At 66.9% G+C, this 229,971-nt stretch carries 203 protein-coding genes and 1 tRNA gene (2 of these 204 only partly in view); 115 read left to right on the forward strand and 89 right to left on the reverse strand.

The features are described 5' to 3' along the window. On the reverse strand, positions 1-629 hold the 5' portion of the coding sequence (ligD, locus tag AB0280_RS05705) for a non-homologous end-joining DNA ligase (RefSeq protein ID WP_307491669.1). The gene continues 616 nt to the left of window position 1, outside the view; the window shows 629 of its 1,245 coding nt (coding positions 1-629); it begins with the start codon at positions 627-629; its stop codon lies beyond the left edge, outside the window. A gap of 39 nt (positions 630-668) precedes the next feature. Beyond that, complete coding sequence (locus AB0280_RS05710; protein ID WP_307491671.1) at positions 669-2,045, reverse strand: 8-oxoguanine deaminase; 1,377 nt, start codon at positions 2,043-2,045, stop codon at positions 669-671. Between the two features lie 405 nt (positions 2,046-2,450). On the opposite strand from AB0280_RS05710, the gene AB0280_RS05715 reads away from it, so the two are divergent. The 8 genes from AB0280_RS05715 to AB0280_RS05750 all read left to right on the forward strand — a co-directional run bounded on the left by AB0280_RS05715 (position 2,451) and on the right by AB0280_RS05750 (position 12,888). Further along, complete coding sequence (locus AB0280_RS05715) at positions 2,451-2,945, forward strand: nucleoside deaminase (RefSeq protein WP_275182243.1); 495 nt, start codon at positions 2,451-2,453, stop codon at positions 2,943-2,945. A 15-nt stretch (positions 2,946-2,960) separates the two neighbouring features. Next, positions 2,961-4,526: an NCS2 family permease gene (locus AB0280_RS05720; RefSeq protein ID WP_275182250.1), complete on the forward strand. Its 1,566-nt coding sequence runs from the start codon at positions 2,961-2,963 to the stop codon at positions 4,524-4,526. Positions 4,527-4,623: 97 nt separating this feature from the next. Further along, on the forward strand, positions 4,624-5,847 hold the full coding sequence (locus AB0280_RS05725; RefSeq protein WP_307491675.1) for an XdhC family protein: 1,224 nt from the start codon (positions 4,624-4,626) through the stop codon (positions 5,845-5,847). Beyond that, the gene (locus AB0280_RS05730) at positions 5,838-6,773 is read left to right on the forward strand and encodes an FAD binding domain-containing protein (RefSeq protein WP_307491677.1); all 936 of its coding nucleotides are present in this window, start codon (positions 5,838-5,840) and stop codon (positions 6,771-6,773) included. Before AB0280_RS05725 ends, AB0280_RS05730 begins: the two co-directional genes overlap by 10 nt. A 2-nt stretch (positions 6,774-6,775) precedes the next feature. Continuing rightward, complete coding sequence (locus AB0280_RS05735; RefSeq protein ID WP_307491679.1) at positions 6,776-9,610, forward strand: molybdopterin-dependent oxidoreductase; 2,835 nt, start codon at positions 6,776-6,778, stop codon at positions 9,608-9,610. A gap of 90 nt (positions 9,611-9,700) precedes the next feature. Then, positions 9,701-10,681, forward strand: coding sequence for an aldo/keto reductase (locus AB0280_RS05740; protein ID WP_366366398.1), 981 nt, complete (start codon positions 9,701-9,703; stop codon positions 10,679-10,681). Positions 10,682-10,704: 23 nt separating this feature from the next. Then, the gene (locus AB0280_RS05745) at positions 10,705-11,358 is read left to right on the forward strand and encodes a uracil-DNA glycosylase (RefSeq protein WP_366366400.1); all 654 of its coding nucleotides are present in this window, start codon (positions 10,705-10,707) and stop codon (positions 11,356-11,358) included. Positions 11,359-11,412: 54 nt separating this feature from the next. Next, a complete protein-coding gene (locus AB0280_RS05750) occupies positions 11,413-12,888 on the forward strand; it encodes an HNH endonuclease signature motif containing protein (RefSeq protein WP_366366401.1) in 1,476 nt (491 codons plus the stop codon). Between the two features lie 19 nt (positions 12,889-12,907). Here AB0280_RS05750 and nboR read toward each other — a convergent pair whose 3' ends face one another. Continuing rightward, positions 12,908-13,549, reverse strand: a complete 642-nt coding sequence (gene nboR / locus AB0280_RS05755) for a nicotine blue oxidoreductase (protein WP_366366402.1) — start codon at positions 13,547-13,549, stop codon at positions 12,908-12,910. Positions 13,550-13,573: 24 nt separating this feature from the next. Then, the gene (gene aceE, locus AB0280_RS05760; RefSeq protein WP_366366403.1) at positions 13,574-16,315 is read right to left on the reverse strand and encodes a pyruvate dehydrogenase (acetyl-transferring), homodimeric type; all 2,742 of its coding nucleotides are present in this window, start codon (positions 16,313-16,315) and stop codon (positions 13,574-13,576) included. 310 nt (positions 16,316-16,625) lie between these two features. Here aceE and AB0280_RS05765 point away from each other — a divergent pair, with 310 nt between their 5' ends. From AB0280_RS05765 to AB0280_RS05780, 4 genes are read left to right on the forward strand one after another with little or no spacing between them, the layout of a single operon-like run. Then, on the forward strand, positions 16,626-18,194 hold the full coding sequence (locus AB0280_RS05765) for an NCS1 family nucleobase:cation symporter-1 (protein WP_275182155.1): 1,569 nt from the start codon (positions 16,626-16,628) through the stop codon (positions 18,192-18,194). Between the two features lie 23 nt (positions 18,195-18,217). Then, positions 18,218-18,961 carry an aspartate/glutamate racemase family protein gene (locus AB0280_RS05770; protein WP_159630666.1) on the forward strand — a complete coding sequence of 248 codons (744 nt, stop codon included), beginning with the start codon at positions 18,218-18,220 and terminating at the stop codon, positions 18,959-18,961. 14 nt (positions 18,962-18,975) lie between these two features. After that, positions 18,976-19,737 carry an SDR family oxidoreductase gene (locus AB0280_RS05775; RefSeq protein WP_366366405.1) on the forward strand — a complete coding sequence of 254 codons (762 nt, stop codon included), beginning with the start codon at positions 18,976-18,978 and terminating at the stop codon, positions 19,735-19,737. Between the two features lie 54 nt (positions 19,738-19,791). Then, positions 19,792-20,457 (forward strand): Pr6Pr family membrane protein, encoded by a 666-nt coding sequence (locus AB0280_RS05780; RefSeq protein ID WP_366366406.1) that lies wholly within the window; start codon positions 19,792-19,794, stop codon positions 20,455-20,457. A gap of 18 nt (positions 20,458-20,475) precedes the next feature. Here the strand turns inward: AB0280_RS05780 and AB0280_RS05785 are convergent, their stop codons facing one another. The 3 genes from AB0280_RS05785 to AB0280_RS05795 all read right to left on the reverse strand — a co-directional run bounded on the left by AB0280_RS05785 (position 20,476) and on the right by AB0280_RS05795 (position 23,586). After that, positions 20,476-20,853, reverse strand: a complete 378-nt coding sequence (locus tag AB0280_RS05785) for a sterol carrier family protein (protein WP_159630672.1) — start codon at positions 20,851-20,853, stop codon at positions 20,476-20,478. 38 nt (positions 20,854-20,891) lie between these two features. Further along, on the reverse strand, positions 20,892-21,908 hold the full coding sequence (locus AB0280_RS05790) for an asparaginase (RefSeq protein WP_366366407.1): 1,017 nt from the start codon (positions 21,906-21,908) through the stop codon (positions 20,892-20,894). A 91-nt stretch (positions 21,909-21,999) separates the two neighbouring features. Beyond that, on the reverse strand, positions 22,000-23,586 hold the full coding sequence (locus AB0280_RS05795) for a molybdopterin-dependent oxidoreductase (RefSeq protein ID WP_366366408.1): 1,587 nt from the start codon (positions 23,584-23,586) through the stop codon (positions 22,000-22,002). 95 nt (positions 23,587-23,681) lie between these two features. On the opposite strand from AB0280_RS05795, the gene purD reads away from it, so the two are divergent. Both purD and AB0280_RS05805 read left to right on the forward strand, forming a co-directional pair. Further along, complete coding sequence (purD, locus tag AB0280_RS05800; RefSeq protein ID WP_159635163.1) at positions 23,682-24,998, forward strand: phosphoribosylamine--glycine ligase; 1,317 nt, start codon at positions 23,682-23,684, stop codon at positions 24,996-24,998. Between the two features lies 1 nt (position 24,999). Further along, positions 25,000-25,935, forward strand: a complete 936-nt coding sequence (locus AB0280_RS05805) for a phosphoribosylaminoimidazolesuccinocarboxamide synthase (RefSeq protein WP_224027039.1) — start codon at positions 25,000-25,002, stop codon at positions 25,933-25,935. A 103-nt stretch (positions 25,936-26,038) separates the two neighbouring features. Here AB0280_RS05805 and AB0280_RS05810 read toward each other — a convergent pair whose 3' ends face one another. Next, on the reverse strand, positions 26,039-27,304 hold the full coding sequence (locus AB0280_RS05810; RefSeq protein ID WP_366366409.1) for a helix-turn-helix domain-containing protein: 1,266 nt from the start codon (positions 27,302-27,304) through the stop codon (positions 26,039-26,041). 130 nt (positions 27,305-27,434) lie between these two features. Here AB0280_RS05810 and AB0280_RS05815 point away from each other — a divergent pair, with 130 nt between their 5' ends. Then, positions 27,435-27,662, forward strand: a complete 228-nt coding sequence (locus AB0280_RS05815) for a hypothetical protein (RefSeq protein WP_214945337.1) — start codon at positions 27,435-27,437, stop codon at positions 27,660-27,662. A 153-nt stretch (positions 27,663-27,815) separates the two neighbouring features. Here AB0280_RS05815 and AB0280_RS05820 read toward each other — a convergent pair. From AB0280_RS05820 to AB0280_RS05840, 5 genes are all read right to left on the reverse strand, one after another. Then, positions 27,816-27,892, reverse strand: a tRNA-Pro gene (locus AB0280_RS05820). Positions 27,893-27,974: 82 nt separating this feature from the next. After that, positions 27,975-29,801 (reverse strand): ABC transporter ATP-binding protein, encoded by a 1,827-nt coding sequence (locus AB0280_RS05825; protein WP_366366411.1) that lies wholly within the window; start codon positions 29,799-29,801, stop codon positions 27,975-27,977. Then, on the reverse strand, positions 29,798-31,606 hold the full coding sequence (locus AB0280_RS05830; protein ID WP_159630686.1) for an ABC transporter ATP-binding protein: 1,809 nt from the start codon (positions 31,604-31,606) through the stop codon (positions 29,798-29,800). The genes AB0280_RS05825 and AB0280_RS05830 overlap by 4 nt, the downstream gene beginning before the upstream one ends. A 132-nt stretch (positions 31,607-31,738) precedes the next feature. Next, positions 31,739-32,683 (reverse strand): metallophosphoesterase, encoded by a 945-nt coding sequence (locus tag AB0280_RS05835; protein ID WP_307489272.1) that lies wholly within the window; start codon positions 32,681-32,683, stop codon positions 31,739-31,741. A 6-nt stretch (positions 32,684-32,689) separates the two neighbouring features. Beyond that, a complete protein-coding gene (locus tag AB0280_RS05840) occupies positions 32,690-35,014 on the reverse strand; it encodes a transglycosylase domain-containing protein (protein WP_224027037.1) in 2,325 nt (774 codons plus the stop codon). Between the two features lie 37 nt (positions 35,015-35,051). On the opposite strand from AB0280_RS05840, the gene AB0280_RS05845 reads away from it, so the two are divergent. The 8 genes from AB0280_RS05845 (at position 35,052) to AB0280_RS05880 (ending at position 42,782) form a co-directional block, all read left to right on the forward strand. Then, positions 35,052-35,207, forward strand: a complete 156-nt coding sequence (locus AB0280_RS05845; protein WP_009359196.1) for a DUF4177 domain-containing protein — start codon at positions 35,052-35,054, stop codon at positions 35,205-35,207. A 1-nt stretch (position 35,208) separates the two neighbouring features. Continuing rightward, positions 35,209-35,742 (forward strand): RidA family protein, encoded by a 534-nt coding sequence (locus AB0280_RS05850; RefSeq protein WP_224027036.1) that lies wholly within the window; start codon positions 35,209-35,211, stop codon positions 35,740-35,742. A gap of 15 nt (positions 35,743-35,757) precedes the next feature. After that, positions 35,758-36,669 (forward strand): NUDIX hydrolase, encoded by a 912-nt coding sequence (locus AB0280_RS05855; protein ID WP_366366412.1) that lies wholly within the window; start codon positions 35,758-35,760, stop codon positions 36,667-36,669. A 62-nt stretch (positions 36,670-36,731) separates the two neighbouring features. Continuing rightward, complete coding sequence (locus tag AB0280_RS05860) at positions 36,732-37,733, forward strand: LacI family DNA-binding transcriptional regulator (protein WP_366366414.1); 1,002 nt, start codon at positions 36,732-36,734, stop codon at positions 37,731-37,733. A 215-nt stretch (positions 37,734-37,948) separates the two neighbouring features. Continuing rightward, positions 37,949-39,283 carry an extracellular solute-binding protein gene (locus AB0280_RS05865; protein ID WP_159630696.1) on the forward strand — a complete coding sequence of 445 codons (1,335 nt, stop codon included), beginning with the start codon at positions 37,949-37,951 and terminating at the stop codon, positions 39,281-39,283. Positions 39,284-39,380: 97 nt separating this feature from the next. Then, the gene (locus AB0280_RS05870; RefSeq protein ID WP_366366655.1) at positions 39,381-40,289 is read left to right on the forward strand and encodes a carbohydrate ABC transporter permease; all 909 of its coding nucleotides are present in this window, start codon (positions 39,381-39,383) and stop codon (positions 40,287-40,289) included. Between the two features lie 2 nt (positions 40,290-40,291). After that, positions 40,292-41,188, forward strand: coding sequence for a carbohydrate ABC transporter permease (locus AB0280_RS05875; RefSeq protein ID WP_366366416.1), 897 nt, complete (start codon positions 40,292-40,294; stop codon positions 41,186-41,188). A gap of 55 nt (positions 41,189-41,243) precedes the next feature. Further along, positions 41,244-42,782, forward strand: a complete 1,539-nt coding sequence (locus AB0280_RS05880; RefSeq protein ID WP_366366417.1) for an alpha-N-arabinofuranosidase — start codon at positions 41,244-41,246, stop codon at positions 42,780-42,782. Positions 42,783-42,840: 58 nt separating this feature from the next. Here the strand turns inward: AB0280_RS05880 and AB0280_RS05885 are convergent, their stop codons facing one another. Then, positions 42,841-43,518, reverse strand: coding sequence for a Crp/Fnr family transcriptional regulator (locus AB0280_RS05885; RefSeq protein WP_011775987.1), 678 nt, complete (start codon positions 43,516-43,518; stop codon positions 42,841-42,843). 196 nt (positions 43,519-43,714) lie between these two features. Between AB0280_RS05885 and AB0280_RS05890 the strand changes: the two genes are divergently transcribed. Further along, complete coding sequence (locus AB0280_RS05890; protein ID WP_159630702.1) at positions 43,715-44,899, forward strand: MarP family serine protease; 1,185 nt, start codon at positions 43,715-43,717, stop codon at positions 44,897-44,899. Between the two features lie 39 nt (positions 44,900-44,938). Here the strand turns inward: AB0280_RS05890 and aroQ are convergent, their stop codons facing one another. The 5 genes from aroQ to AB0280_RS05915 all read right to left on the reverse strand — a co-directional run bounded on the left by aroQ (position 44,939) and on the right by AB0280_RS05915 (position 51,171). Further along, the gene (gene aroQ, locus AB0280_RS05895; protein ID WP_159630704.1) at positions 44,939-45,403 is read right to left on the reverse strand and encodes a type II 3-dehydroquinate dehydratase; all 465 of its coding nucleotides are present in this window, start codon (positions 45,401-45,403) and stop codon (positions 44,939-44,941) included. A 132-nt stretch (positions 45,404-45,535) separates the two neighbouring features. Beyond that, positions 45,536-47,743, reverse strand: a complete 2,208-nt coding sequence (locus tag AB0280_RS05900; RefSeq protein ID WP_366366419.1) for an alpha-galactosidase — start codon at positions 47,741-47,743, stop codon at positions 45,536-45,538. A 139-nt stretch (positions 47,744-47,882) separates the two neighbouring features. Beyond that, positions 47,883-49,226 (reverse strand): ABC transporter substrate-binding protein, encoded by a 1,344-nt coding sequence (locus AB0280_RS05905; protein ID WP_307489259.1) that lies wholly within the window; start codon positions 49,224-49,226, stop codon positions 47,883-47,885. A gap of 79 nt (positions 49,227-49,305) precedes the next feature. Beyond that, positions 49,306-50,229: a carbohydrate ABC transporter permease gene (locus AB0280_RS05910; RefSeq protein ID WP_366366420.1), complete on the reverse strand. Its 924-nt coding sequence runs from the start codon at positions 50,227-50,229 to the stop codon at positions 49,306-49,308. A gap of 9 nt (positions 50,230-50,238) precedes the next feature. Continuing rightward, on the reverse strand, positions 50,239-51,171 hold the full coding sequence (locus AB0280_RS05915) for a carbohydrate ABC transporter permease (protein WP_366366422.1): 933 nt from the start codon (positions 51,169-51,171) through the stop codon (positions 50,239-50,241). A gap of 182 nt (positions 51,172-51,353) precedes the next feature. Between AB0280_RS05915 and AB0280_RS05920 the strand changes: the two genes are divergently transcribed. After that, complete coding sequence (locus tag AB0280_RS05920; protein ID WP_366366424.1) at positions 51,354-52,556, forward strand: Gfo/Idh/MocA family protein; 1,203 nt, start codon at positions 51,354-51,356, stop codon at positions 52,554-52,556. 14 nt (positions 52,557-52,570) lie between these two features. Beyond that, positions 52,571-53,593: a LacI family DNA-binding transcriptional regulator gene (locus tag AB0280_RS05925; RefSeq protein ID WP_307489252.1), complete on the forward strand. Its 1,023-nt coding sequence runs from the start codon at positions 52,571-52,573 to the stop codon at positions 53,591-53,593. An 83-nt stretch (positions 53,594-53,676) separates the two neighbouring features. Here the strand turns inward: AB0280_RS05925 and AB0280_RS05930 are convergent, their stop codons facing one another. From AB0280_RS05930 to AB0280_RS05945, 4 genes are all read right to left on the reverse strand, one after another. After that, on the reverse strand, positions 53,677-55,005 hold the full coding sequence (locus AB0280_RS05930; RefSeq protein ID WP_366366425.1) for an ABC transporter substrate-binding protein: 1,329 nt from the start codon (positions 55,003-55,005) through the stop codon (positions 53,677-53,679). Positions 55,006-55,080: 75 nt separating this feature from the next. Next, positions 55,081-55,914 carry a carbohydrate ABC transporter permease gene (locus AB0280_RS05935; protein ID WP_425328587.1) on the reverse strand — a complete coding sequence of 278 codons (834 nt, stop codon included), beginning with the start codon at positions 55,912-55,914 and terminating at the stop codon, positions 55,081-55,083. Positions 55,915-55,991: 77 nt separating this feature from the next. Further along, on the reverse strand, positions 55,992-56,927 hold the full coding sequence (locus AB0280_RS05940; protein WP_159630710.1) for a carbohydrate ABC transporter permease: 936 nt from the start codon (positions 56,925-56,927) through the stop codon (positions 55,992-55,994). Beyond that, positions 56,914-58,977 (reverse strand): beta-galactosidase, encoded by a 2,064-nt coding sequence (locus tag AB0280_RS05945; RefSeq protein WP_366366426.1) that lies wholly within the window; start codon positions 58,975-58,977, stop codon positions 56,914-56,916. The genes AB0280_RS05940 and AB0280_RS05945 overlap by 14 nt, the downstream gene beginning before the upstream one ends. A gap of 213 nt (positions 58,978-59,190) precedes the next feature. Between AB0280_RS05945 and AB0280_RS05950 the strand changes: the two genes are divergently transcribed. Continuing rightward, positions 59,191-60,207 carry a LacI family DNA-binding transcriptional regulator gene (locus tag AB0280_RS05950; RefSeq protein WP_307489245.1) on the forward strand — a complete coding sequence of 339 codons (1,017 nt, stop codon included), beginning with the start codon at positions 59,191-59,193 and terminating at the stop codon, positions 60,205-60,207. A 6-nt stretch (positions 60,208-60,213) separates the two neighbouring features. Here the strand turns inward: AB0280_RS05950 and AB0280_RS05955 are convergent, their stop codons facing one another. Both AB0280_RS05955 and acs read right to left on the reverse strand, forming a co-directional pair. After that, complete coding sequence (locus tag AB0280_RS05955) at positions 60,214-60,975, reverse strand: DeoR/GlpR family DNA-binding transcription regulator (RefSeq protein WP_159630716.1); 762 nt, start codon at positions 60,973-60,975, stop codon at positions 60,214-60,216. A 95-nt stretch (positions 60,976-61,070) separates the two neighbouring features. Continuing rightward, a complete protein-coding gene (gene acs / locus AB0280_RS05960; RefSeq protein WP_366366660.1) occupies positions 61,071-63,092 on the reverse strand; it encodes an acetate--CoA ligase in 2,022 nt (673 codons plus the stop codon). A 408-nt stretch (positions 63,093-63,500) separates the two neighbouring features. On the opposite strand from acs, the gene AB0280_RS05965 reads away from it, so the two are divergent. The 3 genes from AB0280_RS05965 to AB0280_RS05975 are packed head-to-tail and all read left to right on the forward strand — an operon-like array spanning position 63,501 to position 66,435. Continuing rightward, entirely contained in the window at positions 63,501-64,922 is a 1,422-nt protein-coding gene (locus tag AB0280_RS05965) for a hypothetical protein (protein ID WP_366366428.1), read from the forward strand. A 44-nt stretch (positions 64,923-64,966) separates the two neighbouring features. Further along, positions 64,967-65,761: an endonuclease III gene (gene nth, locus AB0280_RS05970; RefSeq protein WP_366366429.1), complete on the forward strand. Its 795-nt coding sequence runs from the start codon at positions 64,967-64,969 to the stop codon at positions 65,759-65,761. Further along, a complete protein-coding gene (locus tag AB0280_RS05975) occupies positions 65,758-66,435 on the forward strand; it encodes an NUDIX hydrolase (RefSeq protein WP_366366431.1) in 678 nt (225 codons plus the stop codon). Before nth ends, AB0280_RS05975 begins: the two co-directional genes overlap by 4 nt. Positions 66,436-66,438: 3 nt before the next feature. On the opposite strand, the gene AB0280_RS05980 is transcribed toward AB0280_RS05975, so the two are convergent. Next, the gene (locus AB0280_RS05980; protein ID WP_159630724.1) at positions 66,439-66,627 is read right to left on the reverse strand and encodes a YegP family protein; all 189 of its coding nucleotides are present in this window, start codon (positions 66,625-66,627) and stop codon (positions 66,439-66,441) included. A 160-nt stretch (positions 66,628-66,787) separates the two neighbouring features. Beyond that, positions 66,788-68,524: a bifunctional 3'-5' exonuclease/DNA polymerase gene (locus AB0280_RS05985; RefSeq protein ID WP_224027022.1), complete on the reverse strand. Its 1,737-nt coding sequence runs from the start codon at positions 68,522-68,524 to the stop codon at positions 66,788-66,790. A 282-nt stretch (positions 68,525-68,806) separates the two neighbouring features. Between AB0280_RS05985 and ssd the strand changes: the two genes are divergently transcribed. The 7 genes from ssd to AB0280_RS06020 all read left to right on the forward strand — a co-directional run bounded on the left by ssd (position 68,807) and on the right by AB0280_RS06020 (position 74,347). Beyond that, positions 68,807-69,847: a septum site-determining protein Ssd gene (gene ssd, locus AB0280_RS05990; protein ID WP_224027217.1), complete on the forward strand. Its 1,041-nt coding sequence runs from the start codon at positions 68,807-68,809 to the stop codon at positions 69,845-69,847. Next, complete coding sequence (locus AB0280_RS05995; protein WP_366366433.1) at positions 69,844-71,142, forward strand: TadA family conjugal transfer-associated ATPase; 1,299 nt, start codon at positions 69,844-69,846, stop codon at positions 71,140-71,142. Before ssd ends, AB0280_RS05995 begins: the two co-directional genes overlap by 4 nt. A gap of 32 nt (positions 71,143-71,174) precedes the next feature. After that, on the forward strand, positions 71,175-71,930 hold the full coding sequence (locus tag AB0280_RS06000; protein ID WP_307489234.1) for a type II secretion system F family protein: 756 nt from the start codon (positions 71,175-71,177) through the stop codon (positions 71,928-71,930). A 5-nt stretch (positions 71,931-71,935) separates the two neighbouring features. After that, on the forward strand, positions 71,936-72,544 hold the full coding sequence (locus AB0280_RS06005; protein ID WP_224027216.1) for a type II secretion system F family protein: 609 nt from the start codon (positions 71,936-71,938) through the stop codon (positions 72,542-72,544). 320 nt (positions 72,545-72,864) lie between these two features. After that, the gene (locus tag AB0280_RS06010) at positions 72,865-73,356 is read left to right on the forward strand and encodes a DUF4244 domain-containing protein (protein WP_366366435.1); all 492 of its coding nucleotides are present in this window, start codon (positions 72,865-72,867) and stop codon (positions 73,354-73,356) included. Then, positions 73,353-73,847, forward strand: coding sequence for a TadE family type IV pilus minor pilin (locus AB0280_RS06015; protein WP_366366436.1), 495 nt, complete (start codon positions 73,353-73,355; stop codon positions 73,845-73,847). Before AB0280_RS06010 ends, AB0280_RS06015 begins: the two co-directional genes overlap by 4 nt. Next, complete coding sequence (locus AB0280_RS06020) at positions 73,847-74,347, forward strand: Rv3654c family TadE-like protein (RefSeq protein ID WP_277999695.1); 501 nt, start codon at positions 73,847-73,849, stop codon at positions 74,345-74,347. The genes AB0280_RS06015 and AB0280_RS06020 overlap by 1 nt, the downstream gene beginning before the upstream one ends. Before the next feature lie 54 nt (positions 74,348-74,401). Here the strand turns inward: AB0280_RS06020 and AB0280_RS06025 are convergent, their stop codons facing one another. Both AB0280_RS06025 and AB0280_RS06030 read right to left on the reverse strand, forming a co-directional pair. Beyond that, positions 74,402-76,777, reverse strand: a complete 2,376-nt coding sequence (locus tag AB0280_RS06025; RefSeq protein WP_366366438.1) for a DEAD/DEAH box helicase — start codon at positions 76,775-76,777, stop codon at positions 74,402-74,404. An 84-nt stretch (positions 76,778-76,861) separates the two neighbouring features. Continuing rightward, on the reverse strand, positions 76,862-77,554 hold the full coding sequence (locus tag AB0280_RS06030) for a GNAT family N-acetyltransferase (RefSeq protein WP_307489227.1): 693 nt from the start codon (positions 77,552-77,554) through the stop codon (positions 76,862-76,864). Positions 77,555-77,713: 159 nt separating this feature from the next. Between AB0280_RS06030 and AB0280_RS06035 the strand changes: the two genes are divergently transcribed. Further along, complete coding sequence (locus AB0280_RS06035; RefSeq protein ID WP_307489225.1) at positions 77,714-78,610, forward strand: rhodanese-related sulfurtransferase; 897 nt, start codon at positions 77,714-77,716, stop codon at positions 78,608-78,610. A 52-nt stretch (positions 78,611-78,662) separates the two neighbouring features. Here AB0280_RS06035 and AB0280_RS06040 read toward each other — a convergent pair whose 3' ends face one another. Together AB0280_RS06040 and AB0280_RS06045 are read right to left on the reverse strand one after the other, a co-directional pair. Continuing rightward, complete coding sequence (locus AB0280_RS06040) at positions 78,663-79,226, reverse strand: hypothetical protein (RefSeq protein ID WP_307489223.1); 564 nt, start codon at positions 79,224-79,226, stop codon at positions 78,663-78,665. A 50-nt stretch (positions 79,227-79,276) separates the two neighbouring features. Continuing rightward, positions 79,277-79,753: a hypothetical protein gene (locus AB0280_RS06045; RefSeq protein ID WP_275182133.1), complete on the reverse strand. Its 477-nt coding sequence runs from the start codon at positions 79,751-79,753 to the stop codon at positions 79,277-79,279. A 43-nt stretch (positions 79,754-79,796) separates the two neighbouring features. On the opposite strand from AB0280_RS06045, the gene AB0280_RS06050 reads away from it, so the two are divergent. The 5 genes from AB0280_RS06050 (at position 79,797) to proC (ending at position 86,841) form a co-directional block, all read left to right on the forward strand. Beyond that, positions 79,797-81,446 (forward strand): DUF7059 domain-containing protein, encoded by a 1,650-nt coding sequence (locus AB0280_RS06050; protein WP_307489220.1) that lies wholly within the window; start codon positions 79,797-79,799, stop codon positions 81,444-81,446. A gap of 123 nt (positions 81,447-81,569) precedes the next feature. Continuing rightward, a complete protein-coding gene (gene topA / locus AB0280_RS06055) occupies positions 81,570-84,296 on the forward strand; it encodes a type I DNA topoisomerase (protein WP_159630743.1) in 2,727 nt (908 codons plus the stop codon). Positions 84,297-84,348: 52 nt separating this feature from the next. Continuing rightward, positions 84,349-84,768 (forward strand): SseB family protein, encoded by a 420-nt coding sequence (locus AB0280_RS06060; RefSeq protein WP_159630745.1) that lies wholly within the window; start codon positions 84,349-84,351, stop codon positions 84,766-84,768. Positions 84,769-84,775: 7 nt separating this feature from the next. Beyond that, positions 84,776-85,765 (forward strand): Ppx/GppA phosphatase family protein, encoded by a 990-nt coding sequence (locus AB0280_RS06065; protein ID WP_307489217.1) that lies wholly within the window; start codon positions 84,776-84,778, stop codon positions 85,763-85,765. Positions 85,766-86,007: 242 nt separating this feature from the next. Further along, positions 86,008-86,841: a pyrroline-5-carboxylate reductase gene (proC, locus tag AB0280_RS06070; protein WP_159630749.1), complete on the forward strand. Its 834-nt coding sequence runs from the start codon at positions 86,008-86,010 to the stop codon at positions 86,839-86,841. An 18-nt stretch (positions 86,842-86,859) separates the two neighbouring features. Here proC and AB0280_RS06075 read toward each other — a convergent pair whose 3' ends face one another. Beyond that, a complete protein-coding gene (locus AB0280_RS06075) occupies positions 86,860-87,546 on the reverse strand; it encodes a potassium channel family protein (RefSeq protein WP_026265713.1) in 687 nt (228 codons plus the stop codon). Then, complete coding sequence (locus AB0280_RS06080) at positions 87,539-88,972, reverse strand: TrkH family potassium uptake protein (protein ID WP_307489214.1); 1,434 nt, start codon at positions 88,970-88,972, stop codon at positions 87,539-87,541. Before AB0280_RS06080 ends, AB0280_RS06075 begins: the two co-directional genes overlap by 8 nt. Before the next feature lie 104 nt (positions 88,973-89,076). On the opposite strand from AB0280_RS06080, the gene AB0280_RS06085 reads away from it, so the two are divergent. Both AB0280_RS06085 and AB0280_RS06090 read left to right on the forward strand, forming a co-directional pair. Continuing rightward, on the forward strand, positions 89,077-90,288 hold the full coding sequence (locus AB0280_RS06085; RefSeq protein ID WP_307489212.1) for an acetoin utilization protein AcuC: 1,212 nt from the start codon (positions 89,077-89,079) through the stop codon (positions 90,286-90,288). Positions 90,289-90,357: 69 nt separating this feature from the next. Continuing rightward, on the forward strand, positions 90,358-91,005 hold the full coding sequence (locus AB0280_RS06090) for an ArsR/SmtB family transcription factor (protein WP_224027012.1): 648 nt from the start codon (positions 90,358-90,360) through the stop codon (positions 91,003-91,005). A gap of 23 nt (positions 91,006-91,028) precedes the next feature. Here AB0280_RS06090 and AB0280_RS06095 read toward each other — a convergent pair whose 3' ends face one another. After that, on the reverse strand, positions 91,029-92,378 hold the full coding sequence (locus AB0280_RS06095) for an alpha-hydroxy acid oxidase (RefSeq protein WP_275182120.1): 1,350 nt from the start codon (positions 92,376-92,378) through the stop codon (positions 91,029-91,031). A 67-nt stretch (positions 92,379-92,445) separates the two neighbouring features. Between AB0280_RS06095 and AB0280_RS06100 the strand changes: the two genes are divergently transcribed. Then, positions 92,446-93,165, forward strand: a complete 720-nt coding sequence (locus AB0280_RS06100) for a FadR/GntR family transcriptional regulator (RefSeq protein WP_307489207.1) — start codon at positions 92,446-92,448, stop codon at positions 93,163-93,165. Here AB0280_RS06100 and AB0280_RS06105 read toward each other — a convergent pair. Together AB0280_RS06105 and AB0280_RS06110 are read right to left on the reverse strand one after the other, a co-directional pair. Then, positions 93,162-95,663, reverse strand: coding sequence for a beta-glucosidase family protein (locus AB0280_RS06105; RefSeq protein WP_366366442.1), 2,502 nt, complete (start codon positions 95,661-95,663; stop codon positions 93,162-93,164). The two genes, AB0280_RS06100 and AB0280_RS06105, sit on opposite strands and share 4 nt — an antisense overlap. Next, a complete protein-coding gene (locus AB0280_RS06110; protein WP_366366443.1) occupies positions 95,664-96,980 on the reverse strand; it encodes an MFS transporter in 1,317 nt (438 codons plus the stop codon). It lies immediately after the preceding gene. A 109-nt stretch (positions 96,981-97,089) separates the two neighbouring features. Here AB0280_RS06110 and AB0280_RS06115 point away from each other — a divergent pair, with 109 nt between their 5' ends. Further along, a complete protein-coding gene (locus tag AB0280_RS06115; protein WP_275182116.1) occupies positions 97,090-97,680 on the forward strand; it encodes a TetR/AcrR family transcriptional regulator in 591 nt (196 codons plus the stop codon). 3 nt (positions 97,681-97,683) lie between these two features. Here AB0280_RS06115 and AB0280_RS06120 read toward each other — a convergent pair whose 3' ends face one another. Continuing rightward, complete coding sequence (locus AB0280_RS06120) at positions 97,684-98,718, reverse strand: LacI family DNA-binding transcriptional regulator (RefSeq protein WP_159630757.1); 1,035 nt, start codon at positions 98,716-98,718, stop codon at positions 97,684-97,686. 355 nt (positions 98,719-99,073) lie between these two features. Here AB0280_RS06120 and AB0280_RS06125 point away from each other — a divergent pair, with 355 nt between their 5' ends. Genes AB0280_RS06125 through AB0280_RS06145 form a run of 5 tightly spaced genes read left to right on the forward strand, consistent with a single transcriptional unit; the run spans position 99,074 to position 104,991 of the window. Further along, positions 99,074-100,531, forward strand: a complete 1,458-nt coding sequence (locus AB0280_RS06125) for a Gfo/Idh/MocA family protein (RefSeq protein ID WP_159630759.1) — start codon at positions 99,074-99,076, stop codon at positions 100,529-100,531. Between the two features lie 9 nt (positions 100,532-100,540). Further along, complete coding sequence (locus AB0280_RS06130; protein ID WP_224027006.1) at positions 100,541-101,497, forward strand: NAD-dependent epimerase/dehydratase family protein; 957 nt, start codon at positions 100,541-100,543, stop codon at positions 101,495-101,497. Continuing rightward, entirely contained in the window at positions 101,494-102,399 is a 906-nt protein-coding gene (locus tag AB0280_RS06135; protein WP_366366445.1) for a 5-dehydro-4-deoxyglucarate dehydratase, read from the forward strand. The genes AB0280_RS06130 and AB0280_RS06135 overlap by 4 nt, the downstream gene beginning before the upstream one ends. Next, the gene (locus AB0280_RS06140; protein WP_366366447.1) at positions 102,399-103,502 is read left to right on the forward strand and encodes a mandelate racemase/muconate lactonizing enzyme family protein; all 1,104 of its coding nucleotides are present in this window, start codon (positions 102,399-102,401) and stop codon (positions 103,500-103,502) included. Before AB0280_RS06135 ends, AB0280_RS06140 begins: the two co-directional genes overlap by 1 nt. 37 nt (positions 103,503-103,539) lie before the next feature. Further along, the gene (locus AB0280_RS06145) at positions 103,540-104,991 is read left to right on the forward strand and encodes an aldehyde dehydrogenase (NADP(+)) (RefSeq protein WP_366366449.1); all 1,452 of its coding nucleotides are present in this window, start codon (positions 103,540-103,542) and stop codon (positions 104,989-104,991) included. 82 nt (positions 104,992-105,073) lie between these two features. Here the strand turns inward: AB0280_RS06145 and AB0280_RS06150 are convergent, their stop codons facing one another. From AB0280_RS06150 to AB0280_RS06165, 4 genes are read right to left on the reverse strand one after another with little or no spacing between them, the layout of a single operon-like run. Then, positions 105,074-106,189 carry a M24 family metallopeptidase gene (locus AB0280_RS06150; protein WP_366366451.1) on the reverse strand — a complete coding sequence of 372 codons (1,116 nt, stop codon included), beginning with the start codon at positions 106,187-106,189 and terminating at the stop codon, positions 105,074-105,076. Continuing rightward, positions 106,186-108,231, reverse strand: a complete 2,046-nt coding sequence (locus AB0280_RS06155; protein ID WP_366366452.1) for a DUF6807 family protein — start codon at positions 108,229-108,231, stop codon at positions 106,186-106,188. The genes AB0280_RS06150 and AB0280_RS06155 overlap by 4 nt, the downstream gene beginning before the upstream one ends. Next, complete coding sequence (locus tag AB0280_RS06160) at positions 108,228-109,379, reverse strand: acetylxylan esterase (RefSeq protein ID WP_366366453.1); 1,152 nt, start codon at positions 109,377-109,379, stop codon at positions 108,228-108,230. Before AB0280_RS06160 ends, AB0280_RS06155 begins: the two co-directional genes overlap by 4 nt. A 55-nt stretch (positions 109,380-109,434) precedes the next feature. After that, entirely contained in the window at positions 109,435-110,730 is a 1,296-nt protein-coding gene (locus AB0280_RS06165) for an ABC transporter substrate-binding protein (protein ID WP_307489188.1), read from the reverse strand. 337 nt (positions 110,731-111,067) lie between these two features. On the opposite strand from AB0280_RS06165, the gene AB0280_RS06170 reads away from it, so the two are divergent. The 3 genes from AB0280_RS06170 to AB0280_RS06180 all read left to right on the forward strand — a co-directional run bounded on the left by AB0280_RS06170 (position 111,068) and on the right by AB0280_RS06180 (position 114,584). Beyond that, positions 111,068-112,012 (forward strand): carbohydrate ABC transporter permease, encoded by a 945-nt coding sequence (locus AB0280_RS06170; protein WP_307489186.1) that lies wholly within the window; start codon positions 111,068-111,070, stop codon positions 112,010-112,012. Then, positions 112,002-112,946 (forward strand): carbohydrate ABC transporter permease, encoded by a 945-nt coding sequence (locus AB0280_RS06175; protein ID WP_159630781.1) that lies wholly within the window; start codon positions 112,002-112,004, stop codon positions 112,944-112,946. The genes AB0280_RS06170 and AB0280_RS06175 overlap by 11 nt, the downstream gene beginning before the upstream one ends. A 252-nt stretch (positions 112,947-113,198) precedes the next feature. After that, positions 113,199-114,584: an ABC transporter substrate-binding protein gene (locus tag AB0280_RS06180; RefSeq protein ID WP_366366455.1), complete on the forward strand. Its 1,386-nt coding sequence runs from the start codon at positions 113,199-113,201 to the stop codon at positions 114,582-114,584. A gap of 191 nt (positions 114,585-114,775) precedes the next feature. Here the strand turns inward: AB0280_RS06180 and AB0280_RS06185 are convergent, their stop codons facing one another. Continuing rightward, a complete protein-coding gene (locus AB0280_RS06185; protein WP_366366456.1) occupies positions 114,776-116,164 on the reverse strand; it encodes an HNH endonuclease in 1,389 nt (462 codons plus the stop codon). 308 nt (positions 116,165-116,472) lie between these two features. Further along, entirely contained in the window at positions 116,473-118,488 is a 2,016-nt protein-coding gene (locus AB0280_RS06190) for a beta-galactosidase (protein ID WP_366366458.1), read from the reverse strand. Positions 118,489-118,663: 175 nt separating this feature from the next. Here AB0280_RS06190 and AB0280_RS06195 point away from each other — a divergent pair, with 175 nt between their 5' ends. From AB0280_RS06195 to AB0280_RS06215, 5 genes are read left to right on the forward strand one after another with little or no spacing between them, the layout of a single operon-like run. After that, positions 118,664-119,953 carry an ABC transporter substrate-binding protein gene (locus tag AB0280_RS06195; RefSeq protein WP_366366460.1) on the forward strand — a complete coding sequence of 430 codons (1,290 nt, stop codon included), beginning with the start codon at positions 118,664-118,666 and terminating at the stop codon, positions 119,951-119,953. A 50-nt stretch (positions 119,954-120,003) separates the two neighbouring features. Beyond that, complete coding sequence (locus AB0280_RS06200) at positions 120,004-120,957, forward strand: carbohydrate ABC transporter permease (protein ID WP_159630789.1); 954 nt, start codon at positions 120,004-120,006, stop codon at positions 120,955-120,957. Then, complete coding sequence (locus tag AB0280_RS06205) at positions 120,954-121,871, forward strand: carbohydrate ABC transporter permease (protein WP_366366462.1); 918 nt, start codon at positions 120,954-120,956, stop codon at positions 121,869-121,871. The genes AB0280_RS06200 and AB0280_RS06205 overlap by 4 nt, the downstream gene beginning before the upstream one ends. A 10-nt stretch (positions 121,872-121,881) precedes the next feature. Next, on the forward strand, positions 121,882-122,514 hold the full coding sequence (locus AB0280_RS06210; RefSeq protein ID WP_366366463.1) for a Poxvirus protein I5: 633 nt from the start codon (positions 121,882-121,884) through the stop codon (positions 122,512-122,514). Between the two features lie 2 nt (positions 122,515-122,516). After that, entirely contained in the window at positions 122,517-123,788 is a 1,272-nt protein-coding gene (locus AB0280_RS06215; RefSeq protein WP_366366464.1) for an MFS transporter, read from the forward strand. Between the two features lie 41 nt (positions 123,789-123,829). Here AB0280_RS06215 and AB0280_RS06220 read toward each other — a convergent pair whose 3' ends face one another. Then, on the reverse strand, positions 123,830-125,035 hold the full coding sequence (locus AB0280_RS06220) for a Gfo/Idh/MocA family protein (RefSeq protein WP_366366465.1): 1,206 nt from the start codon (positions 125,033-125,035) through the stop codon (positions 123,830-123,832). A 255-nt stretch (positions 125,036-125,290) separates the two neighbouring features. On the opposite strand from AB0280_RS06220, the gene AB0280_RS06225 reads away from it, so the two are divergent. The 6 genes from AB0280_RS06225 to AB0280_RS06250 all read left to right on the forward strand — a co-directional run bounded on the left by AB0280_RS06225 (position 125,291) and on the right by AB0280_RS06250 (position 130,895). After that, a complete protein-coding gene (locus AB0280_RS06225) occupies positions 125,291-125,959 on the forward strand; it encodes a YesL family protein (protein WP_366366467.1) in 669 nt (222 codons plus the stop codon). A 123-nt stretch (positions 125,960-126,082) separates the two neighbouring features. After that, entirely contained in the window at positions 126,083-127,612 is a 1,530-nt protein-coding gene (locus AB0280_RS06230) for an extracellular solute-binding protein (RefSeq protein ID WP_366366469.1), read from the forward strand. Next, positions 127,613-128,587, forward strand: coding sequence for an ABC transporter permease (locus AB0280_RS06235; RefSeq protein WP_275179941.1), 975 nt, complete (start codon positions 127,613-127,615; stop codon positions 128,585-128,587). A gap of 2 nt (positions 128,588-128,589) precedes the next feature. Next, positions 128,590-129,462, forward strand: coding sequence for a carbohydrate ABC transporter permease (locus AB0280_RS06240; RefSeq protein ID WP_224026988.1), 873 nt, complete (start codon positions 128,590-128,592; stop codon positions 129,460-129,462). Positions 129,463-129,495: 33 nt separating this feature from the next. Next, positions 129,496-130,224 (forward strand): rhamnogalacturonan acetylesterase, encoded by a 729-nt coding sequence (locus AB0280_RS06245; protein WP_275179940.1) that lies wholly within the window; start codon positions 129,496-129,498, stop codon positions 130,222-130,224. Beyond that, the gene (locus AB0280_RS06250; protein WP_366366470.1) at positions 130,224-130,895 is read left to right on the forward strand and encodes a DUF1961 family protein; all 672 of its coding nucleotides are present in this window, start codon (positions 130,224-130,226) and stop codon (positions 130,893-130,895) included. Before AB0280_RS06245 ends, AB0280_RS06250 begins: the two co-directional genes overlap by 1 nt. Positions 130,896-130,959: 64 nt before the next feature. On the opposite strand, the gene AB0280_RS06255 is transcribed toward AB0280_RS06250, so the two are convergent. Beyond that, entirely contained in the window at positions 130,960-131,526 is a 567-nt protein-coding gene (locus AB0280_RS06255) for an ABC transporter substrate-binding protein (RefSeq protein WP_366366471.1), read from the reverse strand. Between the two features lie 306 nt (positions 131,527-131,832). Here AB0280_RS06255 and AB0280_RS06260 point away from each other — a divergent pair, with 306 nt between their 5' ends. Next, positions 131,833-132,210, forward strand: coding sequence for an STAS/SEC14 domain-containing protein (locus AB0280_RS06260; RefSeq protein WP_224026984.1), 378 nt, complete (start codon positions 131,833-131,835; stop codon positions 132,208-132,210). Between the two features lie 13 nt (positions 132,211-132,223). On the opposite strand, the gene AB0280_RS06265 is transcribed toward AB0280_RS06260, so the two are convergent. Next, the gene (locus AB0280_RS06265; protein ID WP_366366472.1) at positions 132,224-133,246 is read right to left on the reverse strand and encodes a LacI family DNA-binding transcriptional regulator; all 1,023 of its coding nucleotides are present in this window, start codon (positions 133,244-133,246) and stop codon (positions 132,224-132,226) included. Positions 133,247-133,398: 152 nt separating this feature from the next. On the opposite strand from AB0280_RS06265, the gene AB0280_RS06270 reads away from it, so the two are divergent. The 8 genes from AB0280_RS06270 to AB0280_RS06305 all read left to right on the forward strand — a co-directional run bounded on the left by AB0280_RS06270 (position 133,399) and on the right by AB0280_RS06305 (position 141,560). Then, positions 133,399-133,743 (forward strand): L-rhamnose mutarotase, encoded by a 345-nt coding sequence (locus AB0280_RS06270; RefSeq protein ID WP_366366473.1) that lies wholly within the window; start codon positions 133,399-133,401, stop codon positions 133,741-133,743. A gap of 127 nt (positions 133,744-133,870) precedes the next feature. Next, complete coding sequence (rhaI, locus tag AB0280_RS06275) at positions 133,871-135,037, forward strand: L-rhamnose isomerase (RefSeq protein WP_366366474.1); 1,167 nt, start codon at positions 133,871-133,873, stop codon at positions 135,035-135,037. 7 nt (positions 135,038-135,044) lie between these two features. Continuing rightward, positions 135,045-137,081: a bifunctional aldolase/short-chain dehydrogenase gene (locus AB0280_RS06280; protein ID WP_224026981.1), complete on the forward strand. Its 2,037-nt coding sequence runs from the start codon at positions 135,045-135,047 to the stop codon at positions 137,079-137,081. Further along, positions 137,078-138,562, forward strand: a complete 1,485-nt coding sequence (locus tag AB0280_RS06285; protein ID WP_224026980.1) for a rhamnulokinase — start codon at positions 137,078-137,080, stop codon at positions 138,560-138,562. The genes AB0280_RS06280 and AB0280_RS06285 overlap by 4 nt, the downstream gene beginning before the upstream one ends. Positions 138,563-138,564: 2 nt before the next feature. Beyond that, positions 138,565-139,584 carry an acetylxylan esterase gene (locus AB0280_RS06290; RefSeq protein WP_159630822.1) on the forward strand — a complete coding sequence of 340 codons (1,020 nt, stop codon included), beginning with the start codon at positions 138,565-138,567 and terminating at the stop codon, positions 139,582-139,584. A 243-nt stretch (positions 139,585-139,827) separates the two neighbouring features. Next, complete coding sequence (locus tag AB0280_RS06295) at positions 139,828-140,943, forward strand: 3-deoxy-7-phosphoheptulonate synthase (protein ID WP_366366475.1); 1,116 nt, start codon at positions 139,828-139,830, stop codon at positions 140,941-140,943. Positions 140,944-141,097: 154 nt separating this feature from the next. Further along, positions 141,098-141,310, forward strand: a complete 213-nt coding sequence (locus tag AB0280_RS06300; protein ID WP_043452394.1) for a helix-turn-helix domain-containing protein — start codon at positions 141,098-141,100, stop codon at positions 141,308-141,310. A 151-nt stretch (positions 141,311-141,461) separates the two neighbouring features. Next, entirely contained in the window at positions 141,462-141,560 is a 99-nt protein-coding gene (locus tag AB0280_RS06305; RefSeq protein ID WP_003792170.1) for a 30S ribosomal protein bS22, read from the forward strand. A 104-nt stretch (positions 141,561-141,664) separates the two neighbouring features. Here AB0280_RS06305 and AB0280_RS06310 read toward each other — a convergent pair whose 3' ends face one another. Further along, positions 141,665-142,483 (reverse strand): HAD family hydrolase, encoded by an 819-nt coding sequence (locus AB0280_RS06310; protein ID WP_159630826.1) that lies wholly within the window; start codon positions 142,481-142,483, stop codon positions 141,665-141,667. A gap of 78 nt (positions 142,484-142,561) precedes the next feature. On the opposite strand from AB0280_RS06310, the gene AB0280_RS06315 reads away from it, so the two are divergent. Together AB0280_RS06315 and AB0280_RS06320 are read left to right on the forward strand one after the other, a co-directional pair. Further along, positions 142,562-142,816: a glutaredoxin family protein gene (locus AB0280_RS06315; protein WP_159630828.1), complete on the forward strand. Its 255-nt coding sequence runs from the start codon at positions 142,562-142,564 to the stop codon at positions 142,814-142,816. A 10-nt stretch (positions 142,817-142,826) separates the two neighbouring features. After that, the gene (locus AB0280_RS06320; RefSeq protein ID WP_159630830.1) at positions 142,827-143,531 is read left to right on the forward strand and encodes a redox-sensing transcriptional repressor Rex; all 705 of its coding nucleotides are present in this window, start codon (positions 142,827-142,829) and stop codon (positions 143,529-143,531) included. A gap of 71 nt (positions 143,532-143,602) precedes the next feature. Here the strand turns inward: AB0280_RS06320 and AB0280_RS06325 are convergent, their stop codons facing one another. Both AB0280_RS06325 and AB0280_RS06330 read right to left on the reverse strand, forming a co-directional pair. Further along, the gene (locus AB0280_RS06325; protein WP_159630832.1) at positions 143,603-144,430 is read right to left on the reverse strand and encodes a hypothetical protein; all 828 of its coding nucleotides are present in this window, start codon (positions 144,428-144,430) and stop codon (positions 143,603-143,605) included. Positions 144,431-144,663: 233 nt separating this feature from the next. Then, the gene (locus tag AB0280_RS06330; protein WP_159630834.1) at positions 144,664-145,212 is read right to left on the reverse strand and encodes a YceI family protein; all 549 of its coding nucleotides are present in this window, start codon (positions 145,210-145,212) and stop codon (positions 144,664-144,666) included. Positions 145,213-145,426: 214 nt separating this feature from the next. On the opposite strand from AB0280_RS06330, the gene AB0280_RS06335 reads away from it, so the two are divergent. The 10 genes from AB0280_RS06335 to AB0280_RS06380 all read left to right on the forward strand — a co-directional run bounded on the left by AB0280_RS06335 (position 145,427) and on the right by AB0280_RS06380 (position 159,528). Beyond that, positions 145,427-146,107, forward strand: a complete 681-nt coding sequence (locus tag AB0280_RS06335; protein ID WP_159630836.1) for a histidine phosphatase family protein — start codon at positions 145,427-145,429, stop codon at positions 146,105-146,107. A gap of 35 nt (positions 146,108-146,142) precedes the next feature. Next, positions 146,143-146,721: a TlpA family protein disulfide reductase gene (locus tag AB0280_RS06340; RefSeq protein WP_159635196.1), complete on the forward strand. Its 579-nt coding sequence runs from the start codon at positions 146,143-146,145 to the stop codon at positions 146,719-146,721. A gap of 15 nt (positions 146,722-146,736) precedes the next feature. Beyond that, complete coding sequence (locus AB0280_RS06345) at positions 146,737-147,492, forward strand: cytochrome c biogenesis CcdA family protein (protein ID WP_324643022.1); 756 nt, start codon at positions 146,737-146,739, stop codon at positions 147,490-147,492. Then, positions 147,492-149,270, forward strand: coding sequence for a cytochrome c biogenesis protein ResB (gene resB / locus AB0280_RS06350; protein ID WP_307489142.1), 1,779 nt, complete (start codon positions 147,492-147,494; stop codon positions 149,268-149,270). The genes AB0280_RS06345 and resB overlap by 1 nt, the downstream gene beginning before the upstream one ends. After that, entirely contained in the window at positions 149,270-150,358 is a 1,089-nt protein-coding gene (gene ccsB, locus AB0280_RS06355) for a c-type cytochrome biogenesis protein CcsB (protein ID WP_307489139.1), read from the forward strand. The genes resB and ccsB overlap by 1 nt, the downstream gene beginning before the upstream one ends. Positions 150,359-150,532: 174 nt before the next feature. Beyond that, on the forward strand, positions 150,533-152,671 hold the full coding sequence (locus AB0280_RS06360; protein ID WP_366366478.1) for an Hsp70 family protein: 2,139 nt from the start codon (positions 150,533-150,535) through the stop codon (positions 152,669-152,671). A 1-nt stretch (position 152,672) separates the two neighbouring features. Further along, positions 152,673-154,757: a LuxR C-terminal-related transcriptional regulator gene (locus AB0280_RS06365; RefSeq protein WP_224026977.1), complete on the forward strand. Its 2,085-nt coding sequence runs from the start codon at positions 152,673-152,675 to the stop codon at positions 154,755-154,757. Positions 154,758-154,921: 164 nt separating this feature from the next. Then, positions 154,922-156,040, forward strand: a complete 1,119-nt coding sequence (locus tag AB0280_RS06370; protein WP_366366479.1) for an IniB N-terminal domain-containing protein — start codon at positions 154,922-154,924, stop codon at positions 156,038-156,040. A 117-nt stretch (positions 156,041-156,157) separates the two neighbouring features. Continuing rightward, positions 156,158-158,038: a dynamin family protein gene (locus AB0280_RS06375; protein ID WP_366366663.1), complete on the forward strand. Its 1,881-nt coding sequence runs from the start codon at positions 156,158-156,160 to the stop codon at positions 158,036-158,038. Further along, positions 158,035-159,528 carry a dynamin family protein gene (locus AB0280_RS06380; protein WP_366366480.1) on the forward strand — a complete coding sequence of 498 codons (1,494 nt, stop codon included), beginning with the start codon at positions 158,035-158,037 and terminating at the stop codon, positions 159,526-159,528. Before AB0280_RS06375 ends, AB0280_RS06380 begins: the two co-directional genes overlap by 4 nt. Before the next feature lie 28 nt (positions 159,529-159,556). Here the strand turns inward: AB0280_RS06380 and AB0280_RS06385 are convergent, their stop codons facing one another. Beyond that, complete coding sequence (locus AB0280_RS06385) at positions 159,557-160,126, reverse strand: hypothetical protein (RefSeq protein ID WP_366366482.1); 570 nt, start codon at positions 160,124-160,126, stop codon at positions 159,557-159,559. 5 nt (positions 160,127-160,131) lie between these two features. Then, positions 160,132-160,521: a PLD nuclease N-terminal domain-containing protein gene (locus AB0280_RS06390; protein WP_224026973.1), complete on the reverse strand. Its 390-nt coding sequence runs from the start codon at positions 160,519-160,521 to the stop codon at positions 160,132-160,134. 61 nt (positions 160,522-160,582) lie between these two features. On the opposite strand from AB0280_RS06390, the gene AB0280_RS06395 reads away from it, so the two are divergent. Then, on the forward strand, positions 160,583-160,894 hold the full coding sequence (locus tag AB0280_RS06395; protein WP_224026972.1) for a DUF4229 domain-containing protein: 312 nt from the start codon (positions 160,583-160,585) through the stop codon (positions 160,892-160,894). Here the strand turns inward: AB0280_RS06395 and AB0280_RS06400 are convergent. From AB0280_RS06400 to AB0280_RS06420, 5 genes are all read right to left on the reverse strand, one after another. Continuing rightward, positions 160,891-161,772 (reverse strand): 1,4-dihydroxy-2-naphthoate polyprenyltransferase, encoded by an 882-nt coding sequence (locus AB0280_RS06400; RefSeq protein WP_159630854.1) that lies wholly within the window; start codon positions 161,770-161,772, stop codon positions 160,891-160,893. The two genes, AB0280_RS06395 and AB0280_RS06400, sit on opposite strands and share 4 nt — an antisense overlap. A gap of 75 nt (positions 161,773-161,847) precedes the next feature. After that, positions 161,848-163,071, reverse strand: coding sequence for an AMP-binding protein (locus tag AB0280_RS06405; RefSeq protein WP_366366484.1), 1,224 nt, complete (start codon positions 163,069-163,071; stop codon positions 161,848-161,850). Positions 163,072-163,083: 12 nt separating this feature from the next. After that, positions 163,084-164,037 carry a 1,4-dihydroxy-2-naphthoyl-CoA synthase gene (locus AB0280_RS06410; RefSeq protein ID WP_224026970.1) on the reverse strand — a complete coding sequence of 318 codons (954 nt, stop codon included), beginning with the start codon at positions 164,035-164,037 and terminating at the stop codon, positions 163,084-163,086. Between the two features lie 22 nt (positions 164,038-164,059). Beyond that, positions 164,060-164,500: a VOC family protein gene (locus AB0280_RS06415; protein ID WP_366366486.1), complete on the reverse strand. Its 441-nt coding sequence runs from the start codon at positions 164,498-164,500 to the stop codon at positions 164,060-164,062. Positions 164,501-164,551: 51 nt separating this feature from the next. After that, positions 164,552-165,313: a CPBP family intramembrane glutamic endopeptidase gene (locus AB0280_RS06420; RefSeq protein WP_307489123.1), complete on the reverse strand. Its 762-nt coding sequence runs from the start codon at positions 165,311-165,313 to the stop codon at positions 164,552-164,554. Positions 165,314-165,521: 208 nt separating this feature from the next. Here AB0280_RS06420 and AB0280_RS06425 point away from each other — a divergent pair, with 208 nt between their 5' ends. After that, complete coding sequence (locus AB0280_RS06425; RefSeq protein WP_366366487.1) at positions 165,522-166,985, forward strand: amino acid permease; 1,464 nt, start codon at positions 165,522-165,524, stop codon at positions 166,983-166,985. 102 nt (positions 166,986-167,087) lie between these two features. On the opposite strand, the gene AB0280_RS06430 is transcribed toward AB0280_RS06425, so the two are convergent. Continuing rightward, complete coding sequence (locus AB0280_RS06430) at positions 167,088-167,825, reverse strand: dienelactone hydrolase family protein (protein ID WP_366366489.1); 738 nt, start codon at positions 167,823-167,825, stop codon at positions 167,088-167,090. Between the two features lie 61 nt (positions 167,826-167,886). On the opposite strand from AB0280_RS06430, the gene AB0280_RS06435 reads away from it, so the two are divergent. Then, the gene (locus AB0280_RS06435; RefSeq protein WP_366366665.1) at positions 167,887-168,942 is read left to right on the forward strand and encodes a DNA polymerase IV; all 1,056 of its coding nucleotides are present in this window, start codon (positions 167,887-167,889) and stop codon (positions 168,940-168,942) included. Positions 168,943-169,102: 160 nt separating this feature from the next. Here AB0280_RS06435 and AB0280_RS06440 read toward each other — a convergent pair whose 3' ends face one another. Next, complete coding sequence (locus tag AB0280_RS06440; RefSeq protein WP_159630868.1) at positions 169,103-169,279, reverse strand: CsbD family protein; 177 nt, start codon at positions 169,277-169,279, stop codon at positions 169,103-169,105. Between the two features lie 126 nt (positions 169,280-169,405). Here AB0280_RS06440 and AB0280_RS06445 point away from each other — a divergent pair, with 126 nt between their 5' ends. The 4 genes from AB0280_RS06445 (at position 169,406) to AB0280_RS06460 (ending at position 173,107) form a co-directional block, all read left to right on the forward strand. Next, positions 169,406-170,080: a pentapeptide repeat-containing protein gene (locus AB0280_RS06445; protein ID WP_366366491.1), complete on the forward strand. Its 675-nt coding sequence runs from the start codon at positions 169,406-169,408 to the stop codon at positions 170,078-170,080. 118 nt (positions 170,081-170,198) lie between these two features. After that, entirely contained in the window at positions 170,199-171,425 is a 1,227-nt protein-coding gene (locus AB0280_RS06450; protein ID WP_366366493.1) for a thiolase family protein, read from the forward strand. Beyond that, positions 171,425-172,231 (forward strand): enoyl-CoA hydratase/isomerase family protein, encoded by an 807-nt coding sequence (locus tag AB0280_RS06455; protein ID WP_366366494.1) that lies wholly within the window; start codon positions 171,425-171,427, stop codon positions 172,229-172,231. Before AB0280_RS06450 ends, AB0280_RS06455 begins: the two co-directional genes overlap by 1 nt. A gap of 3 nt (positions 172,232-172,234) precedes the next feature. Continuing rightward, positions 172,235-173,107 carry a 3-hydroxyacyl-CoA dehydrogenase family protein gene (locus AB0280_RS06460; protein ID WP_366366496.1) on the forward strand — a complete coding sequence of 291 codons (873 nt, stop codon included), beginning with the start codon at positions 172,235-172,237 and terminating at the stop codon, positions 173,105-173,107. Positions 173,108-173,131: 24 nt separating this feature from the next. Here the strand turns inward: AB0280_RS06460 and AB0280_RS06465 are convergent, their stop codons facing one another. Next, positions 173,132-173,365: a DUF6480 family protein gene (locus tag AB0280_RS06465; RefSeq protein ID WP_159630874.1), complete on the reverse strand. Its 234-nt coding sequence runs from the start codon at positions 173,363-173,365 to the stop codon at positions 173,132-173,134. A 74-nt stretch (positions 173,366-173,439) separates the two neighbouring features. Here AB0280_RS06465 and AB0280_RS06470 point away from each other — a divergent pair, with 74 nt between their 5' ends. Beyond that, positions 173,440-174,072 carry a GNAT family N-acetyltransferase gene (locus AB0280_RS06470; protein WP_366366498.1) on the forward strand — a complete coding sequence of 211 codons (633 nt, stop codon included), beginning with the start codon at positions 173,440-173,442 and terminating at the stop codon, positions 174,070-174,072. Positions 174,073-174,078: 6 nt separating this feature from the next. Here the strand turns inward: AB0280_RS06470 and AB0280_RS06475 are convergent, their stop codons facing one another. Further along, positions 174,079-174,915 (reverse strand): SGNH/GDSL hydrolase family protein, encoded by an 837-nt coding sequence (locus tag AB0280_RS06475; RefSeq protein WP_224026963.1) that lies wholly within the window; start codon positions 174,913-174,915, stop codon positions 174,079-174,081. A 176-nt stretch (positions 174,916-175,091) separates the two neighbouring features. On the opposite strand from AB0280_RS06475, the gene AB0280_RS06480 reads away from it, so the two are divergent. Then, complete coding sequence (locus AB0280_RS06480) at positions 175,092-175,811, forward strand: tyrosine-protein phosphatase (protein WP_159630880.1); 720 nt, start codon at positions 175,092-175,094, stop codon at positions 175,809-175,811. A gap of 96 nt (positions 175,812-175,907) precedes the next feature. Then, the gene (locus AB0280_RS06485; RefSeq protein WP_366366500.1) at positions 175,908-178,106 is read left to right on the forward strand and encodes a peptidase; all 2,199 of its coding nucleotides are present in this window, start codon (positions 175,908-175,910) and stop codon (positions 178,104-178,106) included. 80 nt (positions 178,107-178,186) lie between these two features. Here the strand turns inward: AB0280_RS06485 and AB0280_RS06490 are convergent, their stop codons facing one another. After that, positions 178,187-178,894: a DUF4397 domain-containing protein gene (locus AB0280_RS06490; protein WP_366366501.1), complete on the reverse strand. Its 708-nt coding sequence runs from the start codon at positions 178,892-178,894 to the stop codon at positions 178,187-178,189. Between the two features lie 99 nt (positions 178,895-178,993). Continuing rightward, positions 178,994-179,428, reverse strand: coding sequence for a PaaI family thioesterase (locus AB0280_RS06495; RefSeq protein ID WP_366366503.1), 435 nt, complete (start codon positions 179,426-179,428; stop codon positions 178,994-178,996). 142 nt (positions 179,429-179,570) lie between these two features. Between AB0280_RS06495 and paaZ the strand changes: the two genes are divergently transcribed. Next, a complete protein-coding gene (paaZ, locus tag AB0280_RS06500; protein ID WP_366366505.1) occupies positions 179,571-181,682 on the forward strand; it encodes a phenylacetic acid degradation bifunctional protein PaaZ in 2,112 nt (703 codons plus the stop codon). 244 nt (positions 181,683-181,926) lie between these two features. After that, positions 181,927-182,322 carry a VOC family protein gene (locus AB0280_RS06505; protein WP_224026959.1) on the forward strand — a complete coding sequence of 132 codons (396 nt, stop codon included), beginning with the start codon at positions 181,927-181,929 and terminating at the stop codon, positions 182,320-182,322. A gap of 82 nt (positions 182,323-182,404) precedes the next feature. Here AB0280_RS06505 and AB0280_RS06510 read toward each other — a convergent pair whose 3' ends face one another. The 5 genes from AB0280_RS06510 to AB0280_RS06530 all read right to left on the reverse strand — a co-directional run bounded on the left by AB0280_RS06510 (position 182,405) and on the right by AB0280_RS06530 (position 186,546). After that, positions 182,405-182,710: a hypothetical protein gene (locus AB0280_RS06510; RefSeq protein WP_159630892.1), complete on the reverse strand. Its 306-nt coding sequence runs from the start codon at positions 182,708-182,710 to the stop codon at positions 182,405-182,407. A 12-nt stretch (positions 182,711-182,722) separates the two neighbouring features. Then, positions 182,723-183,853, reverse strand: coding sequence for a S1C family serine protease (locus tag AB0280_RS06515; protein WP_224026958.1), 1,131 nt, complete (start codon positions 183,851-183,853; stop codon positions 182,723-182,725). A 102-nt stretch (positions 183,854-183,955) separates the two neighbouring features. Continuing rightward, entirely contained in the window at positions 183,956-184,588 is a 633-nt protein-coding gene (locus tag AB0280_RS06520; protein WP_366366507.1) for a TetR/AcrR family transcriptional regulator, read from the reverse strand. Between the two features lie 97 nt (positions 184,589-184,685). Continuing rightward, complete coding sequence (paaK, locus tag AB0280_RS06525; protein WP_366366508.1) at positions 184,686-186,062, reverse strand: phenylacetate--CoA ligase PaaK; 1,377 nt, start codon at positions 186,060-186,062, stop codon at positions 184,686-184,688. 7 nt (positions 186,063-186,069) lie between these two features. Then, complete coding sequence (locus tag AB0280_RS06530; protein WP_159630898.1) at positions 186,070-186,546, reverse strand: hotdog fold thioesterase; 477 nt, start codon at positions 186,544-186,546, stop codon at positions 186,070-186,072. Between the two features lie 268 nt (positions 186,547-186,814). Here AB0280_RS06530 and pta point away from each other — a divergent pair, with 268 nt between their 5' ends. After that, complete coding sequence (pta, locus tag AB0280_RS06535; protein ID WP_366366509.1) at positions 186,815-188,953, forward strand: phosphate acetyltransferase; 2,139 nt, start codon at positions 186,815-186,817, stop codon at positions 188,951-188,953. Between the two features lie 80 nt (positions 188,954-189,033). Here pta and AB0280_RS06540 read toward each other — a convergent pair whose 3' ends face one another. Next, the gene (locus AB0280_RS06540) at positions 189,034-190,365 is read right to left on the reverse strand and encodes an MFS transporter (protein ID WP_366366511.1); all 1,332 of its coding nucleotides are present in this window, start codon (positions 190,363-190,365) and stop codon (positions 189,034-189,036) included. Between the two features lie 261 nt (positions 190,366-190,626). Between AB0280_RS06540 and AB0280_RS06545 the strand changes: the two genes are divergently transcribed. The 4 genes from AB0280_RS06545 (at position 190,627) to AB0280_RS06560 (ending at position 195,574) form a co-directional block, all read left to right on the forward strand. Continuing rightward, complete coding sequence (locus AB0280_RS06545) at positions 190,627-191,349, forward strand: GntR family transcriptional regulator (protein WP_366366512.1); 723 nt, start codon at positions 190,627-190,629, stop codon at positions 191,347-191,349. 165 nt (positions 191,350-191,514) lie between these two features. Further along, on the forward strand, positions 191,515-192,861 hold the full coding sequence (locus AB0280_RS06550; protein WP_366366513.1) for an enolase C-terminal domain-like protein: 1,347 nt from the start codon (positions 191,515-191,517) through the stop codon (positions 192,859-192,861). Then, positions 192,858-194,342, forward strand: coding sequence for an aldehyde dehydrogenase (NADP(+)) (locus AB0280_RS06555; RefSeq protein WP_366366515.1), 1,485 nt, complete (start codon positions 192,858-192,860; stop codon positions 194,340-194,342). The genes AB0280_RS06550 and AB0280_RS06555 overlap by 4 nt, the downstream gene beginning before the upstream one ends. Beyond that, the gene (locus AB0280_RS06560; RefSeq protein ID WP_366366516.1) at positions 194,339-195,574 is read left to right on the forward strand and encodes a fumarylacetoacetate hydrolase family protein; all 1,236 of its coding nucleotides are present in this window, start codon (positions 194,339-194,341) and stop codon (positions 195,572-195,574) included. Before AB0280_RS06555 ends, AB0280_RS06560 begins: the two co-directional genes overlap by 4 nt. Positions 195,575-195,636: 62 nt before the next feature. Here the strand turns inward: AB0280_RS06560 and AB0280_RS06565 are convergent, their stop codons facing one another. After that, positions 195,637-195,927 (reverse strand): hypothetical protein, encoded by a 291-nt coding sequence (locus AB0280_RS06565; RefSeq protein ID WP_366366518.1) that lies wholly within the window; start codon positions 195,925-195,927, stop codon positions 195,637-195,639. Positions 195,928-196,065: 138 nt separating this feature from the next. Here AB0280_RS06565 and AB0280_RS06570 point away from each other — a divergent pair, with 138 nt between their 5' ends. Continuing rightward, on the forward strand, positions 196,066-197,226 hold the full coding sequence (locus AB0280_RS06570; RefSeq protein WP_366366520.1) for an acetate kinase: 1,161 nt from the start codon (positions 196,066-196,068) through the stop codon (positions 197,224-197,226). A gap of 8 nt (positions 197,227-197,234) precedes the next feature. Next, positions 197,235-197,795 carry a GNAT family N-acetyltransferase gene (locus AB0280_RS06575; protein WP_366366521.1) on the forward strand — a complete coding sequence of 187 codons (561 nt, stop codon included), beginning with the start codon at positions 197,235-197,237 and terminating at the stop codon, positions 197,793-197,795. Positions 197,796-197,798: 3 nt separating this feature from the next. On the opposite strand, the gene AB0280_RS06580 is transcribed toward AB0280_RS06575, so the two are convergent. Both AB0280_RS06580 and AB0280_RS06585 read right to left on the reverse strand, forming a co-directional pair. Then, positions 197,799-198,995 carry an NAD(P)/FAD-dependent oxidoreductase gene (locus tag AB0280_RS06580; RefSeq protein WP_366366523.1) on the reverse strand — a complete coding sequence of 399 codons (1,197 nt, stop codon included), beginning with the start codon at positions 198,993-198,995 and terminating at the stop codon, positions 197,799-197,801. 4 nt (positions 198,996-198,999) lie between these two features. After that, on the reverse strand, positions 199,000-199,206 hold the full coding sequence (locus tag AB0280_RS06585) for a DUF2945 domain-containing protein (RefSeq protein WP_043452340.1): 207 nt from the start codon (positions 199,204-199,206) through the stop codon (positions 199,000-199,002). A gap of 243 nt (positions 199,207-199,449) precedes the next feature. Between AB0280_RS06585 and AB0280_RS06590 the strand changes: the two genes are divergently transcribed. Continuing rightward, on the forward strand, positions 199,450-199,902 hold the full coding sequence (locus AB0280_RS06590) for an SRPBCC family protein (protein ID WP_366366526.1): 453 nt from the start codon (positions 199,450-199,452) through the stop codon (positions 199,900-199,902). 61 nt (positions 199,903-199,963) lie between these two features. On the opposite strand, the gene AB0280_RS06595 is transcribed toward AB0280_RS06590, so the two are convergent. Continuing rightward, entirely contained in the window at positions 199,964-202,180 is a 2,217-nt protein-coding gene (locus AB0280_RS06595; RefSeq protein ID WP_366366528.1) for a S9 family peptidase, read from the reverse strand. 135 nt (positions 202,181-202,315) lie between these two features. On the opposite strand from AB0280_RS06595, the gene AB0280_RS06600 reads away from it, so the two are divergent. The 3 genes from AB0280_RS06600 to AB0280_RS06610 all read left to right on the forward strand — a co-directional run bounded on the left by AB0280_RS06600 (position 202,316) and on the right by AB0280_RS06610 (position 205,574). Continuing rightward, entirely contained in the window at positions 202,316-202,879 is a 564-nt protein-coding gene (locus AB0280_RS06600; RefSeq protein ID WP_307489077.1) for a hypothetical protein, read from the forward strand. Between the two features lie 12 nt (positions 202,880-202,891). Beyond that, positions 202,892-204,529 (forward strand): FAD-dependent monooxygenase, encoded by a 1,638-nt coding sequence (locus tag AB0280_RS06605; RefSeq protein WP_366366530.1) that lies wholly within the window; start codon positions 202,892-202,894, stop codon positions 204,527-204,529. Positions 204,530-205,151: 622 nt separating this feature from the next. Beyond that, positions 205,152-205,574 carry an Hsp20/alpha crystallin family protein gene (locus tag AB0280_RS06610; RefSeq protein WP_159633328.1) on the forward strand — a complete coding sequence of 141 codons (423 nt, stop codon included), beginning with the start codon at positions 205,152-205,154 and terminating at the stop codon, positions 205,572-205,574. A gap of 171 nt (positions 205,575-205,745) precedes the next feature. Here the strand turns inward: AB0280_RS06610 and AB0280_RS06615 are convergent, their stop codons facing one another. The 9 genes from AB0280_RS06615 to AB0280_RS06655 form a co-directional block, all read right to left on the reverse strand. After that, entirely contained in the window at positions 205,746-206,675 is a 930-nt protein-coding gene (locus AB0280_RS06615) for an NAD(P)H-hydrate dehydratase (RefSeq protein WP_366366532.1), read from the reverse strand. Next, the gene (locus tag AB0280_RS06620; RefSeq protein WP_425328583.1) at positions 206,659-207,462 is read right to left on the reverse strand and encodes a histidine phosphatase family protein; all 804 of its coding nucleotides are present in this window, start codon (positions 207,460-207,462) and stop codon (positions 206,659-206,661) included. Before AB0280_RS06620 ends, AB0280_RS06615 begins: the two co-directional genes overlap by 17 nt. 157 nt (positions 207,463-207,619) lie before the next feature. After that, on the reverse strand, positions 207,620-209,311 hold the full coding sequence (locus AB0280_RS06625) for an alkaline phosphatase D family protein (protein WP_366366534.1): 1,692 nt from the start codon (positions 209,309-209,311) through the stop codon (positions 207,620-207,622). Between the two features lie 98 nt (positions 209,312-209,409). Continuing rightward, on the reverse strand, positions 209,410-210,561 hold the full coding sequence (locus AB0280_RS06630) for an LCP family protein (RefSeq protein ID WP_366366535.1): 1,152 nt from the start codon (positions 210,559-210,561) through the stop codon (positions 209,410-209,412). A gap of 142 nt (positions 210,562-210,703) precedes the next feature. Further along, the gene (locus AB0280_RS06635) at positions 210,704-211,411 is read right to left on the reverse strand and encodes a low molecular weight phosphatase family protein (RefSeq protein ID WP_224026941.1); all 708 of its coding nucleotides are present in this window, start codon (positions 211,409-211,411) and stop codon (positions 210,704-210,706) included. Between the two features lie 142 nt (positions 211,412-211,553). After that, a complete protein-coding gene (locus tag AB0280_RS06640; RefSeq protein WP_224026940.1) occupies positions 211,554-212,168 on the reverse strand; it encodes a DUF305 domain-containing protein in 615 nt (204 codons plus the stop codon). A 55-nt stretch (positions 212,169-212,223) separates the two neighbouring features. Beyond that, positions 212,224-212,676 carry a hypothetical protein gene (locus AB0280_RS06645; protein WP_366366536.1) on the reverse strand — a complete coding sequence of 151 codons (453 nt, stop codon included), beginning with the start codon at positions 212,674-212,676 and terminating at the stop codon, positions 212,224-212,226. A 32-nt stretch (positions 212,677-212,708) separates the two neighbouring features. Beyond that, positions 212,709-214,844 (reverse strand): heavy metal translocating P-type ATPase, encoded by a 2,136-nt coding sequence (locus tag AB0280_RS06650; RefSeq protein WP_307489066.1) that lies wholly within the window; start codon positions 214,842-214,844, stop codon positions 212,709-212,711. Between the two features lie 81 nt (positions 214,845-214,925). Then, positions 214,926-215,282, reverse strand: a complete 357-nt coding sequence (locus tag AB0280_RS06655) for a heavy-metal-associated domain-containing protein (RefSeq protein WP_159633307.1) — start codon at positions 215,280-215,282, stop codon at positions 214,926-214,928. A 272-nt stretch (positions 215,283-215,554) separates the two neighbouring features. On the opposite strand from AB0280_RS06655, the gene AB0280_RS06660 reads away from it, so the two are divergent. Beyond that, positions 215,555-216,235 carry a PAS and ANTAR domain-containing protein gene (locus AB0280_RS06660; protein ID WP_159633305.1) on the forward strand — a complete coding sequence of 227 codons (681 nt, stop codon included), beginning with the start codon at positions 215,555-215,557 and terminating at the stop codon, positions 216,233-216,235. Positions 216,236-216,319: 84 nt separating this feature from the next. Then, entirely contained in the window at positions 216,320-217,672 is a 1,353-nt protein-coding gene (nhaA, locus tag AB0280_RS06665) for a Na+/H+ antiporter NhaA (RefSeq protein ID WP_159633303.1), read from the forward strand. Between the two features lie 10 nt (positions 217,673-217,682). Here nhaA and AB0280_RS06670 read toward each other — a convergent pair whose 3' ends face one another. The 7 genes from AB0280_RS06670 to AB0280_RS06700 all read right to left on the reverse strand — a co-directional run bounded on the left by AB0280_RS06670 (position 217,683) and on the right by AB0280_RS06700 (position 225,593). Beyond that, positions 217,683-217,943, reverse strand: coding sequence for a hypothetical protein (locus AB0280_RS06670; protein WP_224026936.1), 261 nt, complete (start codon positions 217,941-217,943; stop codon positions 217,683-217,685). 105 nt (positions 217,944-218,048) lie between these two features. Next, positions 218,049-219,206: an ABC transporter ATP-binding protein gene (locus tag AB0280_RS06675; protein WP_201302465.1), complete on the reverse strand. Its 1,158-nt coding sequence runs from the start codon at positions 219,204-219,206 to the stop codon at positions 218,049-218,051. Next, on the reverse strand, positions 219,203-220,792 hold the full coding sequence (locus tag AB0280_RS06680; protein ID WP_307489062.1) for an ABC transporter permease: 1,590 nt from the start codon (positions 220,790-220,792) through the stop codon (positions 219,203-219,205). Before AB0280_RS06680 ends, AB0280_RS06675 begins: the two co-directional genes overlap by 4 nt. A gap of 4 nt (positions 220,793-220,796) precedes the next feature. Beyond that, positions 220,797-221,852: an iron ABC transporter substrate-binding protein gene (locus AB0280_RS06685; protein ID WP_224026934.1), complete on the reverse strand. Its 1,056-nt coding sequence runs from the start codon at positions 221,850-221,852 to the stop codon at positions 220,797-220,799. 202 nt (positions 221,853-222,054) lie between these two features. Beyond that, on the reverse strand, positions 222,055-223,809 hold the full coding sequence (ctaD, locus tag AB0280_RS06690; protein ID WP_370871750.1) for a cytochrome c oxidase subunit I: 1,755 nt from the start codon (positions 223,807-223,809) through the stop codon (positions 222,055-222,057). 14 nt (positions 223,810-223,823) lie between these two features. Then, positions 223,824-224,681 (reverse strand): cytochrome c oxidase subunit II, encoded by an 858-nt coding sequence (locus AB0280_RS06695; RefSeq protein WP_307489292.1) that lies wholly within the window; start codon positions 224,679-224,681, stop codon positions 223,824-223,826. Positions 224,682-224,870: 189 nt separating this feature from the next. Then, the gene (locus AB0280_RS06700) at positions 224,871-225,593 is read right to left on the reverse strand and encodes a VIT1/CCC1 transporter family protein (protein WP_307489059.1); all 723 of its coding nucleotides are present in this window, start codon (positions 225,591-225,593) and stop codon (positions 224,871-224,873) included. A 289-nt stretch (positions 225,594-225,882) separates the two neighbouring features. On the opposite strand from AB0280_RS06700, the gene AB0280_RS06705 reads away from it, so the two are divergent. Beyond that, entirely contained in the window at positions 225,883-227,244 is a 1,362-nt protein-coding gene (locus tag AB0280_RS06705) for a phenylacetate--CoA ligase family protein (protein WP_366366538.1), read from the forward strand. A gap of 23 nt (positions 227,245-227,267) precedes the next feature. Here the strand turns inward: AB0280_RS06705 and AB0280_RS06710 are convergent, their stop codons facing one another. After that, complete coding sequence (locus AB0280_RS06710) at positions 227,268-227,525, reverse strand: hypothetical protein (protein ID WP_224026932.1); 258 nt, start codon at positions 227,523-227,525, stop codon at positions 227,268-227,270. A 273-nt stretch (positions 227,526-227,798) separates the two neighbouring features. Between AB0280_RS06710 and AB0280_RS06715 the strand changes: the two genes are divergently transcribed. Together AB0280_RS06715 and AB0280_RS06720 are read left to right on the forward strand one after the other, a co-directional pair. Next, on the forward strand, positions 227,799-228,977 hold the full coding sequence (locus AB0280_RS06715) for a carboxylate-amine ligase (RefSeq protein WP_307489054.1): 1,179 nt from the start codon (positions 227,799-227,801) through the stop codon (positions 228,975-228,977). A 149-nt stretch (positions 228,978-229,126) separates the two neighbouring features. Then, on the forward strand, positions 229,127-229,971 hold the 5' portion of the coding sequence (locus AB0280_RS06720; protein ID WP_307489052.1) for an FAD-binding oxidoreductase. It continues 664 nt past the right edge of the window; 845 of the gene's 1,509 nt are visible here — the first part of the coding sequence; the start codon lies at positions 229,127-229,129; the stop codon falls past the right edge of the window.

Consider the following 229,971-nt stretch of genomic DNA (forward strand, 5'->3'; position numbering starts at 1 on the left):
GGAGCCCGGTTTTCCACTTCCCGTGCCAGGGTTTCGGCAGCCAGCCGGACATCGGAGTAGGACCACTCCGGGGCAATGCGGACCAGGATGTGAAGTCCGCGCGACCCGCTGGTCTTGGGCCATCCCACCAAACCCACGTCATCGAGCACCTCCTGGGCCACGTACGCCGTATCCACGATCTGCGACCAGTCCACGCCCGGCATGGGGTCAAGGTCCACCCGCAGTTCGTCCGGGTGTTCCAGGTCCTCTGCCCGCACGGGATGCGGGTTCAGGTCCAGGCAGCCAAGGTTGATGACCCAGGCCAGGCCGGCGGCATCCCGGATCACGGCTTCCTCGGCCGAGGTCCCGGACGCGTAATGCAGTGTGGCGGTACCAATAAAGGGCGGGTGGTTTTCCGGCACGCGTTTTTGGAAGAACGGCTCGGCGTCAATGCCTTTCGGGAACCGCTTGAGCACCATGGGCCGGCCGCCCGCGCCCCGCAGTGCGCCCTCCGCCACTGCAAGGTAATAGCGCACCAGGTCGAGCTTGGTCAGCCCCGGCTCCGGGAATACCACCTTGTCCGGGCTGGAGATGCGGACTTCGATTCCATCGATGTCGAGAACCTCGGGCGGCGTCTTTGACGGGGTCATGCCGCCACGGTAGCAGCGGCCCGGACCGCTGTCAGCCGTTCACCGGCCGCCGTTGACCAGGCGCCGTGCCGCGGCTGAGTGCTCCGCGATAAGCCCCGGTATGTCCAGCCCCGGGATCTGGCCGTCCACCACCCGCCACTTCCCGCCGACCATCACCCGGTCGGCCCTGTCGGCGGCGCAGAGGAGGAGGGCGGCGACGGGGTCGTGGCTGCCGGAGAAGCGCAGCTCATCCAGGGTGAACAGCGCCAGGTCGGCCTGCATCCCGGGTGCCAGCTGACCCAGTCCCCGCCGGCCCAGCACGGCAGCCGAGCCGCGGGTGGCCCAGCCCAGCGCCCGCTCCACCGGAACGTCGGCCCCGTAGCGCAGCCGCTGCAGGTAGAGCGCCTGGCGTGCTTCCAGGATCATGTTGGAGGCATCGTTCGACGCCGAACCGTCCACGCCGAGCCCCACCGGTACCCCGGCATCCTCCAGTTCCAAGACCCGGGCTGTACCGGAGGCAAGCCTCATGTTGGAGGTGGGGCAATGCGCGACGCCGGTCCCCGCCGCACCGAGGCGGGTGATCTCGGCGTCGCTGAAGTGGATGCCGTGGCCCAGCCAGCTGCGGTCCGTCAGCCAGCCCACGCTGTCCAGGTAGTCCACCGTGCGCAACCCGAACATCTCCCGGCAGAAGTCCTCCTCGTCAAGGGTCTCTGCCAGGTGCGTGTGCAGCCGGACGTCCAGCCGTTCAGCGAGGGCAGCGCTTTCGGCCATGATGTCCTTCGTCACCGAGAACGGGGAGCATGGGGCCAGGGCAACCTGGATCACGGCATCGTCGCCGCGCTCGTGGTACGTGGAAACCAGGCGCTCGCTGTCCGCCAGCACCACCTCCGGATCCTGCACCGTGGACTGTGGCGGCAGGCCGCCGTCGTCGGTTCCAAGGGTCATGGAGCCGCGGGTCAGTGTGGCCCGCATGCCCAGCCGGCGCACTGCTTCCACCTCGATGTCAATGGCATCCTCGAGCCCTGCCGGGAAGAGGTAGTGGTGGTCCGCTGCGGTGGTGCAGCCGGAAAGAAGCAGTTCGGCGAGGGCAGCCGTTGCGGCCAGTTCCAGGTCCTTGGGAGTGAGCCGCGCCCACACTGGATAGAGGTTCTGCAGCCAGGGGAACAGTGGGGCGTTGGCCACCGGGCCCCAGGCGCGGGTGAGGGTCTGGTAGAAGTGGTGGTGCGTGTTGACCAGGCCGGGCAGCAGTACGTGGTTGCCGGCGTCGAACGTTTCGGTGCAGGGCGCGGACGGCTGTTGGCCGGCGGCAAGGACCTCTGTGATAACACCGCCGCTGACCACCACGCCGCCGGAGGCGTCGAGGGAGTTGGCGGTAAACGCGGCCAACGGATTCCTGATCCAGAGCCGGCTGATGGGGGCAGGGGAGGAAATGGTCATGGGCTGTCCTTGTCTGAGCGGAGTGCGGTGCAGTTATATCCAGCTCAGTGAGGCCCTGTCTGCTGATCCAGGTTCCCGTGCCGTCGGGCGGCGCGGGTGCGACCAGAGTAGGGAAACGGCCTGGCCTGCGTCAATGCCTCTGTTTGTGACCGCCGAGACGGACGGGCCGGTGAAGAGCGCGAAACATAGATTTCACATCGCGAAATTAAATTTCCAGAAAACTATGGCGCGGCCCACAAAGCGGTGCTAATCTCGATTCTGCCAAAGGCGGGCGCCCGAACCCGGGAAGCTATCTACCAGGCGCAACTTAACCTTCACAGCACATGCTGAAGCCTGGTAACCGTTCGCACCTGGTTTTACTGGTCCTGCGCGGCAACAGGCTTCCCGGCAAAAGGAAGTCGCATCATGAGTACCACCGTCACGGCCGAACAGTTTTTGGCCCGCTCCATCCGGCTGGCAACGGCCAACGTCCTCAACAGCGGAGGCCCGTTCGGCGCCATGATCGTCACGGCGGACGGCAAGACGTTCGACGGCGTCAACCGCGTCACTGCGGACAACGATCCCACCGCCCACGCTGAAGTCACCGCCATCCGCACCGCCTGCCGCGAGCTGGGCACCTTCGACCTCAGCGGCGCCACCCTCTACACCAGCTGCGAGCCGTGCCCCATGTGCCTGGCCTCCGCACTCTGGGCACGGGTCAGCCGCGTTGTCTACGCGGCGGACCGCCACGACGCCGCCTCGGTCGGCTTCGACGACGCAGTGTTCTACGAATACTTCGACAACCAGGACAGGGATTCCCTGATGCCGGTTTCGAAGCTGGAGCTGGGCGATCCCCAGGCCCCGGCCCCGCTGGAACCGTTCAACACCTGGAACACGCTCGAAACCAGGATTGACTACTAGGGCCCGGTGGCTGACATGACAATCCTGGACAATTCCGCTGAAAAGCAGGCTGCGCTGCTCCCCAACGGGAACAACAGCGCAGAGCCCGCAGCGACACGCGAAACGCAAAAGGCAACCGGACGGACGCGGCTGGGAAGCACCCCGCCGGCGCCGGACTCCCTCCTGGACCGGTTCTTCCACATCACGCAGCGCGGCTCAACCCTTGCCCGCGAATTCCGTGGCGGCCTGGTCACCTTCTTCACCATGGCGTACATCGTCATCCTCAACCCCCTCATCCTGGGTGGGTTCAGCGCGGACAACGCCCCCACCGACGTCGCCGGAGGCTGGCTCTCCGCCGCGCAGGTGGGCGCCGTCACCGGCCTCACCGCCGGCGTCATGACCATCCTCTTCGGCCTCATCGCCAACCTGCCGTTCGGGCTCGCCGCCGGACTGGGCATCAACTCCTTCCTTGCCGTCTCGGTGATCCAGGAAGTCACCTGGCCCGAGGCCATGGGCCTGGTGGTGATCAACGGCATCCTGATCGTCCTCTTCGGAGTCACCGGCGCCCGGACGGCCATTTTCCGGGCCGTGCCCAAGGAACTGAAGGCCGCCATCACGGTCGGCATCGGCCTGTTCATCGCCTTCATCGGCTTCGTGGACTCCGGCTTCGTCCGGCCCACCGCGGGCGGGCCGCCCGTCCAGCTGGGCGACGGCGGCTCCATCACCTCCGTGCCCACGCTGGTGTTCGTCGTCGGCCTCCTTGCCATGGGCATCCTCGTGGCACGCAAGGTCCAGGGCGGACTCCTGATCGGGATCGTCGGCACCACCGTGCTGGCCGCCGTCGTGGAAGCAGTCATGAAACTGGGCCCCGCCAGCGCCACCAACCCCGGCGGCTGGCACCTGAACACCCCGGTCCTGTCCGGCCAGCTGGTGTCCGCCCCGGACCTGGGCCTCGTAGGCCACTTCGACCTCTTCGGCTCCTTCGCCAGGATCGGCGGACTCGCAGCCACCATGCTGGTGTTCACGCTCGTGTTCACCAACTTCTTCGACGCCATGGGCACCATGACCGGCCTGGCCAAGAGCGCCGGCGTCGCCCACAAGGACGGCACCTTCCCGCGGCTGAAGTCCGCCTTCATCGTGGAAGGCTTCGGCGCCGTGGCGGGCGGGGCCACCTCCGGTTCCTCCAATACCGTCTACATCGACTCGGCAGCCGGCATCGGCGAAGGTGCCCGCACCGGCCTGGCGTCGGTGGTCACCGGCGTCCTGTTCCTCGGCTCGATGTTCCTCACCCCGCTCACCAGCGTGGTGCCGCTCGAGGTTGCCGCCGCCGCCCTGGTGGTGGTGGGCGCCATGATGATGGCGCAGATCCGGGAGATCAAGTTCACCAAGTTCACCGTGGCCCTGCCGGCTTTCCTCACCATCGTGACCATGCCGCTGAGCTACTCGATCGCCAACGGCATCGGCGTGGGCTTTGTGAGCTGGGCCGTGATCGGGGCGGCGTCCGGCAAGGCCAAGAAGATCCATCCGCTGATGTGGGTGGTGAGCGCCGGGTTCCTGGTGTACTTCGCCCGCGGGCCGATCAACGCCCTGCTGGGCGGCTAAGTAGTGCCCTCTCCTTCCGGGGGCCGTGCCAGCCCTTGGCCCGGCCCCCGGAAGGACCGACAATTGACACCACCGCTGCGGAAGAAGGAGCGACGCCATGCTTGACCTGATCCCTTCGCTCGGCCTCTGGGTGCCCCGGCTCGCAGCCCGGGAGTTCGCCGTGGCCACCATCGTGGCGGCCTGCGGGTCTGTGCCGCGGCCCGTGGGAACGTCCATGCTGGTCGCCGGTTCCGGTGACGTGCTGGGCAGCTTGTCCGGCGGCTGCGTGGAAGGCGCCGTGGTGGCGCTCGCCCAGGAGGCAATGGACGACGCCGTCCCGCGCCACGGGACCTTTGGCTTCAGTTCCGCAGATGCCTTCGCGGCCGGACTCACCTGCGGGGGCGAACTGGGCATCCAGATCCAGCCCGTACCCGCCGCCGTGCCTGGCGAAATCCCGCACCCGCTTCGGGCCGTCCTGTTGCAGCTCGCCGGCCTGGGTCCGGCCCACGCCGTGGCGCTGGTACGGCTGCTCGGTACTCCAGGAGGTGCCGCCGTCGTCCTCTCCGATCCGGGCGCCTTCCGCCTGGCAGCATCTTCGGAGCTGGCAGCGCTGCTGCACGGGGAACCGGCCCTGCAGGTGGAATCCCTGGTGCGCAGCGGCGGTGCCGGGCTGGTCCGGCTCCTGCAGCCGGGCGAATGCGCCCCCGCCAAGTCCGGCGACGCTCAACCTGCCGCGGAACCCGCCATCCTGGTGGAGTCCAGGCTGGCCCCGCCGCGGATGCTGGTATTCGGCGCCAACGACTTCGGTGCCGCACTGGTCCCCGCAGCTAAGCTGCTGGGCTACCACGTGACCCTCGTTGATGCCCGGCCAGCCTTCGCGTCCCAGCCCCGGTTCGCGGCCGCCGACCAGGTGGTCACCGACTGGCCGCACCGCTACCTGGCAGCGGAAGCGGCGGCAGGCCGGACGGACAGCCGCACCGTGGCCGCCGTCCTCACCCATGACCCCAAGTTCGACCTCCCCCTGCTGGAAACGGCGTTGGCCCTGGACCTCGCCTACGTTGGCGCCATGGGGTCCCGGCGGAGCCACCTCCAACGGGTTGAGCAGCTCCTCAACGCGGGCGTCGCGCCGGAGCGTATCGCCCAGCTCCACTCACCCATCGGCCTTGACCTCGGTGCGGTCACTCCCGCCGAAGTGGCGGTATCCGTCACCGCTGAACTGATCGCCGCCCGCACCCGCGCAGCCAGCTGCCAGCCGCTGCGGGAAACCTCCGGCACCATCCATCACCACCCGGCTGCCCCGGCGCCCACAGACCTTAATACGCAGGAGATCGCATGGACATGAACACCATCGAGGCGGTGGTCCGCACCACCGACCCCGCACAATGGCGCGACGGCGACGCCTGGCTTGCCGGCGGCACGGTCCTTTTCTCCTACGGCAGCTATGCGTTTGGCCCGCAGCCGCTCAAGCGGCTGCTGGACCTCGGCGACGCCGGCTGGACGCCCATCACCGTCAACGAAGACGGGATTGAGCTGGCAGCCACCTGCACCATCGCGCAGCTGTACGCCCTGCCCGGTACCCCGGAGGTGACCGGCCGCACGTGGCCAGGGCTGGACCTGGTCCGTGCGTGCTGCGATTCCTTCGTGGCGTCCTTCAAGGTGTGGAACATGTCCACCGTGGGCGGCAACCTCTGCACCTCGCTGCCCGCAGGCCCCATCATCTCGCTGTGCGCCGGACTGGATGGCGTGGCCACCGTCCTCGCGCCAGGCGGTTCCAGCCGTACCGTCCCCGTGGCGGAGTTCGTCACCGGGGATGCGAAAAACTGCCTGGCACCCGGCGAGCTGCTTCGCAGCGTCCACCTGCCGGCGTCGGCCCTTTCCGCCCGCGTGGCCTTCCGGCGCCTCTCCCTCAGCAACCTCGGCCGGTCCGGGGCGCTGCTCATCGGACGGCTCGACGGCGACGCCTCCCTAACCCTGACGGTCACCGCCGCCACCAAGCGGCCGGTGCAGCTGCGCTTCGACACGCTCCCGGACGCAGAGCGGCTGACCGCCGCGCTGGATGACCACATCCCCGCGGAGCTCTACCACGATGACATCCACGGCCTGCCTGCATGGCGCCGGGACATGACCTCCCGGCTGGCCGAGGAAATCCGCGCAGAACTCGCCGCACCCGCCGGTGCCCACGATGTTCCTGTCTCCGGCGACTTCTGGCCGCCCCGGGCCGGCGACAGGCCGGCCGCAGGGACTACCACACTGCCGAAAGGGGCCTGAGCATGGCCATCGAGATTAACGGAACCCCCGCCGGCGCGGACCCGCGCCCGGGGCAATGCCTGCGGACGTTCCTGCGCGAGCAGGGCAACACCGGCGTGAAGAAGGGGTGCGACGGCGGAGACTGCGGTGCCTGCACCGTGCACGTGGACGGGACGCCGGTCCACAGCTGCATCTACCCGGCAGTACGCGCGGAGGGCCATGCGGTCACCACGATCGAGGGGCTGGCCGCCGCCGCCGGTGGTCCCGAGGGGGAGCTGCACCCGGTGCAGCAGCAGTTCATGGAACGCCAAGGCTTCCAATGCGGCTTCTGCACGGCGGGCATGGTGATGACGGCCGCCACGTTCGACGACGACCAAAAGGAGAACCTGCCCCGGAACCTCAAAGGCAACCTTTGCCGCTGCACCGGCTACCGCGCCATCGCCGACGCGGTCTGCGGGAACGCCGGCCACCCCGATCCCAAGGGACCGGGGTCCGGGATCGCAGGGGAGGGGCAGCCTGACCCGGAGCCGGGCCGTTTGGGCGACGACGTTCCCGCGCCTGCCAGCCGGGCGGTGGTCACCGGGACCGCCCGTTACACCCTGGATCTCCCGGGTGACCAGCAGCGGGCACTGCTGCACCTGAAGATCCTGCGCTCGCCGCACGCACACGCCCGGGTGGTGTCCATCGATACGGAAGCTGCCCTGAAGATTCCGGGGGTGGTGGCGGTCTTCACCCACGAGGACGCGCCGGAGCAGCTGTTCTCCACCGCCCAGCACGAGCTCTTCACCGACGACCCGGACGATACGCGGGTGTTGGACGACGTGGTGCGCTTCATTGGCCAGCGGGTCGCCGCCGTCGTCGCCGAGTCGGTGGGCGCCGCGGAGGCCGGGGTGCGGGCGCTCCAGGTGGAATACCAGGAACTGCCCGCCGTCTTCTCGCCGCAGGAGGCCCTGCGTCCCCGCGCGCCGTTGGTCCACGGGGACAAGGATGCCGCCCGCTCCCGCATCTCGCGGCCGGACGGCAACGTGGTGGCGGAACTGCACTCGGAGTTGGGGAGGGTGGCGGACGGCTTCGCCGCCGCCGATTTTATCCACGAACAGACCTACCAGACCCAGCGGGTGCAGCACGTGGCACTGGAAACCCACGCGGCCATCGCTTCGGTGGACGCCGAAGGGCGGCTCCAGGTCCGCACGTCAAGCCAGGTCCCGTTCCTGGTCCGCCGCACCCTGTGCCGGGTATTCGGTTTGCCGGAAGACAAAGTGCATGTGGTGGCGGGCCGCGTCGGCGGCGGATTTGGCGGCAAGCAGGAGGTCCTTACCGAGGACCTCGTGGCGCTCGCGGCCCTGAAGCTGCAGCGGCCGGTCCAGCTGGAACTGACCCGCACCGAGCAGTTCACCGCCACCACCACCCGGCACCCGTTCACCATCAAGCTGAAGGCCGGGGCCAGCAGGGAAGGGCGGCTGACCGCGCTCGAACTGGACGTCGTGACCAACACCGGCGCCTACGGCAACCACGGCCCCGGCGTCATGTTCCACGGCTGCGGCGAATCCCTGGCTGTGTACAACTGCGCCAACAAGAAAGTGGATGCGCATTCGGTCTACACCAACACCGTGCCGTCCGGTGCGTTCCGCGGGTACGGGCTGAGCCAGATGATCTTCGCCATCGAGTCCGCCATGGACGAGCTCGCCGCCGGAATCGGCATGGACCCTCTGGAGTTCCGCCGGCGCAACATGGTCCGCGAGGGCGACCACATGCTGTCCACCCAGCCGGACCCGGAGGAAGACGTCCACTACGGCAGCTACGGACTGGACCAGTGCCTGGACCTCGTCCGGGATGCCCTGGACCGCGGCAAGGCCAGGTACCGGGACGCAGGCCTGGATGACCTTGGACCCGACTGGATGGTGGGTGAAGGGGCCGCCCTGTCCATGATCGACACCGTGCCCCCGCGCGGCCACTTTGCCCATTCCCGGCTCCGGCTGCTGCCGGACGGGACGTACCAGGCCGACGTCGGGACCGCCGAGTTCGGCAACGGCACCACCACCGTGCACGCCCAGCTGGCGGCTACAGCCCTGTCCACGGAGGCGTCCAGGGTGGCGGTGCGGCAGTCCGACACCGACCTGGTGGAGCACGATACCGGTGCGTTCGGCTCCGCCGGCACCGTGGTGGCCGGCAAAGCGACCCTGGCAGCCGCGGAAGAGCTGGCTGTCCGGATCCGCGCGTTTGCCGCCGGGATCCGGCAGACCCAGGCATCTGCGTGCGTCCTCGACGGTGACGCCGTGGTGGTCGACGGAACTCCCGTGGCACTGGCTGAACTGGCGCAGGCCGCCGCGGATGCCGGCGTCGAACTGGCCGCGGAGGGGCGCTGGGGCGGTACACCGCGCTCGGTCGCCTTCAACGTGCACGGCTTCCGGGTGGCCGTAAACCGCGGCACCGGCGAACTGAAGATCCTGCAAAGCGTGCAGGCAGCGGACGCCGGGGTGGTGGTCAACCCGCGCCAGTGCCGCGGACAGATCGAGGGCGGGATCGCCCAGGCCCTGGGTGCCACGCTGTATGAGGAAGTGGTGGTGGACGACGCCGGAAAGGTCACCACGGACATCCTGCGGCAGTACCACATCCCCACGTTCGCGGACGTGCCGCGCAGCGAGGTGTACTTCGCGGACACGAACGACAAGATGGGGCCGCTTGGCGCGAAATCCATGAGCGAAAGCCCCTTCAATCCCGTGGCTCCGGCGCTTGCCAACGCCATCCGGAACGCGACGGGAGTGCGGTTCACATCCCTGCCGATCGCTCGTGACCGGATCTACCTGGGGCTCAAGGAAGCGGGACTGGTGCCCGGGCTGGAACAGGTTCCTGCATAGGACCACGCCGGGGGCCACATGCGGCTCCCGGGGTCTGCCCCGGGCGGGGCGGATCTGACCCCGGCTTGCATCGTTGCATATAGTCGGGGGATGGAACAGCGGATTTTAGGCAAGACCGGACGGAATGTGTCCATTGTGGGGCTCGGCACCTGGCAGCTCGGCGCGGACTGGGGCAACGTGGACCCGGCGCAGGCACAGGCGATCCTCGCGGCTTCCATGGAAGCGGGAGTCACCTTCTTTGACACCGCCGACGTCTACGGTGATGGACGCAGCGAGCAGGCCATCGGGAAGTTCCTGAAGGAGAACCCGGGCCTCGGCATTACCGTGGCCACCAAGATGGGCCGCCGGATGGAACAACAGCCCGAAAACTACACCCTGGCCAACTTCCGCCAGTGGGTGGACCGTTCCAGGAAGAACCTGGGGACGGACACGCTGGACCTGGTCCAGCTGCACTGCCCGCCCACTCCCGTCTACAGCAACAACGAGGTCTACGACGCACTGGACACCCTGGTGTCCGAGGGCGCCATCCGCAACTACGGCGTCTCCGTGGAACGCACGGACGAGGCCCTGGAAGCGATCCGCCACGAGGGAACCGCTTCCGTCCAGATCATCCTGAACGCCTTCCGGCTCAAGCCCCTGGACGACGTCCTGCCGGCCGCCAAAGCCGCAGGCGTGGGCATCATTGCCCGTGTTCCGCTGGCATCGGGCCTGCTGTCCGGCAAATACTCCAAGGACACCACGTTCGCGGAGAACGACCACCGGAACTACAACCGCAAGGGCGAGGCCTTCGACGTCGGGGAAACCTTCTCCGGCGTGGACTACGAGCTGGGCCTGAAAGCTGTGAAGGAGTTCGAGCAGCTGGTGCCTTCCGGTGCCACCACGGCCCAGGCCGCCATCGCCTGGATCGCGGCCCAGGACGGTGTCACCACCGTGATTCCGGGCGCCCGCAACGTGGAGCAGGCCCGTGCCAACGCGGCCGCGGCTGGCGTCAGCATCGGCAAAGAGTTCGACGACGGCGTCCGCTGGATCTACGACCACTACTTCCGCGAGGCCATCCACCCGCGCTGGTAACTACAACGACCAAGGTGGCTGGAGTGGAGCCTGCTTCCGGCATCGCGGCATTCGTTGAGCAGCTTGCAGTGGTCGACACGGGCGCTGCGGCCAACAATTTCTTCAACCACGCAGTTCCGGAGAATGCGCTCCGCCGGCACAACCTGGAGCTCTACCTGCAGGAGATGCTGGAACGCCGGCCCAAGGTACTGCTGGTGGGGGAGGCGCCGGGCTTCAGGGGCATGCGTATCACCGGGGTGCCCTTCACCAACAGGGTCATCCTCGGAGGGGCCGCCAACAGCTTTGGGCTTTTCGGCCCTGGCAAGGGCTACGTGCTGCCGTCCGAAGCTGCGGGAGTTGCCGCGGAGCCCACCGCCACCGTGCTCTGGCAGGTCCTGGAAGAAGTGGGGTTCCTTCCACTGCTGTGGAGTGCCTTTCCCTGGCACCCGCACCAACCGGGAAATCCCTTGTCCAACCGCACGCCCCGGCCCTCCGAGACCAAGCTCGGCACGCCTTTCTGGCAGGAGCTCGCGGAACTGTTCGGCATCAGTACCATCGTGGCCGTAGGCAACGTGGCCCAGCACAGCCTGCAACGCAGCGGCCTGGACGTACCGAAGGTCCGGCATCCCGCCCACGGTGGCAGGTCCGGTTTCAAACAGGGGCTGGAGCAATTGCTGGAGCGTGGGATGCCGGCCTGAGCTGACTCTCCGCGGCCGGTCTTGAATGTCGTACCCCTTTGTCATGATGGGTTTATGGGGAAGGCGGCGGTGGTGAGGGCGTTCGGGGAGATCCGTGCTGCCCTTGCTGTGCTGAATGCTGAGGTGGATGGGGCCGGTTCGGTGCCTTTTTCTGTGGCTGACCCGTTGGCTGGTTTAGCGGATGGTTGCCTGGAGATTCTGGCCGGGGCCCGTGAGGTTGAGGCCGGGATCGCAGGGTTGAAGGCCAAGGCTGCCGTTGGGTATATGGAGAGCGCCGCTGCTGTTGCGGGGCCGGATGTTCCGGTGCGGGCGCAGGAGATCGCGGTCGCGGCGGAGATCGGGTGTGTGCTGGCTCTGGGTCCGCGGGCGGCGTCGTCGTTCCTGGTCACCTCGCACGCTGTGACGGCGACGTTGCCGCGGACGTTGGAGGCGTTGCAGGCCGGGGCGATCTCCTGGAGCCACGCGGTGGTGATGGCGGACGAGACAGCGTGCCTTGATCCTGATGGGGCTGCGGCGTTGGAAGCGCATTTCCTTGACCCGGACGCCCCGGACCCGGCGAGGGGGTGCCCTGTGGGTGGGTTGCCGGCGCACCGGTTCAAGGCCAAAGCCCGGACCTGGCGGGAACGCCACCAGGCCGGGTCCATCGAAAAACGCCACGCCAAAGGCGTGGCTGAGCGGCGGGTGGAGTTCCGGCCGGACCAGGACGGGATGGCCTGGCTCTCCGCGTACCTGCCCGCGGACCAGGCCCTGGCCGGGTGGAACCGGCTCACCGCCGCCGCCCGGGGCATGCAAGGACCCGACGAGCCCCGCAGCATGCCCCAACTCCGTGCGGATACCTTCGCCGATGCGATCCTCACCAACGGCACCAGCACCGGAACCGGCAACGAAGCCGGAACCGACCAGCCGTCGTCGGGTATCCGGGCGCAGGTGCTGGTCACGGTCCCGGTCCACTCCCTGCTGGGCCTGACCGACGAACCGGCGATGCTGGACGGGTACGGCCCCATCCCGCCGTCAATGGCCAGGGCACTCGTCGCTGGCGGTGCGGGCTCGTTCTACCGGGTCCTGGTGGACCCGCGGGATGGGGCACCGTTGGAAATCGGCCGGACAAGCTACCGGGTCACCGGCGCGATGCGGGCGTGGCTGCGGATGCGGGACGGCAAATGCCCGTTCCCGGGCTGCAGCAACAACTCCCTGGACAACGACGCCGACCACATCCTCGCCTGGGCCAACGGCGGCCCCACCGGAATCAGCAACCTGGGACAGCCCTGCCCAAAACACCACAAACTCCGCCACACCACCGCCTGGAAACCCACCCCCGCCACCAAGAACGAACCACCCGGCTGGACCTCACCCACCGGCCGCCACTACCAAAGCGAACACCAAGACTGGGAACCACCACGCTGGCCGGATCGAAAGTGGCCGGATCGAAAGTGGCCGGATCGAAAGTGGCCGGGCAGCATCGACCTCGTTCGCCATGGCGCGTCCCCCTGGGAGGATGCCCTCGAGCGGTTCCTGCGGGCTCACGCCTGACGGTCTCCGGGTGCTGGTGCTACTGGAGCAGGCCAAGCTGGTCCGGTGTATCCACGTCCTCGCCCGTGTCCTGGTCGCTGCAGTCAACCTCATCCACAAGATGCGGATGGCTCCGCAGGAAGCCACGGGCCCCGGCGTCACCCGTCACCGTTGCACACACGGCGTCGCGCAGGGAGGTGTCGATGACCAGGGGATGCCCGCGGCGGAGCCCCGCCGCACCGCCGTCGTTGGAATCACGACGGCCGTACGCGGCCGCGGTGATCCGCCCAGGGCGGTGGCAGGACAACAGGCGGTGCACCGTTTCCAGTGTCAGGCCCGGCTGGTCCACCAGCGCGACCAAGAGATGGTCTGCCGGGTCCGCGGCCTGGTTGCCGAGCAGGAAGGAACTGCCCATTCCTGATTCCCATTCCGGGTTGGTCAGCACGCGGCAGCCGTCCAGCCTGGCGGCAGCCTCAACCTGGGCCGCACCTGCACCGAGGACCACCACCACCTCCCGGCAGCCACCGTCGAGCAGTGTTCCGGCGATAGCCTCCACCAACGGGCGTCCCCGGTACGGAAGCAGGGCCTTCGGGCCCAGTCCCAGGCGGGTGCCCGCCCCTGCGGCGAGCACCACCCCGGTGGTCCTCATTCCCGCTGAACCGGTCCTGCTTCCGTCACCCATAGCTGCACCCTACGGGAGCAACGCTCAGGCGTCGCCACCCGCCCCACCGGTGGTGCCGGCGTTGACGTCCAGGAGTTTGTAGCGGTCCATGGCGTACGACGGCGCGCCCTCCTCCACGTCGCCCCTCGCCGCGAGCATCTGCAGGACTTTCACCACGATGGAGTGGGTGTCGTTCTTGAAGAAGCGGCGGGCTGCTGCGCGGGTGTCGGAGAAGCCGAAGCCGTCGGCGCCGAGGGTGGCGTATTCGTTGGGGACGAATTGCCGGATCTGGTCGGGGACGGCTTTCATGTAGTCGGAGACGGCGACGATGGGGCCGGTGGCTCCTTCGAGTTGCTGGGTGACGAACGGGACGCGGGCGGGTTGGCCGGGGTTGAGGAAGGCTTCCTCTTCGGCGGCGAGGCCGTCGCGGCGCAGTTCGTTCCAGGAGGTCACGGACCAGACGTCGGCGGAGACGTTCCAGTCATCGGCCAGCACGCGCTGGGCTTCGATGGCCCAGGGCACGGAGACGCCGGAGGCAAGGATCTGGGTGCGGGGACCGTCGATCTTGGCCGGGGCGAGCAGGTAGATGCCCTTGATGACGCCTTCGACGTCGAGGTTCTCCGGTTCTGCGGGCTGGATGATGGGTTCGTTGTACACCGTGAGGTAGTACATGACGTTCTTGTCCGTCGAATCCGCACCGTACATCCGTTCCAGGCCGGAGCGGACGATGTGGCCGATTTCGTAGCCGTAGGCGGGGTCGTAGGTGAGGACGGCGGGGTTGGTGGAGGCCAGCAGGGGGGAGTGTCCGTCGGCGTGCTGGAGGCCTTCGCCGGTGAGGGTGGTCCGTCCTGCGGTGGCGCCGATGATGAAGCCGCGGGTCATCTGGTCTCCGGCGGCCCAGAAGGCGTCGCCGGTGCGCTGGAAGCCGAACATGGAGTAGAACACGTAGACCGGGACCAGGGGTACGCCGTGGGTGGCGTAGGAGGTTCCGGCGGCGGTGAAGGCTGCCACGGCGCCGGCTTCGTTGATGCCGGGGTGGATCAGCTGCCCGGCGGGGGATTCCTTGTAGGCCAGGACGAGGTCCCGGTCCACCGACAGGTAGTTCTGCCCCTTGGGGTTGTAGATCTTCGCCGTCGGGAAGAACGCGTCCATGCCGAACGTGCGGGACTCGTCCGGCACGATGGGCACAATCCGGTTCCCGAACTTCTTGTCGCGGAGCAAATCCTTGAGCAGGCGCACGAAAGACATGGTGGTTGCGGCCATCTGCTTGCCTGAACCGCGCTTTGCCACCTCATAGGACTTCGCGTCCGGAAGATCAACCGCCTGGTGTCCGCCGCGGCGTTCGGGAACCGGCCCGCCCAATGCGCTCCGCCGTTCAAGGAGGTAGGCAATCTCGGGCGCATCGAATCCGGGGTGGTAGTAGGGAGGCCGGTACGGGTCGGCGTCGAGTTGTTCATCCGAAATCGGAATGCGCAGGTAATCCCTGAAGTCCTTGAGATCCTCAACCGTCAGTTTCTTCATTTGGTGTGTGGCATTCCTGCCTTCAAACCTGGGGCCCAGCCCGTAGCCCTTGACGGTGTGGGCGAGGATGACGGTGGGTTTGCCCTTGAATTCGGTGGCGGCCTTGTATGCGGCGTAGACCTTGCGGTAATCGTGGCCGCCGCGTTTGAGGTTCCAGATCTGGTCATCGGTGAGGTCCGCGACGAGGTCCTTGGTCTGCGGGGTCTTGCCGAAGAAGTGTTCGCGGACGAACCCGCCGGACTCTGCCTTGTAGGTCTGGTAGTCGCCGTCGACGGTTTCGTTCATGATCTTTACCAGGGACCCGTCGGTGTCGCGGGTGAGCAGGTCATCCCACTCCCGGCCCCAGACAACCTTGATCACGTTCCAGCCCGCGCCGCGGAAGAACGCTTCGAGTTCCTGCATGATCTTGCCGTTGCCGCGCACCGGGCCGTCCAGGCGCTGGAGGTTGCAGTTGATCACGAAGTTCAGGTTGTCCAGGTTCTCGTTCGCTGCCAGCTGCAGCAGGCCCCGGGACTCGGGCTCGTCCATTTCACCGTCGCCCAGGAACGCCCAGACCTGCTGGTCCGAGGTGTCTTTCAGGCCCCGGTTGTGCAGGTAGCGGTTGTTCTGGGCCTGGTAGATCGCGTTCATCGGCCCGATGCCCATGGACACGGTGGGGAATTCCCAGAACTGTGGCATCAGGCGCGGGTGCGGGTAGGAGGACAGGGCGTGGCCCTCGCGGGACTTTTCCTGCCGGAACCCGTCCAGGTCTTCCTCGGACAGGCGTCCTTCCATGAACGCCCGGGCGTACATGCCGGGGGAGGCGTGGCCCTGGAAGAAGACCTGGTCCCCGCCGCCGGGGTGGTCCTTGCCGCGGAAGAAGTGGTTGAAGCCGACCTCGTACAGGGTCGCAGCCCCGGCGTAGGTGGAGATGTGTCCGCCGACCCCGATATCGGGCCGCTGCGCCCGGTGCACCATGACCGCGGCGTTCCACCGCATGTACGCCCGGTACCGGCGCTCGAACTCCTCGTTGCCCGGGAACGCAGCTTCCTGGTCCACCGGGATCGTGTTCACGTAATCGGTGGTGGTCACCATCGGCACACCCACGCTCTGCGCGCCGGCGCGCTGCAGCAGGCTCCGCATGATGTATTGGGCACGCTCGGTGCCCTGTTCCCTGATCAACGCGTCCAGGGACTCAACCCACTCGGCAGTCTCTTCCGGATCACGATCAGGCAGCTGGTTAGTCAACCCGCTGAGGATATGGGAGGTATCTTCTCCTGCAGCCACGGCAGCCTCTTTTCGTCATTGAATGCGTTAGGCAATATTTTCGTATTGCGAGAAAATATTATTGCTAGATGAGATTACTGCCAGCCTGTCGGCCGGTCAACGTGATGGGTGCCACCAGCGCGGGGATTGCCGCGCGCGGCCCCGAAGGAACGCATTGTGACCGGGCTGGGCACCCTGCGGCACTTGACCCGCAGTGACCCGGGTCATACTCTTATTTCACTATTCAATATCTCGTTTCCGCAATGTGGAATAACAGAAACGACGCAGGTCGGCCTCACCACAAGGAATACTCCAAAGAATTGAGACCCCTATGCAAACCCCTCCCACGGCGGGCGTTGATGCTGAGCAGGGCGTGACAGTGCCGTCAGCTCCTGCAGCACATCCCGCCGGCAGCGTTGAAGCCCTCTGCGAATCAGCCAGCGCCGCCTCGGGCACGGCCATCAGCCCTTCCCTGTACAACTCCGATCTTGCCCCCACCAAGCGCGCCGGCCGCAGCTGGACCAGCTACAGCATCTTCACCCTTTGGGCGAATGACGTGCACAGCCTGGGCAACTACGCCTTTGCCATTGGACTGTTTGCCTTGGGCCTGGGTGGGTGGCAGATCCTCATGGCGCTCGGCATTGGCGCGGCGCTGCTGTTCGGACTCCTGACGCTTTCCGGATTCATGGGCGTCAAAACCGGTGTTCCCTTTCCGGTCATGAGCCGCATCAGCTTTGGTATCAGGGGAGCGCAGATTGCCAGCCTCCTCCGCGGTGCCGTGGCTGTGGCCTGGTTCGGCATCCAGACGTACCTCGCTTCCGTGGTGTTCCGCGTGATGCTCGTAGCCATGTTTCCTGCGTTGGCAGACGTGGACAAAGACTCCATCCTGGGCCTGTCCACGCTGGGCTGGATGGCATTCGTGACCCTCTGGGTGGTCCAGTTGGTGATCGTCAGCTTCGGGATGGAAATGATCCGCAAGTACGAGGCCTTCGCCGGCCCCGTCATCCTTGCCACCATGGCCGCGATGGCCGTCTGGATCTTCGTGGAAGCAGGAGGAAGCATTGCCTGGTCCTCGGACAAGGCCTTGGAAGGGCCGGAAATGTGGCTCACTATTTTCGCCGGCGGCGCCCTGTGGGTGTCCATCTACGGCACCTTCGTCCTGAACTTCTGCGACTTCACCCGCTCCGCGGTATCCAAGAAGGCTGTAGTGCGCGGCAATTTTTGGGGCATCCCCATCAACATGCTGCTCTTCGGAGCCATTGTGGTGGTGATGGCCGGCGGCCAGTTCAAGATCAACGGCACCATCATCAAGAGCCCGTCGGACATCGTCCAGACCATCCCCAACACGCTGTTCCTGGTCCTGGCCTGCCTTGCCCTGCTGATCCTGACCATCGCTGTGAACCTGATGGCCAACTTCGTGGCCCCCGTCTATGCGCTGACCAACCTGTTCCCCAAGCGGCTCAACTTCCGCAAGGCGGCGATGGTCTCGGCCACGATCGGCCTTCTCATCCTGCCCTGGAACCTCTACAACAACCCACTGGTCATTGTGTACTTCCTCGGCGGCCTCGGTGCGCTGCTCGGCCCGCTGTTCGGCGTCGTCATGGCTGACTACTGGCTGATCCGGCGTGGCATGGTCAACGTGCCGGAACTGTATACGGCGTCTCCGGACGGGGCGTACTTCTACAAAAAGGGCGTCAACCCCAGGGCGATCATCGCCATGGTTCCCGCTGCCGTCCTGGCCCTCCTCATCGCCTTCGTTCCGGGGCTGGCCGCCGCGGCGCCGTTCGCCTGGTTCTTTGCCGCCGGTATCGCCGCGGCGCTCTACTTCTTCATCGCCGACCGCAACCAAAGACTCGTGGACCACGACGGCGAGGCCATCGCCGTCGCCAGCACCCACTGAGCCGCAGGACAAAGGACCTTCCCATGCGCATACTCGTCGCAAACGTCAACACCACCTCGTCGATGACCGACTCGATTGCGTCCTCTGCACGCAGCGTGGCCGCAGCCGGGACGGAAATCGTCGGCATCACCCCGAGGTTTGGCGCGGACTCCTGCGAAGGAAACTTCGAAAGCTACCTGGCTGCCATCGCCGTCATGGATGCCGTCACGTCCTACCCGGAACCGTTCGACGCCGTTATCCAGGCCGGCTACGGCGAACACGGCCGCGAAGGGCTGCAGGAGCTCTTGGACGTGCCGGTGGTGGACATCACGGAGGCCGCCGCCAGCACGGCCATGTTCCTGGGCCACAAATACTCCGTGGTCACCACCCTGGACCGCACGGTTCCCCTCATCGAGGACCGGCTGAAGCTGGCCGGGCTGGACGCCAGGTGCGCCTCAGTCCGGGCCAGCGGCATGGCCGTGCTGGAGCTTGAGGAGGAACCGGACCGCGCCGTGGAAGCCATCATCAACCAGGCCATGCTGGCGGTCACCCAGGACAAGGCCGAGGTCATTGTCTTGGGCTGCGGCGGCATGGCCGGGTTGGACGAACAGATCAGGCAGCGGGCCGGCGTTCCCGTGGTGGACGGTGTGGCCGCCGCGGTGACCATCGCTGAATCGCTGGTCAGGATGCGCCTGTCCACCTCCAAGGTGCGGACCTTCGCTGCCCCAAGGCCCAAGACCGTCATAGGCTGGCCACTGAACACGCCGGCCGTGCCGGCACAGCTCTGAGCCAGGAGAACACCGTGAGCACCCCCCAGCAGGTCCGAAGAGTAGCCGTCGTCACCGGGGCCGGATCCGGCATCGGCAGGGAGGTTGCCCGGCAGATGCTGGCCGACGGCTACCGCGTGGCACTTGCCGGCCGCCGGGAGGCGCAGCTGAAGGAAACCGCGGATGGCAGCCCGGACACGCTGGTGGTGCCGTGCGACGTCACCCGGCCCGACGACGTCGAACGGCTTTTCGAGGCGGCCAGGCAACAGTGGGGACGGGTGGACGTGCTGTTCAACAACGCCGGCGTCTTTGGCCCGGCGGCCGGTGTGGACGAAATCAGCCTGGCGGACTGGAACGCAACGCTGGCCGTGAACCTCACGGGATCCATGCTGTGTGCCGCCGCAGCCGTCCGGGCCATGAAGGGGCAGGAGCCGCAGGGCGGGCGGATCATCAATAACGGCTCCATCTCCGCGCATTCGCCGCGCCCCAGGACTGTGGCCTACACAGTCACCAAGCACGCCATGACCGGCCTGACCAAGAGCATTGAACTGGACGGCCGCGGCTACGGCATCACCTGCGGGCAGATCGACATCGGCAACACGGCCACGGAGATCATGGACACCATCGGCGTCGGCTCCGGGGCGCTGCAGGCGGACGGCAGCCGCAAGGTGGAACCCATGTTCCCGGTGGCGGACGCGGCGCGCGCGGTGCTGATGATGGCCAACATGCCCGCCTCGGCCAGCGTGGGCTCGCTAGTGGTCACCGCCGCGGGCATGCCCTTCATCGGACGCGGGTAGCCACCCCGGGCAGTGCTGCGGGGCCGGCCATAAAGAAGGCCCTAGGATCAGGCCATGACCGCAAACAGGGGACTGGCCCTTTTCCGCTTCTGGTTCGCACTGCTGGGCTTCGTGGCGGTGCTGTTCCAGTTCCTGCACCTGGTCCAGAACGTGCCCGGGGCCAAAGCCGGAAACTACTTCAGCTACTTCACCATCGAGTCCAACATCATCGCCTTCGTGACCCTGGCGACCGCGGGCTGGTACGCGTGGAAAGGCAGCAGCCCGCGGTGGCTCGAGCTGCTCCGCGGCGCCGCCACCGTCTACATGACCATTACCGGGATCACGTACAGCCTGCTGCTCAGTGACGTGGACGTGAACACACCCATCCCGTGGATCAACGTAGTGCTGCACTACACCATCCCCACCGTTATGGTCATCGACTGGCTGGTGGACCTGGTCCGGACCCGGATCCCGGTCCGGACCTCCCTGGTGTGGCTCTCGTTTCCGATGCTCTACCTTGCCTACAGCCTGGTCCGGGGCCCCATCGTGGACTGGTACCCGTACCCATTCCTTGATCCGAGGGCTGCCGGCTACGGCACGGTCGCCGTGATGTCGGTCCTGATCGCGCTCGGCGCTTTTGCTTTTGCCGTGGTGGCGGCGCTGTCCACCCGGCTGCAGAACCGGGTCCCGCATGCAGCGGCGCGCCCGGCCGAGGTGGATCCGGCTGCCCGTTCCATCTGACCCGCGGGTGGGGCCAGGTTAGAGGGGGAGCAGGGCCGAGAGGTCCGCACGCAGGCCGGACGCCGCCACTTTGTGGGCAGCGACCGCGTCCGCCCACGCCATCCGGCCGGTGACCATGGCAAGCCAGGTGGCGGCGTCGCACTCAATGACGTTGGGTGGGGTCCCGCGCGTATGCCGTGGGCCTTCCACGCACTGGGTGACGCCAAAGGGCGGAACCCGCACTTCGACCGAGTTGCCCGGCGCCCGCGCCGTCAACTCCTCCAGGGAGTACCGCACGGCAGTGGCCAGGACGGTCCGAGGCAGGGGAGTGCCCGACGGCGGCTGCGCAGCTTCCAGCCATGCCTTCAGCGCTGCCTTGCCTTCCTGGACGTCAATACGACGGCGGGCTACGGCCATGCTCTCAGTCTTCCTTTCGCGTCGGGTGGAGACGGGTGTCAGTCCAGGAGTGCCGAAACCGCCGGCCCCAACCGGATCTTGCCGACCGGCCGGCCGCCGCCCAGCACGGGTTCCACCACCTTCTCCAAGGCGCTGGCAACCCCCGGGATCTCGACCGCGCCGGCAGCGGCAAGCAAGGTCAGGGCCACCAGCGAGGTTGCCCGGATGTTCCCGTCCAGGATTTTCACGGCGACCGAGACCCCCTGGGGCGTGGCCATTGCAAGCACACCCTCGGCCCCGATCTTGGCGATGATCTCCAGCTCGTCCATGACCACGGTGTTGGCTTCGCCGCGGCCCTGGACGGCCCACGGATAATCGAGCATCGACGTGGCGATCGTTGCGGCCCTGGCGCTGTAGCTGTGGTCGCCCGGGGCCTTGGCGAGCTGTGAGTATGCCTGGGCCAGGCCCTTGAGGGAAACGGCCGCTACGGGGGCGCCGCAGCCGTCAATCCCAAGATGGGCGATCTTCCCGCCGGTGTATTCCTCGATGACGCTGCGGACCCGCTGCTGCAGGGGGTGGTTGGGCTCCAGGTAGCTGTGCGTATCCCACCCGTTCTCCGTGCAGGCCCAAAGGAAAGCGGCGTGCTTTCCCGAACAGTTGTAGGCCAGCCGCGACTTTCCCTTCTCGGAGCGCACCAGCCAGTTCCGGGCCGTTTCGTCCTGCGGCCACGCTTCCGGGCACTGCAGCTGGTCTTCGCGGACACCGGCCGCCTTGATCATTCCAGCCACCACGTCCATGTGGTCCAGGGACCCGGTGTGGCTTCCGCACGCGATGGCCACCTGGGCGCCACGCAGCGGAACGCCGGACTGCATGGACGCCAGCGCCTGGAACGGTTTCAGGGCGGACCGGGCGTAGATGGGCGTATTGATGTCGCCCAGCTCGGTCACCACCGCGCCGTCGGCGGACAGGAGGACGGCGGAGCCGATGTGCCGCGACTCCACGAAGCCGCTGCGTTCAATCACAGCCAGTTCGACGGCGGAGTCCACGGTAAAGGTTGCGTGCGGATTGTGCGGCATACGGCCAGTCTATGGGCCAGCCCCTGCCGAACCGTGGTCATCTATGTGTGAGTGGCCATCTGCTGAACCTTGGCCATCTACTGAACCGTGGCTACTGAACCGTGACCATTACCGACTGCCAGCCGGAGGCGCCATCGGGAACCGGATCGGCACGCTTGTCCGTCTGGACCTCCCCGGTGCCGTCGGTGGCGCGGACCTTGATGTAGTGCGGGCCCGGCGTGGCATCCCACTCGTAGGACCACTGGCGCCAGGTGACGGTGGAAGCCTCGGTGGAAAGCGTGGCTTCCGCCCAGTCGCCGTTATCGATCTGGATTTCCACCTTGGCGATGCCGCGCGTCTGGGCCCAGGCGGTACCACCCACGGCCACCTTCCCGGCCGGCACTTTGGCGAAGGACTTGGGCACATCCACGCGGGCCATGGTCTTGATGGGACCCCGTTCGGACCAGCCACGCTCGGTCCAGTAGGCCTTGTTGTCCGCGAAACGGGTGACCTCCAGGTCCACCACCCACTTGGTGGCCGAGACGAAGCCGTAGAGCCCGGGAACCACCATCCGCACCGGGTAGCCGTGCTCCAGCGGCAGCGGTTCGCCGTTCATGCCGATAGCCAGCATGGCGTCCCTGTCATCCTGCAGGACCTCCAGGGGAGTGGAGGCGCTGAAACCGTCAATGGACTTTGACAGCACCATGTCCGCACCGTCCTTGGGCTTGGCGCGGGCAAGGACCTCGCGGATGGGAAGTCCCAGCCATTTGGCGTTGCCGGCGAGGTTGCCGCCCACCGGGTTGGACACACAGGTGAGGGTCACATGGGATTCGATCAGCTGTGCGTCCAGCAGGTCCTTGAAGGTGAGCGTGATCTCCTGCTCCACGAGGCCGTGCACGCGCAGTTGCCAGTCATCAATGTTGATTTCCGGGACGCTCAAGGCCGTATCGATGCGGTAAAAGTCGTTGTTGGGTGTCAGCCACGGGGTGACGCCCGGGACCGGGGACTGGACCCCGGCCGGTACGGGGGACGCCGCCTTTGCCGGCGCCGGCAGCGTGAGCGCTTCGCGTGCCTTGGCGACGTTGCTGCGGGCCGCACCCAGGAGCCTCCCGCCGGTGGCGGCAATGCCGGCGGCCACCGCGGTAACCCCGGCAGTGGCAAAGAAGCGCCGGCGGTTGGTGCCCGCACCCTGCTGCGGGGCGTCGTCGTCGTCCGCCTGGTCCGCCGGCGCTTCAGGCCACGTCTTCAGCCCCCACAGCGGCACCATGAGCCGGCGCAGGACCGCCAGGCCGGCAACAGTTCCCAGAATGGACGGGATGGCGTCCGCGCCGCTGACGCCGGAGCGGGTCACCACGCAGGCCACGATCACGGCCCCCATGAACAGGACCCCCAGGACTCCCAGCGCCCACTTCCGGTAGGCCACCACGCCCAGGACGCAGGCCAGCACAGCGATGGTCAGGCCCATGCCCACGAACAGGGCGGCCTTGTCATTGGTCCCAAAGGTGGCGATCGCAAAGTCCTTCATCCACGGCGGGGTGAAGTCGATGAACGTCGAGCCCAAGGCAAACAGGGGCGTTGCCCGGGCGGTGAAGAACGCGCCGATCAGCTCCGCAACGGCAAGTACGACGGCGGCCGCCACCACGCCTGCCAGTGCGGCCAGGGGGGCGGGGCCCGTAATCCGGTTTCGAAGCTTTGTCATGTGTATGGTTCGGAGCGGCGGGCGGCACGGATTGACCGGGCGGGCAAGGACACAGCTTAGGAGCGGAAAGGGTGCACAAAGTACCCTTGGACACTGTGAAGGTACTCGTCATTGGCCCCGGAGGCCGCGAACACGCCATTGTCCGCTCCCTGCTTGCCGACCCCAACGTGTCCGAAGTCCACGCGGCGCCCGGCAATGCCGGGATCAGCAAGCTGGTCCCCACATACAACATCAACGGCAACGATCCCGATGCGGTTGCGGAACTGGCCACCCGGCTCGCCGTGGACCTGGTGGTGGTGGGCCCCGAGGCTCCACTGGCTGCGGGTGTCTCCGACGCCGTTCGTGAAGCCGGTATCCCCGTCTTCGGACCCAGCAAGGCTGCCGCCCAGCTGGAGGCCTCCAAGGCCTTCGCCAAAGAGGTCATGGCGGAGGCCGGCGTCCCCACTGCCATGGCCCTTGTGGCCACCAACGCCGAGGAAGCAGCGTCCGCCCTGGACACCTTTGGTGCCCCGTACGTGGTGAAGGACGACGGCCTGGCTGCCGGCAAGGGCGTAGTGGTCACCAGGAACCGTGACGAAGCCCTGGCCCACGCCCAGTCCTGCTTCGACGCCGGCGGCTCCGTGGTCATCGAGGAATTCCTGGACGGCCCCGAGGTTTCCCTCTTTGTCCTCTGCGACGGCCAGAACACCGTGGCGCTCTCGCCCGCCCAGGATTTTAAGCGCATCTTCGACAACGATGAAGGGCCCAACACCGGCGGCATGGGTGCCTATACCCCGCTCGAGTGGGCCCCCGAGGGCCTGGTGCAGGAAGTCCTCGAACGGGTAGCCCAGCCCACGGTCAATGAAATGGCCCGCCGCGGAACCCCCTTCGTTGGCGTCCTGTTCGTCGGCCTGGCCCTCACCTCCCGTGGTACCCGGGTCATCGAATTCAACGTCCGTTTCGGTGACCCCGAGACGCAGGCGGTCCTCGCCCGGCTCAAGACCCCCCTCGGTGCGCTGCTGATGGCGGCGGCCAAGGGCGAACTGGACAAGGCAGAAGAGCTGCGGTGGGCCAAGGAAACCGCCGTCGCCGTCGTCATTGCCTCCGAGAACTACCCGGACAAGCCCCGCACGGGCGACCGCATCCGCGGGCTCAAGAAGGTGGAAGCCCTGGACGGCGTGCACGTCATCCATGCCGGAACCGCCCTGGACGGGGACGGCAAGGTGGTTTCGGCCGGCGGCCGCGTCCTGGCGGTCGTCGCCCTGGGCAGCGACCTGGTGGAGGCGCGCGAACGGGCGTACGACGGCGTGGAGCTGGTTCAGCTGGAAGGCTCGCAGTTCCGCAGCGACATCGCCCGCAAGGCCGCCCGCGGCGAAATCAAGGTGCCCTACGGCGCCACGGGCTCCATGCCCATCGTGAAAGCAAAGGCCTGACATGACTACTCCCGAGAACCGCGGCTACGCCACCGACACCTTGGACCTGCCCGGCTGGAAGCACATCTATTCCGGCAAGGTCCGCGACCTCTACGAGCCCGCCGACGAAGCCGTCCTTCAGCGGTTCGGGCAGGACTGCGTGCTGGTGGTGGCCAGCGACCGCATCAGCGCCTACGACCACGTGCTGTCCAGCGAAATCCCCGACAAGGGACGCATCCTCACCCAGCTGAGCCTCTGGTGGTTCGACCAGCTGGGCGTTGAACACCACGTGCTCGGCTCCACCGTTGAGGACGGTGTTCCGGCCGAGGTTGAAGGCCGGGCCATGATCTGCAAGAAGCTGGACATGTTCCCGGTGGAGTGCATTGCCCGTGGCTACCTCACCGGTTCCGGTCTTGTGGAATACAAGGCGTCCGGAACGGTGTGCAACATCCCGTTGCCGGAGGGGCTGGTGGACGGATCCCGGCTGGAGCACGCGATCTTCACCCCGTCCGCCAAGGCCCTGATCGGCGAGCACGACGAGAACATCACCTACGACGCCGTGGTGGCCCTGGTGGGGGACGACATCGCCGGCCGCCTCAGCGAGCTGACCCTGAAGATCTACACGACGGCGGAAAAGATCGCCCGGGAGCGCGGCATCATCTTGGCGGACACCAAGGTGGAATTCGGGTACGACGCCGTCTCTGGCTCGATCACCCTGGGCGACGAGGTGCTGACCCCCGATTCCTCGCGCTTCTGGGACGCAGCCACCTACAAGCCGGGACAGGCCCAGCCGTCCTACGACAAGCAGTACGTGCGTGACTGGCTGACCTCGGCCGAATCCGGCTGGGACAAGTCATCCGACACCCCGCCGCCGGCCCTTCCGGCAGACGTGGTTGACCGTACCCGCAGCCGGTACGTCGAAGCGTACGAGAAGATCACCGGAAAGACCTTTTCCTAGGACGTAACCAAAAGCCAGGTGAGCCCGCCGTCCGCGGGCTTGCCTGGCTTTTGGGTTAATTAGTTTTTCGGTTGACTGGCCTTCTGGCTTGCGGGCCCTGTGGTCAGCTGGCTTTTGAGGACGCGGCCGCGCGTTTCTGCGCCAGCTTGATTTCAAGGATGGCGTCCAGCGCCTGCTGCACCCGGTCCTGCGCACCGGCTGTAGCGAAGGCCTTCCGGGCTTCTTCCAGATGCACGAGTGCCTCATCGAGTTCTCCGGATGCTTTGAGTGACTTGCCCAGGAGGAGCGAAACTTCACCCGCGGTGTGTTTGGCGAGCTCTGCACGCTCCGCGTGGATTTCGCGGAGTTTTTCGACAGCGGCGACAATGTCCCCCGTCAAATAGAGCCATCGTGCGCGGATGAAGGCGACTTCGAGCTCGTCGCTCTTGGTGCCGCTGACAATGGAGAACGCCAGCTCGGCGCGCTCGATCGCAGAGAGGGTCTCGGGCTCGACGATTCCTGAGGAAAGCCTTACCGCTGCGGAGGCCTTGTTAAACCGTGCCCACAACTCGATATCGTTCGCGGGGGAGAGCAAGCGTGCGGCGCGCTCGTGGTGCTTGACGCCTTCCGCGTAGTCATGACGCATAAAAGCGACATTGCCAACAACCCACGCCACTTCGCCCGCCAACTGGGACATGGAATTTTCGTCGACCTGGGCGACGAGGGTTTGACAGTAAGACCAGGCCTGGTCGAGTCTGCCGCTTTCAGCCAGGGCGCCGATGAGGGCCCGAAGAGCCCCTGTGATAATTGTCGAACTCTTCGGTAGCTGCTCCGCGAGCTTCATGGCTTCCATTGCCTGGTCGACAGCCGCCGACAGTTGCCCCTGGCGCTGGTACACGGTGGCAAGCATTTGCCGGGCCCGAACTCCCAGCCCTACGGACTCCCGTGCCATAGGGTGCTCCATCAAGCGTTCGATGATTTGTTGGCACTCTTTCAAGTCCCCATGCTTCATGAGGCATTCGGCCTGCATGTAGGTCATGTTCCACCAGGCGCTGGTGTTTTTGGCATCCAATGCGATTTGTGCAGCTGACGCTGCGTGGCTGGCCGCCAAGGGGTAGTCCCTGAGGTCCCAGGCCTGGCGGGCATAAAGACCCGCAAGTACGTACTCTGCGTCGCCAATGGATATTGGCTGGCTCCACGCCTCCAACGCTTTGGGCGCGAGTTCCAGGCGCCGGGCGAGTTCTTCGATGACCTCTGCCGTCGGTTCCCTGCGTCCTGTTTCGAGCAAAGAGATGTAGCTAGGAGAATAGAGGTCCTTGCCGAGTTCGGCCTGCGTCATTCCGCGCTCGAGCCGTTCCGCGCGGAGCTTCTCTCCGAATCCGTTTCCCATTGGATCCTCCCTTCGTGGGCTGTCTTGGGCCAAACGCTTGACAGCCCCTGTGGAAAATATTTTACAATGTGTGTCAACAAGGACAGTGCTGGCTTTGTAACGAATCCGACTCGTATTGAGGAACCTAACTATGTTGAAGAAGATCGCAACTGCGGCCGCGCTTGCTGGCGCGCTGGCATTTTCTGCGGCTGCTCCGGCCGTCCTTTCTGCCGGTTCCCTCGCGGACTCGACTGGTTCATCGGTCGCAACCGGCAACTGGCCGGACCCGATGTCCAAGCCGGTCAAGGGCAAGAAGGCCACGTCCACTACGGACACCACGTACACCACGTACACGGGCAACTGGCCGGACCCGATGTAAATAGCTTCCTCACAAAAGGAGGCGAAGGCGGCCCCGGAGCAACAGCTCCGGGGCCGTTCCTTTTAACTGCCGGTGACACTTGCTGGGGGATTTGCCGTAACCACATCGAGATACAAAAAAGAGGGCCTCCGCAAGGAGACCCTCTTTTCGTTATGGTCGGGATGACAGGATTTGAACCTGCGACCTCTTCGTCCCGAACGAAGCGCGCTACCAAGCTGCGCTACATCCCGATCCGCTGCAAAAGCAACTTTACAAGGATAGCCGATCGAGGGTCCCGATGCGAAATCCGGACGCCGGGCACCCGCGGGAACCCTAAACCAGCGAATCCTTCCACGCCCCGTGCAGGTCAGCGAACCGGCCGCCCCCGCCAATGAGTTCTTCGGGCGTGCCGTCCTCCACGATCCTGCCGTCATGGACCACCAGGACCCGGTCCGCCGTCTCCACTGTGGAAAGGCGGTGGGCGATGATGAGCGCAGTCCTCCGCGCTGCCTCCGTGCCGGCAAGCAGTCTGGCCAGTCCGGCCTGCACCAGGCGTTCGGAGGGGATGTCCAGCGAGGAGGTGGCTTCGTCCAGGATCAGCACCGCCGGCCGCGCCAGGAATGCCCTGGCAAAGCTGATCAGCTGGCGCTGGCCGGAGGAGACCCTGCCGCCGCGCTTGTTGACGTCCGTGTCGTAGCCTTCCGGAAGTTCCAGGATGAACTCGTGTGCTCCCACTGCCTTGGCAGCCTCTTCGATTTCAGCGCGTGACGCCTCCGGCCTGCCCAAAGCGATGTTGTCCGCCACGGAACCGCTGAAGAGGAACGCTTCCTGGGTAACCATGACGATGTTCCGGCGGAGGTCGGACGTGGCCAGGTCCCGGAGATCCACACCATCCAGGGTGAGCGTGCCGGAGGTGACGTCATAGAACCGGGCGATGAGTTTGGCGAGGGTCGATTTCCCGGCACCCGTCTGGCCCACCAGCGCCACGGTCTGCCCGGCGGGGATGTGCAGGTCCAGGGTGGGCACCACCACAGGGCCGTCGCCATAGCGGAACTCGACGTCGTTGAAGTCGATACGCCCGGTGGCGCTGGGCAGGGCAACCGGGTTTTTGGGCGGCCGGACCGTTGGCACCTCCTCGAGGAGTCCGGAGACCTTCTCCAGGGCCGCCTGCGCGCTCTGGAACGAGTTGTAGAACATGGCCATCTGGTCCACGGGCTGGAAGAACCGCTTGGTGGACAGAATGAGGGCCAGGAGCACGCCCACGGCAAGGCCGCCGTCCAGCACGCGGAACCCGCCGAAGAGCAGGACGACGGCGACGCAGACGTTGCCGATCAGCACCAGGCCGGGCTGGAAGATGCCGTTGAGGTTGATGGAGCGGACGGTCACCAGCCGGTAGTCCTCTGCCAGTTTCCCGTAGCGCTCCGAGTTCTCCTTCTCCTTGCGGAAGGCCTTCACGGCGCGGATGCCGGTCATGGTTTCCACGAAATGCACGATCAGCCGGGCAGAGACCACGCGTGATTCCCGGAAGGCGATCTGCGAGTGCTTCTGGTACCAGCGCGACAGGAAGAACATGGGCACGCCGGCGGCCAGCACCAGCAGCCCGCTCCGCCAGTCCAGCGCAAAGATGGTGGCGGCGGTGAAGGCCATGAACAGTATTCCGGAGGCCAGGGAGCTGACACCCGAGTCAAGGAGCTCCCGCAGCGCCTCCAGGTCAGAGGTCTGCCGCGCGATGATGCGGCCGGAGGTGTACTTTTCGTGGAACTCCAGGCTGAGCCGCTGGGTGTGGCGGAACACGCGGACCCGGAGGTCCAGCAGCATGGCCTGGCTGAGCCGCGCGGTGGAGGTGACATACAGGGCGGTCAGTCCCGCCGTCGCGACCGCTGCCAGCAGGTAGGCGACTCCGGTGAACACCAGCGGGAGGTTATCGCCGGCCTGGAGCGCTGGGAGGGCATGGTCGATGCCGAAGGCGATCAGGGCAGGACCCGCCACCCGCGCGGCCTGGGAAAGCACCACCATGGCAATCGTCAGCCAGAACCGTACCCGCACGGGACGGATGAGCGACCCCAGCAAGGCGAGCGACCGGCGTCGTACTGCCCGGCTCTCCGCCTTGGTGAGGTGGGCGTTGTCTTCGTTGGCTGTGCCGAACGATGCGGTTGTCATCGGGTCACTTCCTCAGCCTGGTCCTCAAGTGCCGACAGTTCGGTGTCCAGGTCCCGCGGCTCCCGGTCCAGGCTGGCGATGACGTAGCGGTAGTGCTGGTTGCGGCCCAGCAGTTCGGTGTGCGTTCCCACCGCGGCGATGCGCCCGTTTTCCAGCAGCGCCACACGGTCAGCGAGGGCCACCGTGGACGGCCGGTGGGCCACGATGAGGGTGGTGGTGTCCGCCAAAACCTCCCGGAGGCGTGCCTCGACCAGTTCCTCAGTGTGGACATCCAGGGCGGACAGGGGATCATCCAGCACCAGGACGCGCGGACGGGCGGCGATGGCCCGGGCCAGGGCGATGCGCTGCCGCTGGCCGCCGGACAGGCTCAGGCCCTCCTCGCCGATCAGGGTGTCCACGCCCTGGGGCAGGGAGTAGGCGAAGTGGGCCTGCGCCACGTCGAGGGCCTCGTCCAGGACCTCCTCGGAGCGGACGGGCGCACCGAGCAGGACGTTGTCCCGCACCGAGTTGGAGAAGAGCGTGGTGTCCTCGAACGCCACGCCCACAATCCTGCGCAGTTCCTCCACCTCGAAGTCCCTGATGTCCACGCCGTCGATGCTGATGGCCCCGCTGGTGACGTCGTACAGGCGCGGCACCAGCTGGATCAGCGCACTTTTGCCACTGCCCGTGATGCCAACCAGGGCCATGGTTTCCCCGGGCCTGACGTCGAGGTTGATGTCCTTGAGGATCGGCTTGTCCGGGGCATCCTCGAAAGCGAAGGTGGCGTTGGTGAACTGGAGCGCACCGGCCAGTTCCCCTGGCCGCCGGGGCTCCGCGGGGCTGGTGATGGTGTTCCGGGTGTCCATCACTTCGTAGTGTCGGTCGACGGCGGTCTTGGCGGTAAGTGCCATGGCCAGCAGCATGCCGGAGAACTCCACGGGGGAGGCGATGACTGCCGCAGTGGCGAAGAACGCCACCAGGGAGCCGATGCTCAATTCGCCGCTGGCGCACAGCATGACACCCACCACCAGGCCGGCACCCAGCGCCAGCTCGGGAAGCAAGGTGACCACCAGGGTGAACGTTGCCTGGTGGCGTGCCTTCTCAATCTCTGTCTGCCGCAGTTCCTCAGCCTGCTCGTTAAAGTTTTCCAGGGCTTCGCGGCTCCGCCCAAACGCCTTGAGCACGCGGATGCCGTGGACGGATTCCTCCACCGTGGTGGCAAGGTCGCCGGCCTGGTCCTGGCTGCGCCTGGCAACCTTGCTGAACCGGGTGCGGAACCGGAAGCTGTTGATGATGATGGGAACGGCGGCGGCAAGGAAGATCAGGGCCAGCTGCCAGCTCATTGCGAACATGGCCACGATGCCGATGACCACGGTAAGGGTGGTGACCACCAGCATGATGGCACCGAAGGCCATCCACCGCCGGAGGAAGTTCAGGTCGGTCATGGCCCGGGACAGCAGCTGCCCGGAGCCCCAGCGGTCGTGGAAGGAGACGGTCAGTTCCTGGAGATGGTCATAGAGCGACACCCGCATCCGCGTTTCCACGGTGGTGGCGGGGTTGATCACGAACTGCCGGCGCAGGGCCACCAGTCCCGCCTCGGCGACGCCCAGCACCAGGATGACGCCTGCAGAGGTCCAGACTGCCTCCGCCGAACCCCCGGGCTGCAGGGCAGTGTTGACCAGGACCCGCAGCACCTGGGGGATGGTCAAGGCCACCACGCTGGCCAGGAGTGCGCAGAGGAGGCCGAGCAAAAGCCTGGGGATAATCGGCCGGACGTGCGGATAAAGACGGCTGATGGATCGGAAAAAGGGAGTCTGCTTGGCCATGCCCGCTTCTCAAGCTCTAAAACGAATGTAGTTTCCTCTAGCAACAACCCTAAGCCATGGAGTGAGACGATTCACAGGGATGCCGCGGCCCGCTGGCGGCTTCCCCAGTTATTGCACTCTGTAATGCGAAGGTCAGCTGGGGGAGGTCAGGGTCAGCAGGACGGCTTCCGGCTTGCAGGCAATCCTGACGGGGGCGAAACGTGAGGTGCCGATCCCGCCCGAGACGTTGACCGGCGTCGTGCTTCCGTTGCTTGACCAGTCGTTGAGGCCCTTGGCGCGCCAGGTGGGAATGTCGCAGTTGGCGATGATGGCGCCGTAACCGGGGATGCACAGCTGGCCGCCGTGCGTGTGGCCGGCCAGCAGCAGGTCTGCGCCGTCTTCCGTAAAGTGGTCCAGCACCCGCTGGTACGGCGCATGGATGACCGCAATCCGGAGGTGGTCATTCGAATCCTGGTTGACCGTTCCCCGGGGCCAGCCGGCATACCTTTCCCGCTTCAGGTGCGGATCATCGACGCCGGAGAAATCGAAGCGCATGCCGTTGAGGACAACCGACTGGTGGCGGTTGGTCAGGTCCACCCAGCCACTCATGCCGAACCCCGAACGCAGGCGCGGCCAGTCCAGGGCAACCGGCTTGGGCTTCACCTTGGACGGTCCCAGCAGGTAGGACGCGGGATTCTTCGGGCTGGGTGCGAAGTAGTCGTTGGAACCCGGGACGAAGACGCCGGGGAACCGCAGCAGCGGCTTCAGGGCATCCAGCAGCGGGTCCACAGCCTTGACGTGGCTGAGGTTGTCGCCTGTATTCACCACCAGGTCCGGCCGGAGGTCGGCCAGGGAACCAAGCCAGTCAGCCTTCTTCTTCTGCCCGGGCACGAAGTGGATGTCGCTCAGGTGCAGGATCCGGAAAGGAGCCCTGCCGGGCGGGAGGATGGCCAGGGTTTCCTCGCGGAGGACGAACTGGTTCTTCTCCCACAGGCCATACCCGAAAGCGGCCATTCCAGCCGCTGCCCCGGCTCCGGCAGTGACGGCAAAGCCGCGCCCGATTGAACGGGCGCGGCTTGCCACGCTATCGATATTCATGCGTGTTTAGCCGTTTCCCTTGCCGTTGCCGTTGCCGTTGTTGCTGGGGGCAGGTACCGGCGCCTGGGTTGCGGGAGCCTGGGGTGCCTGCGTTGAGGGGGCCGGGGCCGGGGCCTGGGTGGCCTGCGGCGCAGTGGTGGCGGGGGTGGTGTTGCGGGTGGTGCCGTTGATCATGTTGCTCGGGGGCGCGGGGAACGGGTTGGTCCCGTACGCCGGAGCGATCTTGGTCATGAAGTTGGAGAACATCGGCCCGGCGATCATGTAACCGTCGATGCCCGGGTAGAACTTGCCGTTGACGGTGATGTTCTGTCCCGCGCGGCTCTGACCGCCCAGGGGGTCACCGAACCAGGCGGCAGTGGCCAGGCCGGTGGTGTGGCCGACAACCCAGGTGGAACCGTTGTTGTTGGAGGTACCGGTCTTGGCGCCGATGGGGAAGCTGGTCTTGGTCGAAAGGCGCGGCCGGATCAGGGAGCCGGAGCCCTGGTTCATGACTTCCTGCAGCGCGTAGTTCACGCCGCGGGCAACCTCGGGCTTGATGGCATCGCGGCAGCTGCTGGACTGCGCCGGGAGCTGCTTGCCGGTGGCGTCCACAACCGAGGTGATGGCGATGGGTTCGCAGTACTTGCCGTCATTCGCAAACGTGGCGAATGCACTGGCCATGGTGAGCGGTGACGTCTGGGTGGAACCGAGCAGGTTGCCCAAGGTCATCATGTCCACCTTGGGGTGCGGTTCGCTGCCGTCTGCCGAGGGCAGTCCGCTGTGCAGGCCCACGGCGTCGACGATCTTCTGGATGCCGCAGAAGTCCAGCTGCGCTGCCGACGCGAACGTCACGGTGTTGATGGAGTTGTAGAGGCCCTCAAGGACGGTGAGCGGGCGGTACCACTGCGGCTCAGCGTTCTGGAGGTCGTCCGCAGCGCCCAAGGACTTCTGCGCCGTGTTGTACGCGCCGTTGACCTTGCCGCAGGTGTTCTTCCACGGGTAGTTGAGCGGATAGACGCGCTGGGCTGCGTTGACCACCGTGTTCATGGTCTTCCCCTCATTGAGCCACTCGGCGAAGGTGAAGGGCTTCATGGTGGATCCGGGCTGGAAACCGCCCACGCCGTTGAGGTCGTTGCCGTCCTTGTCCAGCTTGTCCACATTGAAGTTCAACTGGGAATCAAAGCCCTGGCCGGGCAGGAACGTGGTGTTCTGGGCCATCGAGACGATCTTGCCTGTACCCGGCTGCACAGACACCATCGAGGAGCCCCACTTATCGGGGTTGGCCCCGGTGGCGGCGTTGACCTGTTCCTGGGCCGTGGCCTGGGCGTTGGGGTCAAGGGTGGTGGTGATGGTCAGGCCGCCGCCGTAGATCAGGCGCTGGCGTTCCTTGACGTCCGCTCCGTAGGCCGGGTTGTTCTCCAGCAGGTGCAGGATGTAGTCGCAGAAGTACGGGGCGGAAGCGGCGTAAGCGCAGCCCTGCTTCGGCTGGGTCACCTTGGGCTCCACCGGGGTGGCCACGGCGGCCTGGTACTCCTCCGCGGTGATCTTGTTCTGGTCCTTCATCAGGCCCAGCACCAAGTCACGGCGCTGTTTGGACTTCTCCGGGTTGGTGATCGGATCGAAGGCCGAGGGGCTGTTTACCAGGCCTGCCAGGAGCGCCGCCTGCGGCAGGGTCAGGTCCTTGGCGGTGGTGCTGAAGAAGTAGTGGGACGCCGCTTCAATACCGTAGGCGTCACGGTTGAAGAACACGATGTTCAGGTAGCCCTCAAGGATCTGGTCCTTGGTGAACTCCTTCTCCAGCGCGATGGAGAGCTTCATTTCGCGGAGCTTGTCGCCCACGCCCTTGTTGACGCCGTTGAGCTTGATCTGGTCCTCTTCGCCGGCGGCTGCGAGGTTGGCGTTGAGGACGTTGTTGACGTACTGCTGCGTGATGGTGGACGCACCCTGCTTGTTGCCGCGGGCGGTGGCGACCAGCGCGCGGAGGATGCCGGTGGTGTCCACACCGCCGTGCTCGTAGAACCTGCTGTCCTCCACCGCGATGATGGCGTTCTTCATGTTCGGTGAAATCTGGTCCAGCGGAACCTTTGTGCGGTTCTCCGTGTACACGCTGGCGATCTCGCTGCCGTCGGCAGCCAGGATCCTGGTGGTCTGGCTCGGCGGATCAACCTTCAGTTCCGCCGGAAGGGAATCGAAGAAATCGATGGAACCGCTTGCCGCGCTGCCGGAGACGGCGGCGGCAGGGACCAGCAGGCCCGCCACGAGGACACCGCAAATCGCGCTCACACCAAGGAAAAGAAGGATCTTACCCAGTGTGGTGGCAGTGTCGAATAAGGGGTTGTTGCGAGTCGCCATGTTTTCCACTTTACCGGCAAGGGCTACGCTTTCTCTCATGACCAAATGGGAGTACGCGACGATTCCGCTCATCATCCACGCCACAAAGCAGATCCTGGACCAGTGGGGAGAGGACGGCTGGGAGCTCGTCCAGGTAGTCCCCGGACCTGACGGCAACGGCCTTGTCGCCTACCTCAAGAGGGAGAAGCAGTAGCATGAGCACCCCCGCAGAAGCCCAGTCCAGCGCCGCAACGGCGCCGGCATCCGCCGTCGAACAGCGCCTCGCCGAACTTGGCCTCACCCTTCCCGAGGTTGCCGCGCCGGTAGCCTCCTACGTCCCTGCCGTCGTCTCCGGCAACCACGTCTACACCTCGGGCCAGCTGCCGTTTATTAACGGCAAACTCGAAGCTACGGGCAAGGTGTCCGCCGGTACGGAAGGGTTCGCCGACGAACCCACCGTTTCCCCGGAGGACGCCCAGCGCCACGCGGCTGTCTGCGCGGTCAACGCACTGGCTGCCGTCAAGAGCGTCATCGGGGACCTTGACCGCATCACCCGCATCGTCAAAGTTGTGGGATTCGTCGCCTCGGACCCGACGTTCACGGGCCAGCCCGCGGTTGTCAATGGCGCTTCGGAACTGCTGGGCCGCGTCCTTGGCGACGCCGGGCAGCACGCACGTTCCGCCGTCGGCGTTGCCGTTCTTCCGCTCGACTCTCCCGTAGAGGTCGAGCTGATCGCCGAATTCAGCTAAGACCGGACACTTCCCTTGCCTCACCTCGCACGACGCCTTTTTGCACTGCCCCAGGATCTTGAAGGGGCAGCACAAAGCTGGCTCGAACACGGCGAGCGGACCCCCAGGGCCGCCCGTTACGCATCATCCGTAGTCCTCCTGCGTGATTCCCCCACCGGCCTGGAGACGTGGCTGGGTTACCGGCCCGGCTCCTCGCCGCTGGGGGTCCTCGCGTTTCCCGGTGGGTCCCTCGACCCGTCCGACGACGAGCCCATGGGTTGGCTGGGCCCGTCGCCGCAGCACTGGGCTGAGCAGATGGGAACGGACGACGTCGGGCTGGCGCGGCGCCACGTGGTGGGCGCCATCCGGGAGCTCTTCGAGGAAACAGGCATCCTGCTGGCCGGCCCGGACATGTCCAATACGGTCGAAGCCACCTCAACCTCCGAATGGATGCGTGCACGCGTTGCGGTTGCGGACCAGGAGAAGACCCTGGCCCAGGTGCTGGGCAAGCGCGGGCTCTCCCTGCGCACCGACCTGCTCAAGTCCCTGGTCAACTGGCGCAGCCCCGACTTTGCACACCGCAGGTTCGACACCCGCTACTTTGCGGCCACCCAGCCGCTTGGCCAGGAACCGTCGCTGCTTGAGGGCAAAGGCGTGTGGGGCAGGTGGGTGAACGCCGCGGAGGTGGTTCGGGAGCGGACCACCAGCAAGCTCGGTGACGAGGCAGGGCAGGAGAACACCGTGGGCCGGCCCCTGGGCGAACTGCTTGTGCCGGGTTCCGAGATCATGCTCGAGAAGATGGCGACGGCCAACGGCTGCATCGCGTATCTGAGCTACAAGCGCAAGCCGCACGTGTACCAGCCGGTCCTGGTCGAAGAGGACGGCAGGCTCATGCTTGAAGTCGAAGCGGCCAAGACTGTAGCGGGGGATCACCAGCGCGAGCGCTGATGCTTCGCCGGGCCGGAGTATAAACTCGTCAGCAAAACCACACCGGGAGCAAGGGGGCGCGTTTGCGCGCAACGGTCAAGGACGTCGCGCGCCTCGCCGGGGTTTCGCCAAAGACGGTTTCGAACGTCATGAACGGAATTGTTCCCGTCAGCGGCCCCACCAGGTTCAAGGTGGAGCAGGCCATGGCGGAACTGGATTACGTGCCCAACCTCTCGGCCCGGGGATTGCGCAACGGCAGGTCTGGCGTCATTGCCCTGGCATTGCCGGACCTGGCCACGCCGTATTCTGCCGAAATTGCGCACAGCGTGGTGGAAGTAGCCCATGAACAGGGCTGGAGCGTGCAGATCGAGGAGACGGGATCCGATCCCACCCGCGAGTACGAATTGATGTCCCGCGCGCGCTCCAACCTGATAGACGGGTTGATCCTCAACCCCGTGGTGCTGGACGAGAGTGCCGTCAAAGTGGGCGTCGCCCTGCCCCCCGTGGTCCTGCTTGGGGAAGTGTCCCAGAAGCTGGCCGACCGTGTGTGGGTGGACAGCGTCGCCGCCGCCCGTGACATGACACTGGCGCTCGGCAGGACGGGCAGGCGGCGTATCGCGGTCCTGGGCGCCGCCGAGGGCAGGGGCTCCGCGGCAGCCGTCCTCCGCACCCGCGGGTACCAGGCCGCGCTTGGCGAACTCGGCATCCCCTGGGACGACTCGTTGATCATCCCGTGCGAAAAGTGGAGCCCGGATACGGCAGCCCATGCTCTTTCCGCCTACCTTGACGCGCACCCGGTGCCCGAGGCGCTGTTCTGTTTCACCGATTCCATGGCGATCGGTGCCCTGAGCGTGTTGTGGAAGCGCGGCCTTCGGGTTCCCGACAATGTGGCCGTTGCGGGTTTCGACGACATCGCGGATGCGAAGTACGCGGTGCCGTCACTGACCACAGTCTCGTTCGACAAGCGCAGGGTGGCCAGCGAGGCCCTGCGGCTCCTCACCGAACGCATGCAGGACCGCGAGGGCCCGCAGCGGGTGGTGGCCGTCGATTACGAAGTCGTGGAGCGGGAAAGCACCTCTTCCTAGGCCCTGCACGCAGCGCCGGCCACTGGCGTGGCGTCGAAGCGAGACAGCGGAATCACTTTGCGAACGCTAACAATTTTCGTTGCGGGACACATTACATCGATGTAATGTGAGGCGTGCGTCACACCGGAGCTTGCGGGACTGCGATGAGGGACACCCGGCAGCAACGGTTGTGGCAACGGAATGACTTTCAGCGGACCCATCCAAAGGAGTGACGGGTGAAGCAGTTTGATTTTTTCGACGACAGGCAACTGTCCAGGCGCCGGCTGTTGTCCGGAAGCGCAGCGTTGGGAAGCGTGTTCGCCGCGGCGGCCTTGTCCGGGTGCGGCGGAAATGCCTCCGCCGCGGCCCCCAGGGACATCCAGTTCTGGCATCTCCTGTCCGGTGGCGACGGCATCAAGATGCAGAACATGATCAGCAAGGTGAACGACGCCAACCCCGCGTTCAAGGTGCACCCGACAGTTCTTGCCTGGGGGCCGCCGTACTACACCAAGCTGGCCATGGCATCGGCCGGCGGCCGTCCGCCGCAGTTGGCCATCATGCATGCCAGCCGCGTTCCCGGCTATGCGCCCGGCGGCCTGATCGACCCATGGGACCTGGACCTGCTGTCAGAGTTCGGCGTCACCAGCCAGAGCTTCGCGCCCAGGATCTGGGACAAGAGCCAGAACAACGGCAAAGTCTTCTCCATCGCCCTGGATTCGCACCCCTTTGTCATGTTCTACAACCGTGACGTGGCGGGAAAGGCAGGACTGCTTGGCAGCAACGGGCAGTTGCAGGAAGCGAAGTCCCCGCAGGAATTCATCAGCATCGCGCGGGAAATGCAGAAAGTGACCCAGGCGCACGGTCTGTCCTTCGGGTACCTCGGCAGCGGGTCACAGATGTGGCGCCTTTTCTACACCCTCTACCGGCAGCACGGGGCAAGCATGGAACTGACCCCCGGCAAGCCAATGGTGGCCGACAACGAGGCCGCCGTTGAGTCCCTGGAATTCATGACCTCTCTGTTCGATGACACCATCGCGGCGCAAAGCGGCGACATCAGCACCGGCATCGCGGAATTCGCCCGCGGGGGATCAGGCATGCTCTTTAGCGGGGTCTGGGAGCTTCCCACCTTCAAGAAGGCAAACCTGCCCGTTGACGCCGCCACCATCCCCACGCTGTTCGGAACGCCGGCCGCCTACGCTGACTCGCATTCCTTCGTGCTTCCCCGGCAGCTGAACGTCGACGACGCCAAGCGCCGCGACGTCTACAAATTCGTCAGCGACATCCTCAAGGGCTCGCTGTCGTGGGCCGAGGCAGGACATATCCCCGCCTTCCAGCCGGTGGTGCAATCCCAGGCCTACCGCGAACTCACGCCCCAGATCCACTACGCCAACGCCGCAGACATCATCGCCTACGACCCGGAGGCATGGTTCAGCGGATCGGGCTCCGACTGGCAAACGTACTTTGCGGAGACCGTGCAGAACGTGCTCCTCGGCCGCGACAAGGCAACTGATGGCTGGGATGCCTTCGTGCGGCGCACCAACACCCTGCTTTCCCGTCCCAACCCGGTTTGAACCGCCAAGCGACACAGGAGTCCAAATGAGTTCCGTAGCAACTTCACACAGCAGCGAGGGTCCGGCGGGTTCGCTGCCCGGGCTGTCCCGCCAAAGAATGTCCAGGCAGGCGGGGTCCAGGACCGCCGGATCCCGTTCCCAGGGAAGCAGGGACAACCTCAGCGGCTGGGCCTTCGCCGCACCGTTCCTGGCATTCTTCCTGGTCTTCCTCGTCTGGCCCCTCCTTTACGGGCTGTACATGAGCCTGACCGGCAAGTCCCTTACCGGCGCCAACGACAGCCTGATTGGGCTGGCGAACTACAGCGAAGCCCTCGCCGACTCCGACATGTGGCATTCGCTGGGCAACACCCTCTACTTCACGGTCATCAGCACTGTGCCGCTGGTGGTCGTTGCCTTGGTCATGGCCGCCTTGGTCAATGTCGGACTGCCCGCGCAATGGCTGTGGCGGCTGTCCTACTTTGCCCCGTACCTGCTGGCCTCCACCGTTGTCTCCCTGTTCTTCACCTGGATGTACAACCCCCAGTTGGGCCTGATCAACGACTCGCTGGCCCAAATAGGGCTGCCGAAAGTTGCGTGGCTGAACGACCCCGGCGTCGCGATGTGGGCAATCGTCATCGCCACACTGTGGTGGACGGTGGGCTTCAACTTCCTCCTGTACCTGGCGGCGATGCAGAACATCCCCGCCCAGCATTATGAGGCGGCGTCGCTGGACGGCGCCGGTGCCTGGCGGCAGTTCTTCTCCATCACCCTGCCACAGCTGGCCCCCACCACCGTGATGATCGTGCTCCTCCAGATCCTGGCCTCGCTGAAGATTTTCGACCAGGTCTACCAAATGACAGCCGGCGGCCCCGGCGGCGCCACCCGGCCCGTGGTGCAGTACATCTTCGAAACCGGCTTTACCGGATACCGCCTGGGCTACTCGGCAGCCATCTCCTACATCTTCTTCGGACTGATCGTGGCTGTCTCGGTCATCCAGTTCCTCATCACCCGCCGCAGGAGTGCATAGCCATGGCAACTGAAACCCTCGCCCGCCCTGTTCCCTCCACGGCCGCGCCGTCCGCCGGCGGCAGGAACGGCCGCAGGATGAGCCCCGGCCGGATCGCTGTCCTTGTAGCCGCAGCCCTGCTGGCCGTCCTCTGGATGGTGCCCTTCGCCTGGGCAACCGTCACCGCTTTCAAGAGCGAAACTGATGCCGCCGCTCCGAAGATCAGCTGGATCCCGCCGTCGGGCTTCACCGCCGATGCGTTCGTCAAGGTGTTCCAGGACGGCAACATCCCGCTCTGGACCTGGAACTCCCTGTACACCTCGGCGGCCATCACAGTGATCACGCTGGTCATTTCCGCGCTGGTGGCCTACGCGCTGTCCCGCATCGACTTCCGGGGCAAGAAGGTCCTGATGACCGTGATCATCGCGTCCATCATCGTTCCCCCGCCGGTCCTGATCATCCCGCTGTTCTACCAAATGGTGGCACTGCACATGATCGATACCTCCTGGGCCATCATCCTGCCGCAGGTCATCCATCCCGCCATGGTGTTCGTGCTCAAGAAGTTCTTCGACCAGATCCCGCGCGAACTCGAAGAAGCCGCGGTCATGGACGGCGCCAGCCGGATGCGGATTTTCCTCCAGGTCATACTTCCGCTGTCCCGCCCCATCCTCGCGGCCGTGGCAATCTTCGTGTTCATCGGCGCCTGGAACAACTTCCTCTGGCCCTTCATCGCTACCAATGACGGGTCCGTCCTGACCCTCCCCGTGGGGCTGCAGACCATCAAGAGCGCCTACGGCATCCAGTACGCCCAGAACATGGCGTCCGCGTTGCTCGCGGCCCTGCCGCTGATCCTGCTTTTCCTGTTCTTCCAGCGCCAGATCATCAAGGGCGTTGCGACGACGGGACTCGCCGGCACCTGACGCCCACCGTCGCTTTCCACCACCTGCCTGACGTTCAACCAAGGAGATCATTCTTATGTCCCGCGCCAGAATCACCCTCGACCGCGACTTCACCATCGGCGAAGTGCCCCGGCGCCTTTTTGGCTCCTTCGTGGAGCACATGGGCCGCTGCGTCTATACCGGCATCTACGAACCGGGCCACCCGGAGGCCGACGAAAACGGCTTCCGCCAGGACGTCCTCAAACTCGTCAAGGAGCTTGGCGCCACCGTGGTCCGCTATCCCGGCGGCAACTTCGTCTCCGGCTACGACTGGGAAGACGGAATTGGCCCCCGCGAAGACCGGCCGCGCAGGCTTGACGGGGCCTGGCACACCCTGGAAACCAACGCCTTCGGCCTCCACGAGTTCGTGGACTGGTCCCGCGAGGCCGGTACCGAAATCATGGAAGCCATCAACCTGGGAACACGGGGAGTGGACGCCGCCCGCGCCATCGTCGAATACGCCAACCACCCGGGCGGCACCCGCCTTTCGGACCTGCGCGCCAAAAACGGCCACAAGGACCCCTTCAACATCAAGCTGTGGTGCCTGGGCAATGAAATGGACGGCCCCTGGCAGATCGGCCACAAGACGGCAGAGGAGTACGGCCGGCTGGCCCAGGAGGCGGCCAAGGCCATGCGGTTCGTCGACCCGGACATCGAACTGGTGGCCTGCGGAAGCTCCAACTCGCGGATGCCCACGTTCGGAGCCTGGGAGCAGACCGTCCTGACCCACGCCTACGACGAAGTCGACTATGTTTCCCTGCACGCCTACTACCAGGAGCACGACGGGGACGTCGGCAGCTTCCTGGCCAGCGCAGTGGACACCGACTACTTCATCGAATCGGTCATTGCCACCGCAGACGCGGTCCGCGCCAAGGGCAAGCACAAGAAGCACATCAACCTGTCCTTCGACGAATGGAATGTCTGGTACCAGCGGGGCCTGGACACGGAGGACCAGCCGCACAACGTGTCCAAGGCCGGCTGGCGTGAGCACCCCCGGGTCATCGAGGACAAGTACAACGTGACGGACGCCGTCGTCGTCGGAACTTTGCTCAACTCGCTGCTCCGGCACGGCGACCGGGTCAAGATCGCCAACCAGGCGCAGCTGGTCAACGTCATCGCCCCCATCTTCAGCGAGGAGAACGGTCCGGCCTGGCGGCAAACGATCTTCCACCCGTTCTCCAGGATGGCGGAACTGGCGAAGGGCCAGATCCTGCGGTTGTCCGTCGACTCCGACAAGTACGCCAATACCCGGTTTGGCGATACGGACCTGGTCGATGTCAGCGCCACCTGGAACGAGGAGACGGGCCGGGTGGCCTTGTTCCTTGCCAACCGCGGCCTCGAGGAGGCAGCGGACGTGGAGGTCAGCCTGCGGGGCTTCGACGCGCAGCGGGTGGTCAGGGCGGAAGTGCTGGAAATCCCTGACGGCGGTGACCGCTTCACCATCAACAACCAGGACAACCAGGACCGCGTGGGCCTGAAGCCGCTGGAGGGTGCCAAGGCAAACGGCTCTGAGCTGCGCCTCAGCCTTCCTGCGTTGTCGTGGTCCGTCGTCGAACTGGACGTGGTGAAAAACTGACTCCCGCAGCTGCGCAACAAAAAAGGCCGCCCCGTGGGGCGGCCTTTTTTGTGTGGTCCTAGCGGGAGCGCTGGCGGAGGCGCTGCATGTCCAGGATCACCACGGCGCGGGCCTCGAGCCGGAGCCAGCCACGCTGGACAAACTCGGCCAGGGCCTTGTTGACGGTTTCGCGGGAGGCGCCCACCAGCTGCGCCAGTTCTTCCTGCGTGAGCTCGTGCGCCACCAGGACGCCGTCGGTGGCCGGGCGGCCGAAGCGGTCGGCAAGGTCCAGCAGGGCCTTGGCCACGCGGCCCGGGACGTCCGAGAAGACGAGGTCCGAGAGGGAGTCGTTGGTGCGGCGCAGGCGGCGGGCCAGGGCCTGCAGCAGCTGGGCCGAGACCTCGGGGCGGGTGCGCAGCAGGGCGTTCAGGCTCTCGTTCTTGAGCCCGGCCAGCCGGGTTTCGGACACCGCGGTGGCGGTGGCGGTGCGGGGGCTGGGATCAAACAGCGCCATCTCGCCGAAGAGCTCGCCGGGGCCGAGGATGGCCAGGAGCGACTCACGGCCGTCCGGGGAGGTGCGGCCGAGCTTCACCTTGCCGGAGACGATGAAGTACAGCTGGTCACCCTGGTCACCTTCGCGGAACACTGATGCGCCGCGGGAAAGGTCCACCTCGGTGAGTTCGTCCGTCAGCAGCCGGAATGCGTCGTCGTCGAGCGTGGCGAAAAGGGGTGCTCGGCGCAGTACCTCGATGTCCATGAAATCTCCTGAGTAAAAGTATCGGCTGTGGGCGCTTTTGCCATTGTTTCAGAATTTTCAAGGTTCTGTGACGAACTTGGCATGGGAAACGCCCGCAGGCAGCCCGCCGGCGGTCCGCCGGAGGCCGCTGCACCCCACAGAAGATTGTCAGCGTCCGCCACTAGAATGGGGGTTCAACTGTAAATAAGGAGCCTTTGTGGTCGGCCTGACTGTCCTGGACATTGTCCTGATCCTGGCGCTGCTGTCATACCTGGTCTACGGCCTCCGCAATGGGTTCCTGGTCACTGTCGGCGGCCTTGCAGGCTTTGCCGCCGGCGCCATTGCCGCTTTCTTTGCCGTCCCGCTCGTCAGCACCTTTGTTGAGGACTCCGGGTGGAGGCTCACCGCCATCATCGCTGCCGCCGTCGTCCTGATGGCACTGGGGCATGGCCTGGGAACCATGGTGGGGCGCCAACTCCGCGGCGTGGTGCGGATCCGGCCGCTGCGGGCGGTGGACCGGCTGGTGGGCGGGGCGCTGAACCTTGTGGTGTCCGCCCTGGTGATGTCCATGCTGGCATTCAGCGTTAGCTCGCTCGGCGTGCCCGTGGTGTCCCAGCAGCTGGCTGAATCCAAGGTGATCCGCTTCATCGACGGGCTGACGCCCACCCCGGTCAAGGCCACCATGGCGGAGCTGCGGTCCACGGTGATCGGCAACGGCATCCCCACCCTGCTCGAAGGCCTGGACCAGGGCCAGGCCGTCCAGGTGCCCAACACCAGCACCAATACACCCGCGCTCAACAGGGCTGCCCAGTCCGTCCTGAGGATCGCGGGCACGGCCTATGAATGCGGCCAGAACCAGACCGGCAGTGGCTTCGTCGTCTCGGAGGACCGCGTGGTAACCAACGCGCACGTGGTGGCCGGTGTGTCGCAGCCGGTGGTGGAAATGCCCGACGGCGGGGCCATGCCCGGGCGGGTGGTCTACTTCGACACCCGGCGCGACCTTGCAGTCCTGGCCGTGGACAACCTGCCGTCCCAGCCGCTGCAACTGAGCCGCGACCTACCCGGCGGCAGCCAGGCTGCGTTCGCCGGGTACCCGCACGGCGGCCCATTCCAGTCCAAGCCCGCCACCGTCCAGGACATTGCCACCGTCCTGGTCCCGGACATCTACGGCAACAATCCCGCGCCGGAGGACATCTACCGCCTTGCCGGGGACGTCCAGCCGGGCAATTCCGGCGGGCCGCTGCTCACCACCGACGGCCAGGTGGCAGGCGTAATTTTCGCCAAGGCAACCTCGGACGCCGAGGTGGGGTTCGCCATCACCATGAATGACCTGGACCCCGTCGCGGAGCAGGCGCCATCGCTGGCCTCACCCGTGTCCTCCGGGCAGTGCATCCAAAAATAAGGCACTGCATCCAGAAGTAAGGGCACCGCGTCCCTCCGGCTACAGGACCTCTGCCAGGTAGTCGATGGCGAGCTTGTAGCCGAACACTCCAGCGCCCACAATCACTGCCGCGCAAACCGGTGACAGGTAGGAGTGGTGCCGGAATTCCTCCCGCTGGTGCACGTTGGTGATGTGAACCTCGACGGCGGGAAGCTGCACGGCTGCCAGGGCGTCGCGAAGTGCCACGGAGGTGTGCGTGAAGGCGCCCGCGTTCAGGACGATTCCCACGGCGGCGCCCCGGGCTGCGTGGATGGCGTCCAGCAGGACGCCTTCATGGTTGGACTGGACGCACTCCACGGCGAATCCGTGGTTCTTCCCGGCGGCCGCAGCCAGCTGTTCGACGTCGGCAAGGGTGGAGGTGCCGTACTTTTCCGGCTCCCGCGTACCCAGCATGTTCAAGTTGGGGCCATTGATTACGAGGATGGTGCCGCGGCCGGCTTCGACAGTGGAGGAGGCTTCAGTCATGCCTGCAAATCTATCGGTTGGCCATCCCTGCCGCGCATTTTTACGCCGGCATACACCATCGACTGCTGAGTACTTGTCGTTCTGAAGCTCCAAAACGACACCTACGGAGCAATCGATGGGGTATTGGGTTTGTTAGAGTGCCGTGACCTTCAGCAGTACTGCGTGCTCCGGGTTGAGGATGGGCATGGGCAGCCCCACCTCTGCCAGGAACCCGCCGCTGGCCTCTGCGCCGCCGGCCAGCCAGGCGGGCGGCTCGACCTGCGTGAACGTGTGGGCGTGGTCGGCGTCGTCCGTGATGGGGAAGAGCGCTTCCACCCGGTAGCTGCGGCCGGCGTCGAGCCCCGGGATGCCGATGCGGCCCGGTGCCTCCGCTGCCGAGGTGCGCGTGCTGACCAGGGCGAACAGGGCCGCCGTCGTCCCTTCCTGGACGTCGATGCCGTCCCCGGCAGAACCGGCCACCACACCGTGCAGGAGCAATGAGTCGTCGGCGAGGTCGGCGTGGACCGGGCGGCCGCTGTGGATCAGGCCCCGGTGCTCTTTGTACAGCCCCACGATGCGCCGCAGCTCTTCGCGGTCCTTGCCCTGGACGCCCCGGATGTCCCATTCCATGCCGAAATGTCCGAACAGTGCCGTGATGGCCCGGAAGGACAGGTCGTGGGTGCGGGCCGTGGTGTGCGAGGTGGTGGGGCCGATGTGGCTGCCCACCAGTTCGGGCGGAACCACCGCGCCGGTCCAGCGCTGGATGGTCTGCCGCTCCAGCGCGTCGTTGCAGTCGGAAGCCCAGATACGGTCGGTCCGCTCCAGGATGCCCAGGTCGACACGTCCGCCGCCGGAAGAGCAGCTCTCAATTTCGACGCCGGGGTGGGCCTTCCGGAGTTCGTCAAACAACCGGTACGCGGCCAGGGTCTGTGCGTGGACCGAGGGGCGGCCGGCGTGGCCGTGTTCGGCCAGGTCACGGTTCTGGTCCCACTTCAGGTAGCTGATGTTGTTCCCGGCCAGGAGCGCATCGATCCGGTCGAAGACGTACTGCCACGCCTCCGGGTTCACCAGGTCGATGACGTGCTGATTGCGCCACTCCAGGGGCAGCCGGCCGCCGTCCTTGTGCGCGGCGGCGGAGGGGCCCACGATCCAGTCCGGGTGCGCCCGGGCCACGTCCGAGTCCAGGTTCACCATTTCCGGCTCGACCCACAGCCCGAACTCCATGCCACGCGAAGTGACCGCGTTGATCAGCGGGGCCAGCCCGTCCGGCCAGACGGTCCCGTCGACATACCAGTCTCCCAGCCCGGCGTGGTCGTCACGGCGGCCCCGGAACCAGCCGTCGTCGAGCACGAAGCGTTCCACGCCGAGGCCGGCCGCGGACTCCGCCAGTTCAATCAGCGTGTCCAGGTTGTGGTCGAAGTACACGGCCTCCCACGTGTTGAGCACCACGGGGCGCGGTTTGCCTGCGGGCAGGCCGGTGGACGCGGCGGGCAGCACGTGGTGGGGGCGGGAGCGGAACCAGCTGTAGAAGGCCTCGGTGATGCCGTCCAGGCCGCGGTCCGAGTAGGCGGCGAACAGTGCCGGGGTGGTGTAGCTGCCACCCGTTTCCAGGATGACTTCCGCCGGGCCCAGCAGCTCCGAGCCGCCGATCATGGTCCGGCCGTCACCGATGGTGTCCGCGAACTGTTCGTGGTTGCCGCTCCAGGCCAGGTGCGTCGCCCAGACTTTGCCGTGCCGGTTGCCGAACCCCTGGGTGCCGGCGGCGAACAGCAGGGAGGAATCGTGCCCGGTGCGGCCGTGCCGTCCGGTCCGGACCCACGTGCCTTGCTGGATCCGGTGCCGCTGCGGGTGGCGTTCCCGGCACCAGCGCCCGGTCAGGTCCAGGAGTTCGACGGCGTCCGGTGCCACCGGGAGGACGGTGGCCAGCTCGTCCACCTGGAACGGGGTGGTGCCGTCATTGGTGACGGTGTGGCGCAGTTCCAGCAGGCCGCCGTCGTGAAGCTTAAGGGAGGAGGAGACACTGAGCCCGGCGTCGGCGTCGGCCTGCACGATGGTGGCGGCGGCACCCTCAGTGTTCACGGAGGTGACGCGGAGGCGGGACGAGAAGTCGAAGCCGGCGGCGCCGGCGGTGATGCGATGGCCGCGCAGGGCCGGCCGGCCCCGCCAGGCGGAAGCGGCCGAGGGGAGGAGGCCGGCTGGAACGTGGGCGTCAATGGAGGAGTGCCCCACCGGAGCGCCCAGGATGCCGAGGTCCGGCACGTCTGCTCCCAGGTCGGCTCCCCAGTGGATGACCTCGGCCTCCCCGCTGTCGAAGCTGACCAGCAGGCTGGTGCCGGCGGAACGGAGGTACAGGGGGTCCATAGGAAAATCTCTCTTCGTGATGATGCTGTGCGCTGAAAGTTAAAGGATGGGGACAGGGTAGCCGGATGCCGCCGCTGCGAGGGGAACGGCGGCACCCGGCCGGGGTGGCTGCGACCACATACGCAGCCACGTGGAGGGGTTACTTGAAGAGGGCGTTGACCTGGTCATTGGCCGCCGTGAGGGAGCTGGCCGGGGCCTTGCCCGAGACCACGGCGTCCATGGCCGGCTTCATGATGCCGTCAACCTTGGCTGCCTTGTCCGCAATGGGGAAGAGGAAGGTGGTGCCGTCCTTGACCTGCTGGCTGAACGGGGTGACGTCCACGCCCTTGGCCTTGAACGCCTCGACGGCCTTGTCTGCGGAGGACTTGATGGCGGGGAAGACGACGGCCTTGGCCGCGACGACGTCCTGGCAGGCGGCGGAGCCGAGGTACTCGACCCACTTGGCGGCGGCTTCGGGCTTCTTGGTGCCGGCGTAGATGGAGTCAGCCAGCCCGTTGTACATGCTGGAGCGCTTGCCGTCCACACCCGTCGGGGTAGGGGCGATGCCGACCTTGATGTCCTTGTACCCGGTGTACTGGCCGATCATCCAGGAGCCGTTGGCGTTGATCACGGACTTGCCGGCCGCGAAGGTGTCCGCCATGCTGGCGCCCACCGTGGTCTCGAGCTTGGGCATGTAGCCCTTCTGCACCAGGCCTGCGAACCAGTCGATGCTCTGCTGGAACTTGGGGTCGTCATAGTTGAAGTGCTTGCCCCAGGGGTTCTTGTCCGTGTGCGTCCAGCCGGTGGTCCCGGTCAGGTAGCTCCATTCGGTCTGGCCCTGGCCGGAACCGGAGCCATTGAGGCCAAGACCGTAGACCGCCACGTTGTCCTTGTCGAAGCCGGGCTCATCGCCGCGTTTGCCGTTCTTGTCCACCGTCAGGTGGGCGATGGTCTTTTCGTACGTGCCGCCGTCCTGGGGGTTCCAGGTCAGGGTGGCCATCTGCTCCGGGGTGACGCCTGCGTCCGCTGCCAGCTTGGTGTTGTAGAACAGGCCGATGGTGTCCCAGTCCTTGGGCAGTCCGTAGCGCTTTCCGTCCTCTCCCACCCAGAGATCCGCCAGCCCGGAGTTGTAGATTCCGGTGTCGATGTTGTCCTTCTTGACGGCGTCATCCAGGGCGAGGATCTGCTTGTTCTTGACGAACTCGGGGTACTTGGCCAGGTGGTCGGTGAAGACGTCCGGCGCGGTGCCTGCGACGAAGCCGTTGGTGAGGGTGCCCCAGTAGTCGTCCCAGCCGCGCTGGGTGACCTTGACGGTGATGTCCGGGTTGGCTTTGTGGAAGTCGTCGGCGCACTGCTTGTAGGCCGGGAGCTGGTTGGCGTCCCAGAGCCAGTAGTTGATTTCGCCCTTGCCGGCCTCGGCGGAGCCACCGCTTCCGCAGGCGGAGAGTGCCAGGACGGCGGCCGCGGCTGCAGCGAGGGAACCGAGTGCTTTCTTCTTGTTCATGGGGGTCCTTTCAGGGTGTGCTTCCGGGCGCGCCGCCATGGCGCGGCCGGGGTCAGGGAGCTGGGTGAGCTGAGGGGTGTTACTTGATGCCGGAGAAGCCGATGGAGTTGACGATCTTCTTGCCGAAGGCGGCGAACAGGATCAGGACCGGAAGGGCCGAGACCAGGGTTGCCGCCATGAGGCCGGACCAGTCCGGTGCACCCTGGGGTGACTGGGACTTGAAGACGCCCAGGCCCACGGTGAGGACGCGGACGGATTCGTCCTGGCCCACCAGCAGGGGCCAGAAGTATTCATTCCACTGGCCGATGAAGGTGAGCAGGGCAAGTGTGGCGAGCGGGGCTGCGGCGTTGGGCAGGATGATCTGGAAGAAGATCCGGAGGTGCTTGGCGCCGTCGAGCATTGCCGCTTCTTCGACTTCGCGGGACATGTTCAGGAAGAACTGGCGGAGGAAGAAGATGGCGAAGGGGGTCATGAAGATATAGGGCAGCACCAGGCCCACCATGGTGTTCAGCAGGCCCAGGTTCTTGATGAGCAGGAAGTTGGGCAGGGCCGTGAAGATCGGCGGCACCATCATGGTGGCCAGGAAGAGGCTGAACACGGCGTTCCGTCCCCGCCAGCGGAGCCGGGCGAACGCGTACGCCGCCATGGCGCTGAAGAAGACGGCCCCGATGGTGGTGATGGAGGCGAACAGCACGGAGTTGCGGAGGTAGGACCAGAAGTCGATCTGGGCGCCGGAACCGCCGTCGGCCACGGCTTCCTCCGGGGACTGCAGGCCGAAGACGCGCTGGAACGCACCCAGGTTGAACTCGGCGGGGAGCAGGTTGGTGGCGTTGGATGCCAGGGCCCCGTTGGTGGACAGCGCGGTCCGCAGGACCCAGTAGAACGGGAGGACGGAGACGGCGACGGCGATGGCGACGAGGACCCAGGCGCCGGTGCGGCGCCAGTTGAACGGGCGACGCCGGGTGGCCGGCCGGGCGGGGGCGGAGACTCTTGCGGTGGTCATGGGGCGTCCTTAGTCCAGGTCCGATTCATTGCCCTTGAGGAACTTCATTTGGATGAAGGCCACCAGGGCGAGGATGACGAAGAGGATGACGGCCAGGGCGGACCCGTAACCGAAGTCCGATTCCGTGAAGGCCTTTTGGTAGATGTAGAACTGCAGCACGCGGCTGGCGTTGACCGGTCCGCCCTGGGTGGTGACGGCGACGGTGTCGAAGACCTGGAAGGAACCGATGATGGTGACGATCAGGACCAGGGCCAGGACCGGGCGCAGCAGGGGCAGGGTGATCTTCCGGAACGTCTGCCATGGGGAGGCGCCGTCCAGGTTGGCAACCTCGTAGACATGGTGCGGGATGGCCTGCAGGCCGGCGAAGATCAGCAGTGCGGTGTAGCCCATGTGCCGCCAGGTGTTGATCAGGGCCTGCGTGGGGATGGCCCATTCTTCGCTGCCGAAAAAGGCTACCTTGGGCATGCCCAGGGCATCGATGAAGTAGTTGACGATGCCGATCTGGTAGTCCAGCAGCCAGAACCACAGCAGCGCGGCGATCACGTTGGCCATCAGGTAGGGGAGGAGCAGGGTCCCCCGGATGAGCGTTGATTTGGCCACGCGGTGCATCAGGAGGGCCAGGCCCAGGGCCAGCGCCGTTTGCAGGACGATGTTGATCAGGACGTACTGCGTGGTGACCGCGAGGGCATTCCAGAAAAGGGGATCCTTGCCGATGGCCTCATAGTTGGCCGTTCCGATCCAGGTTGGATCCCCCAGGATGCTGTATTCGGTGAAGCTGAGGTAGATGCCGCGAAGCGTGGGCACCAGGTAAAAGGCGATAAATCCGATCATTGCGGGGGCTATGAAGAACAGTGCAATCTTCAGGTCGCTTTGTCCCCGGCGCTTCAGTGGCCGGCGCACCGTGTGGGCTGCCGGGCTGGCGTTCCTGGTAAGGGTGGTCATCGTCGACCCTTTCGGCGAGTGTGATGGAAGTAACAAGCTGCCAGTAATCTACACGAGTAGATTGGAGTCGGCAATGCCTACCTTGAAATGTTTCTACAGCGCGTATCTTCGCCATTCTGTGGATATTGACTCGAGTAGATCCGGGTGAAACACTCGGACAAACCCCTATCGGAAGGCAAACAATGACGTTCTCCATCGGCATCCTGGGCGCAGGCCAGTTCGGCGGCCAGTTCGCGCACCTGTTCAACCTGCACCCCGGCATCAGCGCAGTCCACATGGTCGACCAGCTGCCCGCACGTGCGGAATCAGTGGCCGAACGCCTCGAACTCGCCGGTGTACTGCCGGACTTTGACGCGCTGCTGGCCTCTGACATCGACGCGGTGGCAATCTTCACGCAGCGCTGGACGCACGGTCCGCTGGTGGAACGCGCCCTCCGTGCAGGCAAGCACGTCTACTCTGCGGTCCCCATGGCAGTCTCAGAGGACGAAATCGAGCGCATCATTGAAGCCGTCCGGGAAACCGGCCTGGTCTACATGATGGGGGAGACCAGCTACTACAACCCGGCCACCGTCTATGCCCGCGAACAGCACGCGGCCGGCAGGTTCGGGCGGATCTTCTACTCCGAGGGCGACTACGTCCACGACATGGACCTGGGCTTCTATGACGCCTACCAGTACAGCGGCGGCGACCGGTGGAAAGAGACGGCCAGCTATCCGCCCATGCTCTACCCCACCCACGCCATCGGCGGTGTGCTCGGGGCTGTCCCGGCCCACGCCGTCAGCGTCAGCTGCGTGGGGGTCAGCGACCAGCGGAACGACGGCGTGTTCGACAAGGACGTCAGCATGTTCGGCAACGACTTCTCCAACGCCACGGCGCTTTTCGAACTGAATGACGGCGGCGTGATGCGCACCAACGAAATGCGCCGCGTCGGTTATCCGTCGCACATCCGCGAATCCCGGTTCCGGTTCTTCGGCACCGAGGCCAGTTTCGAACAGCTCGCCAAGGTCACCGTCTGGCAGGACAAGCAGGACGTCCACGACATCTCGGAGCAGATGGAAACCCGTCCCAGCATGTCCCTGGACGATCCGTCCCTGGCCCACGTGGCGCCGGAGCTTCGGGACGCGTTCGTGTCGGGACTCTCCCCGGTCCACGACGCGGGACGGCTGCCCGTGGAGTTCCAGGGAGCGCCCAACGGCCATGAGGGCAGCCATCATTTCCTGGTGGACGACTTCGTCACCGCGGTGAACAACCGGACACTGCCCCCGCTCAACGCCTGGGTGGCCGCACGTTTCACCCTTCCCGGGATCGTGGCCCACGAATCGGCCCGGCAGAACGGCGCCCGGCTGCCCATCCGCGACTTTGGCGATGCCCCGGCCGACTCGTAGCTAGCATGGAGACCATGACATCACCGGCAGTAAAGGCTCCCCGTGGCGGCCCTGTGACGCGCAAGGACGTTGCGCGCTATGCCGGCGTCAGCACCGCCGTCGTCAGCTACGTGGTCAATGGCGGCCCCAAGAAGGTGGCCCCGGCCACCGAAGCAAAAGTCCAGGACGCCATCCGCGTCCTCGGGTACCGGCCCAATGCGGCGGCCCGGGCACTCAAGCTGGGCTCAAGCGAGACCCTGGGGCTCATCATCCCGGACAATACAAACCCCTTCTTCTCCCTGCTCGCCCACGCCGTCGAGGATGCCGCCGCGGATCTGGGGTACGCCCTGGTCCTCAGCAACTCAGACGGGAACCTGGCCAAGGAGCGGCGCAACATCCGCAACCTTGCCGCCCGCCAGGTGGATGGAGTGCTGCTGGCCAGTGTCCTCTTCGAACCGGACCTCGAAGCGCTTGAAACGGCGGACATCCCGGCGGTACTGCTGAACCAGGAACGGGATGCCCCGGGTTTCAACAGCATCGGGGTCGACCTGGCTGCGGGAGCCCGGATCGCTGTCGAGCACCTCATCGGCCATGGGCACACCAATATTGGACTAGCCATGGGCACCAACGTTTCGGGCAGCATGGATGGCCGTGAGGTGGGCTGGCGCCAGGCCCTGCAGGAGGCCGGGCTGCAGGAAGGACCTGTCGTCTACAGCGGATTCACCTGGCCCGGCGGCTATTCGGCCGGCCAGCGCCTGGTCGCCTCGATCAACCGGCCAACAGCCATCTTCGCCACCTCGGATACCCAGGCGGTGGGTCTGCTGCGGGCCATCCATGAGGCAGGGCTGGCAGTTCCGGGGGATATCGCCGTGGTGTCCTTCGACGGATCGATTGAAGCCGAATACTCCTGGCCGCCCCTGACTACGGTGGAGCAGCCCGTGGCTGCGATGGCGGAGGCCGCCGTCAACGCCCTGGTGGAGGCCCGGCGCGGGGGAAAACCGAAACACAACATATTTCCCACAAAGCTTCACGTCCGGCAGTCCTGCGGCTGCCCTTAAACCAAGAGGTCACCATCCCCGCCGGCCGCGGGGATGGTGACCTTTTTGGTGAGGGAATTCTTCCCCCATGGGGAGCCCTACTGTTACTCCTTGACGGGGATGGACTGCGACTTCAGGGCTTCGATGGTTTTCGCCTGACCATTCTTGAGGGCATCCAGAAGGGTACCGCTACCGCCCGTTGCCTTGCCGAAACCGTCGGAAACGTCAGTGTACGTCTTGGTCATGGTGGGCCCCCAGGTGAAGTTGGGGTTCACGTTGGAGGACGCGTCGGCGAAGACGTCGTAGATCTTCTGGCCGCCGAAGTAGTCCACGCCGCCGGAGAAGGCGCCGAGTTCCTTGGCCGACTTCGCGGCGGGGTAGAGGCCGCCGAGCTTATTGGCCAGCGCCAGCGCTTCAGGATCGGTGTTCAACCACAGAGCGAACTTGGAGGCTTCATAGGGGTGCTTTGAGCCCTTCAGGACTGCGGTGGAGGAACCTCCCCAGTTGCCTGCGGCCTTTCCGCCGGCTTCCCACTGCGGCATGGGGGCAACCGCCCACTTCCCGGCCGTATCCGGCGCTCCGCTCTGCAGGGTTGAGGCGCCCCACACGGCAGAAACCCAGGTCCACTGCTGGCCCTCGTTGAAGGAGGCGTTCCACTCATCGGAGAAGGAGGGAAGGGTGGATACTTGGCCCTTCTCCAGCAGCTTCTGCCAGTAGTTGGCCACCTTCTCGGACTCCTTGCCGGTCAGGTTGACTTCCCACTTGTCGTTGGCGTTGGAGAACCACTGCCCGCCCGCCTGCCAGACATTGCCGGCGAACCAGTTGACATCGCTGCGGGGGAAGTTGGTGATGTAGGAGCCGCGGGCCTTGATCTGCTCAGCTGCTGCAGCATATTCGTCCCACGTGGTGGGGACCTTGATGCCCGCCTCCTTGAAGAGGTCGGCCCGGTAGAACATCGCCATTGGACCGCTGTCCTGCGGGATCGCGTAGACGGCCTTGTCCTCCCCGAAGGTCACCTGGCCCCAGGTCCAGTCGACGAACTTGTCCTTGGCGCCGGCTACTCCCTCACATGCGGCTATGTTCTCCAGGCCGTCCTGGACCCGGAAGTTCGGCAGCGCATCGTATTCGATCTGGCCCAGGTCCGGGGCATTGCCCGCCTGGAGCTGGTTGAAGAAGTTCTGGTATGTGCCCGAGTTGCCGTTGGGGCCCGTCTGGACCTTCACCTTGATGTCCGGGTGGTCCTTGTTCCAGAGGTCCACCACCTTGTCCATGCCGGGTACCCAGGTGGTGAATGACAGTTCGACCGGCCCGGAGGAGGGCTTGCAGGACGAGTCCTGGGACGCGGAGGTGCTTCCGCCGCTGGAGCAGCCCGCAAGGGACAGCGCCGAGACTATGGCAAAGGCGGCAGTGGCTTTTCCGTAACGCACGCGCATTTCTATTCCTTATTAGTGGGGGGTGTACCGGGGCGGGGCGCCGCGGGACGTTTAATGGGGGGAATCTGCAGGGGGTTATTTGACGCTGCCGGCGCCCAGGCCGCTGCTCCAGAAGCGCTGCAGCGCCAGGAACGTCGCGATGAGCGGAAGGATCGACACCAGGGCGCCGACGATGACCAGGACCCGCAGCTCCGGAATCTGGCTGATTTGGCTGTTCCATGCGTACAGTCCCAGCGTGACCGGGAACAGGGCCTGGTCCCGCAGCATGATCAGGGGCAGGAAGAAGTTGTTCCAGATGGCGACGAACTGGAACAGGAAGATGGTGACCAGGGCGGGAGCCATCAGGCGGGTGGACACGGTAAAGAACGTCCTGGCTTCCGAGGAACCATCGAGGCGCGCAGCCTCCAGCAGTTCCGTGGGAACACTTGCAGCGGCATAGATCCGCGCGAGGTAGACGCCGAACGGGCTGACGAGGCTGGGGAGGAAGACGGCCCAGAGGGTGTTGGTCAGTTTCACCTGGCTGAAGATCAGGAACAGGGGGAGGGCCAGGGCTGTGGCGGGGACCAGGACGCCGCTGAGTACGACGTTAAAGATGGCCTCCCGGCCGCGGAATTCGTACTTGGCCAAGGCATAGCCGCACATGGCGGCGATGAGGGTGCCCAGCAGGGCGCCGAGGCCGGCGTAGAGCGCACTGTTCAGAAGCCAGCGGCCAAAGACACCGTCGCTGTAGGTGAAGAGGTTGCCAAGGTTGGCAAAGAACGTGGGGATGGAGTCCGCGGTGAACCAGAGCGGCGCCGTGCCGGTGATGTCCCCTCCCGTTTTGGAGGAGGAGACCAGCAGCCACCAGATGGGGGTCAGGAAGTAGAGCGTGAAGACACCCATGATGAGCATCGCCGCACCGCGGGACATGATGCTGTGCCGGGGGCCCCGGGGGCTGCCGGGTACGGGGGACATCTTCTTGGTTGCGGTCACGGCTGTTGCTGCGCTCACTGGGAAACCTTCCGCTGGGTCGCCTTGAGGAAGACGAAGGAAAGAACGAATGTGGCCAGCGCCAGCACCACGGAGAACGCTGCTGCCAGGCTGTAGTTCGGCACCGACGCCGTTGTGTAGACGGCCAGGTTCGGAGTGAACGTGCTGCTGATGGCGGAACTGAAGCTGCGGAGGGTCTGCGGCTCGGCAAGGAGCTGGAGGGTCCCGATGATGGAAAACACTCCGGTAAGGATGATGGCCGGAACCACGAGCGGTATCTTGATCCGCCATGCGATCTGCAGGTTGCTGGCGCCGTCCAGTTTTGCTGCCTCGTAGATCTCCGTGGGGATGGCCAGCAGCGATGAGTAGATGATCAGCATGTTGTAGCCGACGTAGACCCAGGTCACGATGTTTGCGATGGCCCAGAGAACCAGGTCCGCGGAGAGGAAGTTCACCTGTGACGTAACGGCGCCGAAGGGGGAAAGCGACGGGGAGTAGAGGAAGCCCCACATGATCGCGGCGATAACGCCCGGTACTGCGTAGGGGGCGAAAAATGCCAGCCGGAAGAACTTCTTACCCTTCAGGAGGGGCGAATCGAGCAGCAAGGCAAACAGGAGGGCAAGACCGAGCATGATCGGCACCTGGACCACTCCGAAGAGCAGGACGCGGCCCACGGATTCCCAGAATTCGGTGTTCTGGAACACCTGCTGGTACTGGACGAGTCCGCCGAAGACCTGTTGGGGAGGCCCGAAGGTGCCCTTGCGTTCCACGGTGAGGAGGGATTGGACCACGGCGAAGACGATCGGCACCGCATAGAAGGCCAGGAAGAGCAGGCCGAACGGCGCAACGAACAGAAGGACGGCGCGGCGCTGGGCGGCCGACGTCCTGGGTTTCCGGGCTGGCGGTGCCCCCGCGGCCATTGCCGGAGCAGTTTGGTGTCTAGTCACTTTCATCATCCTTAAGGCCGGAGATGCGGCCAGTGGTTGGGGGTGCTGAGCTGAAGCTGCGGACGACGCGTACGGTGCCGGCAGGAATGACGACGGCGGTGGAGACTTCTTCCCCCGCGATCAGTTCGTATCCGTGTGCAGGGTATTTGTGCTCATCGTCCGAGTGGTTGATAAGGAAGGTGTACGTGTGCTCCGCGTCTGACCTGGCAATGACTTCCAGGCCTGCCGCTGTTGCCTGCACAGCGACACCGGCTTCGGCGGCGGCTCCGGCCACAACGTCGCGGAGGGCTTGGGGATCGAGCACTGTGCCGATGTACCAGGCGTTCCCGGCGCCGTGCCGGTTGCGGGTCACTGCCGGGGTGCCGGTGAGGTGGCCCTCAATGAAGGATGCTTTTGCCTCCGCGCCCTCCAGGCGCAGCGCCTCGGCCCACAGGGCGGCCGTGGCTCCGGTATCCAGCGGCAGGAGCTGTCCGGGCGGCATGGGCAGGAATTCCTCCGATCGGACGCCGAGGAGGTCCCGGAACGCGCCCGGGTAGCCGCCGGTCAGTACTGTGTCGTTTTCGTCGACAATGCCGCTGAAGTAGGTAACCACGGCGTGGCCTCCGTTGCCGACAAAGTCTGCCAGGGCCGCGGATTCCTGTTCACGGACGAGGTAGAGTCCGGGAACCAGTGCCAGCTTGTAGCCGGAGAGGTCAGAGCCGGGGGCCACGATGTCCACCGTGATGCCGTTTTCCCAGAGCGCTTTGTAGAGGGAGTGCACCTGGTCCATGTACCGTACGTCCGAGGAAGGGTGTGACTCCTGGTCGTAGGCCCACCACGCTTCCCAGCTGAAAACCAGTGCAGCTTCGGCCTTCACCGTGGTGCCGGCCACCCCGGCGAGCTTTTCGAGGATGTGGCCGAGCTCTTTGACTTCCCGCCAGACCCGCGAGTCTGTTCCGGCGTGGGGGAGCATGGCCGAGTGGAATTTTTCGCTGCCCTGGACGGAGGCCCGCCACTGGAAGAAGCAGAGTCCGTCCGCTCCGCGCGCCAGGTGGGTGAGTGAGTTGCGGAGCATCTGGCCGGGCGCCTTGGCAATGTTGCGCGGCTGCCAGTTCACAGCAGAGGTGGAATGTTCCATCAGCAGCCAGGGCTGGCCCTGGGCAAGTCCGCGGGTGGCGTCTGCGGCGAAGGCCAGCTCCACCGTGGGGTCCTCGAGCCGGTGGTCGAGGTAGTGGTCGTTGGCGATGATGTCCATGTGAGGCGCCCACGCCCAGTAGTCCTGGTTGCGGATGTGCGCGGCGACCATGAAGTTGGTGGTGACCGGGATGCTGCTGTGCTTCCCCAGCACGTCCGCCTCCGCCTGGTAGTAGCCCAGCAGTTCGTCGGAGCTGAAGCGGTGGAAGTCGAGCAACTGGGTGGGGTTGTTGGTGGAGACCGTGATTCGCGGGGGCAGGATTTGCTCCCAGGCGGAGTAGCGCTGGGACCAGAAGGTGGTGCCCCAGGCGCTGTTGAGGGCATCCAGGGTGCCGTAGCGCGCAGTCAGCCAGGTGCGGAACGCAGCGGCGGAGACGTCGCAGTAGCACAGGGCGTTGTGGCATCCCAGTTCGTTTGAAACATGCCACAGCCGTACTCCAGGGTGCGTGCCGTACCGTCGTGCTACTTCGTCCACCAGCCGGAGGGCATACTCCCGGTAGCGCGGGGAACTGGGGCACCATGCCTGCCGGCCGCCCGGCCATGCCCGGACTCCTGCTGCGGACTCCGGGAGGATTTCCGGATGCAGGGTTGTCAGCCACGCAGGGGTGGACGAGGTCCCGGTGCCGAGGTTGGCCCCGATGCCATTGGCGTGCAGCAAATCCAACACCTGGTCGAGACGTTCAAAGGAGTAGGTCCCGGGGGAGGGCTCCAGTTCGGCCCAGCCGAAAATGTTGACCGCAACGAGGTTCACCCCCGCCTCTTTCATGAGCCGGACGTCTTCCTGCCAGACGGCGGGATCCCACTGCTCGGGGTTGTAGTCGCAGCCGTAAACGAGCTGTCCGTTCCCGGAAAGCTCGGCGACTGACGTTTTGGTGGGGCTCAACCCTGCTCCTTCGGCTTGCGGCAAACGTGCAAGACGGGGAAGCCCCTGCTCTTGGACGCTGTTGTCTCAACGATCTCTGTGAACGTTCCCAGACAGACGCCGCAAATAGTGATGCAGGTCATCTGGGAACGTTCCCAGAGTACGGCGGCGGTCAGGGCCGTGTCAATGCCTGCGGGAGGACGTACCCCGTCCAGACTCCGCTACAGTACAAATATGTCGCTGACACGCACCCGTGCCCGCCGCGCCACCATCAACGATGTCGCGGACGCCGCCGGGCTTTCCCGGGGGACCGTTTCACGGGTCATGAACGGGGAAAAATACGTCTCCGACGAGGCCAAGCAGGCCGTCGAAGAAGCCATCGCCCGGGTGGGATACGTCCGCAACAACGCAGCCCGCAACCTGGTCACCCAGGAATCCCGGGCCATCGGGCTGATCATTCACGAACCCCACTCGCTGTTGTTCGAAGACCCCAATATTGGCTCCATCCTGCTGGGCGCCAACGAGGTGCTGTCGAAGGCTGACTACCAACTGGTTTCGCTGATCATTGATTCCGACCGTGACAGCCGCAGGGTGGCGGATTACCTGCGGGGCGGCCTGGTTGACGGCGCCGTCATCATCTCAGCGCGCGCGTCCGATCCCATTGCGGCAGCCATAGCGGACATTGGGTTGCCTGCGGCCTTCGTCGGCCACCCGGAAGGGACCCCCGCGCTGCCGTACGCCGCCATTGACAACGTTGAGGCCGCCCGGAGCATCACCAAAAGGCTGCTGGAAACAGGGCGGGAACAGGTGGGCATGATCGCCAGTGCCTTGGACCGCGACTCAGGAAAGGACCGGCTTGCCGGCTTCCGGGCCGCGATGGGCGACCGATTTGACCCCAACCTGGTGGTGGAATACCCCTTGTACACCTACGCTGCCGGGTTGGAGGGCATGCAGGAACTGCTCCGGCGCGCTCCCCATCTGGACGGAGTTTTCGCGGCCTCGGACGCCGTGGCCGCCGGAGCCATGACGGCATTGCAGGAGGCCGGGCGGCGCGTTCCGGAGGATGTGGGAATTGTGGGTTTCGACGACAGCAGCTGGGCCCTTCGCTGCAGGCCCCAGCTGTCCACAGTCCGCCAGCCGGCTGACCTTTTGGGGAGCACCGCCGCTGAACTCGTCCTGGCGCAGCTCCAGGGGCTGCCGGGCGCGCCGCGGGTCCTCGAGACCACCATCATGTGGCGCGGATCAGCCTGACCGCGCTTACGCGGGCACTACACGCAGCTTGGCCCGTTCGCCAAGGACGCGCTGGGCCTCGGCGCTGAGCCCCGCATCACTGATGACTTCATCCACGTCATCGAGTGCTGCGATGGAGCTGATGCCCAACATGCCCCACTTGGTGTGGTCGGCAAGGACCACCGTCTTCCGTGCGGCTGCCACGAACGCACGGTCCGTCTCGGCTTCGAGCAGGTTTGGGGTGGTGAACCCGGCGTCTGCATCCATTCCGTGGACGCCCAGGAACAGGACGTCCAGGTGCAGTTGCTTGAGGGCTCCGGTGGCGATCGGGCCAACCAGGGCGTCCGACGGCGTGCGTTCGCCGCCTATCAGGATCACGGTGGACCCGCCGGGGTGGAAAAGATCGGCAATCCGCATCGAATTGGTCACCACGGTGATGCGCGGGCCGCCGGTCAATTCCCGGGCCAGCGCCCACGTGGTGGTGCCCGCGCTCAAGCCGACCGCCATGCCTTCCTGCACCAGCCCCGCAGCGGCCACGGCAATGGCCCGCTTCTCCGCCGTCAACTGCGTGGATTTCAACTCGAAGCCGGGCTCATGGGCACTGGCATCACCGGGAAGTTTGGCCCCGCCGTGGATGCGCTCCAGTTTCCCGCCCTCTTCAAGCTGCTCGATGTCCCGCCGCACCGTCATCAGCGACACACCCAGCTGCGCGGCCAGGTCCGAAACCCGCACCACCCGCTCCCGCTGGACAGCATCCACAATGGCCTGGTGTCGGGCAGCTGCAAGCATGTGAGCGGGTTCCTTCATTGGTATTACAGGGTTGCTCCCAGCATACGGCGACGGCGCCACCCAAACCGGGCAGCGCCGTCGCCAAACCGATACCGCTACTTTCGCAGCGACGCTGCGATCTGCTGCATGATGGTCGGGTCCGAGAGGGTGGTGGCGTCGCCCGGATCGCGGCCTTCCGCCACGTCCTTGAGGAGGCGGCGCATGATCTTGCCGGACCGGGTCTTGGGCAGTTCCGGGACCACCAGGATGTTCTTGGGCTTGGCGATCGGCCCGATTTCCTTGCCCACGTGGTTGCGCAGTTCCTGGACGGTGGCGTCACCGTTGTTGGCGGCGTCGCCACGGAGGATGACGAACGCCACCACGGCCTGGCCGGTGGTTTCGTCCGTGGCACCGACGACGGCGGCCTCCGCCACGGCCGGGTGGCTCACCAGGGCGGACTCGATCTCAGTGGTGGAGAGCCGGTGCCCCGAGACGTTCATGACGTCATCCACCCGGCCTAGCAGCCAAATGTCGCCGTCTTCGTCCCTCTTGGCACCGTCGCCTGCGAAGTACATGTTCTCGAACCGGGACCAGTAGGTGTCCTTGAAGCGCTCCGGATCACCCCAGATCCCGCGCAGCATGGACGGCCAGGGCTCCCGGATGACCAGGAAGCCGCCGTGCCCGTTCGGGACGGACTGGCCCATTTCGTCGACAACGTCCACGGCGATCCCGGGCAGCGGCACCTGCGCCGAGCCGGGCTTGGTGGCCGTGACTCCGGGGAGCGGGGCAATCATCTGCGCGCCGGTCTCAGTCTGCCACCAGGTATCGACGATGGGTGCCTTGTCGCCGCCGATGACCTTGCGGTACCACATCCAGGCTTCGGGGTTGATGGGTTCACCGACGGAGCCCAGCACGCGGAGCGACGAGAGGTCGTACTTCGCCGGGATCTCCGAACCCCACTTCATGAAGGTCCGGATGGCGGTGGGCGCGGTGTAGAGGATGGAGACCTTGTACTTTTCCACGATCTCCCACCAGCGGCCCTGGTGCGGGGAGTCCGGGGTGCCCTCGTACATGACCTGGGTGGCGCCGTTGATGAGCGGCGCGTAGGCGACGTAGGAGTGTCCGGTGACCCAGCCGACGTCGGCCGTGCACCAATAGACGTCCGTTTCCGGGTGGAGGTCGAAGACCGCCTTGTGGGTGTAGGCCGTCTGGGTGAGGTAGCCGCCGGTGGTGTGCAGGATGCCTTTCGGCTTACCCGTGGTGCCCGAGGTGTAGAGGATGTACAGCGGGTGTTCCGAATCGTGGCCCACCGCCGTGTGCTCGGCCGTTGCCGTGCCCACGGTGTCAGCCCACCAGTGGTCGCGGCCTTCCGTCCAGTCCACGTCCTGGCCGTTGCGCTTGACCACCACCACGTTCTGCACGGTGTGGCCGTCGTGGGCCAGGGCGTCATCGACGGCGGCCTTGAGCGGGCTGGGCTTGCCGCGCCGGTAGGTGCCGTCCGCCGTGACCACGAGCTTGGCCTCGGCGTCGTCAATCCGCGAACGCAGTGCTTCGGCGGAGAAACCGCCGAACACCACGGAGTGGACCGCGCCGATCCGGGCGCAGGCCAGCAGGGTGATGACGGCCTCGGGGATCATGGGCAGGTACACGGCCACGCGGTCACCCTTGGCCACGCCCAGGGACTCGAAGGCGTTGGCAGCCTTTTTCACCTCTTCGGTCAGCTGCGCGTAGGTGTAGGTCCGCGTGTCGCCGGGTTCGCCCTCGAAATAGATGGCCACACGGTCACCGTTGCCGGCTTCGACGTGGCGGTCCAGGGCGTTGTAGGCGGCGTTGAGTTCACCGCCCACAAACCACTTGGCGAAGGGCGGATTGGACCAGTCCAGCGCCTGGGTGAAGTCCTTGCTCCAGGTCAGCAGTTCCCGGGCCTTCTTGGCCCAGAACGCCGGCCGGTCGGCATCCGCTTCCCCGTACTCGGCGGCGGTGACAACGGCGTCGGCCGCGAATTCCGGGGAGGGCGGGAAGGCCCGGGTCTCATGCAGCAGGTTCGCAAAAGCATCGCCCTGGTTGCCTTGCTGACCTGCCGGCTGGGCGGAAGCGGAGGGAACGGTGGCCGTGGAGCTGGGAGTGTCCTGGGACATGTGAACCTCATCATTCATCGATCTTTGCCGCGCGGGACACCCGCACGGCAGGGCCCTCCGTGTGGCACGGCATTGGGCTCCAGCCGGGCGGGCGTACCGCAAAGAGCTGTTCCGCAACCTAGCCTAATGCTTGCCGCGTGCCCTCTGTGCTCCCCGTCACACGTGTGGCCATGAGCGGCGTTTTTTAAGCGGTGAATGGTGTCTTCATTACTCCTCCCAGGGCCACGGAGGCCTGTTCCAGCTAGTGATCAGCCAGGCTGTTGACTAGGCTGAGATGGAATTGTGACTTCATTTCGGACCGCTCCGGCCAGGCGCAAACAGTGCCTGGACGGGCCCGGCCCGCATGTCAAGACGGCACGGTTTTCGGGTCCGGACCGGGCCCGGTGCCGCCACGCTAAGGAGAGCAGAATGAACCAGCAGAGCTTCGGCCAGCGAACGGCCCAGGACACCGCGTCGGGGCCCGGAGGCTCCGGATCCGCCGCTGCGGGACCAGGGCACCCGACGGCCGCCGGCGGTGCCAAGGGACAGGCTGCAGGGCGCAACGCTGCCTCCGGAAAGATCGACCCCAACGCCAACCATGCCGTCCTCGGTCCGTTCACTGTGCGGGACCTGGCCGTTTTCGCCGGGACGTTGATCCTGTTTGTCGCGTCCCTGCTGCCCCTTTTCGGTGCCCGGTACAACCTGTGGAACCTGAACAACCTGTTCTTCCTGGGACTGGGCATCATCCTGCCGCTGATCGCCAGTGCCCTGTTCGCCGCCCGCCGGCTGGCCCCTGCAACCCGGATCCGGGTGGGTTCGCTCTCCATCGACCAGTTCGCCTCCGTGGTGGCTTCCTTTGCCGTGGCCTTCTTCTTCCTGTCAGTGGCCTCCGGATACGGGACCACACTGCTGGTGGGCCTGATCGGCTCCCTGATCCTGTTCACTGCCACGGTGCTGGGCCGTTTCGTGCCCTATCTGTCCGGTGACTTCAAGGACCGGCCCGAGATGCCGGCGCATGTCGTGGCCCGCGAAGCCGCGGTCCCGACCCGGAAGCCGCGGGCCCCTAAAGCAGCCAAACCGGAGACCGGCGCCAACCAGTCCAAGGGCGGCTTCAAGGGCGCCGGCATCTTCGGGGGTGCGGGCGCCGGCTCCTCCGCTGTCCAGCCGGGATCTGCCGGCCACAGCCCTGAGCCCGTCCGTTCCGCGCAGCCGCCTGCAACCGCTGCCGTACCGGTGGCTGCCGCCGGGACATCAAACGCGGGAACCGCCGGAGCTGCCGCTGCAGGAGCCGGTGCCGCGGCTGCCGCTGCCCACGGGCCTGCAGCGTCCGCGCCCTCGCCGTCCGCGTCCGCCCCCGAAACGTCGGAACGGACCCCTGAAGTGGACGCCGGGCCGCCCACCCAGGCAGCCGACGTCGCCCGCCCTGCCCCCGCGGTGGACGCCGGCCCGCCCACCCAGGCAGCCGACGTCGTCCGCCCTGCTTCTGCTCCCGTTGCGGAGGAGACCCAGCACGGGGATGTCCCCGCAGCCCATGCCCCCCAGGCCGCGTGGGAGCCGCCGGCTGCCACCGCCGTTCACCAGCAGGTCCGCGCCGAGCAGCCCATCGGGGCAACGGTGGATCCGGCAAGCCGCCACGACGAGATGGACGGGCAGCCGATCCACGAGGCCTTTTGGTTTGCCGTTGCCCAGCACCGCACCGCCTTCGACCCCCGCACCGGTGCCCCCGCGTTCGTGATTGAACCCGGCGGCTGGGTGCTGGCACTTGAGGACCGCGGCCACGAATTCCTGGTCCAGCACACCGATGGACGGCTGGGCGTGCTTCGCGACCTCAGCAACATCGAGCGCGGCTGACGCCGGTGGCCGGGGCCCGCACCACGACCGGCCAGGCCGCAGGGATGCCCGTGGTCTCGTCCGAATCCGTCCTGGCGTTGAAGCGGAGGGCGCGGCGCATCCACAAGGCCCTGGCCGAGAAATACCCGTACGCCCATGCGGAACTGGATTTCCGCAATCCGTTCGAACTGCTCGTGGCCACCGTCCTGTCCGCCCAGACCACTGACGTGACGGTCAACCAGGTCACCAAGGTGCTGTTCGCGCGGTGGCCCAATGCCCGCGCCCTGGCGGAGGCGGACCCCACGGAGCTTGAGGCCATCCTCAAGCCCACCGGGTTCTTCCGAGCCAAGGCGAAGAACGTCCAGGCACTGTGCACGCGGCTGGTGGACGAGTTTGACGGCGAGGTGCCCGGGCGGATGGAGGAACTGGTCACGTTGCCCGGCGTGGGCCGCAAAACCGCCAACGTGGTGCTCGCCAACGCCTTCGGCGTTCCGGGGATCTCCGTTGACACGCACTTCGCCCGGCTGGCCAAGCGGTTCGGCTGGACCCAGTCAGAGGATCCCGTCCAGATTGAACAGGACGTGGCGGAGCTGTTCGAGCGCAGGGACTGGACCATGCTGTCCCACCGGGTGATTTTCCATGGCCGCCGGGTCTGCCACGCCAGGAAACCCGCCTGCGGCGCCTGTCCGGTGGCCAACTGGTGCCCCAGCTACGGTCTGGGCGAGACCGACCCCGTCAAGGCGGCCAAGCTCCTCAAATACGAACTTGCTCCCGGCAGCGAGGCATTGCTGGAGCAGTACCTGGCAGAACAGCACCGGGCCGCAGAGATCCGGATGGCTTCCCAGAAGAGGACCCCGTGAGCGCCCGCGAAGACCTCGCCGGGCTGGTCCGGCGGGCCAAAACCGGAACGGCAGGCCCTCCTGATCCGCGCTGGGCTGCCCTGACCGTCGATGCGGCACGCGCCCGCAGGGCCGCGGTGCTGATGCTCTTTGGCGTCCTTGACGACGTCCCGGCCGCGTCCGGCAAGCCACTTGCGCCGGCCGACCTCGACGTCCTGCTCCTGGAACGTGCCCACACCCTGGGCTCCCATCCGGGCCAGGTGGCCTTTCCCGGCGGCGGCATCGACAGGGACGAAACCCCGGTGGAGGCCGCGCTCCGGGAAGCCGAGGAGGAGACCGGGCTGGATGCCAGCGGCGTGGAAGTGCTGGGCACGCTCCAGGAGCTGGGGTTGGCGCACAGCAACTTCCTGGTGACGCCGGTGCTCGGGTGGTGGCAGGCACCCTCACCGGTCCGGGTGGTGGACTATGGTGAATCCGCCCAGGTGTTCCGCGTCCCGGTGCGGGACCTGCTGGACCCGGACAACCGGGTGATGGCCACCGTCCACCGGGCAGGGCGGACGTTCGACAGCCCCGCGTTCACGGTGCACGGGGTGGTGGTGTGGGGCTTCACCGGCATTGTGCTCAGTGGCCTCTTCGACCAGCTCGGCTGGTCGGTTCCGTGGGACCGGAACCGGCTGCATCCGATCGGGGTCTAAACCTCAGGCCTGCTGGCGCAAATCCACCACGATGCCGGTGGCGGCGTTCTCGCGCATGGCCTTGATGCCGTCACGGAGCATGGTCAGGGACTTGAAGGTTGGCGAAACCGCAACGGTGTTGCCCTCGGAGTCGGTGAGCCGCAGCCGGTACGACTCGTCGCCTGTGCGGTGTATTTCAAATCTTCCCGCCATGGACGGGGACCTCCCTGGTATGCGTCGTTGCATCAGCGTGTGGACCGGTCTGTTTCAGCCACCGCCTCCGACTGTAACCTCCGCCACCCTGCCCGTCGAGCTACTGCCGGGTAGGTTACCTTGCATCTCATGGGCAGGTATCCGGCGCCCGCCAGGACCGCTATTTGGCGAGGTTGTAGGAGTCGACGACGGCGAGGCTCACCGGGAACTCCACCGGGATCCGCCCGAACAACAGCTCCTTTGCCGCCACGGCCGATTCCTCGATGGCGGCGATGCAGGCGTCAACCCTTTCCGCGGGCGCATGCACCATCACCTCATCGTGCAGGAAGAAGACCAACTCGGCCCGGACCGTCCCGCCGCTGCCGCCGGTGCCCGCTGTCCGAAGGGTGCGCAGCCGCCGTCGTAATTCCGCGAGCCAGCACGCCGCCCAGTCCGCCGCGGAGCCCTGGACCACGAAGTTCCGGGTGAAACGCCCCCGGGACCGGGCTATGGACTCTGCGCGCCGCTGCTCTTCGGCGGTGGTGGAGCGCTGGCTCAGGAACCACCGCTCCGAGGGCGGCGGGCTGCTGCGGCCCAGCCGCGTGGTCACCGTTCCGCCGGCTTCACCCGCCCGCGCCGCACGCTCCACAAAGTCGACGGCGCGCGGATAGGTGCGCGCCAACTGCGGCATCAGCCGCCCGGCCTCGCCGGAGGTGGCGCCGTACATCGCGCCCAGCAACGCCATCTTCGCTTTGGCCCGGTCCCCGCCGAAGCCCTTGGCGGCGATGCCGGCATACAGGTCCTGGTCCCGGGCGGCCTCAGCCATGGAGGAGTCCTGCGCGAGGGCCACCAGGACGCGCGGTTCCAGCTGCGAGGCGTCGGCCACGATCAGTTTGTGGCCCGGGTCTGCATGGACCGCTCCGCGGACCTGGCGCGGGATCTGCAGTGCGCCACCGCCCCGGGACGCCCAGCGCCCGGAAACGACTCCACCCACCACATACTCGGGGCGGAACCTGCCACCGTCCACCCAGGCGTCCAGCCATGACCAGCCGTTGGCCGTGTGGAGGCGGGAGAGCTTCTTGTATTCCAGCAGCGGCTCGATGACAGGGTGGCTGGACTCCCTGAGCTCCCACTTCCGGGTGCTCTTCACCTCGATGCCGTTGCGGTGCAGGGCCCGCATCAGGTCCTGCGGCGAGTCGGGGTTGAGCCCCGGGGAGTTGAGCAGGGTACGCAGTTCCGCAGCAAGCGCCTCGAGTCTTTGCGGACGCTGTCCGGCGGGCGGGCGGGGCCCCAGGTGGTCAACCAGGATCTGTTCGTGCAGGTCCTCCCGCCACGGAACGCCCGCGTGCTGCATCTCGGCAGCAACCATGGCTGCTGCCGACTCCGCCGCGAGCAGCAGCTGGAGGCGGTGCCGGCGGTTTTCCTCCATCCCCACGCCGGCCAGGGCGGCCTGCTGGGCCGCGTATTCGGCGCGGAGGTCCTCAAGTCCCCACCCCGGGGCCGGTCCGGCACCCGGATCGTCGAACAGCGCTCCCTGGTCCGCCGGGGGACGCGGCGGCAGCAGAGCCTTCGGCGGGAGCATGGGATCCTCCACCGGGACCCTGTCGGTATTCCTGGCGTAATCGGTATGGGCGCTGAACTGCGAGAAGGCCAGGATGTTGCCGCAGAGGGTGACGTCGTAGCAGCGCTCCACCTCCACACCGGAGGCGAGCAGCGCGGGGTACCAGTCCTGCGTCCGGTGCCAGATCCACCGGGGCGGCTGTCCTCCGGGGCGCCGGGCTTCCAGTTCACGGACGACGGCGGCAAGCTCGCCGGGTGCCACCAGCCGGGGCCCGGGGTTGGCCGGTTGGGGGTCGCCTGCCTGTGTCAGTTCCTGCAGTGCCGCACCGCGGGGGTGGGCGGCAAGCAGCAGGTACATGTTCCCATTGTGCCCTGCCGGGAGTGGTGGCCCTGTTTGTCCACATAGGGGAGGTGCCCCCTTAACGGGCTTTGGTTGCCGCGGCAGAGTGGCTGCATGAGCAGGCACCAGCTGAATGCACCGCACCCCGCGCCGGGGCAGGCCACGGATTCCTTCCGGCGGCCACCAGGCCGGAGATCACCCTCCCGTGCTGCGTTGCCGGACAACCCGGCGTCCGGCGCCGCCTGGCTGCCGGACGGTTCACCGCCGGGCGGTTCAGCACCGGGCGGTGCGGGCGGGGTGCTGCTGGTTACCTCCTCGGGGGTTCTCCGCGCCGAAGTGGAGCGCATTGTGGCAGCCGCCGGAGCCCAGCTGCGCGTCGTTCCGGATGCAGTGGAGGGCGGACGGTACTGGGACGCTGCATCGGCCGTCCTGGTGGGCAGCGATGTGCGGGAGCTGCCACCACGGCGGCGCACCCCTGCCGTCATGGTGGGCCTCGACGGCGAAGGGGACAGCCTCTGGCACCTCGCCGCCGCCCTGGGCGCCGAACGCGTTGCCGTGCTGCCCGATGCCGCTGCCTGGCTGGCGGACCATCTGAGCCGGTCACGCTCGCCGGGACCCGGCGGCCTGGTCCTTGGCATCACGGGCGGTTGCGGCGGGGCGGGGGCAACCACCGCCGCCATTTGGATAGCCCAGGCCGCGGCAGGGCTGGGGGTACGCGTCCTGCTGTTTGACGGGGACCCCTGGGGCGGTGGCCTGGAACTGGCGCTCGCTGCCGAGGACAACCCCGGACTGCGCTGGCCGGACCTCGCGGAGGCAAGGGGCAGCATTGATCCCCTGCAGCTCTCCGACTCCCTGCCCGTGGCCGGAGGTTTTTCCTTCCTGTCCTGGCCTGCCACCCGGGAGCAGCCGGTCCGTGTCCCTGCTGCCGCCGCAGCGGGTGTGCTCGATGCTGCCCGCCGTGGTTTTGAGCTGGTCGTTGTGGATGTGGGAAGGGCCGCGGAGCCGCTCCATACGGTGGCCGGGGACTGTGACCGGATCATGGTGGTGGTGCCGGCGCAGCTGAAGGCCGCGGTCGCAACGGTGCGCCTCCTGCAGGAACTTCCGCCCGTGGAGGCTGCCTTGCTGGTGCGGGGCCGGCCAGGCGCTGCGCTGGACAGTTCCCTGATTGCTGACGCCGTAGGGTTGCCCGTGCAGGGCCGCATCCCCGAACTGCGGGCCGTCCCGGTAGCCATGGAAGCGGGGCGCCTGCTGGACTTTGGGAAGCGGCGGAGCATCCGGCATTTCGGCGCCACGGTGCTCGATTGGCTCGGCGAGGACCTGCAGGCGGGGGATGTGGCATGAGGCGGCCGTCGGGTACACCTTCAGCTCCCGATACGGGCAGCGCTGCAGGGTCCGGGGGCCTGGGTGCACGGCGCAGTGCCCGGATCCTTGAAGCGAACCAGGCCGTCCGCCAGGCGCGGGCCGGTGAGGCAGCCGGTACTGGCCGGGCCGTTGATTCCGGGCTGCTGGAATCCGTCCGTGAGTCGATGATGGCCGAGGCTGGAGCGGTAACACCGTCGCGCGTCGCTGCTGCTGTCCAGGCCACGGGCAAGCTGTTGGGCACCGCCGGAGCGCTTGCCGCGGTGGAACGGATCAGTGCCGAACTCAACGGACTGGGACCGCTGCAGGAGCTCACCAGGGATCCTGCCGTCACAGACATTTTCGTTAACGCTCCCGATTCCGTGTGGGTGGACCGTGGCAGGGGCATCGAGCGCGTACCTGTCGTGTTCGATGGCGAGGCCCAACTGCGCGCGCTGGCCTGCCGGCTGGTGGCTGCAGGCGGGCGCCGCCTGGATGACGGGTCGCCCTGCGTCGATGTCAGGCTTGCCGGCGGCTACCGTGTTCACGCCGTGTTGCCGCCGGTGTCCACGTCCGGGACGCTGCTGAGCGTCCGGATTCGCAGGGAGAGGGTTTTCAGCATGGCGGAGCTGCGCGCGGGCGGCATGTTCGGCCAGCGCGTGCAGACGGTGCTGGAGAGGATAGTGGAGAGGAAGCTGAGTTTCCTGGTCAGCGGTGCCACGGGTTCCGGTAAGACCACGCTGCTGTCCACCCTGCTGGGCCTTTGTTCCGCGAAAGAGCGGCTGGTCCTGATCGAGGATGCGGCCGAACTCAACCCTGTCCACCCCCATGTGGTGGCCCTCGAATCACGCCACGGGAATCTTGAAGGTGGCGGCGCCGTGGACTTGGGGGAGCTGGTTCGCCAGGCGCTTCGCATGCGTCCGGACAGGCTGGTGGTGGGGGAGTGCCGGGGTGCTGAAGTCCGTGAGCTCCTGACGGCGATGAATACCGGGCACAGTGGCGGTGGCGGAACCATCCACGCGAACACGGCAGCCGCGCTCCCGGCCAGGCTCAACGCCCTCGGCGCGCTCGCCGGGCTCGGCCCGGAGGCCGTGCGGCTTCAGGCCGCCAGCGCCCTCGACGTTGTCATCCATGTCGGCAGGACCCCGAAGTGCCGGGAAGTCCTGTGCGTTGGACTCATCGCCGATGGCCCGGCAGGACTGACCGTGGTGCCGGCCATTAAGGAGTCAGGTATCACGGGTCCGGCGTGGTCGGCGCTGGCGGCCCGGTTGGGGATGGACCCCGGGGCAACCCTGTGACGGTCCTTTTCACGGTGCTTCTTTGCAGTGCCATGCTGTTGCTCCTCAACCCGCCCCTGGACGCGGTTTCCCGGCTGCGCACGGCAACCGGCAGGAAGAAGAGCACGCAGGGGGTCAGGAGAGGCCTGGTACTGCCGTGGGGCAAGGCGGCCGGCAGGAGCGCGGCACTGTCGCGGGGGCCGGGCCTGACCCTGGTGGTGCAGCAGCTGGCGGCACTGCTCCGGGGCGGACGGACGCCGGGGCGGTTGTGGGACGAGCTGTGGACGGTTTACGGCGATGGCGGAAACGGGCAGCAGCTTCAAGAGCGTGCACCCGTGTCCGGGGCGATGCTGTCAGAGGGATCAGCTGCGGTTCTGTCATCCGCGCGTGCTGCCGCCGCGACCGGAGCTCCCGTTTCGGAATCCATCCGGCGCGCGGTTTCCACAGCGTTCCAGCCCCGGGACAGGGAGGCCAGGACCTGGCTGGAGCTGGCCGCCTGCTTTGACATTGCGGAGGCCAGCGGGTGTCCGCTCGCCGACGTACTGACCCGGTTCGCGGCCCAGCTGGAAGCGGAGGATGACGCAGACGCGGCCCGGCAGACGGCTCTCGCAGGGCCCAAAGCCACCGTCCGGCTCCTGACCTGGCTCCCCTTGATGGGTCTTGGACTCGGTGCCGCCCTCGGCGTGGATCCCCTCGCTACCCTCTTGGGAACACCCCTGGGACTGGCCGCCTTGTTCGGCGGGGTGGTCCTCACCGTGACGGGAAGGGCATGGTCTGCCCGGCTGGTTTCGGCGGCGGCAGGGGCATGAGTGCCATGACCCAGGGGTGGGCTCCAGGCCTGGCATTGTTCCTGCTGCTCGCGGCCAGCGCCTGGCTTGCCTGTTCCAGCCACGCCAGGCCGCGCCAACGGCTGCGCCTCCTGCTTCCTGCCGCTGCAGGGGCACAACCGACGGCAGCCACCAAAGGGGCGCCAGCGAGTTCCGGCAGCGGGCTGAAGGATCCGGCCATGATGCTGGAGCTGGTGGCGGCCATGCTCGATGCCGGCGCCGGCATTGGCCGGGCGCTTGACCTGGTGGCTGCTTCTGCTGCCCCGCAGTACCGGGAATCCCTGCGGCCCGTGGTCTCGGCGCTGGCCATTGGCGCCGACTGGGAGACGGCATGGCGCAGCTCCGCAATACAGCTGCCCGAAGTCCTGGAGTTGCGGGACGCGCTGGGCTTCGCCGCACTCACGGGCGCGCCGTCGTCAGCGATTCTTTACGCCCAGGCTGCAAGGCTCCGCCGGGAGCGGTTTCGGGCTGCGGAGAAGCGGGCCGCTTCGCTCGGGGTGAAGCTGGTCGTTCCCCTGGGCCTGTGCTCACTCCCGGCCTTCATCTGCCTTGGTGTCGTTCCGGTGCTGCTGGCCCTGGTACCGTCCGGTTCCTAAGCGGCTGTCTCCTCGGAATCCGGCTCGTCGCAATCCGGCTCCTCGCTGGCTCCGCCGCTCCCGGGCCCCGGGCCCCGGTTCCCGCTTCCCGGCCTATTCCGCCGCTTCCGGTTCCCGGTTCCCGGTCTGTCCCGGTGCCCCTGGTTCCTGGTTCCCAGCCTGTCCCGCCGCCCCCGGTCGCGCTGTCCGTCCCCTCCTCCACAGCGCTGGAGCAGCCCCGCTTTTCCACTTAGCCCACACCCTCCCTTACCCGCAACAACCCCGCCGGGAAGAGTCAAGACAGCCGGGAAAACCACCGGCACCCATGGAAAGGAAACCAGATGTCCACCAACCACTACCGCCGCAATTACTCCGCCGGAATGTCCGCACCCGCTGCTTCCAGGCAGATGGCCACCGCTCCCAGGCAGATGGCCACCGCTCCCAGGCCGATGGCCATGGGGCCGGCCCGCAGCCGTGGCAACGCGGTCGGGACGCAATACACATCCCGTGCCACATCCCGTGCCCTTGCTTCCAACACAACTGTCAGTCGCGCACTCGTTCCGCAGGCACCGGCCTCAGGTACGTCCTTTCCAGCGGCGTCCTTCCCGCCGCCCGGCAACGTGGTGGAGCTGTACCCGGCTGCGGGCCGCACCCGCAGGATGCGGCGCAGCGTAGGGTTGCTGGGCTCGGAAGCCGGCATGGCAACGGCCGAATACGCCATTGCCACCCTGGCCGCGGTGGGTTTTGCCGGGCTGCTCGTGTTCATCCTTCGCAGCGATGAAGTGCGTGGTTTCCTGCTGAACCTCATCCGCACCGCCCTGGCGCTGCCGTGACGCGTCCGGCAGGACTGCTGACGTTCCGGAAGACTCTTGAAGCGGTGACCGGCGGTGTGGGCTCCAACTACGGTCACCAGGAACCGGCAGGCAAGACGGGCGACGCCTGCGGCACCGTAACGGCAGAGTTCGCCGTGGCATTGCCGGCCGTGCTGGCACTCCTGGCCATGTTGCTCGCCGGAGCCGCCGCGGGCATGACTCAGCTGCGTATTGAAGAGGGAGCCCGGGCCGGCGCCAGGGCCGTGGCCAGGGGCGATGACCCCGCAGCCGTGGAACGGACCGTCAGGATGCTCGCCGGCAGTTCGGCGTCCGCGACAGTTGCCGCCGACGGTGGCTGGTTCAGGGTCACGGTCACTGACCGGGTGCCCGGACCCCTGGGATCTTCCATCCCATGGACCCTTACCGCCCGTGCCTCAACACGCAGCGAGACTGCGGGGACCGGCGCCGCCGGCAGCGGCGACGGATCGGGCGATGCCGGGGGCGTCAGGTGATGGGTGACCACGGGCGGCGACACCCCACGATTGGGACCGGCCATCCCTGTGCTGGGTCCGGTCGTGCTGCACCCGGGCGCCGGCACGCCACAAGACGCCGGTACGCCCGGGGAGGGCGGCGGAATTTTGGTCCCGGTCAGAGTCCACAAGGCGCCACAGATGGCCGCGAACGTGGGTCGGGAACGGTCCTGGCCGCGGGGCTGGCGCTGGTGGTCATGACGGCCATGGCCGTCATGCTGCTGCTGGCCCAGTCAGCCGTGCTCGCGAGCAGGGCGGCAGCAGCAGCGGACCTGGCAGCTCTCGCCGCGGCGGATGCCCTCCGCGGCATCACCACGGGGGATCCCTGCGCGGTGGCCGTTGAGGTGGCGGCGCGGCACTCCGCCACGGTCCTCAGCTGCTCAGCGGGCCCGGGACAGACGATTGAGGTGCGCACTGAGCTCGGGGAGCGCGCACTGCTGGGTGCCGCGACGGGACGGGCCCGGGCAGGACCTCCGCCGTAGGGCCAGGGAACCGGGGGAGATGGGCCATCGAAGGGCACGTCTCCGGGCGGGGAATCAGCTCCTGGCTTCCAGATCCACCGGCGTGGCTTCTGTGGCGTCCTTGAGCAGCACGTCCAGGAGGGTAACCGCGGCGGCCTTATCCAGCGGGTTGTTCTTGTTGCCGCATTTTGGGGACTGCACGCAGGACGGGCAGCCGGCATCGCACTCGCAGGCCTTGATGGCATCGCGGGTCGCTGCCAGCCAGACCATGGCTTTGTCGAATCCCCGTTCGGCAAAGCCGGCTCCGCCGGGGTGCCCGTCGTACACGAAAATGGTGGGCACCCCGGTATCGGCATGCAGGGCAGTGGAGACCCCGCCGATGTCCCACCGGTCGCTGGAGGCCACCAGCGGCAAAAGTCCTATCGCGGCGTGCTCCGCGGCATGCAGGGCGCCCGGGAACTGCGCTTCGATGAGGCCGGCCCCGGTCAACGAACGGTTGTCCACCACGAACCACACCGCCTTGGTGAAGAGCTCCCGTGCACCGAGTTCCAGCGGCTCCTCGCCCAGGACCTCATTGGAGATCAGGGCCTTGCGCTGGAAGGAGACAACCTGGGTGGTGACCTTCACGTCGCCGAAGTGGACGGTCACGTCGCCCCACTGCATGGTCCGCAGGGTGTCCAGGACCTCGATCTGGGTTACGTCGCGTGCTGTCGTGTAATAGTCGGGGTTGGCCCGGCGGACCATGACGCAGTGGTCGTCTTCATTCAGGTCCTCCACCACATAGGTGTCGCCCTGGTGGACATACACGGCCCCGGTGTGTGCCTGGTAGTGCGTCTGCGGCGAGTCCATGGTCCCCAGGAGGGAACCCGTCTCGGCGTCGACGATGCTGACCGGGCCCCCACCGTCTGCCCGCAGGTTGACCATCCCCGCCGCGCTTTGCGAGTGGGTCCAGAACCAGCCCGCGGGCCGCCGCCGGAGGTAGCCCTGGGCAACCAGCCGGTCCAGGAGCATTTCAGCGGTGGGCCCGAAGAGGTCCAGCTCGCCCGGCCCCAGGGGAAGCTCGGCGGCTGCCGCACACAGGTGCGGGCCCAGAACGTAGGGGTTGGAAGGGTCGAAGACCGTCGCTTCCACCGACACGTCGAAGATGGCCTCGGGATGGTTCACCAGGAAAGTGTCCAGCGGGTCATCGCTGGCCACGAAGGCCGCAATGGCATCCTGGCCCGCCCGGCCGGCCCTGCCGATCTGCTGGAACAGCGATGCCCGCGTACCGGGCCAGCCAGCCACCAGCACGGCATCCAGGCCCGAGATGTCGATCCCGAGTTCCAACGCAGACGTGCTGGAGACACCCAGCAGCTGGCCCGAACGCAGGGCTTTCTCCACCGCCCGGCGTTCCTCCGGCAGGTACCCCGACCGGTAGGCGGCAACCCGCTGCGGGAGGCTGGGATCCACCTCGTCGAGGAGCCGTTTGGTAATCGCGGAGATGGTCTCGGCGCCGCGGCGGGACTTGATGAAGGCGATGGTGCGGACCCGGGCGGATACCAGGTTGGCCAGCAGGTCGGAGGTTTCGGCCACGGCCGTCCGCCGCTCCTTCGCGCCGTTCTCCCCTCTGACCTCGGTCAGCGCCGGTTCCCACAGCGCCACGGTGGTGGCCCCGTGCGGCGAGCAGTCGCGGGACACCGCCTTGACGGGCGCCCCGATGAGGCGGGAAAAGGAGACATCGGGCTCGGACGCGGTGGCGGAGGCAGCGATGAACACAGGCTCGGGGAACGCCGTTCCCGCACCGTAATAGGCGCAGATCCGGCGCAGCCGCCGCATCAGGTTGGCCACGTGTGAGCCAAACACGCCCCGGTAGCTGTGCGCCTCGTCCACGATGACGTAGCGAAGCCGGCGGAAGAAACCGGCCCACCACGCGTGGTTGGGAAGGATGCCAAAGTGCAGCATGTCGGGGTTGGCCAGGATGAAGTTGGCGTGGTCCCTGATCCACCGGCGGGCGGAGGGATCGGTATCGCCGTCGTAAGTTTCCGCCCGGACCGTGGGCAGCTTCAGGGCGCGGATGGCGTTCAGCTGGTCCGCCGCCAGCGCCTTGGTGGGGGAGAGGTAAAGGGTGACGGCGCCGTCGTCGTGAATCTTGCCCGGGTCCGCGAGCACGCGGAGCTCGGACCGGTGGATCGCATCCAACGCCGGCAGCTGGTACGCCAGGGACTTTCCGGACGCAGTGCCGGTAGCCACCACAACGTGCTGGCCCGAATGCGCTGCATCGGCCGCGTCAACCTGGTGCCGGTACGGCTCAAGGATGCCCAGCGTCCCGTACGCCGCAGCAATGTCCGGATGAACCCATTCTGGCCAGGGCGCGTGGACTGCCTCCCGCGCCGGTATGGTGCGGACATGACGCAGCTGTTCCGGTTCCGGGCCGCGGCCCAGTAAAGGAATCAGGGAGTCATGGGGGTTCACCCCACCATTCTTCCACCCGTAACTGTGCCGCCCGCCCGAGGTTCGCCAACGGGGAAAACAGACAGCGGGCCCAGCTGAACCCGTTCAGCTCAGGGAGAGGTCCGCCCCGTCGTGGGATGCCGAGAGCATCAGGACCCGGGCCACCGTGGTCCAGCCAAGATGGGAGTAGAGCTTTTGCCCGTCCAGGGACGCCAGCAGCAAACCGGCGCGGACATCATGGCCGAAGGCCTGGGCCGCCAGCGCACGCATGATGAAACTGCCCAGGCCCCTGCGCTGGAACGCCGGTTCGGTGATGATCTTGTCGAACACTGCGGTGTCACCCACCACGAACACCCTGCCACTGGCCGCGAGGGCGTCTCCGGAACGGACCTCGGCGTAATGCACGCCGTCCTGCTCGTATGTGGACAGGCTCAGGTCGTCGTCGGACAGCCAGGGGTCCTCGGCGTCCTGCGTCTCCATGTCCACGATCATCATCGTCTGCGAATCGGACGTGACGTTCAGCCCCTGACGGGCTGCCAGGGCGGCGTACCGTGAGGGGTCGTTGGTAAGGATGGTCAGTACCCGCGCCGGGGATTCCGCAGTCCTCGCCGCGAGGGCGGCGAACTCGTCATCGGTGGGTTCGGACGCGAAAATTTCCCACTCGCCGCTGGTGTCAGAGCGGAGCGCAGCGGGGAAACGGCCCTCCGTGGAGGTCCGGTAGCCGCGACATCCGGCCCAGCCGGCAACCCACACTTCGAGCAGGCCAGTGATGTCTTCAACCAGGGTTTCCGGGCTCATGGCAAGAACACTATTCCAGCCCGATCACAAGCAACAGGGGGTGCCGAAGTGCTTATGCAATTGTGATACGCCCGGGCCTGGCCCGAGCCGCCGCACGCGGACCCGGGCCGGCCCTGCAGCGCAGCCGCTGCCCTTAAAGCAGCCGGTACCCTTAAATACGTGGCTTTGAACAAGATTGTGCTCTTTTACGGCTTTACCCCCATTGCTGACCCGGACGCCGTCCGCCTCTGGCAGCGTGCCCTGTGCGAAAAGCTGGGACTGACCGGCCGCATCCTCATTTCCAAGGACGGCATCAATGCCACGGTGGGCGGGGAAATCGGCGCCGTCAAACAGTACATCAAGACCACCCGCGAGTACTCCGGGTTCCGGGGAATCGACGTCAAATGGTCCGACGGCGGCGCGGCGGACTTCCCCCGGCTCAGCGTGAAGGTGCGGGACGAGATTGTCTCCTTCGGCGCGCCCGGCGAACTCAAGGTCGACGCCGGTGGCGTGGTTGGCGGCGGAAAACACCTCAAGCCGGAGGAGCTCCACGAGCTCGTGGAAGCCAGGAAGCAGGAAGGCGGGGACGTGGTGTTCTTCGACGGCCGGAACGCCTTCGAAGCGCAGATTGGCCGCTTCAAGGACGCGGTGGTTCCGAATGTCGCCACGACCCATGACTTCATCAAGGAGCTGGAGTCCGGCAAGTACGACTCTCTGAAGGACAAGCCCGTGGTGACCTACTGCACCGGAGGCATCCGCTGCGAGGTGCTCTCCAGCCTGATGGTGAACCGCGGCTTCAAAGAGGTGTACCAGCTCGACGGCGGGATCGTCCGGTACGGCGAAGCCTTCAAGGACCAGGGGCTCTGGGAGGGCTCGCTGTACGTCTTTGACAAGCGCATGCACCTGGAATTCAGCGAGGACGCCAAGACCATCGGCCAGTGCGCCCGCTGCTCGGCGCCCACCAGCAAATTCGAGAACTGCTCCAACCCGAGCTGCCGCACCCTCACGCTGTACTGCGCCGATTGCGCCGCCAGCCCGGAGACGCTCCGCTGCCCGGGCGGCTGCGCGGCGGCCTGAGCCCCACCGCAACCGGGCTGGGGGGAGCGTGATGCCCGCCCGTCATCCCGGTTTAGAGCCTGTGCACCCGGAACGCGTAGTTCGCCGCGGTCCTCGCCTCCACCCGGACCGTGAGGACACTGTCCGTTGACAGGTAAATGACGTTCTCGCGGTTGATGCCGCACCGGAGGGCAAGGTCCACCAAGGTGAGGGTCTCGGTGCGGACCGTGAAGGTCACCCGGCGCTGGCTGCGGCAGGCGATGGACAAAATATAGGTCCCGGTGTCCAGCACCGGCGACGCGACCAGCCGGTCCTCCCCAGCAGCCAGGAGCCCGGCGTCGGCCTGGACCACGGGACCGGTGGTACCCGGAAGGGCGCGGGACACCCAGTCACCCAGCTCCGCCGCGCCCACCGGATCCTGCTGCAGCGGGTCGCGGGTGAACGCAGGCGCCGGCGCAGCAGTCCCGGTGCCCTGCGCGCTGCCGGCCCTGCCGTCGTCGTACGTATATTCACAGCCGGCCAGTGCACCTGCCGCAAGCACCAGTCCAAGGGCGACGGCGGCTCCCGGCTTCGGTGCCAGGGGCGCCCGTGCTGTCCCTTCGGGAAGGGGCGCGGAGATTCCCCGCACGCTGGGCATAGTCAGACTCTAAGCCCGCAGCGGGCGGCGGGCCAGAGCCGGAAGAGGGCTTATTTCGCCGGTGCCAGCTGGTAGGCGTAGAGCAGCGGAGCGTCCACGCTGGAACTGCTGATTTCGACCCGTCCGGTGGCGGACAGCGTTATTTTGGTGGTTTCCTGCCGGCCGTTGCAGGCTGCTCCTGCTTCCGTCACGGCTTTGCCGTCCAGGGACACGGCGAAGAAGGCTTTGCCGGTCCCTTCGCACACCGCCGTGAGTACATAGCTGCCGGCGGGCACCCTGGCGGCCTCCTGCACAATGCGGTTCCGGTTGAGGATCTTCCCCGAATCCTGGAGCACAACACCCGCCGGCGTAGAGGGCAGGGCGGTGGCCCGCCACTTGGGAACATCCGCATTCTCCACCGAGTTCACGGGTGAACACCCCGCCACGGTTAGGCAGAGAGCCGCGGCCACCACCGTCACCGGCAGCGAACGGCGGACCACAGCGGCCGCCGTGCGGGCGCGCGGAAGGAGGGGAAGGCGGGAAGGCATGTGACCACCGTACCCCGCAGCCACGCCGGACTAAACTTGAGCGATGCCTGGATCCCCTTATGAGTTCACCGCCGGAAACACCGCCGACGCTCCCCGCAGCGACCTCCCCGCGCTGCTTTCCACCCTCGCCGCGGACCTGCGCGGGCTGGACTACACGCTTGACGGCGTGGCACGGCTGCTGGGCCCGGCGGCCTCGGCCGCGCTGAACAGGGACCAGATCATCCCCGCGGTGCTCGCTGTTGAGCATGCTGTGCGGGCCGACAACGCCAGGGCGCCGCTGGCCGCCGTCGTCCGCTTGTGGCTCCTCGCAGAGCCGCAGGAAAAGGAAACGCTCGACGCCGCACTGCCGGGCACCGGCGCCGACGGTCTCCTTGAACTGGGGCTGGTGCAGCCCGTCCCCGGCTCCGGGCTCCTTACGGCGAAGGCTGACCTCCGGCCGTACGGCTGGGACAAGAATGAGGACGGCAGCGGCGGCGCGGAGCTCTGGGTGGCCAGCGACCTCGCCGCCCACCAGCAGGCCGGGGTGCTCCGGCATGACCACGTCCTTGGCATCGGGCAGGCATCCACCACCCTGGTGCAGACCACCATCCGCCGCCACACCGAGCGCGCGCTGGACCTGGGGACAGGGTGCGGCATCCAGGCCTTCCACCTGCTGCACCACTGCCAGCACGTGACCGCCACCGACATCTCCGAACGTGCCCTGGCCTACGCGCGGTTCAACATCCTGCTCAACGCGGAGGCGCTGTCCGTCGACCCGGACCACCTCGAGGACCGGGTCAGCCTCCGCCTGGGTTCGCTCCTGGAGCCGGTGGCCGGGGAAGAGTTCGGCCTGGTGGTCTCCAACCCGCCGTTCGTCATCACCCCGCGCAGTCCCGGCGAGGACGCGGCGGACCAATTCACCTACCGCGACGGCGGCCTCCCGGGCGACGGGATCGTCGCCTCCCTGGTGGCCGCCCTGCCCGGCGTCTTGGAGCCCGGCGGTTGGGCCCAGATGCTGGGCAACTGGGAAGTCGCCGCCGGCAGCAGCTGGGAGGAGCGGCCAAAATCCTGGGTGCGGCAGGGCACGGACGCCTGGTTCATCCAACGTGAAGAGGTCAGCCCGGAACAGTACGCCGAAACCTGGCTCCGGGACGCCTCGGAGTCCCGGGACCGGCAGCACTACCGGGAGTCTTATGCCCAGTACCTTGCCGATTTCGGGTCCCGGGATGTTGCCGGCATCGGCTTCGGCATGGTCTGGCTGCGCCGCCCCGCTGACGGCCGCGCTGCCGCCATCAGCCGCTTCGAGGAAATCACGTACCCCATCGAGCAGCCCATCGGCCCCCACCTGGGTGCCGCCGTCGAACGCGCCGACTGGCTCGCCGCGCATGACCTTGAGGCCACGCACCTGCTCGTGGCGGAGGACGTCACCGAGGAGCGCCACCAGCGCCCGGGCGCCGAACACCCCGGCGTGATCCTGCTCCGGCAGGGTGCCGGGCTGCGCCGCACCAATTTGATGAGCACGGAGCTGGCAGGCTTCGTGTCCGCATGCGACGGCGACCTCACCGCCGGGCAGATCGCCGGGGCTTTGGAGGCCCTCCTGGGCGGCGGGGAGGGGTTCGACGCCGGGACTTTCCAGGCTGCGCTGCTCGCCGACGTTGCCAACCTGGTCCGTGACGGCTTCCTGGTCCCGGCCGGAAATCCCGCCGTGGAATAAGCCCCCTCAAGCCCTCAACAGAGCCCCGTCTTTTCCACATGAATGCGCACGATTCCCCAAAATATGGTGAACTAGGCGAACATGGGCTCATCTGCCCCAGCAACCTTTTTCTGTAGGAGCACCGTGCCAAGCAAGGCCAAAACCGGCAAGAAACTCGTGATTGTGGAGTCTCCAGCCAAGAGCAAGACCATCGCCAAGTACCTCGGCGAGGGCTTCATCGTAGAGGCCTCCATTGGTCACATCCGGGACCTGCCGCAGCCGTCCGAACTCCCTGCCGAGCTGAAGAAAACCTCCGTCGGCAAGTTCGCCGTCGACATTGAACACGACTTCAAGCCCTACTACGTGGTGTCCCCGGACAAGAAGAAAAAGGTCACCGAGCTCAAAGCCGCGCTCAAGGACGCCGACGAACTCTATCTCGCAACCGATGGGGACCGCGAGGGCGAGGCCATCGCGTGGCACCTGCTGGAAGTACTCAAGCCCAAGGTCCCGGTGTACCGGATGACGTTCGGCGAAATCACCAAGGAAGCCATCCAGCGCGCCATGGGCAACCTGCGCGACGTGGACCAGGACCTGGTGGACGCCCAGGAAACCCGCCGCGTCCTGGACCGCCTCTACGGCTACGAAATCTCACCCGTCCTCTGGCGCAAGGTGGCCCGCGGCCTGTCCGCCGGACGCGTGCAGTCCGTGGTCACCCGCATGGTGGTGGACCGCGAACGCGAACGCATGGCCTTCAAGGCTGCCTCCTACTGGGACCTGACCGGCCAGTTCGGCGCCGAGTCCGGCTCGTTCAAGGCCAAGCTGGCCGCCGTGGACGGCGCCAAGGTGGCCACGGGCCGCGACTTCAACGACAACGGCGAGCTCACGTCCCGGAACGTGGCCCACCTCAACGAGGAACTGGCAACGTCCCTGGCGGCCGGCCTGCAGAACGCCGACTTCCGCGTCCGGTCGGTGGACACCAAGCCGTACACGCGCCGTCCCGCCGCGCCGTTCACCACCTCCACGCTGCAGCAGGAGGCCGGCCGCAAGCTGCGCTTCTCCTCCAAGAGCACCATGCAGATCGCCCAGCGGCTGTACGAAAACGGCTACATCACCTATATGCGTACGGACTCGTCCGCGTTGAGCGATGAGGCCATCACGGCAGCCCGCCGCCAGGCCTCCGAACTGTACGGCCCCGAATACATTCCCCAGTCGCCGCGCGTCTACTCCAATAAGGCCGCCAACGCCCAGGAAGCGCACGAGGCCATCCGCCCCGCCGGTGACTCTTTCCGCACGCCTGCCCAGGTCGCCAAGCAGCTCTCCGGCGATGAGTTCCGCCTGTACGAGCTCATCTGGAAGCGTACGGTCGCCTCCCAAATGGGCGACGCCAAGGGTTCAACGGCCACCATCCGCCTGGGTGCCGTCTCCGCAGATGGCCGGGACGCGGAATTCTCCGCCTCCGGCACCGTGATCACGTTCCCCGGCTTCCTCGCCGCCTACGAGGAAGGCAAGGACGAGACCCGCGGCGACGACGACTCCGACGAAGCACGCCGGCTGCCCAATGTGGCCAAGGATGACTCCCTGACGGCCGCGGACATCCAGGCCGTGGGCCACGAGACGTCCCCGCCGCCGCGCTACACGGAAGCATCGCTGACCGCGGAGCTGGAGAAGAAGGGCATCGGCCGCCCGTCCACCTACGCCTCCACCATCTCCACCATCCAGGACCGCGGCTACGTCCGGAAGCAGGGTTCAGCCCTGGTGCCCAGCTGGATCGCCTTCTCCGTCATCCGGCTCCTGGAGCAGCATTTCTCCGACTACGTGGATTACGAGTTCACCGCCGACATGGAAGGCGACCTGGACAAGATCGCCAATGGCCAGGAAGCCGGCGCCTCCTGGCTGCGGCACTTCTACTTCGGCGAGGATTCCGATCCGGGCCTGCTGAGCATCGTCAACAACCTGGGCGAGATCGATGCCCGGGAAATCAACTCAATCCCGATCACCGACGAGATCACGCTCCGGGTGGGCAAGTTCGGTCCCTACCTGGAAAGCTCTGCCGCCGTGGTGGACCCGAAGACGGGCGAGATCGTGGAATCGGCGCGCGCCAACGTGCCCGAGGACCTGGCTCCGGATGAGCTGACCGCGGCCAAGGCCATCGAGCTGATGGAGACGGCGGCCCCGGAGGAACGCGTGCTCGGCGCCGATCCGCATACGGGACACACCGTGGTGGCCAAGAACGGCCGTTACGGCGCCTACGTCACCGAGATCATCCCTGAGATGACCGACGAGGAACTGGCCAACCAGCCGGTGGAGTACTACAAGAACGGCAAGCCCAAGCCGCCGAAGAAGCCCGTCAAGGCAAAGCCCCGCACGGGGTCGCTCTTCAAGTCGATGACCGTGGAGTCCGTCACCCTGGACGAGGCGCTCCAGCTCATGAGCCTGCCCCGGGCACTGGGGGAGGACGCCGAAGGCAACCTCATCACGGTGCAGAACGGCCGGTTCGGGCCCTACCTGAAGAAGGGGACTGACTCCCGCTCCATTGGTTCCGAAGAGGAAATCTTCACCATCACCCTGGAACAGGCCCTGGAGATCTACTCGCAGCCCAAGCAGCGCGGCGCCCGTGCCGCGGTGCCGCCGCTGGCGGAGTTCGGCCCGGACCCGGTATCCGAGAAGAACATCGTGGTGAAGGAGGGCCGGTTCGGGCCCTACATCACCGACGGCATCACCAACATCACGGTTCCCCGTGCCACCTCGCTGGAGGAACTCACACGGGAACAGGCCGTGGAGTTGCTGGCAGAGAAGCGCGCCAAGGGCCCGGTCAAGCGGACCGCCACCCGCAAGGCGCCCGCGAAGAAGAAGGCAACGGCCAAGAAGTAGGCGTGTGGCCGGCGCGTTTGCGCCGGCCACCGTATCGTGATCGGCTAGGGGAATGACTGAACAGCCCGCGCACACGGATCTCCAGCCGCTCAACGACCTCGAGGAGAAGCTCGCCACCGGCGGACAGCCCGACGCCGACCCGGTGGACGTCATCCTGTCCTTCCTCAACAGCGAGGTCTACATCATCAGCTCGGACACGGTTGAGGGCATCGACTCCCAGGTGGAGCCCCTGGTCCTTGCCAACGCCGACGGCGACCCCGTCCTTGCCGTTTTCTCGCACCCCAGCCGGGTGGACCAGCAGTACCTGGAAGCCGCCCCCAACGTCCTGGGCACGCAGGGCGCTGCCATCATCGCCAATATCGGCGATGAGCTGGGCATGGTGATCAACCCCGGCGCAGCCTACGGTTTCGAGATCAACCCCGAGGGCGTCGCCAACATCAGGCGCGACTTCAAGCGCGCCGACGAGCAATAATGTCCCCATGCGTCTAGGCGTCCTCGACATTGGTTCCAATACTGTCCATCTGCTCCTGGTGGATGCCCACCCGGGCGCGCAGCCGGTCCCGTTCGCGTCCCATAAGCGGCCGCTGTCCCTGGTGCAGTACCTGGAACCGGATGGCAGCATCAGCGACGAGGGCCAGCACGAGCTGACCGAGTTCGTGCTGGAAGCCTGGGAATTCGCGGCGCGCCACAAGGCCGAGGACCTGCTGGCGTTCTGTACCTCGGCCATCCGCGAGGCCACCAACGGCCCAGCCGTCCTGGCCCGGGTCAAGCACGAAACCACGGTGACCCTCCAGGAACTCACCGGCAGCGAAGAGGCGTCCATGACCTTCTTCGCTGTACGGCGCTGGCATGGGTGGGGAGCCGGTCCCATCCTGAACCTGGACATCGGCGGCGGCTCGTTTGAAATGGCGTTCGGCCAGGATGAACTTCCGGAAGTAGCCACCTCGGTGCCCCTGGGCGCCAGCCGGCTCACCAGGGACTGGCTCGCCGAGGATCCGCCGTCGGCCAAAAGCGTCAAGGAACTGCGGCGGTACATCAGGGCCACGCTCAAACCTGCCGTCCGCGAATTCGACGGCCTGGGCCGGGCCAACGTGGTGGCCGGAACCTCCAAGACCTTCCGCTCCCTGGCCCGCATCGCCGGTGCCGCCCCCAGCGCCGAAGGGCCGTACGTCAAGAGGGAACTGCACGCCTCCGACCTTGGCATCTGGACCCAGAGGATCTCGGCCATGAGTTCGGAAGACAGGCTGCACCTTCCCGGTGTTTCCGAGGCGCGCGCCCATCAGCTCCTTGCCGGCGCTTTGGTGGCCGAGGCAGCCTTGGAAATGTTCAAGTTCAAGAAGCTCCGCATCTGCCCCTGGGCGCTCCGCGAAGGGCTCATCCTGCGGCGCCTGGACCAGCTGGTCTTTGCCGGACCCCTGGAGCCGGCGCCCCATGTTGCCGCTTCCCGGCCGGTGGACGCAGCAGTCTAGCCACAGGGGTCCAGCCTGCTTCGCAGCAGGTTCTTTAAAAGCGGAAGCACCGGGGCCGGCAACAGGAAAATGGGGGAAAACCTGCTGCCGTGCCACCGGTGCCCTTGGCAGGCATCCCCATGCCTGCCGCATCACTCGCACCCTCAATGAGGTAATAACTACGTTAGGACCCCAAGTTGTGTGCTGCCTGCGCTGAAGATGGGAGTTGCCTGTGAATGCCTCGCAACTGCAATGATGGAGGCATGAGCAACCGAATCGCATTCCTTGGCTGTGGATCCATGAACGAAGCCATTCTTGGCGGCCTGCTGGAGGCGGGGAAGGACCCGGGGGATGTGGTGGCCACGGTCCGCCGCGCCGGTCGCGCCGCGGAACTGGCCGAGCGGTACCACGGGATCACCGCCATCGCCGGCGAGGAAGAACCTGACAACAACAAACAGGCCGCCAAGGGATCTGCCGTAGTCATCCTTGGCGTCAAGCCCGTGGGCATCGCGGACCTGGCAAAGGAAATCAGCCCGGCCCTTTCGCCCGACACCGTGGTGGTCAGCGTGGCTGCGGCCGTGTCCATCGCCCAGCTGGAGGCTGCACTCCCCGCGGGGCAGCCGGTGATCCGGACCATGCCCAACACCCCCGCGAAGCTGGGCCGCGGCGTCGTCTCGGTTTCGCCGGGCACGCACTGCACTCCGGAACAACTCCAGATGGTCAAAGACATGCTGCAGGGCGCAGGAACCGTGGTTGAGGTCCCCGAGGAGCAGGTGGATGCACTCTCGGCCATCAGCGGCTCCGGTCCTGCCTACGCGTTCTACCTTGCCGAGGCCATGGCGTCCGCAGGGGAAGAGCTGGGCCTGGACCGGGAGTTGTCCCTCCTGCTGGCGCGCGAAACAGTGGCCGGCGCCGGCCTCATGCTGGCCGAGCCCGGGGCAGATCCCGCAGCGCTGCGCAAGGCCGTCACCAGCCCCAACGGCACCACCGAACGCGCCATTGCCACCTTTGACGAACAGGGCATCCCCGCGATCATTGCCGCCGGCGCCCGTGCCGCCGCCGACCGGGCAGCGGAGATCACCAGGCAGCTCGGCTGATTCCCAGGCGTGGCCCGGCTACGGCCGGGCCGCGAACCTCTCCAGCAGGTCCACGTGGCCGGAGACGATGAGCATGTCCCGGGAGGACACCTTGGTCTCGGGCCGGGCGTACGTGAAGTCCTCACCCGGGGACTTCACGCCCACGATGGTCACGCCGTACTTGGAGCGGACCTTTGACTCGTCCAGGGTGAAGCCCACGGTCTCGCGCGGCGGGTACATCTTCACGATGGCAAAGTCGTCGTCGAACTCGATGAAGTCCAGCATGCGCCCGGAGACCAGGTGCGCGGCGCGGACTCCGGCGTCGGCCTCGGGGTAGATGACGTGGTTCGCGCCGATCCGGGTCAGGATCTTGCCGTGCGACGGAGTGATGGCCTTGACCCAGAGGTGCTCGATGCCCAGGTCCACCAGGTTCACGGTAATCAGCACCGAGGACTCAATGGAGGTGCCCACGCCCACGACGGCGGAGCTGAACTCCTGGGCGCCCAGCTGGCGGAGTGCGTCGATGTTGGTGGCATCAGCCTCCACCACATGGGTCAGGAGGGGTGCCCATTTCTGCACCAGGTTCCGGTCCCGTTCAATGGCGAGCACTTCCCGGCCCTGCTTGACCAACTGCTCCGCGGTGGATGATCCGAAGCGGCCCAGCCCGATGACCAGTACCGGAGCATTGTGGGCGGGGCGCCGGGGGGCGTCTGTGGAACTAGCCAATGATCGGCCTCTCTTCGGGGTAGTGGTACAGCTGGCTGCGCTGGCGCAGGGCCAGTGCAGCGGCGAGGGTCACGGTGCCCACGCGGCCGGCGAACATGAGGGCTGTCAGTACGTAGACGCCCTCGGGCGGAACCTCCGCGCTGAGGCCGGTGCTCAGGCCCACCGTGGCGAAGGCCGAAATCGTCTCAAACAGTACCCGGTCCAGTGATGCGCCGCTGAACTGCAGGAGCAGGAAGGCGGAGACGGAAACAAGCGTGGCGCCGGCAACGATCACGGAGATGGCCACCCGCATGGTGCCCTGCGGGATGGTCCGGCCGTACACCTTAACGTCGGCGTCGCCGCGGGCTTCGGCAACAATGGCCAGGAACATCACGGCGATGGTGGTCACCTTGATGCCGCCCGCCGTCGACGCCGACCCGCCGCCTGCGAACATCAGCGCGTCAGTCAACAGCTTGGTGGTGGATTCCATGTGATTCTGGTCCACCAGGTTGAATCCACCCGAACGCGTCATGACCGAGGCAAAAAGGGAATGGGTGATCTTGTCGCCGATGGCCATGGGCCCGATGGTCCGGGCGTTGTCCCACTCCATCAGGGCCCACAGCAGTGTGCCCGCGGCAAGCAGGATGAGGGAGACCTGGATGGTGAGCTTGGTGTGGAGGTTCCACTTCTTCCAGTTCAGGCCGTTCTGCTGCAGGACCATCACCACCGGGAACCCCAGGCTGCCCAGGAAGACCCCCACCATGAGGGGGATCAGGATCCACAGGTCCGTCTCGTAGGGCACGATGCCGTCCGAGTGCGGCGTGAAGCCGGCGTTGTTGAACGACGAAATGGAATAGAAGACGCCGTGCCAGACAGACTGCCAGAACGGTTCGCCCAGGGTGAGGAACCGCGGGACCAGGGCGAGCGCCAAGATGCCCTCGATGACCACGGAAGTGGTGATGACGATCCGCAGCAGCGTACCCACTTCGCCCAGGCGGCCGGCGTTATTCATGGACTCCGCCGCAATAATCTTGCCGCGCACACCCAGCCGCTTGCTCACCATGAGCGCCAGCAGCGATGCCAGCGTCAACGTGCCCAAGCCGCCGATGAAAATGCCCACCAGGATCACCAGCTGGCCAAAGAAGGACCAGTGGACCGCCGTCGACACCACCGTGAGTCCCGTGACGCACACCGCCGAGACGGCCGTGAACAGCGCCTGGTGGATGGGGGTGGGTGTTCCGTCAGCCGACGATACGGGCAGGGACAGCAGGAAGGTGAATACCGTGCACACAGCGGCGAACGCGGTCAGTGCCAGCCGTGCGGGGGAGGTGTTGGCGATGTCGTCAATGAAGTCTCGCAGCCGCGTGAAGATCCAGAGGCCCTCCCGCTCCTGCGCCGGGGGGTGCCAGGGGGCCGGAGTCCGGGGCCTCGACTGGCTTTGCGTCATGTGTGGGTTTTCCTCGGTTGAAACGGCTTCCTTCAGTAGTAAACCACTAAAGCCCGCGCCATGGCCGGGCCGGCGGCAGCGCGGGCTCGGGTAGCCTGTGATTGATGACATACCTGCCCGGACTCAGCCAGCCCGCGCCGCCAACGATGGTGGCGTGGAGTCCTGACATGACAGCTTACAACTTTGGGCCCGGCCACCCCATGGCGCCCGAGCGTATGGACCTGACCGCGCGCCTGTCCCTCAGCCTGGGGCTCTTCGACCTGGACCACGTTGACCTTGCAGCCCCGGAGGTCGCATCGGACGCGGAACTGGAGTCCGTCCACTCCGCTGATTACGTTGCAGCAGTCCGCCGGGTCAGTACGGACCCTTCCCGGCCGGACGAGTCGCGCGGGCTGGGAACCGAGGACGATCCGGCATTCGCGGGAATGCACGAGGCCGCGGCGCGCCTGGCCGGCGGTTCGCTGCTGGCGGCCCAGCGCGTGCTGGATGGTTCGGCTGTCCACGCGGTGAACTTCGGCGGCGGCATGCACCACGCCGCCCGGGAGCGCGCCAGCGGATTCTGCATCTACAACGACGCCGCCCTTGCCGTGCAGAAACTGCTCGACGGCGGGGTGGGCAAGGTGGCCTATATCGACGTCGACGCGCACCACGGCGACGGCACGCAGAACATCTTCTGGGACGATCCCCGGGTCCTGACGATCTCGCTGCACGAGACGGGGCTGACCCTCTTTCCTGGCACGGGCTTCGCCAACGAGGTGGGCGGCCCCGTGGCGGAGGGGACGGCCGTGAACGTCGCCCTGCCTGCAGGAACGTCCGACGCCGGCTGGCTTCGCGCCTTCTACGCCGTGGTGCCGCAACTGGTGGGTGCCTTCGAACCCGGGGTGATCGTGAGCCAGCACGGCTGCGACTCGCACCGCAGCGACCCCCTCACGCACCTCAACCTCAGCGTGGACGGCCAGCGCGAGGCAGCGAACGCCGTCGGGCACCTGGCCGAACGGCACTGCGGCGGCCGCTGGATCGCTACCGGCGGCGGAGGCTACAACGTGCTGGATGTGGTGCCACGGGCCTGGAGCCACCTGGTGGCCATCGCCGCGGGGCGGCCGGTACCGCTGCGGACCCCCGTGCCGGCGGACTGGCGTCAGTACGTGATGGAGAAGTTCGGCAGGGAAGCGCCCGCCCTGATGGGGGATGACGTGGAGCTCTGGTGGCGGTCCTGGGAGGTGGGCTTCGACCCCAATGACGCCGTGGACCGCACCGTCATGGCCACCCGCAAGGCAGTGTTCCCGCTGCACGGACTGGATCCCTGGTTCGACTAGTCAAGCCGGAACTTCGCGCCGCCGAAATAGTTGATGCCTTTAGACGTATATGTCGCTAGGGTGGGAGGCATGGTGACAGACGACGTATTTGCCGTCATAGCGGAATCCACCCGGCGGGACATCCTGGTGGCCCTTCGGGCAGGAGATAAAGCCGTGGGGGAACTGGTGGAGGAACTGGCGGCGAGCCAGCCCACCATTTCCAAGCACCTGAAAGTCCTCCGTGAAGCGCAGCTGGTCAGCATGCGGGCGCAGGGCCAGAAGCGCTACTACGCCTTGAACCGGGGACCGCTGGAAGGCATCGCCAGCTGGCTGGAAACGTTCGACGTCGGCACCGCCGGCAGCGCCGCCGCCGCACCGTCCGGCGCGGACCAGTCAGCAGCAGTCCCGTCACCCGCCGCGCAGGCAGAGGCCGCCCCGGAAGTCCCCGCCCACCTGCAGGAGGGCGTTGCCGCTGCGGCCGCTTCGTTGCCGCCGGCCCCCAGGGCGGCGCAGCCGGCGGTGACGCAGAAACCCCGGGAAGAGGTCCCCGCGCCCCTGCTGGTGCGGGAAGGCGCCGAGCTGAGCCCCGCCGTCGTGATTCCCGGCGGGACAGCCGCCCCGCTGAGCGACGATACCGTTCCGCAGCAGATCGGACGCACCGTTGGCCGGGCGGCCACCAAGGCGGCCGACCTGTTGGCCAGCCTCCCCAACCTGCCGAAATTCGGACGCAAGAAGTAGGGCCCGGCCGGAAGAGGCAGGGCCTACCTGGCCAGCAGCCGCACGTGCTCCGGGGTGAGTTCGGAAACGCGGCTGACACCCAGGAGGGCCATGGTGCGGGCCATGTCCTTTTCCAGGATCTGCAGGGTCCGGTCCACGCCTGCGCGGCCGCCGGCCATCAGTCCGTAAAGGTAGGCGCGGCCGATCAGCGTGAAGTCGGCGCCCAGGGCCAGCGCCGCCACGATGTCCGCGCCGCTCATGATCCCGGTGTCCAGCATGATGGCCGCCGTGGCGTTGTCCGCAGCGAAGGCCTGCTTGACCTCGGGGAGCAGATGGAACGGGATAGGGGCCCGGTCCAGCTGGCGTCCCCCGTGGTTGGACAGGATGATGCCGTCGGCGCCGTGATCCACCACGCGGCGGGCGTCCTCCACCGTCTGGATGCCCTTGACCACCAGCTTGCCCTTCCACGTTTCCCGCAGCCAGTCCAGGTCCCCGAACGTCAGGGTGGGATCGAACATCGAGTTGATCAGGTCCGCCACCGTGCCGGTGTAGCGGGACAGTGAGGCGAACGTCAGGGGCTCATGGGTCAGGAAGTTGAACCACCAGGCCGGCCGGTAGGAGGCGTCCAGGACGGTCTTGAGCGTCAGCGCCGGCGGGATGGTCATACCGTTGCGGACGTCCCGGAGCCGGGCACCGGCCACGGCGGTGTCAACCGTGACCATGAGGGTGTCGTTGCCTGCCCTGGCAGCGCGTTCGATCAGTTCCAGCGAGCGGTCCCGGTCCGTCCACAGGTACAGCTGGAACCAGTTGCGGCCGTTGGGCGCGGCGGCGGCCACATCCTCGATGGAGGCGGTGCCCATGGTGGACAGCGTGTAGGGAATGCCGGCGGCTTCCGCGGCCTGGGAGCCGGCGTACTCGCCCTCGGACTGCATCATCCGGGTGAAGCCGGTGGGGGCGATGCCGACCGGCAGCCGCGACGGCTTGCCCAGGATCTCGGTGCTGAGGTCGATGCTGGAGACGTTCCGCAGGATGCCCGGACGGAACTCGATGTCCAGGAAAGCCTGGCGGGCGCGGCGGAGGGTGATTTCCTCTTCGGCGGCGCCGTCCGTGTAGTCGAAGGGCGCCTTCGGGGTGCGGCGTTTGGCGATGTCGCGGAGTTCCCAAATGGTGCTGGCCCGCTGCAGCCGGGCAGCCTTGCTGAATCCGGGCTTCTTGAACTGCATCAGGGGCGCCAGGTCCGAGTACTTGGGGACGCGGCGCTTGAGTGCTGGAGGCACCAAACCGGGAAGGGCAGCCGACGACGGAGCCTTGGCAGGTGCCGGGGCTGCGGGGACGTCCGTGGCCTCCGGAGCCGGGGTAGCCTCCGGGTTGTTGGGCTGGATGGTGTGGGTCATGGGTCCTCCTATGGTCCAACCACACTCTAGGACATGTGGTCCAACCACATCAACTACTATTTTTGGTATGCGCACCCACCAGCTGGTTTTGCACTGGATCGAGGATCGGCTGTTAGCCGGCGACCTGGCCGTAGGCGGCAGGCTCCCGGCGGAGCGCGCGCTGGCAGAACAGCTCCAGGTCTCCCGGACCTCCGTGCGGGAGGCCATCCGGATTCTTGAAGCCATGGGCGTGGTGCGGTCCGGCGTTGGCTCCGGCCCGGATGCCGGGACAGTGGTGATCTCGGATCCGACCGCCGCCCTCGGCTCAGCCCTTCGGCTGCACGTGGCCACCCAGCACCTGCCCGTGGCGGACATTGTGGAGACCCGGGTCCTGCTGGAGTCGTGGGCTGCTGCGAGGGCCCGACGGGATGCGCCGCAGCTTGAGGATGCGGCCACGCTCCTGGCGGCGATGGACGCTCCGGAAGGCCTGCCCGTGGGCGAATTCCTGGCCCTCGATGTCCGGTTCCACCTGGCCCTGGCCAACGCCGCAGGCAACGCAGTGGTCAGCGCCATGATGGGCTCGCTCCGCGAATCCATCCAGGGGTACGCCGCGGAACTGACGGGCAACCTGCCGGACTGGAAGGCAACTGCCTCGCGCCTGCACGCCGAGCACCACGCCATCCTGGCTGCGGTCAGGAACGGCGACGGCGGCCAGGCGGCGGAGCTGGTGTCGGGCCATATCAAAGGGTTCTACAAAGAAGCCGGGCTGGGCAGGGATAACCCCGCCCAGCCCGGCACAGTGGGCTAGCGGACCTCGATCGCCAATTCCTGGAAGTCGTCCTCGGCATGACGGCCCACGAGGATCCGGAAGGTGCCGCGCTCAAACTGCCAGCCGCCGTCGTAATGCGCAAAGGAGCGGGCCGGAATCCGGACTTCCACACTCTCGGTGCCGCCCGGCGCCAGGTGGGTGCCCGCGTAGCCCGCCAGCCAGCGGACAGGCCGTTCCACAGCGGATACGGGCCGGTCCAGGTACACCTGCACTACTTCACGGCCGGACCGGCTGCCGGTGTTGCGGACAGGAACGTGGACGACGACGTCGGCGCCGGCCGGGACCGACTCCCGCGCATGCGGGGCGCCGAGCTCGAACGTGGTGTAGCCCAGGCCGTAGCCGAAGGGAAGGGCCGGTGCGGCACCGCCCGAAGCTTGCTGCTTGAGCCAGGCACGGTAGCCGACGTGGATGCCCTCGGAGTACACCACCTTGCCGTCCACCGGGGTGGTGTCCAGGACCGGGACGTCGGCCAGGGCCGCAGGCCAGGTGGTGGGAAGGCGGCCGCCCGGCTCTTCGACGCCCAGCAGGATGTCGGCGATGGCACGGCCGAATTCCTGGCCGCCAAACCAGCCGAGCAGGACGGCGCCCACCTTGTCCAGCCATGGCATGAGGACGGGCGAGCCGGAGTTCACCACCACCACGGTGCGCGGGTTCACCGCCGCCACCGCTTCCACCAGCTGGTTCTGCCGGCCTGGAAGGTCCAGGTCCTTGCGGTCAAAGCCCTCGGATTCGATGGCGGCACTGGTTCCCACCACCACCACCGCCACATCGGCGGTCCGGGCAGCCTCCACCGCGGCGTCGATCTCTGCCTGCGGGTCGTCCACCACCGTTTCCTCGCCCAGGAGGATGGCCGTGAAGGGGATGACCTGGTCCGCGGGGAGGTCGTATACGGCCTCAATGCGGACCGCGTCCCCGGCGGTGTCGGTGGTGACGGGGTGGACGGTCTTGGGCGGGTCGAAAAGGGCCGCGCCGAGCACGTCGGTGTCATCCTCGAGCCCGCCGTTGAACACCTCGTCACCGTTCAGGGACAGGCGGACCCGGCCGACGGTGCCGATGCCCAGGTGGTGGATGCCGGCCGTCGGCGCGGTCCACTCCGTTTCCATCCGGATGGCCGCTGCGCCCTCGGGGATGCCGACGCCAAACCAGATCAGGTGCGACGCCAGCCGGTCCTCACCCGAGATGACGGTCCCGTCGCCGGCCAGGAAGGTCACCCGCAAGCCGGGCACGCCGGATACGGGGTTGTGCAGCGAGGTGCGGGGGAAGGGCTGCAGGCCTTCCGCCACCTTGGCGCCGCGGGCGTAACTGACGCGGACGCCTTCGGGCAGCGCCGCGCGCAGGCCTTCAAGCGGTGAGATGTTCTGCTTGGGCATGACTGTGGCGCTGCCGCCGCCCTGGGTGCGGGCCTCCTCCGCGTTGTGGCCGCTGATGGCGACGCTCGCCAGCGCCTGCGGATCCAGCGGCAGCAGGCTGTCCTTGTTGCGCACCAGCACAGCGCCGCGCACGGCCACTTCGCGGGCGACGGCGGCGGCATTCAGGGGTGCCGGCAGTTCCGTGACGGAGGGGGAGACGCCCTCGAGGGAGCCGACGCGGGCGGCGAGCCGCAGGATACGGACCACCTTTTCAAGGATCGCGCACCTGCTCACGCGGCCATCGTTCACGGCGGCCAGCAGCTTGGGTCCCCAGTGGCCCACCGGCCCGGGCATCTCCAGATCCTGGTTGGCGTTGGCGGCCTCCACCGATCGGACACCGGTCCAGTCGGACACGACGACGCCGTCGAAGCCCCATTCGGTGGACAGTGGCGTCTTCAGCAGGTCGTTTTCGCTGGCGGTGGTGCCGTTGATGGAGTTGTAGGAGCTCATCACCAGCCAGGCGCGGGCCTCGGTGATGGCGTCCTCGAAGGCTGCAAGGTAGAGCTCGCGAAGGGGGCGCTCGTCCACCACTGAGTTGGACGTGAAACGCTCGGTTTCGGCCTCGTTGGCAATGTAGTGCTTGGGTGTTGCCCCTACGCCCATGGACTGGACGCCGGCAACGTACCCTGCCGCCATGGTGGCGGTCAGGCGGGGGTCCTCGCTCATGCACTCGAAGTGGCGGCCGCCCAGCGGGGACCGGTGCAGGTTGATGGTGGGGCCCAGGACTGCGTGGACGCCCTTGCGGCGAGCCTCCTGGCCCAGGGCCTGGCCGTAGCGGCGGGCGGTCTCCACGCTCCAGGTGGCGGACAGGGCAGACGACGATGGCAGGGAAACGGAGTCGTGCCGCTCGTCGAAGTCTTCCCCGCGGACACCTGCCGGGCCGTCGGACATGACCACGCGGGAGAGGCCGATGGAGGTCAGGGAGTGGGTTGCCCAGACGTCAGCGCCGGTCAGCAGCTGGATCTGTTCTTCGAGGGTGAGGCTCTTGGCCAGGTCAAGGAGGCGCGCTTCGGCATCCGGTGAACCGGCGGCGGGAGCAGTGACGGCGGGGGAGAGCGTGGGATTCATTTACTTGACTCCTTTGATGCGGGTGACGAGGACGGCGCCGATGATGCCGACGACGGCTCCGCCGATGAAGAGGGCGGGGTAGCCGCCAAGGGTGATGACGGGGAAGGCGATGGCCGGTACCAGGGACTGGGGCAGGGCCTGGGCGATGTTGAAGACGCCGAAGGTCTTGGCGTTCTCGCTTTGGCTCCCGGGCAGGACGTCCGCGATGAGGGCCACATCGACCGCCCCGAAGCAGCCGAGGCCCAGGCCGGCCAGGGCCTGTCCCACCAGGACCTGGTCCGTGGTGCTGCTGGTGGCAATGACAATCAGGCCAGCCATCATGATGATGGCGGAGGCGATGACCATGGCTTTGCGTTTGCCGATCCGGTCGCTGAGCCAGCCGCCGGCGATGCTGGTGACCACGGTTCCGGCCGAGCTGACCAAGGTGGCCTGGAAGACCAGGGCCGGGACTGCGGTTTCTGCCACGTGCAGGTGGTCGGCGAAGAAGTAGGGCAGGTAGAGCAGTCCGGCGCAGTAGCCGACGTACACCAGGAACTTGGTGAACCAGGCCCAGCCGAGGCCGGGGTAGGTGCGGGGGTTGAAGTAGAAGGAGCCGGCAATTTCCTTCAGGTTCAGCGGGGCCGGCTTTTCCGTCAGTACACGGTCCTTGAAGGTGAACGCGAAGATGAGCGTCACGGCGGTCCCTACGACGCCGGGGACCACCGCCATCTGGAAAGCGTTGTCGAACAGTTGGGCGAAGTACGCGGCGGCGACCAGGCCCACCGGCAGGGTCATCCCGATCAGTCCTGAGAGGCGGCCGCGTTCGGCGGGTGCCGTCTGGTCGGGGAGGGTTGCCACCAAGGCGGACAATGCAGCGTTGAAGCTGAGCTGGGCGATCACCCAGGCAACCAGCACACCGGTTACGTTGGTGGCGGAGCCCAGGAGGACCAGCGACCCCAGTCCAATCAGGGACCCGCCCACGATCCACGGCTTGCGCATGCCGAAGCGGGATGTTGTGCGGTCACTTAACCGGCCGAAGAAGGGGTTGGCCAGGAGCGCAATGAGGGCTCCGACGCCGGCCACCAGGCTGAGCGCACCTGCACGCGTTTCCGGTGTGGTGATTTCTGAAACTTTGATGGCCAGCACCACCAGGGCCGGAGCGAGAACGGCCATCCAAAGCCCGGCGCTGGCAATGGGCATGCCGATCACGTAGGCGCGGGGTGTCCGGGTGGGCGCTCCGGAGGGAGCGGCTGAAACAGTGCTGGACGGTGAAATGCTGCTTGAAGGGATTCCGGCAGGCAACCCTGCTGAATCCCCGGTGATGGTCTTGACGGCCACGGTGCCTCCTGACAAAAAGTGGCCCTCCATTGGGCCCTGCGAAAGATGGTACCGGTAAAAACCGAGTCTGACTAGGTTTTGTCGATTCCACGTGAAATACACTGGCCTGATGCCTTCATCAAAGCCGCGCGGCCAGTACGCCAAGGGAGCGGAACGCCGCGAACAGATCATCCAAACGGCTACGGACGTTTTCGCGACTGAAGGTTTTGAAGGCACGGCGCTGAAGCGCGTGGCAGAGCTGGTGGGGGTCAGGGAAGCCACCCTTTTCCACTACTTCCGGGGCAAGCAGGAACTGCTGACGGCGGTCCTGGCCGAGCGGGACCGCCGCAGCCTCGCGGCAATGGGCGCCGAGGAGGCAGGGTTGGCGCTGATGGTGCGCTCCGCGGAGCGGAACCGCCGTGAGCCCGGGCTTACCACGCTGTATGCCGTGGCGTCAGCCACTGCCAATGACCCGGGGCACGATTCGCACGCCTATTTCAAGGAGCGCTACGCCGAGGTGGTTGACGTGCTGGCGGCAGACATTGAACGCCGCCAGTCTGCCGGGGTGGCGCGCTCGGACCTGCCCGCCGGCGACCTGGCCAAGCTGGTGGTGGCAGTCTCCGACGGCCTGCAGCTGCAGTGGCTCTACGACAAGGACGTGGACGTGGCGGACGGGCTGCGCGAGTTCATTGATGTGCTCCTGAAGCCGCCGGCTGCCTAGGTGTCAGCCGTGGACCGTGCTGCGCGGCGCCTTTGCCGGTCCCGTGCTGGCCCGGACTTCCAGGCGCGGCTGGTAGCGGCCGCCGGGGGTGTCGTTCCCTTCCTTGCGGATCAGCGCCCGGAGCTGGTGCCATGCCTGCTCGCCCAGCTCGGTGATGGGGACGGCGCCGGTGGTGAGCGCCGGCGTCGTATATCTGGCAAAGGGGATGTCATCGAAGCCCGTCACCGAGATGTCGCCGGGGACGTCCAGGCCCCGCTCATGGAGGCCGCTCATCAGGCCCATGGCCACCAGGTCATTGAAGGCCAGGATTCCGGTGGCCCCGCTGGCCAGGACGGCATCCACGGCCCCATGTCCGGTGTCGAAGTCCGATCCGCCCTCCAGCATGGTGACGTCCACTTCGGGGTGGGCTGCCTTGAATGTCTCCAGGCCTTTGAGCCGCATCTCGTTGGAGGCGCTGCGGGGCGGGCCGGCCAGGAAGGCCAGGCGGGTGTGGCCGAGTTCCACCAGGTGTTCGGCGATGTCCTGGACGCCCTGGCCGTAGTCCACCACCAGGCTGGGGACTCCCGGCGCCGTGGTGGTGCGGTTGATCAGCACCAGCGGGTGGAGTGAGGGTGCAATCTCCTCGAGTTCCGCGTCAGTCATGCGCGGGGCGCAGAGGACCAGCCCGTCGCAGCGCCGCCGCGCTTCACCCGCCAGGATGGATTCCTCACTGGACACTTCAAACGAGTCTGCAATGAGGACCCGGTAGCCGTCCTGCGCAGCGGCCCGGCTCAGGCCGCGGAGGATCGCCTGGAACGTGGGGTTGGCCAGGTCCGGGACCACGATGCCGATGGTGTCCGTCTTGCCCAGCGCCAGGCTGCGGCCCACCGGGTTGGGCTGGTACTTCAGCTCTGCGGCTGCCGCCCGGACCCTGGCCGCGATGTCCGGGTCCACGGTGAAGTTGCCGTTCATGACACGCGAAACGGTGGCGTGGGAGACTCCCGCCTTGACGGCGACATCCGCGATGCCGATCCGGCCGCTTGCCGATTTCCTGGCCATAGGGAACCCTTCGTTTGCGCCGTCGGCCGGCGCCCCCCGGGACTGCTTGGCGTCCAGGGGCCCCGGCCTTCATGGCAGGTGCTTTGGAAGACAGCATATACGGGAGTGGGAAACCGATTTCTATCCTTTTCCCAGCCGTTTTCCCGGCGGCGGTGCCGGTGCTGCATGCGGAAGGTCAGGAAACCGCTTTCTTCCTTTTCTGGAAGTGGTTGACGGATCCGCCGACAGGTTGATAAAACTCTTATAGAGCAATGAGAAAACGCTTTCTCAGCCCTCCGCCACGGTGCAGCACAGTACCGCTGCCGGAACACCGCCGCCCCACCGCGGGACATGAGCTTTTTCGAAAGGGACCCCAATGGTCAACACAGCCGAGACCACGTCGGCCGCAGCTGCTTCAGAGACCGGCAGAGCCGCCGGCGCTGAGACCGCTGCCGCTGCAGGCACCGCCGCCCGGAAGGGCGGGAAAGCCCGGATTGCCCTGATCGGCACCGGCGGCCGTTCCGAGATGTACATCCGTGCCATCTACGGCAAGCACGCGGACACCGCCGAGCTGGTGGCTTTCTCGGACGTGAACCCCGGACGCGTGGAGTTCTACCAGAAGCTCATCCAGGAACTGGGCGCGCCCGGACCGGTGGCGTCGTTCGACCCTGCCCAGCTCACCGGTTTCGTCCAGGCGAACAACATCGACCGCATCATCGTCACCACGCCGGACTACACGCACGCCGACTACATCGTGGAAGGGCTCCGGGCCGGTGCGGACGTCGTCGTCGAAAAGCCCCTGACCATTGACGCCGAAAGCTGCCGCCGCATCGTCCACGCCGTCCACGAGACCGGCCGCAACGTGGTGGTCACCTTCAACTACCGCTACTCGCCACGCAACAGCGCGCTGAAGGAAATCATCCAAAGCGGCGTGATCGGCAAGGTCACCTCCGTCGACTTCAGCTGGGTCCTGGACACCGTGCACGGCGCGGACTACTTCCGCCGCTGGCACCGCGAAAAGAAGAACTCCGGCGGCCTCCTCATCCACAAGGCCTCCCACCACTTCGACCTGGTCAACTGGTGGATCGACGACGTGCCGGAGCGGGTCTTCGCCTCTGGTGGGCTGAAGTTCTATGGCGACAAGAACGCTGCCGAGCGCGGGCTTGGACCCCGCCCCGAACGCGGAACGCCCGACGCCGATGCCCCGACTGCGGATAAGGACCCCTTTGCGCTGGACCTGAGGGAAGATGAACGGCTCAAAGCGCTGTTCCTGGACAACGAGCACTACGACGGCTACCGCCGCGACCAGGATGTCTTCACCGGTGGCATCACCATCGAGGACAACCTGGCACTGGTGGTGGAATACCAGGGCGGACCGCGGCTGAGCTACTCCCTGAATGCCCACAGCCCCTGGGAGGGCTACCGGGTCGCGGTCAACGGAACCGAGGGCCGCGCCGAGCTTGAAGTGGTGGAACGTGCCGCCGTCCGGCACAGCACCGACCAGAAGACCGTGGTGGACCCGAGCGCAACGCCGGTTGAGGAAGAGGACGCAGTCCGCCGCAACGGCGAGCGCCTGGTGGTCCAACGCCACTGGGACGCTGCCTATGAGGTGCCCATCATCAACGGCGAGGGCGGCCACGGCGGCGGCGACGAACTGCTGCTTTCCGACCTCTTCAACGGTCCGGGCGAAGACCCGCTGGGCCGCCCCTCCGGCTACCTGGACGGGCTGCGCTCTGTGTCTGTGGGCATCGCCGGGAACCGGTCCCTGGAGACGTCGCTGCCCGTACGGGTCGAGGACCTGGACCTCGGCGTCGATCTCCGCCGCGGGAAGTAGGGGAAGACCATGAGGATTTTTGTCACCGGCGGCTCCGGCCGCCTGGGCCGCAGCGTGGTGGCCGGGCTGGCCCAGGCCGGCCACCACGTCATCTCGGTGGACCGCGAGGCCGTGCCCGCGGAACTGCTGCCGCCCGGCGTCGTGCAGGAAACCGCCGACCTTCTTGCCCCTGGTGAGGCGTTGCGGCTGATAGGGGCGTCAAGGCCCGACGCCGTCATCCACCTTGCGGCGATCGCCGTACCGTTCAGTGCGCCCGAGGACGTCATCTTCGCCACCAACACCCGGCTCGCCTTCGCCGTCATCAGTGCGGCGACGGAGCTGGGCGTCCCCAAGGTGGTGACGGCCAGCAGCCCCACCGTCCTTGGTTACGGCTGCCCGGCCGGCTGGCTGCCGCCGTCGTTCCCGCTGGACGAGCGCACGCCGCCAAAGCCCTGGAACGCCTACGCGCTGTCCAAGCACATTGCCGAACAAACCGTGCAGATGTTCGCCGCCGCCCAGGGGGAGAAGATCCGCTATGCAGCGTTCCGGCCCTGCTTTGTGATCTCGCCGGAAGAATGGGAAGGCGCCCCGACGCAGCAGGGGCACACCCTCGCCGAACGCCTCGCCGACCCCGCCCTCTCCGCGCCGGCCCTGTTCAACTATGTGGATGCGCGGGACGTTGCGGACTTCCTGGACGTGCTGCTGCAGAAGATGGAAGACATTCCCAACGGGGAAACCTTCTTCGTGGGGGCAGCTGACGCGCTCGCAACGGCGCCACTCGCGGAGCTGATGCCCGCATTCCTCCCGGGAAGCGACGCGCTGAGCTCCGGCCTGACCGGCACCAGCCCCGCATTTTCCATAGCCAAGGCCCGGGAGCTGCTGGGCTGGCAGCCCAGGCGCAGCTGGCGCACCGAACTGAAGCCCACCCTCAACGACGAGGCCACCGCCCTGGTTACCGCCGGCGGCGGAGGCAAGGAGACACCATGAAATTCGACGGCGTACTGTTCTTCCCTGTCACCCCGTTCACGGCCGAAGGCGCCGTTGACGTGGAACTGCTCAAGGAACACATCGGCTCCCGGCTTCCCTTCGGACCCGGCGGCGTGTTCCCCGCCTGCGGCACCGGCGAATTCCATGCCCTCAGCATCGACGAGGTCCGCACCGTGGTGGCGGCTGCCGTGGAGGTTGTCGCCGGAAAAGTCCCCGTGGTGGCCGGTGCCGGCGGGCCCTTGGGCCACGCCCTCGCCGCCGCCCGCGCCGCCGAGGAGGCCGGCGCCGACGCCCTCCTGGTACTTCCGCCCTACCTGGTGACCGGACCCACCGAGGGGCTGGTGGCGTACATCGAGGCCGTGGCGGATGCCAGCAGCCTGCCGGTCATCGTCTACCACCGCGGCAACGCCAGGTTCACCGCCGCGTCCATGGCCAAGCTCGCTGCCAATCCGAAGGTCATCGGCTTCAAGGATGGCCTGGGAGATGTGGGCCTGGCCCAGGAGATCGTGTCCGCTGTCAGGGCCTCCGGCCGGGAAGACTTCGCATTCTTCAACGGCCTGCTCACCGCCGAGCTGACGCAGGGCGCTTACCGCGGGCTGGGCATCCCGCTGTACTCCTCGGCCGCGTTTGCCATGGCCCCGGAAATCGCCAAGGCCTACTACGACGCCTACGTCTCCGGGGACGAGGACCGGCGCAACGCCTTGCTCGAGGGCTTTTACGCACCCCTGGTACGCCTCCGCGACCAGACGCCCGGGTTCGGCGTTTCCCTGATCAAGGCCGGCCTGCGGCTGGGTGGACTTCCCGTCGGGTCCGTCCGGCCGCCGCTGGTGGATCCCAGCGCGGAGCAGTTGGTGGAGCTCAAGGCCATCCTCGCCAGGGGCTACGAGCTGGCCGGCCGCTGATGAGCGCACCGGCGGCGGAAACCGTCCGCACCGTTCCCCGTATCACCGGACTGTCCACCAGGCTCCTCACCGTTCCGCTGCGCCGCAGCTGGGGTGTGGAGGCGCCGGAGAACCACGTCATCGCCACCGAGCTTCACACGGACGACGGCGGCACGGGCTTTGGCTTCTCCTGGACACCTACCATCGGTCCCCAGGCAGTCAAGGCACTGCTGGACTGCGACATCGCACCTTTTGTCACCGGCCTTCCGGCTGCGCCGGAGCCGGTGTGGGACGCGCTGTGGAAGCGGCTGCACGAGGCCGGTGGCGGGGGACTCACCACCATCGCGATGGCGGGCGTGGACCTGGCCCTCTGGGATGCGCAGGCGCGCAGTGCCGGCACCTCGGTGACTGGCTTCATCGGCCAGCGGCAGGACTCGGTGGAGGTGTACGGCTCCGGGGTGAACCTGCACTACACGCTGGAGGAGCTCGTGGCACAGACCGAACGCTGGGTCGCCGCAGGCCACCGAGCCGTGAAAATCAAGGTGGGCAAGCCGGACCTCCGCGAGGACGCAGAACGGGTTGCCGCCGTCCGCACCGTGCTGGGCCCGGACCGCCGGCTCATGATCGATGCGAACCAGCGGTGGGACCTGCCCACCACCCTCCGCGCCTTGGACGTCCTCGCCGGGCACGGGCTGGACTGGCTGGAGGAACCCCTCCGCGCGGACGACCTCTGGGCCTACCGGAGGCTCCGGAAACACTCGCCGGTGCCCATAGCCCTGGGCGAAAACCTGCACACCATCTACCGGTTCCGCGATTTCATTGAGGCGGAGGCGGTGGACATCATCCAGCCCAACATCATCAGGGTGGGTGGCATCACCCCGTTCCGGCGGATCGTGGAGCTGGCACGGACCCACAGCATCAAGGTCATGCCGCACCTGCTGCCGGAACTGTCCGGGCAGCTGGCCCTGACCCTGGCGGAGCCCACCATGGTGGAGGACGTCGAGGAGGCATCCTTCGAGCAGCTTGGCCTCCTGGCCGGCCCGTCACCGGTCCGGTTCAGTAACAGCAGGCTGGCGACGGCGGACCGGCAGGGGCTGGGACTCCGCTTCCGGGACGCGCTGTGACCACTATTTTCCGTACGACGACGAACAGGTACCTGACGTGACAACTGCAACCCTTTCCCTGTCCGAGCTCACCGCTGCCGCCACGGAAGCGGCCAGGACCTCCGCCGCGGCGACCGACGCCGAACGCGCCGGCTGGCTGAACGCGGTAGCGGACGCCCTGGATGCCAACGCCGCCGAGCTGGTGGACATTGCGGACGCCGAGACCAGCCTGGGGGTGCCGCGCCTTACGGGGGAGGTGGCCCGGACCACGGGGCAGCTGCGCCTGTTCGCCCGCGTGATCACCGAGGGCTCCTACCTGGAGGCCATCATCGACCACGCGGATCCGTCAGCCACCCCGCCAAAGCCGGACCTCCGCCGGATCCTCAAGCCCATCGGCCCCGTTGCCGTCTTCTCTGCGTCGAACTTCCCGTTCGCCTTCTCCGTGGCCGGCGGAGACACCGCCTCAGCCCTCGCCGTCGGCTGCCCCGTGATCGTCAAGGCGCACTCCGGGCACCTGCGCCTGTCGGAACGCACCGCTGACATCGTCGCTGACGCGCTTCGCGGCGCCGGTGCACCCGAGGGCCTGTTCGCGCTGGTCAGCGGCCGCGAGGTGGGCACAGCCCTGGTCCAGGACCCTGCCATCAAGGCCGTGGGCTTCACCGGCTCCATCCCCGGCGGCCGTGCCCTGTTCGACCTTGCCACCTCACGCCCCGACCCCATCCCGTTCTACGGGGAACTGGGCAGCCTGAACCCCGTGGTCATCACCGCGGCAGCCCTGCAGGCCCGCTCCTCCGAACTTGCCGCGGGGCTGGCTGGCTCCTTCACCCTGGGCGCGGGCCAGTTCTGCACCAAGCCGGGCGTCGTGTTCATCCCTGCCGGGACGGGGTTCGCAGCACACGTTGCGGAGGCGAGCAAGGATAAGCCGGCCCACGGCATGCTCACCAGCCGCATCGCCGGGGCCTACCCGGACGGCCTGCGCAGCTTTGCGTCGGTGGACGGCGTGGACGTGGTGGGCGGCACCGTGGACCAGGATGCTGCGGCCAACGGTGCGGCGCCGGTGGTCTTCTCCACCACTGCCGCAAAGGTGCTGGAACGCCCGGAGCAGCTCCTGGAGGAGTGCTTCGGCCCCACCACCATGCTGATCGAGTATGCGGACCAGGAGGAACTGTCCGCCGTCCTGGCCAAGGTGCCGGGCAGCCTGACCGCCACCCTCCATGCCCAGCCCGGCGAGGAGATCGGTGCGCTGGTGGAGCAGCTGTCCGGACTCGCCGGACGTGTCCTGTTCGAAGGCTGGCCCACCGGGGTCGCCGTCAACTGGGCCCAGCAGCACGGCGGACCATACCCGGCCACCACCTCGCAGTTCACGTCCGTGGGCGCCACGGCGGTCCGCAGGTTCCAGCGCCCGGTGGCCTACCAGGACGCCCCGGAAGAAGTGCTGCACCCGGCTCTGCGGGAGGCCAACCCGCTGCGCGTCCCGCGCCGCGTGGACGGCGAACTGCAGCTTCCCTAGCCCTAGGAACCCGTAAGCCCAACCACCAACGGAAAACCCCGGGACCTCGGTCCCGGGGTTTTCTGTGTGCCTGGCGGCCTGCCTACAGCTGCAGGGTGAGGGGCCGGTCCAGGCCGTTCACCGTGGCTGCCGGCCAGCGTGGGTCCACGGTGAGGACGTGAAGCCCGGACTCCGTGAGCTGCACGGTGTCCTCGATCTTGACGCCGGGCCCGGACGGGTTCCAGGTGAAGGCCTGGTCCAGCACCACGGTGTCGGAGACATCTGTGGTGACCCGGGGGTCGCGTCCTGCATAACCGGCAGGACCACCCTGGTGGTGTTGCTCCCACTGGTCCGCCCCGAAACCGTGCCGCACGTAGGCGGACTGGATCTCTCCAAAGATCCTGTCCAGCCGCGCCCCCGGAACCGTGGCGTCGAAAATGTCCGCTTCCACTGCGGCGATGCGGGCCTCGGCGTCGCGCTCTTCCGGGGTGCCGGCGTCGAACCTTACCCAGCGGGTGATGTTGGCAACCAGGCCGTCCCGGCGGGCACACACGACCGCCATGGCGCGCCGGCCGAGGGGTGCGTGCGTCGGCAGCGGATGCCGGAAGCCACTGCGGGAACTGCCGTTGCACAGCAGCACCAGCGGTTCGGCGCCGGCCGCCACCACGCGGGCGGCCAGCGCCGAGGCCAGGCCGAATTCCGTGGTGTCCGGACGGGCGGCGGACAGGACGTCCGTCATGATGCCGGCCAGCTCGGCGCCAAGCAGCGAGTACCGTGCACTCTCCGCCGGGAGGAGCTGCTGGCGGGCCGCCCGCAGCTGCGCAGCGACATCGCCTTCGCCCAGGGGTGGGCGGGAACCGGCGCCAAGAGCGGCGGCGGCCTGGAGGAGGTTGGCGTGCCAGGGAACGGTGTGCAGGTTGACCCCCAGCGGGAGCTCCTCTGCGGCGATGCGGCCGGCTTCGTTGTTGAACGTCACCAGGTGGTCGCCGTCGCGGTCCACCAGCACGGCGGCGATCGGATCGCCGGCCAGACTGATGTGGACCCGGCTGCCGTCCAGGTACCAGGTCAAAGCGGTATTGGTGGTGAGGAGCAGCGAGTCGCGCCCGGCAGCGTCCAGGATGTCCACCACCCGTTGGCGCTTGACGGTGCGGTCCGCCGGTGACCCGGGAGCCAGCCGTGCCTCCTGCGGGGGAGCGGCTGCGGTTGTTGTCTGGGTCATGACGGGTCCCCCTGGTGGTTGATCAGTGCTTCGATGTCGGCTGTGGCCAGGTTGCCGTCGGCCACAAAAACGGTGACGCTCCGCCGGACCGGCTCGCCTGGTTGGGCGATGACGGGCGCCTCCCATGCCAGCGACTGGCCTACGCCCGGGTAGCCCTCCACGCGGACGAACCACGGATCCGTGCAGCTTTCCGGGGCCACGAACACCAGGGTGGCCGGGCCGCCGTCGAACGTTCCCGACCACGCGAGCCAGCGCGTGACGCTGCCGTGGGTCTCCGCCTCGCCACTGCCATCGGGCGTCCAGACCGTGGCGGCGTCGCAGGCCGGCAGGCGCCAGAAGAAGCCGCCGTAGCCGCCTTCAAAGCGGCCATTGGAGCCCGGGCTGCCCAGGCTGACAGGCGTACTGCCGGCAGGGGACAGCGCGAAGTCGAGGGACAGGCGCCACGTGGAGGGCGCGACGCCGGACCACGCCCAGGAGCGTTCCTCCAGGAGGATCGGGGCGCCGTCCGGGCCGTTCCAGCTCAGGGTTTCCTGGAGCGCGCCCCCGTGCCCGCCGGCCGCATCGGTCTGCTGTACGGCCGTGGCGCTGATGGTGCCGTGGTCCGGGCGCCAGACGTACGCTCCGGCCTCCCGGGTATAGGTGCGGCCGCCCCAGAAGTTCACGCCGTCCACGTCCTGCAGGGCCACGCCGGCACCAAGGTGCCATACGTGGTCCAGCGGCTGGTGGTCCGTCACCACGGTGCCGCCCAGGGTCCTGACGGGGTGCAGGTAGGGCCGCGGGGAGGAGACCGCGCGGATGTGGCTGCCGTCCTGGCAGTCCGCCACCGGCCGTCCGTCCACGGTCAGCGTGCGGACGGGCGGAATGGCCCGCGCCCACGGGACACCGAGCTCGGCGAACGTTGCCTGCGCTTTGACGGACCGTCCGATGAGGTCGCTGATGCCGTGGACCACCGGATGGGCGTCGTCGCCCGCGCCTTCCCAGGAAATGGATCCGGGGTCGATCGGGGCGGGCGCGGGGGAGGTGCGGATGGCTTCGAGGACCGCGGTAAAGGCGCCGTTGTCCTGCAGCGCGGACAGGAGCGGCGCCCCGGTGGCGCGGGCGTCCAGCAGGTTCTCCAGGAGGTCGGTGCGGCCATATGTCTCGCGGCGTTCGCCATCGGCAGTGGTGATGACCACCTCGTCTTTTGTGTAGGAAAGCGTGATGTCTCCCAGGGTTCCGTGGACGGTCACGGTGGGATCCTGCTGTTCCGGGGCGCAGAGGGTCAGGGCGCACAGCACCGTGGCTCCGTTGGCCGTGCGGATGCGGAGTACGGACGTGTCGTCGCTTTCGGTCCCGTGGGCCCGGTACAGGTCTGTTTCTACGGAGGCCACATCTGCAAGGGTGCGGGCGCCGGCGACGTGGAGTGCAGTGGCAACGGCGTGGGCCAGCGCATTTGTTGCCACGCCGTCCACCACATCGGTGCCGTCCAGGGTGCGCTTCCCGGCCCAGCGCGAGCGCTTGAAATACGCCTTGGTCCGCAGCCACTGGCCGGTGGCGCTGATGCCCAGGACGGTGCCGACATCCCGGGCAGCCACCATCTCCGTGATGGCAGGCAACGCGTGGGACCCCAGGCTCTGGAAGCCAACCTGGACCAGCCGCCCATTTTTCCGGGCAGCGGCAAGGACCTCTTCAAACTGTGCCAGGGAGGCCACAGGCGGCTTCTCGACGTAGACGTCCATCCCGGCTTCCAGCGCGGTTACCGCCAGCGGGGCATGGGTCTGGATGGGCGTGGCAATGATGACGACGTCGACCCCCGGCCGGGCGGCCAGCAGTCCATCCAAGTCGGGGAACACAGCCACCGGGGCGGCGAGGGTGCCGGCTTGCGGCGGGTTGGGATCGGCGACGGCCACCAGTTCCAGGGCGCCGGCCTGTTCGAGCCGGGACAGGTTGGCAAGGTGGCGCTCGCCGAAGCCGTGCACGCCCACCAGGGCTACCCGCGGGACGGCTGGGGAAGCGGCCTGCTGCTGCGGCTGGTCCGCGGCGGCGGAGTGCTGTGTGGTCATAACGGTCCTTGGGATGTGTTGTAGGTGGGCCGGAGGGCCAGGGTGTGGGCCAGGAATTCGAGTGCTTCGTCCTGCATGGGCCCAGTGAAGATATGCCCCCCGGGCCAAAGGGCGCCTGTGTACTTGTCCGTACCGGCGTGCAGGGATTCCATCAGGTGGTGCGCCTGGCGCATCCCGTCCTCCGGGAAGAGCTCATCCGCTAGAGCGTATTGCACCAGGAACTGGGCGGCCGCTGACCGGCCGGTAAGCTCCGGCCAATCGCCCAGCCTCCACAGCCCGGGGGTCTGCAGCAGCCACGAGTGCGCATCCAGGTAGGCGGGGAGGAGGGACTCGAAGGTGGTCATCATGCAGGTCACCACTGCGGCCCGGATTCGGGGACTGAGGGCTGCCAGGGCCAGCGACCGGCCACCTCCGCCCGAGAACCCGATGCAGCCCAGGTTCTCCGGGTCGACCCCGGGCAGGGCTGCCAGGATTTCCAGGGCTGCGAGGTCGTCGTACGCCACCATGCCGGCCAGGCTGGTGCCCAGCAGGCCTGCGGCCTTGGCCACGGTGTCCTCGTGGAAGCCGGCGGCGGCATTGTATTGGTCCGCGTCGGTGGGTACGACGCCGTCCTCCCGCCACTGCGCCTGCCTCGCCGCCGCTGCGGCGGCGGTCCGCCACGGCGGCGTTGAGAGGTCGAATTTGCGGCTGCCCCAGGCGAAGGTGTCGTGGGCCAGCACTGCGAAACCGCGGCGGGCGATCTCCGTGGCCAGGGCCCGCCCGTCATAGAGCCCGGCACGGGCGGCGGCCGCCGACGGGTGGCTTTCCGGGAGGTCCACCAGCCGGTCCGCGCCGCCGAACTTGTTGCCGCCATGGCAGTGGAGAGCCAGGACGCCCGGCAGGGGACCGGGACCTCCAGCCGGCCGCACCAGCCAGCCCGTAGTCCGTGGCCCGAAACCCAACTGCCAGCTGAGCTGGGAGGTGGTGGCGCCGTCGTACGTTTCCTCCCAGTGCACCGTGACTTCCGGCAGTGCGCCCGCGCCCGGTACGCCCAGCGCGTCCGAAAGCTCCTGTGCCGCGACGGTTGGGGCCTGATGGCGCGGGTTGTTTCTTACGTAGGCCGGCCAGTCGTTATAGCCCGCGATGGCGCTGGGCCGTGCTGGAGTCATGTGGCCGGCTCCTTTCGGTGATGGTCCTGCCTGCTGCCGCCGTGGGGCGCTGCGGTCAGGAGAGGTTCTGGTTTACCTCGGAGATCATGCCCTTGGCCGCGTCGCGCGGAGAGATCTTCCCGAAGAGTACATCCGTGTTGTAACGGTTCAAAACTTCCATGGTTGCCGATGATCCCGCCGGGAACGGCTTGGGGGCCTGGACTTTGAGGGCGGCAATGCGGTCCAGGTAGGCGGCTTCCTTTTGCTGGGTTTCCTTCAGCAGGGGAGTGATGCCGGCCTTGAGTTCGGTGTTGGCGGGCATGCCGCGGTCACTCTTGATTTTTGAAGCGGCGTCCATGTTGTTGACCAGGTAGTTGATGAAGAGGGCCGCTTCCTTGGGCTGTGCGGACTTGGATGAGATGGCGTATTCCATGGAGGACCGGAGCCACGCGCCGGACTGCTTGCTTTCGCCGGGCAGCTTGGCCATGACCAGGGGCGCCCCGGAATAGGACGTCATCTGGTTGCTCCAGGAGATCTTCATGCCCTGTTTTCCCTGTCCCATCAGGGTCATCTCGGGCTGCGCGGACCCGTCCTCCACCGTCTGTGATGCGGAAGGGGCGCCGCCGGTATCCATCAGCTTCTTGTTGAGCTCGAACCAGCGGGTCAGGGTGTCCTCGCTGATGCCCATTTTCTTCCCGTCGTCGGTGTAGAGGTCCTCGCCGTTTTGGCGGGCCCAGACCGCAAGGAAGGAGTCGTTGGCCATGGGGGTGGTGCCAAACGTGCCGGCAGGGGATTTACTGGTGATCTCGGCGGCGATCTGCGCGTAGTCGTCCCAGGTCCACTTTTCGTCATCCGGCATGGGGACGCCTGCCGCTTCAAACACCTTGGGGTCCAGGACCATCGACATGGAATTGACGCCTGCGGTGATGGTGTACTGCTTGCCATCGATTTTGCCCAGGTCCACGGTGCCTTCCGCGAACTTCGACGTGTCGATCTGGTCCTTGACCTTGTCCAGGTTCAGCAGGACGCCGCGGCTGGCGTACTCACTGGGGTAAGCGCCGCTCATGGCAATGACATCGGGCGTTGTTCCACCTGCGATCTGGGTGGCCATCTTGTCCCAGTAGGAGCTGTATTCGGTGTTTTCGCCCTGGACCTTGATGGTGGGGTTGGCGGCTTCGAAGGCTTTGATGACCTCCATCGTGGTTTTGGCCCTGGAGTCATTGCCCCACCAGGCGAACCGGATGGTGACGGGATCTTCCGCCGTCCCCACCTTTCCCGCCTGGGGACTATTGCCGCAGCCGGTCAGGACAATGGCCAGGGCGGCAATGGCCCCGGTTACTCCGACGGCGGATTTTCTGAGACCAAACTTCATTGTTGTGCCCCTCGGCTTCTCATTTAGGGTGGAGTGATGCGTCCAGCAGAAAACGGTTTCTCAAAAACTAACAAAGGGCTATACAGGAGTCAAGAAAGCGTTTACTTTGGTACGGAGCCGCATTTTCGGAGGCACCCGCGGCGCCGGAATCCCGCAGCCTTTTACGGCAGCAGTTGACCGTGCCGGTGGTGCCGCACACCCCATCGCCTGGCGATGACCGCAACGTGGAAGCCACGATGACCAAAGGAGACCACATGGCCGCAAAACACATCCCCAGGACGCACCGTCCGGCCCTGGTGCCGGACGCAATGTGCCTGTCTCGGACGGAGCAGCTTCGGTGAGCGCCATTAGTGAGCTCAGCTCCATCACCCGGCGGAAAGGCAAAGTTACCGCCGAGGAGAAGAAGGCCAACAGGCGGGACAACAAGGCCGCCTACATCTTTCTGCTGCCATGGCTGGTGGGCCTAGTGGCCATCACCATCGGCCCGATGCTGATGTCGCTGTACTTGTCCTTCACGGACTACAACCTGCTCCAGCCGCCGGAATGGACCGGGCTGGACAACTTCACCCGCATGCTCAGTGACGCCCGGCTGCACAACTCGCTGCGGGTCACCTTCACCTATGTCTTCGTCGGCGTCCCCCTGCAGCTCGCCGTTGCACTGCTCATAGCCCTCGTGCTGGACAAGGGCCTCCGCGGCCTCCCGTTCTACCGTTCGGTGTTCTACTTGCCGTCCCTCCTGGGCGGATCCGTTGCCGTGGCCATCCTGTGGAAGCAGATCTTTGGCACCACGGGCCTGGTCAACCAGGTGCTGGCCATGTTCGGGATCCAGGGTCCGGGTTGGATCTCGGATCCCAGCACCGCTTTGGGATCGATCATCCTGCTGCACGTCTGGACCTTCGGCGCACCCATGATCATCTTCCTGGCAGGCCTGCGGCAGATTCCCGCCATGTACTACGAGGCCGCCAAGGTGGATGGCGCCAGCACGCTCCAGCAGTTCTGGCGGATCACCATGCCGATGCTGAGCCCGATCATCTTCTTCAACCTGGTGCTGCAGATCATCGGGTCCTTCCAGTCCTTCACGCAGGCGTTCATCGTCTCCGGCGGCAATGGCGGGCCCTCAGACTCCACCATGTTCTTCACCCTGTATCTGTACCAAAAGGGCTTCGGCCAGTTCGACATGGGCTACGCGTCCGCCATGGCGTGGGTGCTGCTGCTCATCATCGGCGTCTTTACCGCCATCAACTTCATCGCTTCTAAGTATTGGGTTTTCTATGACGACTAACCTGGAGACGCTGCCCGCCGCGGACAAGAAGACCGCGGGTGCCGGCAAGCCTAACAACCGCAAGCCGCGGGTCCGCGAGTCCCGGGGAACCCTGGCCTTCAGCCGGGCCCAGCGGGGCAAATCCCTCATGAAGCACGGCATCCTGATCCTGGCCGGCGCGCTGATGATCTATCCACTCCTGTGGATGGTGGTGTCATCGCTGCGGCCGAACGAGATGATCTTCCGGGAGCCGGGCCTCTGGCTCAACAGCCTGGAAATGAGCAACTACACGTCCGGCTGGTCGGCCCTGACCCACCCCTTTGGCCACTACATGCTGAACTCGGCCATCGTGGTGATCGGCTCCATCCTGGGAAACCTCGTTTCCTGTTCCATGGCCGCCTACGCTTTTGCCCGGCTCCAGTTCACGGGAAAGAAACTGTTCTTTGGCATCATGCTTCTCACCATCATGCTGCCGTTCCACGTGGTAATCGTCCCGCAGTACATCCTGTTCTCGCAGATTGGCTGGGTGAACACCTTCTGGCCCCTGCTGGTGCCCAAGCTGCTGGCCACGGACGCATTCTTCGTCTTCCTCATGGTCCAGTTCATCCGTGGTATTCCACGGGAGCTTGACGAGGCAGCCCGCATCGACGGTGCCGGCCATCCGCGCATCTTTCTGCGGGTCATCCTGCCGCTGATGGTGCCGGCGCTGGCCACCACCACCATCTTCACCTTCATCTGGACCTGGAACGACTTCTTTGGTGCCCTGATCTACCTCACGGATCCGGACATGTTCACCGTTCCGGTGGCCCTCCGGGCTTTCGTGGATTCCCAGTCGGCCACGAGTTGGGGTTCCTTGTTTGCCATGTCCATCGTCTCGCTGCTGCCGGTCTTCCTGGTGTTCCTTTTTGGCCAGCGGTTCCTCATCAAGGGCATCGCGACTACGGGCATCAAGTAAAACTCAAAGACAATCCCGGTCTGAACGGCCCGCCCTGGTGGCGGGCCGTTTGCCGTTGGGCAAGACATTCCCGGCACCGGCCACGACGCATCTTGTATTACAAGTGTTGAACTTGTAGTATCTGTACCAGAAAGCGCTTTCAGGGACCTTCGTACAGCCGGGAGGCTGCTGTCCCGCCGCCGAGTTTTGCCCCTCAACCACACAGCTGAGACCCACCACCCGCACCTGGATCAACGAAGATCGGAGTACACAGTGCCGCTTTTTCCCCGTCCTGCATCTGCTGCCAAGCAAACAGCAGGGGCACCCGCTTCAGGCCCTGACCCCCAACGCCGCGGTGCCCAAACCCGCAGTGTCCGGACCCGCAAGGCCGGCGCGGTTGCCGCCGTCGCCGCCGTTATGGCCCTCAGTGCCTGCGGTGGAGGAGCCGCACCGCAGAGTGCGGACGGCACCGTCGAGCTCCGCTTCTCGTGGTGGGGCGGTGATAAGCGCGCGCAGCTCACGCAGGAAGCAATCAAGCAGTTCGAGGCCGAAAACCCCAAGATCAAGATCAAGCCGGAGTTTGGGGACTGGAGCGGCTACTGGGACAAACTGGCCACGCAGGTGGCGGCCAACGATGCCCCCGACATTATCCAGATGGACGAAAAGTACATCACGGAATACTCAAGCCGGGGTGCCCTTCTGGACCTGTCCAAGTACGACATCGACACGTCCAAGCTGGATGAGGCAGCACTGAACGCAGGCAAGGGCGAAAAAGGCCTGACCGGCATCGCCGCCGGCATCAATGCCGCAACCATCCTGGCCAACCCCGCCGTCTTCCAGGCTGCCGGAGTCCCACTTCCGGACGACACCAAGTGGACGTGGGAAGACTTTGGCCGCATCGCCGCCGAGATCACTGCAAAGTCGCCCAAGGGAACCTATGGCGCGGCGGCCTACGGAACGGACGAGGCTTCCCTGGGAGTCTGGCTCCGGCAGGACGGCAAGTCACTGTATACGTCCGACGGCAAGCTGGGCTTCGAGCCGGGCGACATCGCCGAGTGGTGGGCCTTCCTGAAGAAGCTCAGCAAGGACAAGGCAGTGCCATCCGCATCCGAGGTGGTGGAGGCCGAGGCTGCACCGCTCGACCAGAGCGGACTGGCAACAGGCAAGAACGGCATGGCCTTCTGGTGGTCCAACCAGGCTCCGGCCCTCGAAAAGGCGAGCGGCGGGGACTTGAAGATCCTGCGGTTCCCCACCAAGACCGGATCATCCGCGGACACCGAGCTTTGGTACAAGGCCTCACAGTTCTGGTCAGCATCATCGCGCACCAAGCACCCGCAGGAAACCGCCAAGTTCATCAACTTCCTCACCAACAACGTCAAGGCCGGCGAGGCTCTGCTTGCAGACCGCGGCGTCTACCCCAACTCCGAGGTCCGGGCAGCCATCCAGCCGAAACTGACCCCCGCCGACGTCAAGGTGGTCAACTTCATCGACCAGATCAAGGACGAACTCGGCGAGGCGCCGGCGCCGCCGCCGAAGGGTGCGGGCGCCATCCAGGAAATCATCAAGCGCTACACCTCCGAAGTCCTCTTTGAACGGCTGTCCCCGGAGGATGCGGGCAAGAAGGCGACCGATGAAATGAAGTCCGCCATCAGCAGCTAGTCCCCACCCCGCCGACACGGCTCCGGACCGTCTGTATGGTGCCTCCTCATCACAGACGTCCGACGGCGGGTGGCAGCTCTGCCCCGGAAGAAACCCATGGTTCCTTCCGGGGTGGAGCTGTTTAAAGCGCAGTTGTCAGGCTGCCCGGGCGGGGTGGTGGAATTGAGCAGCCGCGTTCCATGGCGCAGCTTTTATGGGGCGGCGCGTTCCCTTCGCCTGGTCCGAAGCTCGTTATGTCGTCGTTCCGGTTCAGCCGGACGCCGGACCGGTTTGGAGGGCAGGACCCGCCCCAGGACCTGGACGGAGAGGGTTCGTGCCGGAGGGCAGGGTGGGGAGGACTCCCCGTGCAGAAGCTGTTCCTTGAGCCGCTTACCCATGCCGGTCCCGGGCAGTGGTGGTGCGGTGGAGTGGTAGATGTGGCCGGTTGGGGTGCAGGTCGCTACCGTGTGCCGCGGGCCGGGGACGGTTTGTGCGGTCCATCCTGGTGTTTCTTTGGTGTGGTTGCAGGCTTCGCAGAGGCCCTGCCCGTTACGGGTGCTTGTAGGGCCGCCGTCGTGCCAGGCGGCGATGTGGTCGTGGTGGCGGATGGGGGCGTCGCAGTAGGGGGTCCGGCAGGTGTCATCCCGGACCTGGAGGAAGCGCTTCAACCCCGCCGGGAAGAGCCGGGCTGTGGAGTCCATCGCCACCAACTCGCAGGTGCCGGGAGCGGTATAGAGCCGGCGCACCCACAGCTTCAGTTCCTCCGCACCCGCCGGCCCAGCCGCCGGGGCCGTGGCCACGGGGGATCCGCCAGTGAGGGCGATGGTTCGTGCCTGTTCGGCGGGGATGGTGCCGTAGCCGGGCAGCCGTGCGGGTTCGGCGCCGGCCTGCAGGAGGGTGTGGTCGGTCATGACGAGCTGGATCTGGACCCCGTTGATCCCGCCGGGGGTGCCGGTGACGCGTTGGACGAGGGTGTCTGCCATGACCTGGCCCCGGGACCGGTGATCCCCGTTCGAGCGGGCGGTGTCGGCGTCCCGGCATAACGCGGCGTAGGCGGCGACGCCCTGGGCGGCGGGGAGCAGGGCGGTCAGGTAGGTCATGGTGTCCGGGGCCGGGCGCAGGCTCACGCACCGTTCGCCCATGGCCCGGCTGGCGCGCTTCGTGACCGAGGCGGGGTCCCGCCGGTACGCGGCGGCGCGGACCGCGGCGATGATGGCCCTGTCGCCCAGGCCGTTCAGGGCGCCGGTGTCGGCGGCGAGTTCCTCATCCACCCCCGCCCGGTCCGGGGACGACAGGCAGATGGTGTCTTTCACGATCAGCGTGGCCCGCCACTCGCTCAACAGCCCGGTCCGGAACGCCTGGAACGTGTGCGGCATGCCGGTGAGGGTTTTGGCCAGGCCGAGCAACCGGGAACCCCGGGCGGGGGACTCACGCCGGGCCAACGCGATCTGCGCCGCGACCCCGGCGCCCTGCTCGTCGGCCGGGACCCCGGCCTCGGCCTGCTCCCGCCGCTGGGACAAATCAAAAGCGACAGCGGCATCAGCCTGCCGGGCACCCGCCAAGGACTTCAGATCCTCCAGCCCACGAATCTGATCAATCATGCCCGCGCCATCCGCAGGGACCGGGACCCGGGCGAGCAGGTTCAGGACATCACCAATGGAAGGCACGGCGGCCGGGTATGGCGTGGCACCAACACCGGAAGGTCTGGCGCACCGCACCCCCTGTTGTACTGCCGCCGCCTCCACAACCGCTTCCATAACCAAAGTCTTCCACCAGGGTGTGACAATCCCAGCCACCCAAAGCCCCTATGTGGAAAACGTGGCCACTGTCCGCCCGGGACCCGCACAAAGACGCAGACGGCGCCACCCAAAGGAGGGTGCCGCCGTCGAACGTCCCGGAACGCGTGTGCCTAGCTCTCCTCCACCACCGCAACACCCCCGGCCGGAACGGTCCCCGCAAACGGCTCACCCGTCAGCAGGTCGGTGCCCGTGGCGGAAACCGAGGCAGCCGAATGCGTGTGGTTGATCGCGAACAGGAAGCTTTGTCCGTCGGCGGCCATCCGGCGGACCAGCTCCACCCCGGGATCGGCGTCGGCAACCGGCGTGACGCCCGACTCGGCGAGCAGCCGGTCAAGGACGGCCTCGATGCCCTCGGGATCGGGGAAGGTGGCCAGGTACCAGGCCGCCCCGGAACCCACGGCCCGGCGGGTAAGGGAAGGGACTCCTTCCAGCGGGTACCCGGTAAAGGTCTGCACCGCTTCCGCGCCGGCCAGATGGACATGCTCGCTCCACACCGAGGAAACCGTCCCGTCGCTGAGCTTAAGCTGTGACCCGGCAAGCAGCGGGTGGAACTCCTCCACGCGCACCCCCAAAAGGTTGCGGAACGCCCCGGGGTAGCCGCCCAGCCGCACGTGGTCCTGCATGTCCACGATCCCGCTGAAGTAGCTCACCAGCACCGTGGCCCCGGCTGCGGCGGCCGCAGCGATGTTGGCGGCGTTCCGATCCGAAACCGCATACAGCGTGCACACCAGCACCAGGTCATACCCATCCAGCGACGCGGACGGGTGCACCATGTCCACGGAGATCCCGCGGAGGAACAGGGCGCGGTGGAACGCCCGCAGCAGGTCCAGGTACTTCACGTCGATACTGGGCTTCGAATCGATCTCGCTGGCCCACCACGCCTCATAGTCAAAAACAATGGCGGCCCGGGCCTGCACCCGCGAACCGCGCACCGGTTCCAGCCGCTTCAGCGCGGCGCCCAGCTCCACCACCTCGCGCCACACCCGCGTGTCCCGTCCGCCGTGCGGCACCATCGCGGAATGGAACTTTTCCGAGCCGGCGAAGCTTTGGCGCCACTGGAAGAACATGACGGCGTCGGCGCCGCGGGCCACGTGCGCCAGGGAGTTGCGCAGCATCTCACCGGGCATTTTGGGCTGGTTGCGCGGCTGCCAGTTCACGGCCGACGTCGAATGTTCCATCAGGATCCATGGGTCACCGCCCGCAATGCCGCGGGTCAGGTCCGCGCTGAACGCGAGTTCCACGTGCCGTTCGGGGTCAGCGGCCACCAGATAGTGGTCATTGGCGATGACGTCCAGGTCCTTGGCCCAGTCGAAGTAGTCCATGGACTTGGTGGCGCTGGAGGCCATTAGGTTGGTGGTGCAGGGGATGTCCGGCGTCACTTCGCGCAGCACCGTCACGAGGTCCCGGTAGTAGTCCATCAGGGCCCAGGAGCTGAACCGCTGGAAGTCCAGCTGCTGGCCCGGGTTGAGCGTGGACGGGGCGACAGACGGCGGCAGGATTTCGTCAAAGGAACCGTAGTTCTGGGACCAGAACGCCGTGCCCCAGGAGGCATTGAGCGCATCGATGTTCCCGTACCGGCGCTCCAGCCAGGCACGGAAGGCCGCGGCGTCCTCCTCCCCGTGGAACTCTGAGACGTGGCAGCCCAGTTCGTTGTCCACGTGCCACAGGGCCAGCGCGGGGTGGTCATTGTACCGTTCGGCCAGGACGCGCGTGATGCCCGCGGCGTAGCGCCGGTACACGGACGACGACGGCGTGTAGTGCCGCCGCGAGCCCGGTCCCAGCACGGTCCCGTCAGCCGTGACCGGCAGGATCTCCGGGTGCTTGCGGACCAGCCAGGCAGGGGGAGCGGCCGTGGCGGTGGCCAGTGCCACCTTCACGCCGATCCCTGCGAGGTTGTCCATCACGTCGTCCAGCCACCCGAAGTCATACTGCCCCTCGGCCGGTTCCAGCAGCGCCCACGAGAAGATCCCCACGCTGAGGAAGTTCACGCCAGCTTCCCGCATGAGGTCCAGATCTTCCAGGCGGATGCTCACCGGCCACTGCTCAGGGTTGTAATCACCTCCGAAGGCCAGGCCCTCAACCCTGTTCCAAACGCTCGAAGGGGAGCTGGTTTCCTGCTGTGTCATGTGACTCCTTGTCTGCTCGCAAGGCGGAACGGGGGTATTGGCCAGACGTTTGGAAAACGCTTGCCCAATTCCGGGAATGCCGATATTGTATCGTTTCAGAAGCCGTGTAAGCCAGCTCACTACTCTCGTTGTAGACGGAGCGGAAGGGCAACACACATCGAGCAAGGAGGCTCCCGTGATCAACAGAAGGCATTTCCTCACAACCGTGGCCATCGGCACCGCATCTGCCGCAGCCCTGTCGGCCTGTGGGAACGGATCCAGCTCTTCCGGCCAGACCGGATCGGCCGACAAACCCGTCACCATCAACTACACCTGGTGGGGCAACGACGACCGCGCCGAGCGCACCCGCAAAGCCATTGCCCTCTTCGAGTCGAAGAACCCGGACATCAAGGTCAACGGCAACTTCACGGACTTCGCCGGCTACTGGCAGAAGCGCGCCACAGAGGCGGCCGGCGGCGGTCTTCCCGACGTCATGCAGTGGGACCTGTCCTACCTGCGGGACTACGGCCAGCGCAACCAGCTCCTGGACCTGGGCACGGTCAAGATCAACACTGACGCCTTCGAAAAGTCGCTCCTGCCTTCCGGCCAGGTCAAGGGCAAGACTTACGGCATTCCCACCAGCACCAACGCCTTCGCTGTCTACTACGACCCCGCCAAACTCGCCTCCCTGGGCATAGCGGAGCCGGACGGCAGCTGGACCTGGGCGGAATACCAGGCATTCCTGAAGGAGGTAGGGGACAAGGGCAATGGGACCCTGTTCGGCTCCACGGATTTCACGGGCGTGTGGTGGCAGTTCAACATCTGGCTCCGCCAGAAGAACATCCAGGCCTTCAACAGCGATGGGAAGCTTGGTTTCAGCAAGGACGACCTGAAGAGCTGGTGGAACCTCAACTCGAAGCTGCGCGGCACGCAGGCCCTCGTCCCGGAAGACAGGGTAACCCAGCTCAAGCCCAAGTCGCCTTTCGGTTCCAACGTCACAGCCTCTGAGGTCACCTGGGACAACTTCATGGCGGGCTACTTGGCCGACAGCGGGGCCAAATCACTCAAGCTGGTTCCGGTGCCGTCGGACGACCCGAACAACCTGGGCCTGTTCCTGAAGCCCTCCATGCTGATGGTGGCCAGTGCCAAGACCAAGTTCAAGGACGCCGCCGCCCGCTTCATCGACTTCATGGTCAACGACCCCGAAGTAGGCCAGATATTCAAGACCTCCCGCGGCGTTCCGGCCTCCAAGACCCAGCGCGACGGCACCACGTTCGAAGGCGCCGACAAGCTCGTGGTGGACTACGAGAAATCAATTGCGCAGTACCTCAAGGACGCTCCGGAGCCGCCCATCGTTGGCTTCGGCACGCTGGAAGCGTCGTTCGGCCGGATCGCCTCCGACCTGAACTACGGCAAGCTCACGGTTGACGGAGCCGTCGACGCGTGGTTCAAGGAAGCCGAAGACCTCATCAAGCAGAACGCCTGATCCGGCGCCGTGCCCTCCCACCCAGGTTTTACGACTGACGGAATGATCTTGTGACTCAAACCCCAACCCTGAGCAGGCGCCCGGCGTCGTCCGGTTCCCCGCTGCCGCGCAAGTCGCGGCAGCGGGGCTCGGACGCCCGCGCCGGCTATACCTTCCTGCTGCCCTGGCTGCTGGGATTCATTGCCCTCACGGTGGGGCCGATGATTTCCTCGCTGTACCTGTCCTTCACCAACTACAACCTGTTCGAGCCGCCCAAGTGGATCGGCCTGGACAACTACACCACCCTGTTCCAGGACGAACGCTTCCTGCAGTCCGTGGGCGTGACCGTGGGCTACGTGGTGTTCGGTACCCCCTTGAAGCTCGCGGCGGCACTGGCGGTGGCCATGCTGCTGAACAGCAAGCGCCGCGGCCAGGGCTTCTACCGCTCTGCCTTCTACGCCCCGTCCCTGATCGGTGCGTCCGTCTCCATCGCCATCGTCTGGAAGGCCATGTTCGGCGATTCCGGGCCGGTGGACCAGGGCCTGTCTTTCTTCGGGATCAACCTGGGCGGCTGGGTGGGCAACCCCTCGATGACCATGCCGATGTTCATTCTCCTGACCGTGTGGCAGTTCGGCGCCCCGATGGTGATCTTCCTGGCCGGCCTCAAGCAGATCCCCGGTGAGCTGTATGAGGCAGCGTCAATGGACGGTGCCGGCCCGGTGCGCAAGTTCTTCAACATCACCTGGCCCATGCTCTCCCCGGTGATCTTCTTCAACCTGCTGATGGAAACCATCCACGCGTTCCAGATCTTCGCGTCGGCCTACATCATCTCCAACGGTGACGGCGGCCCCGCCGGATCCACCCTCTTCTACACCCTCTACCTGTACCTGCGGGGCTTCAGCGATTTCCGGATGGGCTACGCCTCGGCCATGGCATGGCTGCTGGTGATCGTGGTGGGCATCATCACCCTGATCTTCTTCCGCACGTCCAAGTCCTGGGTCCACTACAGCGGTGATTCAAAATGACAACCACGGCAACGCCCACCCAGTCCACACCGGAGGCCGCCGCCCCGGCCTACAACCCGAAATCCGAATCGGTGGGGGCCAAACGGGCCAAGAGCGCCATCTTCCACCTGGTGGCCCTTGTCCTCACTGCCATCGTGCTCTACCCCGGCCTGTGGATGATCGCCTCGTCCTTCAAGCCCAACTCGGAGATCGGCGGCCAGAACACGTCGCTGTGGTCAAACAACTTCAGCTTCGATAACTTCGTGACCGCCATGGAGGGGATCGGCGGGGTGTCCACCCTGCAGTTCTTCACCAACTCGCTGATCCTGGCCCTCGGCGCCGTCGTCGGCACCATCCTGTCCGCGAGCGTGTCGGCCTACGCGTTCGCCCGGATCAACTTCCCCGGCCGCAGCCTGTTCTTCGGCATGATGATCGCCACCCTGCTGCTGCCCTTCCACGTGGTGATCATCCCGCAGTACATCATCTTCCAGCAGCTGGGCCTGGTGGACACCTACGTCCCGCTGCTGATCGGCAAGTTCCTGGCCGGGGACGCGTTCTTCGTCTTCCTGATGGTCCAGTTCATGCGCGGCCTGCCCGCGGAACTGGATGAAGCCGCCAGGATCGACGGGGCGGGGCACGCCCGGATCTTTGGATCCATCATGCTGCCGCTGATGAAGCCGGCCCTCATCTCCACCTCCATCTTCTCCTTCATCTGGAGCTGGAACGATTTCCTGGGCCCGCTGCTGTACCTGAACACCCCGGACAAGTACCCGCTGCCGCTGGCCCTGCGGCTGTTCGTGGACCAGACCCAGTCCTCCGACTACGGCGCCATGATCGCCATGTCCGTCCTGGCCCTGCTGCCTGTGCTGATCTTCTTCCTGATCTTCCAGCGCTACATCGTCGAAGGCGTCTCCACCCAGGGACTGAAGGGCTAGGCAAAGGACAATGAGCGCCATGGACAGCACCACATCCGCCCCAGGCCACGAACCAATCCCGGTGAACCGGTTCGCCCTGTTCTCCGAAACCCTCCTGGCGGGGGTGCTGGTGCTGGTGCTGTCCATACCGCTGGCCACCATCCCCGCCGCCTACGCGGCCGGGACCGCGCACCTTGAACGGCACCTCAATGGCAGGGACGATTCCGTCCGGGGGCTGTGGGGCCTGTTCAGGGCTGCCCTGCCGGGCAGCTGGAAGCTGGGAATCGCGACGGCGGGAGCCGGCGTCGTGATTGTCCTCAACCTCCTGCTCGCATGGGTGGGGCAGCTGCCGGGCCGCGAAGTGGTCCTTCCAGCCACGCTGATACTCGCCGGATGCGGCGCCATCCTGCTCCTGCGCACCGCATCCGCCTGGTCCGACGCCACGGCTTCCGGTGCCACGGGCAAGGACACCTGGCACCAGGCCCTCCAGGTGGGTAAGGACGTGTCCCTGCGCGACTGGACGGGGTCCCTGCTCCTGGCGGCCGCCCTGTTCTGCGCCGTGGTGTTTGTCTGGATGCTCGCCGCGCTCTTTGTCGTGGTCCCCGGTACCCTGATCCTTGCCGCCGCCGCAGTGAAACTGCGCTCCAGCCGCGCCCGACGCTGACCGTGCCGTCCCGCCGCACCCGCCCCGCACCGTCTGCACGCCCGGGTATCAGCCAGCCGCGCTGGTTCCACCCCCTTAAGCAGCGCAACTACCGGCTCTTCCTGGGCATGCAGCTCGCCGGCAGCCTTGGCGTCTGGATGCAGCGGCTGGCGCAGGACTGGCTGGTGCTGCAACTGACGGGGAGCCCGGCAGCGGTGGGGGCCGCCGTCGCCCTTCAGTTCCTTCCCATGCTCGTGGTGGGGCCGCTTGCCGGCCTGGTGGTGGACATCTTCCCCAAACGCAGGATCATGATGGTGTGCCAGTCCGTCATTGTGCTGCTCGGCCTTGGGCTGGCGGCCTGGGCTGCCAGCGGCACCATTACGGTCTGGGTTGTTTACGCCAGCTGCATGGCGCTGGGCATCACCGCGGCGGTTGACCAGCCCACCCGCCAGGTCTTCGTCAATGAGGTGGTGGGCGACGCCGCCCTGCGTCCCGCCATCGGACTGAACAACGCCCTCGCCCAGCTGGGCGCCATGGCCGGCCCCGCCTTGGGCGGCGTGCTGATCGCGCAGGCAGGGCCGGCCGCCGCCTTCGCCTCAAACGCAGTGATCGGGTTGGTGGTGCTGGGCCTGATCGCCGGCATCCGGCCGCACGAACTGCATCCCGGTACACCCGCCGAGCGGGGCCGCGGGCAGGTGCTTGCCGGCTTCCGCTACGTCCGTGAACGCCCGCGCCTGCTGCTCCTCATCCTGCTGGCCGGCCTGCTGGGCGCCTTCGGCATGAACGGGCCGGTGGTCCTCGCCGCCTTCGCCCAGGACGTGTGGCACAACGGCGTGGAGGGCTTTGGCCTCTTCAACATGGTCAGCGCCGGCGGCGCCCTGGCCGGTGCCCTCCTGGCAGCCCGGCTCGGGACCATGGGGCGCAGGGGCATTGTGGCCGCCGCGGGGCTATTTGGGCTGTCCCAGCTGGTGGCCGCCCTGATGCCCACCCTGGTTTTGTTTGTGGCGCTGCTGGCGGTGGTGGGCATCATGACGTTGCTGTTCCTCACCAGCGCAGCCACGGCCGTCCAGCTCGAGGCCGGGCCTGCCATCCGCGGCCGGGTGATGGCCCTGTACCTTCCGCTCCTGCTGGGCGGGCACGCCTGCGGCGGCCTCCTGGCGGGCTGGTTGACCGAACAGTTCGGCGTCCGGACCGGGCTGGTGGTCACCGGCGGACTGGGCATGCTCTCCGCGGCCGTGGTGGGCCTGCTCCTGTGGCGCTACGGACGGCGCCGGGGGCTTGCCGCGCGGGAGTGAAGGACCCGGCGGCCGGCTGCGCCGCCGGGTCCTGAACCGCATCAGGACGCAGGGATGTCGAAGGCCACCGGCGCGGCCACAGCCCAGGGGAGCCCAATTTCGCTGAACGTGGCATGCTGCCGGCCGGCGCGCTCCAGGGCTTCCTCGATGCCCACCACCACGGCATGCGCAGCGTCTCCTTCACCTTCCCAGCGGACGCAGGCGGGATCGATGGGGGCCGGCGGCGGTGCGGTCCGGATGGCTTCCAGCACCAGCATGAAGGCTCCGCTGTCCGCCAGGCTGCTGGCCAGCGGAACGCCGTGGCCGCGGTGGGCCAGGAGATTCTCCGCCAGGTCGTCCCGGCCGAAGGTTTCCTCCGTGCGCCCGGCCGCCGTCTCCACTGTCAGCCGGTCCTCGGTGTAGTGGAACACCGCCGTGCCGGCCGAACCTTGCAGCGTGACGTACGGTTCAACGGATTCCGCGGCGCAGATGGTCAGGGCGCAGGTGATGGGCAGGCCCGAGGCGGTGCGGATCCGGATCACGGAGGTGTCATCCGACTCGATGTCATTGGCCCGGTACAGCTCGGTTTCCACTGATGTAAGGTCTGCTGTGGTGCGCGCCCCGGCAATCCGGAGGGCGGTTGCCACCGCGTGCGCCAACGGGTTGGTGGCCACGCCATCCACTACATCCACGCCATTGATGCTGCGTTTTCCTGCCCAACGGGAGCGCGTGTAGTAGGCCCGGTCCCGGACCCAGCGGCCGGTGGCGGAGATGCCCTCCAGTGTTCCGATGGTCCCGGCGGCGAGCAGTTCTTCGATGGCCCCAAGCGCGTGCGAGCCCAGGCTCTGGAAGCCGACCTGCACCCCGCGGCGTGACCTGGTGGCTGCCGTGCACAACCGGTTGAAGTCGGCCAGGGAGGCGACGGGTGGCTTCTCAAGGTACAGCTCAGCGTCTGTGGCCAGGGCGGCCAGGGCCAGCGGGGCATGCGTCTGGATGGGGGTGGCCACGATGACCAGGTCCAGGTCCCGGGTGGCGGTGAGGAGCTCCTCGAGCCCCGGGTAGACGGCGGCCGACGGCGGGAGGGCGCCGGGTGCCGGGGGCTGCGGGTCCGCCACGGCGACCAGGCTGACACTGCCTGCCGCCTGCAGGCGCTGGAGGTTCCGCAGGTGGTGGGTGCCGAAGCCGTGCACTCCCACCAGTGCAACCCGTGCCGGGGTTGTTGCTGAAGCCGCGGCGGCGCTGCCGGCGGCTTCCGTTGCCGTTTCCATGGTTCTCCGTTCTGCCCACCGGCTCCCGCCTTGCGGGCACCGGCATCATCTGCGCGTGCATCGAGTCAGCAAGCGCTTTCCACCTTTTAGTGTGCGGCACGCGGCAAGCCGCCGTCCAGCTATGTAACGATTCAAAATTCCGCTTGACCGTGGACGGACGGTGGGTCTACATTTTCGAGAAACCGATTACCAGCGTGATGCGGGACACTTTCCGCTTCGCCTCTGCAACGATGGAGAACAGAAGGGAGCCGTGCCATGCTGTCCGGGACCTTCAGTGCGCGCGCCTACTCATTTTTTGACACGCTCGTGTGGATCGCCGGCCTGAACCTGCTGTGGATCGCCTTCACCCTGCTGGGTTTTGGCATTTTTGGTGCAGGTCCGGCCACCGCCGCGGCACAGATTGCGGTACGCAAGCGGGCGGCGGGCGATGCTGTTCCACTGCTGCGGGGGTTTGCCTCCGCATACTTCCGGAACTTCCTCCGGGCCAACGCCCTGGCGCTCCCGGTCATGGCCGTCGCGGCGGCCCTTGTCCTGAACTGGAACTATTTTTCGGGAGGCAGGGGAGTCCTGGCGCAGTTCATGGCCGTCGGCATCCTGGTTGCCGCCATCTTCCTGGCGGGGGCCGTTTGCTACGTGTTCCCCATGTATGCCCGGTACGAGTTGCTCCTGTTCCAGTACCTGCTGATGTCGTCCCGGTTCGCCCTGCGGCACCTGGCGGGAACGGTCGTCCTGCTCTTCGTTTCCGCCGCGGTACTTTACGCCAGCAGTTGCCTTCCGGGCCTGGTTCCATTCTTCAGCATCGGGGCCTGGCTCTACCTCACCGGCTGGTTGTGTGACCGCTTCTTCGCGGCCAATGACGAGTCGGCGGCCGCAGCGGGGGAGCCTGCCGCGCGCACCGCCCTGCAGGGGGCCACCGCCGCCTGACGCTGCTCCCCGCCCTTGGTTGCCGATGGTGGGCGCTGCCCTGGGCGGACGCATGAATGAAACGTATCAAAACCGTGGGCCAGCCAGCCCAACAAACCCCAAAGAAGTGGAAAAGGACGACATATGATCCATCGCAAACTCTCCCTGGCCGCCGCCGTCGTAACGGCCACGGCGCTGTCCCTCACCGCGTGCAGCGGCGGGGACGCCCCGGCCGCGGACCTCACTTCGGTGTCCATCATGGCCCCGTTCCTGGAGGCCCAGCCGCCTGCAGCGGACGGCGCGGTGCAGAAGAAGCTGGAGGAGCTCACCGGCAAACAGGTCAAAATCAACTGGGCGCCGAACGCCTCCTATGAGGACAAGACCAACATCACGCTGGCGGGATCCGACATTCCGCAGGTCATGGTGATCCAGGGCAAAACACCCGGCTTCGTCAAGAACGCCCAGGCGGGCGCGTTCTGGGACCTCACCGACAAGCTGGACAAGTACCCCAACCTCAAGACCACTTTCCCGGACATCCAGAAGAACGCCAGCGTCAACGGCAAGGTTTACGGCGTCTTCCGCGGCCGTTCCCCCATGCGTGCGGCCGTCATGTTCCGGCAGGACTGGCTGGACAAGCTGGGCCTGCAGCCGCCCAAAACCACGGAGGACCTGTACAAGGTGGCAAAGGCCTTCACCGAGCAGGATCCGGACGGCAATGGCGTCAATGACACCTACGGCATCACCATCCCCAAGTGGGGTGCGCTGGGCACCAACAGCCCCTACGACCTGATCGAGGAATGGTACGGCGCCGGGAACCGCTGGACGGAGCGGGACGGGAAGCTCATTCCCAGCTTCGAAACCGACGAGTTCCTCGAGGCGGACCGTTTCATCAAGAAGATGGTTGACGAAAAGCTCATCAACCCCGACTTCGCCACCTTCGACAGCACCAAGTGGAACGAGCCGTTCTTCAACGGCAAGGGCGGCATCATCGTCGACGTCGATTCCCGGGTGAGCGTGCTCATCAACCTCTTCAAGCAGGCAGACCCCACCAACTTCCAGAACAAAGTGGGCTTCGTGGGCAACCTCGAAGGCCCGGACGGCAAACTGCACGCCCACCCCACCGACGGCTACTCAGGCTTCCTTGCGATCCCCAAGGCCAGCGTCAAGAGCGAGCCCGAACTGGACAAGGTCCTGGCCTTCCTCAACACCATGAACGGCAAGGATGTTGCGGTCCTGCTGAACAACGGCATCGAGGGCGTGAACTTTACGGTGGAGGCCGGCAAGGCCGCCACCATCAAACCGGAGACGCCGGAGGGCAAGGCCGTCACCACCGACATCAAGAGCTACGCCCAGCTGGGCATGAACGTTGCCGGCAACGAGTTCTACCCGGTGAAGCAGGCCTCCGACTACGAGCAGCAGGTCTTCGACAAGCGGACCGACGTCATGGCCCAAGACCTCAAGAGCGCCGTCTACAACCCGGCCGCACCCTACGTTTCGGCCACCTATGTGGCCAAGGGTGCCCAGTTGGACAACATTGTGGCCGACGCCCGGATCAAGTACCTGGCCGGACAGATCGATGAACAGGGCCTCAAGGATGCCATCAAGCTGTGGGACACCAGCGGCGGCAACAAGGTCAAGGAAGAAATCAACAAGCTCTGGCAGGACAACAAGTAAATGGCAGCCCCTGTCATTGACACCCTCGCCGGGGAGCGGACGCGCAGGACCGCTCCCGCTCCCCGGAACGGGGGCAGGTTCTCCGTCCATTTCGCGCACTACAAATGGCTGTACCTTCTGCTGCTGCCTGGCGTGGTGTACTTCGCGGTGTTCCGCTACGCCCCCATGTACGGTGTCAGCATCGCCTTCAAGGACTACGTCCCGTTCCTGGGCGTCAACGGCAGCCCGTGGGTGGGGTTCCGGAACTTCGAGGACTTCTTCGCCAACCCGGACTTCCCGCGGCTGCTGGGCAACACCCTGATCCTGGCCTTCCTGAACCTGGGGGTGGCCTTCCCGCTAACCATCATCCTGGCGCTGCTGCTGAACGAAGTCCGGCTGTCCATCCTCAAGCGCACGGTCCAGACACTGGTGTACATCCCGCACTTCCTGTCCTGGACCATCGTGGCGTCGCTGAGTTTCCTGCTGTTTGCCCTGGACATCGGGCCGCTGTTCCAGTTCCTGAACAACGCCATGGGCACGCACATCGACTTCCTGTCAGATCCCGCCTGGTTCCGGCCCCTGATCGTGCTGCAGGAGATCTGGAAGAACACCGGCTGGGGCACCATCATCTTCCTGGCCGCCCTTTCCACCGTGGACCAGGACCAGTACGAAGCCGCGATCATCGACGGCGCGGGCCGGTTCCGGCGCGTCTGGCACATCACGCTTCCCGCGATCCGTTCCACGATCATCGTGATGCTGATCCTGGCCATCGGGCAGATGCTCAACACCGGGTTCGAACAGATTTACCTGATGACCAACGCGCTGAACCGTGAGGTGGCGGATGTCTTTGACACGTACGTCTACTTCGTAGGCATCACGCAGGGCGCCTACAGCTACTCCACCGCCGTGGGCCTGTTCAAATCGCTGGTGGGCATCGTGCTGATCTTCGGCACCAACTGGCTGGCCAAGCGATTCAACCAGAGCGGACTGTTCTAGCCATGAAAATCCACAACACCCGCGGCGGCCGGATCTTTGACGCCGCCAACTACGTCTTCCTGTCCCTGATCGGCCTCATTACCCTGTTGCCGTTCGTGTACGTCTTCGCCGGATCGTTTGCCACCGAAGCCGAAATTACGCGCCGGGCATTCTTCGTCTGGCCCGAGCAGTTCACCCTGGGCTCCTACGAATACATCTTCGCCACCCCGGCGTTCGTCCGCGCCCTGGTGACCACCATCCTGGTCACCGCGGTGGGCACCCTGGTCCAGCTGGCCTTCACCGTGACCATGGCCTATCCGCTGGCCAAGAAAACCCTGCGGGGCAGGAACGCCATCCTGTCCCTGGTGGTCTTTGCCATGGTCTTCTCCGGCGGCATGATCCCCACGTTCCTGCTGGTCAAGGACCTGGGCCTGCTCAACTCCTATTGGGCCCTGATCCTGCCGGCGGCCATCAACCCGTTCAGCCTGATCATCATCAAGAACTTCTTCCAGGAACTCCCTGCCGAACTGGAGGAATCGGCCAAGATGGACGGCGCCACCGAGATCGGGATCCTGTGGCGGATCCTGCTGCCGCTGTCCAAGCCGGTCCTGGCCACTTTCGCGCTGTTCTACGCCGTGGGCATCTGGAACGACTTCATGTCGCCCCTGCTCTACCTGAGCGACAACTCCAAGTGGACCCTCCAGATGTACCTGCGCCAGGTTACGGCGGCGTCGGACCTGTTGGGCACGGGCAACGTTGATCCCAACTACATCCCGCCCGAACAGGGCATCAAGTTCGCCGTGATCGTGGTGGCCACGCTGCCCATCCTCATCTTCTACCCGTTCCTGCAAAAGCATTTCGCCAAGGGTATGCTCATCGGCTCCGTCAAAGGCTGACTCTGCCCGCGGGCATCAAAGGAAAGAACCACCATGAAAATCCTGCTGGCCGGAGATTCCACCGTTGCCAACTGTCCCACGCACGAGTTTCCCATGAGCGGCTGGGGAGCGCAGCTGGCACCCTTCACCTGCACGTGGGGCACGGTACACAACTTCGCCAAGGGCGGCGCCGACACCGAATCCTTCCGCACTGAGGGGCTCTGGGCGGAGCTGCTCACCGAAGCAGGCCCGGACGATGCCGTGCTCATCCAGTTCGGCCACAACGACCAGAAGAAGCCGCACCTGGCCGCCCGCACCGGCTACGCGGCCAACCTGCGAACCATGGTGGGGGAGGTGCGCGCCCGGGGCTCGGCAGTGGTGCTGTGCACCTCCGTGGAGCGCCGGCACTTCCTGGACGGCAGGCACCCGGGGGAGGGGCCGTCGTCGGACGTCCTCGCAGAGAGCCTGGAGGACTATCCGGAGGTGGTCCGCGAACTGGGGCAGGAGCTCGGGGTCCCCGTGGTGGACCTCAACGCGTGGACCCGCCACCTGTATCTCCGGCTGGGCCGGGACGGATCCAGGGAGATCTTCTGCCACTTCGCCCCGGGGGAGCATGCCCATTGGCCGGGCGGCCTGGTGGACAATACGCATTTCTCCCGGCACGGTGCCTCGCTGGTGGCCGGGGAGGTGGCACGGCAGCTGCGCCGGCTGGGGTACGGGCCGGCTGGAGAGGCGGAGCCGGCCGACACCAGGGGGATGCGTACGACGGCGGGACGCGCCTAGTGGGGGCGGCAGCGGTTAGGGAGCGGATCCTCTACAGCAACCCGCTGGCGGGGCCCGATGACGTGGCTGGATGGGTAGCGGAAGGGCCGTTGAGCGGCGGCAGCCACGAGGGTGCCCTGGAGCTGTCCGGTGCGCTGGACGACCAGGAATTCGGCGACCACGCGCACTGGACGTTGTGGTGCCCGGAGAACTTCCCGGACGGCATCCGCATCAGCTGGGAATTCCGCCCGCTCGCCGAGCCGGGCCTGGCCATGCTGTTCTTCGCGGCCACCGGACACCGCGGGCAGGACCTCTTCAGCCCGGCCCTCGCGCCCAGGACGGGCTACTACCCCCAGTACCATTCGGGTGATATCGACGCCCTGCACGTCTCCTATTTCCGCCACAAGTTCCCGTCCGAGCGCGCGTTCCGCACCTGCAACCTGCGCAAAAGTGCCGGCTTCGAGTTGGTGGCGCAGGGCGCGGACCCGTTGCCGCCCGCGGAGGATGCCACGGAATTCTACCGCCTGGAACTGGTGAAGGACGGGCCCCTGGCGGCGTTTTCCATCAATGGGCTGCTGCTCTTCGAGTGGCAGGATCCGTCGTCGAAGGTGCTCGGCGGCGGCCGGATTGGTTTCCGGCAGATGGCCCCGCTCCGGGCGGCCTACCGCAACCTGGTGGTGGCGAAGATTTAGGCGAACACGACGATGGGCAGTCCCGGGGGACTGCCCATCGTGCTGCCTTGTGGACTGCCGGGAACTAGAACCCCAGCAGCCGGTTGAGCAGGTTGGCCAGGCCGCTGAGGCCATTGCCGCCGTCAAGGAGCCCGGTGACCGCGCAGAGCAGGTTGCCGACAAGTTTGCCCGCCCCCGACTGCGCAACAATGTCCAGGACCACCTGGTTCAGGTCGACATTGAGCCCCAGGACGTCCAGGTGCAGCGGCCCGAGGACCAGGTTCACGATGTCGCAACCGCCTCCTGTGGCCGTCGCGGCGTTGGTGGTGGGGGCCGCAGCAGCCGTGGTGGTCACGGTCTGGCTCACCGGAGTGGCCACGCCGGCAAGATCGGTGAAGGTACCCTGCACCAAGCCGGTGACGGTCAGCTGGCCGTTCTGGACGCTGAAGTTGGATGGCGTAAACGAGCCCACGAAGGTGCCCACGCCGTCAATGGTCTGGTTGATGGTTCCAGTGACGTTGGCTGTCCGGGATGACTGGGAAGCGGCAGAAGGAGCCGCGGGTGCTGCTGCCGTCGCCGGGCCTGCCATGCCGAAGAGCATGGCGCCGGAGAGGGCAATGGCAGTGACTGAAGCTGAGACCTTTGTTCGCATTTTCGGTAAATCCTTTCAGCGCCGGGTTGCGGCGCTCTGAACCCCCCGAGGCTCCGCCCCCATGGAGAACCCCGGCGGAACTGGTTATTTCAAATGCACTTGTTTCAGATGCAGCCCTGTCGGGCCGCGACACGCAGCTCCGGATGGTGATCCAGGCCACGGGCACGTCGATCAACCTATTAGTAAGCATGCTGAGTAGTCAAGTCGGGGTTGCGGCGCTGTTTGTCGGGCGCCAGGATGCCTGGGCCGGGCGGCCTGGTGCAAGATAGAGGGGTTCAGGAACTGCCCACTGGAGGGAGGCGGGGTATGGAGCCCATAATGGTCGACGGCGGCAAGGGAACCGTGGAACTGAGCGCTGACGGCGTCATCCACCTCATGTGGGAGCCCAAAGTCCGCATAGAAGTCGAGGACGCACAGGCGGCGATGGCTGCGGTGAACCGCATAGCAGGAGACGGCAACTATCCAATGCTGGTGGACATGGCCACCACGGAGAACGTCAGTATCCAGGCCCGCTCGGTGTTCTCCATCCCCTGCGCCGCCAACCGGATTGCCCTGCTTGGATCGAGCCCGGTGGACCGGATCATCGCGAATTTCTTCCTGGGAGTCCATAATCCGCCCTGCCCTACCCGCTTCTTCACGTCCCGGGACGAGTCCATGAAGTGGCTGCAGCAGACGGGAAAGTAGAGCGCCCGGCTGATCAGCCGGCGGCCGGCGCGGCCGTGCTCTGGCGGACCACCAGCTCCGGCGTGAACACTACGGACCGGTGGACGGGATTTTGGGACTCCACCTCTTCGGACAGCAGTTCGATGGCTGTCCGGCCCAGCAGTTCGGTGGGCTGGCGGATGGAGGACAGGGGAACCACCGCGGAGATGGCAAAGTCGATGTCGTCATAGCCAATCAGCGCCACGTCCTCCGGGATCCGGAACGTGTGCGTCATAGTGAGCGACTGCATGACGCCCAGGGCCAGGAGGTCGTTGGCGCAGAAAATCCCCCCGGGCAGTTCAGCCCGCCCGCGCTCCACCAGCATGTCGCCCACGCTGCGCCCAGCCAGGACGGTCTGCCCTTCAGCATCCAACACCTCGAGGCTGGCGTCCGGCTCCTCCTTCACGGCCCGCTGGGCCCCCTGGAGCCGGTCCGCGACCTGCCGGATGGACATGGGGCCGCCAACAAAAGCCAGCCGACGGCGGCCGGTGTCCAGCAGGTGCCGGGCAGCCAGGTAGCCTCCGGCGTCGTCATCCACGGCTACCGAGCTGAACTTGGACTCGTCAGCCAGCCGGTCCACCAGGACCGTTGGCACGCCGCGCTCGCGGAGGAGGTCCAGCCTTTCCGTTACATCGCCCACCGGCGAGATCAGCAGGCCCTGCACACGCTGCTCCTGGAAGAGGTCAATGTAATTCGCCTCGCGGCCGGCATTGTGGCCGCTGTCGCCCAGCAGGACGGCGCTTCCCTGCAGCGCTGCGGCGTCCTCCGCCGCGCGGACCACGGAGGTGAAGAACGGGTTGCCTACGTCCAGGACGATGAGCCCGATGGTGCGGCTGTGGCCAACACGGAGTTGGCGGGCGGCATCGTTGCGGACAAACCCCAGTTCGTCGATGGACCGCAGGACCCGTTCCTTGGTCCGGTCGGACACCCTGTCGGGATAGTTGAGGACATTGGATACCGTCCCCACGGCCACGCCCGCGTGGGTGGCCACGTCCTTGATACTGGCTGTGCGGTTCATCGATTCTCCGTGCCGACCTGCCCGCCGCGGGAGCTTCCGCGCGGGAAATCAAAAGTTTCTGCCATTGCTTGACACCTGCTCAACTCCAAGAGTACTTTGAATCGTACCAATGAAACGATTCAAAACTTTGGGAAGTTTGAGGAGGAGTCCGCATGAGGGTGTGTTTCCGTTCCTCGGTCCAGCCGGCGCTGATCGACGAATACCGGCGCAGGCATGCCGCAGTGTGGCCGGAAATGCTGAACGGCCTCAAGGAGGCGGGCTGGCACAACTACTCCCTGTTCCTTGGTGGAGACGGGCTCCTGGTGGGGTACGTGGAGTGCGACGACTTTGACGCCGTCCGTGCCCGCATGGCCCTGACGGATGTGAACGCCCGCTGGCAGGCCGAGATGGCAACCCTGTTCGAGGACTCCGGCCAGGCGCCCGACGAAGGGTTCCAGGTGCTGGAAGAAGTCTTCAATCTCAACAGCCAGCTGGCGGCACAGCCCCCCGCAGGCTGACCGGCAGGACGCGGGACGCAGGACCACCGGCGCACCGGAACAGCAGGCAACTGCCAGCAGGCACGCTCCAGCAGCGGGGCACCAACCAAAAGCATCAGACAGACGCTCAACACCGGAAAGAACCAACATGAACGACGTAGCAACGGCGCTGGGCAGGCTCGGGGAGCTTGCCATCGAGGTCCCTTCGTGGGCCTATGGAAATTCAGGTACGCGGTTCAAGGTGTTCGGCACGCCCGGCACGCCGCGGACGGTCCAGGAGAAGCTGGCGGACGCCGCCAAGGTCCACGAGCTGACCGGCCTGGCCCCCACTGTGGCGCTGCACATCCCGTGGGACAAGGTGGACGACTACTCCGCCCTCCGGGAGTATGCGGCGGGACTGGGCGTGGGCCTGGGCACCATCAACTCCAACACCTTCCAGGATGATGAGTACAAGTGCGGCTCCCTCACCTCCTCCAACCAGGCCGTCCGGCGCCGGGCCATCGACCACCACCTCGAGTGCATCGACATCATGCACGCCACGGGTTCGCAGGACCTGAAGATCTGGCTGGCGGACGGCACCAACTACCCGGGCCAGGATGACATCCGCGGCCGCCAGGACCGGCTGGCCGAGTCCCTGCAGGAGATCTATGCGGCCCTGCGGGATGGGCAGCGCCTGGTGCTGGAGTACAAATTCTTTGAGCCGGCGTTCTATCACACGGACGTGCCGGACTGGGGCACCTCCTACGCCCAGACCCTGGCCTTGGGGGAGAAGGCGTTCGTCTGCCTGGACACCGGCCACCATGCGCCGGGCACCAACATCGAGTTCATCGTGATGCAGCTGCTGCGCCTGGGCAAGCTGGGTTCCTTCGACTTCAACTCCCGCTTCTACGCGGACGATGACCTGATCGTGGGTGCCGCCGACCCGTTCCAGCTGTTCCGCATCATGCACGAAGTGATACGGGGCGGCGGTTACGGCAAGGACTCCGGCGTGGCCCTGATGCTGGACCAGTGCCACAACCTGGAAGAGAAGATCCCCGGCCAGATCCGCTCCGTGCTCAATGTCCAGGAAATGACGCTGCGCGCCCTGCTGGTGGACACCGCCGCCCTGGGCGAAGCGCAGCGTGCCGGCGATGTCCTGGCCGCCAACGGCATCTTCAACGATGCCTTCTACACCGACGTCCGGCCCATCCTGGCCGAGTGGCGTGAATCCCGCGGCCTGCCCGCGGACCCAATGGCCGCCTTCAAGGCGAGCGGTTACCAGAAACAGATCAACGAGGACCGCGTGGGCGGCCAGCAAGCCGGATGGGGCGCCTGATTCAGCTATGACGAACAAAACTGTGGAAGACCTGATCTCCCGTTCCAACCGCCTTGGCGCGGACAAGCGGAACACGAACTACGCCGGCGGCAACACCTCCGCCAAGGGCACCGAAAAGGACCCCGTCACGGGCGACGACGTCCAGCTGCTCTGGGTCAAGGGTTCCGGTGGTGACCTGGGCACCCTGAAGGAGCAGAACCTTGCGGTGCTGCGCCTGGACCGGCTGAATGCTTTGAAGAATGTCTACCCGGGCGTGGAACGGGAAGACGAGATGGTGGCCGCGTTCGATTACTGCCTGCACGGCAAAGGCGGGGCCGCCCCATCGATCGACACTGCCATGCACGGCCTGGTGGACGCCGCGCACGTTGACCACCTGCACCCGGACTCCGGCATCGCCATTGCGACGGCTGTGGACGGGGAGGCGCTGACCACCAAGATCTTCGGTGACAAGGTGGTCTGGGTTCCCTGGCGCCGTCCCGGTTTCCAGCTGGGCCTGGACATCGCCGCGATCAAGGACGCCAACCCGCAGGCCATCGGCACCGTCCTGGGCGGCCACGGCATCACCGCCTGGGGCGCCACCAGCGAAGAAGCAGAGCAGAATTCGCTCTGGATCATCGACCAGGCCGAAAAGTACATCGCAGAGAACGGGAAGGCCGAGCCCTTCGGTGCCAGGCTTCCCGGCTATGCCGCCCTGACCGAAGCCGAACGCCGTGCCAAGGCCGCAGCCCTGGCACCGGTGATCCGCGGCCTGGCCTCCACGGACAGGCCGCAGTTGGGGCACTTCAGTGATGACGCCGTCGTCCTGGACTTCCTCGAGGCAGCCGAACACCCGCGTCTCGGCGCGCTCGGCACCTCCTGCCCGGACCACTTCCTGCGCACCAAGGTCAAGCCGCTCATCCTGGACCTGCCCGCCGACGCCAGCGCGGAGGACTCGATCGCCCGGCTGCACGAACTGCACGCCGACTACCGCGAGGACTACCAGGCCTACTACGACCGCCACAAGGACGCGGACAGCCCGGCCCTGCGCGGCGCGGATCCGGCCATCGTGCTGGTCCCCGGCGTGGGCATGTTCTCCTTTGGGGCGAACAAGCAGACCGCCCGGGTGGCCGGCGAGTTCTATATCAACGCAATCAACGTCATGCGCGGCGCGGAGGCCATCTCCACCTACGCCCCGATCGAGGAATCCGAAAAGTTCCGCATCGAGTACTGGGCGCTGGAGGAAGCCAAACTGGCCCGGATGCCCAAGCCGAAGTCCCACGCCACCCGGGTTGCCCTGGTGACCGGTGCCGCGTCCGGCATCGGCAAGGCCATCGCCACACGGTTGGCGTCCGACGGCGCGTGCGTCGTCATTGCCGACCTCAACCTTGAAAACGCACAAAAGGTCGCCGAGGAGCTGGGCGGTGCCGACGTCGCCATCGGCGTCCAGGCAGATGTCACCGACGAGGCGCAGGTGTCCGCGGCCATCGACGCTGCTGTCCTGGCGTTCGGCGGCGTGGACCTGGTGGTCAACAACGCCGGCCTGTCCATCTCCAAGCCGCTGCTGGAAACCACCGAAAAGGACTGGGACCTCCAGCACAACGTCATGGCAAAAGGCTCGTTCCTGGTGGCCAAGGCCGCGGCGAAGGTCATGATCGCGCAGGGCATGGGCGGGGACATCATCTACATCTCCTCCAAAAACTCCGTGTTCGCCGGCCCCAACAACATCGCCTACTCCGCCACCAAGGCCGACCAGGCCCACCAGGTGCGCCTGCTCGCCGCCGAGCTGGGTGAGCACGGCATCCGCGTGAACGGCATCAACCCCGACGGTGTGGTCCGCGGCTCCGGGATCTTCGCCGGCGGCTGGGGCGCCAAACGTGCCGCGGTCTACGGCGTGGACGAGGAAAAGCTGGGCGAGTACTACGCGCAGCGCACCCTGCTCAAGCGCGAAGTCCTGCCCGAACACGTGGCCAACGCGGCCGCCGTCCTCACCAGCAACGAACTGTCCCACACCACCGGCCTGCACATTCCCGTGGACGCCGGAGTGGCGGCAGCCTTCCTGCGGTGAGTACGGGGGCAGGGGCGGCCGAGGGCGGGGTGTTCGCCGCCGTCGACATCGGCGCCTCATCCGGGCGGGTGATCCTGGGCCGCGTTACCTCCGCCGGGGTGGCGCTGGAAACCGTCCACCGGTTCCCCAACGGCGTGGTGGAGCGCGACGGCGGCCTCCGCTGGGACTTCGATGCACTGTTCGCGGAGGTGCTGGCGGGACTCCGTGCGGCCGCCGCGGCGGCGGCAGCCCGGGGCGAAAAGATCGCCAGCGTTGGCATCGACACCTGGGCCGTGGACTACGGGCTGGTGGACAGCGCGGGGAACCTCGTGGCGCAGCCGTACAGCTACCGCGACGACCGCAGCAGGACCGCCGTCGCGCCCGTCCACGCCAAGCTGGACCCCGCCCGCCTGTACCAAACCACGGGGCTGCAGTTCCTGCAGTTCAACACCATCTACCAGCTGGCCACCGAGAAGGACCTGGACGGGCTGCAGGCCCTCCTGATCCCGGACCTGATTGCGTTCCTGCTCACCGGGGTGCGGCGGACCGAGGCCACCAACGCCTCCACCACCGGCCTGTTTGACGCCGTGGCGGGGGAATGGGCCACCGAATTCTTCGCGGCGCTGGGACTGCGGAAGGACCTGTTCCCGCCGCTGATCCAGCCCGGCGAAACCGTCGGAACACTCCTGCCGGACATCGCCGGGCAAGTGGACCTCCCGCCGGAGACCCCTGTGGTGGCGGTGGGCTCGCACGACACTGCCTCCGCCGTCGCGGCCGTTCCCGCCGTGGCAGACGGTGGCCGCGGGGAGAACTTCGCGTACATCTCCTCCGGCACGTGGTCCCTGGTGGGGCTGGAACTGAAGCATCCGGTCCTCACCGGGGCCAGCCGGGAAGCCAACTTCACAAATGAACGCGGCGTGGACGGCACCATCCGCTACCTGCGGAACGTGGGCGGACTGTGGCTGCTGAGCGAATGCCAGCGCACCTGGGCCGGTGAAGGCTTCCAGCCCGACCTCGCCGCCCTGCTCACCGCCGCTGCGGCCCTCCCCGTCGGCGGGCCGCGGATTAATGCCGACGACCCGTACTTCATCGCCCCGGACAACATGCCAGGGCGCATCCGCGCGGCGGTCCGCCGTACCGGCGAGGTCCTGGCCGATGATCCCGCGGCCATCACCCGCTGCATCATGGACAGCCTCGCGGCCGGCTACGCCAGGACCATCACCACTGCGGAACGCCTCGCCAACCGTGAAGTGGACGTGGTGCATGTGGTGGGCGGCGGCTCCCAGAACACCCTGCTCTGCCAGCTCACCGCCAACGCCACCGGGCGCCCGGTGGTGGCCGGACCCGTCGAAGCCACCGCCCTGGGCAACGTGCTGGTCCAGGCACGGGCCGCCGGAGCCGTCGACGGCGGGCTGGCCGAGCTCCGCCGGATAGTCGCCACCGGGACCAGCCTGGACCGGTACCAGCCACTTGTCGCTGCGCGCCAAGGATGCGTGAATTAGGAATGCCCCTCTTCGACCTTCCCCTGTCCCAGCTCCGCAGCTATACCTCCGAGGTCACACCGCCGGGTGACCTCAAGGCGTTCTGGGATGCCACCCTGGACGAAGCGCGGGCCTTTCCGCTCGACGCAACCTTCGAACCGGTGGACAACTACCTCACGGTGATCGATACGTTCGACGTCACCTTCTCCGGCTTCGGCGGCGCGCCCGTCAAAGGCTGGCTGCACCTGCCGGCCAACCGGGAGGCAGGCGTCAGGCTGCCGGTGGTGGTGAACTACATTGGCTATTCCGGCGGCCGCGGCCTGGCCAACCAGGACACACGGTGGGCACAGGCCGGGTACGCACACTTGATCATGGACACCCGGGGCCAGGGGTACGGCGGCACGCTGGGGGACACCGCGGATCCCCACCCCTCCGCGGGGGATGTGGCGCACGCGGGCCTCATGACCAGGGGCATCGCCAGCCGGGAGGACTACTACTACCGCCGTGTCTACGTGGACGCCTTCCGCGCGGTGGAGGCTGCCCAGGCCCACCCCGCCGTCGATCCCGCCAAAGTGGTGCTGGCCGGTGTCAGCCAGGGCGGTGGCCTGGTGGTGGCCACGGCGGGGCTCACCGCGGGACGGCTCGACGGCGTCATCGCCGCGCTGCCCGACGTCCCCTTCCTGCAGGACTTTCCCCGTGCCATCGACATCACTCCGCGGGGGCCCTATCCGGAGATCGCCCAGTTCCTGGCGCGGCACCGGGACCGCTACGACGCCGCACTTGGCGTCCTGAACTATTTCGACGGCGTCAACCTGGCCCGCTGGGCCACCGTTCCGGCGCTGTACTCAGCTGCGCAAATGGATGACATCTGCCCGCCGTCCACGGTGTTCGCCAGCTACAACGCCTACGGGACCGGCACCCACGCCTCATCGGCCACCGGTGCCGTGAAGGACATTGAGGTGTACCGGTTTAACAACCATGAGGGCGGCCAGGAACACCACTGGATCCGCCAGCTGCAGTTCCTGCGGAAGCTCCTGGGGTAGGCTGCGGCGCCGGAATGTGACGCAACCGATTTTGCGGCCGCCGTGTGCCGGGTTTATGGTCTCTTCCATGACTAACCGTTGGTATGCGTATTTTTCGTTGGCTCTGGAGGGGCCCGCGTCTAACTGACACGCATCCAACTTCCTTCAGAGCCAACAGGGCAGAGATCATTCTCTGCCCTTCGCCGTTTCTCCGGCGGGTTCTGAAATCCGGGCCCGCTTCCCATCTGGAACAGGACCCCGAACATGAGCACCGCAACAGCAGCCGCCAGCGCCACCAAGTCCACGTCCAACCTGCGCGTCAGCGAATTCACTGCGCTGCCCGCCCCGTCGGCGCTTCTCACCAAACTGCCGCTGGGGGACCGGGAGGCCGCCGTCGTCGAACGCGGACGCGACGAAGTGCGCGCCATCATGGACGGCGTGGACGACCGCCTGCTGGTCATCGTGGGCCCCTGCTCCATTCACGATCCCAAGGCCGGGCTGGAGTACGCCCGCCAGCTGGTCAGCCAGGCCGAGAAGCACAAGGAAGACCTGCTGATCGTCATGCGGACCTACTTCGAGAAGCCGCGCACCACGGTGGGCTGGAAGGGCCTGATCAACGATCCGCGGCTGGACGGCAGCCATGACATGGTGACCGGCCTGCGCACCGCCAGGCAGTTCCTGCAGCAGGTCACGGCGCTGGGCCTGCCCACCGCCACTGAATTCCTGGAGCCGATCAGCCCGCAGTACATGGCGGACCTGATCTCCTGGGGAGCCATCGGTGCCCGCACCACCGAGAGCCAGATCCACCGCCAGCTGGCTTCCGGGCTCTCCATGCCCATTGGCTTCAAGAACGGGACCGACGGCGGCCTGCAGGTTGCCATCGATGCCTGCGGTGCCGCCGCGGCGGCCCAGGCCTTCCTGGGGATCGACGGCGAAGGCCGGGCCGCGCTGGTGGCAACGGCAGGAAACCCCGACACGCACGTCATCCTCCGCGGCGGCCGGAAGGGCCCCAACTACTCGGCGGCCGATGTGGAACGCGCCTCCACCGAACTGGCGGGCAAGGGGCTCAACCCCCGCCTGATCGTTGATGCGAGCCACGCCAACAGCGGCAAGAGCCACCACCGGCAGGCTGAGGTGGCGCTGGAGATCGGTGCCCAGCTTGAGGAAGGCGGCGCAGCGGCCCGGGCAGTGGCCGGTGTGATGCTGGAAAGCTTCCTGGTGGGCGGCGCCCAGAACCTTGACGTTGCGGAACACGCCGCGGGACGGGCGGAACTGGTCTACGGCCAGAGCGTTACCGACGCCTGCATGGACTGGGATGTTTCCGCGTCAGTCCTGGAGCAGCTGGCGGCGTCGGCACGGAAGCGCCGGGCCTCGAATTAGGGGGCGAAATAGGGGAAACACTACTTTCACATCTGCCACATGAACATCTAGAGTATCTGTTTAGGTGGTTGGTGGATGGCTCAGCATCGGAACACCGCATTGGCACGTACCTGGGGTCACTGTTGTCCATCCGTCAGCAAAGGAAAATAGGGAAATGTCGGCAGAACAGAACTTCTCCAACGCGAAGTTCCTGACCGTGGCTGAAGTGGCCGAGGTCATGCGTGTCTCCAAAATGACTGTTTACCGCCTGGTTCACTCAGGCGAAATGCCCGCGGTGCGCTTCGGCCGCTCCTACCGTGTCCCCGAAAACGCCGTCGAACAGTACCTCAAAGGTGCTGTTGTGGACGGCCACACCGAGACCGCCTGAGGCGGCCTGTCCCGAGCCGCCCCCGATAAGCGGTACCCTGTTAAGGAACGTTTTACGTCATTGTAAGAATCTGTCAGTTGTTCAGTTCGTAGCTTTGTCCGCGGACATTCCCCATCAGGCAGGTACTGCATCTAGTTTGTAAGGAACTTTCGTGGGTTCAGTTATCAAGAAGCGTCGCAAGCGTATGGCCAAGAAGAAGCACCGCAAGTTGCTTCGCAAGACCCGTCACCAGCGCCGCAACAAGAAGTAGAGATACTTCGAACAGCGTGGAAATGCCCGTCGCCTTCCAAAGGCGGCGGGCATTTTTTTGTCGTCAGGGTTTAGACTGCAGGCTTTTGGCTGCGGCAGGGTGTTTTATGCCCGGGGACCGCGGATGCGGGCGAAGCCCTTCCAGAGGCCGTAGACAGCACCGCCGAAGGTTGCTGCCTTGAGGCCCAGCGTGGCAGCGCGGCGGCCCGCGCGGAAGTCATAAACGGGCCAGTTCCGGTCCCGGGCGTGCCGGCGAAGCTTGGCGTCCGGGTTGATGGCCACGGGGTGTCCCACCAGTGACAGCAGCGGCACGTCGTTGTAGGAATCGCTGTACGCCCAGCAGCGCTTGAGGTCCAGGCCCTCCTGGTCCGCAATTCCCTGGACCGCTACGGCTTTGGCCGAGCCGTGCAGGATGTCCCCCACTAGGCGCCCGGTGTACATGCCGTCCGACACCTCACCTACTGTCCCGAGCGCTCCGGTCAGCCCCAGCCGGGTGGAGATGACTGTTGCCACTTCGATGGGGGTGGCCGTCACCAGCCAGACGCGGCGGCCCACCCGCAGGTGCTGTTCCGCCAACGCCTTGGCGCCGGGCCAGATCCGCGATGCGATCATCTCGTCGTAGACTTCTTCGCCGAGGGCCTTGATGTCGTCAACGGTGATGCCGGCGGCCAGCGTCAGGGCCGAATCACGGACCGCATGGACGTCGTCGATATTCTCACCGCGCGCCACGAACTTGAACTGCTTCCACGCGAATCCGGCCGCCTGGGCCAGGGTGAACGCGCCGCGCTGGTGCATCTTCCGCGCCACGTGGAAGAGGCTGGCCCCGCGCATCAAAGTATTGTCCACATCGAAAAACGCCGCTTCACCGGGCTGCGGCGCAGCAACCGGCCGCGTGACGACGGCGACGTATTTCTCCTCGGGCATGGACTTGAGTCTAGTCAATCCACCCGCTGGCCGCCGTCGGCGTCACCCGCACGGCGCGAACGGCGATACCGTTAAGCCATGGCTACCCCCCGCGTCGTCCTGGTCACCAAAGCTGACTGCCACCTTTGCGAGGAGGCGCGCGACGCCGTCGGCCGGGTCACTGCCTCGTTGGGCCTTACCTGGAGCGAAGAGTTGGTGGACAACCAGCCCGAACTGCGGGAGCGTTACGCCGAAGAGATCCCCGTGGTCCTGGTTGACGGGGTGCAGCGCGACTTCTGGAAGATCGACGAAGCCCGGCTGGAACGCGTCCTGCAGCGCGCCATGGCCAATTAGGGGGATGCGAGTGACGTCCTTGGATTCAACGTCCCAGCCTGTCCCGGGCATCCCGGATGCCGCGGGTGCACCGGCAAAGCAAATTCCCCCTGCTGCCGTGGCCCGGTTGACCCTGTACCTCCGGGCCCTGAACACGCTGCTGGCCGAGGGTGTTGAGCGCGTCTCCTCTGACTCTTTGGCGGAAGCCTCCGGCGTCAGTTCCTCAACGCTGCGCAAGGACCTGTCCCACGTGGGGTCCTACGGCACCAGGGGAGTGGGGTACGAGGTCCAGTACCTCAGCCGCCACATTGCCGCGGCCCTGGGGCTCACGCATGACTGGAAAGTGGCCATCGTCGGAGCCGGAAACCTGGGCAAGGCGCTGGCACGCTACGGCGGCTTTGAATCGCGTGGCTTCGATGTGGTGGCCATCTTCGACGCGGACCAGATGGTGGTGGGCAACGAGGTGGGATGGCTGCGGGTCAGCGACGTCGCGGACCTTGAGACCGTCCTCCACCGCACCGGGGCCAACATGGTGGTGCTGGCGCTTCCTGCGGCGGTGGCGCAGGGCATCTGCGACCGGGTGGTGGCGGCGGGCGTGCACAGCGTGCTCAGCTTCGCACCGGTAATGCTCCAGGTTCCGGAAGGGGTCAACCTCCGCAAGGTGGACATGGCCACGGAGCTGCAGATCCTGGCCTACCACGCCCAGCGGGCGCAGGCGCCGGGGCAGACAGCCTAGGGGCACGGTTTAAAGGCGGCGGCCCGGGATGCTGGACATCCCGGGCCGCCGTTGCGTTCTGTGGTTGGTGGTCAGCGCCCGTAAGGGTTGCCGAAGCCACCGGAATACGGGTTGGCGAAGGGCTGCTGCTTCCGGAAGTAGGGGGCAGCGGCAGGGAGGTAGAGCAGGACGATGGCGGCGATCCCCAGGACGGTCCCGATCGTTGCAAAGGAGGGGATTCCGAACAGGCCGAAGACCGACAGTGCAGCAAAGACGGTTCCCAGGATGCGTGCCCAGTTCTTGCCCTTGCGGATGAAGAAGGCCACCAGCAGGTAGAGGGCGGCGCCGATGATGCCAAAGACCACCAGGGAGCCGGCGATGAAGGGCTTGATGTCGTCGTAGGTGATGTCCGCCCCGCTGGCCCGGACCTGCTGTTCAAATTCCTGCCGGAACTGCGGGGCATCCAGCTGGGTGAGGTTGACGAGGATGGAGATGACGTAGATCGCGGTGGCAGCGATCAGCAGCCAGAATGCGATGTTCACCAGCTGGGGGACGCCGTTGCTTCCGGCCGGCTGCGGCTGCTCCGAGGGGTACTGGCCGTAAGGGGACTGGCCATACGGCGACTGCCCGTACTGGGGTGCATTCTGGCCGTAGCCCGGGGCCTGCGGAGCGTTCTGCCCGTACGGGGAACCGTACTGCGGCGCGTTTTGCCCGTACTGCGGCGCTGCGGGCGGCTGGGAACCGTACTGGGGCTGGTTCTGCCCGTACTGGGGAGCGTTCTGGCCATACTGCGGCGCGTTCTGGCCGTAGCGGGGCTGCTGTGGTCCGGGCTGCTGGCTGCCGGACTGGCCGTTCCCTGGCTGGCCATTGCCGGAGTGGGGGTCTTGGGGCGCGGGAGGCGGGACGGGAGGAGTACTCATGGCGTTCCTTCTGCAGGTCGGGATCCAGGTAGGCTGCCGGGAATCGGTCCTCAGCCTTCCCCCCAGCGTGGCTTAAGTCCACCGTACCCCCGGCGGGTGGCGTTGTGGGTGATTCAGGCGGGATCCACGCCCGCGGCCGGCAGGTGAACCCGGGGGAAAGGCCCTTGGTTAAACACGGCACCCCGGTACCGGGCCGGGATGGCCTGGTACCGGGGTGCCGTGAACGGGGAAACTTATGCTGCGGGGGCGATGAAGGCCAGTTCCAGGTTGATGGCAACCTTGTCGCTGACCAGCACGCCGCCGGCCTCGAGGACGGCGTTCCAGGTCAGGCCGAAGTCCTTGCGGCTGATGGTGGTTTCGGCGGTGAGGCCGGCGCGGGTGTTGCCGAAGGGATCGACGGCCACACCGTGGAGTTCGGTCTCAAGGGCCACGGGACGGGTGACGCCCTTGATGGTGAGGTCGCCCTGGAGTTCGTAGGCATCGCCCTTGGGGACGATCGAGTTGGAAACGAAGGAGATTTCCGGGAACTTCTCGACGTCGAAGAAGTCTTCGCCGCGGACGTGGCCGTCGCGGTTGACGTCGCCGGAGTCGAAGCTGGCGGTCTTGATGGTGGCGTTGACCTTGGAGTCGGCCACGTTCTCGGCGAGGTCCAGGGTGGCCTCGGCTTCCTTGAACTGGCCGCGGACCTTGCTGATGCCCGCGTGGCGGACGGTGAAGCCGATCTCGCTGTGGGAGTTGTCCAGGGTCCAGGTGCCGGTGGTGACGTCTGCGGGAAGTGCCATGATGTTGCTCCTTGGTGTGAATGCTGCTCGGGTCGGGGGGTTGAACCTTCATCGGTTGAAGTCTCAACTAACTTGCTGCATCCAGTATAAACATGCGTTTGCATCTTTTGTTCCCGGTTTCGGAACATTTCTTCAGAAACTTGAGTTCTACTCTTTGTAGAAAGCACGTGCGGAAGATTTCGGATCGCACGCCATCTTTGAGAAACTGGTAAACATGCCCCAAGCCACTGTCCATCTGCTCCGCCACGGCGAGGTCCACAATCCCGACGGCGTTCTCTACGGACGGCTCCCGGAATTCCACCTCTCCGAACTGGGGCAGGAGATGGCCCGGATGCTTGCCGAACACTTCCGCGAGCGTGCCGCGGGCGGCGCCCGGATCACCTACCTGGCCGCCTCGCCGCTGGACCGTGCGCAGGAAACCGCGCGGCCGACGTCGGAGGCGCTGCACCTGCAGATCCACACCGACGGGCGCATCATCGAAGCGGAAAACTACTTCGAGGGCATGAAGGTCACCAAAGCCGAACTCCGCCGGCCGAGGCACTGGCCGCGCCTGGTCAACCCGCTGCGCCCGTCATGGGGCGAGCCGTACAAGCAGCAGGCCGCGAGGGTGGCGGCTGCCGTCCAGGACGCCCGGCTGAAGGCTATCGAACTGGCTGCCGGCGACTTCGGCGCCGCAGGCCCTGAGGCCATCCTGGTCAGCCACCAGCTGCCCATTTGGGCGGCACGGCTGAGCGCGGAGGGCCGGCCGCTGTGGCATGACCCGCGCAAGCGCGAGTGCACCCTGACATCCGTCACGTCCCTGGTTTTCGACGACGACGGCTCGCTGGTGCGGGTCGAGTACAGCGAACCCGCGGCGTCCCTTCTTCCCGGTGCCGCCAGCACCCCTGGAGCCTAGCAGTGAGCAACAACAACCTTCCCTCGCGCCGCAGCATGCTTGCAGCAGGCGGCATGGCCCTGACCGCGCTGACCCTTGGCCTCTCCGGCTGTGCCCAGGAGGATGCGCTGGCCAAGCAGGCCAAGGCGGGAGACAACAAGAACTACGTTGCCGGCGACGGTTCCGTGACCGAGTTCGCCGCCGGGGACCGCAAGGAAGCCGTGCAGATCCAGGGCGCGCTCTTCAGTGGCGCCGCGGTCACCCCGGCCGACTTCCAGGGCAAGGTCAGCGTCCTGAACTTCTGGTTTGCCGCCTGCGCCCCCTGCCGCGTGGAAGCGCCGCTCCTTGAGGAACTGCACCAGGAGTTCAAGGACCAGGGCGTGCAGTTCTTCGGCGTCAACCTCCGGGACGAGAAGCCCACGGCAGAGGCTTTCGAAAAGACCTTCAACCTCACCTACCCCAGCTTCGACGACAAGGACGGCGGCGTCCTGCTGTCCGTGTCCGGCCTGGTGCCGCCCGGGGCCGTGCCCACCACCCTGGTGCTGGACAAGCAGGGACGGGTGGCCTCCCGTGTCCTCGGCGAAATCGAGAAGGGCACCCTGAAAGCCCTCATCACCGCCGCCGTGGCGGAATAGGGACAGGCCGGGACCGTGAACAGCCCCTTCGCCGAAGCCATCCTCAGTGGCTCCCTCCTGCTGGCCATTCCGGTGGCCCTGCTCGCCGGACTTGTGTCTTTCCTTTCCCCCTGCGTCCTTCCCCTGGTGCCCGGTTACCTGGGATATGTCACCGGACTGAGCGGCGTGGACCTGCAAAAGCAGAAACGCGGCCGGATGCTGGCAGGCATCGGGCTGTTCGTCCTGGGCTTCTCGGTGATCTTCGTCCTGCTGGGCGGCGCGTTCGGCCAGCTGGGTACCCTGATCACGGGCAGCCAGAACGCCTGGATCACCCAGCTCCTGGGGATCCTCGTCATCATCATGGGCGTCGTCTTCATGGGCGGCTTCAGCTGGCTGCAGCGCGACGCGAAGATCCACGCCAAGCCGCCCGCCGGGCTCTGGGGAGCGCCCCTGTTGGGCCTGACCTTCGGCCTGGGCTGGGCCCCGTGCATCGGCCCCACGTACTCCGCCGTTCAGCTGTTGAGCCTTTCCGGCGGATCCTCCGCCGCCAAGGGCGCCTTCCTTGCCTTTGTGTACAGCCTGGGACTGGGCATCCCGTTCCTGCTGATCGCGCTGGCCCTGCGCCGGGGGATGGGCGTCATGGCGTTCTTCCGCAAGCACCGCCTGGCCATCCAGCGGACCGGCGGCGGGATCCTGGTGGTCCTCGGGCTGCTGATGGCCACCGGCGTGTGGGGTGCCTGGGTGACCGGGCTGCAGTACTGGTTCCAAACCGACGTGAAGTTGCCGATCTGATGAGCGAGCGTGTGAACGTAAAGAAGAAGCAATCCGCCCCTGTCGCAGAGGCGAAGGCCCAGGCTGCCCTCCCGGCCCTGGGGCCCAAGGGCATGCTCCGGTGGGCCTGGACCCAGCTGACCAGCATGCGCACCGCGCTGTTCCTGCTGCTGCTCCTCGCCGTCGCCGCCGTCCCCGGATCACTGTTCCCGCAGCGGCCCGCAAACCCGGCCGTGGTGACCCAATACATCAAGGACCACCCGGACTACGGCAAGCTGCTCGATTCCCTGCAGCTCTACGATGTCTACTCCTCGGCGTGGTTCTCCGCGATCTACCTCCTGCTGTTCATCTCCCTGATCGGCTGCGTGGTGCCGCGCGCCATCGCCCACTACAAGGCCATGCGCTCACAGCCGCCGCGGACCCCCCAGCGCCTCTCCAGGCTGCCGGAATACGGCACCCTGGTGATCCCCGCCAGTGCCGCCGTCCCGGCGTCGGACGCCATCAACGGTGCGGCCGGCCTGCTGCGCAAGCGCGGCTACCGGGTGGAGGTCAGGGATGCCGACGGCGCCCTTCCGTCCCTGGGTGCCGAACGCGGCTTCATGAAGGAAGTGGGCAACCTGGTTTTCCACACCTCGCTCATCGGCGTGCTGGTGTCCGTGGCCGCCGGCGGCCTGTTCGGATACAGCGGCCAGCGCATCCTGGTGGAAGGCGACACGTTCGTGAACACCCTGGTGGGCTATGACCAGTTCAACCCGGGCACCAACTTCCAGTCCAGCCAGCTCCAGCCGTACTCGCTCCAGCTGGACAAGTTCAACATCACCTTCGACCGCGAGTCCCGGGGCAAGTTCGGCCAGCCCATCGATTTCGCCGCCACCGTGACCACCAAGGAAAACCCGGACGCTCCGCCCAAGCAGGAGATCCTGAAGGTCAACGACCCCGTGAGCCTGGGCGGCACCAGCATCTACCTCACCGGCAACGGCTACGCGCCGGTGGTGACCATCCGGGACGGGGCGGGCAACGTGGCCATGCAGGGCCCTGTGGTAGCCAAGCTGCAGGGCGAGAACTACTACTCCTCCGTGGTGATCAAGGTCCCCGACGCCCAGCCGGACCAGCTGGGCTTCGTGGGCTTCTTCCTCCCCACCGCGTTCGTGACGGACAAGAACGTCTCCTTCAGTGCCGACCCTGAGCTCTTCAACCCGCAGCTGACCCTGAACTCCTACTACGGCGACCTGGGCCTGAACAAGGGTGCTCCGCAGAACGTCTTCGAACTGGACGTCAAGAACCTGACCCCGCTCAACGCCAGGAACCTGGCCGCCGGCGGCATCACGCTGGCACCCGGCTCCACCTACACCCTCCCGGACGGCAAGGGCAGCATCAGCTTTGACGGCGTGAAGCGGTACATCGGCGTGGACATCCACCACAACCCCGGGCAGCTGTACGCCCTGATCTTCGCCTTGCTGGCTGTGGCCGGCCTGATCCTTTCGCTCTACGTCAACCGCCGGCGCGTCTGGGTGCGCACCGGCACCGCTGACGACGGCCGCACCATGGTGGAATACGGGCTGCTGGCCCGCGGCGAGGACCACCGGCTGGCGGGCGAGGCGGCCGCGCTGCGGAAACTGTTCGCCACCGAGTGGCAGCTGGCCGACGAGGCCGCGCCTGACGCTGCCGTCCCCGAAAATACTGCCCCGTCCCAGCAAACTCCCAGCCGGACAGGCGATAATGTCGCAGGCTCCGCCGAAAAGGCCGAAGGCTCCGTCACCACCCCAGCAGGCCCCACCGGGCCCGAAAAGGACCAGTAATGCCATTTGGAATCAACGAAACCATGGGCCAGTACAGCGAACTCTTCATGCTGCTGGCGGCGGGCACCTACACAGTGGCCTTCATTGCCTTCGCCTGGGACCTGGCCAAGAGCAGCAAGGCCCTGCGCGCCGTCGACCTGAAGGCCGCCCAGGCCGGGGCTGCCACCAAGGTTCCCGTGGCCGCCGGTGTTGGTGCCGGCTCTGCCGGGGCGCGCCTGGACGGGCCCGCCGACCGGGCCGAGCGTCCGTCGTCGTCCGCTGCCAAGGCCGGCGGCGCCGGGGCAGACGGCGTCGTAACGGCCGACGGCGACATGAAGTACGCCACGGAACGCCGGGTTCCGGCGCGGGTCGCCGTGGCCCTGACCACCCTCGCCGTCCTCATCCACGGCGCCGGCGTGGTCACCAGAGCCCTGGGCGCGGGCCGCGTGCCGTGGGGCAACATGTACGAGTTCCTCACCACCGGCGCGTTCCTGGTGGCGGCCGTGTTCCTGCTTTCGCTGATCCGGCGCGACCTGCGCTTCCTGGGCACCTTCGTGGTTGGCCTGGTGATCATCATGCTGGTGGCTGCCTCGGTGGCCTTCTGGACCCCCGTGGGCCACCTGGTCCCCGCCCTCCAGAGCTACTGGCTGGTCATCCACGTATCCATTGCCGTGCTTTCCTCGGCCCTGTTCACCCTGACGTTCGCGATGTCCGCCCTGCAGCTGGTGCAGTCCCACCGGCAGAAGACCGTTGCAGCTGGCGGCGCCGACAAGCTCGGTTTCATGCGCCTGGTGCCCTCCGCGCTGAGCCTGGAAAACCTCTCCTACCGGATCAACGCCATCGCCTTCATCGGCTGGACCTTCACCCTCATGTTCGGTGCCATCTGGGCGGAAAAGGCATGGGGCCGGTTCTGGGGCTGGGACACCAAAGAGGTGTGGACGTTCGTGATCTGGGTTGTCTACGCAGGCTACCTGCACGCCCGTGCCACCCGCGGCTGGACCGGGACACGCGCCGCGTGGCTGTCGATCGTGGGCTACCTGTGCGTGATCTTCAACTTCACTATCGTGAACCAGTTCTTCAACGGGCTCCACTCCTACTCCGGCCTCTAGAAACGGGCCCTTTCCGGGCCTTGGGCGGGGAATCCACCCGCATCGCGGCAACTGGGCGCTAAATAACCATTCGATGTAGCAACAGGGCTGTCCGAGGGTCCGTCGGAAATGCTACGTTGGTGACGTTCACTGTGATGAAGCTTGCATGTGGACCGCCAGCCTTCCGAGGTAACCATGAGCTACGCTCTCGCCGTAGACGTCGGGACCAGTTTCACGGCAGCCGCCGTTGTTCGTTTTCACCAAGGTCCCTCCGCTGTGCCTGAGTGCCTGCCTTTGGGCGCGCGTGGAGCGTCGGTTCCCTCCGTGGTGTACTTCCCGGAGGAAGGCACTGTCCTGGTGGGCGAGGTCGCGGAACGCCGCGGTCTGGACTCGCCGGAACGCGTGGTGCGGGAATTCAAACGCCGCATCGGCGACGACGTTCCCATCATCCTTGGCACCCTGGCGCTGCAGCCGGAGGACGTCTTCGCCACCATGGCCCGCTGGGTGGCAGACCGCGCGGCCGAACGCGAGGGGGGCCCGCCGTCGGCCGTCCACCTCACCCACCCCGCTGCCTGGGGCATCCACCGCCTGTCCGTCATCCGCGCCGCCCTTGCCGCCCACGGCCTGGAAAACGTCACCCTCCTTCCCGAACCCGAGGCCGCGGCGCTGCACTACGCCTCGCAGGTGCGGGTGGAGGAGGGCAGCACCATCGCGGTGTACGACCTCGGCGGCGGCACCTTCGATACCGCGGTCCTGCGGAAGTCCGGCAGCAGCCGCTTCGAACTGCTGGGCCGTCCGGAGGGCATCGAAGACCTGGGCGGGGCCGACTTCGACGCCGCGGTGTTCAGCTATGTTGCCGGGCACACCGGCACCGCCCTGGCAGACCTCGACCCCGCCGACCCCGCGGTCCTCGGGGCATTGGCCCGCCTCCGGCGCGAATGCGTGGAGGCCAAGGAAGCCCTGTCCTCCGACAGCGAGGCAAGCATTCCCGTGCTCCTGCCCGGCGTCCAGCAGCAAATCCGCCTGGTCCGTTCCGAGTTCGAGGCCCTGATTGAAGAGCCCGTACGGGAAACGGTGGACGCGCTGGAGCGCTCCCTGGCCCAGCTGCACCTGGAACCGGCAGACCTGTCCGCGGTGCTGCTGATTGGCGGCTCGTCCCGGATCCCCCTGGTAGCCCAGGTGGTGTCGGAGGAACTGGACCGGCCCATCGCCGTTGACGCGGATCCCAAGTCCTCCATTTGCCTCGGCGCGGCCGTGGCCGCGCTTCTCGCGCACGCCGCAGCCCGCGCAGAAACGGCAGCGCCCCAAACTGACGCGGCAGGAATTGAAACGTCCGCCGCTCAGGCGCCGCCCGCCGTCGTGCCTTCCGCAGTGCCACCGGCACCCTCCGGACCAGGGCTGCCCAGCTGGTCACGCAAATATGCGACGACGGCTGAAGCCGGCGCGGGGCACGGCGCCGTCCGGACTGCGCGGCGGGGGGAAAGAGGGGCACACGCCCCGAAACCCACGGTCCGGGTCACGGCTGTTGCCGCTGCCGCAGCCCTCCTGACGGTCCTCACCGCCACTGCGGCGCAGAGCCCCGACGGCTTCGGAAGCCTCACCGCCATGTTTGTACCGCAGGCGGGAGCGAGCACCGACGGCGGATCCGCAGGCACCGGCGGGGCGGAAGCAGCAGGTGGAGGGGGAGGAGGAGCTGCAGCCGTTGGCGCCCCCCAGCCGCTCGCGGGCGTGGAGGCCAGCGCCAAAAAGCCAATCGCGCAGCAGCCCGGGCTCGACGTGTCCGCCTCACCCACCAGCAGCCAGGCCGCGGCCGGCGGCGCCACGGCGGGTGGGCCTGCGGCCGCCGGCGCAGCCCCTGCAGCGAATCCGCCGTCAGCAGCCGGGGGCAGCACTCCGGGGACAGTCATCGTTCCCGATTCAGCCACCATAGGCCCCGCAACGCCAACGGCCACCACGCAACCCGTCCCTACCGCGCCTGCCCCCACTGCCACCCCGGCCCCAACAACCGCCCCGCCCACGTCCACTGCCACGCCAACACCGACGACGCCGCCGCCAGGCACATCCTCGCCCGGCACGACCGTCGACCCCACGCTTGGCTCCGGAACCGCTCCCGCCGACCCGGGGACGTCTTCCCCCACCACCGGGGGAGCGACCCCCACCATCCTGCCCACCACCATGGCGGCTCCGGCCCCCACAGGTGACCCGCTCGTGTCCCCCACGGCCGACCTAACGCCCACCCCGACCGTTGCACCTTCACCCACGCCGGAGGAGTCCACCGTGACTCCGACGGACACTGCCGTCGCAACGGCCACGACCACTTCTCCGGGGGCCTGACATGGACGGACACATCCAGCGGGCGGAACGGCCCGTACCCCTGCTCACCGCACCTGACCACCAGGGCCATCCGCCCCACGCCGCGGAGCTGATGGCCAAGCAGTTGAAGGGCGCAAACGCTGCCGTCCGGGAGCTGCTGCTGGCACTTTCGGTGGGCTTCGCCCTGCCGGGACCGCTTCCGGCGGACCTCCAGCACAAGTTCATCAGCGGAACGGTGGAGGACCTTGATGCCCTGGTGGACCGCGCCGAAGCCGCAGGCCTGCTGCGGCCGGACGGCACGGTGGTGGGGACGGCCCAACACGCCCTTCTGACCGCCACCCCCACGGCCAAGGTGCACGCGCTCCAGCGGGAGCTCGTAACCGTCTTCACATCCGCAGGACAGCCGCTGGGGAACCTCGCCCGCGAGCTGGCCAGGGGAGGCCTTGCCGATCCACGGGTGGCCGCGGAACTGGAGCAGGCTGGGAACGCCGTGCTGGAGAATGACCCCAGGCTGGCGTCCCAACTCTACGAGGAAGCACTCCTGGCCGGCGCCGACCCGCTGGCCACCGCAGCCAGGCGCGCCCAGGCCGCAGCCGGCGACGGGGAACTCGACGCCGCGGCCCGCATCATCGACGCGCTCCTGGTCAGCCCGGACCCGCCGGACGTGCGCCGCGGAGCCGATGTCGCTGCCTCCGTCTGGGCGCAGCGGGGAATGCTGGCCCGCGGAGCCGACGTATACAGCTGGCTTGGTCCCGGACGGGTGGGCCCCTCCGCACCTCTTGCCGCCGTCGCCATGATCGGCGCCGGTGACCGGGCGGCTGCGGAGGCCTTCTTCCGGCCCGATGCTCCGGCGGCCTCGCCGACGCTGCTTGCGGCCGCCCTGGTCCAGACCGGACAGGGAATCCTGGCCTCCCTGGGGGACAAGCCGCAACAGGGCATCTCCATCCTGATCCATGCCTCGGACATGCTGAACTCGGCGGGCACGGCCCTTCCGCTGCCGGAAACACCGGCGGCCCTGGCAGCCCTGCTGGCCCTGCAGAGCGGTGAGCCGCACCTGGCGGAGACGGTCTGCAAGGCGGCAGCCGCAGCCGGACAGGGCGGCAACGCCGCCCAGCCAAGGCTCCTGCTGCTCCAGGCCTGGGCGGCGATGATGCAGGACAAACTCGAGGACGCCCGCCTGGCAGCCACGGAAGCGGCCAAAGCCAATCATTGGCCGCTGGTCCCGCGCGACGAGTTCATGTGCGCCGCCCTGGAGGTGGGGCTTGCGCGCCGGAACGGCGACGTGCCGGAGCTGCTCAGGGCATGGGAACGGGCACGCGAAGCCATGCTCCACACCTCGGTGGACCTCTACAACCTGTTGCCGTGGGGCGAACTGCTGATCGCCGCGGCCCGGCTGCGCGAGACACGCCGGGTGGCGCAGTACCTGGAGGACGCCTGGAAACTGCTGGGCCGCCTGGGTGGTCCTGCCCTGTGGTCCGTTCCCCTGCACTGGTCCGCCGTCCAGGCTGCGCTGCTGAATGAAAGCCCCGCCGATCTTGCTCCCCACGCAACGGCACTGGCGCGGGCCTCTGCCCACAGTCAGCTTGCCGCGGTGCTCGCCACGGCCGGCAAAGCCTGGGTCTCGGTGCTCGCCGGCCGGTTCCGGACCGCCGATGTGGAGGGTGCTGCCCGGCTGCTCGGTGCGGTGGGGATGCCCTGGGAGGGTGCACGGCTGGCCGGGCACGCTGCCGCCCGGGCCGACGAGCGTCGGGACATGATGCGCCTGCTCTCCTGTGCCCGGGACCTTCACCCCCAAGGCAGCCCTGCTGCCGGAGCATCAGGGGCGGCGGAGGTGCAGGCAGGAACCGGTACCGACGCCGGCAAAGCGGGGCAGCCCGACGCCTCCGGTTTGAGCGAGCGCGAAAAGGAAGTGGCCAGGCTGGTGCTTGAGGGCAAGACCTACCGGGAGATCGGCGAGGCAATCTACATATCGCCCAGGACCGCGGAGCACCACATTGCCAGGATCCGGCGCCGGCTGGGAGCGGAAAACCGTTCCGACCTGCTGGCCCGTCTGCGCCTGGCCCTTGGCGTGGAACATTCCCAGCCGCTGAATCCGCAGCAGGAATAACCCCTAACCCCCCTAGACACGGGGGTGCCAGTGCCCCGGAACAGCGCCCGGGGGTAGGGGGAAAGCGCCCGATGCACCGTCCCCGGCGGCGAATCTAGGTTTGAAGCAACCGGATACGTACACCGGATGATCCACAACTCCACGAAGATGTGAGGACCACGCATATGCCAACGCTCGCAAATGACCTTGTTCAGTTCCTGATGCAGCTCTTCGGCGACCGGGAGGCGATCCAGGAGTTCCTGGATGACCCGGAGAGGGCACTGCAGGAACACGGCCTGGCCAATGTGTGCTCGGCTGACGTTGACGCCGCCATGCCGGTGGTCCTCGACTACGCTCCCATCACCGTCAATGCCACCTCCTTCGCCCGGGAGCATACCACCGGCGGCAACGGTGTGTGGGCCGGGCAGACGGGGACGCTGGGCGGCCACGGCGCAGGCCCCTCCGCCCTCCACGGCGGAGGGGCGGTTGCCGGGCAGGGGGGCGCCGGCTATGACCAGGACGACCACGCCCACGCGGTCCAGCAGCTCCACCACGTGGTGAACCACTTCTCCTACACCACCAACACCACCATGCTGGATGACCGCGTCACCATTACCGACCAGTCCGTCAACCAAAACATCTGGGCGCACGGGGACGTGGAGCAGTGGTTCGACAACGATGCCGTGGTGGCCTCCGGCGACCAGGCCGTGGCCGCCGGTGATGACGCCGCCGTCAGGGACCCCAACAACGTGCGGGACTCCTACAACGTCAGGGACTCCTACAACACCGACCACTCGACCGATAACTCCACGGACAACTCCATCCATGCCGGCAGCGACGTCAGCATCGGCAACGAGCAGACGGACATCTCCGACTCCTTCAACACCGATCTCGGCCTGGACGTGGACGATTCCTTCAACGACAACTCCGACAATTCCCACCACACGGATTACTCGGACCATTCCACCAGCACCGACGTGGACGTGGACGTCCGGGACTCGTTCAACGACAATTCCGACAACTCCACCCACAACTCCGTGGCGGTGGACGACTCCTACAACCAGGACACCTCCACCCTGGTTGAGGATTCCTTCAACCAGGACAGCTCCACCACTACCGCGGTGGAGGTCCACGTGGACGACTCGTTCCAGGACAACCCCGCCACCAGCATCGTTGAAGACAACCTGGTGGTGGCGGACAACCAGCTCGATTTCACGGAGGACAACTCCACGCACACGGATGTTGACCTGGACAACCACGCCACCATCGACGATTCGGTGGTTGACGACTCCACCGTGCTGTAACACGCTATTCCCGTGAGGCGAACCGCCCAGATCCGCCTCACGGGAACAGATCTTTTGGCGCTGGGGCAGGGGGGAGAGGCTGTGGCAGATGCAGAACCGGCACGGCCGGCGGCGCCCATGACGGCCGGACAGCTGGCCAAGCTCGTGGAGCAGGGCCTGCAGCTGGTGGGTGCCGGGGACCGCGAGGACCTGCGCAGGAGGCTCGGCCAGGCCATGGTCCGGCTGCAGGACCCCAGCATCAGGGTCATTGTGGTGGGGGAGTTCAAGCAGGGGAAGAGCAAGCTCATCAACGCCCTGGTGAACGCCCCGGTGTGCCCGGTGGATGACGATATTGCCACGTCGCTGCCCACCATCGTCCGCTACGGCGAACCGGCCTCGGCCGCCGTCCTGGTCCCCACGGCGGACAACCAGGCCGGCAACCAGGCGGCCAACCCTGCGGGCGACGGCGGGGACGGCAGCATCGAGCGCCGGCCCATTGAGCTGTCAGAGCTGCCGGCGCTCGTCTCCGAGCAGGGCAACCCGGGAAACAGCCGGAAGCTCGCGGCCGCGGAAGTTTGCCTGCCCCGCCGCGTCCTCACCGGGGGCCTGACCATCATCGACTCCCCGGGTGTGGGCGGCATGGGCTCCACCCACACGCTGACCACCCTCACCGCCCTTCCCACCGCGGATGCCATGCTGCTGGTCTCGGACGCCTCCCAGGAATACACGGAACCGGAACTGCGGTTCCTGCGCCAGGCCATGCGGATCACCCCCAGCGTTGCCGCCGTCCTCTCCAAAACGGACCTGTACCCGGACTGGCGCCGGGTTGAAGAGCTGGACAGGAACCACCTGGACCAGGTGTCACCGGACATCCCCTTGTTCGCGTTGTCCGCAGACCTCCGCCTCGAGGCCTCACGCCTCCAGGACGCCGAGCTCAACGCCGAATCAGGCTTCCCAGCCCTGGTGTCCCACCTGCGCAACGACATTGTGGGCAAGGCGCAGCGCATCCAGCGCCGCTCCGTCAGCCAGGACCTGCTCTCCGTCACCGAAAACCTGCGCCTGTCCCTGCAGTCCGAACTGGACGCGTTGGAGAACCCCGACGGTACGCCGCAGATGCTCGCAGCCCTGGAGCAGGCCAAAACGGAGGCGGACGAGCTGCGGAAGCGGTCCGCGCGCTGGCAGCTGACGCTCGGTGACGGCATCAACGATCTCATCGCCGACATGGAATACGACCTCCGCGACCGCCTGCGCCGGATCCAACGGGAAGCCGAGAACGCCATCGACCAGGGCGATCCCGGTCCTGTCTGGACGCAGTTTTCCGCGTGGCTCGAAGAGTGCGTTGCCGCGGCGGTCTCGGACACCTTTGTCTGGACCAGCGAGCGGTCGCAATGGCTGGCCGCGCAGGTGGCTGAGCACTTCGCCGCAGACGAGGTGTCACTGCCCGTCCTGCACGTGTCCGACTCCGGGGACGCCCTGGACCCGGTGGACCAGATGCCCGGGTTGGATCCCGGCCGCGTGAACCCGATCCAAAAAGTCCTCATCGGCATGCGGGGATCCTATGGCGGCGTCCTGATGTTTGGCCTCCTGACCGGGATTTTCGGGATGGCCCTGATCAATCCGCTGTCCGTGGGTGCCGGGCTGCTGCTGGGACGCAAGGCCTACCGTGAGGACAAGGAAACGCGGCTGAAGCGCCGCCAGGGCGAAGCGAAGGCGCTGGTCAGGCGCCAACTGGACGATGTCACCTTCCAGGTGGGCAAGCAGCTGAAGGACAGGCTGCGCCTGGTCCAGCGGACCATCAGGGACCACTTCACCGAGATCGCCGATGAATACCACCGGTCGCTGTCGGACTCGGTGGCAGCAGCCCAAAAGGCAGCCAACTCGTATGCCCAGGAGAAGGAAGGCCGCATCCGCGACATCAGGGCCGAGCTCAAGCGGGTGGACGCGCTGCACCGCGCGGCGGAAGCGGTGGCAGCGGAGGTTGCCGCCGCCGGAATCCGTACCGCGGCAGGGGTGGGATGACGGCGTCCACCACAGCCGGAGCGGCGGCACTGATCCGCGAAGCGCTGGAGGCCTATGCGGATGACCCGGACGCCGTCCAGTCACTGAAAGGCTACGCGCAGCGGTTGGCCGAGCCCCTGCGGATTGCCGTTGCCGGCATGGTGAAAGCAGGGAAATCAACCCTCCTGAACGCCATCATCGGCGAGGAGATCGCGCCCACGGACACCGGCGAATGCACCCGGATTGTCACCTGGTACCGGCACGGACGCACCCCCCGCATCACCCTGCACCCCACGGACGGCCTGCCCCGGAACCTCCCGCTGAAGCGCGTGGACGGGCGCCTGGTCTTCGTCCTGGACGGCGTGCGTGCGGAGGAGGTGGAGCGCCTCGACGTCGAATGGCCGTCGCCGGCGCTGAAGGCCATGACGCTGATCGACACCCCCGGCATCGCTTCCCTCTCCCAGGATGTATCGGCACGGTCCATTCGGTTCCTGACCCCGGAGGATACGCCGTCGGAGGCCGATGCCGTGATCTACCTGATGCGGCACCTGCACGAATCCGATATCCGGTTCCTGGAATCCTTCCGAGACATCGGGGCGGGACGCTCGGGCACCGTCAACGCCATCGCGGTGCTGTCCCGGGCCGATGAGGTGGGAGCCGGCCGCATCGACTCCCTGCTGTCCGCCGGCACCATCGCGGAACGGTACAGCCGGGACCCCAACCTCCGGAAGCTGGCCCTGGGCGTCGTCCCGGTGGCAGGGCTCCTGGCGCAAAGCGCCCGCACCCTGCGCCAGGCGGACTTCGAGGCCCTCCGGCTGCTTGCCACCCTGGACCGCGCCGCGCGCGAACGGATGCTGCTTTCGGCCGACAGGTTCCGCCGCTCCGCTGAACCGGACGGACTGACGGAAGAGGCCCGGACATCACTGCTGGAGCGCTACGGGCTCTTCGGCATCCGGCTCGCCATGGTCCTGGTCCGCAACGGTTTCGGGGAGCCAACAGCCCTGGCCCATGAACTCGCCCGGCGCAGCGGCCTGGACCCGCTGCTGGAGCTGCTGGACCGCCAGTTTCAGGCGAGGGCGGGGGCGCTGAAGGCCAGGACCGCGCTGGCAGCGGTGGAAGACCTCCTGGCCAGCCGGCCGCGGCAGGGAACGGAGCAGCTGGCGGCATCCCTGGAGCGGCTGCAGGCCGGCGCGCACGAATTCCGCGAGCTCCGGCTGCTGGCGGCGTTGCGGACCACAGGGGTGGAACTTGCTCCGGAACTGGCGGCGGAAGCTGAACGGCTCATCGGCGGCCAGGGCGCCGCGGCGTCACAGCGGCTGGGCGTGCCCTCCGATTCGCCTCCGGAGGTCCTGGCGGCGCAGGCCCGCCAGGTGCTGGGCCGCTGGCGCGCGGTCGCTGAAAGCCCCGTGACTGCACGGTCAGCCGTGGAGGCCTGCCGGGTGGTGATCCGCAGCTGCGAGGGCGTGCTGGCCGATTGCACCGGCAGGACGCGGCAGCCGCAATCGGCATAGTGCGGCCGGCAAGGCAAGGACGGGCGGCTCAGCCCCGCGGACGCTGACGCTTTAGCCAGGCTCCCGCGGGCGGCAGGAACAGGAGCACCAGCCCGGCGAAGGCCAGGAGAAGTTCGGCGCCCCACAGCATCACCACGTAACTGCCCGCGGCGCCGCTGGGGACCAGGAACGCGGACGCAAGGACCATGACGGGCAGATGGCCGGCCAGCAGCAGCACCAGGGCCCAGCGGCCCCAGGTCCGGCGGCCCATTACTGCGGCCAGTACAGCGGCCTCCAGTACGGTCACCAGGAGCAGGGCGCCGGTGCTGCCCCAGAACACGATGTTTGCTGCGGTTCCCACCGACCCGGCATCGCTTCCCGAGGCCATGTCCGCCACCACTCCGCGAAGCCGCTGCAGGTTGGAGTCACGGGCCACGAACGAGCCCAGCAGGACTGCCAGCCCGGCGGCGAAGCTGAAGAGCCACAGCGACCGGGCGGTGCGGACAGTCCGCGGCACAGGGGGAGTGACCGGGATGGGCGGTGGCGCTGAGTAGGACAGGCCGGGCCTCGGTGGGGGAGCGGACAGCCGCCGCTCTTCTCCTCCGGACGGGGACGCCATGGGCGTTATTTCAGTCCGTCGGTATCGTGTTCGTCCGTGCCGCGCGGGTGCTTCCCGCCGTCCTCCTTGGCCTTGGACTCCAGCTCGTCACGCAGCTTCTTCAGCCGCTCGGCCTCGGCCTGGTTGCGGCGGCGTGCCTCCAGGTTGCGCAGGAAGTCCGGGTCGTCATCCGGGGCGGTGGGGTGCGGGTAGCTGGGCCGCGGCTGCGCAGTGCCGCGCGGCCGGCCGATCAGCAGCCACAGGACGGCGCCGAGGACGGGGAGGACGATCTGCACGATGATCCACGCGGGTTTCGAAATGCCCCGGGTCAGGCGGCCTTCAGTGCGGATCACGTCCACCAGGCCATACACAAAGATGACGAGGACTGCGACGGCCAAAGCCACACGGAAGAGCATGCCATTAAGTCTATCGTCAGGACGCGCAGGGGCTGCTGGCCGGGGCGGCTAAACTTGAATAGTGGCCTTTTTGAAATACTCCCTGATCCGCCTGGCAATCTTCGTGCCCCTGTTTGTCCTGTTCGCGCTCCTGCAGGTCGGGGCGCTGATGGCGGTTATCTGCGCCGCACTCATTGCGTTTGCCATCAGCTACCTGTTCTTCCAGAAGCAGCGCGACGCCGCCTCGGCAGCCCTGCAGCACCGCTTCTCCGGGAAGGCCAAGCCGATGCGTTCCGCCGGCGAGGTCCAGGACGCCAACGCCGAGGACGCCCTGCTGGACGCCAACCCGGACATCACCATCAACAACGCCAAGGGCAGCGGCAAGAAGAGCTAGAACCCGTGGCTGAGGACCAGGCCCAGTGAGAACAGCACGCTGTAGCCGAGGTTGATCAGGCCGGTCTGCTTCAGGACCGGGATCAGGCTCTTGCGCTTGCGGCCGTTGATCATCAGCCAGGCCGGCATCAGGCAGGCCGGAATGAGCAGCAGCACGATCAGGATCCACGGCCGTCCCGGCGCCAGGATCACCACCAGCAGGATGGCTACGGCAAGCATCAGGACGTAGCTTTCGCGCGCGTGCTTGTCCCCAAGCCGCACGGCCAGGGTTTTCTTGCCGGCCTGCATGTCGGTGGGAATGTCCCGGACGTTGTTGGCCATGAGCAGTGCGGTGGCGATCAGCCCGGTGCCGATGGCGCCGATGACCGCGGACAGGCTGATGTGCCCTGCCTGGGTGAAGGTGGTGCCCAGGGTGGCCACCAGGCCGAAGAAGACGAACACGAACAGGTCGCCCAGGCCCATGTAGCCGTAGGGGTTCTTGCCGCCGGTGTAGCCCCACGCGGCCATGACGCAGCCCAGGCCCACCAGGATCAGCCACCATGCCTGGGTGAGGACCACCAGGACCAGGCCGAACACCATGGCCAGGGCGAAGGCGCCGAACGCCGCCCACTTGACGTGTTCGGGCTTGGCGGCACCGGAGCCCACCAGCCGCAGCGGACCCACCCGGTCATCGTCCGTCCCGCGGATGCCGTCCGAGTAGTCGTTGGCGAAGTTCACGCCCACTTGGAGCAGGAGCGCCACCAGCGCCGCGAGGATCGCATTGGGCAGGAGGAACGAGTCCATTTCGTAGGCGGCGGCGGTGCCGATCAGCACCGGCGCGATCGCTGCCGGCAGCGTCCGGAGTCGGGCGCCTTGGATCCATTGGGCGGCTGTTGCCACGGTTAGTACCTCGTGTTGTTTCGGTAAGACGGCTGGATGGAACGTGTGCACCGGCCGCGGTGGTGCAGGTCCACTCTACTTTCCCCCGTGCCGGGAGCTGAGTTCGGCGGCCATGGCGAGCCGGTCCGGTTTTCCATTGGGCAGCATCCGCAGGGCAGGCGCGGTGAGGACCGTTTTGGGCGCCAGCACCCCCAGCTGCCGCTGCCAGTGCTGTTGAAGCACGACGCCGGGGTCCCCGGCCTCCTGCCCGGGTCCGTCTTCACCGGCGGTACCGATCCCGGCGGCACCATGGGGTGCCAGCGCCACGTAGGCCGCCACCGCCTGGCCCCATTCCGCGGAAGGGACGCCCGCCACGAAAGCCGCTGCGACGGCGTCGGACTTTTCCAGCTGCTCCTGCACGTGGCCGGCCGAGACCTTGACGCCGCCCGTGATGATGACGTCGTCCGCCCGGCCCAGCACGGTGAGCCGGCCGTCGTCGTCAATCGTGCCGAGGTCGCTGGTGCGGTACCAGCGAACCCCGTCCTCCTCGAAGAATGTTCCGGTTTCCTCGTCCGGGGCCTCGATGTACCCGGCAGCCACGGTGTCCCCGCCCAGCAGGATCCGGCCGTCCTCCGCCACCCGGACCGAGACGCCTTCCAGGGGGTAGCCGTCGTACACGCACCCACCCGAGGTTTCCGCGGAACCGTACGTGGTGACCACCCGGACTCCGGCGTCGCGGGCGGCGTCCAGCAGGGCCGGGGATGCAGGGGCCCCGCCCAGCAGGATGGCGTTGAAACGGCGGAGCACGGCAAGCGTGTCCGGCGAAGGATCGTCCAGGAGCCGCTGGAGCTGCGTGGGAACCAGGGAAGTGAAGCGGATCTTGTCCGTGAGTTCCAGCGCGGCCGCCGTGAAGGCCTCCGGGGTGAAGCCGCCGGACATGTCCATCACCCATGGCCGGGTCCCGGCAAAGAGGGACCGCACCAGCACCTGGATGCCGGCCACGAACTGCACGGGCAGGGCCAGCAGCCACTGGCCCTCGCCCTTGAGCCGCAGCGCGGTGGACATCGAGGATGCCGCCAGGGACTCCACGGTCAGCAGGGTTGCCTTGGGCGTGCCGGTGGAACCGGAGGTGCGGACCACGGCCACGGCGTCGTCGCAGCCGGGGGTCTCCACGTGGCCCACCACCAGTTCGCCGTCCGGTCCAACGGACAGTTCGACGGCGGGGCCCTCGCCGTGGAGGGCGGCCGCGAGGGCTTTCAGGGCCGGTTCGATGTTGAGCGGGCCGCCGTGGGCGGTGCTGGGTGAGGCTTCGCTGTTCATTGCCGTCCTGCCTTAGAAGTAGTGCGGGAAGCGTGACCAGTCGGGGTCGCGTTTTTGCAGGAAGGCCTCCTTGCCCTCCACAGCCTCGTCCGTCATGTAGGCCAGCCGGGTGGCTTCACCGGCGAACACCTGCTGGCCGGCCAGGCCGTCATCGGCAAGGTTGAACGCGAACTTCAGCATGCGGATGGCCTGCGGGGACTGCCGGGCGATGTCAGCTGCGTACTCGAGCGCCACCTCCTCCAGGCGTTCGTGGTCCACGGCCTCGTTGACCGCGCCCATGCGGACCATGTCTTCTGCGGAATATTCGCGGGCCAGGAAGAAGATCTCGCGGGCGGTCTTTTGGCCCACCTGCCGGGCCAGGAGCGCCGAGCCGTAGCCGGCGTCGAAGCTTCCCACCGTGGCGTCCGTTTGCTTGAACTTTCCGTGCTGCCGGGACGCGATGGTGAGGTCTGAAACCACGTGAAGCGAGTGTCCGCCGCCGGCCGCCCAGCCGTTGACGACGGCGATGACCACCTTGGGCATGGTGCGCATCAGGCGCTGGACTTCCAGGATGTGCAGCCTGCCGGCCCGGGCGGGGTCGATGGTTTCCTGGGTCTCGCCGTCGGCGTACCGGTAGCCGTCCCGGCCCCGGATCCGCTGGTCGCCGCCGGAGCAGAAGGAGTGGCCGCCGTCCTTGGGGGAGGGGCCGTTGCCGGTCAGCAGGACGGTGGCGACGTCCGGCGTCATCCGGGCGTGGTCCATGGCGCGGTAGAGCTCGTCCACGGTGCCGGGCCGGAACGCGTTGCGGACCTCCGGGCGGTTGAACGCGATCCGGACCGTGGGCAGGTCACGCACCCAGCCGCCCCCGGAATCCCGCTCCACCTGCCGGTGGTAGGTCATGTCCTGGAAGTCCTCGAAGCCGGAAACCACCCGCCAGCGCGTGGGATCGAAGACATCGGACACCGGGGCGGGGATCTGGTTGCTCACCGTCCAAGTCTAGTAATCGTGCTTAGCTGATGCAGAACTCGTTGCCCTCGGGGTCCGCCATGGTGTGCCAGGAATGCGGTCCCTGCCGAGCAGACCAGAGGAAGGAAGCCCCGCGTGCCTCGAGTTCGCGCCGGACCTCATCCTTGTCCCTGCCGTCCAGCCGGACGTCCCAGTGCACCCGGTTCTTCACCGTTTTCCCCTCGGGCGCCGTCTGGAACAGGATGCGCCGCTGCGGATCCTTGGCCTCGATCTCCTCCGGTGGCCGGATGGCGGCGCCGTCCTTCCACACCAGGTTTCCGCGGTGCGTCGTGGTCTGGTTTTCGGTGGCGTAGCCCTGCTCAATCATGGAGCGGATAAAGCCTGCGTCCTGCGGTTCCACCGCCCACTGCAGGGTTTCGGCCCACCAGTCGGCCAGCTCATGCGCGCTGGCGCAATCGACAACGATCTGGATGTTCAGTCCCATCCGTCCACGGTAAGGGCGGCCGGGGCGTTGCGGAAGGTCCTGTGCGCGCGCCTAGGCCTGGACGTTCTGCATCTGGTTGAACAGTTCCGGCGGGATGGCGTAAACCAGGATCACGGCCAGCAGGTTCTTGGCGGCGTGCACGAAGTAGGAAAACATGAGGTTCTTCCCGGTCCACATGTAGACGGACACCAGGGTGGCACCCATGGCCAGGTAGGGGAGCAGGGCAGTCAGGGTCAGCGCCTCCTGCCCCACGATGTGCAGCGCGGCGAACAGCACCACGGACAGGGCGCAGCAGATCCAGACGTTCACGCGCCTGGACATCTTGCCGATGAGCAGGTGGCGGAAGATGTACTCCTCCACGAACGGACCCACCACCACCAGCAAAGGCACCATGAGCCACGCGGGGACCTGCTGCATCAGCGCCTGCAGCCCGGCCTGGTTGGCGGAGGTTTGAACCTGCCCGTTCGCGGCCACCACGACGGCGGTCAGGATCATCATCGCGATCACGGCTGCCGGCACCATCAGCAGGGTGAACCAGGGCCGGGTCCCCAGCACTCTAAGGTCCCGCGCCACCACCCGGCGGGCGGCCAGGAGCGCGAGTATTCCCACGGAGGCATAGAACAGCAGGTTCACGGCATAAGAGGCTGCTGCCGGGGACGGGGCCACCAGGCGGAGCAGTGGGGCCAGCACATTGCCGGCCACCGCGAAGAACCCGGCAATGGCAACGTAGAGGCACAGCGTGGCCAGGTCCAGGGGCGAAAACCGGTAAAGCTGGGGTTGCGGGGCCGGCGGTAAGCGGTGGGCTGTTGCCATGCCCCCAGCCTATCGCCGGGCGCCGGGGTGTAGTGCGCGTCACGTACCACCCCGGACCGTCTTGTAAGATGGTCAGGTCGCGTGAAGCTTCGGCAGTTCGGCCGATCCACCCTCACATCTGCTGGTCCCAAGGCCTAAAGGCCGAATTTTGTGAGCTTGATCATACGAAGACCGGATGCGGCCAACCCCCAACCCACAAGGAACAGTTGTGCCTCAAAGTACCCCCACAGACCTCAAGAACAGCACGGCGCCATCCTCCGCCGTCGACCCGTCCCTCAGCGCCGAGGGCTACAGCAAGACCCTGGGCCGCCGCCACGTCACCATGATCGCCATGGGCGGCGCCATCGGCGTGGGCCTCTTCATGGGAGCCGGCGGACGCCTGGCCTCCACCGGGCCGGCCCTGATTTTCTCCTACGCCATTGCCGGCGTCATCGCCTACCTGCTCATGCGGGCCCTGGGCGAACTCATCATGTACCGCCAGACCTCCGGCTCCCTGGTGAGCTATTCGGGGGAGATGTTCGGCAAAAAGGGCGCCTACCTGTCCGGTTGGATGTACTTCATCAACTGGGGCATGACGGGCATCGCGGAGCTCATCGCCATCGGTCTGTACTTCCAGTTCTTCTTCCCCAACGTCCCCGTGGAAGCCTCGGCCATCGCGGCCCTGGCTCTGCTGGTGGCGGTCAACCTGCTGAGCGTTAAGGCGTTTGGCGAATTCGAGTTCTGGGCGTCCTGCCTCAAGGTCGGCGCCATCGTCATCTTCCTGGCCGTGGGCACCTTCATGGTGGTCACCAATGCCCAGGTGGGCACTGGGCATGCCTCGGTGGCCAACCTCTTCGCAGCCGACGGCGGCATGTTCCCCAAGGGTGCGCTGGTGATGGTCCTGGTCCTTAACGCCGTGATCTTCGCCTACAACGGCATCGAGCTGGTCGGAGTCACTGCCGGCGAGATGCAAAAGCCGGAGCGCGAAGTGCCCAAGGCGATCCGAGCCGTCGTCCTGCGCATCGTGGTGTTCTATGTCGGTTCCGTGCTGCTGCTGGCCATGCTGCTGCCGTCCGACCAGTACAAGGCCGGCACGTCGCCGTTCGTGACCGTTTTCGGCCAGATGGGCCTGGGCTGCGTGGGCGATGTGATGAACATGATCGTCATCACCGCCGCGCTGTCCTCGTGCAACTCCGGCCTGTACTCCATTGGCCGGGTCTTCCGCACCATGGCCAACAACGGCCACGCCCCGCAGTGGCTTACCAAAATGTCCAAGCGGCACGTCCCGTATGCCGCCATCCTGGCCATCGCGGCGTTCTACCTGGTGGGCATCCTGCTGAATATCTGGCTGGGCGGTTCGCACGCCTTCGACCTGGCGCTCAACAGCGCGTCGATCGGCGTGATCTTCTGCTGGGGTGCCATCTTCGCCAGCCAGATCGTGCTGCGCCGCCGCAAGGGCATCACCTCCACCCTGCCGATGCCCGGCTCGCCGTGGACCAGCTGGGCCGGACTGCTGGGCCTGCTCGCCATCACCATCCTCATCGGCTTCGACACCATGACGGACAAGGCCACCGGCGAAGTGTTCTACCTGGGCCTGTGGACGCTGGCCACCATCCCGTTCTTTGCCGTGGTCCTCTGGCTGGGCTGGCAGAAGGTCAAGAACAACCAGCCCAAGAGCGAGCTCTTCAGCTAACGCTTTCCGGACAATGTTCGACGGCGGGCCGCCCCTTCAGTGGGTGGCCCGCCGTTGGCGTTTCCACGGAGTGCCGGACAGGTCCAGCCGTTCAGCTGCTGCTTAGTCCTTCAGGTACCTGGCGAAGTGGTCCTCGATGCGCTGCCAGGCCTCCGGGGCTGACTCGGGGTCCGGCCCCACGCCCATGACTCGCATCAGCGGCCTGAGGAGAACCGGCCCGATTTCTTCGTCGTTGAGGAAGGCGTGCCCGGCGCCGGGAAACTCCTTCACGCTGTGCTCGATGCCCAACTGGTCCAGCGCAGTTTCGAGGCGCGCCGCAGCCCCCTTCAGGGACCTGTCCGCGCCGCCGTAGTTGGCCACGATGGGGCAGGAACCGCGCAGTGCGTCTTCCAGTTCCTGCTGCTGCTTGCCCGGGAGCCGACCGTAGTTGACGGAAGCGGCGTCGAACCCGTCACGCGCCACCAGCAGGGCGAACCCGCCGCCCATGCAGAAGCCGATCACCCCGGTTTTGCCGTTGCACAGTTCAGACTCCGCGAGCCAGGTACGGGCCGTGGCGATGTCGGTGAAGGGACGCCCCGTACGGGCCGCCATGGCGCGCATGGTTCCCACCAGGCAACGCCGCGGATCGCCGTCGCTGTACAGGTCCACGGCCAGGGTGAGGTACCCGGCCCGGGCCAGCCGGTCCGCGTGCCGCCGGGTCTGGTCGTCCAGGCCGAACGCTTCATGGATCATCACGACGCCGGGAAACGGCCCCTGTCCAACAGGCACGGCGAGGTAGCCGTGCAGGGAGGGGGAGCCGCCGGCAGCCGCGCCCGCAGCGCTGAGGTCTACGTTCGTCATGGGCCAAGGCTAGCCCCCTGGAGTCCGGCCGGGCAGACTGGGGCTTGTGAGCGAACAGTGGGTGCTGCATGTGGACCTGGACCAGTTCATCGCCGCCGTCGAGGTACTGCGCCGTCCCGAGCTTGCGGGCAGGCCGGTAATCGTCGGCGGCCGGGGCGACCCCACGGAGCGGGCAGTGGTGTCCACGGCGTCCTACGAAGCACGGGCCTACGGCGTGGGGTCCGGAATGCCGCTGCGCATCGCCGCGCGGAAAGTGCCCGATGCGGTCATCCTGCCGGTGGACCACGAAGCCTACCTGGAAGCATCCGAAAAGGTGATGGCGGTCCTGCGTGCCCAGCCGGGAACCACCGTCCAAGTGCTCGGCTGGGACGAGGCGTTCGTCGGGCTCGAGGCGGCCGATCCCGAAGCCTTTGCCCGCCGGCTGCAGGAGGCAGTCCTGGCGGAAACCCAGCTGCACTGCAGCGTCGGCATCGGGGACACCCTGGTCCGTGCCAAGGTCGCGACGACGTTCGGCAAGCCCGCGGGCGTTTTCCGCCTCACGCAAGGGAATTGGCTTGAGGTCATGGGGGAGCGGCCCACCATCGACCTCTGGGGTGTGGGAAAAGCAGTGTCCCGCCGGCTCGCCACCCTGGGGATCACGACCGTTGCCGAACTGGCAGCGGCCAACCCCGATGACCTGGTTCCCGAATTCGGTCCAAAAATGGGGCCCTGGTACGCGCAACTGGGACGGGGTGACGGTTCCCGGACCGTCGATGACACCCCGTGGGTGGCGCGCGGGCACAGCCGCGAAACCACTTTCCAGCGGGACCTGACCGACGGGGCGCAGATTGAGGACGCCGTCCGGGAGCTGGCTGCGCACGTCCTGGAGGATGTTGCCGCCGAAGGCAGGCCGGTGATCGGCCTGACGTTGAAGGTCCGCTACGTTCCCTTCACCACCAGGACTTACGCGCGGAAGATCCCCGAGACCTCCGATCCCGCGGTGGTGCTGGCAGGGGTGCTTGGCCTGGTCTCAAAGATCGAACCCGGCAACGCTGTCCGGCTGTTGGGTGTCCGGGCCGAGATGGCCATGCCCGAAGATTCCCGGAAGGGGCATACCCCAACCCGCAGCGGCTGGTGAACCCCATCGATTGCTGAGTAACTGCCGTTTTGAGGCCCCAAAACGGCATCTACTCAGCAATCGATGGTGGGTGGACAGCGAAACGGCGGCAGATCCATTGGATCCGCCGCCGTTTTGGGCTGTTGCAGCACGCCGTTCGCTGCGGCTGCAGCAGCAAGGACTAGTTGCGCTTGAACTCGTCCTTCACGCTTTCGCCCACCTTCTTGGCATCTGCCTTGACCTGGTCGGCCTGGCCTTCTGCCTTCAGGTGGTCGTTGTCGGTCGCGTTGCCTGCAGCTTCCTTGGCCTTGCCGCCAAGGTCCTCTGCCGCGTTACTGATCTTGTCTCCGAGGCCCATGGTTCCGGCCTCCTTTCGTTTCCGTCGATCAACCGTGCCCTTTCACCATAAACAAAGCTTGCTTACTATTTCAAGTACCCTGCTGCAGTTGCGGCCTGCTGGCTGCACCGGCATTAGGCTCGGCCTATGGATAAAGGACGTGGCACGGCAGCGGCCAAGGTGGCCCCGCCCCGGCTTTCCCGCGTGGAGCTGCAGGATCTCGAAGAACTGCAGGATCCGGCATTCCGCCGCGGGGACCGGTACGAAAACCTGCGGTTTAACCGCGCCGCCCTGGACGGCCTCGACCTGGGTGAGGCCGTATTTGCCGAGTGCCGGTTCGATGCTGCCTCCTTCAACGAGGCGCAGCTCCGCGGCACCTCGTTCCGCGACTGCATCCTGGCGGAGGCGTACGCGCCGGTCTTCCAGAGTGCCCGCAGTACCTGGCGCGACGTGGAGCTTCGCAACCCGCGCCTGGGCTCTGCCGAACTGTATGAAAGCGGCTGGCAGTCCGTCCGGATCGAGGGCGGCAAGCTGGACTACCTCAACCTCCGCGGCGCCAAGCTCGCGGACGTGCTCATCAGTGGGTGCATCATCAACGAACTGGACCTGGGCGGTGCCGGCGCCACCCGCGTGCGGCTGGAAGACTGCACCGTTGGATCACTTGACCTGACGGGTGCCAGGCTGAAGGACTTCGACCTCAGGAGTACGGAGTTCCGCCGGATCAGCGGCCTTGGCAGCCTGTCCGGGCTTGTGATCGATGAGTATCAGTTGGGGCTCCTGGCGCCGCTGATCGCTGCGCATCTTGGGGTGAGGGTCCTGTAACCGGATGCGCGGCCGGGGCTGCCCGTGTACCATTTACAGAACGAACGGTCGGTAAGTGGGAAGTTCCGCTGCGCCGGCCGCCGATGACAGTGCTGTTTATCGCGTGAAGGGTGTTTCCATGGCTGCAACCGCAGGTCCGCAGGCTTTCCTTGTTGGCGGGGTCCGAACGCCCGTAGGCAGGTATGGGGGCGCCTTGTCGTCCGTCCGGCCGGATGATCTTGCGGCCCTTGTGGTCCGGGAAGCCGTGGAACGCGCCGGCCTGGATCCTGAGAGCATCGACGAAGTCATCCTGGGCAACGCGAACGGCGCGGGGGAGGAAAACCGGAACGTGGCCCGCATGGCCACCCTGCTGGCCGGGCTGCCCCTGCATATTCCGGGAATCACGGTCAACCGGCTCTGCGCTTCCGGCCTCAGTGCCATCATCCAGGCCAGCCACATGATCAAGGCCGGAGCCGCTGACATCGTCATCGCCGGCGGCGTGGAGTCCATGAGCCGCGCCCCCTGGGTCCAGGAAAAGCCCACCAGCGCGTTCGCCAAGCCGGGCCAGATCTTCGACACCTCCATCGGCTGGCGGTTCACCAATCCCCACTTCCAGCACGGCGGCCTGTCCCGGGACGGCAAGATGACCTACTCCATGCCGGAAACGGCGGAGGAAGTTGCCCGGGTGGACGGCATCTCACGTGAGGACGCTGACGCATTCGCCGTCCGGTCCCACCAGCTTGCCCTGGACGCCATCGAGGCCGGCCGGTTCAAGGACGAAATCGTGCCCGTCACGGTCAAGACCCGCAAGTCAGAGGCCGTGGTGGATACCGACGAGGGCCCGCGCGCCGGTACCAGCATGGACGTGCTCGCCAAGCTCAAGCCCGTGGCGCACGGCGGTTCCGTGGTGACGGCCGGGAACTCCTCGTCCCTGAATGACGGCGCCTCCGCCATCATCATCGCCTCGGAAGCAGCCATCGAGCGGCTGGGGCTGGCCCCCCGTGCCCGCATCATCGACGGCGCCTCTGCCGGCTGCGAGCCCGAGATCATGGGCATTGGCCCGGTCCCCGCCACCCAGAAGGTGCTCAAGCGGAGCGGCCTGAGCGTCGGCGACCTGTCCGCCGTCGAACTCAATGAAGCCTTTGCCACGCAGTCCCTTGCCTGCATCCGCCGGCTTGGGCTGGAACCGGAGATCGTGAACCGCGACGGCGGCGCGATCGCCCTGGGTCACCCGCTGGGTTCCAGCGGGTCACGGATCGCCATCACCCTGCTGGGACGGATGGAACGCGAAGACGCGAAAATCGGCCTGGCCACCATGTGCATTGGCGTAGGCCAGGGCACGGCGATGCTGCTGGAGAAAATCTGATGGCGGCGGCGGTGGACCTGGCAGCAGAAAACTTCTCCGCGCTCCTGGTGGAGGAGCGCGAGGACCGGGTGGTGGTGCTGCTCAACCGTCCCCAGGTGAAGAACGCGATCGACCAGCAGATGGTGGACGAACTCCACACTGTCTGCGCGGCCCTGGAACAGAACCCCAAGGTACTGATCATCGCCGGCGTGGACGGGGTCTTCGCTTCCGGCGCCGATATTGCCCAGCTGCGCGAACGCCGCCGCGACGATGCTCTGCAGGGCATCAACTCCACCATCTTCGTCCGGATCGCCAAGCTGCCCATGCCGGTCATCGCGGCCCTGGACGGCTACTGCCTGGGCGGCGGCGCGGAACTCGCCTACGCCGCGGACTTCCGCATCGGCACCCCCAACGTGCGGATCGGCAACCCGGAAACAGGGCTCGGAATCCTTGCGGCGGCCGGTGCCGGCTGGCGGCTCAGGGAACTCGTCGGCGAGCCGCTGGCCAAGCAGATCCTGCTGGCCGGACTGGTCCTTGGCGCCGAGGAAGCCAAAGCGGCCAACCTCATCACGGAAATCCACGATCCGGCAGAACTCCTGGAGGCTGCCCACAGCCTGGCCAGCAGGATCGGGCGGCAGGACCCGTTGGCAGTCCGCATCACCAAGTCCGTATTCCACGCCCCCGCAGAAGCGCACCCGCTGATCGACCAGCTGGCCCAGGGCATCCTCTTCGAGTCGCAGGCCAAATTCGACCGGATGCAGGCGTTTTTGGACCGCAATGCAGCGAAGAAGGCAGCCGCCTCCGCCAACCCCGCCGATGGAAAGTAGACCATGAGTAATTCATCAGTAGCCCCCGGCCTTCCCCCGTACGTGGGCGTGCTGGGCGGCGGCCGCATGGGCGCCGGTATCGCGCACGCCTTCCTCGTCAAGGGCGCCAACGTGCTGGTGGTGGAACGCGACGACGTCTCCGCCGAAGCTGCCCAGGAACGGGTGGAGTCCGCAGCCTTGAAAAGCATTGAACGCGGGGCGGTGGATGCCAACTTCGAAGAACTGGTGACCCGGCTGACCGTCAGCACCGACTACGACGCGTTCAAGGACCGCCAGTTGGTGGTGGAAGCAGTGCCCGAAGACTGGGACCTGAAAGTCACCGCGTTGCGCGGCATCGAGGAACGGCTGGCAGAGGATGCCTTCATGGCGTCCAACACGTCATCGCTGTCCGTCAACGGCCTGGCCCGTGAACTAAAGCGGCCGGAGAACTTCCTGGGCCTGCACTTCTTCAACCCCGTGCCGGCATCCACCCTTATCGAGGTGGTGCTGGGGGAGCGCACGTCTCCCGAACTTGCTGATGCGGCGAAAACCTGGGTGGAGGCACTCGGCAAGACCGCCGTCGTGGTCAATGACGCCCCCGGCTTTGCCTCCTCACGCCTGGGCGTGGCCATCGCACTGGAGGCGATGCGGATGGTTGAGGAAGGAGTGGCCTCCGCTGAGGACATCGACAACGCCATGGTCCTGGGCTACAAACACCCCACCGGCCCGCTCAAAACCACGGATATTGTGGGCCTGGACGTACGCCTGGGAATCGCCGAATACCTCCACTCCACCCTTGGCGAGAGGTTTGCACCCCCGCAGATCCTCAAGGACAAAGTGGCCCGCGGTGAACTTGGCCGCAAAACCGGCAAGGGATTCTTCGACTGGCCCAGTTAGGCTGACCGCCTGGCGGAACACGGCCTAGTCGAAGAAGCCCACGATGTAGCCGATGAAGTACAGCAGGCACAGCAGGACTACGACGCCGATGATGCCGATCCACAGGAACTGGGTGCCCTTCCCGGTGCCGCGCTCCTCGTGGCCCTGAGGGCCGGCGGTGGAGGCTTCCCCCGGCGGGGTTTCGCCCGGCGGAACCCCGCCGCCAGGCTCCAGGCCGGTGATCTTGTCGTCCTCGGGATCCGGGTTGGTTCCTGACACAATAACTCCCTCGCTCGACGTCGTGGTGCTTGCCCCAGCGTAACCCGCGCGGCCGGTGGGCCTAGGCTGGTGCAGTGACTTTCCTTGAACCCCTTACCCTGACCGGCCGCCACGTAATCCTGCAGCCGCTCGCGGAGGAACACCACGACGGCCTGCTGGCCGCAGCCAGCGACGGCGAACTCTGGAAGCTCTGGTACACGTCGGTGCCCGCGCCGGACGCCATGGCGGCGGAGATCAGGCGCCGCCTGACCCTGCAGGAACAGGGATCCATGCTGCCTTTCACCACCCGGCTGATTGATCCGGGCACAGGTGGCCCGGGCCGCATCATCGGCATGACCACGTACATGAACATCGACGCCGCCACGCCCCGCGTTGAAATCGGCTCCACGTGGAATGCGGCCTCGGTGCAGGGGACAGGGACCAACCCCGACTCCAAGCTCCTGCTGCTCCGGCATGCCTTCGAGGCGCTGGGCTGCCCCGCCGTGGAGTTCCGCACGCACTGGCTGAACCATCAGTCGCGGGAAGCCATTGCCCGGTTGGGCGCCAAGCAGGACGGTGTGCTCCGCAGCCATTCACGGACCAGCGATGGAACCCTCCGGGACACGGTGGTGTTCTCCATCCTGGAGCACGAATGGCCGGCCGTCCGCGCCGGGCTGGAATACCGGCTGGCCCGCCGCGCCCAGGGTGCGGAGCGCACCCCGCGCTGACCGTGCTCAGGGAGCGGAGTAGACGCCCGAACTGCTCAGCGCAGTGAAGTAGGCCTGGTAGCCCGCGGCGTTGGGATGGAAGTTGTCCGGGCTTGCGGGGTTGGCAAGGTCCAGGTTGATCCAGGGATCTGCGGAGTTGACGCCGTGCCCGGCAAACGCGGCCCTGACATCGACGTATTGCGCCCCGGTGGCAGCGGCGGCCGCTGCGATGGAGGCGTCCAGGCCGTCCGCCAGAAGGGTGGCCTGGTTGATGAACAGGGACAGTGGATCCGCGGGGTTCGGGGCCACCGGATCGTAGAGGTACGGGTATCCCGTGACAACGATCCTGGCATTGGGGGCTGCGGCCTTGACACTCTGGATCATCGAGATGACGTCGCGGGTGAGCTGCCCGCTCCCGATCATTGCCGCCGCGGCGGACGTAGCCGCGTCGCAGGCAGGGGCTGCCGCGGGATCAGAAAGAGCAGCACCGCAGGAGGTAATGATCTGGCCGAAGCCCAGGTTGTTGCCTCCTGCCGTAATGGTCACCAGTTCCGTGCTCTTGTTCAGCTGGCGAAGCTGGGTGTTCACCACATCCCAGGTGGTCTTCCCACTGCACGCAGCATTGACCACCAGCTGCACGGTTTTGTCCACGTCTGCCAGCTCGGAATAGGCGTTGTCGCTGCGATAGCAGCTGTCCAGGTAGGGACCGGCCCCTTGTCCGGCGGCATAGGAATCCCCCAGGGCAATGTATTTCTCTTTGTCCACGGCCTGGGCCGGGGCCGCTGCCATGCCGGCGGTGATTGCCAGGGCTGCGAGGGCGGCTGCGAAAGCCGGACGGCGCCGCTGTACTGCTGGACTTGCCATGAATTTCCCCTTTGAACAGTTACCTCTTTGAACAATGACCTCATTGGACACCGCGGGCAGGTACATAGGTGCCACAGTATTGCCACCCTGCGCGGCGGTCAGCAGGCCATTGTGCCCTGGTGGAATGTCCGCTGCTGTGCAATGCGCCGTTCAGGGGCGTGTGGTTAGCTGTGCGGATGAGCAAGAAGGGCACGTCCGTGGACTGGGATGGAGCTGTAAACGCATGGCGCATTTCGGGCGGCATTTACCGGATGGGACGCCGCGAGTGGCTCACCGCAGCGGGGTGGAAAGAGGCGTTCGACGACGGCGTCCGCACCGTCGTCGATCTCCGCAACGCAGTTGAGGCGCGGCGCCGGAGCAATGACCCCGAGGTGCCGGCCGCGGCCTGGGCGGGCATCGACGTGGTGCAGGCACCCACGGAGGAACCGGAGGATCCGCGGTTTACTGCCGTCACCGGTCCCTACCTGAACGACCCCGCGCACTACGCCGAGAATGCGCGCCTTTTCCCGGAAAAACTGGTGGGCGTCTTCCGGGCCATTGCCCTCGCCGCGCCCAAAGGGGATGTGGTGCTGCACTGCGCCGCCGGCCGTGACCGGAGCGGTTTGATCGCGGCCATGGTCCAGGACCTGGCTGGTGACTCGGACGAGGCTATTGCCGAGGGCTACCGGCGGGCGGCCCGCGGGATCAACGAGCGCTACCGCACCCATGGTCCGCCGCACGGCCGGGAGCGGTACCTGACCGGGCCGGAGCTTGAGCCCCTGCTGGAACGGCGCGGGCTCGCGGTGGTGTCATTTGTCCGTGACCTCGGAACCCGTGGCTATCTCCTGGCGCACGGGTTGCGGGAAGCGGAGCTGGATTCCGTTTCCGCCTTGGCATGCCGAAAGATACCCTTGTGACTTAAGTTACTGATGTGGCTGTTGATATTTGATGTCGGCGGCCGCGGTCGCAGGGCGCCTGCACGCAGGCGCGGATGAGTGGAACGGCGAACCCCCATGAAGAGAATCTCCGCGACAGGAGCCATAGCCGCCGTAGTGCTGTCGTCCGGGTTGGCTGCCGGCCCCGCAGTGGCTGTTCCGGCGCCGGCCACAACTAGCAGCCCCATGGTGGCTCCTGCGCCCCAGGGCTCCGGCGCCGCCGGCACGGCTACGGGCAACGAGGCGGTTTCCGGCGCCCCGACTGCTCCTGTCAACGCGGCTGGACCCTCCGAGGCAGGCCTTGCTGAAGCGCTTCGCCGGGATCTTGGCATCAGCGTGGCCGAATTCAATGCTGCCGGTGAACTCGGCCGGCGGGCCGCCGGCGCCGCGCCCACCCTTCGGGCCTTGCCTGGCTTCGTTGGCATCAGCCTGAAAGCCGGCAACATCAGGGTGGAAGGCGACGGTCCGGAGCTTCAGGCCGCGGTGGATGAACTGAACCGCTCCGGCCCGGCCGCCTTTGTACTGGTTCCCCCGACGGTCACCCTCCCGGCCACGCCGGCTGTCCCCACCGCCTCCCCGGCGGTCAAGGACACGCCTCCGCCGGCGAACGGGCTGGTCGCAGCCGACCTCGACCAGCTGTACAAGGCCTATGTCCGCGACGTTGGCACCCAGGGCCTCCAGGCGGTTGCCTACACCGACGGTCATTTCGTCATCCGGACCGGGCCCGTCAACATCGCAGAGTCCGGGACCCCGGGCAACCAGCCGGACCCGGTTCCTTCCGCCGGCCAGCCGTCCGGAACCGGCAAAATGACGCCGGCACAGTTCGTCGCGCGGTACGCCAACGTGAAACTGGAGAAGGGTGCTTCCCTCAAGACCGAGGGGGACCTCCTCGGCGGCCAGGGATACTACGTGGACAGCGCCGCCATCTGTTCAGCCGGTTTCAGCGCGTTCAGTCCGGCCGGGCTGCCGCTCGTCCTGACCGCCGGACACTGTGCCAGGGATGGATTGGCGCGGCAGGCGTCAGTGGAACCTCCCGGGTGGGCGCCCGCGAGCGGGCCCGGCGCCCTGACGCCTCAGCCGTTGCCTCCGCTGTCACCCCTGGGCAGCTTCGGGTTCAGCCAGTTCGGCGGCCCCGGGAACTCGGCAGCGGCAGACGGATCCGTGGCAGGTACCGACATCGCCGTCATCCAGGACATCGCGCCTTCCGTGAACCCTGAGCCTTCCACCACTACCTGGGGCAACTCCAGGACGCCCGATCCTGTCAGGATCGTGGGAACCATAGCGCCCTTCCAGGGCCAGGACGTCTGCAGGTCCGGACGGACGTCCGGCTGGAAGTGCGGCACGGTCGATGCGGTGGGCATCTGGATGATGCCGGGCCAAAAGAGTGTTCCGCCCAACTACGACAACGACCTCCGGCCGGTCCGTGCCTTCGATTCATCGACGGTCACGTCGGCGGGCGGCGACTCCGGCGGCCCGTGGATCAGCGGCAACTTTGCCGTTGGTACGCACACCGGTGCCGAAAGCCAGAACGGCGTCCAGGCGCGGGCCATTGCAGCCACCCTGCAGGATGCCCTTGCCGTGCTGCCCGGCTACCAGCTGGAAGTATTCCTCAACAAGCCTGCCGTCACGGCCCCCGCACCCGGGAAGGCCTACCAGCCGGGCCAGGTGATCAGCGGCCAGGTTCCCGCTGCTCCGGCAGCTGCGGTCGCCGCCGGATCCACGGTCCGGGTCACGTTCCAGGCAAAGGAACCGTTCGAGGTCCCCGTGCATAACGACGGGACATGGAGTTTCACGGCTCCGCAGGGTACGGACACGCTGCGCTTCACGGCAGAAACCGTGAACGGGTACAGCCGGTCGGGTGCCAACAGCTTTGAGTTTGCGTCCGCTGCAGCGGCACCGCCCGCCCCGCCGGCAAACCCGGCACCGACTGAGCCACCGGCAAGCCCCGCACCAGGCAACATTGCCCCGGCCACACCCGCCCCGGCCGCGACCGACCCGATCACCCCGGCCGCGACCGACCCGGCCCCAGCAGACCCGTCGCCTGCCCCGCCGTCGGCGAGTCCCGTCGTCGTACTTCCGCCGGCAACCAGCCCCGCTCCCAGCGCTCCTGCGGGCCTTGCCAACACGGGCGGAAACGGTGATCGCGCCGGCGGCGGCCTGGCCTACACGGGATCAGCCGGGCTCATCCCCGCAGCGGCTGCTGCCGCGGGCGTCCTCGCCGTCGGGATTCTGCTGACGGTGCTTGTGCGCCGGCGGAACCGGCGGCCTTCGCGGTAGCCGCTACGGGCCGGCCCACAAGGACCGGCCCGTAGCGTTGCCGCGGGAACGGCGCTTAGCGCCTCCCGGTTGCGTTGGCCTTAGCGCCGGCCCCCGCACCACTCCTTGCCGTCAACCACCTGGACCGCCACGTCCAGCGTGCCGTCCGCCAGGCTTCCCCAGGCGTAGACGATGGTGTTCTTCCCGGCCTCGACGGTGATGTCCGCAGGACCGATCACGGGGTCGGTGGTCCCTGCCGCTGCCACCGAGGCTGAAACCGTGCCGGCCTTCAGCTTCAGGGTTGCCTCGTCCGGGTTGCTGAGGCCTTCAATTACGGCGGTTCCGCCGGCCAGTACGTCCACAGCGGGCGCTGCGGCGACGTGCCGGACCGTCAGCTTGCCCTTCGTGTCATTGCCGGGGGCCTTGGTGTCGTTGGTGAAGAGGGTCGCCGTGGGGGCTCCGCCGGCGTCAAGGTGCGCCACTGCCGTGTAGTTGCGGCCCTCGTCGAGCTGCACATCCACCGGGCCGATCACCGGGTTTTCCGCGCTGGTGGCGTCCGAAGCGGTGATGGCGATCTGGTAATCGCCGGCGGCCAGTTCCAGCGGTCCGGCCAGGGTGCCGGGCGTGAAGTCATCAAGGGTGAGCTCGCCGTTCACCCAGACGTCCACGGTCAGGCCGGGTACCCCGTGCAGGACGGACAGCAGGGCGGGGTCGTCATCGTGGTGCCAGTTGCCGGCCTGGGCGGGAGCGGCGAAGGCCAGTGAAGCAGCAAGGGAAAGTGCTCCAGCGGCGTAGGTTATTTTGCGCATGTCGAACTCCTTGGGGGATGCCCGGTATCCGGGCTGGTGATGCTGACACGCTTATTACCTCTGGAACCCCGCCCATGGATGCACCGCCGGGGATTTTTTTCAGTTTTTTCGTTTCATCAGCAGGTTGGTGATGCGCAGGGTGCACAGCCGCTGGCCGGCCTCGTTGGTGATGAGCACCTCGTGCGTGGTCAGCGTCCCGCCCAGGTGGATGGGCGTGGCGGTAATGGTCACCTGGCCCTCGCGTGCGGATCGGTGGTGCGTGGCGGAAACGTCAACGCCCACCGCCGTCTTGCCCATGGTGCTCGCGTGGATGACGGCCGCCCAGGACCCCACCGCCTCGCCCACGGCCAGCGAGGCGCCGCCGTGCAGCAGCCCAAACGACTGCCGGTTGCCCTCCACGGGCATGGTGGCCACCACGCGCTCCACGGACTCCTCCAGGATTTTTACGCCCATCTTCTCGTCCAGCTCCCCGAGGGTGATTTTCCAGAGCTCATGCTGGCTGGCGGAAGCATTCTGGGGCGACGGGGCGTTCATGCGTTCTCCTTTGGGTGGCCAATTCGGTCCTGGCCTTCTAGTGTGCAGCACGGCACTTCATGTATGGTGAATATATTACCGAACGGACGGTCGGTAATGGCCGCCCTGTTTGCCTGCCCCCTTGTTGGAAGGACCGTCAACGATGACCACCACAGCCACAGCTCCCCAGGCCACGGTCGACACCGTGGAGACAGTGCCCAGCTTCGTCATGGACGCATGGTGGACGCCCGACGCCGGCTCCTCGGCTTCCGCGGTCCCCGTCCGGGATGCGAGCACGGGGGAGATCCTGGCCAAGGTGAGCACGGAAGGCCTGGACCTCGCCGCCGTCGTGGAGTACGGCCGCACCACCGGCCAGACTGAACTCGGCAAGCTGACCTTCCACCAGCGCGCCCTCAAGCTCAAGGAGCTGGCGCAGTACCTCAACGCCCGCCGGGAGCACTTCTACAACTTCTCATTCCAGACCGGCGCCACCAAGATCGACTCCATGGTGGACATCGACGGCGGCATCGGCGTCCTCTTCACCTTCGGCTCCAAGGGCCGGCGCGGGCTGCCCAACTCCCAGGTGGTGGTGGACGGCCCCATGGAGGTGCTGTCCAAGGACGGATCCTTCGCCGGCGAACACATCTACACCCGCATCCCCGGCGTCGCCGTGCAGATCAACGCCTTCAACTTCCCGGTCTGGGGCATGCTGGAGAAGTTTGCCCCCGCCTTCCTGGCCGGCGTCCCCACCATCGTCAAGCCGGCCACCCCCACTGGCTATGTTGCCGCCGCCGTGGTCAAGGCCATCGTTGAGTCCAACATCCTGCCCAAGGGTTCGCTGCAGCTCATCTCCGGTTCCGTCCGCGGGCTCCTGGATGTACTGGATTACCGCGACCTTGTGGCGTTCACCGGGTCCGCCTCCACGGCCAAGTCCCTCAAGTCCCACCCGAACGTGGTGGAGGGCGGCGTCCGGTTCACGTCCGAGACCGACTCCCTGAACGCCGCCATCCTGGGCCCCGACGCCGTGGAGGGGACCCCGGAATTCGACGCCTTCGTCAAGTCCGTGGTCACCGAGATGACCGTCAAGGCAGGCCAGAAATGCACCGCCATCCGGCGCGCCATCGTGCCGCGGGAACTGGTACCCGCCGTGTCGGCAGCCATCGGCAAGCGCATCGCCGAGCGCGTGGTCCTGGGCGACCCCCGCGGCGAAGGCGTCACCATGGGCGCCCTTGCGTCGGTGGAACAGCTGGAGGACGTCCGCGCTGCCGTGCAGTCAATGCTCGACGCCGGCGGTGAGCTGGCGTACGGAACGCTCGATTCGCCGTCGGTCACCTCCGCCGACGGAACCACCGGGGTAGTGGACGGTGGGGCCTTCATGGCTCCCGTGGTCCTGAACTGGGACAACCCCGAAGCTGAAGCCATCCACTCGCTTGAGGCGTTCGGGCCAGTATCCTCCGTCATCGGCTACAAGGACCTGGCCGACGCCGTCCGCCTCGCCGCCCGCGGCGGCGGCTCACTGGTGGCCTCGGTGTGCACCAACGATCCCGAGGCAGCCCGCGAGCTGGTCACCGGCATCGCGGCCCACCATGGCCGCGTCCTGATGCTGAACCGCGAGGACGCCCGGTCCTCCACCGGCCACGGCTCACCCGTTCCCCACCTGGTCCACGGCGGCCCCGGACGCGCGGGCGGCGGCGAGGAACTGGGCGGCATCCGGTCCGTGCTGCACCACATGCAGCGGACCGCCATCCAGGGCTCCCCGAACATGCTGACCGCGGTCACCGGTGTGTGGCACACCGGGGCCGACCGCAACTTCACCGTGGAGACCGAGGGCGCGCATCCGTTCCGGAAGCACCTGTCCACCCTGCGGATCGGCGACGCCGTCCGTTCCGACCTGCGGCAGGTCACCCTGGAGGACATCAGCGCGTTCGCCAACTCCACCGGGGACACGTTCTACGCCCACACCAACCAGGAAGCAGCGGAAGCCAATCCGTTCTTCCCGGGCATCGTGGCGCACGGCTACCTGCTGCTGAGCTGGGCCGCCGGGTTGTTCGTGGAGCCTGCACCGGGCCCTGTCCTTGCCAACTACGGCCTGGAGAACCTTCGCTTCATCACCCCGGTTGCCGCCGGCGATTCCATCCGGGTGACCCTCACCGCCAAGAAGATCACCCCGCGCGAAACCGACGAATACGGTGAGGTGGCCTGGGACGCTGTGCTCACCAACCAGCACGACGAGATCGTGGCCACCTACGACGTCCTCACCCTGGTCGAGAAGTAAACCCCTAACGCCCCATCACTTCCTGCCGGTTTTTCCCAAACGCCCCATCACTTCTTTGAGGAAAGTGCTGGGGCATTTGGGTTTGGTGGGCGGGAAGTGATGGGGCGTTTGGGTTTGGTGGGCGGGAAGTGATGGGGCGTTTGGGTTTGGTGGGCGGGAAGTGATGGGGCGTTTGAGGGCGGTTCTTTTTGGGCCTGCCGGGCGTAAGATTCTGCCCGTAGGAGGTGGCCCAATGACCCTGAGAATGAACACAGCCACAACCATCCTGCCGGTTGATGACCCAGCCCGCGCCCGCAGTTTCTACACGGAAAAGCTGGGACTCCCGCACCGTGGAAAAACGGAGGACGGAAGCGAATTGCTGGGCGCCGACGGCGGTCCACTGCTGCAGCTGATGCCGGTCTCGGACGGCAGGCACTCGGACCACACCGCGCTGAGCTTTGAGGTCGCGGATATCGAGGCAACCGTCCGCGACATGGAGGCACGGGGCGTCATCTTCCAGGACTACGACCTGCCTACCCTCAAGACGGAGAACCACATTTGCACCACCAACTCGGAAAAGTGCGCGTGGTTCATGGACACCGAACACAACATCCTGTGCGTCCACCAAAACCTGGGCGGCAAGCTCGAGTACGAGGTCTAGGCACGGCAGCTGCATACCTCAACGAAAGCAGCAGGGGCACCCCGGACGGGGTGCCCCTGCTGCTTCAGTGTTCGTGCCGGCGTCAGCTTTCTGCGCCGCCGTGCAGGCCGTCGTCGCTGCTGTCATCCTCGCGTCCGGTGCCGCGGCCTTCTTCGCTGCGGTCCGAGAGGTCCATGTTGCCGCGGGCCTCGTCCATGGTGGGGCCGCCTGCCGGAACGCTGTAGGTGTCGGGGCGGATGCCGTGCGACTGTTCCTCGATCAGGGCCTGCTCCTCGCTGAAGCGGATCGCGTTGGCCTCGTCGCCGGCGTCGCCGGGAATGTCCTCACGGAGCTTGGACGGGTCTGGGACGATGTATCCTGCGTCCGGTTCTTCCTTGGGGTGGCTCATGTTTCTTCCTTCCTATCGGGTGGTTGTAGTGGCAGGCCGGTCGGTGAGGTCAACCTTGATATCCAGGTTTTGGTCGCCCCGCTTGACCTTGAAGCCTACGGTGTCGCCGGGGTTACGCTTGCGCAGTTCCGCCAGGAGCTTTTCGGGCGTGGTGAGCTCAACGCCCTCCATGGACTGCAGGACGTCCCCGGGGCGGATTCCTGCCTTGCCTGCCGGGCCGTCCGTGTCCGCGGCGAGGACCACCACTCCGGATCCTCCCTGGATGCCCAGCTGGGCGGCGATCTGGGCCGTCAGTTCGCCCGGGGTGAGGCCCAGGTAGGCGTGCTTGGCGGTGCCGTTGGCCAGCAGTTCCTCCGCCACGTCTACTGCGGTGGCGGCCGGGATGGCGAAGCCAAGGGAGACCGCCCCGGCTGACGGCGGGATGTACGCCTCGCTGATGCCGATCACCTCGCCGCGCATGTTGATCACGGCACCGCCGGAGTTGCCGGGGCTGATGGGTGCGTCCGTCTGGATGAGGTCCACCAGGGAGAGGCTGTTGGATGCGGAGCCTGGAATGGAACGGTGCAGCCCGGAAATGATGCCTGCGGTGGCCGTGTTCTCGAATCCGAGCGGGGAACCCAGGACCAGTGCGCCTTCGCCTACCTTGGGCAGGGTGCTTTGGTACGTGGGTTTCGGCAGGCCGGTGCGCTTGGCCTGCACCAGGGCCAGATCCGTCACGGCGTCGCTTGCTTTGACTGTCCCTTCCACGCGCTGCCCGTCGGCAAATCCGACCTCCACGGTGGTTGCGCCCCGGACCACGTGCTCGTTGGTGAGGATCAGTCCGTCGGCGGAGTAGACCACGCCGCTGCCCAGGCCGCCCTGGGTGAAGATGGTGACCACTGATGGGGAGAGGTTTTCCACGAGCTGGGGCAGGTTGCCGGCTGCGGTTCCGGAGTCCGGGCCTGCGCCGGCGGTTGGCGCTGCCGAAGCGGAAGTCCCGGAGGCCGGGGCCGACGGCGATGGCTGGCCTGGGGAGGAGGTGCCAGGGGTTGGGGGAGCAGGCGAGCCGGTGCAGCCGCTAAGTGCCAGGGCTGCGGTCAGGAGTCCGCCCGCGAGTACTGTCCGGGGCCGGCATGAACGCCGTGGATCATTGGCCTGGCTCATTCAGGACCTCCCTGCGGACGATGGCTTTCTACCACCGTAGCCGGGGAGCCGCCAAATACCAAGCACGCTTAGTAGTTGCCCGCGGACCCGTGGATGCGCGGCTTACACGTCCGCATGGAGGCCGTCGAACGCCATGGTGATGACGTCGTCGGCCAGTCGCTGCGGGGAGAGGGAGCCGCCCGGCTTGTACCACTCCACGATCGAGTTGATCATGCCGAACAGGAGACGGGTGACGGTCCGGGGATCGATGTCCTGGCGGAGCGAGCCCTCATCGCGGGCGGCCGAAATCAATACGGCCACCTTGTGGTCGAAGGTCCGGCGGCGTTCCAGGGCGTCCCGTTCAATTTCCGTGTTGCCCCGCAGCCGCAGCAGCAGGGTGACGAACGGCAGGCGGTCAACCAGCACGGCCACCGTCTGCCGGAGCACGAACTCCAGCCGGGCGTCGGCAGCCCCTGAAGTGGCCTCCGGCTGCTCGAGGATGGCCTCAAGGCCGCCCAGGGCGTGGTCAAGGGCAAGCTTGAGGAGGCCGCCCTTGGACGGCACGTGGTGGTAGATGGCGGACTTGGAGATCCCCAGGTTGTCCGCCAGGATCCCCATCGAGGTGGCGTCGTAGCCATGGCGGTTGAAGACGTCGACGGCGATGCGCAGCACGGACTGCTGGTCGTAGCCGGGGCGGCCGCGCTTTGCTGTTCCGTTGGCTGCGCCGGGGCTGGAAGTGTCGGTGGTGCTGGGCATAGTGGCTAGTTTCTCACGAACGGTCGGTCGGTCCGGGAGCCGGCGCCGGCCGGGCAGCAACCCGGCCGGCATCGGTTGTGCCCGGCGGCATCTTCCGTTATGCCTTCGGCCGCATGTCGTAGATGCGGCGCAGTTTGCCGTTGGACCGCTCAAGCGAGCCCGGCTCCACCACGTTCACGGTGCACGACGAACCCACGTGGATCTTGATCTGCTCCTTCAAGGTGCGTGCCGCCGTCGTGCTCTGCTCAACGGTGACCGCGTCGCGCCGTTCGATCCGGACCGTCAGCTGGTCCATCCGCTGCCCTTCCGGGCGGGTCAGTTCGAGCTGGAAGTGGGGGCTCAGCTCGGGGATGCGGAGGGCGATTTCCTCGATCTGGGACGGGAACAGGTTCACGCCGCGCAGGATGATCATGTCGTCGCTGCGGCCGGTGATGCGGCCCATCCGGCGGTGAGCCGGGCGGGCGCTGCCGGGCAGCAGGCGGGTGAGGTCCTTGGTGCGGTAGCGGATGATGGGCAGCGCTTCCTTAGTGAGCGAGGTAAAGACCAGTTCGCCGTGCTCGCCGTCGCGCAGGACGTTCTCCTTGCCCGCCACCGGGTTGAAGGCGTCGATGATTTCGGGGCGGAAGTGGTCCTCCCAGATGTGGCTGCCGTCCTGGGTTTCCACGGCTTCGCCGGCGACGCCCGGGCCCATGACCTCGGACAGGCCGTAGATGTCGCACGCCTTGATGTTCATCATGACTTCGAGTTCGTGCCGCATCTCCTGGGTCCACGGCTCGGCGCCCAGCACGGCGAACTTCAGCGAGGTGGAGGCGGGGTCGATGCCCATGTGTGCCATGGCGTCGGCGATGGTGAGCAGGTAGGTGGGCGTGGCCAGGATGGCGTCCGGCTTGAAGTCCTGGATCAGCTGGATCTGGCGTTCGGTCTGGCCGCCGGACATCGGGATCACGGTGCAGCCCAGGGCTTCGGCGCCGGCGTGCGCGCCGAGGCCGCCGGTGAACAGGCCGTAGCCGTAGGCGTTGTGGACCTTCATGCCGGGGCGGATCCCGGAGGCGCGGAAGCTGCGGGCCACGAGCTTGGCCCAGTCCGCCAGGTCCTGCTTGGTGTACCCGACGACGGTGGGCCGGCCGGTGGTGCCGGAGCTGGCGTGGATCCGGGCCACTTCATTCTGCGGCACCGCGAACATGCCGAACGGGTATTCCTCCCGCAGGTCGTCCTTGGTGGTGAAGGGGAAGTTGCCCAGGTCCTCGAGTTCACGCAGGTCGTTGGGGTGGATGCCGGCCTCGTCGAACTTGCGCTTGTACAGCGGCACGCGCTCGTAGGCGTAGGCCACGGTGTGCTGCAGGCGGCTGAGCTGGAGCGCTTCGAGCTCGTCGCGGGAGATGGTTTCCTCGCGGTCCAGCGCGGCGTCGGTGCCGGCGGCGGTGTCCTGGGTGGAAACGGCAGCGGCGGGGGTTTCGGGGGCATGCAGGGTCATGGTTTTCCTACTTCTTGGGGATGGTGCGGCTGCGTCCGCGGAACTCGGCGATGAGCTCGCCCGGGGTGCTGGAACTGGGCTGGCCTTCGGCGGCCGGCGCAGCGGCGTCGGCGGCGAAGATCTGGATGTCGTACAGGCCGCTGCGGCCGGCGCTGGAGCGGCGGTCGGCCACTGCGGTGAGCACCTGGCCCCGGAAGGCGGGCTTGAGGAAGTTGATGTCGACGCCGGAAGCGACGGTGATGGTGCCTTCCTCGCCGGGTGCAGGGTGGATGGGGTTGCACGCCAGGGCGAAGGCGGTGTCGCCGAAGGCGAAGATCATTCCGCCGTGGGCCATGCCGAAGCCGTTGAGCATTTCCTGCCGGAGCGTCATCCGGATGGTGGCGTGGCCGTCGCTGAGGGCGAGGACCTCAATTCCCATCCATTCGGAGGCGTAGTCGTTTTCCAGGATGGGGTGGGTGGCCCCGGAAAGTGTAGTTTCAGCCATGCGTCATTGCCTCCAGCTTTATTTACCGAATGTTCATTAGGTAATCCCATGAGGGGGTCCGGTGTCAAGGGGAGGCGGGATAACGCACGGCGCCGGGACACACCTCGCGCGGCCGGGGCGCCCCTTCATCGATTGCTCCGTAACTGCCGTTTTCAGCGCTCAAAACGGCAGTTACGGAGCAGTCGACGCCGGGTCAGGCGCCCCGCGCACGGTCTCGAAGTGCAAGGATGGGGATACCGGCACCAGCAAGAACAGCAAAGGGCGGACCATGGCCAAAGGCATCTACGTCAGCGCAACCACCCCCGGCTCGGGCAAGTCCCTTGTGGCACTCGGCCTGGCGGACACCCTGCACCGGCACGCGGACAGGATCGGCTTCTTCAAGCCGGTGGTCCACGGCCCCTCGGCAGCCGACGATCCGATGGTGGCGCTGATGAAGGCCCGGTTCGCCCTGGATGACGAGCGCTGCCGGGGCGGCCTGACTTACGACGAGGTCCGCACCCTGCTCGCGGAAGGAAACCGGGCGGAAATCGATGCCCGGTGCGTTGAGATCTTCGCCGACATCGCGCGCCACTGCGACGTGGTGATCGTGGAGGGCACTGACCTGGTGGGCCAGGACTCCGCCGTCGAGTTTGATCTCAACGCCCGGCTGGCGAACAACTTGGCCACGCCCGTGGTGGCTGTGGTGGGCGCCAAGGGGCGGACCGTCCCTGAGACCGCTGCCGCCGTCGAAGTTGCCCGCAAGGAACTCGCCGCCGAACGGTGTGCGCTGCTGGCCATCATGGTGAACAGGGCCAGCGTCGGCGACCTGGACGCCATCGCAGCTGCCCTGAAACCCGGCGCTTCCGGGCGCCCGGTGTACATCCTGCCGGAGCTGGAGGAGATCGCCCGCCCCACCACCGGAGAAGTGGCTGCGGCGCTGGGCGTCCGCCAGATCGCGGGAACGCCGGACATGGAGCGGGACGTCAGGGACATCAAGGTCGCCGCGATGAACGTGGGCAACTTCCTGAACGTGCTGGACGAGGGCGCCCTGGTGATTGTGCCGGGGGACCGGGCGGACGTGATGGTGGCCTGCCTGGCCTCGTCCTTCTCGCCCGAATTTCCGGTGGCGTCGGCGCTCATCCTCACCGGTGGCCTCGCCCCGGACGCCAACATCTACCCTCTCCTGGCACAGGCGCCGTTCCCTGTCTTTGCCGCGGACGAGGACACCTACCAGACGGCCCGCCGGGTGTCAGAGGTGCGCAGCGAAATCTGGTCGGGGCACCGGCGCAAGGTGGCCTCCGCACTGGGCCTCTGGTCCCGCCGGGTGGACGAGGCCGAGCTGGTGGAGCGGCTGCATTTGCCGCGGGCGGAACGGATGACGCCGCTGCGGTTCCTGCATGACCTGATCGAGCGGGCCCGGGCCCAGCGCCGCCACGTCGTGCTCCCGGAGGGAACCGACGTGAGGATCCTGCGGGCCGCCGAGATCCTGCACCGCCGCGACGTCTGCGACCTGACGCTCCTGGGCCCGGAGTCCGACGTCCGGGAGCTGGCAGCCGCCAACGGCATCGACCTGTCCGGCATCACTGTCATCGACCCCGCCACCTCGGACCTGCGGCTGAAATTCGCCGAAAAGTACGCGGAGCTGAGGGCGCACAAGGGCGTGGACCTGCCCAAGGCGCTGGAGATCATGCAGGACGTCAGCTACTTCGGCACCATGATGGTCCAGCTGGGCGTGGTGGACGGGATGGTGTCCGGTGCCGCCCACACCACGGCGCACACCATCCGGCCGGCCCTGGAATTCGTGAAGACGCGCGAGGGCGTGAAGATCGTGTCCTCGGTGTTCCTGATGCTGATGCCGGACCGGGTGCTGGTTTACGGCGACTGCGCCGTCAATCCGGACCCGAACGTGGAGCAGCTGGCCGACATCGCGTTGGCCTCGGCCGAGACCGCCGCCCAATTTGGGGTGGAACCGCGGGTGGCCATGCTGTCCTACTCCACCGGCGGCTCCGGCGCGGGCGAGGCCGTGGACGAGGTGCGGCAGGCCACCGAACTGGTGCGCGAGCGCCGCCCGGACCTCGCCGTGGAAGGCCCCATCCAGTACGACGCCGCCGTGGACGCCTCCATCGCCGCGTCCAAGATGCCGGGTTCCTCCGTGGCCGGCCAGGCCACGGTGTTCATCTTCCCGGACCTGAACACCGGCAACAACACGTACAAGGCCGTGCAGCAGAGCTCCGGGGCCGTGGCGGTGGGGCCGGTCCTGCAGGGGCTGCGGAAACCGGTCAACGACCTCTCCCGCGGCTGCACGGTGGAGGACATCGTGAACACGGTGGCCATTACGGCGATCCAGGCGCAGACACCAGCCCAGTCCCCAGCGCAAACACAGGCCCCAGCGCAGGCGAAAGCCACGGCCGAGGCACCGGCCTCCTAGGAGACCAGACAGAAAAAGGACGACGCCGGCACCTTGGCGGGTGCCGGCGGCGTTCTTGTACTGGGGCTGGAAACGGGGCCCTAGGCGGCTGCCTTGACCTTCAGCGGCTCGATCTTGCCGATGACGAACAGGTAATTGGCCGCGCCGATAAGGGAGATCGCGCCAATCACGGCCAGCGGTGCCACGAAGGATCCGGTCTGGTCCACCAGCACGCCGATCAGGATGGGTGTGAAGATGCCGGCCAGGTTCGAAGCGAAGTTCTGCAGGCCGCCGATCGAGCCGACGTGGCGGGAGCTGGGGGCGACGTCGGCCGGCAGCGACCAGATGCCGGTCGCGGCCACCGTGAGGCTGGAGTAGGCGACGGACAGCAGGGCCAGGGCCATCCAGGCTTCCGGAACCAAGGCGGCGAACATGATGACAGAGCCGCCGGCCAGGCCGCCGGCGATGGCTGTTTTGCGGACCTTGCTGACCGGTGATCCTGCGCGGACGGCACGGTCGGCCAGGTATCCGCCGAGCCAGCCGAACAGGACCGCGCAGATGCCGGGGATGGCGCCGAAGAAGCCGAGCTTGAGGAGGTCGAAGCCGCGTTCCTTAACCAGGTAGCTGGGGAAGAACGTGATGAAGAAGTAGATGGCGCTGTTCAGGCAGAAGAAGCCGAACATCATGCTGAGGATGGTGCGGTACTTGAAGAGCGAACGCCAGGGCAGCTTGGCTGCGCTTTCGTCATCACTGGCCGCGCCGCGGGCGCCGCCTTCCTGGATGTAGCTGATCTCTGCCGCGTTCGCGCCGGTGTGCTCCTCCGGGCTGCGGTAGTACTTCCACCAGACGGCGGCCCAGATGATTCCAAGGATGCCGATGATGATGAAGACCGCATGCCATGAGGTGAAGGCGACAATCAGGGTAACGATGGGCAGTGCGATGACGGCCCCGACCCGTGACCCGGAGTCCCAGATGCTGGTGGCGAAGGCGCGTTCCCGGACGGGGAACCAGGTGGCCACCACCTTGGCGGCGGTGCTGGGTGCGGGGCTTTCGCCGACGCCCAGGAGGAACCGTGCGGCGAACAGGGACCAGAAGCTGGAGGCTGCCGCCGTCACCATGGTGAAGACGGACCACCACAGTGCGGCCAGGGAGAAGGAGCGGCGGGGGCCCACCTTGTCCACGTACCAGCCGGCGGCGAGCTGGAAGAAGTCGTAGGCCCAGAAGAAGGCAGCGAAGATCAGCCCCTGCTGGGTGGCGCTGAGCTCGAAGTCCTTGCCCATGAAGGGCAGGGCGACGCTGAGGCTGGACCGGTCAAGGTAGTTGATGCTGAGGCCGATGAAGGCAAGCCAGATGATGACCCAGCGCTTGCGGGTCATGAGGCGGGGCTGCCGGGATGGATTGGTAATGGAGGTCTTACTTCCGAGCGTAGTCATGCGGTCTCCTTCGACTTATACATGGCTTCGGGTGCGGGGCGCACGGGCGGGAGGGGGAGACGCGGAAGATCTCAGCGCCAAAATCGTATAGGAATCGGGTTAATCATATAGATAGTGTGACCGGGATCAAGTGCCCTTCCAAAAAGCCCTTCCATGAAGCCTGTGGCGGGGTGTGGCTTATGATTCCCCCAAGCGACTCCCGGCCGAAAAGGCCATGTCCACGCTCCGCAGCAAGTCCAAACCAGTGCAAGAGGTAACCGCGTGCCCCCACGTCAACCGTCCGAAACCTCCCGCGGCAAGGCCGCCGTGCCCGACGTCTATTCGGCGATGCGTGCCTCAATCCTGGAAGGCGAGATAGCGCCCGGCACCCGGATCAACATTGACGCCGTCGCGCGCAGCCTGGGGGTTTCCCAGACGCCCGTCCGCGAGGTGCTGCAGCGGCTCGAAGGCGACAACCTGGTGGTCTACAACCCCGGCCGGGGATACAGCACCACCCCGCTGCTGGACCTGCCTGAACTGCGCTCGCTGTTTGAATTCCGGCTCCTGGTGGAACCGTGGGCGGCCCGCGCGGCCGCTGTTGACCGCCTCGCCAATCCGGCCGGCGCCCTTGAGAAGGAACTGGGCAGCTTCCGGAGCGCCATGAAGCGGAGCAAGGACCTCCGGCAGGACCTGGTGGCCCATGACACCCGTTTCCACGACACCATCCTGGCCGCCTCCGGAAACCCCGTGGTCCGGCATGCCTTTGCCCAGACTCACTGCCACCTGCACACCTTCCGGCTGTACCCGGCGGATGTGGACGGGGCCATTACGGTGGCTGAGCATACGGCGGTGAGGGAGGCTATCGAGGCGTGCGATCCGGAGGGGGCGGAGGCGGCCATGACGATGCATATCCGCAATTCCTTTGACCGCTTTGCGCAGGCCTTTGAGGTCGAACTCGCCCCGCTGGAGGACAGCGGGCCGCCGCGCACGCACATCATCACCTAGCTCTCGACGAACAGCCCCGGCCCCGGACGGCCGGGGCTGCTGCGTTTGCGGGGCAGGCCGGCGCGGTCATGGGTTGACGTGGATCACGTCTCCTATATGATTTTAGAAATTCGTATAGGAATCGAATCTTTCCCTTCTCCAGTTCCGCTCCGAAAGTTGAGATCCATGCCTTCCATCACGTCCATCAACACCCAGGACGTCCGCTTCCCCACGTCCCTTGAGCTCGACGGTTCAGACGCGGTCAACGTAGACCCTGATTACTCGGCCGCCTATGTGGTGATCCGCACCGATGCGGGCGACGAGGGCCACGGCTTCGTTTTCAGCTGCGGCCGCGGCAACGAAATCCTGACTGCAGCCATCGACGCCTACGCCCGCTTGCTGGTGGGCCGCGAGATTGACGAGCTCATCGGTGACCTGGGCGCGGCCTCCAGGCTCCTCATCCATGACTCCCAGCTCCGCTGGCTGGGCCCCGAAAAGGGCGTGACGCAGATGGCCTGCGGCGCCCTGGTCAGCGCCCTGTGGGACATCCGTGCCCGCCGGGAAAACAAGCCCCTCTGGCTCCTCCTCAGTGAGATGACACCCGAGGAACTGGTCAGCGTGGTGGACTTCACCCATATCCGCGATGCCCTCAGCCCGGAGGAGGCACTTGAGATCCTCCGTGCCGGCCAGGACGGCAAGGAACAGCGCATCGCCGAACTCAAGGCCGACGGCTTCCCCGCCTACACCACCTCTCCGGGGTGGCTGGGTTACAGCGACGAGAAACTGGTCCGGCTCAGCAAGGAGGCCGCAGCCGACGGGTTCTCCATGATCAAGCTCAAGGTGGGCGGGGACATCAATGATGACCGCCGGCGCATGGCCTTGGCCCGCGAAGCCGTAGGCGGCCTGCCCATTGCCATTGATGCCAACCAGCGGTGGGAGGTGTCCGAAGCGGTTGAGTGGGTCAATCAGCTGGCGGAATTCAGCCCCTACTGGATCGAGGAACCCACCAGCACCGACGACGTCCTGGGCCACGCCGAGATCCTCAGGGGCGTTGCACCGGTCCGGGTGGCCACCGGTGAAGCAGTGCAGAGCCGCATTGTCTTCAAGCAGCTGCTCCAGGCCGGCGCCATCGACGTGCTCCAGCTCGACTCCACCCGCGTGGCCGGCGTCAACGAGAACATCGCCATCCTGCTGCTGGCCGCTAAATTCGGGGTGCCCGTCTGCCCGCACGCCGGCGGCGTGGGCCTGTGCGAGCTGGTCCAGCACTTCTCCTTCTTCGACTACGCCGTGGTGGGCCGCAGCCAGGAAAACCGCATGATCGAATTCGTGGACCACCTGCACGAGCACTTCGCGGAACCCGTCAGGATCGTCGACGGCCGCTATGCCGCACCGGAACTGCCCGGCACCGGCGCGGAGATGCTCAGTGCCTCCCGCACCCGCTGGGAATTCCCCAACGGCGCCGGATGGCAGGAAGTGGGCGACCGCGCCGCCGTCACCGGCGCAGCCCTGGCCCCTGCCGGAGCGGTCCAATGAGCGCAGGAGTGAACGCCGCCGTCGAGGCCGCAGTATCCGCCTTTGAAAAGGGCCGGACCGTGGACCCCAACACCCGCGCGGGTTGGCTCGAAGCCATCGCCGCCGGGCTGGAGCAGGATGCTTCCGGGCTGGTGGAAACGGCCGTCCGGGAAACCCACCTGGGCACCCCGCGGCTGGAGGGCGAGCTCAAGCGCACCGTTTTCCAGTTGCGGCTGTTGGCGGACGAGATCCGCCGCGGCGAGCACTTCGATGCCACCATCGACCACGACGACCCCGCGTGGGGCATGGGGCCGCGGCCGGACCTCCGGCGGTACAACGTGCCCCTGGGCGTGGTGGGGGTATTTGGTGCCTCCAATTTCCCCTTCGCGTTCAGTGTGATGGGCGGGGACAGTGCCTCGGCCCTGGCGGCGGGCTGCTCCGTGGTGCACAAGGCCCATGACGCCCACCGCGAACTTGCGGCCCGTACCGCCCAGGTGGTGACCGATGCCCTGGAAGCTGCCGGGGCGCCGTCGGGCCTGTTCTCCATGGTGACCGGCCGGCAGGCGGGGGAGGCCCTTGTTGACCATCCCCTGGTCAAAGCCATCGGGTTCACCGGCTCCACCGCCGGCGGCCGTGCGCTGCTCAACCGGATTGCGGCACGCCCCGAACCCATCCCGTTCTTCGGCGAACTGGGCGGGATCAATGCCGTCTTCGTGGCGCCCGGCGCGTGGTCAGCCCGGCGGGCGGAGATCATCAAGGGCTATGCCGGTTCCTTCACCCTGGGCATGGGCCAGTTCTGCACCAAGCCCGGGCTGCTGTTCGTCCCCGCAGGGGACACGGAGGCGCTCCGCAACCAGCTGGGGGAGGCGCTGGCAGGATTCAGTCCCGCCCGGCTCCTCAGCGACCGCCTGCACGCCGGCTACACCGACGCCGTCACCACGCTCCGGGACAGTGGGGGAGTGGAAGTCCTGCTGGAAGGGGACTTTGCGGAGCACCCCGCGCCCACGCTCCTGCGCACCACGGCGGAGGAGATCCGAAAGAACCCCGGCCTGCTGCGGCAGGAAATGTTCGGCCCCGCCAGCCTTGTGGTGGAGTACCAGGACCAGGCGGAGCTGCCGGAGCTGGCGGCGCTGCTCGAAGGGCAGCTGACCACCACGCTGCAGGCGGAAGAGGACGACGACGTCTCCGAACTCGCTTCCCGGCTGGCGGACCTCAGCGGGAGGGTCCTCTGGAACGGCTGGCCCACCGGTGTGACGGTCAGTTACGCCCAGCACCACGGCGGCCCCTACCCGGCCACCACCTCGAACACCACGTCCGTGGGGACGGCGGCCATCCGCCGCTTCCTCCGCCCGGTGGCGTACCAGTCGTTCCCCGCAGCGCGGCTGCCCGAGCCCCTGCAGGACAGCAATCCGTGGCGGCTCCCGCAAAGGGTCGACGGCGTCTGGCGGCACCCTGCGCCGGACGCTTCCGGTGACGGGGCCGGGACGGGGGTGCAGCAGTGAGTTCTACGCCCGGGGCAGTACCGTCCATCCTTCCCGAGGATGCCGACGCCGCGCTGCTCGTCGGCCGGGTCTGGGATGGTGAAACGGGCGGTCCGCGCGTGGTGGCCGTCAGCGGAGGGACCGTCTTCGACCTGCACCGCCTGGCCGCCACGGTCTCCGGCCTGCTCGAGCTGCCGGACCCGGCCGCCGCCGTCCGCTCTGCCCTCCTGGATCCAGACCTGGCCGAACCCCGCTGGGCGACGGCCGACGTCGTCAATGCCTCCCTGGCCGGGGACGGCAGGACGGTGGATGCCGCCGAAACCAGGCTCCTGGCACCCATCGACCTCCAGGTCATCAAGGCCTGCGGCGTCACGTTCGTGGACAGCATGATCGAACGGGTCATCGAGGAACGCTGCGCGGGCGACGCCGCACGTGCTGCTGAAGTGCGTGAGCTGGTGGGCGGGGCCCTGGGCGGAAGCCTCGCCGACCTGCGGCCCGGATCGGCGGAGGCGGCCGAAGCCAAGCGGGTCCTCATCGCCGAAGGGCTGTGGTCGCAGTACCTGGAGGTGGGGATCGGTCCGGACCCGGAGGTCTTCACCAAGGCGCCGGTCCTGTCATCAGTGGGACTGGGGGCGGAGATCGGCATCCCGTCGTTTTCGTCCTGGAACAACCCGGAGCCGGAGCTGGTGCTCATTGCCACGTCCGGCGGGCGCGTGGTGGGCGCGACGCTGGGTAACGACGTGAACCTGCGCGATGTGGAAGGCAGGAGCGCCCTGCTGCTGGGCAAGGCAAAGGACAACAACGCGTCCAGCGCCCTGGGGCCGTTCATCCGGCTGTTCGACGGGAATTTCACCCTGGATACGCTGCGCGATGAGGAGATCCTGCTCCGCGTGGACGGTTCTGACGGCTATTTGCTGGAGGGGCGGAACAGTGTGTCCCGGATCAGCAGGCCCTTCGAGGAACTCGTGGCCGCCACCTACGGGAAGCACCACCAGTATCCGGACGGCTTCGCGCTGTTCACGGGGACCCTTTTTGCGCCCACGCAGGACCGGGACGAACCGGGCCAGGGCTTTACCCACAAGCACGGCGACACCGTCACCATCCGCAGCCGCCACCTCGGTGCCCTGGTCAACCGGGTGGGCCCGTGCGAGGAACTCGCGGCCTGGACGTTTGGCCTCCGCCAGCTTTTCAACTACCTGGCGACGCAGGGCCAGGAGCTGGGGCAGGGGCAGGGCGCCCGCCTGGCCCGTTAGTGGCAAAGGACGACGCCGGCACCCTGGTGGGTGCCGGCGTCGTCCTTTTGCGTGTGGTGCTGTCAGCTGTTGTCCGGCTTGGCCAGGCTGTCCGGGTCTTCCTGCTTGGCCGGCTCGTCTGAAAGGCCCTGCGGCGTGAGGTCCAGTCCTTCCCGGTCTTCGGGAGCCTCAGGCGCTTCCCCGGTTTCGGCAGCCTTGAGGTTGCCCGTGTCGTCCAGTGCAGGGTTTGCGCCCTCCACCCCGGTGGGATCGCTCTTGCTGCCGGAATCCGGTTGCGCGTCGAGCGGGGCGGTGCTGCTGGATCCCGTGTTGGTGGGGTCGTTCTCGTCGATCGAATTCGGCTCGTTCGTCATGGAATTGTCCTCTCGGCGTGGTCCAGCCTTGTCCGCCGACCATAGGCACAGCCTGCCCCTCTGCGCAAGGAACGGCGCGGGAGTGCGGCCACATATAGTGGGGGTTGAACTGCAGACGCCAGGCTGAGGAGGCCCCGCATGCTCGTGCTCGTCATCAACTCCGGTTCGTCGTCGCTGAAGTACCAGGTCCGGGACGTGGCCGCCGGGACGGTGCTCACCGAGGGACTGATCGAGAAGATCGGCATGGGCAACGGCGGGGGCGGCGATGGCGAGATCGAGGGCCCGCGGGACCATGCCGAGGCCCTGGAGCAGGTTGACGCAGCGATCCATGAGGAACTGGGGGACCGGGAACTGGGCGCGGTGGGGCACCGGGTGGTCCACGGCGGCGAGCGGTTCGCCGAGCCCGTGCTGGTGGACAACGAAATCACCCGCGCCATTGAACGGCTCAACCCGCTGGCTCCGCTGCACAACCCCGCCAACGTCCTGGGCATCCGCGCCATCACCAAAAAGTGGCCCAAGATGCCGCAGGTGGCCGTGTTCGACACCGCCTTCCACCGCACCCTGCCCGAGCACGCCTGGCGCTACGCAGTCCCGGACGAGCTCTACACCAACCACGGCATCCGCCGGTATGGTTTCCACGGCACGTCGCACGAGTACGTCGCGCGCCGGTCGGCGGTGCTGCTGGACCTTCCCATCGAGGAGTTCGACGGCGTCATCGCCCACCTGGGCAACGGCGCCTCGGTGACGGCCATCCGCGGCGGACGCTCCGTGGACACCTCCATGGGCTTCACTCCGCTCGAGGGCCTGGTGATGGGCACCCGCTCCGGCGACCTGGACCCCTCCATCCTGGTGTTCCTGGGCCGGGCCGGGTGGTCGCCGGAGGACATCGACACCATGCTGAACCGGGAATCGGGGCTGAAGGGCCTGGCCGGCAATAATGACATGCGCTCCGTGGTGGAGGCCTCCGAGTCCGGCGATGAGAAGGCCAGGATGGCACTCGCGGTGGCGTCCTACCGGCTGGCCAAGTACATCGGCGGCTACCACGTTGCCGTCGGCGGCGCCAAGGCGCTGGTATTCACCGCCGGGATCGGCGAGAACTCGCAGCAGTTCCGGGCACACGTGGCGGACCGGCTGGGCGCCCTGGGCATCGAGCTCGACGCCGGCCTGAACGCCCAGCGGTCCAAGGAACCGCGCGTCATTTCCACGCCGTCCTCCGCGATCCCCGTCCTGGTGGTTCCCACTGACGAGGAGCGCGCCATCGCGGAGGCGACTGCCGCCGTCGTAGGTTCCGGCAGCTAGCCGCCACCATGCCTGAGATCCACCTGCCCATCCGCACCGGGCGCCTGGTCCTGCGCCGGTTCGATGGCGGCGACCTGGACGCCTTCCACGCCTACCACTCGCTGCCGGAGACCGCCCGGTTCCTCCCCGGCCCCGCCAAGACGTACACCCAATCCATGGAGCGGGTGGGCCGGTACGCCAACTTTGTCTTCGAAAAGGAAGGCGACTGGGTTGCGCTCGCCATCGAGGCAGCTGACGCGCCGGGCCTGCTGGGCGAGGTGGTGCTCAAATGGCTCCCGGGCCGGGGGCAGGCCGAAGTGGGATGGACGCTGGCGCCCGCGGCCCGCGGCAGGGGCTACGGCACCGAGGCGGCCAATGCGCTGCTGCGGCTGGGCTTCGAGGAACTGGGCCTGCACCGGATCGAGGCCCGGCTCGACGAGCTCAACGGCGCGTCCGCGTCGCTGTGCGACCGGCTGGGCATGCGGCTGGAGGCGCGGCACATCGACAAATGGCACTACAAGGGACAGTGGGCCACCGAACTGGTCTACGCCATCCTTGCCGATGAGTGGCGGATCGGTTCACGCAGCTAGCCCCTACGCCCGGCCCTTGAGGATCAGGTTCCAGTAGATCTTGGGGAACAGGTCCCGGTCCACCACCCAGGACAGCTTGCTTTCGTTCCAGGTGGGCACCCGCGGGATGGTGGGCATGGGCCGGTAGCGGTCATCGAATTCGGCGAACACCACGGTGTCCCGTGACACGGTGAACGGGCACACCGAGTAGCCGTTGTACCTGGCACGCAGCGGTTTGCCCTTGCGGGCCGCCGCCAGGTTCTTCGCCAGCACCTTGGTCTGCTTGCGCAGCGCCCCGCCGGACTTGGAATTGGTGGTACCCGCGGCGTCGCCCAGGGACCATACGTTGGGGTACCGGAGATGCCGCAGCGTCTGCCGGTCCACCTCCACGAAGCCGCCCGCGTCCCCGGGAGCCGGCAGGTCCGTGGCCTTGAGCCAGTCCGGGGCCGACTGCGGCGGGACGGCGTTGAGGACGTCGTACGTCAGGTCCTCCGTGGTGTGCGCGGTGTGGTCCCGGATGGTGGCGCGGCGGCCGGCCGGGCTTACCGCCACCAGCTCACTGTTGGTCCGCAGCTCGATCCCGTACTCGGCGATCTTGCGGTCCAGTTCCCGGTCCACCTCCGGTACCCCGAACACGGTGGGGTAGGGCTGCACCATCACCACCCTGATCTTGTCCAGGACCCCCTGTTCCCGCCAGTAGTCGCAGGCCAGGTACATGGGTTTCTGGGCGGCGCCGCCGCATTTGATGGGCCCCGCCGGCATGGTGAAGACAGCTGTCCCGGAGGTCATGGCGCTGAGCAGCGTCCAAGCCTTGGGAGCCAGGTCGAACTCGTAATGGGATGCGCCGTGCGGCGAATGCACGGCCTCGGCCAGCCCCGGCACCGCGTCCCAGTCGTACTGCAGTCCCGGGCACACCACCAGTTGCCCGTAAGCCACCCGGGCCCCTGATTCCAGGCTGACGGTGTTGGCCATCGCGTCCACCCCGACGGCGGCATCCCGGATCCAGGTGACGCCCTGGGGGATGACGGATTGCTGCGGCCGGATGGCCTCCTGGGCCTGCGCCCGGCCGCCGGCAATGTGCGAGAAGAGCGGCTGGTAGAGGTGGTGGTCCCGGGGTTCGACCACGGCCACGTCCTTGACGCCGTAGCGCTGCAGCCGCGCCGCCAGGGAGATGCCGGCATTGCCGCCGCCAATAATCACTACCTCATGCTGGGCAGCCACGGGACTACTTCTTCTCGGTCAGCGCAGATGCCTTGTGCGCTGCCCGGGCGCCCGTCTTGTCCGATTCGACCACGTACTGCGGCTCATCCTCGCTGGCCCGGTGCGTGTTGCCGTCGAGCTCGAAGTCGCTGGTTTTCTTTTCGACAATCCTGCCGTGCGTCTTGCCCTGTGAAGTGTTCCACTCCACATGCGTTCCCTTGCTCAGCGACATCTGCACTCCTTGGCTGGGTGATGCGGTGGGTCTGTGCCGCTCTGCGGCCCGGCTGCCGCCCCGGCGGGCGTCCCCGGAGCCAATCGTAAGCATTATTACGTTGTTTTGGCAGCTACGTGTCCGAACCCCGGGCCCGGCCGCCTGCACCACAGAATGGCGGCATTGACACCGGCCGCGTCCAGGGCCATGCTGTCCCTGCCGGCCACGCCCGGCCGGCATCAGGTGCCCTCGAAGGAGAATGCTGTGCCTGTTGTAGAAGAAAGCGTCGTCATTGCCCGGCCACCGCAGGAGGTCTTCGATTTCCTGTCGAACTTCGACAATGTCGCTGTCTACGATTCCTCGGTGACCTCGTCGGAACGGGTCGGCGAAGGGCCCGTGGGAGTGGGCACCCACGGCCGGGGAACCAGCAAAGTCATGGGAAGGCACTTCGACTGGACCGTTGAGGTCAAGGAGTTTGATCCGCCCCGGCGCATGGTGTCCAAATCGGTGGAAGGGAAGCTGGACTTCACGGTGACGTTCACCCTGGAGCCTGCCGACGGCGGGACGCGCGTCACCCAGCGGATCGATGCTGCGTCCGGCCTCGGGGGCATCTTCGGCAGGCTGGCCGACCCGCTGGTGGAGAGGGCCCAGGGCCGGACTGTCCGGGCCAACCTCGAAACCCTGGCGGAATGGATGGCCGAACACCCGCAGCCCTGATCACCCCGCAGCGGCCAGCGTTCGACGGCGGCTGGAAGCCTCCGCCTGGCTCAGCCCGGGCCTATCTGGGGCCGGCCCCGGGAATCAGCTCGGTGGCACCCAGGGCATCGGCGATGAACGCGTAGTCCCAGGCCCGCTCACGCCACTGCACATAGCGGCCGGACGCGCCGCCGTGGCCGCCATCCATCTCGATCTTCATGACAACCGGCTGGGACCCCGTGGTCTTGTTCCGCAGCTCCTGCACCCATTTGGCCGGCTCGACGTAAAGGACGCGGGTGTCGTTGAAGGACGTCACGGCGGCGATCCTGGGATAGGCCACCTCCCGCACGTTCTCGTACGGCGAGTAGGACTTCATGTAGGCGTAGGCCTGCGGATCCGTGATGGGGTTGCCCCATTCCTCCCACTCCAGCGCGGACAGCGGCAGGTCGGGATCCAGGATGCTGGTGAGCGGATCCACGAACGGCACCTGCGCCACGATCGCCGCATACTTCTCCGGCGCCATGTTGGCGATGGCGCCCATCAGCAGGCCGCCGGCCGAGCCGCCCAGCGCCGCGATCCGTGCAGGGTCCACCCAGCCGGAGTTTGCCAGCCAGTCGGTGGCGTCCACGAAGTCGGTGAAGGTGTTCTTCTTGGTGAGCTTCTTGCCGTCCTCGTACCAGTGGCGGCCCAGTTCCCCGCCGCCGCGGATGTGGGCGATCACGAACACCACGCCGCGGTCCAGCAGCGACAGCCGTGCGATGCCGAAGCCTGGATCCATGCTCATCTCGTAGGAGCCGTACCCGTACACCAGGCCCGCCGCCGTCGAATCCTGCTTGACGGACTTGTGCCGCAGCACCGACAGCGGGATCCGCGTGCCGTCGCCGGCAGTGGCCCACTCCCGGGTGGCCACGTAGTCGCTGCCGTCGTAACCACCCAGTACCGGGCTTTCCTTGCGCAGCAGCAGCTCGCCGGCCGGCTGCTCCGGCGTGGGAAGCACGAAGTCGTAGATGCGCGACGGCGTGAAGTAGGACGTGTAGCCCAGCCGGATCACGGGCGCTCCATAGTCTGAGCCGCCCACGCCCGCGGTGTACAGCTCCTCGTCGAACGCCGGCTCCACGGGCTCCTGCTGGGCGGCCGTGCCCAGCCCGGCCAGCCCCATCACCTGGACGCGTTCGATCGTGTCCTTACGGATGGACACGATCAGGTGCGTGGCGGTGACGCCCGCGCCGTTGACGCGGACGTCATCGGAATGCCCGACGACGGTCCGCCAGGTCTGCTCCGAGAGCGGCTTTTCCAGCTCGGCGGGGTCAGCCAGGGAGACCATGGAGTTGATGGCGCCGCGGTTGTGCGTGAGCAGGATCTTTTCCTGCCCGTCGAGCAGGAAGGGCTCGGCCTCGTACAGGACGCGTTCGTTGCGCGAAATGACAGTGGTGACGGCGGCAGTGGGATCGTCGAAACGCAGCAGCCGGGTTTCGCTGTACTCCGAGCAGCCGATGCCCAGCACCAGGTAGCGCAGGTCCGCGGACAGCTCGAAGCCCAGCCACATGGCGGCGTCGTCCTCCTGGTACACCACCACGTCGTCGGACACCGGGGTGCCCAGGACGTGCGCCTTCACCTGGTAGGGGCGCCAGGACTCGTCCACCACGGTGTAGAACAGGCGGGTGCCGTCCGGGGAGAAGGCAACCCCGTAGAAGATGTTCTCGATGACATCCGGCAGCAGTTCGCCGGTGCGGAGGTCCTTGATCCGTAAGGTGAACCGCTCATCGCCGGAGTTGTCCACCGCGTAGGCGTACAGGTTGCCGTCAATCGTGACGGCGGTACCGCCCACGGAGAAGAACGGCTTGCCCTCGGCCTCCACGTTGCCATCGAGGAGGATCTCTTCGCCGGGAATCCCTACCCCTGCCTCCACTGCCGGCGGAGTCCAGTCGGCCACTTTGTCTCCGGTGTCCTGCGCCTTCACCCGGCAGTGGATGCCGTACTCCTTGCCCTCCGCGGAACGGCTGAAGTACCACCAGCCGTCCTTGCGGTGCGGGACGGACAGGTCGGTTTCCTGGGTGCGGCCCTTGATCTCCTGGAAGATGGCCTCGCGGAGCGGTTCCTGGTGCGCCGTGACGGCTTCCTGGTAGGCGTTTTCGGCCCGGAGATGCTCCACTACCTCCGGCGACTCCTTGTCCCGCAGCCACTCGTAGTTGTCCACGAACGTCTCCCCGTGGTGGGTGCGCTCGGTGGGGATCTTCTTGGCAACCGGGAGCGCCGGGATCGCAGTACCGGTGGAATCCTGCAGGGAAGTGGAGGTCATGGATTCAATATATAGACCCCCTCCGGCAACCCCGCAGGGCGTTCGCTACCGGGGGAGCCGAAAGGGGCGAAAGACTCTGGGTGCCTGCCCCGCGGCCCGGCAGGCTGGAAGGGCGTTGCGAGGACAGGAGGCACCATGACCGTGGAATCCGGACCCGCTCCCCGGGCCCAGGCATGGCTGGCGGTGGCCCGCTGCGTGGCGGCGTCCTGTGCCATGCTGGTCCGCCGGCAGGTCCATCTTCCGAAACACAATGTTGGCAGGGTGCTGCGGTTCGCCGACGGAAGCACCGCGCGGGTCTACCGGGAGACCGCCGTCGACCGCCGGCCCGCCGAGCCCTGCGTCCTGGTGGTGGCCTTCACCCTCCGGCTGGTCCGCGGCAGGGCGCACCGCCTGTTCGAGGCGGAGAGCCTGATGAACACCCCGCTCTTTGTGGGGTTCCCGGGGTTTGTCTCCAAGCTTTGGTGCGCCCACGACACCTTCGGCGCCTACCGCGGGCTGTACGAATGGGACGGTCCCGAACGCGCCCGCAAGTACGCCGCAGCCCTGTGGCGCGTCCTGGAACTGGTCAGCGTCCCCGGGTCCATCAGCTACAAGGTGCTTCCCGGACTGCGCCGCGACGAGGTGCTCGCCAATCCCGCCGCGATGCCGGCCGCTGCCCAGGCGGACCACGCCTGGTGGCGGCTCCTCAACCCCAACTAACATCCGCCGCCCATGCCACCCGGTCAAGGTACGACGGCGGACAGCGACGTCCTGGTGGGGGGCGCTGGTCCCGCCGGACTCACCACTGCCCTCCAGGCCCACGCCCACGGCGCAACAGTGCGGGTGGTGGATCGGCGCGCGAACAGGGCGCGTCCGTCCCGCGCCATGATGCTGCACGCCAGGGCGCTCGAGGGCCTGCGCCCGCTGGGGGTGACCGATGAGCTGCTCAACCGCGCCGATACCACTCCCGAGGCACGCATCCACCTGGGCCGGCACGTTGTCGAAGCCCGGCTGGGCCACGCGGACCTCCCGGACACGGCCTTCCCACACCTCACCCTGGTCCGGCAGGCCGACGTCGAGGACGTCCTCTGCCTGGCGCTTCAGGCCCGGGGGATCCACGTGGACTGGGGCGTGGAGTTCCACGGGTTCGAGCGGGAGCCAGCCCTGGCGTCCACGCAAAGCCTGGTGCGCGCGGAGCTGCATCGCGCCGGCGGCCTGGGGCGCAACCTGGCGGAGCACCACGTGTCCCGGTTCCTGGCCGGCTGCGACGGGCAGTCCAGCACTGTCCGGGGCCTGACCGGTGCGCAGTGGCGCGGGGGCCCGTACGGGGTGGAAGCGGTCATGGCCGACCTTGAACTTGATGGCTCCCTCGACGAGGGGTTGCTGCACGTGGCCGTCGGCGCCGCCGGGCTGGTCTTCCTGTTCGCGCCGGGCGAGGGTGCCACCTGGCGAATGCTGGCAACCCGTCCGGCAGCCCCGGCGCCGGGAGCCCGGTTCGGCCAGCTGGGTCCGCCCGTTCCCGCAGAGGAGGTGGCCCGGCTGGTGGGGGAATCGGGACTGGGTGGATCCGGCCTGGGTGCTGCGGTCAGCGAGGTGCGCTGGTCGGCGCAGATTCCGCTGCAGCACCGGATTGCCAGCACCTTCGGCGCCAGTCCTGTCTTCCTGGCCGGTGATTCCGCGCACGCCCACTCACCCGCCGGCGGCCAGGGCATGAACAACGGCATCCTGGATGCCCTCAACCTCGGCTGGAAGCTGGGCTTCGCCTCGTCCGCAGGTACGCCGCTCCCGGAACTGCTGGACAGCTACGGGCAGGAGCGGCGGCTGGCGGCCCGGCGCGTACTGGCGCTGACGCACGTGATCTTCTTCGGCGAAGCCTCGCCGCATCCGGTGGCCCGGCTGGTCCGGAGCGCCCTGCCCGTCTTCGCGCCGGTGCTGCCGCTGCTGCTGCGCCGGCGGTGGCTCACTTCCAAGGGCATCAGGTTGCTGGCCCAGCCGTTCGTGAACTACCGCGGCAGTGCGATATCACGAGACCGTATGCCCGGGGCCGGCGGATGGCCGAGGCCTGGGGAGCGGCTGCCGGACGGGCCCGCTTCCGTGGGCGGACGGGTGGCCCGTCTTCACGACCTGACCGCGGTGCCGGGCATCCACCTGTTGTTCGAGCGCGACGCCGCGCCGGGCACACTGGGTGCCGGGCCCGCTTTCCCTGCGGGTCCCGGTTCGCCACTGGTCCACGTCCACCGGCTCACCAGCCACCCTGGGCGGGGCATGGTGGCGGTCCGCCCGGACGGGTACGTCGGCTACCGCTGCGGTGAGGCCGACCCTGGCGAGCTTGGGTCGTGGCTTCGGCTGGTCGGTGCCGCACCCGGCTGAGCGCGATCCACCTTGGTAATGTCCCGCCGTCGTAATGCTCCATCACTTATGGCTCCTAAACCGGCGTTTAGGAACCAAAGCTGATGGAGCAACCCGGGGGAGGGGGAGGGTGGTTTGCGGGGGGATGGCAAGCGTAGTCTGGTCAGTTCAAGGCAGGTCCGCCCAATGCGTGATTTGCCAGTATGATCCGCCCAGTGTGAGAGGGGAAGTTCCATGACCATCCCGCCAGTGCACGAACCAGAGCCGTTTCCGCCCGAACCTGGCCCGGAGCCCACGTCCCCGGACCCCACCCAGCCGCGCCCGCCCGGCCCGCCGTCCCCGAACCCGTTCCCCGCACCACCGTCACCGGGGCCGCTGCCCGTCCCGGACCCGGGCCCCGCTCCGCTCCGTCCGGACCCCACCAGGGACTGACCGCAAACCTTGGAAGGGGGCTTCCGCCGGCTGCGTATGCGCAGGTGGAAGGCCCCTTTTCCGTGCCTGGGCAAGGGCCGGAAAACCACCGGAATCCGCTGCCGCAAACTCTTGCAGACTTACTCCTCCAGTGCTAAAAAATCTATATCAGCCACTACAGATCGGCTGATACGGAAACTGTGTTGGACCATCTCTTACGAGGAGGGAAGCCATGTTGATGCGAACCGATCCGTTCCGCGAGCTGGACAGGCTGGCCCAGCAGGTCCTCGGCACGGCTGCACGCCCGGCGGCGATGCCGATGGATGCATGGCGCGAGGACCAGGAATTCGTCGTGGCCTTCGATTTGCCCGGTGTTTCGGTGGACTCGGTGGACCTGGATGTTGAACGGAATGTCCTGACGGTGCGGGCCGAACGCCCGGACCCGGCGGGCAAGGACATCGAGCTGGTCGCCTCTGAACGGCCGCGCGGCGTCTTCAGCCGCCAGCTGATCCTTGGCGACACCCTGGACACCGAACATGTCAAGGCCAGCTACGACGCAGGTGTCCTGACGCTGCGCATCCCGGTCGCCGAAAAGGCCAAGCCGCGCAAGATCGAGATCGAAACGAAGGGGGCAAAGCAGGAAATCGCCGCTTAGTTCCACACAGGACCGGGAGGCGGGCACATCTGTTGACTGCCTTTTTGGGGCGAATCGCCATTCTGTGCACGCCACAGCGCCAGACAGCGCACCGGCAGCGTAGGCCTTAACCTCCCGCCACGGTGGCCCCCGGCTTCGGCCGGGGGCCATCCACGCGTCCGGGGACTTGCGTCAGGCGCTGAGCTCCAGCATCAGGGCGGGCAGTTCATCGGCGAGTTCGCGGGCCAGGAATCCCAGCGGCCCCAGCCTGCTGGCCAGCCGGTCCGCTGCCGCTGCGTGCAGGTGGGTACCCCAGCAGGCCGCCTGGGCGCCGGTGGTTCCGCGGGCCCGGAGCCCGGCAATCGCCCCTGCCAGGACGTCGCCGCTGCCGGAGGTCCCCAGGCCGCCGTAGCCTGTGGTGATCTTCCAGAGTTCGGGTTCGTCCGGGTCCGGGCCGGGCGGCCGGGCGATCAGTCCCTGGCAGCTGACCACGGCGCCGTACCGGGCGGAGATCTCGGCGAGGTCCTTTTCGAGGTCCGCCACGTCCCGTCCCAGCAGGATGCCGGCTTCGGTGGGGTTCGGGGTGAGGATCAGCCGGCCGCGCCAGGGGTCCAGCTGATCCTCGAGCTGCACCAGGGCGCCCAGTGCGTAGGCATCGAGGACGACGGCGGGCCGTTCCGTGCCGTCCGGATCGGAGGCTCCGTCACGGCCTGCCTCGCGTTCCAGCAGCGCCTCGAGCAGTCCGCGGGCCATGTCCGGATCATCCAGCCCCGGCCCCACCAGCACGGCGTCCGCCCGGTCCAGGTAGGAGGCTATCGGCGCCAGCTCCGGCTTGACGGATCCCCCCGGAGTTTCCGGCAGGCCAATGGCGCCGCACTCCGGCAAGGCAACCCCCAGCTGCACGGCCACCGATTCCGCCACCGCCAGTGTGAGCTTCCCGGCCCCCGCGCGCAGGGCCGAAACCCCGGCCAGCAGCGCAGCACCGGGAGTGGCCCGGGCGCCGCCCACCACCAGCACGGACCCGCGGGAGTACTTGTCCGCGCCCGGCGCCGGCAGCGGCCATTCGCGCAGGAGTGACGGCGCTACCAGTGTGGCGCCGGAGGAGTCACCGCGGCCGGACACTGGTGTCTCCCGCGTGCTCGGTGACAGTGACGCCCTGCTCCGCCAGGTGGTCGGCCACGTTGAAGCTTTCCAGCGTCCACGGGCCCACCCCTGAGGGCCGGACGAACCGGGTGATCGAGGCGTTAAGGATGGCTTCCGTGGCCGCGAGGTCCAGCAGTTCCTTTTCGCTGAGTCCTTCGAGGACATACCGGAACAGCATGATCACGGCGTCGTGGCACACCAGCATCACCCGGTGGCCGGTGCCCAGGTTGTTCAGTTCCGCCAGCACCGACCGCAGCCGCAGCGCTACGTCGGCCCAGGATTCCCCTCCCGGCGGCCGGTAGTACAGCTTGCCCAGCCATTCCCGGCGCTCGGATTCCTCGGGGTAGCGGTTCTCGACGCCCAGCCGGGTGAGCCGGTCCAGGATGCCGAGCTCGCGGTCGCGGAGCCGCTCGTCGATGCGCACCTCCAACGGCCAGCCGGCGGTTTCCACCGCAATCTCGGCCGTCTGCCGGGCACGCGCATAGGGGGAGGAAACCACTGCGTCCGGGCGGAACTCCCCGGCAATCCGTCCCAGCGCGGTGCCCAGCGCCTCGGCCTGGTCCCTGCCTGTTCCGGACAGGTCCACGTCCGCGTCCCGGGCGGGAACCTGGATGACCTCCACGCCAGCCTCGCGCGCCTCGGTGGCCGCAACGTTGCCTTCGCTCTCGCCATGCCGGATCAGCAGCAGTTCCACCGCCCCGGCCTCCTGGACCGCTTCCGTCAGGCCGTCGTCGTTCGAAGATCCACCGTTCACAAAACCACCCATCCTCGCCGTGCAAAACCGTGCCTCATGCCGTGCCGAATTCAGGAACACTACCAACGGCGTACCCAGGGGGCGGCGGAAAATAACGGGCGACGGCGGCAGGGCACCGTGGGTGCGCGCGCCGCCGTCGCCATCGCAACAGAACGGGATGGAACCGGCGTTACCGCTCGGGCGTCAGGACCTTGGAGAACACCGTGCCGCCGTTGGCGTTGCGGAGGCTCACGGTGAAGCTGTTGTCCTCACCGAGCTGGACGTGCCCGAAGAACTGGTTCTCGCCGTCGCGCGGGGACTCGCCGGCAAAGCGTCCGGTCTTGGAGAACACCACCTCGGGGCCAAACGTGCCGTCCATGGAGTTGGGGCCGAATGATCCCGCGGCGATGGGGCCGGCCACGAACTCCCAGAACGGGTCGAAGTCGGTGAAGGCGGCCCGTTCGGGGGAGTAGTGGTGGGCGGCGCAGTAGTGCACGTCCGCGGTGAGCCACACCGTGTTCTTCACGCCGTTGCGCTTGAAGGCACTCAGCACCCCGGCGATCCCCAGCTCACGGCCCAGGGGGGCTCCGGCGTCGCGGTTGGACAGGCTCTCCTGGTTCACCGGGCCGTCCGGGACCACCACTCCCAGCGGGAGGTCGTTGGCGATCACCTTCCAGGTGGCCTTGGACTTGGAGACCTCGCTGACCAGCCAGTCCACCTGCTCCTGGCCCAGGATGGCGGTGGCGTAGGGTTCCTTGCCGTCGGTGTTGGGGGACTTGTAGGTGCGCATGTCCAGGCAGAAGATGTCCAGCTGCGGGCCGCGGGAGATCTTCCGGTAGATGCGGGCCGGCTGGTAGGTGCCGGCGTCGTCGAATGTTCCCGGGCGCCAAAGGGCCGAACTGTCCGCGATGGGCATGTTCTCCTGCCAGGCCTGCCGGCCGCGGGCGGCGAGGGTGTTGACGTCCCGCACGGTGTAGCGGGAGTCGTCCAGGATCTGGCCGGGGTACCAGTTGTTGTGCGTCTCGTGGTCATCCCACTGGGCGATCACCGGCACGTCCGCGAACAGGGCGCGCATGTTGGTGTCCATGGAGTTGTAGCGGTGACGGCCGCGGAATTCGGTGAGCGTCTCGGCAACCTTGGACACCTCTTCCGTCACCAGGTTCCGCCACACCTGCCCATCCTTTTCCACCACGGTTTCGGCGATGGGGCCGTCAGCGTAGATGGTGTCGCCGGAGTGGATGAAGAAGTCCGGGCGGGTCTGGTGCATGGCCCGGTAGCCGCGCATGCCGCCGATCTCCTCGTTGATGCCCCATCCCTGCCCGGCGGTGTCACCGGTCCACACAAAGCTTTGCGCTGACGATGCCGGGACCTCGCCTCCGTTGCTCGTCCCGCCGGTGCGGCCCTTGCCGTTGACCGTCCCGGCGTCCGGCGCTGTGCGGAAGTTGCCGCTGACCGTCTCGCTCGCCGCGCCGCCGTCGTCCTCGAAGCTGATCTCCAGCGCGAACCGGGTGTTGGACGGCAGGTTCCCGGCATGGATCTTGGCGGTGAAGTCGGACGCCTGGGTGGCGCGGGGCCCGCGAAGGACCCGCTCAAAGGCGCCGCGCCCGCGCAGGACCTGGCCGGCGTCGTCCACTGCCCGCAGGACCGCCGTCATCCGCCCGGCGCCCGAGGCACGGGACCAGAGGACGGCGGAATCGGAGGTGACGTCGCCGGTGGCGATGCCGCTGGGCAGGGTGAGCCGGTTGCGGACCAGCGCGACGCGGGCGGGAAACTGGGTGGCTGCCGAAGCGTTGGCTGCGGGAACGGAGGCCAGCGCGGCGGCGAGGACGGAACTCTTGACGATGGTGCGGCGGGAAACCCCTGCCTGGGAAGACTCAGTCATGTCCTCAGGCTTTCCCGGGCCGGCACACAAATTCTGGCGGCCGGGTGAACCCGGGGTGAGGCGCGGCTGAACAGCAGGCGGCCGCAGCGCCCCCGGGGCTAGGGCTTCGCGAAGTCGGCGATCCGGCCCTCCCGCAAGGCCGCGCCCACCGCGGCAATGCCTCCGTAGTCCGGGAACAGCACGGACTGCCCGGCCACGAAGCCGGAGCCCAACGTGGGAAGGGTCATGGTGCCGATGGCGTTCACATCGAGGTTCCGCAGGCTGTAAGCCAGCATTGCGGCCTGAAGGGGATCGAAGCCCCTGTCCACCGTGAGGCAGCAGGAGGCGAAATCAACCAGCGACCGCACCGCGTTCACGTCATTGAGGGCACCGCCCGCGGTGAGTCGGCCCAGGATGGCGCGGAGCATGATCTGCTGGTCACGGACACGCTGGAGGTCGCCGTCGGTGAAGGCGTGGCGCTCGCGGGAGAACTCCAGCGCAGCCTGGCCATCGAGGTGGTTCACGCCGGCGCTGAAGACATGCTCGGTGTCGATGGTGGACTGGAAGGGAATCGGGACATTGACGTCGATCCCGCCCAGGCCGTCCACCAGGATCTTGAACCCGCCGAAATCGAGCATGAGGGTGTGGTCGATGGTGATTCCCAGCAGCTGCTGGACCGTGGCTGTCTGCATGTCAATGCCGCCGTACTGCAGCGCGGCGTTGATCTTGGCGCTGCCGAACCCGGGGATGTCCACCCAGTTGTCGCGGTTGATGGAGATGAGGTAGAGGCTCCGCCGGTCGGCAGGGACGTGGACCACCATGAGCGTGTCCGCCCGCTGGTCCTGGGGTTCACCGGTGGCTGCCGTATGCGCTGCGGCCTCGCGTGCCGGGACATCGCGGGTGTCGCTGCCGATGACCAGGATGTTCATCGGGGCCGCGGGCAGGTCAGGGATGGGTGCAGGCGGCGGTGGGGGAGCAGGGGCCGGCGGGGGAGTTTCGGACGGCGTGGGAGTCGGTGTGGGTGTGGGAGTCGGGCTGGGCGACTGGGTCTGGGTGGCTGCAGGCTGCGCTTCCTGGCCGGCCCGGTTCAGGCTGAAGACCGCGATGCCGGCGGCCACCACCAGCACCAGCGCCAGCAGGGCTGCGATCCAGCGGCGCCGGCCCAGGGTAACGATCCAGGCAGGACGGTGGGAACCGGCTGGGCCCGGTTGCCGGGGGCCGGGGTTTCCGGCGCCGGGCCCGGATGGATCAGGACCGCCTGGGATGCTCATGCCGCCTCCACCTCATTGTGACTGGTGGGATCAGTGTCCGTCCCGCAGGCCCCAATTGGCTACAGGAGTATCCAAACTGTCACCTGGGAAAGGGCCTGCCCGGCCGCCGTGATGCTGCGTTGATGCCCTTCCGCCGCAGGGATTATTGCCCGCCGGCCGGGAAGTTGAGGCGCGCGTGCCGCAGGATGGAGACGATCGCGGGGGCCAGCTGGTCTTCCATCTCCCGGTAGACCTCCGGTGCACGGCGGTACGGGTCCACGATGTCGTTATCCGATGCGTCCGCCGGGAGCGAGAGATGACGTACCCCGGCGGCCCGCGCAGGCAGCCCCCGCCACAGGGCCGCGTTGGCAGCGAGCCCACCCTCGGCGTCGGACCCGTGCGTGCGGGACCCGGCGTCCCCGGAAGACGGGTCCCGGGAAGACGCGTCCCGGGAGGATACGACGGCGGCGGGCTGGCTGTCCGCACCGGCCGCCCGCTGGTCGAGGACGTCGAGCATCCGGGCGAACTCGCGGATGGTGAACGTCCGCTTGAGCAGGGAGGCATCCAGCTGGAGGACTTCTCCGCGGTGCCCTGAGGTCATGGTGAGCACCAGGTCCACGCCGCGCAGGATCTTCGGTGTGAGCTGCCGCGCTGCGAACCCTTCAGGGTCGCCGCCAAAGGTCCGCACAATGTCCGCCGAAATGGGCTGCATGGGCTCGCCTACCAGAGCCCGGGTCCCGGCACTGGCCACCTGGAAACCACCCGGCACCACCTGGTCCAGCCCCGCCTGCAGCAGCCTCTCGGCCACGGGTGACCGGCAGATGTTCCCGGTACAGACAGTCAGGATTCGTACTGGCGCGGAAGTGTCCAAGGAGATGTTCTCTTTTCCCAGCTGGTGCCGGACCCGCTCAGGCCCGTGCCTTTCAACTTAACACGCAACGGCGCGGCGGCAGCCTCCCGAAGCCGGGGACCGCCGTCGCGCCGTGTATATCCGCTAGAACGCGGACGTGCGGCTACAGCGTGGCCAGCAGCTGCTTCATCTGCGTGATCTCCGCCTGCTGGGCATCCACGATGTCGTGGCCCAGCTTCACCGCGTCGGGAGACTTGCCGGCGCCGATCTCCTGCTGTGCCATGTCGATGGCGCCCTCGTGGTGGCCGATCATCTGCTCCAGGAACAGCTTCGCGGCCTCGGTCCCGGTGGCGGACTTGAGCTTGTCGATGCCGGCGTCGTCGACCATCCCGGACATGCCGTGGCCGGAATGGTCACTCATGGCGGTGGGCGCGCCCCAGCCCGACAGCCAGCCGGTCATCTGCTCGATCTCCGGTGCCTGCGCCCCCTTGATCTTGGTGGCAAGCGCGGTCACCTCCGCCGGCACATCCGACTTGGCCAGGATGATGTCGCTCATCTCCACCGCCTGCGAGTGGTGGGGGATCATCATCTGGGCAAACATGATGTCCGCCTGGTTATGGTCGGCGCCGGCGCTGGGCATGCTGCTGGACATGGCGCCGGAGCTGCCGTGGTCCATGGGCATGCTGCTGCCGGAGCCGGCGTTGGCGGCGCACCCGGCGAGGCCGAGAGAAGCTGCCAGGGCAGCAGCAATGGAAAGGGTCTTGAAAGTGGTCTTCATGGTTGTCCTTCAGGGATGTAGTCGAACTGGGCCGTGATGGGAGGCGCAGTCCGGTTTACGTCCGGCTGATGGACAGGTCGCAGGGCGTGGGGCTGGGCGGCAGGTAGTCGTAAGCAGCGCCGGGCCGGCTGGCTGCCGGCAGCAGCGGCAGGACGGCCAGGGTGGCCTGTGGCGGGGAAAGGGTGACAGGGCCGCTGGGGGCCGACGGGATGCAGGGCGCCCCCGATTCCTGCGCACCCGGGCAGGAATCACCGCAGGCCGCCGAGGCAAGCTGAGGTTCGTCTGTGCCGGCTGCCGGCAGCGCGTGGCCGGCATGGCTTCCAGGATCAGAATGCGCGGCGGCGCTGTGCCCGGCAGAATGCCCGGACATGCTGCCCTGGGAAGCGGCCCCGTGCGAGGCATGCCCGGACGTCAGCACGTGCATGCCCAGCAGCCCTGCGATGACGGCCAGGGCGGCGGCGAACAGCCAGGCACGGCGGAAGAGGGACGCCACGGCGCGGGTGGTCATGGCCGTCCCTCCTTCCATTCGGTCTGCAGTGCTCAACGTACCTCGGACGGGTTCAGTTTCAGGCGACGGAGGAGCTGGGCGTTCAGGGCCACCACCACGGTGGACGCGGACATCAGCACAGCCCCGGCCGCAGGCGAGAGGACCACCCCGGCGAAGGCCAGGACGCCGGCGGCCAGCGGCACGGACAGGACGTTGTATCCGGTGGCCCACACCAGGTTCTGCCACATCTTCCGGTAGCTGGCGCGGGACAGGTCCACCATGGACAGCACGGCACGGGGATCGTTTCCGGCCAGCACCACGCCGGCGGATTCCACCGCGACGTCGGTTCCGGCGCCGATGGCGATGCCCACCTCGGCCCGGGCCAGGGCCGGGGAGTCGTTGACGCCGTCGCCCACCATGGCCACCTTCAGCCCGCGGGACTGCAGCTCGGCCACCTTCTTGTCCTTGTCGGCGGGCAGGACCTCGGCGAACACCTCGTCGATGTCCAGGTCCGCGGCCACGGCCTGCGCCACCTGGTGGGCGTCCCCGGTGACCATGGCCACCTTGATGCCGCGGCGCTGCAGGGCCGAGACGGCCTGCCGCGACTCCGGCCGCACCGCATCCTCCATGCTCACCGCACCCAGGATGCTGCCGTCGTCCACCACGTGCAGCACGGCGGCGCCGCGGTCCATCCACGTGCGCGTACTGGCGGCCAAAGAGTCAGGTTCGACGACGCCGAGCTCGCGCAGGAGCGCCGGCCCGCCCACGTGCACCGTTCGGCCGTCCACGCTGGCCCGCACACCGCGACCGGTCAGCGAGGTGAAGCCGGTGGCTTCGGGCAGTGCCAGGTTCCGTGCCTTCGCGGCCCGCACGATGGCCCTGGCGACAGGGTGCTCGCTGTCGGACTCCACCGCGGCAGCAAGTGCGAGTACGGCGTCGGCATCCGCTCCGCCAGCTACGGCAACATCCTTCAGTTCCGGCTCGCCGGTGGTCAGCGTGCCGGTCTTGTCGAACAGGACCACGTCGATGGTGCGCATGCGCTCCAGGGCCATCCGGTTCTTGATCAGCACCCCGGCACGGGCGGCCTGTTCCGTGGAAATGGCGATCACCAGCGGGATCGCCAGCCCAAGGGCGTGCGGGCAGGCGATCACCAGCACAGTGACGGTGCGGGTGACGGCCTCCGGAACGCTGCCCAGCAGCGTCCACGCGATGAAGGTCAGGACACCGGCGCCGGCGGCAAAGTAAAAGAGGAACGCCGCGGCGCGGTCCGCCAGGGCCTGGGCGCGTGAGGAGGAGGCCTGTGCTTCCTCCACCAGGCGCTGGATCCCGGCCAGGGCGGTCTGGTCCCCAACGGCCGTGACCCGGACCCGGACGCTGCTGTCCGTGGCCACCGTTCCCGCCACCACCGTGTCCCCTGCGCCGCGGGCCACGGTTTTGGATTCACCGGTGATCATGGACTCGTCGAATTCGGCCTGCCCCTCCACCACGCTGCCATCGGCCGGCATGCGGGCGCCGGGCCGGACCAGGACCAGGTCCCCGGGGCTGAGTTCAGACACGGGAACGGTTTCAGTGCCGTTGTCCGTGATGCGTTCGGCCTCGTCGGGCAGCAGCGCGGCCAGGGCATCGAGTGCGCCCTGCGCGGACCCGAGCGCGCGCATCTCGATCCAATGGCCCAGCAGCATGATGGCAACCAGCAGTGCCAGCTCCCACCAGAAGTCCAGGTCGAAGCCGCCGATCCCCAGGCTGGTGACCCAGGACGCAGCGAACGCCACGGTGATGGCCATGGCGATCAGCAGCATCATTCCCGGCGTGCGGTCTTTCAGCTCTTGCAGGCCGCCCTTGAGGAACGGCTGGCCGCCGTAGAGGAAGATGACGGTGCCCAGGACCGGCGGGATCCAGGCCGAGCCGGGGAACTCCGGCGGCATGTAGCCCAGGAGGTGGCCCATCATGGGGCTGAAGTAGACCACGGGAACAGCGAGGGCCAGGGTCAGCCAGAACCTGTTCTTGAACATGGCGGTGCTGTGTCCGGCGTGCTGGCCGTGGGTATGGACGGTGTGGTCGTCGTCGTTGTGGGCGCCGTGCTGGGCGTGACCGGCACCGTGCGCCGGCGGCTGCGTTAGCGTTCCGCTGGGCGGCGAGTGGTGCTCATGGCCGCCGGTGGAATGCTGCGTGTGCTGCTGGTCCTGCATTGGTCCTCCTTGGAGGCAAGCGCTGCCCGGACCTGGTCCGGGGGCTGGGGAATGTGGGGGCGTTCCGGGACGCTGGCTGTCTCAGGCGAGGGCGTAGCCGGCGGACTCTATGGCGGCGCGCACGTCGGCGTCGGGCGCCGATCCGATGACGGCCAGCGGGGAGCTGCCGCCAGGCACCAGGTCCACCGAGGCCGAGGTGACGCCCGGGACGGCGGAAACTGCGGTTTCGACGGAGCGGACGCAGTGCCCGCAGGTCATGCCCGCCACCGCGTAAGTCCGTGGCGTGGAGGATTCGGCGTGGGCATTGACGACGCCGACAGGGGAGACCTGCGTGGCAGGCGCAGTCAGGGTGCCGGACGGCTGCGCAGCGCTGGCGGGGGCGCAGCAGCTGCAGCCGGAGGAGGCGAGGGGGAGCTGGGGACGGTTCCCGGTGTTCATGTCAGTTCCAATCCGTTGAGGGAATCAAGGGGTGCTGGGGTTGAACGGCTGTGAAAGTCCGGTGCAGGCACCGGCCGGGACATACCACTTCACTGACAACACCCACAATATACCCCCTGGGGGTATATTGGGTCAAGCACCATAGGGCATTTCCCCCGGGACTTCCATAGGACCTACCGCACTACCTTCTGTTGCCGCGGGCGACCATACTGGAAGGAGCGAGGACAGAGCCGGCCCGCTGGGGGTTTGGCGTATCCGCGGGAGGTGGACCTGTGACGGAGCTCAGCGACCTGTACACGTATTCGAGTGCCCTCGGGGACAGCGAAAGTGACGCCGGCACCTTCAGGGTGGACATCGAACCGGCGGGGCCGACCTTCCACTGGTCGGACGGGATGTACCGGCTGCACGGTTACCACCGCGGCGAGGTGGTGCCCACCATGGAACTGCTCTTCGCGCATAAACACCCGGATGACCGTGAGCGGTGCGAGGAAATCGTGGCGCAGGTTTCCACCACCGGCGGGTTCTTCTGCATGTACCACCGGCTCGTCGATGCCCAGGGCAGGACCCGGCGCGTGCTGACCTCCGGAGAGGCAGTCCTCGGCCCGGACGGGTCGGTGGTGGCGCTCGAAGGCGTGATGGTGGACCTCAGCCGGACGCTGCAGCGCGAAACTGAACAAACAGCACGGGAGGCAGTAGCGGGTGCCACGGCCACCCGTACGGTGATCGACCAGGCCCGGGGAATCCTCATGGGCCAGCTGAAGCTTGGCTCCGATGACGCGTTCCAGATGCTGGTGAGCACCAGCAGCCACCGCAACGTCAAGCTCGTGGTGGTGGCGGCGGAGCTGGTACAACTTGCCAATTCCCCTGAGGCGCGCACCTACCTGGACCGGGCCGTGCGGGCCATCCAGCTGCACGGCCGGCCGGTCCACACCGGGGGGCGCCGCGCGGGTTAGTGCCGTTCCCCGTAGGATGGATGGAGGTGCGCCGGGAAGTCTGGTCGGCATGGATTTGTCGAACCCGGATTTAAGGACGCCCGCATGAACTCCACCCCGCCCACCCCACGCCGGAACACGTTCTTTGGCTCCACCGTCTTTTCGCGCGGCAGCTACGCCGAAGCGCTGCGGATCGGTGAGATCCTCCGCAAGGAGACGGTGGGCGGCGCCCTCCTGGTGGCTGCTGCGGTCATCGCGCTCATCTGGGCCAACTCCCCGGCGTCGGACAGCTACTTCTCCCTCCGGGACTTCAAGGTGGGCTACGCACCGTGGCACCTTGAATTGAGCCTGGGGGCGTGGGCAGCGGACGGGCTGCTGGCCATCTTCTTCTTCCTGGTGGGGCTGGAGCTCAAGCGCGAATTCGTGGCCGGCGACCTGCGGCAGCTGAGCAAATCGATTGTGCCGGTGGCGGCCGCCGTGGGAGGCGTGGCGGTCCCGGCGGTCATTTACGCCGTCGTCAATCTTTCAAGTCCGGAAACGCTCCGCGGCTGGGCCATTCCCACGGCAACGGACATTGCGTTTGCCGTCGCGGTCCTGGCCATCATCGGCTCGCACCTGCCCAGCGCCCTGCGGATCTTCCTGCTGACCCTGGCCGTGGTGGATGACCTCATTGCCATCACCATCATCGCGTTCTTCTACTCCAGCGATATCCAGGCCGTGCCGCTGCTCCTGGCGCTCATCCCGCTGGCCATCTACGCTTTCCTGGCCCAGAAATACCGCCGGTTCTTCGGCCGCCACGCAGCCGCTGCCTGGCTGATCCTGCTGCCGCTGGGTGCCGTGACCTGGGCCCTGGTGCACGCGTCGGGCATCCACGCCACCGTGGCCGGCGTACTCCTGGGCTTCGCCGTTCCCGTGATCCGGTCGCAGGCCTCCGGCGGCCCCGAAGCCGGCCCCGGGCTTGCAGAGATTTTCGAGCACCGGTTCCGGCCCATCTCCGCCGGCGTGGCCGTCCCCATCTTCGCCTTCTTTTCCGCAGGCGTGGCCGTTGGCGGCTGGGAGGGCCTGGGGTCGGCCCTGTCCGATCCCGTGGCGCTGGGCATCATCCTGGGCCTGGTCCTGGGCAAGCCGATCGGGATCATGGGCACCACCTGGGTCCTGACCAAAGCCACCAGGGCAAGCCTGGACAGCTCCTTCAAGTGGATCGACGTGTTCGGCGTTGCGTTGCTGGCAGGGATCGGATTCACCGTCTCCCTGCTGGTGGCAGAGCTCAGCTTCGGCCACGGCAGCCTCCACGACGACCATGCCAAGGTGGGAATCCTGGCCGCGTCGCTGGTTGCTGCGCTGCTGGCAACGGTTGTCCTGCGCACCCGCAACCGCCAGTACCGGCTCGCTGAAGAGCTGGAGCAGGTGGATTCCGACCACGACGGCGTCCCGGACGTCTACCAGGAGCGCACCTGACGCTCCCGCGCTAGGCGGTGGCGAGGGGCTTGGCCGGCGGCTGCGGTTTGGCGGAAACCTCCAGCTTGACCGGAGGGTCCACGTGGCGGATCTCCAGGGCCTCCGGGTCCAGCAGCTTGCGCGCACCGGTCCGGGCGTCCAGGATCCAGAAGAGTTCCAGCGCCGGGACGACGTCGGTCACCCGGCCCTTGTGGAAAAGCCTGCCCCGGTGCCATGCCTCGATCTGGTCGCCGATGCGGAGCTGGGCGGTGCGTATTCCTTGTGCCTCCATGGCTGCCTCCTGCTGTTGAATCCCCGTAAGCACAGCTTGCCGTGGACAGGTTGCAGGAGTGTTTCCGCCCGGTGTTTTTTCTGTGACGCCTGAGGCTGAGGAGGACTACTCGTCCGTGGGGAACGCAACGGCTTCGCCCACGACCCGCAGGCACAGCTCCATGCCCGGACGGGCGATCGAGGCGTTCCAGTGCCTGATGGTGATCACTTCGCCGCCGCCCGGGTAGCGGTGGTCGGCGTGCTCCGCCACTTCCTTGGGCACGTTCAGCTTCAGCCGCACGGTGGTCTCAGGGCCGAAGTAGTCGGTGTCCACCACCACTCCGCGGATGGGGCCGTCCTCGGCAATGCGGATCTGTTCGGGCCGCAGCATCAGCTGCACGCGTCCCTGCGCCGGGGGCCGGCGTACGGGAATCGCGCCCAGCGAGCAGGTGGCCAGCGTCCCTTCCAGCCATGCGTCCAGGATGACGGCGTCGCCCAGGAACTCCGCGGTGGCCCGGTCCGCGGGGCGGGTGTAGACCACAAAGGGGTTGCCGATCTGGGCCAGTTTGCCGCCGCGCATCACGGCCACCTGGTCCGCAAAGGAGAGGGCCTCGGCCTGGTCGTGGGTTACCAGGATGGTGGTGACGCCGGCCTCGGCCAGGACCTTGGCCACGGCGCGGCGGGTGGCGACGCGCAGGCCCGCGTCCAGGGCGGAGAACGGCTCGTCCAGGAGCATCAGCTCCGGTTCGCGGGCCAGGGCCCGGGCCAGGGCAACCCGCTGCTGCTGGCCGCCGGAGAGTTGGTGCGGCCGCCGCTTGGCCATGGAAGCATCCAGCGACACCATCTCCAGCAGCTCCGCCACGCGGGCGTTGACCGCGCGGCGGCCGCCCTCGCGCTTGGCCGCGTTGAGGCCGAAGGCCACGTTCTGGCCCACGGTCAGGTGCGGGAACAGGGCGCCGTCCTGGGCCACGTACCCGATCTGCCGCTTGTGCGCCGGAAGCCACGCGCCGTCACCGGCCACGGTGGTGCCGTTGAGCGAGATGGTCCCGGTGTCCGGGTGCTCGAACCCGGCGATCAGCCGCAGGAGGGTGGTCTTGCCCGAACCGGAGGGGCCAACGATGGCGGTGGTTCCGCCCTTGGCCACTGACAGGTTGACGCCCCTCAGGACCGCCTGTGATCCGAAGTTCTTGGTGACGTCCGTGATCTGCAGATGGCTGTTGGTGGTTGCGGCCACCGAGGGTGCCACCCGTGGCTCGGGCAGCCTGCGGGTTGATGGTGCTGTCACTGTCCGGCTACTTTCTTGGACTGTTGGAAGAGGAGGTAGGTCATGGGGGCGGAAAGCAGGATCATCAGCAGCGCGTAGGGCGCGGCGCCGGCGTAGTCGATCTCGCTGCTCTTGCTCCAGAACTCGGTGGCCAGCGTCCTGGTGCCGTTGGGGGACAGGAGCAAGGTGGCAGTGAGCTCGTTGGCGATGGCCAGGAACACCAGGGCTGCCCCGCCGGCTGCTGCAGGGGCGGTGAGCCGCAGGGTGACGCGGATGAAGGCCAGTAGCGGCGGCTTCCCGAGCGCCTGGGCGGCCTCGTCCAGTTCCTTGGGGGCCTGTGCCAGTCCGGCCCGCAGGTTCACCAGGGCCCGGGGGAGGAACAGGAGGACGTACGCCGCAACCAGCAGCCCCGCCGTCTGGTACATCACGGGCACCATGCGGATGCTGACGGTAACGAACGCCAGCGCCACCACGATTCCGGGCATGGAGCTGGTGACGTAGTTGGACAGTTCCAGGGACTTGCTGAACCAGCCGGGGTGGCGCACAGCGAGGTACGCCATGGGGAAGGCCACCACGGTGGTGGCAGCGGCGCCGGCGAGCCCGTAGGTGAACGTGGTGACCAGCGCCGGGAGGAATTCGGATGCTGTCCAGACGTCCGCTCCGCCGGCCAGGATCCAGCGCAGCACGAAGTACAGCGGGAGTCCGAAGGCCAGGGCGGTCAGCGCCAGCAGGAAGAGCTGGGCCGGGACCTGGTACGCGTGCAGGGGAAGGCGCAGCGCCTTGGCCTGCACGCCGGACCCGATACGGGCGTAGCGCGCGGAGCCGCGGCTGCGGACCTCGGCAAGCAGCAGGAGCAGGCAGAAGAACACCAGCACGCTGGCCAGCATGTTTCCGGCCGCGCCGTTGAACGTGGACTGGTACTGGGTCATGATCGCGGTGGTGAAGGTATCGAACCGGATCATGGCAAATGCGCCGTATTCGGCGAGCAGGTGCAGCCCCACCAGCAGCGCCCCGCCGGTCAGGGCGATCCTGAGCTGGGGGAGCACCACGCGGAAGAAGGTCCGCCAGGCACCGAGCCCCAGGGCCGCGGCGGACTGCTCAATGGCGGGGTCCAGCCGGCTCAAGGTGGCTGCGGCCGGGATGTACACCAGCGGGAAGTAGGACAGCGTGGAGATCAGGATTCCCGAACCCAGGCCGCCCAGCGACGGGATGGCCGAGACCCAGGCGTAGCTGTTGACGAACGCCGGGACGGCCAGCGGGGCGGCCAGCAGCACGGCCCACACCCGGTGGCCACGCAGCCTGGTCCGTTCCACCAGCCAGGCACCCGCCACGCCAAGCAGCAGGCACAGCGGGATGGTGGCGGCCATCAGGAGCAGGGTATTCAGCAGCAGTTCGCCCACGCGGGGCCGCAGGATGAGGCCGACGGCGGTATCCCACCCGGTTGCCACCGTCATGTAGGCCACGTACCCCAGCGGGACGAGGGAGAAGAGGGCGATCAGCACCGCCAGGACGGACACCGCGGAAACGCCGAAAGGCGGGCGGGGGCTGGTGCCCCGGCCCGCCGTCGTCGTGCCCGCCCTGGGGGGAGCCGATAGATCGGAGGTCACGGAATTACAGTAGTCCTGCCTGGGTCATCAGATCGGTGACCTTTTCGGAGTTGAGCTTGGCGGCGTCAACCTTGGGAGCCTGCAGGTCCTTGATCGGAACCAGCTTGTCGTTGGCGGGAACGTCGGAGCCGATGGCGTACTCGAAGGACGTACCGTTCTTGAGGACTTCCTGGCCCTTCTTGCCGGTGATGAACTTCAGGAACTCCTGCGCAGCGGCAGCGTTCTTGGAGGACTTGAGCACGCCGCCGCCGGATACGGACAGGAACGCGCCCGGGTCCTGGTTCTTGAAGTAGTACGGGGTGACGTTGTTGGAGTTCTCGCCGGTCTTGGCCTGGTCGCCGTAGTAGTAGTAGTGGTAGATCAGGGCGGCGTCCACTTCACCGGCGTTGACCGCCTTCATGGCCGTGCTGTTGCCCTTGTAGGCCTTGGAGTTTTCCTTCATGCCCTTCAGCCACTCCTCGGTGGCGGACTCGCCCTTCAGCTCCAGCAGCGCTGAAACGATGGCCTGGAAGTCTGCGCCCGTGGGGGATGCGGCCCACTTGCCCTTCCATTCAGGCTTGGCCAGGTCAAGCATGGACTTGGGGAGCTGGTCCTCGGTGAGCTTGGTCTTGTTGTACACCAGGACGGTGGAGCGGGCGGCGATGCCCGTCCATTTGCCGGTGGACGGTGCGAACTCGGCGGGAACCTGGGCCAGGGTGTCCTTGTTGACGTCCGCGAACAGGCCGGCGTTCTCAACCTGCGTCATCGCGGGGGAGTTTTCCGTGAGGAACACATCCGCGGGCGAGGCCTGGCCTTCCTGGATGATCTGGTTGGAGAGCTCAGTGTCCGAGCCCTGGCGCATGGTCACCTTGATGCCGGTTTCCGCCGTGAAGGCATCCACCCATTCCTTGGTGAGGCTTTCGTGCTGGGCGTTGTACACGGTGATCTCGCCGGAGGCGGCGCCGTTGGACGCGGACGACGAGGTGCCGCCGGCAGGAGTGCCGCCGCCGCAGGCGGTCAGGCCGAGAGCTGCGGTGGCGGCGAGTGCGATGCCGGCCAGCGCGCTGTTGCGGATCTTCATTGAGGCTGCTTTCGGTGGGGAAAAAAGTCTGCTGAACCTAAGTCCTATTAGGCAACACGAATGTTGCCTATGTCAGGAACTGTAGGGTAGGCAAACCTAAGCACCAAGCCGGAAAGCGCTTTAAGTGACGAGGTTCACATCAATTACGAAAACACTACGTGACGTAATTATCGAGCTTCTGCCGGCTGCGGCAGAGGCCCCGCTATTTGTTCGGGTTGGGATCGTGGACGTCGCGTTCCCCGATATCGGCCGCCCCCAGGATGCTCTCCGCCGGTGCGTCCTCTGAGGGATGGAGCCGGATGCTCAGCTCGGGATGGTGCAGGTCCAGGGCGGGGCGCTCGGACCGGATGCGGGGGAGCGAGGTGAAGTTGTGGCGCGGCGGCGGGCAGGACGTGGCCCACTCAAGGGACGCGCCAAAGCCCCAGGGATCGTCCACGGTGACCTTCTTCCCGGCCCGCCAGGTGATGAAGACGTTCCAGAAGAACGGGATGAGGGACGCGCCCAGCAGGTAGGACCCAATGGTGGAGAACTGGTTCATGAAGGTGAAGTTGTCCTCCGGCATGTAATCCGCGTACCGGCGGGGCATGCCCAGGACGCCCAGCCAGTGCTGGATCAGGAACGTGGCGTGGAAGCCCAGGAACAGCATCCAGAAGTGGATCTTGCCCAGGCGCTCGTTGAGCATGGTGCCGGTGAACTTGGGCCACCAGAAATAGAACCCGGCGAACATGGCGAACACCACGGTGCCGAACACCACGTAGTGGAAGTGCGCCACCACGAAGTAGGAGTCCGAGACGTGGAAGTCCATGGGCGGTGAGGCCAGGATGATGCCCGTGAGGCCGCCGAAGAGGAACGTGGCCAGGAATCCCATGCTCCACAGCATGGGCGTCTCGAAGGTCAGGGAGCCGCCCCACATGGTGCCGATCCAGTTGAAGAACTTCACGCCGGTGGGCACTGCGATGAGCATGGTCATGAACGCGAAGAACGGCAGGAACACCGCGCCCGTGACGTACATGTGGTGGGCCCACACCGTCACCGAGAGGGCCGCGATGGCGATGGTGGCGTACACGATGCCCTTGTAGCCGAACAGGGGCTTGCGGCTGAACACCGGGAAGATCTCCGAGACGATCCCGAAGAACGGCAGCGCGATGATGTACACCTCGGGGTGTCCGAAGAACCAGAACAGGTGCTGCCAAAGGATGGCGCCGCCGTTGGAGGGATCAAAGATGTGGGCACCGAACTTCCGGTCCGCGCCCAGGGCGAACAGGGCGGCGGCCAGCGGCGGGAAGGCCATCAGGACCAGGATCGCGGTCACCAGGGTGTTCCAGGTGAAGATCGGCATCCGCCACATGGTAAGGCCGGGGGCACGCATGCAGATGATGGTGGTGATGAAGTTGACCGAGCCCAGGATGGTGCCGAAGCCGGACAGTGCCAGGCCGAAGACCCACAAGTCACCGCCGATGCCCGGGGTGAACGTGGTGTTTGACAGCGGCGCGTAGGCGAACCAGCCGAAGGACGCGGCGCCCTGCGGGGTGATGAAGCCGGAGACGGCGATGGTGGAGCCGAACAGGAAGAACCAGAACGCCAGCGCGTTGAGGCGGGGGAACGCGACGTCCGGCGCGCCGATCTGCAGCGGCATGATCACGTTGGCGAACCCGGCGAACAGCGGGGTGGCGAACATCAGCAGCATGATGGTGCCGTGCATGGTGAACAGTTGGTTGTACTGCTCCTTGGTCTGCAGGATCTGCATTCCGGGTTCGAACAGTTCGGCGCGGATGAGCAGCGCCATGACACCGCCCGCGCAGAAGAACACGAAGGACGAGATCAGGTACATGTACCCGATGGTCTTGTGGTCAGTGGAGGTGATCCAGTTGACCACAATGGTGCCCTTGGGGCGCCGGACCACTGCCGGCGCAGCCGTGGCCGCGGTTCCGCCCATTCTCTGCCCTGTGGTGGTCATTACAGTGCCGTCCTTTACTGTGCTGGTTCCAGGGCCTGCGGTGCAGGGGCTGATATCGGCGTCCTGTCGAAGTCGGTGCCCAGGTTTCCGGTGTTGCCCTTTGCCTTGAGGTCGGCGATGTGGCTGTCGTACTCCTGCTGGGTGACCACCCTGACCTTGAAAAGCATTTCCGAGTGGTATTCGCCGCAGAGTTCGGCGCACTTGCCCATGTATTCGCCGGTGCGGTTGGGGGTGATGCTGATGTAGGGGTTGTACTGTTCGTGGCCCGGGTAGAGGTCGCGCTTCTGCAGGAAATCCACTACCCAGAAGGAATGCTGCACGTCACGGGACTGGAGGTGCAGTTCCACCTTCTTGCCCACCGGAAGGTAGAGCGTGGGCAGCCGGTCCGGGGCGCCATAGCCACCGGTCAGGTGGGCTTGTTGTCCGGCGTCCTCGTGGACCTGCTCCTTGACGTAGTTGAAATCCCAGGACCACTGTTTGCCGAAGACGTCGATCACCACGTCCGGGTTGGGGTAGCGCTCGTCGATGGCCCGCTGCTCCCGGTCCGTGAAGACGAACAGGACCCCGATGACGATCAATGGAATGGCCAGGTAGAAGACTTCAAGGGGGAGGTTGTAGCTCAGTTGCGGCGGAAATCCGACGGTGTTCTTCCTGCGCCGGTACGCCACGATGACCCAGATCATCAGCCCCCAGGTGATGATGCCAACCACCAGCGCAGCGATCCAGGAGTTGACCCACAGGTCGGTGATCAGTTCCGTGTTGTTGGTGGTGTCACGGGCGCCGGGGAGGAAGCCGCGGGAAACCAGGTCGGAGCAGGAGGTCAGCGCGGGCAGGGCCAGAAGGCCCGCGGCCAGTGCCGCGAAGCGCCGCATGCGGTTCTTCAATGGTCTTTTACCCACCTGTGGTCCCTCCGGCATGCTCCCGAAGCCCAACTGCATGAGCCCACCGCAGGCCCCAAAGGACCAGCGGCTGTGTGGTTCACCCTACGCGCGGAGGTTGCTGATGTGAAGGGGTTTTGGGGCCGTACGGACTGGCAGCGGGACGGGTGGAGTGACGGGCTGCTAGGCGATGCCGGTGGTGCCCAGCAGGCTGCCCACCGCGAAGGTGAAGGCCATGGCCAGCGCACCGCCCACCACCAGCCTGATGGTTGCCTTGCGCTTGGAGCTTCCGCCGATTTTGGCGCTGATGGTGCCGGTCAGGGCCAGTGCCAGGATGACGGCGACGAACGTGACCGGGATCCGGGCTTCTTCCGGCGGGAAAATGATGGCCAGCATGGGGAGGATGGCGCCGATGGTGAATGCGATGGCGGAGGCGAACGCGGCATGCCAGGGGCTGACCACTTCTTCTTCGTCGATGTTCAGTTCGGCGGACAGGTGCGCTTTCAGGGCGTCCTTTGCCGTCAACTCCTCGGCAACGGTCCTGGCGGTGGCCTCGCTCAGCCCCTTGGCCTGGTAGATGTGGGCGAGTTCGTCCAGTTCGCCCTCGGGATCGTCCCTGAGCTCCTGGCGTTCCTTTTCGATCAGCGCGCGCTGGCTGTCACTCTGGCTGCTCACGGAAACGTATTCGCCCAGGGCCATGGACACGGCACCGCCCACCACCGCGGCCGTGCCCGCCACCAGGATGGGCGCGAGGTCGTTGGTCACGCCCGCGACGCCCACCACGGTTGCCGCGACCGAGACAATACCGTCGTTCGCGCCCAGTACACCGGCGCGCAGCCAGTTCAGGCGTGCGGCGACGCTGCTGTCGTGGGGCTCGTTGCGGTGGACCTTGAGGGTTTCAGACATGCTGGCAGTAAAACACTGCAACGGCCTCTGCGCCACAAAGGTTTGCATCCCCTTACCGAAAGGCTTGAAGAGGCACGTCGGAGGTGCGTCCCTGGTTCGCCGATGTGCGGGGACCTATGACCCTGACGCTGCAGGGGCGGGCCGCGGAAGATCAACACTGGGAGTGTTGCGACTTCAAGGCCGGAAGGGGCAGGGCCATGATGTATTGGGACGACGACACGGGCCACGGGGAGTTAGGCGAGGGCGAATGCAACGCCGGGCCGCCCGTGCTTCGATGCGGCAGCCTGCAATGAACGTCCGCCTCCTCTCGCAGGTGCTGTCCCTGCGGGCGGCATGGCGCCGGAGGGACGGGTGGGATCCAGCGCGGATCGCCGCCCACCAGGAACAGGCGCTGCACCGGCTGCGCGCTGCAACCTATGCCGGCTCGGAGTTCTACCGGCACCGGCACGCGGGCCTGCACGACGCACCCTTGCAGGAACTGCCGTCCGTCACCAAAGCGGACCTCATGGAGCACTTTGACGAAGCGATAACCACCCCGGACCTAAGCCTCGCCGACCTTGAGGACCACGTGCGTGCCCTCACCGCAAGCGGTGGTGATCCCGGCCGGCCGTTCAGGGGGCGCTGGTGGGTTGCCGCCACGGCCGGGACCACTGGGAGGCGGGGGATATTCGCCTGGAACCGCTCCGAGTGGGCAGCGGTCCTGGCATCCTACGCGAGGGCCAACGACTGGGCCGGAATCGCCCTCAATCCAAGGCAGCCACTGAAGACGGCACTGGTCAGCTCACGGGTTCCCACGCACCAGTCCGCCGTCGTGGGCGCCTCTGTCCGGTCCCTGGTGGTCCCCACGCTCCGGCTGGACGTCACGGCACCCATGGAGGAGACAGTGGCCGCGCTCAACCGGTTCCAGCCCAGGGTGCTGGTGGGATACGCCTCAGCCCTGGGGCCGCTGGCGGCCGAGCAGCGGGAGGGGCGGCTGCATATTGCACCGCAAGGGATCATGTCGGCCTCCGAAGTGCTTACCGCCCAGGCTGCGGCCGAGATGCAGGCGGCGTGGGGAACCGCCCCGTTCGATGTCTATGCCGCCACCGAAACAGCCGGGATCGCTTCCCCCTGCATCTACCGGAACCGCCATGTGTACGAGGACCTGGTCATCGTGGAACCAGTGGACCCCGCAGGCAACCCGGTGCCGCCGGGAACCACCGGGGCGAAGCTGCTGGTGACCGTGCTGTTCTCCCGCACCCTGCCGCTGATCCGCTACGAAATGTCGGACACCATCAGGCTGGACGGGCGCGGCTGCCCCTGCGGCCGGTCCTTCCAGCTGCTTGAGGACGTTGAAGGACGCCTTGAGGACGTCCTCCGGCTGCCGGGCAGGAAAGGCGCCGTCAGCATCCATCCCAACGTCTTCCATCTGGTGCTCGACGACGTGGCAGCTTCAGGGTGGCAGGTAGTCCAGGAGGCCGCGGGACTGCGCGTCCTGGTCACAGGCCTGTTGCCCGGAGCCTCCCTTGAGGGGGTGCATACGGCTGTGGCGTCAGCACTGGAGGCAGCAGGTGTGGCCGGCCTTTCCGTGGACGTGCAGGCGGTGGACCAGCTCGAACGCACACCCCTGGGCAAAGCGCCCTTCGTCAGGGCTTTGCGGGCATCACCCTGACCCGGCTTCCCGAGTACCGCCCATTACGCGACGGCCGGGTAGCTGCTGAGGATGTAGTCGGCCGCGGCAGGGCCGGTCATCCTGAGCCGGGAGTTCCGGACGTCCACGCCGCAGCGCAGCATCCCGGCGCGGAACGCCTGGTCCGGCTTGGGGCTCAGGCCGTGCAGCGCCGCCCAGCTGACATAAAGGCCATAAAGGCAATCGGGGCCGAGGGGGGAATCGCCGGAGGGATCGGGCGTGGTTGCTTCATCAAGGAACTGCTGGAAATGCGAGGCCGACATGCTTGGCTCTTTCGCTCTTGCATAAGGCGCTGCCGTTGGGCTACAGCAGCTGCTCCCGCTGGGCCTTTGCAGAAGGGCCCGGGAGGACGGGTATGGCGCCCGTCACAGTCCAAATTTACCCGGGGGTAGGTCTGAAGTACAGCGGAGACCCCGGCGGCACCCCTTCCCCCTTATTGATAAGGGTGCTTATTATTGTTTCCTTCCGACGGCGTATGGCGGGCATGGACGTCCTGGTGAACGGGGCGGTCACGCTGCCATGCTCCGGGAAGGAACTTGCAACGACGCAGGGGACAGGGGACGACGGCGATGGACACCTACGGCAATGACGGCACCGGCGGCGCGGGCGCAGGCAGGCGGACGTTCGGCATCGAAGAGGAGTTGCTCCTGGTAGACCCCGCGACCGGGGAAGCCGTCCCGATGGCAGGCGCCCTCCTGGACCTTTACGTCCGTCCGCTGGAGGCCGCGTCCGGGCCGGTACTGACGGCCGAGTTCCAGCAGGAAATGATCGAGGTGGTGAGCCCGCCGCACGCCACCCTGGCAAAACTCGAGCAGGACATCGTGGCCGGCCGCGCCCTTGCCCAGCAGGCGGCCGAGGACGTGGGCGTCAGGGTGGCAGCGCTGGGAACCTCCCCGCTCCCGGCCGATCCCCATCCGGTGCAGCTGCGCAGGTTCCGGGCCATGATGGAGGAGTACGGGCTGACCGCCAGGGAGCAGCTCACCTGCGGCTGCCACATCCACGTCTCGGTGGAGTCGCCGGAGGAAGCCGTGGCCGTGCTGGACCGGATGCGGAACTGGCTGCCGGTGCTCGTGGCGCTGAGCGCCAATTCCCCGTTCTGGCACGGCGAGGACAGCGGCTACGCCAGCTACCGCTCCCAGGTGTGGAACCGCTGGCCGTCCGCCGGGCCGCTGGAACTCCTGGGCACCCCGGACGCCTACCACCAACTGGTCTATGACATGGTGAGCACCGGCGTCGCCATGGACGAGGGCATGATCTACTTCGATGCCCGGCTCTCCCGGCACTATCCCACGGTGGAGATCCGCGTGGCAGACGTCTGCCTGCGCCCGGAAAACACGGTGTTGCTCGCGGGAATCGCCCGGGGACTGGTGGAAACCGCTGCCAGGGAATGGCGGGAGGGGACCGACCCCGTATCCGTCCCGTCGGCACTGCTGAGGCTGGCAGGCTGGAAGGCAAGCCGGTGGGGCCTGCGGGGTGAGCTGCTGGATCCCCAAACGCACCGCCCGGCGCCCGCGCTCGCCGTCGTGAATGCACTGCTGCACCACGTCCGGGGGGCGCTGGAGGATATGGGTGACCTGCAGCGGGTGGAGGACCTGATGGACAGGCTGCTGGCCGACGGCACCGGGGCCGTGCGGCAGATGGAGGTGCTGCACCGAACCGGTGACCTGGAGCGCGTGGTGGAGGACGCGGCGGACTGCACGCTCGCCACGCCGTAGCGCCGTCACCGCCGACGATCTCCCCGGCCGGATCGCTCTTGACCCCTTCCAGGCCCGGGCGTATACCGAAAGCATCATCATGCTGGCCCCCGCTGGGCCCTGGATGGAGCCGGCTGCCCCTGGTCTCCGACGCAAAAAATGGAGTTGTGATGGGTAGCGATCGTTTCGACGTGCTCCGCGAACAGGTCCGCGGGCAGGTTATCGAAGAGGGCGACGCCGAGTACGAGGCCGCACGCCATGTTTACAACGGGATGATCGACCGTCGTCCCGCAGCGGTCCTCCAGGTGTCCCAGGTCGCGGACGTTCTGGCGGCCGTACGCTTCGCCCGTGGTCTGGGGATTGAAGTTGCCGTGCGCGGCGGCGGGCACAGTGCGCCAGGATTCGGAACGGTCGACGACGGCCTGGTCCTCGACTTCTCGGCCCGCCGGGGAGTGCGCGTTGACCCCGCGGCGCGGCTGGCCCGGGTGGAGCCCGGCGCAACGTGGGCAGACTACAACCACGCCACGCATGCATTCGGGCTGGCAAGCACAGGGGGCATCATCGGCTCAACCGGCGTCGCCGGCCTGACCCTCGGCGGCGGCATCGGGTACCTGTCCCGCAAGTACGGGTTGTCCTGCGACAACCTCGTTTCCGCCGACGTCGTCCTTGCTGACGGAACCTTTGTCACTGCCAGCGAAGCCGAAAACGTCGACCTGTTCTGGGCGCTCCGCGGCGGCAGCGGCAACTTCGGCGTGGTCACGTCGATGGAGTTCCGCCTGCACCCCGTGGACATGGTCCATGTGGGAATTATGTTCTTCGATGCAGCGACCGGAGCCGAAGTTGGGGCGGCCTACCGCGAGTGGATTGCTGCCGAACCGGACGAAATGGGCGCCTTCCTGGGATTCCACCAAGGTCCTCCGGTGCCGTTCCTTCCCGAGGAATGGCATGGGAAGCCCGTTGCGGTGATCGCAGGAATGTGGACCGGCGACCTTGACGCCGGCCCCGCGCACTGGCA

Source organism: Pseudarthrobacter sp. 902506025 (assembly GCF_040702325.1).
Classification (GTDB): Bacteria; Actinomycetota; Actinomycetes; order Actinomycetales; family Micrococcaceae; genus Arthrobacter.

Coding starts and splice junctions, on each gene's coding strand:
- AB0280_RS05710 (WP_307491671.1), bottom strand. CDS start 2,045: ATGACCATTTCCTCCCCTGCCCCCATCAGCCGGCTCTGGATCAGGAAT.
- AB0280_RS05715 (WP_275182243.1), top strand. CDS start 2,451: ATGAGTACCACCGTCACGGCCGAACAGTTTTTGGCCCGCTCCATCCGG.
- AB0280_RS05720 (WP_275182250.1), top strand. CDS start 2,961: ATGACAATCCTGGACAATTCCGCTGAAAAGCAGGCTGCGCTGCTCCCC.
- AB0280_RS05725 (WP_307491675.1), top strand. CDS start 4,624: ATGCTTGACCTGATCCCTTCGCTCGGCCTCTGGGTGCCCCGGCTCGCA.
- AB0280_RS05730 (WP_307491677.1), top strand. CDS start 5,838: ATGGACATGAACACCATCGAGGCGGTGGTCCGCACCACCGACCCCGCA.
- AB0280_RS05735 (WP_307491679.1), top strand. CDS start 6,776: ATGGCCATCGAGATTAACGGAACCCCCGCCGGCGCGGACCCGCGCCCG.
- AB0280_RS05740 (WP_366366398.1), top strand. CDS start 9,701: ATGGAACAGCGGATTTTAGGCAAGACCGGACGGAATGTGTCCATTGTG.
- AB0280_RS05750 (WP_366366401.1), top strand. CDS start 11,413: ATGGGGAAGGCGGCGGTGGTGAGGGCGTTCGGGGAGATCCGTGCTGCC.
- nboR (WP_366366402.1), bottom strand. CDS start 13,549: ATGGGTGACGGAAGCAGGACCGGTTCAGCGGGAATGAGGACCACCGGG.
- AB0280_RS05765 (WP_275182155.1), top strand. CDS start 16,626: ATGCAAACCCCTCCCACGGCGGGCGTTGATGCTGAGCAGGGCGTGACA.
- AB0280_RS05770 (WP_159630666.1), top strand. CDS start 18,218: ATGCGCATACTCGTCGCAAACGTCAACACCACCTCGTCGATGACCGAC.
- AB0280_RS05780 (WP_366366406.1), top strand. CDS start 19,792: ATGACCGCAAACAGGGGACTGGCCCTTTTCCGCTTCTGGTTCGCACTG.
- AB0280_RS05785 (WP_159630672.1), bottom strand. CDS start 20,853: ATGGCCGTAGCCCGCCGTCGTATTGACGTCCAGGAAGGCAAGGCAGCG.
- AB0280_RS05790 (WP_366366407.1), bottom strand. CDS start 21,908: ATGCCGCACAATCCGCACGCAACCTTTACCGTGGACTCCGCCGTCGAA.
- AB0280_RS05795 (WP_366366408.1), bottom strand. CDS start 23,586: ATGACAAAGCTTCGAAACCGGATTACGGGCCCCGCCCCCCTGGCCGCA.
- AB0280_RS05805 (WP_224027039.1), top strand. CDS start 25,000: ATGACTACTCCCGAGAACCGCGGCTACGCCACCGACACCTTGGACCTG.
- AB0280_RS05810 (WP_366366409.1), bottom strand. CDS start 27,304: ATGGGAAACGGATTCGGAGAGAAGCTCCGCGCGGAACGGCTCGAGCGC.
- AB0280_RS05815 (WP_214945337.1), top strand. CDS start 27,435: ATGTTGAAGAAGATCGCAACTGCGGCCGCGCTTGCTGGCGCGCTGGCA.
- AB0280_RS05825 (WP_366366411.1), bottom strand. CDS start 29,801: ATGACAACCGCATCGTTCGGCACAGCCAACGAAGACAACGCCCACCTC.
- AB0280_RS05830 (WP_159630686.1), bottom strand. CDS start 31,606: ATGGCCAAGCAGACTCCCTTTTTCCGATCCATCAGCCGTCTTTATCCG.
- AB0280_RS05835 (WP_307489272.1), bottom strand. CDS start 32,683: ATGAATATCGATAGCGTGGCAAGCCGCGCCCGTTCAATCGGGCGCGGC.
- AB0280_RS05840 (WP_224027037.1), bottom strand. CDS start 35,014: ATGGCGACTCGCAACAACCCCTTATTCGACACTGCCACCACACTGGGT.
- AB0280_RS05845 (WP_009359196.1), top strand. CDS start 35,052: ATGACCAAATGGGAGTACGCGACGATTCCGCTCATCATCCACGCCACA.
- AB0280_RS05850 (WP_224027036.1), top strand. CDS start 35,209: ATGAGCACCCCCGCAGAAGCCCAGTCCAGCGCCGCAACGGCGCCGGCA.
- AB0280_RS05870 (WP_366366655.1), top strand. CDS start 39,381: ATGTCCAGGCAGGCGGGGTCCAGGACCGCCGGATCCCGTTCCCAGGGA.
- AB0280_RS05875 (WP_366366416.1), top strand. CDS start 40,292: ATGGCAACTGAAACCCTCGCCCGCCCTGTTCCCTCCACGGCCGCGCCG.
- AB0280_RS05880 (WP_366366417.1), top strand. CDS start 41,244: ATGTCCCGCGCCAGAATCACCCTCGACCGCGACTTCACCATCGGCGAA.
- AB0280_RS05885 (WP_011775987.1), bottom strand. CDS start 43,518: ATGGACATCGAGGTACTGCGCCGAGCACCCCTTTTCGCCACGCTCGAC.
- aroQ (WP_159630704.1), bottom strand. CDS start 45,403: ATGACTGAAGCCTCCTCCACTGTCGAAGCCGGCCGCGGCACCATCCTC.
- AB0280_RS05900 (WP_366366419.1), bottom strand. CDS start 47,743: ATGGACCCCCTGTACCTCCGTTCCGCCGGCACCAGCCTGCTGGTCAGC.
- AB0280_RS05905 (WP_307489259.1), bottom strand. CDS start 49,226: ATGAACAAGAAGAAAGCACTCGGTTCCCTCGCTGCAGCCGCGGCCGCC.
- AB0280_RS05910 (WP_366366420.1), bottom strand. CDS start 50,229: ATGACCACCGCAAGAGTCTCCGCCCCCGCCCGGCCGGCCACCCGGCGT.
- AB0280_RS05915 (WP_366366422.1), bottom strand. CDS start 51,171: ATGACCACCCTTACCAGGAACGCCAGCCCGGCAGCCCACACGGTGCGC.
- AB0280_RS05920 (WP_366366424.1), top strand. CDS start 51,354: ATGACGTTCTCCATCGGCATCCTGGGCGCAGGCCAGTTCGGCGGCCAG.
- AB0280_RS05925 (WP_307489252.1), top strand. CDS start 52,571: ATGACATCACCGGCAGTAAAGGCTCCCCGTGGCGGCCCTGTGACGCGC.
- AB0280_RS05930 (WP_366366425.1), bottom strand. CDS start 55,005: ATGCGCGTGCGTTACGGAAAAGCCACTGCCGCCTTTGCCATAGTCTCG.
- AB0280_RS05935 (WP_425328587.1), bottom strand. CDS start 55,914: ATGTCCCGCGGTGCGGCGATGCTCATCATGGGTGTCTTCACGCTCTAC.
- AB0280_RS05940 (WP_159630710.1), bottom strand. CDS start 56,927: ATGAAAGTGACTAGACACCAAACTGCTCCGGCAATGGCCGCGGGGGCA.
- AB0280_RS05950 (WP_307489245.1), top strand. CDS start 59,191: ATGTCGCTGACACGCACCCGTGCCCGCCGCGCCACCATCAACGATGTC.
- AB0280_RS05955 (WP_159630716.1), bottom strand. CDS start 60,975: ATGCTTGCAGCTGCCCGACACCAGGCCATTGTGGATGCTGTCCAGCGG.
- acs (WP_366366660.1), bottom strand. CDS start 63,092: ATGTCCCAGGACACTCCCAGCTCCACGGCCACCGTTCCCTCCGCTTCC.
- AB0280_RS05965 (WP_366366428.1), top strand. CDS start 63,501: ATGAACCAGCAGAGCTTCGGCCAGCGAACGGCCCAGGACACCGCGTCG.
- nth (WP_366366429.1), top strand. CDS start 64,967: ATGCCCGTGGTCTCGTCCGAATCCGTCCTGGCGTTGAAGCGGAGGGCG.
- AB0280_RS05980 (WP_159630724.1), bottom strand. CDS start 66,627: ATGGCGGGAAGATTTGAAATACACCGCACAGGCGACGAGTCGTACCGG.
- AB0280_RS05985 (WP_224027022.1), bottom strand. CDS start 68,524: ATGTACCTGCTGCTTGCCGCCCACCCCCGCGGTGCGGCACTGCAGGAA.
- AB0280_RS05995 (WP_366366433.1), top strand. CDS start 69,844: ATGAGGCGGCCGTCGGGTACACCTTCAGCTCCCGATACGGGCAGCGCT.
- AB0280_RS06000 (WP_307489234.1), top strand. CDS start 71,175: ATGCTGTTGCTCCTCAACCCGCCCCTGGACGCGGTTTCCCGGCTGCGC.
- AB0280_RS06005 (WP_224027216.1), top strand. CDS start 71,936: ATGACCCAGGGGTGGGCTCCAGGCCTGGCATTGTTCCTGCTGCTCGCG.
- AB0280_RS06010 (WP_366366435.1), top strand. CDS start 72,865: ATGTCCACCAACCACTACCGCCGCAATTACTCCGCCGGAATGTCCGCA.
- AB0280_RS06020 (WP_277999695.1), top strand. CDS start 73,847: ATGGGTGACCACGGGCGGCGACACCCCACGATTGGGACCGGCCATCCC.
- AB0280_RS06030 (WP_307489227.1), bottom strand. CDS start 77,554: ATGAGCCCGGAAACCCTGGTTGAAGACATCACTGGCCTGCTCGAAGTG.
- AB0280_RS06040 (WP_307489223.1), bottom strand. CDS start 79,226: ATGCCCAGCGTGCGGGGAATCTCCGCGCCCCTTCCCGAAGGGACAGCA.
- AB0280_RS06045 (WP_275182133.1), bottom strand. CDS start 79,753: ATGCCTTCCCGCCTTCCCCTCCTTCCGCGCGCCCGCACGGCGGCCGCT.
- AB0280_RS06050 (WP_307489220.1), top strand. CDS start 79,797: ATGCCTGGATCCCCTTATGAGTTCACCGCCGGAAACACCGCCGACGCT.
- AB0280_RS06060 (WP_159630745.1), top strand. CDS start 84,349: ATGACTGAACAGCCCGCGCACACGGATCTCCAGCCGCTCAACGACCTC.
- AB0280_RS06065 (WP_307489217.1), top strand. CDS start 84,776: ATGCGTCTAGGCGTCCTCGACATTGGTTCCAATACTGTCCATCTGCTC.
- proC (WP_159630749.1), top strand. CDS start 86,008: ATGAGCAACCGAATCGCATTCCTTGGCTGTGGATCCATGAACGAAGCC.
- AB0280_RS06080 (WP_307489214.1), bottom strand. CDS start 88,972: ATGACGCAAAGCCAGTCGAGGCCCCGGACTCCGGCCCCCTGGCACCCC.
- AB0280_RS06085 (WP_307489212.1), top strand. CDS start 89,077: ATGACATACCTGCCCGGACTCAGCCAGCCCGCGCCGCCAACGATGGTG.
- AB0280_RS06090 (WP_224027012.1), top strand. CDS start 90,358: ATGGTGACAGACGACGTATTTGCCGTCATAGCGGAATCCACCCGGCGG.
- AB0280_RS06095 (WP_275182120.1), bottom strand. CDS start 92,378: ATGACCCACACCATCCAGCCCAACAACCCGGAGGCTACCCCGGCTCCG.
- AB0280_RS06100 (WP_307489207.1), top strand. CDS start 92,446: ATGCGCACCCACCAGCTGGTTTTGCACTGGATCGAGGATCGGCTGTTA.
- AB0280_RS06105 (WP_366366442.1), bottom strand. CDS start 95,663: ATGAATCCCACGCTCTCCCCCGCCGTCACTGCTCCCGCCGCCGGTTCA.
- AB0280_RS06115 (WP_275182116.1), top strand. CDS start 97,090: ATGCCTTCATCAAAGCCGCGCGGCCAGTACGCCAAGGGAGCGGAACGC.
- AB0280_RS06120 (WP_159630757.1), bottom strand. CDS start 98,718: ATGGCCAGGAAATCGGCAAGCGGCCGGATCGGCATCGCGGATGTCGCC.
- AB0280_RS06125 (WP_159630759.1), top strand. CDS start 99,074: ATGGTCAACACAGCCGAGACCACGTCGGCCGCAGCTGCTTCAGAGACC.
- AB0280_RS06130 (WP_224027006.1), top strand. CDS start 100,541: ATGAGGATTTTTGTCACCGGCGGCTCCGGCCGCCTGGGCCGCAGCGTG.
- AB0280_RS06135 (WP_366366445.1), top strand. CDS start 101,494: ATGAAATTCGACGGCGTACTGTTCTTCCCTGTCACCCCGTTCACGGCC.
- AB0280_RS06140 (WP_366366447.1), top strand. CDS start 102,399: ATGAGCGCACCGGCGGCGGAAACCGTCCGCACCGTTCCCCGTATCACC.
- AB0280_RS06150 (WP_366366451.1), bottom strand. CDS start 106,189: ATGACCCAGACAACAACCGCAGCCGCTCCCCCGCAGGAGGCACGGCTG.
- AB0280_RS06155 (WP_366366452.1), bottom strand. CDS start 108,231: ATGACCACACAGCACTCCGCCGCCGCGGACCAGCCGCAGCAGCAGGCC.
- AB0280_RS06160 (WP_366366453.1), bottom strand. CDS start 109,379: ATGACTCCAGCACGGCCCAGCGCCATCGCGGGCTATAACGACTGGCCG.
- AB0280_RS06165 (WP_307489188.1), bottom strand. CDS start 110,730: ATGAAGTTTGGTCTCAGAAAATCCGCCGTCGGAGTAACCGGGGCCATT.
- AB0280_RS06175 (WP_159630781.1), top strand. CDS start 112,002: ATGACGACTAACCTGGAGACGCTGCCCGCCGCGGACAAGAAGACCGCG.
- AB0280_RS06185 (WP_366366456.1), bottom strand. CDS start 116,164: ATGATTGATCAGATTCGTGGGCTGGAGGATCTGAAGTCCTTGGCGGGT.
- AB0280_RS06190 (WP_366366458.1), bottom strand. CDS start 118,488: ATGACACAGCAGGAAACCAGCTCCCCTTCGAGCGTTTGGAACAGGGTT.
- AB0280_RS06205 (WP_366366462.1), top strand. CDS start 120,954: ATGACAACCACGGCAACGCCCACCCAGTCCACACCGGAGGCCGCCGCC.
- AB0280_RS06210 (WP_366366463.1), top strand. CDS start 121,882: ATGAGCGCCATGGACAGCACCACATCCGCCCCAGGCCACGAACCAATC.
- AB0280_RS06220 (WP_366366465.1), bottom strand. CDS start 125,035: ATGGAAACGGCAACGGAAGCCGCCGGCAGCGCCGCCGCGGCTTCAGCA.
- AB0280_RS06225 (WP_366366467.1), top strand. CDS start 125,291: ATGCTGTCCGGGACCTTCAGTGCGCGCGCCTACTCATTTTTTGACACG.
- AB0280_RS06230 (WP_366366469.1), top strand. CDS start 126,083: ATGATCCATCGCAAACTCTCCCTGGCCGCCGCCGTCGTAACGGCCACG.
- AB0280_RS06235 (WP_275179941.1), top strand. CDS start 127,613: ATGGCAGCCCCTGTCATTGACACCCTCGCCGGGGAGCGGACGCGCAGG.
- AB0280_RS06240 (WP_224026988.1), top strand. CDS start 128,590: ATGAAAATCCACAACACCCGCGGCGGCCGGATCTTTGACGCCGCCAAC.
- AB0280_RS06245 (WP_275179940.1), top strand. CDS start 129,496: ATGAAAATCCTGCTGGCCGGAGATTCCACCGTTGCCAACTGTCCCACG.
- AB0280_RS06255 (WP_366366471.1), bottom strand. CDS start 131,526: ATGCGAACAAAGGTCTCAGCTTCAGTCACTGCCATTGCCCTCTCCGGC.
- AB0280_RS06260 (WP_224026984.1), top strand. CDS start 131,833: ATGGAGCCCATAATGGTCGACGGCGGCAAGGGAACCGTGGAACTGAGC.
- AB0280_RS06265 (WP_366366472.1), bottom strand. CDS start 133,246: ATGAACCGCACAGCCAGTATCAAGGACGTGGCCACCCACGCGGGCGTG.
- AB0280_RS06270 (WP_366366473.1), top strand. CDS start 133,399: ATGAGGGTGTGTTTCCGTTCCTCGGTCCAGCCGGCGCTGATCGACGAA.
- rhaI (WP_366366474.1), top strand. CDS start 133,871: ATGAACGACGTAGCAACGGCGCTGGGCAGGCTCGGGGAGCTTGCCATC.
- AB0280_RS06280 (WP_224026981.1), top strand. CDS start 135,045: ATGACGAACAAAACTGTGGAAGACCTGATCTCCCGTTCCAACCGCCTT.
- AB0280_RS06290 (WP_159630822.1), top strand. CDS start 138,565: ATGCCCCTCTTCGACCTTCCCCTGTCCCAGCTCCGCAGCTATACCTCC.
- AB0280_RS06295 (WP_366366475.1), top strand. CDS start 139,828: ATGAGCACCGCAACAGCAGCCGCCAGCGCCACCAAGTCCACGTCCAAC.
- AB0280_RS06300 (WP_043452394.1), top strand. CDS start 141,098: ATGTCGGCAGAACAGAACTTCTCCAACGCGAAGTTCCTGACCGTGGCT.
- AB0280_RS06310 (WP_159630826.1), bottom strand. CDS start 142,483: ATGCCCGAGGAGAAATACGTCGCCGTCGTCACGCGGCCGGTTGCTGCG.
- AB0280_RS06315 (WP_159630828.1), top strand. CDS start 142,562: ATGGCTACCCCCCGCGTCGTCCTGGTCACCAAAGCTGACTGCCACCTT.
- AB0280_RS06325 (WP_159630832.1), bottom strand. CDS start 144,430: ATGAGTACTCCTCCCGTCCCGCCTCCCGCGCCCCAAGACCCCCACTCC.
- AB0280_RS06330 (WP_159630834.1), bottom strand. CDS start 145,212: ATGGCACTTCCCGCAGACGTCACCACCGGCACCTGGACCCTGGACAAC.
- AB0280_RS06335 (WP_159630836.1), top strand. CDS start 145,427: ATGCCCCAAGCCACTGTCCATCTGCTCCGCCACGGCGAGGTCCACAAT.
- AB0280_RS06340 (WP_159635196.1), top strand. CDS start 146,143: ATGCTTGCAGCAGGCGGCATGGCCCTGACCGCGCTGACCCTTGGCCTC.
- resB (WP_307489142.1), top strand. CDS start 147,492: ATGAGCGAGCGTGTGAACGTAAAGAAGAAGCAATCCGCCCCTGTCGCA.
- ccsB (WP_307489139.1), top strand. CDS start 149,270: ATGCCATTTGGAATCAACGAAACCATGGGCCAGTACAGCGAACTCTTC.
- AB0280_RS06360 (WP_366366478.1), top strand. CDS start 150,533: ATGAGCTACGCTCTCGCCGTAGACGTCGGGACCAGTTTCACGGCAGCC.
- AB0280_RS06365 (WP_224026977.1), top strand. CDS start 152,673: ATGGACGGACACATCCAGCGGGCGGAACGGCCCGTACCCCTGCTCACC.
- AB0280_RS06370 (WP_366366479.1), top strand. CDS start 154,922: ATGCCAACGCTCGCAAATGACCTTGTTCAGTTCCTGATGCAGCTCTTC.
- AB0280_RS06375 (WP_366366663.1), top strand. CDS start 156,158: ATGACGGCCGGACAGCTGGCCAAGCTCGTGGAGCAGGGCCTGCAGCTG.
- AB0280_RS06380 (WP_366366480.1), top strand. CDS start 158,035: ATGACGGCGTCCACCACAGCCGGAGCGGCGGCACTGATCCGCGAAGCG.
- AB0280_RS06385 (WP_366366482.1), bottom strand. CDS start 160,126: ATGGCGTCCCCGTCCGGAGGAGAAGAGCGGCGGCTGTCCGCTCCCCCA.
- AB0280_RS06390 (WP_224026973.1), bottom strand. CDS start 160,521: ATGCTCTTCCGTGTGGCTTTGGCCGTCGCAGTCCTCGTCATCTTTGTG.
- AB0280_RS06405 (WP_366366484.1), bottom strand. CDS start 163,071: ATGAACAGCGAAGCCTCACCCAGCACCGCCCACGGCGGCCCGCTCAAC.
- AB0280_RS06415 (WP_366366486.1), bottom strand. CDS start 164,500: ATGGGACTGAACATCCAGATCGTTGTCGATTGCGCCAGCGCGCATGAG.
- AB0280_RS06420 (WP_307489123.1), bottom strand. CDS start 165,313: ATGGCAACAGCCCACCGCTTACCGCCGGCCCCGCAACCCCAGCTTTAC.
- AB0280_RS06430 (WP_366366489.1), bottom strand. CDS start 167,825: ATGACGAACGTAGACCTCAGCGCTGCGGGCGCGGCTGCCGGCGGCTCC.
- AB0280_RS06440 (WP_159630868.1), bottom strand. CDS start 169,279: ATGGGCCTCGGAGACAAGATCAGTAACGCGGCAGAGGACCTTGGCGGC.
- AB0280_RS06445 (WP_366366491.1), top strand. CDS start 169,406: ATGGATAAAGGACGTGGCACGGCAGCGGCCAAGGTGGCCCCGCCCCGG.
- AB0280_RS06450 (WP_366366493.1), top strand. CDS start 170,199: ATGGCTGCAACCGCAGGTCCGCAGGCTTTCCTTGTTGGCGGGGTCCGA.
- AB0280_RS06455 (WP_366366494.1), top strand. CDS start 171,425: ATGGCGGCGGCGGTGGACCTGGCAGCAGAAAACTTCTCCGCGCTCCTG.
- AB0280_RS06460 (WP_366366496.1), top strand. CDS start 172,235: ATGAGTAATTCATCAGTAGCCCCCGGCCTTCCCCCGTACGTGGGCGTG.
- AB0280_RS06475 (WP_224026963.1), bottom strand. CDS start 174,915: ATGGCAAGTCCAGCAGTACAGCGGCGCCGTCCGGCTTTCGCAGCCGCC.
- AB0280_RS06480 (WP_159630880.1), top strand. CDS start 175,092: ATGAGCAAGAAGGGCACGTCCGTGGACTGGGATGGAGCTGTAAACGCA.
- AB0280_RS06485 (WP_366366500.1), top strand. CDS start 175,908: ATGAAGAGAATCTCCGCGACAGGAGCCATAGCCGCCGTAGTGCTGTCG.
- AB0280_RS06490 (WP_366366501.1), bottom strand. CDS start 178,894: ATGCGCAAAATAACCTACGCCGCTGGAGCACTTTCCCTTGCTGCTTCA.
- AB0280_RS06495 (WP_366366503.1), bottom strand. CDS start 179,428: ATGAACGCCCCGTCGCCCCAGAATGCTTCCGCCAGCCAGCATGAGCTC.
- paaZ (WP_366366505.1), top strand. CDS start 179,571: ATGACCACCACAGCCACAGCTCCCCAGGCCACGGTCGACACCGTGGAG.
- AB0280_RS06505 (WP_224026959.1), top strand. CDS start 181,927: ATGAACACAGCCACAACCATCCTGCCGGTTGATGACCCAGCCCGCGCC.
- AB0280_RS06510 (WP_159630892.1), bottom strand. CDS start 182,710: ATGAGCCACCCCAAGGAAGAACCGGACGCAGGATACATCGTCCCAGAC.
- AB0280_RS06515 (WP_224026958.1), bottom strand. CDS start 183,853: ATGAGCCAGGCCAATGATCCACGGCGTTCATGCCGGCCCCGGACAGTA.
- AB0280_RS06520 (WP_366366507.1), bottom strand. CDS start 184,588: ATGCCCAGCACCACCGACACTTCCAGCCCCGGCGCAGCCAACGGAACA.
- paaK (WP_366366508.1), bottom strand. CDS start 186,062: ATGACCCTGCATGCCCCCGAAACCCCCGCCGCTGCCGTTTCCACCCAG.
- AB0280_RS06530 (WP_159630898.1), bottom strand. CDS start 186,546: ATGGCTGAAACTACACTTTCCGGGGCCACCCACCCCATCCTGGAAAAC.
- pta (WP_366366509.1), top strand. CDS start 186,815: ATGGCCAAAGGCATCTACGTCAGCGCAACCACCCCCGGCTCGGGCAAG.
- AB0280_RS06540 (WP_366366511.1), bottom strand. CDS start 190,365: ATGACTACGCTCGGAAGTAAGACCTCCATTACCAATCCATCCCGGCAG.
- AB0280_RS06550 (WP_366366513.1), top strand. CDS start 191,515: ATGCCTTCCATCACGTCCATCAACACCCAGGACGTCCGCTTCCCCACG.
- AB0280_RS06555 (WP_366366515.1), top strand. CDS start 192,858: ATGAGCGCAGGAGTGAACGCCGCCGTCGAGGCCGCAGTATCCGCCTTT.
- AB0280_RS06565 (WP_366366518.1), bottom strand. CDS start 195,927: ATGACGAACGAGCCGAATTCGATCGACGAGAACGACCCCACCAACACG.
- AB0280_RS06570 (WP_366366520.1), top strand. CDS start 196,066: ATGCTCGTGCTCGTCATCAACTCCGGTTCGTCGTCGCTGAAGTACCAG.
- AB0280_RS06575 (WP_366366521.1), top strand. CDS start 197,235: ATGCCTGAGATCCACCTGCCCATCCGCACCGGGCGCCTGGTCCTGCGC.
- AB0280_RS06585 (WP_043452340.1), bottom strand. CDS start 199,206: ATGTCGCTGAGCAAGGGAACGCATGTGGAGTGGAACACTTCACAGGGC.
- AB0280_RS06595 (WP_366366528.1), bottom strand. CDS start 202,180: ATGACCTCCACTTCCCTGCAGGATTCCACCGGTACTGCGATCCCGGCG.
- AB0280_RS06600 (WP_307489077.1), top strand. CDS start 202,316: ATGACCGTGGAATCCGGACCCGCTCCCCGGGCCCAGGCATGGCTGGCG.
- AB0280_RS06605 (WP_366366530.1), top strand. CDS start 202,892: ATGCCACCCGGTCAAGGTACGACGGCGGACAGCGACGTCCTGGTGGGG.
- AB0280_RS06610 (WP_159633328.1), top strand. CDS start 205,152: ATGTTGATGCGAACCGATCCGTTCCGCGAGCTGGACAGGCTGGCCCAG.
- AB0280_RS06620 (WP_425328583.1), bottom strand. CDS start 207,462: ATGGGTGGTTTTGTGAACGGTGGATCTTCGAACGACGACGGCCTGACG.
- AB0280_RS06625 (WP_366366534.1), bottom strand. CDS start 209,311: ATGACTGAGTCTTCCCAGGCAGGGGTTTCCCGCCGCACCATCGTCAAG.
- AB0280_RS06630 (WP_366366535.1), bottom strand. CDS start 210,561: ATGAGCATCCCAGGCGGTCCTGATCCATCCGGGCCCGGCGCCGGAAAC.
- AB0280_RS06640 (WP_224026940.1), bottom strand. CDS start 212,168: ATGAAGACCACTTTCAAGACCCTTTCCATTGCTGCTGCCCTGGCAGCT.
- AB0280_RS06645 (WP_366366536.1), bottom strand. CDS start 212,676: ATGACCACCCGCGCCGTGGCGTCCCTCTTCCGCCGTGCCTGGCTGTTC.
- AB0280_RS06650 (WP_307489066.1), bottom strand. CDS start 214,844: ATGCAGGACCAGCAGCACACGCAGCATTCCACCGGCGGCCATGAGCAC.
- AB0280_RS06655 (WP_159633307.1), bottom strand. CDS start 215,282: ATGAACACCGGGAACCGTCCCCAGCTCCCCCTCGCCTCCTCCGGCTGC.
- nhaA (WP_159633303.1), top strand. CDS start 216,320: ATGAACTCCACCCCGCCCACCCCACGCCGGAACACGTTCTTTGGCTCC.
- AB0280_RS06670 (WP_224026936.1), bottom strand. CDS start 217,943: ATGGAGGCACAAGGAATACGCACCGCCCAGCTCCGCATCGGCGACCAG.
- AB0280_RS06685 (WP_224026934.1), bottom strand. CDS start 221,852: ATGAAGATCCGCAACAGCGCGCTGGCCGGCATCGCACTCGCCGCCACC.
- ctaD (WP_370871750.1), bottom strand. CDS start 223,809: ATGACCACCACAGGGCAGAGAATGGGCGGAACCGCGGCCACGGCTGCG.
- AB0280_RS06695 (WP_307489292.1), bottom strand. CDS start 224,681: ATGCGGCGCTTCGCGGCACTGGCCGCGGGCCTTCTGGCCCTGCCCGCG.
- AB0280_RS06700 (WP_307489059.1), bottom strand. CDS start 225,593: ATGTCTGAAACCCTCAAGGTCCACCGCAACGAGCCCCACGACAGCAGC.
- AB0280_RS06705 (WP_366366538.1), top strand. CDS start 225,883: ATGAACGTCCGCCTCCTCTCGCAGGTGCTGTCCCTGCGGGCGGCATGG.
- AB0280_RS06710 (WP_224026932.1), bottom strand. CDS start 227,525: ATGTCGGCCTCGCATTTCCAGCAGTTCCTTGATGAAGCAACCACGCCC.